This is a genomic window from Streptomyces sp. NPDC060184 (genome assembly GCF_042728795.1).
Classification (GTDB): domain Bacteria; phylum Actinomycetota; class Actinomycetes; order Streptomycetales; family Streptomycetaceae; genus Streptomyces.
The window spans coordinates 1-213568 of record NZ_JBHWYX010000007.1 but is presented as its reverse complement, the minus strand read 5'-3'; the positions used below and the strand labels follow the sequence as shown (position 1 = coordinate 213568).

At 72.8% G+C, this 213568-nt stretch carries 154 protein-coding genes, 2 pseudogenes and 1 riboswitch; of the genes and pseudogenes, 79 read left to right on the top strand and 77 right to left on the bottom strand.

The window, feature by feature from the left end:
• Positions 1-207: 207 nt before the first annotated feature.
• From ACFWEE_RS07545 to ACFWEE_RS07530, 4 genes are read right to left on the bottom strand one after another with little or no spacing between them, the layout of a single operon-like run.
• A complete protein-coding gene (locus ACFWEE_RS07545) occupies positions 208-1566 on the bottom strand; it encodes a GH1 family beta-glucosidase (RefSeq protein WP_386887274.1) in 1359 nt (452 codons plus the stop codon).
• 20 nt (positions 1567-1586) lie between these two features.
• Complete coding sequence (locus ACFWEE_RS07540) at positions 1587-2426, bottom strand: carbohydrate ABC transporter permease (RefSeq protein ID WP_386887273.1); 840 nt, start codon at positions 2424-2426, stop codon at positions 1587-1589.
• A 28-nt stretch (positions 2427-2454) separates the two neighbouring features.
• On the bottom strand, positions 2455-3465 hold the full coding sequence (locus ACFWEE_RS07535; protein WP_386887260.1) for a carbohydrate ABC transporter permease: 1011 nt from the start codon (positions 3463-3465) through the stop codon (positions 2455-2457).
• Positions 3466-3475: 10 nt separating this feature from the next.
• Positions 3476-4789: an ABC transporter substrate-binding protein gene (locus ACFWEE_RS07530; RefSeq protein ID WP_386887258.1), complete on the bottom strand. Its 1314-nt coding sequence runs from the start codon at positions 4787-4789 to the stop codon at positions 3476-3478.
• Between the two features lie 142 nt (positions 4790-4931).
• Between ACFWEE_RS07530 and ACFWEE_RS07525 the strand changes: the two genes are divergently transcribed.
• The 4 genes and pseudogenes from ACFWEE_RS07525 to ACFWEE_RS07510 form a co-directional block, all read left to right on the top strand.
• Positions 4932-6281, top strand: coding sequence for an ROK family transcriptional regulator (locus tag ACFWEE_RS07525; protein ID WP_386887256.1), 1350 nt, complete (start codon positions 4932-4934; stop codon positions 6279-6281).
• Between the two features lie 262 nt (positions 6282-6543).
• Positions 6544-6987 carry a GNAT family N-acetyltransferase gene (locus ACFWEE_RS07520; RefSeq protein ID WP_386887271.1) on the top strand — a complete coding sequence of 148 codons (444 nt, stop codon included), beginning with the start codon at positions 6544-6546 and terminating at the stop codon, positions 6985-6987.
• Positions 6988-7133: 146 nt separating this feature from the next.
• Positions 7134-7507: pseudogene (locus tag ACFWEE_RS07515) on the top strand (GNAT family N-acetyltransferase); the annotation flags it as partial.
• Between the two features lie 177 nt (positions 7508-7684).
• Positions 7685-7870, top strand: a pseudogene (locus ACFWEE_RS07510) (GNAT family N-acetyltransferase); the annotation flags it as partial.
• 16 nt (positions 7871-7886) lie between these two features.
• On the opposite strand, the gene ACFWEE_RS07505 reads toward ACFWEE_RS07510, so the two are convergent.
• Positions 7887-8489: a TetR/AcrR family transcriptional regulator gene (locus ACFWEE_RS07505; protein WP_386887254.1), complete on the bottom strand. Its 603-nt coding sequence runs from the start codon at positions 8487-8489 to the stop codon at positions 7887-7889.
• A gap of 72 nt (positions 8490-8561) precedes the next feature.
• On the opposite strand from ACFWEE_RS07505, the gene ACFWEE_RS07500 reads away from it, so the two are divergent.
• The 3 genes from ACFWEE_RS07500 (at position 8562) to ACFWEE_RS07490 (ending at position 12316) form a co-directional block, all read left to right on the top strand.
• A complete protein-coding gene (locus ACFWEE_RS07500) occupies positions 8562-9398 on the top strand; it encodes a class I SAM-dependent methyltransferase (RefSeq protein ID WP_386887252.1) in 837 nt (278 codons plus the stop codon).
• Positions 9399-9446: 48 nt separating this feature from the next.
• The gene (locus ACFWEE_RS07495; protein ID WP_386887250.1) at positions 9447-10820 is read left to right on the top strand and encodes an NAD(P)/FAD-dependent oxidoreductase; all 1374 of its coding nucleotides are present in this window, start codon (positions 9447-9449) and stop codon (positions 10818-10820) included.
• 209 nt (positions 10821-11029) lie between these two features.
• Positions 11030-12316: a peptidoglycan DD-metalloendopeptidase family protein gene (locus tag ACFWEE_RS07490; protein WP_386887248.1), complete on the top strand. Its 1287-nt coding sequence runs from the start codon at positions 11030-11032 to the stop codon at positions 12314-12316.
• On the opposite strand, the gene ACFWEE_RS07485 is transcribed toward ACFWEE_RS07490, so the two are convergent.
• Positions 12306-13421: a DMT family transporter gene (locus tag ACFWEE_RS07485; protein WP_386887247.1), complete on the bottom strand. Its 1116-nt coding sequence runs from the start codon at positions 13419-13421 to the stop codon at positions 12306-12308. The two genes, ACFWEE_RS07490 and ACFWEE_RS07485, sit on opposite strands and share 11 nt — an antisense overlap.
• A 214-nt stretch (positions 13422-13635) precedes the next feature.
• On the opposite strand from ACFWEE_RS07485, the gene glgA reads away from it, so the two are divergent.
• Positions 13636-14805, top strand: a complete 1170-nt coding sequence (gene glgA / locus ACFWEE_RS07480; protein WP_386887245.1) for a glycogen synthase — start codon at positions 13636-13638, stop codon at positions 14803-14805.
• Between the two features lie 43 nt (positions 14806-14848).
• Positions 14849-16066: a glucose-1-phosphate adenylyltransferase gene (gene glgC, locus ACFWEE_RS07475; RefSeq protein WP_386887244.1), complete on the top strand. Its 1218-nt coding sequence runs from the start codon at positions 14849-14851 to the stop codon at positions 16064-16066.
• A 150-nt stretch (positions 16067-16216) separates the two neighbouring features.
• Here glgC and ACFWEE_RS07470 read toward each other — a convergent pair whose 3' ends face one another.
• The 5 genes from ACFWEE_RS07470 to ACFWEE_RS07450 all read right to left on the bottom strand — a co-directional run bounded on the left by ACFWEE_RS07470 (position 16217) and on the right by ACFWEE_RS07450 (position 21182).
• Entirely contained in the window at positions 16217-16672 is a 456-nt protein-coding gene (locus ACFWEE_RS07470) for an ATP-binding protein (RefSeq protein ID WP_386887269.1), read from the bottom strand.
• Positions 16673-16780: 108 nt separating this feature from the next.
• Positions 16781-17224: a response regulator gene (locus tag ACFWEE_RS07465; RefSeq protein WP_386887242.1), complete on the bottom strand. Its 444-nt coding sequence runs from the start codon at positions 17222-17224 to the stop codon at positions 16781-16783.
• Positions 17221-18846 carry a CHASE3 domain-containing protein gene (locus ACFWEE_RS07460; RefSeq protein ID WP_386887241.1) on the bottom strand — a complete coding sequence of 542 codons (1626 nt, stop codon included), beginning with the start codon at positions 18844-18846 and terminating at the stop codon, positions 17221-17223. Before ACFWEE_RS07460 ends, ACFWEE_RS07465 begins: the two co-directional genes overlap by 4 nt.
• Positions 18839-20113, bottom strand: coding sequence for a PP2C family protein-serine/threonine phosphatase (locus ACFWEE_RS07455; RefSeq protein ID WP_386887240.1), 1275 nt, complete (start codon positions 20111-20113; stop codon positions 18839-18841). The genes ACFWEE_RS07460 and ACFWEE_RS07455 overlap by 8 nt, the downstream gene beginning before the upstream one ends.
• Before the next feature lie 148 nt (positions 20114-20261).
• The gene (locus tag ACFWEE_RS07450; protein WP_386887267.1) at positions 20262-21182 is read right to left on the bottom strand and encodes an RNA polymerase sigma factor SigF; all 921 of its coding nucleotides are present in this window, start codon (positions 21180-21182) and stop codon (positions 20262-20264) included.
• Positions 21183-21523: 341 nt separating this feature from the next.
• On the opposite strand from ACFWEE_RS07450, the gene ACFWEE_RS07445 reads away from it, so the two are divergent.
• Together ACFWEE_RS07445 and ACFWEE_RS07440 are read left to right on the top strand one after the other, a co-directional pair.
• A complete protein-coding gene (locus tag ACFWEE_RS07445; RefSeq protein ID WP_386887238.1) occupies positions 21524-23005 on the top strand; it encodes an SDR family NAD(P)-dependent oxidoreductase in 1482 nt (493 codons plus the stop codon).
• 378 nt (positions 23006-23383) lie between these two features.
• On the top strand, positions 23384-23557 hold the full coding sequence (locus ACFWEE_RS07440) for a hypothetical protein (RefSeq protein ID WP_386887237.1): 174 nt from the start codon (positions 23384-23386) through the stop codon (positions 23555-23557).
• 107 nt (positions 23558-23664) lie between these two features.
• On the opposite strand, the gene ACFWEE_RS07435 is transcribed toward ACFWEE_RS07440, so the two are convergent.
• The gene (locus ACFWEE_RS07435) at positions 23665-25104 is read right to left on the bottom strand and encodes a lipase maturation factor family protein (protein ID WP_386887235.1); all 1440 of its coding nucleotides are present in this window, start codon (positions 25102-25104) and stop codon (positions 23665-23667) included.
• Positions 25105-25184: 80 nt separating this feature from the next.
• On the bottom strand, positions 25185-25691 hold the full coding sequence (locus tag ACFWEE_RS07430; protein ID WP_386887233.1) for a DUF1990 family protein: 507 nt from the start codon (positions 25689-25691) through the stop codon (positions 25185-25187).
• A gap of 191 nt (positions 25692-25882) precedes the next feature.
• Here ACFWEE_RS07430 and ACFWEE_RS07425 point away from each other — a divergent pair, with 191 nt between their 5' ends.
• From ACFWEE_RS07425 to ACFWEE_RS07380, 10 genes are all read left to right on the top strand, one after another.
• Complete coding sequence (locus tag ACFWEE_RS07425) at positions 25883-27064, top strand: DUF6777 domain-containing protein (RefSeq protein ID WP_386887232.1); 1182 nt, start codon at positions 25883-25885, stop codon at positions 27062-27064.
• A gap of 89 nt (positions 27065-27153) precedes the next feature.
• Positions 27154-29328: a SpoIIE family protein phosphatase gene (locus ACFWEE_RS07420; protein WP_386887231.1), complete on the top strand. Its 2175-nt coding sequence runs from the start codon at positions 27154-27156 to the stop codon at positions 29326-29328.
• A gap of 171 nt (positions 29329-29499) precedes the next feature.
• Positions 29500-30876 carry a wax ester/triacylglycerol synthase family O-acyltransferase gene (locus tag ACFWEE_RS07415; RefSeq protein WP_386887229.1) on the top strand — a complete coding sequence of 459 codons (1377 nt, stop codon included), beginning with the start codon at positions 29500-29502 and terminating at the stop codon, positions 30874-30876.
• 119 nt (positions 30877-30995) lie between these two features.
• Positions 30996-32009 carry an aldo/keto reductase gene (locus tag ACFWEE_RS07410; protein WP_386887228.1) on the top strand — a complete coding sequence of 338 codons (1014 nt, stop codon included), beginning with the start codon at positions 30996-30998 and terminating at the stop codon, positions 32007-32009.
• A gap of 1 nt (position 32010) precedes the next feature.
• Entirely contained in the window at positions 32011-32868 is an 858-nt protein-coding gene (locus ACFWEE_RS07405; protein ID WP_386887226.1) for an amidohydrolase family protein, read from the top strand.
• A gap of 112 nt (positions 32869-32980) precedes the next feature.
• Positions 32981-33841, top strand: a complete 861-nt coding sequence (locus tag ACFWEE_RS07400; RefSeq protein WP_386887224.1) for an Fpg/Nei family DNA glycosylase — start codon at positions 32981-32983, stop codon at positions 33839-33841.
• Positions 33842-33907: 66 nt separating this feature from the next.
• Entirely contained in the window at positions 33908-34660 is a 753-nt protein-coding gene (locus ACFWEE_RS07395) for a LytR/AlgR family response regulator transcription factor (RefSeq protein ID WP_386887223.1), read from the top strand.
• Between the two features lie 47 nt (positions 34661-34707).
• Positions 34708-35070: a hypothetical protein gene (locus ACFWEE_RS07390; protein ID WP_386887221.1), complete on the top strand. Its 363-nt coding sequence runs from the start codon at positions 34708-34710 to the stop codon at positions 35068-35070.
• A gap of 91 nt (positions 35071-35161) precedes the next feature.
• Positions 35162-36652, top strand: a complete 1491-nt coding sequence (locus ACFWEE_RS07385) for a cation acetate symporter (RefSeq protein WP_386887219.1) — start codon at positions 35162-35164, stop codon at positions 36650-36652.
• Positions 36649-37839 carry a sensor histidine kinase gene (locus ACFWEE_RS07380; RefSeq protein ID WP_386887218.1) on the top strand — a complete coding sequence of 397 codons (1191 nt, stop codon included), beginning with the start codon at positions 36649-36651 and terminating at the stop codon, positions 37837-37839. Before ACFWEE_RS07385 ends, ACFWEE_RS07380 begins: the two co-directional genes overlap by 4 nt.
• A gap of 73 nt (positions 37840-37912) precedes the next feature.
• Here the strand turns inward: ACFWEE_RS07380 and ACFWEE_RS07375 are convergent, their stop codons facing one another.
• Together ACFWEE_RS07375 and ACFWEE_RS07370 are read right to left on the bottom strand one after the other, a co-directional pair.
• The gene (locus ACFWEE_RS07375) at positions 37913-38494 is read right to left on the bottom strand and encodes a sigma-70 family RNA polymerase sigma factor (protein WP_386887216.1); all 582 of its coding nucleotides are present in this window, start codon (positions 38492-38494) and stop codon (positions 37913-37915) included.
• A 181-nt stretch (positions 38495-38675) separates the two neighbouring features.
• On the bottom strand, positions 38676-39137 hold the full coding sequence (locus tag ACFWEE_RS07370; protein WP_386887214.1) for a universal stress protein: 462 nt from the start codon (positions 39135-39137) through the stop codon (positions 38676-38678).
• Between the two features lie 157 nt (positions 39138-39294).
• Here ACFWEE_RS07370 and ACFWEE_RS07365 point away from each other — a divergent pair, with 157 nt between their 5' ends.
• Positions 39295-40164 carry a polysaccharide deacetylase family protein gene (locus ACFWEE_RS07365; protein ID WP_386887212.1) on the top strand — a complete coding sequence of 290 codons (870 nt, stop codon included), beginning with the start codon at positions 39295-39297 and terminating at the stop codon, positions 40162-40164.
• A gap of 143 nt (positions 40165-40307) precedes the next feature.
• On the opposite strand, the gene ACFWEE_RS07360 is transcribed toward ACFWEE_RS07365, so the two are convergent.
• Positions 40308-40967 (bottom strand): class F sortase, encoded by a 660-nt coding sequence (locus ACFWEE_RS07360; protein ID WP_386887266.1) that lies wholly within the window; start codon positions 40965-40967, stop codon positions 40308-40310.
• A 321-nt stretch (positions 40968-41288) separates the two neighbouring features.
• Here ACFWEE_RS07360 and ACFWEE_RS07355 point away from each other — a divergent pair, with 321 nt between their 5' ends.
• Entirely contained in the window at positions 41289-41906 is a 618-nt protein-coding gene (locus ACFWEE_RS07355; protein ID WP_386887210.1) for a hypothetical protein, read from the top strand.
• A gap of 111 nt (positions 41907-42017) precedes the next feature.
• On the opposite strand, the gene ACFWEE_RS07350 is transcribed toward ACFWEE_RS07355, so the two are convergent.
• The 3 genes from ACFWEE_RS07350 to ACFWEE_RS07340 form a co-directional block, all read right to left on the bottom strand.
• Positions 42018-42707: a hypothetical protein gene (locus ACFWEE_RS07350; RefSeq protein ID WP_386887209.1), complete on the bottom strand. Its 690-nt coding sequence runs from the start codon at positions 42705-42707 to the stop codon at positions 42018-42020.
• Positions 42708-42898: 191 nt separating this feature from the next.
• On the bottom strand, positions 42899-43663 hold the full coding sequence (locus ACFWEE_RS07345; RefSeq protein ID WP_386887207.1) for a hypothetical protein: 765 nt from the start codon (positions 43661-43663) through the stop codon (positions 42899-42901).
• Between the two features lie 16 nt (positions 43664-43679).
• Positions 43680-44261 (bottom strand): hypothetical protein, encoded by a 582-nt coding sequence (locus tag ACFWEE_RS07340; protein ID WP_386887205.1) that lies wholly within the window; start codon positions 44259-44261, stop codon positions 43680-43682.
• A gap of 711 nt (positions 44262-44972) precedes the next feature.
• Here ACFWEE_RS07340 and ACFWEE_RS07335 point away from each other — a divergent pair.
• Both ACFWEE_RS07335 and ACFWEE_RS07330 read left to right on the top strand, forming a co-directional pair.
• Positions 44973-45791 carry an SAM-dependent methyltransferase gene (locus tag ACFWEE_RS07335; protein ID WP_386887203.1) on the top strand — a complete coding sequence of 273 codons (819 nt, stop codon included), beginning with the start codon at positions 44973-44975 and terminating at the stop codon, positions 45789-45791.
• The gene (locus ACFWEE_RS07330; protein WP_386887202.1) at positions 45788-47962 is read left to right on the top strand and encodes a putative bifunctional diguanylate cyclase/phosphodiesterase; all 2175 of its coding nucleotides are present in this window, start codon (positions 45788-45790) and stop codon (positions 47960-47962) included. The genes ACFWEE_RS07335 and ACFWEE_RS07330 overlap by 4 nt, the downstream gene beginning before the upstream one ends.
• Positions 47963-48092: 130 nt before the next feature.
• On the opposite strand, the gene ACFWEE_RS07325 is transcribed toward ACFWEE_RS07330, so the two are convergent.
• Entirely contained in the window at positions 48093-49028 is a 936-nt protein-coding gene (locus ACFWEE_RS07325; protein WP_386887200.1) for a LysR family transcriptional regulator, read from the bottom strand.
• 96 nt (positions 49029-49124) lie between these two features.
• Here ACFWEE_RS07325 and ACFWEE_RS07320 point away from each other — a divergent pair, with 96 nt between their 5' ends.
• From ACFWEE_RS07320 to ACFWEE_RS07310, 3 genes are read left to right on the top strand one after another with little or no spacing between them, the layout of a single operon-like run.
• Positions 49125-49832: a succinate dehydrogenase gene (locus ACFWEE_RS07320; RefSeq protein WP_386887198.1), complete on the top strand. Its 708-nt coding sequence runs from the start codon at positions 49125-49127 to the stop codon at positions 49830-49832.
• A gap of 1 nt (position 49833) precedes the next feature.
• Positions 49834-51783, top strand: coding sequence for a fumarate reductase/succinate dehydrogenase flavoprotein subunit (locus ACFWEE_RS07315; protein ID WP_386887196.1), 1950 nt, complete (start codon positions 49834-49836; stop codon positions 51781-51783).
• The gene (locus ACFWEE_RS07310; RefSeq protein WP_327179473.1) at positions 51780-52526 is read left to right on the top strand and encodes a succinate dehydrogenase/fumarate reductase iron-sulfur subunit; all 747 of its coding nucleotides are present in this window, start codon (positions 51780-51782) and stop codon (positions 52524-52526) included. Before ACFWEE_RS07315 ends, ACFWEE_RS07310 begins: the two co-directional genes overlap by 4 nt.
• A gap of 190 nt (positions 52527-52716) precedes the next feature.
• Here ACFWEE_RS07310 and uvrA read toward each other — a convergent pair whose 3' ends face one another.
• Positions 52717-55140: an excinuclease ABC subunit UvrA gene (gene uvrA, locus ACFWEE_RS07305; RefSeq protein WP_386887194.1), complete on the bottom strand. Its 2424-nt coding sequence runs from the start codon at positions 55138-55140 to the stop codon at positions 52717-52719.
• 172 nt (positions 55141-55312) lie between these two features.
• Here uvrA and ACFWEE_RS07300 point away from each other — a divergent pair, with 172 nt between their 5' ends.
• Positions 55313-55843, top strand: a complete 531-nt coding sequence (locus ACFWEE_RS07300) for a hypothetical protein (RefSeq protein ID WP_386887192.1) — start codon at positions 55313-55315, stop codon at positions 55841-55843.
• The gene (locus ACFWEE_RS07295; protein ID WP_386887190.1) at positions 55840-56106 is read left to right on the top strand and encodes a DUF4235 domain-containing protein; all 267 of its coding nucleotides are present in this window, start codon (positions 55840-55842) and stop codon (positions 56104-56106) included. Before ACFWEE_RS07300 ends, ACFWEE_RS07295 begins: the two co-directional genes overlap by 4 nt.
• A 134-nt stretch (positions 56107-56240) precedes the next feature.
• Here the strand turns inward: ACFWEE_RS07295 and ACFWEE_RS07290 are convergent, their stop codons facing one another.
• Genes ACFWEE_RS07290 through ACFWEE_RS07280 form a run of 3 tightly spaced genes read right to left on the bottom strand, consistent with a single transcriptional unit; the run spans position 56241 to position 59755 of the window.
• A complete protein-coding gene (locus ACFWEE_RS07290; protein ID WP_386887188.1) occupies positions 56241-57014 on the bottom strand; it encodes a phosphatase PAP2 family protein in 774 nt (257 codons plus the stop codon).
• Positions 57015-57068: 54 nt separating this feature from the next.
• The gene (locus ACFWEE_RS07285) at positions 57069-58022 is read right to left on the bottom strand and encodes a YihY/virulence factor BrkB family protein (protein ID WP_386887186.1); all 954 of its coding nucleotides are present in this window, start codon (positions 58020-58022) and stop codon (positions 57069-57071) included.
• Positions 58022-59755: a diacylglycerol kinase family protein gene (locus tag ACFWEE_RS07280; protein WP_386887184.1), complete on the bottom strand. Its 1734-nt coding sequence runs from the start codon at positions 59753-59755 to the stop codon at positions 58022-58024. The genes ACFWEE_RS07285 and ACFWEE_RS07280 overlap by 1 nt, the downstream gene beginning before the upstream one ends.
• Before the next feature lie 219 nt (positions 59756-59974).
• On the opposite strand from ACFWEE_RS07280, the gene ACFWEE_RS07275 reads away from it, so the two are divergent.
• Positions 59975-60463, top strand: coding sequence for a hypothetical protein (locus ACFWEE_RS07275; protein WP_386887182.1), 489 nt, complete (start codon positions 59975-59977; stop codon positions 60461-60463).
• Positions 60464-60618: 155 nt separating this feature from the next.
• Here the strand turns inward: ACFWEE_RS07275 and ACFWEE_RS07270 are convergent, their stop codons facing one another.
• The 14 genes from ACFWEE_RS07270 to ACFWEE_RS07205 all read right to left on the bottom strand — a co-directional run bounded on the left by ACFWEE_RS07270 (position 60619) and on the right by ACFWEE_RS07205 (position 74874).
• Positions 60619-62346 (bottom strand): CocE/NonD family hydrolase, encoded by a 1728-nt coding sequence (locus ACFWEE_RS07270; protein ID WP_386887180.1) that lies wholly within the window; start codon positions 62344-62346, stop codon positions 60619-60621.
• A gap of 5 nt (positions 62347-62351) precedes the next feature.
• Positions 62352-63302 (bottom strand): MBL fold metallo-hydrolase, encoded by a 951-nt coding sequence (locus ACFWEE_RS07265; protein ID WP_386887179.1) that lies wholly within the window; start codon positions 63300-63302, stop codon positions 62352-62354.
• Positions 63303-63340: 38 nt separating this feature from the next.
• On the bottom strand, positions 63341-64252 hold the full coding sequence (locus ACFWEE_RS07260; RefSeq protein ID WP_386887177.1) for an alpha/beta hydrolase: 912 nt from the start codon (positions 64250-64252) through the stop codon (positions 63341-63343).
• A 5-nt stretch (positions 64253-64257) separates the two neighbouring features.
• Complete coding sequence (locus ACFWEE_RS07255) at positions 64258-65373, bottom strand: FAD-dependent oxidoreductase (protein ID WP_386887176.1); 1116 nt, start codon at positions 65371-65373, stop codon at positions 64258-64260.
• A gap of 12 nt (positions 65374-65385) precedes the next feature.
• A complete protein-coding gene (locus ACFWEE_RS07250; protein WP_386887175.1) occupies positions 65386-66342 on the bottom strand; it encodes a phosphotriesterase in 957 nt (318 codons plus the stop codon).
• 51 nt (positions 66343-66393) lie between these two features.
• Positions 66394-67368, bottom strand: coding sequence for a phosphotriesterase (locus tag ACFWEE_RS07245; RefSeq protein ID WP_386887173.1), 975 nt, complete (start codon positions 67366-67368; stop codon positions 66394-66396).
• Positions 67369-67677: 309 nt separating this feature from the next.
• Positions 67678-68286: a TetR/AcrR family transcriptional regulator gene (locus ACFWEE_RS07240; RefSeq protein WP_386887172.1), complete on the bottom strand. Its 609-nt coding sequence runs from the start codon at positions 68284-68286 to the stop codon at positions 67678-67680.
• A gap of 99 nt (positions 68287-68385) precedes the next feature.
• Complete coding sequence (locus ACFWEE_RS07235) at positions 68386-69054, bottom strand: 3-oxoacid CoA-transferase subunit B (protein WP_386887170.1); 669 nt, start codon at positions 69052-69054, stop codon at positions 68386-68388.
• A complete protein-coding gene (locus ACFWEE_RS07230) occupies positions 69054-69749 on the bottom strand; it encodes a 3-oxoacid CoA-transferase subunit A (protein ID WP_386887168.1) in 696 nt (231 codons plus the stop codon). The genes ACFWEE_RS07235 and ACFWEE_RS07230 overlap by 1 nt, the downstream gene beginning before the upstream one ends.
• Complete coding sequence (locus ACFWEE_RS07225; RefSeq protein ID WP_386887166.1) at positions 69746-70939, bottom strand: thiolase family protein; 1194 nt, start codon at positions 70937-70939, stop codon at positions 69746-69748. The genes ACFWEE_RS07230 and ACFWEE_RS07225 overlap by 4 nt, the downstream gene beginning before the upstream one ends.
• Positions 70936-72240, bottom strand: coding sequence for an FAD-dependent monooxygenase (locus ACFWEE_RS07220; protein WP_386887165.1), 1305 nt, complete (start codon positions 72238-72240; stop codon positions 70936-70938). The genes ACFWEE_RS07225 and ACFWEE_RS07220 overlap by 4 nt, the downstream gene beginning before the upstream one ends.
• Before the next feature lie 10 nt (positions 72241-72250).
• The gene (locus ACFWEE_RS07215) at positions 72251-72883 is read right to left on the bottom strand and encodes a maleylpyruvate isomerase family mycothiol-dependent enzyme (protein WP_386887163.1); all 633 of its coding nucleotides are present in this window, start codon (positions 72881-72883) and stop codon (positions 72251-72253) included.
• On the bottom strand, positions 72880-73707 hold the full coding sequence (locus ACFWEE_RS07210; RefSeq protein ID WP_386887161.1) for a fumarylacetoacetate hydrolase family protein: 828 nt from the start codon (positions 73705-73707) through the stop codon (positions 72880-72882). The genes ACFWEE_RS07215 and ACFWEE_RS07210 overlap by 4 nt, the downstream gene beginning before the upstream one ends.
• Positions 73708-73710: 3 nt before the next feature.
• A complete protein-coding gene (locus ACFWEE_RS07205; RefSeq protein WP_386887264.1) occupies positions 73711-74874 on the bottom strand; it encodes a cupin domain-containing protein in 1164 nt (387 codons plus the stop codon).
• 334 nt (positions 74875-75208) lie between these two features.
• Between ACFWEE_RS07205 and ACFWEE_RS07200 the strand changes: the two genes are divergently transcribed.
• Positions 75209-75985 (top strand): IclR family transcriptional regulator, encoded by a 777-nt coding sequence (locus ACFWEE_RS07200; protein WP_386887159.1) that lies wholly within the window; start codon positions 75209-75211, stop codon positions 75983-75985.
• Between the two features lie 288 nt (positions 75986-76273).
• On the opposite strand, the gene ACFWEE_RS07195 is transcribed toward ACFWEE_RS07200, so the two are convergent.
• The gene (locus tag ACFWEE_RS07195; protein ID WP_386887158.1) at positions 76274-76489 is read right to left on the bottom strand and encodes a dodecin; all 216 of its coding nucleotides are present in this window, start codon (positions 76487-76489) and stop codon (positions 76274-76276) included.
• Positions 76490-76692: 203 nt separating this feature from the next.
• Here ACFWEE_RS07195 and ACFWEE_RS07190 point away from each other — a divergent pair, with 203 nt between their 5' ends.
• The 3 genes from ACFWEE_RS07190 to ACFWEE_RS07180 all read left to right on the top strand — a co-directional run bounded on the left by ACFWEE_RS07190 (position 76693) and on the right by ACFWEE_RS07180 (position 79938).
• Positions 76693-77952, top strand: coding sequence for an extracellular solute-binding protein (locus ACFWEE_RS07190; RefSeq protein ID WP_386887156.1), 1260 nt, complete (start codon positions 76693-76695; stop codon positions 77950-77952).
• Positions 77953-78175: 223 nt separating this feature from the next.
• Entirely contained in the window at positions 78176-79012 is an 837-nt protein-coding gene (locus ACFWEE_RS07185; protein WP_386887155.1) for a GNAT family N-acetyltransferase, read from the top strand.
• A complete protein-coding gene (locus ACFWEE_RS07180) occupies positions 79009-79938 on the top strand; it encodes a lysophospholipid acyltransferase family protein (RefSeq protein ID WP_386887153.1) in 930 nt (309 codons plus the stop codon). The genes ACFWEE_RS07185 and ACFWEE_RS07180 overlap by 4 nt, the downstream gene beginning before the upstream one ends.
• On the opposite strand, the gene egtD is transcribed toward ACFWEE_RS07180, so the two are convergent.
• Genes egtD through egtA form a run of 4 tightly spaced genes read right to left on the bottom strand, consistent with a single transcriptional unit; the run spans position 79881 to position 84290 of the window.
• The gene (gene egtD, locus ACFWEE_RS07175) at positions 79881-80843 is read right to left on the bottom strand and encodes an L-histidine N(alpha)-methyltransferase (RefSeq protein ID WP_386887151.1); all 963 of its coding nucleotides are present in this window, start codon (positions 80841-80843) and stop codon (positions 79881-79883) included. The two genes, ACFWEE_RS07180 and egtD, sit on opposite strands and share 58 nt — an antisense overlap.
• Complete coding sequence (gene egtC, locus ACFWEE_RS07170) at positions 80840-81595, bottom strand: ergothioneine biosynthesis protein EgtC (RefSeq protein WP_386887150.1); 756 nt, start codon at positions 81593-81595, stop codon at positions 80840-80842. Before egtC ends, egtD begins: the two co-directional genes overlap by 4 nt.
• Positions 81595-82941 (bottom strand): ergothioneine biosynthesis protein EgtB, encoded by a 1347-nt coding sequence (gene egtB, locus ACFWEE_RS07165; protein ID WP_386887148.1) that lies wholly within the window; start codon positions 82939-82941, stop codon positions 81595-81597. Before egtB ends, egtC begins: the two co-directional genes overlap by 1 nt.
• Positions 82938-84290: an ergothioneine biosynthesis glutamate--cysteine ligase EgtA gene (egtA, locus tag ACFWEE_RS07160; protein WP_386887146.1), complete on the bottom strand. Its 1353-nt coding sequence runs from the start codon at positions 84288-84290 to the stop codon at positions 82938-82940. The genes egtB and egtA overlap by 4 nt, the downstream gene beginning before the upstream one ends.
• Positions 84291-84446: 156 nt before the next feature.
• On the opposite strand from egtA, the gene ACFWEE_RS07155 reads away from it, so the two are divergent.
• On the top strand, positions 84447-85271 hold the full coding sequence (locus tag ACFWEE_RS07155; protein WP_386887144.1) for a TIGR02452 family protein: 825 nt from the start codon (positions 84447-84449) through the stop codon (positions 85269-85271).
• A gap of 53 nt (positions 85272-85324) precedes the next feature.
• Here ACFWEE_RS07155 and ACFWEE_RS07150 read toward each other — a convergent pair whose 3' ends face one another.
• Positions 85325-85792: a type II toxin-antitoxin system PemK/MazF family toxin gene (locus ACFWEE_RS07150; protein WP_386887143.1), complete on the bottom strand. Its 468-nt coding sequence runs from the start codon at positions 85790-85792 to the stop codon at positions 85325-85327.
• 278 nt (positions 85793-86070) lie between these two features.
• On the opposite strand from ACFWEE_RS07150, the gene ACFWEE_RS07145 reads away from it, so the two are divergent.
• Both ACFWEE_RS07145 and ACFWEE_RS07140 read left to right on the top strand, forming a co-directional pair.
• Positions 86071-87093: a LacI family DNA-binding transcriptional regulator gene (locus ACFWEE_RS07145; protein WP_386887142.1), complete on the top strand. Its 1023-nt coding sequence runs from the start codon at positions 86071-86073 to the stop codon at positions 87091-87093.
• Positions 87094-87144: 51 nt separating this feature from the next.
• On the top strand, positions 87145-87513 hold the full coding sequence (locus ACFWEE_RS07140) for a hypothetical protein (RefSeq protein ID WP_386887140.1): 369 nt from the start codon (positions 87145-87147) through the stop codon (positions 87511-87513).
• 318 nt (positions 87514-87831) lie between these two features.
• On the opposite strand, the gene trxA is transcribed toward ACFWEE_RS07140, so the two are convergent.
• Positions 87832-88218: a thioredoxin gene (gene trxA, locus ACFWEE_RS07135; RefSeq protein ID WP_386887138.1), complete on the bottom strand. Its 387-nt coding sequence runs from the start codon at positions 88216-88218 to the stop codon at positions 87832-87834.
• A gap of 140 nt (positions 88219-88358) precedes the next feature.
• Between trxA and ACFWEE_RS07130 the strand changes: the two genes are divergently transcribed.
• A complete protein-coding gene (locus tag ACFWEE_RS07130; protein ID WP_386887137.1) occupies positions 88359-89798 on the top strand; it encodes a dihydrolipoyl dehydrogenase family protein in 1440 nt (479 codons plus the stop codon).
• Positions 89799-89927: 129 nt separating this feature from the next.
• On the opposite strand, the gene ACFWEE_RS07125 is transcribed toward ACFWEE_RS07130, so the two are convergent.
• Both ACFWEE_RS07125 and ACFWEE_RS07120 read right to left on the bottom strand, forming a co-directional pair.
• Complete coding sequence (locus ACFWEE_RS07125; protein ID WP_386887136.1) at positions 89928-91157, bottom strand: carbohydrate-binding protein; 1230 nt, start codon at positions 91155-91157, stop codon at positions 89928-89930.
• A gap of 346 nt (positions 91158-91503) precedes the next feature.
• Complete coding sequence (locus tag ACFWEE_RS07120; protein WP_386887134.1) at positions 91504-92664, bottom strand: hypothetical protein; 1161 nt, start codon at positions 92662-92664, stop codon at positions 91504-91506.
• A 145-nt stretch (positions 92665-92809) separates the two neighbouring features.
• Here ACFWEE_RS07120 and ACFWEE_RS07115 point away from each other — a divergent pair, with 145 nt between their 5' ends.
• From ACFWEE_RS07115 to ACFWEE_RS07100, 4 genes are all read left to right on the top strand, one after another.
• Positions 92810-93001: a hypothetical protein gene (locus tag ACFWEE_RS07115; RefSeq protein WP_386887132.1), complete on the top strand. Its 192-nt coding sequence runs from the start codon at positions 92810-92812 to the stop codon at positions 92999-93001.
• Between the two features lie 183 nt (positions 93002-93184).
• On the top strand, positions 93185-93694 hold the full coding sequence (locus ACFWEE_RS07110; RefSeq protein ID WP_386887130.1) for a hypothetical protein: 510 nt from the start codon (positions 93185-93187) through the stop codon (positions 93692-93694).
• A 319-nt stretch (positions 93695-94013) separates the two neighbouring features.
• The gene (locus ACFWEE_RS07105; RefSeq protein WP_386887129.1) at positions 94014-95330 is read left to right on the top strand and encodes a type III PLP-dependent enzyme; all 1317 of its coding nucleotides are present in this window, start codon (positions 94014-94016) and stop codon (positions 95328-95330) included.
• On the top strand, positions 95327-95896 hold the full coding sequence (locus tag ACFWEE_RS07100) for a GNAT family N-acetyltransferase (protein WP_386887127.1): 570 nt from the start codon (positions 95327-95329) through the stop codon (positions 95894-95896). Before ACFWEE_RS07105 ends, ACFWEE_RS07100 begins: the two co-directional genes overlap by 4 nt.
• Positions 95897-95956: 60 nt before the next feature.
• On the opposite strand, the gene ACFWEE_RS07095 is transcribed toward ACFWEE_RS07100, so the two are convergent.
• The 6 genes from ACFWEE_RS07095 to ACFWEE_RS07070 all read right to left on the bottom strand — a co-directional run bounded on the left by ACFWEE_RS07095 (position 95957) and on the right by ACFWEE_RS07070 (position 104044).
• Complete coding sequence (locus ACFWEE_RS07095; RefSeq protein ID WP_386887126.1) at positions 95957-97297, bottom strand: glutamine synthetase; 1341 nt, start codon at positions 97295-97297, stop codon at positions 95957-95959.
• A gap of 157 nt (positions 97298-97454) precedes the next feature.
• Entirely contained in the window at positions 97455-98489 is a 1035-nt protein-coding gene (locus tag ACFWEE_RS07090) for a 3-oxoacyl-ACP synthase III family protein (protein WP_386887125.1), read from the bottom strand.
• 336 nt (positions 98490-98825) lie between these two features.
• Entirely contained in the window at positions 98826-99617 is a 792-nt protein-coding gene (locus ACFWEE_RS07085) for an ABC transporter ATP-binding protein (RefSeq protein WP_386887123.1), read from the bottom strand.
• The gene (locus tag ACFWEE_RS07080; RefSeq protein WP_386887121.1) at positions 99614-101476 is read right to left on the bottom strand and encodes a dipeptide/oligopeptide/nickel ABC transporter permease/ATP-binding protein; all 1863 of its coding nucleotides are present in this window, start codon (positions 101474-101476) and stop codon (positions 99614-99616) included. The genes ACFWEE_RS07085 and ACFWEE_RS07080 overlap by 4 nt, the downstream gene beginning before the upstream one ends.
• Before the next feature lie 2 nt (positions 101477-101478).
• A complete protein-coding gene (locus ACFWEE_RS07075) occupies positions 101479-102447 on the bottom strand; it encodes an ABC transporter permease (RefSeq protein ID WP_386887119.1) in 969 nt (322 codons plus the stop codon).
• Positions 102448-102460: 13 nt separating this feature from the next.
• The gene (locus ACFWEE_RS07070) at positions 102461-104044 is read right to left on the bottom strand and encodes an ABC transporter substrate-binding protein (RefSeq protein WP_386887117.1); all 1584 of its coding nucleotides are present in this window, start codon (positions 104042-104044) and stop codon (positions 102461-102463) included.
• Between the two features lie 608 nt (positions 104045-104652).
• Between ACFWEE_RS07070 and ACFWEE_RS07065 the strand changes: the two genes are divergently transcribed.
• The 7 genes from ACFWEE_RS07065 to ACFWEE_RS07035 all read left to right on the top strand — a co-directional run bounded on the left by ACFWEE_RS07065 (position 104653) and on the right by ACFWEE_RS07035 (position 134267).
• Positions 104653-104994 carry a DUF5132 domain-containing protein gene (locus tag ACFWEE_RS07065; protein WP_386887116.1) on the top strand — a complete coding sequence of 114 codons (342 nt, stop codon included), beginning with the start codon at positions 104653-104655 and terminating at the stop codon, positions 104992-104994.
• Between the two features lie 255 nt (positions 104995-105249).
• Positions 105250-107550, top strand: coding sequence for an ATP-binding cassette domain-containing protein (locus tag ACFWEE_RS07060; protein ID WP_386887114.1), 2301 nt, complete (start codon positions 105250-105252; stop codon positions 107548-107550).
• A 105-nt stretch (positions 107551-107655) separates the two neighbouring features.
• Positions 107656-131685 (top strand): non-ribosomal peptide synthase/polyketide synthase, encoded by a 24030-nt coding sequence (locus ACFWEE_RS07055; RefSeq protein ID WP_386887112.1) that lies wholly within the window; start codon positions 107656-107658, stop codon positions 131683-131685.
• A 57-nt stretch (positions 131686-131742) separates the two neighbouring features.
• Positions 131743-131958, top strand: coding sequence for an MbtH family protein (locus tag ACFWEE_RS07050; protein ID WP_386887110.1), 216 nt, complete (start codon positions 131743-131745; stop codon positions 131956-131958).
• 10 nt (positions 131959-131968) lie between these two features.
• Complete coding sequence (locus ACFWEE_RS07045) at positions 131969-133282, top strand: cytochrome P450 (protein ID WP_386887109.1); 1314 nt, start codon at positions 131969-131971, stop codon at positions 133280-133282.
• Positions 133283-133308: 26 nt separating this feature from the next.
• Positions 133309-134067 carry an SRPBCC domain-containing protein gene (locus ACFWEE_RS07040; protein ID WP_386887108.1) on the top strand — a complete coding sequence of 253 codons (759 nt, stop codon included), beginning with the start codon at positions 133309-133311 and terminating at the stop codon, positions 134065-134067.
• A complete protein-coding gene (locus ACFWEE_RS07035) occupies positions 134067-134267 on the top strand; it encodes a hypothetical protein (protein ID WP_386887107.1) in 201 nt (66 codons plus the stop codon). Before ACFWEE_RS07040 ends, ACFWEE_RS07035 begins: the two co-directional genes overlap by 1 nt.
• Before the next feature lie 166 nt (positions 134268-134433).
• Here the strand turns inward: ACFWEE_RS07035 and ACFWEE_RS07030 are convergent, their stop codons facing one another.
• On the bottom strand, positions 134434-135465 hold the full coding sequence (locus ACFWEE_RS07030) for a LacI family DNA-binding transcriptional regulator (RefSeq protein ID WP_386887105.1): 1032 nt from the start codon (positions 135463-135465) through the stop codon (positions 134434-134436).
• Between the two features lie 533 nt (positions 135466-135998).
• Between ACFWEE_RS07030 and ACFWEE_RS07025 the strand changes: the two genes are divergently transcribed.
• The gene (locus ACFWEE_RS07025) at positions 135999-136967 is read left to right on the top strand and encodes a glycoside hydrolase family 6 protein (RefSeq protein WP_386887103.1); all 969 of its coding nucleotides are present in this window, start codon (positions 135999-136001) and stop codon (positions 136965-136967) included.
• A 148-nt stretch (positions 136968-137115) separates the two neighbouring features.
• A complete protein-coding gene (locus ACFWEE_RS07020) occupies positions 137116-138408 on the top strand; it encodes a glycoside hydrolase family 6 protein (RefSeq protein WP_386887102.1) in 1293 nt (430 codons plus the stop codon).
• A 127-nt stretch (positions 138409-138535) separates the two neighbouring features.
• On the opposite strand, the gene ACFWEE_RS07015 is transcribed toward ACFWEE_RS07020, so the two are convergent.
• The 10 genes from ACFWEE_RS07015 to ACFWEE_RS06970 all read right to left on the bottom strand — a co-directional run bounded on the left by ACFWEE_RS07015 (position 138536) and on the right by ACFWEE_RS06970 (position 152792).
• A complete protein-coding gene (locus ACFWEE_RS07015) occupies positions 138536-140047 on the bottom strand; it encodes an MFS transporter (RefSeq protein ID WP_386887100.1) in 1512 nt (503 codons plus the stop codon).
• Positions 140048-140328: 281 nt separating this feature from the next.
• Positions 140329-140787 carry an ATP-binding protein gene (locus tag ACFWEE_RS07010; protein ID WP_386887098.1) on the bottom strand — a complete coding sequence of 153 codons (459 nt, stop codon included), beginning with the start codon at positions 140785-140787 and terminating at the stop codon, positions 140329-140331.
• Positions 140788-141063: 276 nt separating this feature from the next.
• On the bottom strand, positions 141064-141885 hold the full coding sequence (locus ACFWEE_RS07005) for an anti-sigma factor domain-containing protein (RefSeq protein WP_386887097.1): 822 nt from the start codon (positions 141883-141885) through the stop codon (positions 141064-141066).
• Positions 141882-142406 (bottom strand): ECF RNA polymerase sigma factor SigK, encoded by a 525-nt coding sequence (sigK, locus tag ACFWEE_RS07000; RefSeq protein WP_386887262.1) that lies wholly within the window; start codon positions 142404-142406, stop codon positions 141882-141884. The genes ACFWEE_RS07005 and sigK overlap by 4 nt, the downstream gene beginning before the upstream one ends.
• A gap of 154 nt (positions 142407-142560) precedes the next feature.
• Positions 142561-143637, bottom strand: coding sequence for a 2,3-diaminopropionate biosynthesis protein SbnA (gene sbnA / locus ACFWEE_RS06995; protein ID WP_386887095.1), 1077 nt, complete (start codon positions 143635-143637; stop codon positions 142561-142563).
• A 72-nt stretch (positions 143638-143709) separates the two neighbouring features.
• Positions 143710-144780 (bottom strand): 2,3-diaminopropionate biosynthesis protein SbnB, encoded by a 1071-nt coding sequence (sbnB, locus tag ACFWEE_RS06990; RefSeq protein WP_386887093.1) that lies wholly within the window; start codon positions 144778-144780, stop codon positions 143710-143712.
• A complete protein-coding gene (locus tag ACFWEE_RS06985) occupies positions 144777-145784 on the bottom strand; it encodes a TauD/TfdA family dioxygenase (RefSeq protein WP_386887092.1) in 1008 nt (335 codons plus the stop codon). The genes sbnB and ACFWEE_RS06985 overlap by 4 nt, the downstream gene beginning before the upstream one ends.
• A gap of 27 nt (positions 145785-145811) precedes the next feature.
• Complete coding sequence (locus ACFWEE_RS06980) at positions 145812-148292, bottom strand: amino acid adenylation domain-containing protein (protein WP_386887091.1); 2481 nt, start codon at positions 148290-148292, stop codon at positions 145812-145814.
• Positions 148289-150835 (bottom strand): Pls/PosA family non-ribosomal peptide synthetase, encoded by a 2547-nt coding sequence (locus ACFWEE_RS06975; RefSeq protein ID WP_386887089.1) that lies wholly within the window; start codon positions 150833-150835, stop codon positions 148289-148291. Before ACFWEE_RS06975 ends, ACFWEE_RS06980 begins: the two co-directional genes overlap by 4 nt.
• 256 nt (positions 150836-151091) lie before the next feature.
• Positions 151092-152792, bottom strand: a complete 1701-nt coding sequence (locus ACFWEE_RS06970) for a hypothetical protein (protein ID WP_386887087.1) — start codon at positions 152790-152792, stop codon at positions 151092-151094.
• Between the two features lie 302 nt (positions 152793-153094).
• On the opposite strand from ACFWEE_RS06970, the gene lanKC reads away from it, so the two are divergent.
• The 13 genes from lanKC to ACFWEE_RS06905 all read left to right on the top strand — a co-directional run bounded on the left by lanKC (position 153095) and on the right by ACFWEE_RS06905 (position 173089).
• Positions 153095-155656, top strand: coding sequence for a class III lanthionine synthetase LanKC (gene lanKC / locus ACFWEE_RS06965; RefSeq protein WP_386887085.1), 2562 nt, complete (start codon positions 153095-153097; stop codon positions 155654-155656).
• Positions 155657-155719: 63 nt separating this feature from the next.
• Entirely contained in the window at positions 155720-155854 is a 135-nt protein-coding gene (locus ACFWEE_RS06960; protein ID WP_386887083.1) for a hypothetical protein, read from the top strand.
• A gap of 250 nt (positions 155855-156104) precedes the next feature.
• The gene (locus ACFWEE_RS06955; protein ID WP_386887081.1) at positions 156105-159197 is read left to right on the top strand and encodes an AAA family ATPase; all 3093 of its coding nucleotides are present in this window, start codon (positions 156105-156107) and stop codon (positions 159195-159197) included.
• A gap of 430 nt (positions 159198-159627) precedes the next feature.
• Positions 159628-159768, top strand: coding sequence for a hypothetical protein (locus ACFWEE_RS06950; protein ID WP_386887080.1), 141 nt, complete (start codon positions 159628-159630; stop codon positions 159766-159768).
• A 263-nt stretch (positions 159769-160031) separates the two neighbouring features.
• Positions 160032-162764 (top strand): hypothetical protein, encoded by a 2733-nt coding sequence (locus ACFWEE_RS06945; RefSeq protein WP_386887078.1) that lies wholly within the window; start codon positions 160032-160034, stop codon positions 162762-162764.
• A 36-nt stretch (positions 162765-162800) separates the two neighbouring features.
• Entirely contained in the window at positions 162801-164102 is a 1302-nt protein-coding gene (locus tag ACFWEE_RS06940) for an MFS transporter (RefSeq protein ID WP_386887076.1), read from the top strand.
• A gap of 165 nt (positions 164103-164267) precedes the next feature.
• Positions 164268-166232 carry a BTAD domain-containing putative transcriptional regulator gene (locus ACFWEE_RS06935; protein ID WP_386887075.1) on the top strand — a complete coding sequence of 655 codons (1965 nt, stop codon included), beginning with the start codon at positions 164268-164270 and terminating at the stop codon, positions 166230-166232.
• Positions 166214-167296, top strand: a complete 1083-nt coding sequence (locus ACFWEE_RS06930) for a radical SAM protein (protein WP_386887073.1) — start codon at positions 166214-166216, stop codon at positions 167294-167296. Before ACFWEE_RS06935 ends, ACFWEE_RS06930 begins: the two co-directional genes overlap by 19 nt.
• A complete protein-coding gene (locus tag ACFWEE_RS06925) occupies positions 167293-168021 on the top strand; it encodes an iron-containing redox enzyme family protein (RefSeq protein WP_386887071.1) in 729 nt (242 codons plus the stop codon). The genes ACFWEE_RS06930 and ACFWEE_RS06925 overlap by 4 nt, the downstream gene beginning before the upstream one ends.
• Positions 168021-168221: an aroma-sacti cluster domain-containing protein gene (locus ACFWEE_RS06920; RefSeq protein WP_386887069.1), complete on the top strand. Its 201-nt coding sequence runs from the start codon at positions 168021-168023 to the stop codon at positions 168219-168221. The genes ACFWEE_RS06925 and ACFWEE_RS06920 overlap by 1 nt, the downstream gene beginning before the upstream one ends.
• Positions 168222-168319: 98 nt before the next feature.
• A complete protein-coding gene (locus ACFWEE_RS06915; protein ID WP_386887067.1) occupies positions 168320-171634 on the top strand; it encodes an adenylate/guanylate cyclase domain-containing protein in 3315 nt (1104 codons plus the stop codon).
• Between the two features lie 19 nt (positions 171635-171653).
• Positions 171654-172511 (top strand): S8 family serine peptidase, encoded by an 858-nt coding sequence (locus ACFWEE_RS06910; protein ID WP_386887066.1) that lies wholly within the window; start codon positions 171654-171656, stop codon positions 172509-172511.
• The gene (locus tag ACFWEE_RS06905; RefSeq protein WP_386887065.1) at positions 172511-173089 is read left to right on the top strand and encodes a GAF domain-containing protein; all 579 of its coding nucleotides are present in this window, start codon (positions 172511-172513) and stop codon (positions 173087-173089) included. Before ACFWEE_RS06910 ends, ACFWEE_RS06905 begins: the two co-directional genes overlap by 1 nt.
• Before the next feature lie 101 nt (positions 173090-173190).
• Here ACFWEE_RS06905 and ACFWEE_RS06900 read toward each other — a convergent pair whose 3' ends face one another.
• Genes ACFWEE_RS06900 through ACFWEE_RS06890 form a run of 3 tightly spaced genes read right to left on the bottom strand, consistent with a single transcriptional unit; the run spans position 173191 to position 180237 of the window.
• The gene (locus tag ACFWEE_RS06900; protein WP_386887063.1) at positions 173191-174147 is read right to left on the bottom strand and encodes an ABC transporter ATP-binding protein; all 957 of its coding nucleotides are present in this window, start codon (positions 174145-174147) and stop codon (positions 173191-173193) included.
• A complete protein-coding gene (locus ACFWEE_RS06895; protein ID WP_386887062.1) occupies positions 174144-176915 on the bottom strand; it encodes an FtsX-like permease family protein in 2772 nt (923 codons plus the stop codon). The genes ACFWEE_RS06900 and ACFWEE_RS06895 overlap by 4 nt, the downstream gene beginning before the upstream one ends.
• Position 176916: 1 nt before the next feature.
• Positions 176917-180237, bottom strand: coding sequence for an FtsX-like permease family protein (locus ACFWEE_RS06890; RefSeq protein ID WP_386887061.1), 3321 nt, complete (start codon positions 180235-180237; stop codon positions 176917-176919).
• Between the two features lie 284 nt (positions 180238-180521).
• On the opposite strand from ACFWEE_RS06890, the gene ACFWEE_RS06885 reads away from it, so the two are divergent.
• On the top strand, positions 180522-181292 hold the full coding sequence (locus tag ACFWEE_RS06885) for an ABC transporter ATP-binding protein (protein WP_386887060.1): 771 nt from the start codon (positions 180522-180524) through the stop codon (positions 181290-181292).
• A 135-nt stretch (positions 181293-181427) separates the two neighbouring features.
• Here ACFWEE_RS06885 and ACFWEE_RS06880 read toward each other — a convergent pair whose 3' ends face one another.
• The gene (locus ACFWEE_RS06880) at positions 181428-182699 is read right to left on the bottom strand and encodes a DUF6357 family protein (protein ID WP_386887058.1); all 1272 of its coding nucleotides are present in this window, start codon (positions 182697-182699) and stop codon (positions 181428-181430) included.
• Positions 182700-182981: 282 nt separating this feature from the next.
• Positions 182982-184052 carry a LacI family DNA-binding transcriptional regulator gene (locus tag ACFWEE_RS06875; RefSeq protein WP_386887057.1) on the bottom strand — a complete coding sequence of 357 codons (1071 nt, stop codon included), beginning with the start codon at positions 184050-184052 and terminating at the stop codon, positions 182982-182984.
• A 270-nt stretch (positions 184053-184322) separates the two neighbouring features.
• Here ACFWEE_RS06875 and ACFWEE_RS06870 point away from each other — a divergent pair, with 270 nt between their 5' ends.
• The 4 genes from ACFWEE_RS06870 to ACFWEE_RS06855 all read left to right on the top strand — a co-directional run bounded on the left by ACFWEE_RS06870 (position 184323) and on the right by ACFWEE_RS06855 (position 189453).
• Positions 184323-185702, top strand: coding sequence for an extracellular solute-binding protein (locus ACFWEE_RS06870; protein ID WP_386887056.1), 1380 nt, complete (start codon positions 184323-184325; stop codon positions 185700-185702).
• A 22-nt stretch (positions 185703-185724) separates the two neighbouring features.
• A complete protein-coding gene (locus ACFWEE_RS06865) occupies positions 185725-186657 on the top strand; it encodes a carbohydrate ABC transporter permease (protein WP_386887054.1) in 933 nt (310 codons plus the stop codon).
• A gap of 2 nt (positions 186658-186659) precedes the next feature.
• On the top strand, positions 186660-187556 hold the full coding sequence (locus ACFWEE_RS06860; RefSeq protein WP_386887053.1) for a carbohydrate ABC transporter permease: 897 nt from the start codon (positions 186660-186662) through the stop codon (positions 187554-187556).
• A gap of 73 nt (positions 187557-187629) precedes the next feature.
• A complete protein-coding gene (locus tag ACFWEE_RS06855) occupies positions 187630-189453 on the top strand; it encodes a glycoside hydrolase family 2 protein (protein WP_386887052.1) in 1824 nt (607 codons plus the stop codon).
• Positions 189454-189517: 64 nt separating this feature from the next.
• On the opposite strand, the gene ACFWEE_RS06850 is transcribed toward ACFWEE_RS06855, so the two are convergent.
• Both ACFWEE_RS06850 and ACFWEE_RS06845 read right to left on the bottom strand, forming a co-directional pair.
• Positions 189518-191293, bottom strand: coding sequence for an RICIN domain-containing protein (locus ACFWEE_RS06850; protein WP_386887050.1), 1776 nt, complete (start codon positions 191291-191293; stop codon positions 189518-189520).
• A gap of 356 nt (positions 191294-191649) precedes the next feature.
• Positions 191650-192831, bottom strand: coding sequence for a glycoside hydrolase family 76 protein (locus tag ACFWEE_RS06845; protein ID WP_386887048.1), 1182 nt, complete (start codon positions 192829-192831; stop codon positions 191650-191652).
• 251 nt (positions 192832-193082) lie between these two features.
• A riboswitch (TPP riboswitch) is annotated at positions 193083-193176 on the top strand.
• Between ACFWEE_RS06845 and ACFWEE_RS06840 the strand changes: the two genes are divergently transcribed.
• The 5 genes from ACFWEE_RS06840 (at position 193166) to ACFWEE_RS06820 (ending at position 199502) form a co-directional block, all read left to right on the top strand.
• On the top strand, positions 193166-194581 hold the full coding sequence (locus ACFWEE_RS06840; RefSeq protein WP_386887046.1) for a purine-cytosine permease family protein: 1416 nt from the start codon (positions 193166-193168) through the stop codon (positions 194579-194581). Its footprint overlaps the riboswitch before it by 11 nt.
• A gap of 283 nt (positions 194582-194864) precedes the next feature.
• On the top strand, positions 194865-196538 hold the full coding sequence (locus ACFWEE_RS06835) for a glycoside hydrolase family 27 protein (RefSeq protein WP_386887044.1): 1674 nt from the start codon (positions 194865-194867) through the stop codon (positions 196536-196538).
• 257 nt (positions 196539-196795) lie between these two features.
• On the top strand, positions 196796-197212 hold the full coding sequence (locus ACFWEE_RS06830) for a DUF3224 domain-containing protein (protein WP_386887042.1): 417 nt from the start codon (positions 196796-196798) through the stop codon (positions 197210-197212).
• A 421-nt stretch (positions 197213-197633) separates the two neighbouring features.
• Positions 197634-198113 (top strand): RrF2 family transcriptional regulator, encoded by a 480-nt coding sequence (locus ACFWEE_RS06825; protein ID WP_386887040.1) that lies wholly within the window; start codon positions 197634-197636, stop codon positions 198111-198113.
• A gap of 168 nt (positions 198114-198281) precedes the next feature.
• Positions 198282-199502 (top strand): MFS transporter, encoded by a 1221-nt coding sequence (locus ACFWEE_RS06820; protein WP_386887038.1) that lies wholly within the window; start codon positions 198282-198284, stop codon positions 199500-199502.
• A 109-nt stretch (positions 199503-199611) separates the two neighbouring features.
• Here ACFWEE_RS06820 and ACFWEE_RS06815 read toward each other — a convergent pair whose 3' ends face one another.
• From ACFWEE_RS06815 to ACFWEE_RS06795, 5 genes are all read right to left on the bottom strand, one after another.
• Positions 199612-201621 (bottom strand): GxGYxYP domain-containing protein, encoded by a 2010-nt coding sequence (locus tag ACFWEE_RS06815; protein WP_386887037.1) that lies wholly within the window; start codon positions 201619-201621, stop codon positions 199612-199614.
• 264 nt (positions 201622-201885) lie between these two features.
• Entirely contained in the window at positions 201886-203523 is a 1638-nt protein-coding gene (locus ACFWEE_RS06810) for a phytoene desaturase family protein (RefSeq protein ID WP_386887035.1), read from the bottom strand.
• Between the two features lie 119 nt (positions 203524-203642).
• Complete coding sequence (locus ACFWEE_RS06805) at positions 203643-204089, bottom strand: SRPBCC family protein (protein ID WP_386887033.1); 447 nt, start codon at positions 204087-204089, stop codon at positions 203643-203645.
• A 372-nt stretch (positions 204090-204461) separates the two neighbouring features.
• On the bottom strand, positions 204462-204929 hold the full coding sequence (locus tag ACFWEE_RS06800) for a DUF5709 domain-containing protein (RefSeq protein ID WP_386887032.1): 468 nt from the start codon (positions 204927-204929) through the stop codon (positions 204462-204464).
• 124 nt (positions 204930-205053) lie between these two features.
• Positions 205054-205380, bottom strand: coding sequence for a plasmid stabilization protein (locus tag ACFWEE_RS06795; protein ID WP_386887031.1), 327 nt, complete (start codon positions 205378-205380; stop codon positions 205054-205056).
• Positions 205381-205939: 559 nt separating this feature from the next.
• Between ACFWEE_RS06795 and ACFWEE_RS06790 the strand changes: the two genes are divergently transcribed.
• Positions 205940-206212 (top strand): hypothetical protein, encoded by a 273-nt coding sequence (locus ACFWEE_RS06790; RefSeq protein ID WP_386887030.1) that lies wholly within the window; start codon positions 205940-205942, stop codon positions 206210-206212.
• 94 nt (positions 206213-206306) lie between these two features.
• Here the strand turns inward: ACFWEE_RS06790 and ACFWEE_RS06785 are convergent, their stop codons facing one another.
• Positions 206307-208439: a sigma-70 family RNA polymerase sigma factor gene (locus ACFWEE_RS06785; protein WP_386887028.1), complete on the bottom strand. Its 2133-nt coding sequence runs from the start codon at positions 208437-208439 to the stop codon at positions 206307-206309.
• Positions 208440-208901: 462 nt separating this feature from the next.
• On the opposite strand from ACFWEE_RS06785, the gene ACFWEE_RS06780 reads away from it, so the two are divergent.
• The 3 genes from ACFWEE_RS06780 to ACFWEE_RS06770 all read left to right on the top strand — a co-directional run bounded on the left by ACFWEE_RS06780 (position 208902) and on the right by ACFWEE_RS06770 (position 213525).
• The gene (locus ACFWEE_RS06780) at positions 208902-210314 is read left to right on the top strand and encodes a pectinesterase family protein (RefSeq protein WP_386887027.1); all 1413 of its coding nucleotides are present in this window, start codon (positions 208902-208904) and stop codon (positions 210312-210314) included.
• Between the two features lie 45 nt (positions 210315-210359).
• Complete coding sequence (locus ACFWEE_RS06775) at positions 210360-211811, top strand: RICIN domain-containing protein (protein ID WP_386887025.1); 1452 nt, start codon at positions 210360-210362, stop codon at positions 211809-211811.
• Positions 211812-211992: 181 nt separating this feature from the next.
• Entirely contained in the window at positions 211993-213525 is a 1533-nt protein-coding gene (locus ACFWEE_RS06770; protein WP_386887023.1) for a glycoside hydrolase family 43 protein, read from the top strand.
• Positions 213526-213568 lie beyond the last annotated feature (43 nt).

Here is a 213568-nt window from a genome sequence, read left to right as displayed (position 1 = left end):
CGGCCGACTGGGGGCCCGCCGGGGTGGCGGCGGGCGGGGGCGGGCTGCTCGGGGCCCCGGCCGCCCGCCCCCTCCCGCGGCCCCACCGGAAACCCGAAAACGCGGGAACCCGGAAACGCGGGAACCCGGAAACCCGGAAACGACGAGGCCCCGGCCGTGCGACGGAGAACCGTCGCACGGCCGGGGCCCGCTCCCGGAGGAGTGGCGTCAGGCGGAGTCCGCCACTCGCCCGGAGGACAGTTCGCGGATCAGCTCCGCGTAACGGCGTCCGCTGGACTTCACTGTACGGCGCTGGGTGTCGTAATCGACGTGCACCAGCCCGAACCGCTTGTCGTACCCGTAGGCCCACTCGAAGTTGTCGAGCAGCGACCACGCGAAGTACCCGGCGAGCGGCGCCCCCTTGGCGACCGCCCGGCCGCAGGCGGCCAGGTGCTGCTCCAGGTACCGGGTGCGCTCCGGGTCGTGGACCGAACCGTCCGCCGCCACCGTGTCCTGGTAGGCCGAACCGTTCTCGGTGACGTAGATCTTGGTCGCGCCGTACTCCTCGGTCAGGCGGAGCAGCAGCTGCTCCAGGCCCTCCGCGTGGACCTCCCAGTCCATGTACGTGACGGGGGCGCCGGGCACCGGGACCTGCCGGGCGTGCGGGATCGGGCCCGACTCGTCGGCGGTGACGACCTGGCGGAAGTAGTAGTTCAGGCCCAGCCAGTCGAGCGGGGCGGCGATGGTCTCCAGGTCTCCGGGCCGGACCGGGAGTTCGACCCCGTACAGGTCGAGCATGTCCTGCGGGTAGCCGCGGCCGTGGATCGGGTCGAGCCACCAGCGGTTGGTGTGTCCGTCGGCGCGGACGGCCGCCGCGACGTCGGCGGGGCTGTCGCTCGCCGGCTCGATCGGGGAGAGGTTGTTGACGATGCCGACCCGGGCGTCCGGGGAGGCGGCCCGGATCGCCTGCACGGCGAGGCCGTGGCCGAGGTGGAGGTGGTAGGAGGCGCGGACGGCGGCCGTGATGTCGGTCAGACCCGGCGCCATCTTGCCCTCCAGGTGGCCGATCCACGCCGAGCAGAGCGGCTCGTTGAGGGTCGCCCAGTCCTTGACGCGGTCGCCGAGGCGCTCGACGACGGCGGAGGTGTACGCCGCGAAGTGCTCGGCGGTCTCGCGGACCGTCCAGCCGCCGCGGTCCTGCAGGGCCTGCGGGAGGTCCCAGTGGTAGAGCGTGGCGAAGGGGGTGATCCCGTTGCCCAGGAGTCCGTCCACCAGCCGGTCGTAGAAGTCCAGGCCCTTCTTGTTGACCGGGCCGTCACCGCCGGGGACGATGCGCGGCCAGGCCAGCGAGAAGCGGTACGCGCCCGCGCCGACCTCCTTGATCAGGCCGATGTCCTCGGGCGCCCGGTGGTAGTGGTCGCAGGCCACGTCGCCGGTGTCGCCCCCCGCCACCTTCCCGGGGGTGTGGGAGAAGGTGTCCCAGATGGAGGGGGAACGGCCGTCCTCCGCGACGGCTCCCTCGATCTGGTACGAGGCGGTGGCCACTCCCCAGGTGAAATCGGCCGGGAGGGAGTTGAGGTCGTTCACGGACTGCCTTTCTGAGATGGTCACTTGACAGCGCCTGCCGTGAGGCCGGCGACGAGATACCGCTGCAGCAGGAGGAACCCGGCGACGACCGGGACGCTGACGACGAGCGAGGCCGCCATCACCTGGTTCCAGTAGACGTCGTTCTGGGTGGCGTACCCCTGGAGGCCGACGGCGAGGGTTCTGGTCGCGTCGTTCGTCATCACCGAGGCGAAGAGCACCTCGCCCCACGCGGTCATGAACGCGTACACGGCGACGGCGACGATGCCCGGCACGGCCGCCGGGACGACGACCCGGAACAGCGCGCCGATCGGGCCGCAGCCGTCCACCTTGGCGGCCTCGTCCAGATCCTTCGGGATGGAGTCGAAGTACCCGATCAGCATCCAGATGGAGAAGGGGAGCGAGAACGTCAGGTACGTGAGGATGAGCCCGCCGCGCGAGCCGTACAGGGCGATCCCGGTGCTGTTGCCGATGTTCACGTAGATCAGGAACAGCGGCAGCAGGAAGAGGATGCCGGGGAACATCTGGGTGGAGAGCACCGTGATGGTGAAGACCCGCTTGCCGCGGAAGGCGTAGCGGCTCACCGCGTACGCCGAGAACACGGCGATGATCACCGAGGCGACCGTGGCCGCACCCGCCACGATCAGCGAGTTCCCGAAGTACTTCGCGAGCGGGACGGTCTTCCAGATGTCGAAGTACGGCCGGATCGTGAGGCCCGACGGTATCCACTGGAACTTGCCGGACACGTCCTGGAGCGGCTTGAGCGAGCTGCTGACCATGACGTAGACGGGCAGCAGCACGAAGCCGGTCAGCAGGGCCAGCACGATCCGCCGGGTCCAGACGAAGGACGCCGGCGCCGCCATGGGGGAACGGCGCTTGTGAGTCGTGGCGCTAGACACCGGAACCCTTCTTTTTGCGTGAGGTCACCAGCAGGTAGACGGCCGTCACCAGCAGCAGGAAGAGCAGGAGGAGCACGGACATCGCCGAGCCGGTGCCGAAGTTCCAGGTGACGAACGACGACTGGTAGATGTGCAGCGAGATGAGGTCGGCGTTCTTCGGAGCCGCGCGGCCGAAGAGCACGAACGGCGTGTTGAAGTCGTTGAAGGTCCAGAGGAACAGGACCAGTACGAGCACCTGGTTGACCGGCCGGAGCGAGGGCAGGGTGATCTTGCGGATCTGCTGCCAGATGCCGGCCCCGTCGATGGAGGCGGCCTCGTACAGCTCGCGCGGGATGTTCTGCAGCCCCGCCATCAGGATGAGGAGGGCGAACGGCCAGCCCTTCCAGACCGAGACGACCAGCAGCGCGTAGAAGCTGTTGTCGCCGATCAGCCAGAAGGACGGCTGGTCGGTGAGGCCGAGCTGGTCGTGCAGGACGTGGTTCACCAGGCCGTTGTCCCGCTGGAACATGAACGCCCAGGTGATGACGGCCGCGTAGACCGGCAGCGCGTACGGGACGAGGAAGATCGCCCGCAGCAGGCCGCGGCCCTTGAAGCTCTCCTGGAGCATGATCGCGGCGGCCACGCCGAACAGCCAGGACAGGCCGACGGCGAAGAAGGTGAAGACGCAGGTGACGAAGAACGAGTGCAGCAGGGCCTCACCGATCGGTGCGTCGAAGTCGACGGCGATGCGGTAGTTGTCCAGGCCGGTCCAGGGCGCGTTGCCCCAGTTGCTGATGAAGAACTGGGTGAGCTGGCGGAAGCTCATCACGATCCCGACGACCATCGGGATCAGGTGGACGAGCAGTTCGAGCAGGATCGCCGGGAGGAGCAGGAGATAGGGCAGACCGCCGTTGCGGATCCGGTCGGGGATGCGCGGCAGTCTCCTGCGCGCACCCCCGGTGCCCCGGCCCCCACCGCTGTCCGACTTACCGACCCGGGGGTCGGCGGTCACGGTGGAAGTCATGGTCGGTGCCTCACTGCCCCATGGTCTGCTGGGCCTTTTCGAGCGCCGCCTTGACGGTCTCGGTGGTCACCGGCTTGCCGGCCGCCGCGTCGGCCCACAGGTCCTTGACCGCGGTGCCGACAGCCGTCTCGAACTGGGACTCGTTCGGGACCTGGGGGAGCGGTGCCGCGCTGGTCGACAGGGTGTCGCGGAGCACGGCGAGGTCGTTGGCGCCGAAGGCCTCGTCGGCCTGGGCCGCCTTGACCGGCGGGATCGCGCCGTAGGTCTTGTTGAGGAGCTTCTGCTCCTCGTCGCTGGTCATGAACTTCACGAACTGCTTGGCGCCGTCGAGGTTCTTGGTGTTCTTGAACACCGCGATGTTGATACCGGCGACCATCGAGTTGGTCTGCTTGTCCTGGCCCGGGGCCCCGGACGGGACGGGCACCGGGGCGACGCCCCAGTCGTCCGGCGTCATGCCCTGGGAGGCGAACGTGGAGGCGGCGGCCTGCCACAGCACCATCCCGGTGCGGCCCTTGGCGAAGTCGGTGAGCGACTGGTTCTGCGCGTACTCCGCGTTGCCCGGAGCGATGATCTTGTCCTTGGCCATGAAGTCGATGTACTGCTTCACGGCGGCGACCGCACCGTCCGAGGTGAAGGTGGGCTTGCCGGCGGAGTCGAAGAAGTCGGCGCCGTGCTGCTTGCCGAGGACGAACACCTGGTGGATGTTGTTGGAGAGGTTGCCGCCCTCGGCGCCCAGACCCCACTTGCCGTCCTTGGACAGCTTCTTGCCGTCCGCGACCAGCTCGTCCCAGGTCTTCGGCGGCGTCGCGATACCGGCGTCCGCGAACATCTTCTTGTTGTAGTAGAGCGCGTACGACAGCGAGTACAGCGGCACGGCCGCGGGGTCCTGACCCTCCGCACCGGCCGAGGCGACCGCCGATTCGACGAACCGGTCCCGGCCGCCGATCGCGTCGAAGTTCTTCGTGTCCCACGGCAGCAGGGCGCCCGAGGCCTGGAGCGAGGCGGACCAGGTGTTGCCGATGTTCAGCACGTCCGGGCCCTGACCGGAGGTGGTGGCGGCGAGGATCCGGTTGAGGAGGTCGGACCAGGGCACGACCTCCAGCTTCACCTTGATGCCGGTCTGCTCCTCGAACTTCTTCAGCTCGGGGGTGAGGATCTTCTTGTCCGCCTCGACGTTCGGGCCCTGGTTGGAGGCCCAGTAGGTGAGCGTCTTCGGCGACTCGTTGCTTCCGCCGCCCGAGGAGGACCCGCCTCCGCAGCCGGTGACTCCGGCGGCGATGGAGATCGCGAGGGTGACGGCTGCGGCGGCTCTGATGTTGCGCATACGGGATGGCCCCTTTCCGGGGATGGCTGCGTTCGGGAACCGAACGGCCTCCATGACTTAATTTATGCCGTGATCTAAGAGCTGAAGGAAGGTCGCGTCAAGGGGTTGGACCGGGGTATGTTGCGGGAAGGAAGGGAGCAACATGGCCGAGCGCAACAGACGGACCGTGCGTGACCTGCGACGGGGCAACCGGGCAAGGGTATTGCAACGGTTGTATTTCGACGGCCCGTTGAGCCGCCAGGAGCTTGCCCCCGCGACCGGGCTGAGTTCAGGTTCCATCAGCAACGTCGTCGCCGAACTCGTCGCGGAGGGGGTCCTCGAAGAGGCGGGGATCGTCGACTCGGACGGTGGACGGCCGCGCACCCTCCTCCGGGTGGCCCCGGCGGGCGGCCTGCTGATCGGGATCGACATCGGGGAAACCCGGGTGCGTGTGGAGCTGTTCGACCTCGCCCTCACCGAACTCGCCCGCACCGAGAGACCCTTGGCGCAGCACGGGTACGACGTCGAGCGCATCGTCGGTCATGTGCGGGCAGCCGTCGCGGACGTCCTCGCCGACGCGGGCGCCGACGCGCACCGGCTGCTCGGCATCGGCATCGGTGTCCCCGGCATCATCGAACGCCCCCACCCCTCGGGGAGCGAGGGCCCCGACGGTGCGGGGGCGGTCGTGCACGGGCAGACCATCGGCTGGCGGGCCGTCCCCTTCGAACGGCTGCTGCGCGAGGCCGTCGACATCCCGGCCGAGGTGCCGTTCTTCATCGACAACGGTGCCAAGACGCTCGGGCAGGCAGAGATGTGGTTCGGCGGCGGACGCGGTGCGGACGCCGCCGCCGTCGCCCTCATCGGCTCCGGCGTCGGCGCCTGCGTGAACCGGGGCGGCGTCCTCGACGAGGACCGCAGCAGCGTCCCGCTGGAATGGGGCCACACCACCGTCCAGTTGAGGGGCCGCAGATGCCGCTGCGGCTCCATCGGCTGCCTGGAGGCGTACGCCGGTGGGGAGGCGATGCGCGAACGCTGGTACGAGGCCGGCGGACCGCTCCCGGAGGACACCGACGACGAAGCGGCGCTCGCCGCCCTCCTCGCCGCCGCCTACCCGCCGCCCGGCGGCGCCGACCCCGACCCCGTCGCGGTGGCCCTGCTCGACGAGACCGCCGAATGCCTCGGCGCCGCACTCGCGGACCTCGTCAACCTCTTCCTGCCCCAGCGCATCCTGCTCGGCGGATGGGCGGGACTGCTGATCGGCCCCCACCTGCTGCCCGCGATCCGCCGGTACGCCGAGGAGTACGCGCTCCGCCACGCCGCCGCCCGCGTCACCATCGAGATGGGCCGCCTCGGCCCGGACGCGGTCACCGTGGGCGCGGCCACTCTGCCCCTCTCCGACTTCCTCGCCCGCGGCGGCAGTCGCCCGCTGCCCTCCCCCGACGCCCCGGCCGTCCCCGCCCGCACCCCGGCAGACGCGGTGCGGGCCAGGGCGGTGGTGGCCGAAGGCGTATGACGCGGAAGGTGGTCGGAGGTGTCCGGCCCGGGTCGGGTGAACGGCGCGGCGCACACCGCCCCGGCCGTGCCGGGGGGCGTGAAGTGTCCGTACGGGGGTGCCCCGTTCGTCGGTCGGGGGGCTGGTCAGGGTCTGCGTCATGTCTGCTTCCCCCGAGTCCGCGCACGGGTCCGCGCACGGGTCCGCGTCCGCGTTCCCCCAGCTCGTGCCCGAGTCCGCCGAGTCCGCGCACGGGTCCGCCGGGTCCGCGCCCGCTCATGTCCTGCGCCCCGCGACCCGCGCCGACCTGCCTGCCGTGCTGGCCCTGCTCGCCGACGAGGAACGCGTGGTGGACCCGGCGTCGGTCGTGGTGACGGAGGCGTACGAGCGCGCCTTCGCGGCGATCGACTCGGACCCGCGCAACGAGATGCTGGTCCTGGTGGAGGACGACGGCACGGTGGTGGGGTGCCTCCAGGCCACGTACATCCCGGGGCTCGGCAAGGGCGGCGCCGAGCGTGCCCTGGTCGAAGCGGTACGGATCCGCGCGGACCGGCGCGGCGGCGGGCTCGGCCGGACCCTGATGGAGCACACGGCCGCCCGCGCACGCGCACGTGGCTGCGCGCTGGTGCAACTGACCAGCCACAAGCAGCGCGACGACGCGCACCGCTTCTACGCCGCACTGGGCTTCGCCCGCAGCCACGAGGGGTTCAAGCTCGCGCTCCGGTGATCCGTCCCCGGCCCACGGCCGCCCCGCTCCTCCTGGCGGGTGCGGGGTGGTCACCGGCGTGCGGAGTCCGATGGGGAGGCGGAGCGTGACCGGGGTCCCACGCATATCCGGTAGCGGCTCCAGCCACCGCTGGTGAGGATCGCGAGGTGAACACTTTCCTGGAGACCGACCGGCTCGTGCTGCGCGCGTTCACGGAGGCCGACACCGGCCGCCTGCTCGCCCTGGACAACGACCCCGACGTCATGCGCTTCATCAACGGCGGACGGCCCACGAGCCGCGAGGCGATCCGGGCACGGACCCTGCCCAGGCTCCTCCACGTCCACCCCTGCTTCGGTACCCGCGGCTACTGGGCCGCGGAGGAGAAGGACACCGGCGCCTTCCTGGGCTGGTTCGAGTTCCGCCCCGTGGACGATCACGATCCCGCCGTGGTGGAGCTCGGCTACCGGCTGAACAAGGCCGCCTGGGGCCGGGGCTACGCCACCGAGGGAGCGCGGGCCCTGATCCGCAGGGGCTTCACGGCCTAGGGCGTGTGTCGAAAGTCCCGCCTGTCCGGCGACGCCCGGCACGCACGCTCGCCGCGTTGTCGGGATCGCCCCGATACATCCAGTATCGGGGCGACCCTCCGCCTTGCGATCGCACGCACCGGACGCCGCCGGACCCGCCCTCCGGGCGGACGGCGCCACTTTCGACACACGCCCTAGGGGTGGAGCGGGTGACCGCGAACACCATGGCGGTCAACGCGGGATCCCGGCGTGTGATGGAGAAGGCGGGCCTGTCGTTTCTCCGCGCCTTCACCGAGGACTGGCCCGAGGTGATCGACGGCTCGGAGCAGGGCGATGTCGAGTACGCGCTCACCCGGACCGCGTGGGAGTGGCACCCGTGAAGCCGCCGGACGGCCCTCAAGCCGGCCGTCGCCCCACGGCATCGGCGACGACCGCGGCCACGAGCCTGCTGACGGCCGCCGTGGTCGGCGGGCCGGGGTCGCGGTCCGCGAAGAGGAGATGTCCGCCGCCGACCAGGGAGAGGGTGAGCGCGTCGATGTCGGCGTCCGCCGCGATGCGGCCCCGGTCCCGTTCGGCGGCCAGGTAGCCAAAGACCGCGGTCGTCGCCTCGGCGAGGATCGCGATGCCGCCTCCGGGCCGGGCGTGCCGCAGCCGTGCGCGCAGCTCGTCCCGGAAGGTGACGAGCGGGATGATCGCCACCGGAACCGGCCCGAACAGGGTGGTCAGCGCGTCGGTGAGGTTGTCGGCCACCGTGCCCGTGCCGACGGACCCGCGCAGCACCTCCGCCTGCCGCTCCAACCGTGCTGCCCGGTCGAGCACCAGGTCGGTGAGGAAGGCGTCGAAGTCGGCGAAGTGCCGGTGCAGGACGCCTTTGGCGCAGCCCGCCTCGTCGGTGACGGCCCGGCTGGTCAGCCCGTTCGGCCCGTCCCGCAGCAGCACGCTCTCGGCGGCGTCGAACAGTTGCTGCCGCGCGTCGCGAAGGTGCACCCCGGTCGGCACTCAGAGATCCTTTCGTGCGGCTGCCCCTCGGAACCCGTTGTCGAGTGGGCGCACGCCCACTAAGGTGGGCGCATGCCCACACTACCGCGGGAGCGGCCGGAACCGCCCCGGACGGCGTCGCATGAGGCCCGGCGGACGGCCGAGTCCTTCGGCGCCGACGCGCAGGGCTACGACCGGGCCCGGCCCGGCTACCCCGAAGCACTCGTGACACGGATCGCCGGGCGGAGCCCCGGGGCCGACGTGCTCGACGTACTGGACGTCGGCTGCGGCACCGGCATCGCGGCCCGCCAGTTCCAGGCGCTCGGCTGCGCGGTGCTCGGCGTCGAGCCCGACACGCGGATGGCCGACTTCGCGCGCGCCCGCGGCCTGCGGGTCGAGGTGTCCACCTTCGAGGACTGGCAGCCGGGCGACCGGACCTTCGACGCGGTGGTCGCCGCCCAGTCGTGGCACTGGGTGGATCCCGTCGCGGGCGCCGTGAAGGCAGCCCGTGTGCTGCGTACGGGCGGACGGCTGGCGATCTTCGGGCACGTGTACGAGCCACCGGCCGAGGTGGCGGAACCGCTGGCCGAAGCCCTCCGGCGGGTGGCCCCCGACTCCCCGTTCGCCGGCCTGCCGGCCCGCCGTCCGCTCGGCCTCTACCAGGCGGTCTACGCGAAGCTCGGCGACAGGATCCGGGAGACCGGACAGTTCGGGGAGCCCGAGCAGTGGCGCTACGACTGGCAGCGGTCCTACACGCGCGACGAATGGCTGGATCTGCTCCCCACCACCGGCGGCCTCACCCGACTCGCTCCCGATCAGCTCGCCCCGGTGCTGGCGGCGGTCGGGGGCGCCGTCGACTCCCTGGGCGGACGCTTCACGATGGAGTACACCACTCTGGCCGTGACCGCCGTACGTGCCGCCTCCTCCTGAGCGGACCTGCGCGAACGGGTAGGAGTACGAGGACGCGAGGGGGCGCTGATGGCACGGGTCACGGTGATCGGGGCGGGGATCAGCGGGCTGGGGGCGGCGCTCATGCTCGCCCGGCGCGGCCACCCGGTCACGCTCTTCGAGCAGGAAGCCCGACAGGCCGGCGACGACCTGGACCAGGACTTCTTCCACTGGCGCAGACCCCGGGTCCCGCAGGCGGACCAGCCCCACGGGCTCCTCGCACCCGTGCGCACGGTGCTCCGCGCCGAGACCCCCGACGTGTACGCCGACCTGCTGGCGCGCGGAGCCCGGGAGTACCACGAGTTCGACTGGTTCGACGAGCATCCCGCGTACCGTCCGGGCGACGAGGAGCTGGTCACCCTGCGCACCCGCCGCATCGTGCTGGAGGCCGCCCTGCTCGCAGCCGTGCGGCGGGAACCCGCCGTCGAGGTGCGGCCGGGCTGCCGCGTGCACGGTCTCACCGTCGAGGCGGGCCGTCCCGCCCGGGTCACCGGCGTACGGGTGGGGGAGGGGACGCACCGGGCGGACCTCGTCGTCGACGCGTCCGGCCGGCGCTCGCCGGTGCCCGGCTGGCTGATCGCGTCCGGCTGCCGCCCGCCCGTGGCCGAAAGTCACCGGACCAAGATCGCCTACCTCTGCCGCTGGTACCGGCTGCGGCCCGACGGACCGCGCGACCCCGGACGGGTGAAGACCGGCTCGGCCGCACCGTTCGCGCTCGCCGGGGTCTTTCCCTCCGACAACGACACCTTCGCCGTCAACCTCGTTCTCCCGACGGGCGATCCCACCCGCGGCGCACTCACCGACCCAGCCGTCTTCGAGGCGGTGGCCCGGCTCTTCCCCGCCCTCGACGCCTGGCTCGCCCTGGCTCCCGTACCGGAGTCGGGCGTCCTCGCGATGGCGGGTCTGGACAACCGCTGGACCGCCCTCGCCGACGACCGCGGCCCCGTCGTCACCGGCCTGGTCGGCGTGGGGGACAGCCTCGTCCACACCAACCCCACCCTGGGCCAGGGAACGGCCCTCGGCCTGCGCGCCGCCCAGTACCTCGCCGCCCACGCCGACCGGATCGCCGCCGACCCCACCGGGTACCACGCCTGGACGAACCAGGCCCTCCGCCCGTGGTTCGACGGGCAGGTTGCCGCCGACCGCGCCAACGGGCAGCGCCTCGCGGCGGGTTCACCGCTCCCGGACCGCCAGGCCGCCGCCCGCGCCGCCTGCGCCTCCGAGGACCCCGTCGTCATGCGGGCCCGTGCCCAGGTGCGCCATCTCCTGCTCCAGCCCCACGAGGCCTACGGCACCGAAGAGGTGGACCGGCACGTGGGCGCCTGGCTTGCCGCCCGCCCCGGATTCACGCCCCGGCACGACGGGCCCACCCGGCAGGAGTGGAACGCGGTCCTCCCCGGCTGACCGTCGGACGGTGGCCCCGGCCACCGGTCACGGCCCGTATCGCGACCGCCCTCCTCGCGGCCCTGGTCAGGCACCCGGAGGGCGGGCCCCGGGCAAAGGAGCGCGGCCCCGGCGGGGATGCCGGTGCGGTCGCGCACTTGTCACGGGCCTTTGTGCGCACCTAAGTTGACGCCTGAACTGTGTCCACCTGCCAGCGGGGGAGCCGCATCATGGCCGCGAACGGACGGCATCGCAGATACCAGCCGAGCCGGATCAACCGGGCGTCGCTCACGGTGACGGCGGGAGGTGCGGGGATAGCCCTGCCGCTGATCACGGCGGGCACCGCCCACGCCGCGTCCGTGGACACGTGGGAGAAGGTCGCCGCCTGCGAGTCGACGAACAACTGGCACATCAACACCGGCAACGGCTATTACGGCGGGCTCCAGTTCAGCGGGTCCACCTGGGCCGCGTACGGTGGCACCGCCTTCGCCGCACGCGCCGATCTCGCGACCAAGGACCAGCAGATCGCGATCGCCGAGAAGGTCCTCGACGGGCAGGGTCCGGGCGCGTGGCCGGTCTGCTCCGAGCGGGCCGGGCTCACCCGCGGCGACACCGGGTCCGGAACGGTCACGCAGGCCCAGGGGTCCCGCCCCGCCGTGTTACCGGCCACCGCCCAGCAGACAGCGTCCAAGCAGGCCGCCGCCAAGCAGGCCGCCGCCAAGCAGGCCGCCGCCAAGCAGGCAGCGGCCAAGCGGGCAGCCGCGCAGACCCCGAAAAAGACCCCCGCCGCCGCCCCCACCACGGTGCCGGGCAAGCGCGAGGCGTACACCGTGGCGCGGGGCGACTCGCTCTCCGCCATCGCCGCCACCGAGCGGCTCCAGGGCGGCTGGCAGGGGCTCTACACCGCCAACCGCACGGTCATCGGCGAGGACCCCGATCTCATCCTCCCCGGCCAGCGACTCGACCTCGGGCCCGCCCGGGCGGCATCCGGCACCGCGCAACAGCAGAGCGCCAAGCCCGCCACGGCGAAGCCCGCCGCCACCAAGCCCGCCACGAAGCCCGCGCGGCCGAAACCAGCGGCCGAGACCGCCCCCGCCAAGCAGGCGTCGAAGGCCGTCGGCATGGTCGCCCCCGTACAGGCGTCCCTGGGCACCCCCTACCACCAGTCCGGCTCCTGGGCCAGCGGCTACCACACCGGCGTCGACTTCCCGGTCGCCACCGGCACCTCGGTGAAGGCCGTCGCCAAGGGCACCGTCGTCTCCGCAGGCTGGGCCGGCGCATACGGGTACGAGATCGTCATCCGCCACGGCGACGGCAAGTTCAGCCAGTACGCCCATCTCTCCGCCCTCAACGTGCGCGCCGGCCAGCAGGTGTCCGCCGGACAGCGCATCGCCCGCTCCGGCTCCACCGGCAACGCCACCGGCCCGCACCTCCACTTCGAGATCCGCACCGGACCCGCCTACGGCTCCGACGTGGACCCCCTCGCCTACCTGAGGGCCGGCGGGGTCAAGGTCTGAGCCCGCTGCCGGGGGCGGCCGACGCGGGGCCGCCCACCGCCGGGGAGCGCGTCCGCTCGGCCCCGCCGGATCCGGCGCCCGGCGGTTCGGACTCCTCGGCGGGCTCCGGCAACGCCACCCGGCCCCGCCCGCCCCGCCGGGGCCCGGGCGCCCGGCGCCGTACCACCGCGGAGTCCGCCCCGCCCCCGCCGTCGGCGTCTGCGGGCCGGCCGCCCCGCCGCTCGGCGGCCAGCCGCTGCGTCGTCAGCAGCACCAGCCCGGCCGCCGCCAGCGCACCGCTCGCCAGCGCCAGCAGGGTCCCCACCGGCCCGAAGCGGAAGTGCTCCCCGAAGAGCGTGAGCCCGACCACCGCCGCCACCACCGGGTTCACCACCGTCACCGTGGCCAGCGGCGCGGTCAGCCCCGCCCCCCGGTACGCGGCCTGCGACAGCAGCAGCCCGGCCGCGGCGAACACCGCGATCACCAGCAGCGACGGCAGCCCCTCGCCGAGCGCGCCGGAGGTCCACTCGACGGCCACCGTCTTGGTGAACACCGAGGCCATCCCGAACGCCACCCCCGCACCGGTCGCCAGCACCACGCTGCGCAACATCGGCCGCTGCACCCCCGGGGTGTGGGCCGAGAGTCCCGCCCGTCCGGCGGCGTCCGGCACACGCCCCAGCCCCTGACCCGCCAGGAAGAGCGCCGCGACCGCCCCGAAGGTCGCGGTCGCCAGCAGCAGTTGGTCGGCACCACCCAGCGCGTGCGACTCGGAGCTCCCGGTGAGCGCCAGCAGTCCGGCGAGTCCCACCGTCGCCATGACGGCCCCGCGCCACGCGGTGCGCCCCGCCGCCCGCCCGACGAAGAGCGCCGCCATCGGCAGCGCGAAGACGATCGTCAGCGCCCCGAGGGGCTGGACGAGGCTCAGCGGGCCGTACGCCAGCGCCACCACGTGCAGCAGCGCCCCCGCGCCGTTCAGCCCCACGGCCGCCCACCAGGCGGCGTTGCGCAACGGCGCGTACGAGCGCCGGTCCCCGCCGGAGGCCACTCGCTCCTGCACGATCGCCCCGGCCGCGTAGGCCACCGCGGAGACCAGGGACAGCAGCACCGAAAGCACAAGGGAACTCATGGGACCACGATGTCCTCCGCAAGCCGCCGAGTCGTCGTCCCAGAGGGGGCGATCCGGCGTACTGCCTCCGTAGTACGGGCAGGTGTGCGACGTCCTTCCTTCGACGGTAGCCCTCCTGTCCCGGGGCCGCCGGAGAAGATCCGCACCGCCACGCGGTGTACCCGTAACGTGACGGGGTCTTTCGCGCGGGCGCCGCGTGAGTGACCATCAAGGCATGAGGGTCGGACTGCTCACCCGCGAGTACCCCCCCGGCGTGTACGGCGGCGCCGGTGTGCACGTCGAGTTCCTGGCGCGCGAACTACGGCCACTGGTCGATCTCGCCGTGCACGCCTGGGGCGAGCCCGACGGCGGGGAGGACGGCGTGCACTGGCACCGCCCGGCGCTCCCGGCCGACGCCAACGACGCGCTGCGGGCACTCTCCGTGGACCTGTCGATGGCCGCCGCGCTCGGCGACCGCGACCTGGTCCACTCGCACACCTGGTACACCAACCTCGCCGGCCACCTCGCCAAGCTCCAGCGCGGCGTCCCGCACGTGGTCACCTGCCACTCGCTGGAACCCCTGCGCCCCTGGAAGGCCGAGCAGCTGGGCGGCGGATACGCCCTCTCCGGGTGGGCCGAGCGCACCGCCCTCGCCTCCGCCGACGCGATCGTGGCGGTGTCGCACGGCATGCGCGACGACATCCTCGCGTGCTACCCGGAGCTGGACGCGGCCAGGGTGCGGGTCATCCACAACGGCATCGACACCCGCCTCTATGCCCCCGACCCCGGCACGGACGTCCTCGCCCGGCTCGGCATCGACCCGGCCCGGCCGTACGTCCTGTTCGTCGGGCGGATCACCCGCCAGAAGGGCGTACCGCACCTGCTGCGCGCCGCGCGCCACCTGGAGCCGGGCACCCAGCTGGTGTTGTGCGCCGGAGCCGCCGACACCCCGGAACTCGCCGAGGAGTTCCGCCTCGCGTACGAGGAACTGGACGCCGGCCGCAAGGGCGTGCACTGGATCCCGCAGATGCTCGACCGGCCCGATGTCGTCCAACTCCTCACCCACGCGGCGGTGTTCGCCTGCCCGTCGGTGTACGAGCCGCTCGGCATCGTCAACCTGGAGGCGATGGCGTGCGGCACCCCCGTGGTCGCCTCCGCCGTCGGCGGGATCCCCGAGGTGGTCGACGACGGGCGCACGGGTCTGCTCGTCCCGTACGACGAGAAGGAGCCGGAGCGCTTCGAGCACCGTCTCGCCGAAGCACTGAACACGGTGGTCGGCGACGTGGCCGGGGCCGAGAGGATGGGCGCGGCCGGTCGGCGGCGCGCCGTCGAGGAGTTCGGGTGGGACCGGGTGGCCGGCCGCACCGCGGAGCTTTACCGGGAGATCTGCGCGGCAGGTGCGTGACCACCGGCAAAGGCGCCGGTGGAGGTCGGACAAAGGGGCGGCGATGCGCGGTGGACCTTCGGTGCTCGGAATCGTACTCGCGGGAGGGGAAGGGAAGCGGCTGATGCCGCTCACCGCCGACCGGGCCAAACCGGCGGTGACGTTCGGAGGCACGTACCGGCTGGTCGACTTCGTCCTGTCCAGCCTGGTCAACGCGGACGTGCTGCGTATCTGCGTACTGACCCAGTACAAGTCGCACTCACTGGACCGGCACATCTCCACGACCTGGCGGATGTCCAGCCTGCTGGGCAACTACGTCACCCCGGTGCCCGCGCAGCAACGGCTGGGCCCGCGCTGGTACTTGGGGAGCGCCGACGCCATCCTCCAGTCGCTCAACCTGGTCCACGACGAACAGCCGGACTACGTGGCCGTGTTCGGCGCCGACCACGTCTACCGCATGGATCCGCGCCAGATGCTGGCCCAGCACATCGACAACGGGGCGGGCGTCACGGTCGCCGGGATCAAGGTGCCGCGCGCGGAGGCCTCCGCGTTCGGGATCATCACACCCGGCACCGACGGCACCCAGGTCGAGAGATTCCTGGAGAAGCCCACCGACCCGCCCGGCCTGCCGGGCGACCCCGACCGGGTCTTCGCCTCCATGGGCAACTACCTCTTCACCACCAAGGTCCTGGTGGACGCGTTGCACCGGGACGCCGAGGACCCGCACTCGGTCCACGACATGGGCGGCTCGATCCTGCCGATGCTCACCGCGCGCGGACAGGCCCAGGTCTACGACTTCGACGAGAACCACGTGCCCGGCGAGACGTCCGTGCAACACGGCTACTGGCGTGACGTGGGCACGCTCGACGCCTACTACGACGCCCACATGGACCTGCTGTCGGACAGACCGGCGTTCAGCCTCGACAACCGCCGCTGGCCCATCTACACCCACGCCGGTCCGCTGCCGCCCGCGCGGATCGTGGCCGGCGGGATCGCGAGCGAATCGGTCATCAGCCCCGGCTGCGTGATCCGCGGCCAGGTCGCCCGGTCGGTCCTCTCACCCGGCGTCGTCGTCGCCGAGGGGGCCGTCGTCCAGGGCTCGGTGCTGCACGACAACGTACGGGTGGGACGCGGGGCGATCGTGCGGGGAGCGATCCTCGACAAGAACGTCGACGTGCCTCCCGGCGCGGCGATCGGCGTCAACCCGGAGCGGGACCGGGAGTTCTACACGGTCTCCGGCAACGGTGTCATCGCCCTCGGCAAGGGCCAGCCGGTGCGTTGAGGCTGAGGCCTGGGCCGTGGTGCGGCCCGGCGCGTCCGGGCCGAAAGCCGCCGGTCCGGGGCCGGGGCTCTGTGGAGAGCCGGGGCTCTGTGGAGTCGAGGCCCTGCGGGGCCGAGGTTCTGCGGAGCGGAGGTTCTGCGGGGCCGAGGTTCAGGAACCGAGCCGGAACTCGGCCCGGATGCGCTTGCCCACCGGGACCGCCTCCACCGTCACGTGGTCGCAGAGCGCCACCACGATCTCCATGCCGTGCCCGCCGAGCCGCGAGGGGTCGGGGGAGTACAGCACCGGAAGCGCGGTGCTGCTGTCGTAGACCGTCACGCTCACGCTCTCGGCGGTGCCCTCCAGCTCCAGGAGGTACGGGCCGTGGCTGTAGCGGTCCGCGTTGGTGACCAGCTCGCTGACCGTCAGCATCAGATCGCTGCGGGTGTGAGCGCCGAGCGGGGCGAACCACTCGGCCGCGAGCCGGGTCAGGAACCGGTCCGCCAGGGCGCGCGCCTGCGCGATGCACCCGGGCTCACCGTCGAACACCTCGGCCGTGAGCAGCACGTCGGTGCAGGGAATGCCAGGTCCGGGTAGGTCCGGCAACGAAGCGGCCTGTTCGTTCATGTGCTCCAGCCAGGGCCCGGCGGGTGAGGTGAGAGTCGTTGTCACGGGAGCCGTCTACCCGGGCCGGGGCATCCCACTCCTGGTGAATCCGGAAAACCGCCGGCGGGCTCACGTACGCCCGGGAAGACGCACCACCGTCACGAAGAAGTCGTCGATCTGGCGGACCGCCGCGATGAACTGGTCCAGGTCGACCGGCTTGGTGACATAGGCGTTGGCGTGCAGTTTGTAGCTGCGCAGGATGTCCTCCTCGGCGGAGGACGTGGTCAGCACCACCACCGGGATCGTGGCCAGTTCCGCGTCGCTCTTGATCTGCTCCAGCACCTGGCGGCCGTCGTACTTCGGCAGGTTCAGGTCGAGCAGGATCAGGTCGGGCCGGGGAGCCTGTGCGTGCGGGCCGCGCCGGTAGAGGAAGTCCAGCGCCTCCTGTCCGTCGCGCACCACGTGCAGGGTGTTGCGGATCTTGTTGTCCTCGAACGCCTCACGGGTCATGAGCTCGTCGCCGGGGTCGTCCTCCACCAGGAGGACTTCGATGGGCTGTACGGGACTGTTCACTGGGCATCTCCCGACGGGGCGGCGAGCAGGGCGGGCGCCAGGAGCTCCGCCGTGGTGTGCGTGGGGGCGTCCGGGCTTACGGGCAGGGTGAAGTGGATCAGCGTACCCTCACCCGGTTCCGGGTCCAGCCAGATCCGGCCCCCGTGGAACTCGATGATCTTGCGGCAGAGGGAGAGCCCGATGCCGGTGCCGTCGTAGGCGTCCCTGGCGTGCAGCCGCTGGAAGATGATGAACACCTTGTCCGCGAACTCCGGCGCGATGCCGATGCCGTTGTCCGCCACCGTGAAGTGCCACACCTCGTCCTCGCGGGCACACCCCACCTCGATCCGGCAGGGAACGTCCGCGCGGCGGAACTTCACCGCGTTGCCGATCAGGTTCTGCCACACCATCGCCAGCGTCGTGGAGTCGCCGAGTACCTCCGGCAGGGAATTCTCCCGGACGATCTCCGCGTCCGCGTCCTCGATCGCCAGCGTCAGATTGGCCAGCGCGCGGTCGAGCCCGCGCTCCATGTCCACCGGCTGCCAGCTCTCGTGCACCCGGCCCACCCGCGAGAAGGTGAGCAGGTCGTTGATGAGGACCTGCATCCGCTTGGCGCCGTCCACCGCGAAGTCGATGTACTGCTTGCCGCGCGCGTCCAGTTCGTCGCCGTAACGCTTCTCCAGCAGCTGGCAGAAGGACGCCACCTTCCGCAGCGGCTCCTGGAGGTCGTGCGAGGCGACGTACGCGAACTGCTCCAGCTCCGCGTTGGAACGCCGCAGCTCCTCCGTCTGCTCGGCGAGCAGCGTCTCCCGGCTCCGCGACTCCGCGAGCTCGTCCACCAGCCGGACCCGCATGGACTCGACGGCCGTCGCCACCGACCGCACGTCCGAGGGACCGCGCACGTCGATCTTCCCCGCGTACGTCCCCGACCTGACCTCGTCCGAGGCGGCCCGCAGCCGGTTCAGCGGCCTGCCGACCACCCGGTGGAAGAGCAGGCTCAGCGCCACCACCGAGGCGAGGAACCCCGCGATCAGCGCGAAAAGCACCCGGTCGCGGGTCGCGCGGGCGTCGTCCAGCTGGGCACGGGCGTGATCGCGGGCCTCGTCCAGGTGGTCCTGCTGGGCGCCGTAGAGAGCACGCAGCGCGTCGAACTCCTTCTTGCTCTGGAGCAGCGGCGCCGACGCCGAGCCGGTGGGACCGCTGGCCCGCACCGCTCCGATCAGCGGCTCGGCCTGCGAGGTCCGCCACCTCTCGGCCGCCGACGCGATCCGGTCCAGGTCCTCGGCGTACGGCTGCTCGGACCCGACCAGCTCCCGCACCCGGGCCAGCCGCTCCTTCTCGTCGCGCTGACCCTGTTTGTACGGTTCGAGGAACGAGTCGTCGCCGGTGAGCACGAAGCCCCTGACACCCGTCTCCTGGTTGAGCAGCGCGTTCTGGAGCTGGAACGAGGCCGAGCGCGCCGGCTGGACCCGGTCGACCAGCTCGTTCGTCCGCGTGGACATCTCGCTGAGGACCACCGAGCCGATCACCAGACACGTGACGACCACGACGACGAAGCCGCCCAGGATCAGGTGGACCCAGCTCTGCACCGACAGCCGTGAGGCGCCTCCAGCGCGTATGGGCTTCCCCTGCGGGTCAGCCATTGTTCTCCACCTTTCCCCAGCTCAGATGCAGTACGGCCACGTCGTCCGCGAGCCCTCCGAAGGGCGCGGCCCCGGCCGTGGCCCCCGCCACGAGGGCGTCGATGAACGGCCGCGCCGCCAGCTCCGAAAAGCCCCGCGCCATCGCGAGGAGCCCTTCCTCGCCGAGACGGCTGCCGGGGCCGGTACGCCCCTCGAAGAGGCCGTCCGTGAAGAGCACCAGACTGCTGTCCGGGCCCAGCGCCAGCTCGCTCTCCGACCAGTGCCGCGCCCCCGGCATGAGCCCGAGCGCCATACCGGTCTCCGGCTCCACCCAGGAGATCTCGTCGCCCTGGCGCAGCAGCAGCCCCGGGTGCCCGGCACGCACGATGCCCACCCGGCTTCCGTCCGGGGGGAAGGTGAGCGTGGTCACCGTCGCGAAGAGGTGCGGATCGGAACGCTCCGCCACCAGGATCTCCTCGAGGAGATTCGTCTGGTCGAGCGGGCTGGTGCCGCAGAGCACCGCGGTACGCCAGGCCACCCGCAGGCACACGCCGAGCGCGGCCTCGGCCGCGCCGTGGCCCGACACGTCCCCTATGACCGCGTGCACCGTGCCGTCCGCGGTCTGCACCACGTCGTAGAAGTCGCCGCTCAGCAGCGCGTGGACCCGCCCCGGTTCGTAGCGGGCCACCGCCTCGAAGCGGTCGTCCCGCAGCAGCGGCACGGGCAGCAGACCGCGCTCCAGGCGGGCGTTCTCCTGGGCCATCTGCTGATTGGCCCGCAGCGCCGCCGCCGCCCGCTCCACCTGCTTGCGCTGGAGCGCGTACCGGATCGCCCGGCCCAGCGTCTCCGGATCGAGCCGGCCCTTGGCGAGGTAGTCCTGTGCGCCGCTGGCCACGGCCGAGAGCCCGGTACCCGCCTCCGTCAGTCCGGTCAGCACCACGATGGCCGCGTCCCCGGACGCCTCCACGATCTGCGTCACGGCGTCCAGCCCGTGCACGTCGGGAAGGTGCAGATCGAGCAACACACAGACGGGGGTGCGGCAGGTCCGCAGGAACTGTCGTGCCTCCGCCAGCGTCTTGCACCAGGTGAGCGAGGGGTCGAGGTCGCTGTCGGAGAGCATCTCCTCGACCAGGAGGGCGTCCCCGGCGTCGTCCTCCACCAGGAGGATCACCGCGTCCACGCCCCATACGGAACCGTCCGCGGCGGCGACGGCCGTCGTCTGCTGAGCGGGAACCGCGGCGGGTCCCGCCTGACGGACCGGCACACCCCTCGTGGGCAGCTCGGTCACACTCCACCCCCTCGTAAGAAAGGCGCGGGTCGCCCCACGCCGTGCCAGGAAGCATAAATGACCCACGCCCGGTGCCGGAGCGCCGGACGTGGGTCGCGGGAGGACCGGCCGGAGCGTGTCCGGCGACGGCCTCCCGACAGGAAGGGCCCTACTCCTCGACGGACATCCCGGCGCGCAGCCGCGCCACGATCCGGCTCAGCAGCCGGGACACGTGCATCTGCGAGACGCCCAGCTCGGCGCCGATCTGCGCCTGGGTCATCTCCTGCCCGAACCGCATCTGCACGATGCGGCGCTCGCGGTCGTCGAGCTGCTCCAGCAGCGGTGCGAGGGTGTGCAGGTTCTCGACCGTCTCCATGGCGGGGTCCCGCTCGCCCAGCATCTCGGCGTACGCCCGCTGGTCCTGGCCGTCGTCGCTCTCCGAGGACGGGGTGTCGAGCGACCCGGCCGAGTAGCCGTTGGCGGCGACCAGGCCCTCGATGATCTCCTCCTCGGAGAGGTCGAGATGGGCCGAGAGCTCCTTCACCGTGGGGTCGCGGTCCAGCTTCGCGGAGAGCTGTTCCTTCGCCTTGGCCAGTTCGACGCGCAGCTCCTGGAGACGGCGCGGCACGTGCACGGACCAGGTGGTGTCGCGGAAGAACCGCTTGATCTCACCCACGATGTACGGGACCGCGAACGTGGCGAACTCCACCTCGCGGGAGAGGTCGAACCGGTCGATCGCCTTGATCAGGCCGATCGTGCCGACCTGGATGATGTCCTCGGTGTCGTCCCCGCCCCGGTTGCGGAACCGCGAGGCCGCGAACCGCACCAGTGAGAGATTCATCTCGATCAGCGTGTTGCGGGCGTACTGGTGCTCGCGGGTGCCTTCCTCGACCGTCTGGAGGCGGTCGAAGAAGATCTTCGAGAGCGCCCGCGCGTCCTGCGGGGCCACCTTCCCGGCTTCTTCGATCCAGGGCAGTTCGTCCTGCCCCGCCTCCGCGCCGACACCGGCAGGTGCCCGCGTCCCCGCCCGGTCGTGCCACGACGCTTCCGCGGCGCCGGCTCCGGTGGTTCGCAGTGACATCGCCGTCATGGTGTCGCCCTCCCTGTTGCCGTAGCTGTCGGTCCGGCGTCTGCCCGGGTATTCCGGAGTCATGCCTGCCGATTTCGGAAACTTTCGCGGAGATCCCGTCGGCGCGGTGAGTGGGCCGCGTCACCGGCCGCCCGGACCGCGTCCGCCTCCGCGCGCGCGGACCATCTGTACACCCGGACGGAGGAGGGGTGCGCCCATGGCAGACTTGACCGGGTGTCCGGGCCCGCGACGACCGGTGGCCCGCGGGGCAGGCGGTGTCCGGCGGAAGGTGGCCGGGGTCACGACGACCTGACCGACTTCGATCCGCCGACACCACCCAGGACGACAGAGGAAGCAGCAGCATGACGGTGACAGAGGAAAGCCAGGGACTCGCGCCCGAAATCGAGGACTTCGGTCCCGGTATCGCTCCGGAGCGGCTGGCCGTCTGCCTGAGCGTGCTGGACGAGCTCGACTCCATCGACGTCGACCACCCCGACGCCATCAAGGTGCGGCGGGCCACCGCCGGGATCTACCGGACCGTGAAGCAGCGCCGCCGCCAGGAGCGCCGCGCCGCCAAGACGGCCCACGACAAGGCCGTCACAGAGGCGACCGCCACCGGCTCCGCCGACCGGATCGACGACGAGACGCAGGGCGTCCTGCCCTCGTCCTCGGCCACCGCGGAGATCGCGGGCATCCTCCGGCGTCCGCGGTCCTGCTACATCTGCAAGACCCGCTACACCGAGGTGGACGCCTTCTACCACCAGCTCTGCCAGGACTGCGCCCGCGAGAACCGGGCCCGGCGCGACGCGCGTACGGACCTCACGGGCCGCCGCGCGCTGCTCACCGGCGGCCGGGCGAAGATCGGCATGTACATCGCGCTGCGGCTGCTGCGCGACGGCGCCCACACCACGATCACGACCCGCTTCCCGAACGACGCGATCCGCCGCTTCAAGGCGATGCCGGACAGCGACGAGTGGATCCACCGGCTGAAGATCGTCGGCATCGACCTCCGCGACCCCGCCCAGGTCGTCGCGCTGGCCGACTCGGTCGCCGCCGAGGGCCCGCTGGACATCCTGATCAACAACGCGGCGCAGACCGTCCGCCGCTCCCCGCAGGCGTACAGCGAACTGGTCGCCGCCGAGTCGGCGCCGCTGCCCGCCGGAGTGCTGCCGCCCGCCGAGGTCATCGGCACCTTCGGCAGCGGCAGCGTCGACCGGGTGGCCGCGCTGCCCGCCGCCCGCAAGGAGGGGCTGACCGCCGACGACGTCACCTCTCTCGCACTGGTCACCGGATCCGCCTCCCCGGCGCGCATCGCGGCCGGCACCGCCATCGACGCGGGCGGGCTCGTACCCGATCTGCACGACAGCAACAGCTGGATCCAGACGGTGGAGGAGGTCGAGCCGATCGAACTCCTGGAGGTGCAGCTCTGCAACTCCACCGCGCCGTTCATCCTGATCAGCCGTCTGCGTCCGGCGATGGCCGCCGCCGCGGGCCGGGCGTACGTGGTCAACGTCTCCGCCATGGAGGGCGTGTTCAGCCGCGGCTACAAGGGGGCGGGCCACCCGCACACCAACATGGCCAAGGCGGCCCTGAACATGCTGACGCGCACCAGCGCCCAGGAGATGTTCGAGAAGGACCGCATCCTGATGACGGCCGTCGACACCGGCTGGATCACCGACGAGCGCCCGCACCCGGACAAGATGCGCCTGGCCGAGGAGGGCTTCCACGCCCCCCTCGACCTGGTGGACGGCGCCGCCCGCGTCTACGACCCGATCGTGCGCGGCGAAGCCGGCGAGGACCTCTACGGCTGCTTCCTGAAGGACTACGCCCCCGCGGGCTGGTGACGGCTCGCCCCCGGAGCCGCTCCAAGGACGGCCGCATCCCGACCCGGGGTGCGGCCGTCCTGTCGTCCCGCCCGTCCCCGGAGCCCCCGCCGTACCCCCGCTGAGCGGCTTCGTTTGGCCGAAAGTGACCCAAGGCACACGTTCTGTCGAGCGGGATGGCGCTCATTTGGTTACGCTGGGGCGAACGGACGGCACCGAGGGATCCACGAAGCTTCCTCGATCGTCCCGGGACAGGTCTGCAACCAGGCCGTCGTCCCGCCCCGTACCGGCGCCACCGCGACCGAATGCCCATGCCCCCGCCCCTGCGTGCGGCGGTCCGCGGTGGAGAAAGCCGCGGTACCCCACTGCCGGGGGTTACGCGACGCGAAGGAGTGCGCGGTGACACCTGAACTGACGACAGACGAGAAGCGACCGGCCGAGCGGACCGGCGACCGGACCCGCAGGCCCGAGAAGCTCCGGAACATCGAGGTCTGGGCCAGGTCGGCCCCGATCCGGCTGGCCGGATACGAGGACGACCTCGCCGAACCGCACATCCTGCCCGGCATCGACTGACCCCCGGTCTCCCGCCGTGCGCGAGAGCCCCGGTCCCCGCCCCGTCGGATGGGACCGGGGCTCTCGCACGTCCGGTGGGGAGGTGCGGGCGGTGCGGGCGGTGCGGCTCACCCGGAATCCTCCGGCGGCCGGAGCGGCAGCGGCCGGACCACCGGGCGCATGAACTCCCGTACGTAGGTGCGGTGCCACCACCGCCCGGTCGCCCGCAGCTCGACGGCGTCGGTGAAGCGGTACCGGTACACCGACGCCCGCACCTGCGCGGGCGGCCCTTCGGGGAAGGGGTTGTGGCCCAGCAGCCGCAGGGTGTCCCGGTCGCCGCGGAGCAGCCGCGCGGTGAGCGGCCCGAACCAGGAACGGGCGTACGCGGGGGAGAGCGCGGCGAACCACATCATCCAGTCGAGCCGCAGATGGTACGGAGCGAACTGGCGGGGGAGCCGCCCCGGATCTCCCGGCTTGCCCCGGAACCCGTACTCCCGCCACCGGGTGCCCGGGTGGATCACCGTGTCGTCGGTTCCCTCGATAACGACTTCGAGCCGCACTCTGCTGATGCTGCCGAACGCGCCGTAGGTGTTGACCAGATGGAGCGGGTCGTAGGAGCGGTTCATCACCTGGTGGCGGGAGAGCAGATTGCGGGCCGGCCGGTAACCGAGCACCAGGAGAAGAGCGGTGACCGCGCAGACCAGGACCTCGTACCAGAGCGGGGCGCCGGGCGGATGCCGGGGCGGCCCCGCGAGCGGGGACCAGTCGATCGCCGAGAGCGCGAGAGCGACCGTGAGCCAGTTCAGCCAGGCGAAGTTGCCGGAGAGGATCAGCCACAGCTGGGTGACGACCATGACGGCCGCCGCCACGCCCGCCACCGGCTGAGGGGTGAACAGAAGGAAGGGGAACAGGAGTTGGGTGACGTGGTTGGCGGCCACCTCCACCCGGTGCACGGGGGGCGGCAGGTGGTGGAAGAACCAGCTGAGCGGGCCCGGCATCGGCTGCGTCTCGTGGTGGAAGTCCAGGCAGGTCAGCCGGCGCCAGCACTCGTCCCCGCGCATCTTGATGAGACCGGCCCCGAACTCCACCCGGAACAGCAGCCAGCGCATCAGCCAGAGCACCAGGACCGGCGGCGCCGTCCGCCCGTTGCCGAGGAAGATCGCCAGGAATCCGGTCTCCAGCAGCAGCGACTCCCAGCCGAATCCGTACCAGACCTGCCCGACCTGCACGATCGAGAGGTACAGGGCCCAGGGCAGCGCCCACAGGAGCAGGGCGCCCCACAGCGGAAGCAGTCCGTCCGCTCCGGCCAGCAGCGCGACGGAGACCGCGCAGCCGGACCAGGCGACGGCCGCGAAGAAGCGGTCCGAGTAGTGGAGCCGGAAGAGCCCGGGAGCGGCGGTCCAGGGGGTGCGCCGCAGCAGTTCGGGCACCGGCAGCATGCCCCGCTCGCCGATCAGCGCGCGGAACTGGAGGGCGGCGGTGAGGAACGCGGTGAGATAGAGGGCGGCGAGAGCCCGCTGGAAGATCAGCCTGCTCAGCCCGTAGTTGTCCGCGGTGAACCAGTCCACCGGCGTCAGTATCGGTCAGCCCGGCCCCGCGCCGCGTGACCGACGCGGCGTTGGTGGCGGTCCGCCGTGCCGGTCCGGGCTCAGGCGGCGGCGATGCGGCGCAGGGTCCGCCCCAGGTACCGGGCGTAGCTCCGCTGGAGCACCCGGACGAGCGGTCCGGCCAGGCGGGTGTACCAGAGGGCGGGGCGGGAGAACGCGGTGACGGCGAACCAGACGGTGCCGTCGTCGGCGAGCTCCACGACGAAGGACTCCTCGCCCCGCTCCGGATGGCCGTCGAGCGTTCCGTACGCGAAGCCGATGCGCTCGCCGGTGTACTCGGCCCACACCACTTCGCAAGGAGCCTTGAGGTGCAACGGCCCCAGGCACAGGGTCACTTCGACGGATGCGCCCGCCTCCGCGCGGTCGGCGGACGCCGCGACGAGGAACCCCGTCGCGCGGTGCATGCGCCACTCGGTCACCGCGGCGCCGGCCGCCTCGAACGAGGCCCGGCCCCGGCCCACCGGGGCACGGTGGTGCAGATGGTCGTACCCGCCCGGCAGCGGGCGCCGACGGGTGGCGCCGGTCTCCGGATAGGTGAAGGTGTGCACGTCGGCCTTCCTTCCGTTCGCGCACGCCCGCCGGGCCACGGTGCCGCGGGCGCGGCACGCTTCACTTTAGTCGCAGTCTTGAACGCGTTCAAGACTGCGCCGGGCGGCCGTATCCCGGCTTGCGACCGGTAGTGAGGTGCGTCAGACATGAGGGGACCCACCACCCCCGTACGTACTGGCAGGAGAGCACCGTGCGCTCGTCCCGACGACTTCCGTATGCCCTCTCCGCCGCGGTCTCCGTGGCGGCACTCTCCGCGGCCGGGTGTTCCGGCGCACCCGGCGCCGCCCGGCCCGCCGCGACGACCGTCGGCCACGAGGTACTGCTCCAGCAGGCCGCCGCCCGGGGGCCCGCTCCGTTCACCCGGTCCACGGCCGGAGCGGTCCCCGGGGCCGAGGACGCACCGCCGCTCCCGGCGGGCGGCGCCCCCGCCGCCGCCCCGGCCGCCCACACCGTCACGGGCGACGCGGCGGGGCTCTACGGGGGCGTCCGGAACACGCCCAGTTGCGACGTGGGCGCGCAGGCCGACCTGCTGACCGAGGACTCCGCCCGGGCCCGCGCCTTCGCGCGGGTGGCGGGCATCGAAGCGGTGCAGATCCCCGGATACCTGCGCGCGCTCACCCCGGTGGTGCTGCGGGCCGACGTCCGCGTCACCGACCACGGCTTCGCCTCGGGTGCCCCGACCAGCTTCCAGACCGTGCTCCAGGCGGGCACCGCCGTGATGGTCGACAGCCGGGGACTGCCCCGGGTGCGGTGTGCCTCCGGCAATCCGCTCGCACCCGCGGTGCCCCTCACGGGACGGATCGCCGACCGGGGCGAACGCTGGGCCGGGTACGCCCCGGAGCGGGTGCTGGACATCGCCCCGAGCGCGGGCGTGCTGGAGAGCCTGGTCATCGCGGATCTCGTCGAGGGGACGTGGATCGAGCGGCCGAGCGGAGAGGGCGCCGAGGACGGCAATCCCGCCGTCCCGCCCGCGGCCGACCCGGGCAACGGGTTCTTCCCCTTCTCGCCCGGCGCGCCCGACGGAGCGCGGCAGGCGCCCGACGGCGCGGCCAACTCCGGCGCCGCCACCGGCCAGGACGGCGCCCCCGCCCCCGGCTCCCCGGACGCGGACGACGCGTCCGCCGACGGCCTGCCGGACTTCACCGGCGACGCGTCCGGGGAACTGCCGGACTTCACCGGGGACCCGGCCACCGACGGCCTGCCGGACTTCACGGGGGACGCGTCCGCCGACGGCCTGCCGGACTTCACCGGCGACGCGTCGGGGGAACTGCCGGACTTCACCGGGGACCCGGACCTCGGGCCCCAGGACCCCGTCGGCGGTCCGGGTGACTCCGGTGCGGCGGCGGTGGGACCGGAGACGTCCACCGCGTGACCGGGCCGGGGCCGCGCGTCGCGGAGCGTCCGGTCCACCTCTGAGCGAACCGCTCGAAGAATCGGACAAAGGGTGGCAGAGTGGCCGACATGGATGATCGGGTAGCGGGTGCCCTGTCATTCCCGGAAGACTGGCCCGCCCACCCGGACCTCAGCCTCGCCCTGAACCGAATGGGCAGCTTCGACTGGGATCTGGACAGCGGCCTCATGCACATGGACCAGCCCGCACTGGACGTGTTCGACCTGCGGGCCGAGGAGTACGACGACCAGCCGGCCTCCCTCTCCCTGCGGGTGCCCGAGGACGAGGGGGCCCGGCTCGACGCCATGGTGACGCAGGCGCTGAAAGCGGGGCGGGAGAGCTACGGCGCCTACTTCCGCTGCCGGCTCCGCGACGGCTCGCTGCGCTGGACCCACACGCAGGGGTTCATCCGCCGCGACGACGAGGGCAGGCCACGCCGCATCCTGGGCATCGTCCGGGACGCCTCCCAGGAGCTGGCCGACTCCGCCGCACGTCAGGAACTCGACGAGGAGCGGCGCCGGCGGACCAGCCTGGTGCAGGCCACGTCGGCGGCGCTCGCCAGCGCGCGTACGGTGCAGGACGTCATCGACGTGCTCAAGAACTCCCGGGGCCTGGCCCACCTGGGAGCGACCAGCCTCGTCATGGGGCTGCTGGAGGCCGGGCGCATCCACCTGGTGGCCGACGGGCCCGAGGGGTCGTTCGTGCCGGGCACCCGCTACACGCGGGTGGACGAGCGGTACCCGATGAGCGAGGTGCTGCGGACGCTGGACCCCCGGTTCATCGAGACCTCCGACGACTTCGCCACCTCCTACCCCGAGCTCTGGGACCAGGTCGGCCATCTCGGGATCACGTCCGCCGCCTATCTGCCGCTGATCGCCCAGGCGCGTCCGATCGGCGCGCTCGGGCTGCTGTACAACGACCGGGTGGGTTTCGCCGCGGACGAGCGCAACCTCCTGGTCTCCCTGGGCAGTTCGATCGCGCAGAGCCTCCAGCGCGCGATGCTCTACGAACAGGAGCACGACCTCGCCGAGGGCCTCCAGCAGGCGATGCTGCCGCGCCGCATTCCGGAAGTGCCGGGCGCGCAGGTCGCCGTCCGCTACCGCTCCGCCCGGATGGGGCGCGACATCGGCGGTGACTGGTACGACGTCATCCCGCTTCCCGGCGGCCGGGTCGGCGCCGTCATCGGGGACGTGCAGGGCCATGACACCCATGCCGCGGCCGTGATGGGGCAGCTCCGGATCGTGCTGCGGGCCTACGCGGCCGAGGGGCACAGCCCCGCCACGGTCATGGCCCGCGCCTCCGTCTTCCTGCACGAGCTGGACACCGACCGCTTCGCCACCTGCAACTACGCCGAGGTCGACCTGACCACCGGGGTGATGCAGATGGTCCGGGCCGGGCACATGGAACCTCTGGTCCGCAACCCCGACGGCAGCTGCCGCAAGCTGTTCGTCGAAGGCGGCCTTCCGCTGGGGCTCTCCGCCGAGTTCGGCCGCCTGGACTATCCGGTGTCCACCGTCGAGCTCGACCCCGGGCAGACGCTGGTGTTCTACACCGACGGGCTGGTGGAGCTGCCCGACACCGATTTCGACACCGGGATGCGGCTGCTGACCGACATGGTGCGGGGCGGCCCGCAGGACATCCGGCGCCTCGCCGCCCAGCTCTGCGATTCGGTCGACGAGCGCGGCGGCGAGGACGACGTGGCGGTCCTCCTGCTGCGGCGGGACGCAGCGCCCACACCGCAGCCCGGAGGGCGGCTGCGGCAGCACGTGGCCCAGAACGACCCCGAGGCGCTGAGTTCGGCCCGTCACATGATCAGGGCGGCGGTCCGCGCCTGGGGCGCCAGGGAGCGGGCGGACGAGATCGAACTCGCCGCCGACGAGCTGATCACCAACGCCCTGATGCACACGGACGGCGGGGCGATCGTCACCATCCGGATCCTCGCCGGAGGTGAGCGCCGCCTGCGGGTGGACGTGGAGGACCGCTCCAGCGCACTGCCGCGCCGCCGCGACGCGGGGGACGCCGGAGTCTCCGGGCGCGGGCTGATGCTCGTCGACCGGCTCGCCGACGTCTGGGGGGTGGAGTCACGGGGTGGCGGCAAGTGCGTCTGGGGCGAGTTCCTGATCCCCGAGCGGTTCGACCGGCCGGGGAGGCCCGGCCGCCGCGAGCCCCACGAGCTCCCCGACCGGCCCGCACCGCCCGACCGGCCCGGCGCCCCCGGACGGTTCGGCCCGTCCAGGCCTTCCTGAGCCCTCGCCCTCACCCGTTCAGGGACCGGACTTTGCCAGCCCGTGAACGGGTTCAAGCATCTACCGTGCGGTAGCGGAACGTAACATGTCTGTTCTTGACCGTAACCGACCGCCGTGGTTTCACTGGGGGTCGCACGGCGGTCCAGCTCCCCCGATGACATGAGGTCCCCCATGGGTACCGAACTGCTCGCCCCTCTCGATCTGGCCTTCTGGCACCTGGAGTCCGAGGCCCACCCGATGCACTTGGGCGCCCTCGCCGTCTTCTCCCCGGTGCCCAGCGGCCCCCGGCAGGACGTGCTGGAACTGCTCCGGGAGCGCGCGGCGGCCGTACCCCGGCTCCGGATGCGGGTACGGGACGTCCTGCTGCCCCTCGGCGGCGCGGCCTGGTCCACCGACAAGGACTTCGACGTCCGCCGCCATGTGCGCCGCACCGCCCTGCCCCCGGGGGACTTCATGGCGGCGGCGACCTCCCTCGCGGGCGACCTGATGGAACGCCCGATCGCCCGGGGGCTGCCGCCCTGGGAGATGTACCTGCTGGAGAGCGGTTTTGGCGACGGAGCGTTCGCCGTGCTCGTCAAGCTGCACCACGCGCTGGCCGACGGCATGCGCGCCGTCGCGATCGGCGCGGGGATCTTCGACGAGATCGCCGCCGTCGCCTCCCGCCGCGCCACGGCCGTACGGCGCGCACCCGTCCCGCCGCGCTCCTGGACGCCCGGCCCCCGGGAGGTCGCCGGGCTCGCGCTCGGCCGGCTCGAAGAGGTCGGGCGGGCGCTGGGCGTCGGGGCCTCCGTGGTGCGCGCGAGCCGGCTGGCGCCCGGGGGCTCCGGCGCCCTGGCGGCCGGCTCCAGTGGCACCCGGCGGCTCGTCACCGCGGACCTGGACGCCGCGGCCGTGCAGCGCGTCCGCAGGACCGAGGGCGGTACGGCCAACGACGTGCTGCTCGCCGTCGTCGCCGGGGCGCTGGGGCGGTGGATGGCCGGGCGCGGCGAGGAACCTTCCGGCGGCGACCCACGCGCCCTGGTGCCCGTCTCGCGACGGCGCCCCGGCGGGGCCGCCCAGAACGGCAACCGGCTCTCCGCCTACCTCCTCGGCCTCCCGGTCTCCGAGCCGGACCCCCGCCGCAGACTGCGGGCCGTACGCGTCGCGATGGAGCGCAACAAGGCGGCGGGCCCGTTGAAGGGCGCGGGAGCCGTCGCCGTACTGGCCGACCGGCTGCCGCCGCTCGCCCACCGCTTCGGCGCCCCCCTCGCCGGGAGCGCGGCCCGGATGCTCTTCGACCTCCTGGTCACCAGCGTCCCGCTGCCGCGCGCCGCGCTCTCGCTGGGTGGCTGCCCGCTGCGCTCCCTCTACCCGATGGCCCCGCTGGCGCGCGGACAGTCCCTCGCCGTGGCGCTCTCCACGTACGGCGGGCGGGTGCACGTCGGCCTGGTCGCAGACGGCCGGGCGCTGCCCGACCTCGACCGGCTCGGGGCGGCGATGACGGACGAGCTCGCGGCGCTCCAGGAGCTCGCCGGGGAGCCCCTGCGCTCGCTCGACCTGATGGAGTGATCGGACTGATTCTCGGTAAAGGGGGGAAATGAGCAGCGTCCGTCCGGTTGACTTGCCCCAGTGATCCGATGAATTATCGCCCTGTACGGAAAGCGATCATTCAGTGAGGGCGGCAGGCCATGCGGCGCAGCACACTCGGACGTACCGCCGTCGAGGTCACCGAACTGTCCTTCGGGGCAGCGGCCATCGGCAATCTCTTCAGCGCCGTCGACCCCGAGCAGGCGGCCCTCGCGGTGGACGCCGCGTGGGACGAGGGCGTCCGGCACTTCGACACCGCCCCGCACTACGGCCTCGGCCTCTCCGAGCGGCGGCTCGGCGCCGCCCTGCGGTCGAGGCCCCGTGCCTCGTACACCCTCTCCACCAAGGTCGGGCGGATCCTCGACCCGCTTCCCGCCGGGACCTCCGTGCCCGACGGCGGCCTCGACGACGGGTTCGCCGTCCCGGTGACCCACCGCAGGCGCTGGGACTTCAGCGCCGACGGGGTGCGCAGGTCCATCGAGGACAGCCTCGGGCGCCTCGGCCTCGACCGCGTCGACGTGGCCTATCTGCACGACCCCGACGACCACGCGGAAGCCGCCTTCGGTGAGGCCTACCCCGCCCTGGAACGGCTGCGCGACGAGGGTGTCGTCGGCGCGATCGGCGCCGGAATGAACCAGACCGCCCTGCTCACCCGCTTCCTGCGGGACACCGACGTCGACGTCGTGCTCTGCGCGGGCCGCCACACCCTGCTCGACGGCAGCGCGCTGGACGAACTCCTCCCCGAGGCCGAGGCCCGGGGCCGCAGCGTCGTCGTCGGCGGCGTCTTCAACTCGGGCCTCCTCGCCGACCCGCGCCCCGGCGCCCCGTACGACTACGCGGCGGCCCCCGCCGAACTGCTCGAACGCGCCCTGCGCATGAAGGCCGTCACCGAGGCGCACGGCGTCCCGCTGCGCGCCGCCGCCCTGCACCACTCCCTCGCCCACCCGGCCGTCGCCAGCGTGCTGGTCGGCACCCGCTCGCCCGACGAGGTGCGCGACGCCGCCGCCCTGCTGCGTACCCCGCTGCCGTCCGCGCTCTGGGACGACCTGCGGGCCGAAGGGCTCCTCCCGGCCCCCGGCGCGCCCACCGGGTCCCGTACCCCCGGGCAGCGCTGACATGGCCGCGCCCGCCACGGTCGTCGACGCCCACCACCACGTCTGGGACCTCTCCGTACGCGACCAGGAGTGGATCACCGGCGAAGAACTCGCGCCCATCCGGCGCGACTTCACCCTCGCCGACCTGGAACCCGAAGCACGGGCGGCAGGCGTGGGCGCCACCGTCCTCGTCCAGACCGTCACCGTCGCCGAGGAGACGCCCGAGTTCCTCGCCCTCGCCCACGGCAGCGACCTCGTCGCCGGAGTCGTCGGCTGGACCGACCTCACCGCCCCGGACGTCGCCGACGCCCTCGCCGCGCTGCGGGAGCTGCCCGGTGGCGACCTGCTGACCGGCATCCGCCACCAGGTCCAGGGCGAGAGCGACCCACGCTGGCTGCTCCGACCCGACGTGCTGCGCGGCCTCGCGGCCGTCGCCGACGCGGGACTCGCCTACGACCTGATCGTCCGCCCCCACCAGCTGCCCGCCGCCACGGCCGCCGCCGCGCAGCTGCCCGCGCTCACCTTCGTACTCGACCACGCCGGGAAGCCCCCCGTCGCCCAGGGACACCTCCAGCCCTGGGCCGACGACCTGCGCGCACTGGCCGCGCTGCCGAACACGGTCTGCAAGCTCTCCGGCCTCGTCACCGAAGCCGACCCGCACCACTGGACCACGGACGACCTGCGCCCCTTCACCGACGTCCTGCTCGACGCGTTCGGACCGCACCGGCTGATGTTCGGCTCGGACTGGCCGGTGTGCCGGCTCGCCGCCCCGTACGCGGAGGTCCTGGAGGCCGCGCGCACGCTCACCGCCGCCCTCTCCGCGGACGAGCGCGCCGCAGTCTTCGCCGGGACGGCGACCCGCGTGTACCGGCTCGGCTGAAGCGGGTTGCGGAAGTTCCGCCCGTCCGGCGGCACCCGGCACACGCCCTGACCGCCCCGGGCGGCCCGGCCAGCGGTGGCCGACCGTACGGGGCCTGCGGCAGGCTGGACACATGCCCGAGCTGCCGGAAGTCGAAGCCCTGCGGGTCTTCCTCGGCGACCACCTGGTCGGCAGGGAGATCGCCCGCGTCCTCCCGCTCTCCGTCAACGTGCTCAAGACGTACGACCCGCCACCCGCCGCACTCGAGGGCAGCAGCGTCACCTCGGTGGACCGGCACGGCAAGTTTCTCGACATCGGCGCCGGACCGCTGCACCTCGTCACCCATCTGGCCCGGGCGGGCTGGCTCCGCTGGCGGGACTCCTTCCCCGCCAAACCGCCCGGCCCCGGCAAGGGGCCGCTCGCCCTGCGCGTGGTCCTCGCGGGCGACGACGGATTCGACCTGACCGAGATGGGCAGCAAGAAACGGCTCGCCGTGTACCTCGTCCACGACCCGACGGAGGTGCCCGGCATCGCCCGGCTCGGCCCCGACCCGCTCGCCCCGGACTTCGACCGGGACGCCCTCGCCGCCCTCCTTCACGGGGAGCGCCGCCAGATCAAGGGCGCGCTCCGCGACCAGTCGCTGATCGCGGGCATCGGCAACGCCTACAGCGACGAGATCCTGCACGCCGCGAAGATGTCCCCGTTCAAGCGCACCGCCGACCTCGGCGAGGACGACATCAGCCGCCTCCACGCCGCCCTGCGCACCACCCTGGAGGACGCGGTCGCCCGCTCCAGCGGGGTCGCCGCCGGCGCGCTCAAGTCCGAGAAGCGCAGTGGCATGCGGGTCCACGGACGCGCGGGGGAGCCGTGCCCGGTCTGCGGGGACACCGTCCTGGAAGTGTCCTTCAGCGACTCCGCGCTCCAGTACTGCCCCACCTGCCAGACCGGCGGGAAGCCGCTCGCCGACCGCAGGACCTCACGCTTCCTGAAGTGAACGGTCCGCACGCCTCCCGGAGCGGGCGGAACAAAGCCCGCCGGACACCGCCTACACTCCGGCCTCATGCTGCGCGTACTCGCCGTCGACGACGAAGAACCGGCCCTGGAAGAACTCCTCTACCTCCTGCGCGCCGACCCCCGCGTCCGCAGCGCCGAAGGGGCCACCGGTGCCACCGAGGCGCTGCGTCGCATCGGCGCCGCGGTCGACGCGGGCCCCGACGGCCCCGGCGCGATCGACGTCGTCTTCCTGGACATCCACATGGCCGGCCTCACCGGTCTCGACATCGCCCAACTGCTGGCCGGGTTCGCCGCGCCGCCGCTCATCGTCTTCGTCACCGCCCACGAGGGGTTCGCCGGCCACGCCTGGGACCTCAAGGCCGTCGACTACGTGCTCAAGCCCGTGCGCCGCGAACGCCTCGCCGAGGCCGTCCGCCGCGTCGCCGAACAGATGGGGGAGCGCACCGCCCCCGCGCACGACACGGGCGGCGACCCGGTGCAGGTCGAACTCGGCGGAGTGATCCGGTTCGTGCCCGTCGAGGACATCGCGTACGCCGAGGCCCAGGGCGACTACGCCCGCCTGCACACCGACACCGGCAGCCACCTCGTACGGATCCCGCTCACCACGCTGGAGGAGCGCTGGCGCTCCCGGGGCTTCGTCCGCATCCACCGCCGCCACCTCGTCGCCCTCGCCCGCATCGACGAGCTCCGCCTGGACGCGGGCAGCATGAGCGTCCGCATCGGCGGTGCGGAACTCGCCGTCAGCCGCCGCCACAGCCGCGCCCTGCGCGATCTGCTGATGCGCCAGGGGAGCCGCTGACCAGGCCCCTTTCCAGCCGGCCCCCGCGCGCCCTAGACTTCCGGCCCATGTCAGCAGAGCCCACGCCCCGGCGCGAGGTCGTCACCGGAGTGCCCCGGCGGGTGCGTCCGCTGCCGCGCCACCTCACCCAGTCCGAGATCGACGAGCAGACCGCCCTCGGCGGAGCGTACGTACGCTCGCTGATGCGCAGCCAGCTCCGCGCCGGGCTTTCCGCCTTCGCCGCCCTCGCGCTCGTCGCCGGCACCCTCCCGCTCGTCTTCACCATCCTGCGCAGCGGCGCGGTCGTCTGGGCCGCCCTCGGCTTCGCCGCCTACCCGCCGATCACCCTGCTCGCCTGGTGGTACGTACGGCGGGCCGAGCGCAACGAGCGGGACTTCGCCCGGCTCGTGGAAGGCCGTCCCGCCCTGTGAGGAACCCCGCCGGCCGCCCGCCCGGCCCCGTCCCCCGCCCCGGCGAAGGGTGCCCCGCCCTGGCACGCCCCGGTGAAGGGTGCCCCGAACGGTGAACGTGCCCGACCACGCGGCGTCGTGGGCCGCGGTCGCCCTCGTCGTCCTCGCCACGGTGCTCGTCGGCGGATTCGGCCTGCGGATATCCCGCACCACCTCCGACTTCTACGTCGCCTCCCGCACCGTCCGCCCCCGGCTGAACGCCGCGGCGATCAGCGGCGAGTACCTCTCCGCCGCCTCCTTCCTCGGCATCGCCGGACTGGTGCTCGTGCACGGCCCCGACATGCTCTGGTACCCGGTCGGCTACACGGCCGGGTACCTGGTGCTCCTCTTCTTCGTCGCGGCCCCGCTGCGCCGCTCGGGGGCCTACACCCTGCCCGACTTCGCCGAAGGGCGCCTCGAATCGCGTCAGGTGCGCCGCCTGGTCAGCGTCTTCGTCGTCGGCGCGGGCTGGCTCTACCTCGTGCCCCAGCTCCAGGGCGCCGGGCTCACCCTCCAGATCCTCACCGGCGCACCCGGCTGGCTCGGGGACGTACTCGTCGCCTCGGTCGTCGTGGTCGCGGTCGCCGCGGGCGGAATGCGGTCGATCACCTTCGTCCAGGTCTTCCAGTACTGGCTGAAGCTGACCGCGCTCCTGGTCCCCGCGCTCTTCCTGGTACTGGCCTGGCAGGGCGACGGCCGCCCCGCCGTCGCCTTCACCGGGCAGCACGCCGTCTTCCGCGCCGACCACCCGCTCTACGCCACGTACGGCCTGATCGTCGCCACCTTCCTCGGCACCATGGGGCTCCCGCACGTCGTCGTCCGCTTCTACACCAGCCCCAACGGCCGCGACGCGCGCCGCACCACCGTGGCCGTCCTCGCGCTCGTCGGCGTCTTCTACCTGCTGCCGCCCGTCTACGGAGCGCTGGGGCGCCTGTACGCCCCCGAACTGCGGCACGGCGGCAACGCCGACGCGGCCGTCCTGCTGCTGCCCGCGCGGGTCGTCGGAGGGCTCGGCGGCGACCTGCTGGGCGCGCTGATCGCCGGAGGCGCCTTCGCCGCGTTCCTCTCCACCGCCTCCGGCCTGACCGTCGCCGTGGCCGGAGTCATCACCCAGGACGTCCTGCCGCAGCGCGGCGTGCGCTACTTCCGGCCCGCGACCGTCCTCGCCATCGCCGTTCCCCTGGCCGGGTCGCTGCTGGTCAGCAGGGTGCCGGTGGCCGACGCGGTGGCCATGGCCTTCGCCGTCTCCGCCTCCTCCTTCTGCCCCCTGCTGGTGCTCGGCATCTGGTGGCGCCGGCTCACCCCGCCCGGAGCCGTCGCCGGACTGCTGCTCGGTGGCGGCTCGGCGCTCCTCGCCGTCGCGATCACGGTGAGCGGCGCCGTACGGCCGCCGGGCTGGCCCCACGCGCTGCTGGCCTGGCCCGCCGTGTGGTCGGTGCCGGTCGGCTTCCTCGCGATGATCCTCGTCTCGCTCGCCACCCCGGGGCGCGTACCCCCGGGCACCAACGCGACGATGACCCGCTTCCACCTGCCGGAAGCCCTGACCACGGGGAGGGACCGGTGACCGGGGCGCAGATCGCGGTCCTCGCCGTGCCCGCCGCCCTGCTGGCCGGAGCCGCCTTCCTGCTGGGCCGCCGCACCGCGCGCCCCGTGCGGCCCAGCGACGTCGGGACCCCCGTCGAGCACGCGACCTTCGAGACCCTGCACACCGCGTCGCTGGCCGCGCCCCCGCTGCGGGCCGGGCTGACCGATGACAGCGCCCGGCGCTCCGCCCGCCGGCTGCGCTCCCTGCTGGGCACCGACGCGCTCTGCCTCACCGACCGGGAGCGGGTCCTCGTCTGGGACGGCGCGGGACACCACCACGGCCCGGACGTCATGGAACAGGTCAAGAACCTGCTGGAGAACGGCCGCGACACCGCCTTCACCACCGACTGCGAGCACCTCGACTGCCCGCTGCGCTGGGCGGTGGCCGTACCGCTCACCGTCGACAACCGGGTCCTCGGGGCACTCGTCGCCCACGCGCCGCGCGAGTCGGCGGTGCTGGCGCGCGCGACGGGCGAGGTGGGCCGCTGGGTCTGCGTCCAGCTGGAACTCGCCGAACTCGACCGCTCCCGCACCCGGTTGATCGAGGCCGAGATCAAGGCGCTGCGCGCCCAGATCTCCCCGCACTTCATCTTCAACTCGCTCGCCGCCATCGCCTCGTTCGTCCGCACCGACCCCGAGCAGGCCCGTGAACTTCTTCTGGAGTTCGCCGACTTCACCCGATACTCCTTCCGGCGCCACGGCGACTTCACCACGCTGGCGGACGAACTCCACTCCATCGACCAGTACTTGGCACTGGTGCGCGCCCGGTTCGGTGAGCGGCTCGCGGTCACCCTGCAAGTGGCTCCCGAGGTGCTGCCGGTCGCCCTGCCCTTCCTCTGCCTCCAGCCACTCGTCGAGAACGCGGTCAAGCACGGGCTCGAAGGGGCCGTCACCCGCAGCAGGATCACCATTTCCGCCCTGGACGCGGGCTCCGAGGCCGAGGTCGTCATCGAGGACGACGGCACCGGCATGGACCCCGAACGGCTGCGGCAGATCCTGCGGGGCGAGGGCGGCGCCTCGACCGGCATCGGCCTGCTCAACGTCGACGAGCGGCTGCGCCAGGTGTACGGCGACGACTACGGGCTCGTCATCGAGACCGGCGTCGGCGCGGGCATGAAGATCACCCTGCGGTTCCCCAAGTACCGGGCCGGCGTGCACGGTTCCTGACCGGGCGCCGTCCCGGGGCGTCCGCCTGGGTCGTGCGGTGAAAGGGGCGTCGTCCGCCCGACGGGCGGGACTCTCACAACACGGCCTGCACGGAGGTGGTGCAGGCCTCCGGCTGCCTCGCCCGCCCGGCCGGGCGGGACCTTTCGGAGTAGCCGGGCAGACCGCGCTGGAGCAGCCGGAGGGCGTAGTACGAGCGCGACTTGACCGTACCCGGCGGGATGCCGAGCACCTCGGCCGTCTCCCCGACGCTGAGCCCGTGGAAGTAGATCTCCTCCAGCACCGCACGGTGTTCGGGGCTCAGGCCGCGTACCGCCGCGCGCACGTCGAGGGAGCGTACCGCCGAGTCGGCGGTGTCCAGCGGGGCGGACGCGGACTCCAGCACGGAGTCGCTCACCTCGGCGGGGCGCGCCTGCCGGGACCGCCGCGCGTCGATGGCGAGGCGGCGGGCCACGGTGAAGAGCCACGGCCGCATGGACTCGTACGGCGCGGCGAAGGCCTCGGGATGCTGCCACGCGCGCACCAGCGTCTCCTGCACCAGGTCCTCGGCCCGCTGGCTGTCGCCGTAGGTCAGTTGCTGGAGGAAGTGCAGCAGCGCGGGGCCGTGTTCCCGTAGCAGCTCCGCGATGGTCCGTTCGTCGGTGGTCGTCGTGGACATCGTGGAACGTCCCTTCCCGCAGGTCGCAGACGGCCTCGTCGCCGCCTGGCGTATACGAACGCATCCGACGGGCCGAGGGCCAGGCTGTGGGCCGGAGCGTGCGACGAGCGGTCGCACGGTGCGGTGAACGGTCGCACGGTGCGCTGAACGGCCGTGAGCCCGGTCCTGCATCCGCCCGGCATCAGGGAACCACCGTCACCGGCCAGCGCCCCGCCTTCACCAGCCGCACCGCCACCGAGCCGATGATCCGGTGCCCGGCCGACTCGGAGGCGCCGACCACCACGGCGTCCGCCTTCAGCTCGTCCGCGGCGGTCACGAGTCCGTTGTACGGATCACCGGGGAAGGTGTGGAACTCCCAGCGCACGTCCCAGGTGTCCTTCATCCGCTCCGAGGAGCTGCGGATCTCGTTGATCAGCCCCTCCGCCACGTCGCCGGTGGTTCCCGACACGGGCGCTCCCAGCGCCGCCCCGGTGACCATCAGGGGCTGGACGTAGACCAGCGCCAGCGTGGCGTGCTGCCTGCGCGCGAGCCCGGCGGCATAGGCAGCCGCCCGCATGGAGGAATCGGAGCCGTCGATGCCCGCGACGATCACCTTGGGACCATCCGTGCCTCGTTCGAACTGGTGTCGCTGTTGGTCGGTCACGGCTGGAAGGCTAGCCGCTCCGGCGCGCGGCACCGAACAGGGTCCCACGTGCGGTGTTGGACCGGTCGGCACAGGTGCGGCCCTTCCAACGGGTGGACCTCGCCCGACCCTCGTGTCGCAAAGGCTGACGAAAGGATCTTCGTGCGAGCAGTTAGTCATGAAATATGAAGAGAAGCAGCCGGGGCGCCGGATGCTGCTGAGAATCGCCGCCGGGATCGGCGCGGCGGCCACCGTGCGCCTCATCGCGGCGGACCCGGCCGCCGCCCCCACCGGACCGGCCGCCGCCCCGCGGACCCCGTCGGCCGCAGGCCCGCCGGCCGCGGGGCCGCCCGCCACGGCACCCCGCCGGCCCTCCGCCTACCGGCTCCAGCCCATGGTCGGCCGGGCCGCCGAGGCCGCACCCCGCCGCCGCCCCGCGCTGCCGCCCGTCCGCACCCGGCCCTTCGAGGAGTTGCCGGACCTCGGGCACGCGATGGTGCTCACCTTCGACGACGGCCCCGACCCCGTCTACACCCCGCAGATCCTGGCCACCCTGCGCAGGCACCAGGTGCACGCCATGTTCTTCCTCTGCGGCGAGATGGCCGACGACAACCAGGATCTGGTGCGGGCCATCGCCGAGGACGGGCACGTGATCGGCAACCACACCTGGACGCACCCCCTGATGACCGGCCTGACCCGGGCGGAGGCGAGGGACGAGATCGAGCGGACCAGCGAGGTGATCCGGCGGACGGCCGGGGACGCGCCGCTCTGGTTCAGGGCGCCGTACGGGGCGTGGAACCGCAACGTCTTCGAGATCGGCGCGGAGCTGAACATGGAACCGATGGCCTGGACCGTCGACACACTGGACTGGGATACGCCCGGCACCGACACGATCATCGACCGGGTGCTGGACGGCGCGGCCCCGGGCGTGGTCGTCCTCTCCCACGACGCCGGGGGCAACCGTGCGCAGACCGTCGAGGCGCTTCCCCAGTACCTGCCCCGCCTGATCGACCAGGGTTACCGCCTCACGGTGCCGTACCGCACCTGAACCACCGGGGCCTCTTTGCTGGAAGCGGGCGTACGGCGCGTGCACCGATCGCGTACGGGAGCGGAGCGCCGCGGCGCCGCGCGCCCGGCCGGTCCGGCGGGAGGCCCCCGGGGACCCACCGCGCGGGCGGGCGTTCGGACGCCTCAGCGAGTCTCCACCAGGCGGGCGAAGACGACCACGTTCCCGTCGTACCCGCCGGCCTTCGTGTAGCCGCCGCCGCAGGTGATGACGCGGAGTTCGGCGTAGCCGGTGTCGCCGTACACCCGGGGGCCGGGGAAGTCGGCCTTGGAGAAGACCTCGACGCCGTAGATCTCGAAGACCGCGACCCGGCCGTCGTAACGGGTCACCTCCACGTGCTCGCCCTTCGTGAGGGCGCCGAGCCCGTAGAAGACGGCGGGCCCGGACAGGTTGTCCACATGGCCGACGATCACCGACGTTCCCCGCTGACCGGGGGAGATGCCGTTCTGGTACCAGCCCGCCAGGTTGGTGTCCTGCGGGGAGGGCGCCGCGATCCAGCCGTCCTGGTCGAGGCCCACGTCCACGATCGGGGCGTCCACCTTGATCACCGGAATCGAGACGCGGGCGGCGGGGGCGTACGGCAGCATCCGCACCGGCTCCGCGGCCGGCGGGAGGGGTTCGGCGTCCTGGGAGCTGTCGATCCGGGCGGCGGCCACCGGCTGCGGCGGCCCGGCGGGGACGTCGACGCCGTTCCTCATCAACGCGATCCCGGTGAGCATGACCAGGGCGACGGCACCCCAGGGAGTGTGTCTGGTCCGCTGGACCTTCCAGTTGTCCCGGCCCATGGTTCTCCCTTTCGTCGCCACGCTCGGCACGCTAAGGGCACGGGGGCACGACGGCGATCGGAGCGGCGCGAACGGGTGGTGCCGGATTTCCCGCAGGTCAGCCGCCTGCCTGTCGGAGTAATGGCCGGATAAAAGTTCTGACGGCCCGTGACCTGCGACTGAGTCAGGTCGCGCCGCGCACCGCTCGGCGTGTCGCCGTACCGGGGGCGGCGGTGCCGACATGCGACCCGTACGGGGTTCTGGTGAGGGTTCGTCATGGGACGCGTTCGACCGATCCCGGAGGAGAGGCTTCCGGGGCGCGTCCCGCTGGAGGTTCACACCATGCGTGTCACACGCGCTCTCGCGGTCACCGCGACGGCATTCGCGGCGGTCGGACTCGCCCCCTCGCTGGCCGCCGCCGGCGGCGGCCCGTCCCCGTCCGTCCCGGTGAACGTCACCGTCAACCCGCGCGCGGTCCACCAGGGTGCCACGCTGCAGATCAGCGCCCAGGGCTGCAACCGCGGGGGCCGGGTGTGGTCGAACGCGTTCCCGACGGTGGAGCTCTCGGCGGGCCGCACCGGCTACGCCACCGCGCGCATCCGCTACGACACCACCCCCGGGCACTACAACCTGTCGGTGCGCTGCAACAGCAACAGCAACAGCAACAACAGCAACAGCAACAACAACGGCAACAGCAACGGCAACAACAACGGGTTCGGCAACGACGACGTCAACGACTTCGGCAACGGCAACGGCAACGGCAACAACAACGGCAACGGCCCCGTGGCGACGGCGCGGTTCACCGTGCTCGACGGCCGGGGGGCCCAGGGCGGCCTCGGCGGCTCCATGGGGCCCGGTTCCACGGAGACGCGGATCGGCGGCGGGCTGGTGGCCGCGGCGGCCGTCGGCGGCGCCGTCTTCATCGTCCGCCGCCGCCGGACGAGCAATGCGGCCGTCTAGGACCCCGTCCCCGCCACCGCCCCCCGGCCCGATACGCGCGTCGCCCCGAGTCCTGGTTCAGGGACCCGGGGCGACCGACGTTCGCGCGCCTGTCCCGCCGGCCGGTACCGGTCAGTGGCGGCCGGCGGTGCCGCGGCGCCGTACGAAGAAGACGGTGCCGGTCGCGGCGACCAGGACGAGCGCCGCACCCAGGGCGATCTCCTCGCCGTCGAGCGACCCGATGCTCCCGCCGAGACCGCCCTGCACGCCCGCGGGAGCGGCCGGGGACGTGGAGCTCGCCGCCGCGACGGCCGTGGCGGTGCCGATCACCGGGGTGACGGGGGCGGGGGCGGTGGAGGTACCTGTGCTCGCGGTGCTGCTCGTGGTGGTGCTGCTCGTGCTGCTCGTGCCCGTGCCCGTGCCCGTGCCCGTGGTGCTGCTCGTGGTGGAGCTGGTCGTGCCCGTGCTCGTGGTGGTGCCGTCGGTGATGGTGAGGCTGGCGTTCTTGGCGTCGCCGCTGGAGCCGCATTTGAAGGTCACCGCGTAGATGGCACCCCGCTGGGCGTCCCCGTCCACCGTGGCGACGGCCGTGGTGGTTCCGCTGGGGATGACGGCGGTGTCGAAGACTCCCGAGGTGACGGTCGTCCCGCCCGAGCATCCGCCGCTGCCCAGAGTGACCTGTCCGCCGGGCGCGATCACCGAGGGCGTGACGGTGGGGGTGAACGGCGGGGTGCTCCCCCCGTCCTGCGCGGCGGCGGGAGAGGCGAGGAGGAGGGCGGTGGCGCCGGACAGGGCAAGGGGTGCGACACGTATCGCGCGCATGTGAGCCTCCGGGGACCGAGGCGTATCCGCGGAACCGGTTTCCGCGAGGCGGGAAGCACGAGGAAATACGTCTCGGTGTCCGACACGCTAGGAGCGCGCCACATCACCCGCGATCGGAGTAAGGCGAATGGGGCAGTGACGTCCCCCGGGCGGCTCGCCCCCCGGGGGGACGCGTCCATGCGGGGCCCTCCTCAGCCCGCCGCGTGCGGGAAGAGGTCGAAGAAGGGAGCGGCGGTCGCCGAGATGCCCCGTCCGAAGGGCGCGTCGAAGTCCCAGATCAGGAAGAGGAGGAAGGCGATCAGCACGCTGAAGAGGCCCGCGAGGAGCAGCTCTCTGAAGGTTCTGCGGATCTGCAGCGTGAAGATCAGCCCCACGGTCACCAGGGCGCCGATGATGAGACCGAACCACACCACCCCCGGCATCGTGGCGCCCGCGTTCTGCCCGCGCGCGCTGCGCGCGTCGTCGGCCGCCGCGACCTGGTCCACGAGCGGCTGGTAGGCCTGGCCCTCGTGGTCGTCCCGCGGGACGTACTCGGTGACGTCCGCGCGGATCGTGTCGAGGAGCCGGGTCCCCTCGTCCGTGAGGGAGCCGTGCTTCTCCATGTACCGCCATTCGTCGTCCACCACGTAGGAGACGTAGGCGTCGACGTCGGCGCGGATGCGGTTGCGGACCTCCGCCGGATAGACGGACGACCGCGCGTGCACCTCGTGCAGCGCCTGGGCCTCCAGGCGTACGGACTCCTGGGCGGAGCTGCGGCCCTCCCAGACGCCCGCGATGGCCAGGCCGAGCACGATGGCGTACACCACGCCGATCATCATCGTCATGTACTCGATGACGTCCGGCGTCTCCGAGGGGTCGTCGTCCTCGCCGACGCGGCGGTTGTTGAGGACGGTGATGGTGAGTACGACGGCACAGACCGATGCCATCGCGATGGAGAGGGCGATCCATTCCGACAAGGTGTCCTCCGTCGGGTCAGCGGGACGAGCGGGGCCGGAGCACGGCGACGGCGAACACGGCGGGAGCCGTGATCATCAGGGTCAGCGTCACCAACGAGGTTCCGCTGTCGTGCACCTGGCGGCGGGGCTTGCGATAGGCCGGCAGCGCGACGACATGGGCCGTGGGGAGCGCGGACGGGGTGGGCGAGGGGGTCGGCGACGGACTCGGCTTCGGCGCGGGCGGTGGTGGCGCCGGTACGGGGGCCGGAGGCGTCGGCCGGGGAGTGGGCGCCGGGAGCGCGCGCGGTGCCGGCGCCCGCGGTTTCGGGGGTGGCGGCGGAAGCTCCGGCGCGGGGGACGGTTCGGGCTCCGGCGTCGGGGGCGGCGGAGGCGGGGGAGTGGGGGACGGGGGTGGCGGTGTGGGTTCGGGCGACGGCGAGGGCGGCGGCGTCGGGGGAGGCGTGCATACGCCGCTTCCCGCCACGGCGACCGCGGTGATGGCGCCGTCCGACCCGAAGACGGCGACCGCGCAGGCGTCCGCGACCGCCGGGGCGGGTGCGGACATCAGCCAGAGGAGCGCGGTGGCCGCGGTGAGCCGTCCGATACGTGATCCATGCACGCCCCGGATCATGGTCCTCATCGGCAGGATGCACACGAAGCACTCGGGTGATTCGCCTGATGGTGGGACAATCGCCGATTTTCACGTACGGAACGGGGGAAGCGTGCTGTGCCCTGCGGCGGGTCCCCGGGGTCGGAGCGGCGCTCTACCCGGACCGCGCGGACTGTTTTCGGTGAGCGGATCCTGACGGACGGTGAGGGGCGACTTCCGTTTCCGGCGGGCGTGTTCGCCGTGACGGGGCGGCGGAACCCGCCGCGACATCGGTTGCCCGCCCGTACCTCCCATTCGGCATGGCCTGAAATGCCGCTCGGTGGGCGGGTTCCCCGGCGTGCGGTTACCGGGGGGTCGGTTTCCGGTGACGAGCCGACAACTCGCCTTTCGTTAAAGGGTGGTGATACCGCGAGAGAGATCCGGGGATGCTCATGGAAGGGCGCCCGGCCCACTGTGATATGAAGGCTCCGGGATGCCTGATTCAACGCCGGTGACGAGTTGGCCAGTTCCGGATCGCCCCGCGGTGACCCCGTGGGAAGTCCGGTCGCTCCGCGTCCACCTGCGGATACGTACGGTGGTCACACCTGTCAGCAGGGTGTGACCAATAACGGACCGCTAATTTCCGTTTCCTCTCGCTCTCTTGGCGGTCGGTCAGTAGCCTCTGGTCAACACTGACCATGAACATGGCCGGATCGTCGTGGCGACTTGTTGGAGACATCGATGGAGCGTCCCGCCTGGGCACCGCAAGGCATAGACATATCGGTGCCGAGCGTGTCCCGCATGTACGACTTCTATCTGGGCGGCTCGCACAATTTCGAGGTGGACCGGGAAGCGGCCCGCAGGGCGATGGAGTTCATGCCCGGTCTCCCCAAGATCATGCAGGCCAATCGCGCGTTCATGCGCAGGGCGGTGCGTTACGCGGTGGCCTCGGGCGTCACCCAGTTCCTGGACATCGGCTCCGGTATTCCGACCTTCGGCAACGTCCACGAGGTCGCCCACACCGCCGATCCCGCCGCGCGCATCGCCTACGTCGACCACGACCCGGTCGCCGTGGCGCACAGCCGTGCGGTTCTCGACGGTGACAGCCGCACCACCGTGGTCGCCGCCGACCTGCGCCGTCCGCAGGAGATCCTGAAGAACCCGGAGATCGGCGAACTGCTCGACCTGGAAAGGCCGGTGGCCCTTCTGCTGGTGGCCGTACTCCACTTCGTCGAGGATGCCGACGACCCGTACGCGGCCGTCGCAGAACTGCGCGACGCACTCGCCCCGGGCAGCCTGCTCGTGGTCACCCACGCCGCGTACGAGGGCATCCCGCTCAGCCGCGAGGAGGCGGGCGGCACCGTGGGGGTGTACAGCAGCATCCGCAACCCGCTCATCATGCGCTCGCCCGCGGAGGTGGCCCGCTTCTTCGAGGGCTGGGAGCTGGTGGACCCGGGGCTGGTCCCGATGCCGGACTGGCGGCCCGACCCCGGCACGGCCGGTGAGCCGGAAGACCCGTTCGCCTTCTCGGGCTACGCCGGTGTGGGGCGCAAGGCGTGAGCATCCCCGCCCAGAAGTCCGGAGCGCCGGACGAGGAACCGGACGGTCCCGAGGACCGGCTCCGGCGCTTCGCCACGATCTGGAGCCGGGCCATCTTCCCGTCGACGGCCACCTCGCTGACCCGTCCCGAGTTCGAACAGCATCTGCTGCCCCTGGCGCGCGAGCTGAACGAGACCCTGCACGCCCGCCCGTTCGACGCGACACCCGCCCAGCAGGTCGGCACCGCGCTCGTCGCCGCCCACTGCACCGACCCCGACGCCCTCAGTGCCACCCTCGGCGTCATCGACTCGTACCTGGTGCTCTACTGCGGCGGCAACGGCCCCGCCGAGCTCTCGACCGAGGACAGCCGGGCCCGCAGCGCACGCATCCAGCACGCGCTGGCCGGGGGGTACAGCCACGCGCTGCGCGAGCGGACCCTGGGCGAGCAGGAGGCCATCGCCCGCTCCGCGCTGGCCGCGCGTTCCCACGCCGAGCAGGTGCTGCACGAGACGCAGGCCCGCTTCCAGGCGGTCTTCGCGGAAGCGGCCATCGGCATCGCCATCGCCGACCTCGACGGCAACGTGCTGGAGATCAACGACACCCTCACCCGGATGTTCGGCGGTCTCGACAGCCACGTCCGCAGCCGCAAGCTGACCGACTGGGCCCACCCGGAGGACACCCCGCACGTCTGGCGGTACTACCACGAACTCGTACGCGGCGAACGCGACCACTACCGCGTCGAGAAGCCCTACTACCGCAACGACGGCACGGTCCTGTGGACCAACCTCACGGTGTCACTGCTGCGCGACTCCGAAGGGCACCCCGAGTACCAGCTCGCGCTCATGGAGGACACCACCGAGCGCAGGCTGCTCAACCTGAGGCTGCGGTACGAGGCCACCCACGACGCGCTCACCGGACTGCCCAACCGGACCCTCTTCTTCGAGCGGCTGGAGAAGGCGGTGGCGGCCAGGGGCGGCAACCGCTTCGGGCTCTGCTACCTCGATCTCGACGGCTTCAAGGCCATCAACGACAGCCTCGGCCACGCGGCGGGCGACCGCCTGCTCGTCGAGGTCGCCGACCGGTTGCAGAGCTGCGCGACGGCGCAGGGCGAGATGGTGGCCCGCCTCGGCGGCGACGAGTTCGTGGCGCTGACCACCGGCCCGGACACCGCGCGGGAGGTGGGCGACCTCGCCTGCCGCATCCTGAACGTGCTGTCCACGCCCATCCGGATCGAGGGGCGGGAGCTGACGGTGCGCGGTTCCATCGGAGTCGTCGAGGGCCCCTCCGGCATCCGCAGCGCCGCCGAGGTGCTGCGCAGCGCGGACATCACGATGTACCGCGCCAAATCGGCCGGCGGCAACCGCTTCGAGCTCGCCGACGAGGAGGCCGACGCCCGCGCCATCACCCGCCACGGGCTCACCACCGCGCTCCCGGCGGCCCTGGAGCGGGGTGAGTTCTTCATCGAGTACCAGCCGCTGGTGCACCTCGGCGACGGCAGCGTGCACGGCGCGGAGGCCCTCGTCCGCTGGCTGCATCCGCAGCACGGCATCCTCGGTCCGGACCAGTTCATCCCGCTCGCCGAGCACACCGGCCTCATCGTGCCGCTCGGCCGCTGGGTGCTGGAGGAGTCCGTCCGCCAGGCCAACCACTGGCAGGAACGTCACAGCGACGGCGGGCCCCTGCGGATCAACGTCAATCTCTCGCCGACCCAGCTCCACCACCCACGGCTCGTCGCCGAGACCGTGGACGTGCTGGAACGGTCCGGTCTGGAGCCCGGCGCGCTCTGCCTGGAGCTCACCGAGTCCGCCCTGATCGGCGCCGACGACGGACTGCTCAAACCGCTGCGCCAGCTCGCGGAGATGGGCGTCGACATCGCCCTCGACGACTTCGGCACCGGCTACTCCAACCTCGCCAACCTGCGCCGCCTCCCGGTCAGCGTGCTCAAGCTCGACCGGTCCTTCACCCGGGGCATGCAGCGGCATCCGGCGGACCCCGTCGACCTGAAGATCGTGGAGGGGATCGTCACCCTGGCCCACAGCCTCGAACTGGCGGTCACGGTGGAGGGCGTGGAGACGGCGGCCCAGGCGGAGCAGCTGCGGGAGCTGGGCTGCGACACGGCCCAGGGGTGGTACTACGCCCGCCCCGGCGCCCCGGACCGCATCCACTCGCTGGTGCTGGCCGACGCCGTGTGAGCGGGGGCGGGGCGGGCGTCCCTCCGGGGCCCGTGCGCCCTGCCCGGCCCGGGGCGGGTGAGCCTCCGGTCCGTGCGCCCCGGGCCGGGCCCGGACGGGCGTCCCTCCGGGCCCGTTCACCCCTGCCCGTTCACCCCTGCCCGTTCACTCCCGGGCCGGCGGATCCGCCGAGGAGACTGCCCGGGTCCGCCTCCAGCAGCATCCGCTGGAGCTCCCTGGCCGCGCGGGGCGGTGCCACGTCCGTGCGGTGGGCCAGTGCGATGGTCCGCCGCAGCCCGGGCGGGGCCAGCGGGGTCATCCGCAGGCCCTGTCCGGCCCGGCCCGCGACCATGCGCGGCACCACGGCCATGCCGAGCCCCGCCCGTACGAAGCCGAGCACCGCGTCCATCTCGCCGCCCTCCACCGTGAACGTGGGTTCGAAGCCCTCCGCCCGGCAGGCGGCGACGGTGAGCTCGCGCAGGTCGTAGCCGTGGCGGAACATCACGAGCGGCCGGCCCTGGAGATCGGCGATCCGCACGGACTTCCCCCGGACCGGTGCGGGCGCGTCCGCGGCCGACACCACGACCAGGTCCTCGTGCAGCAGCTCCACCGTGGTCAACGCAGGTGAGGCGGCGGGCAGGGGGAGCACCAGCAAGGCGATGTCGAGCGCCCCGCGCGCCAGTTGGCGCACCAGGTCGTGCGATCCGCCTTCCTCCAGCAGGAGTTCGATCCCCGGATGCCGGTCGTGGTACGCCCGCAGCACGTCGGGCAGCAGGCCGGTGCAGATGCTCGGGGTCGCGCCGAGGCGGATGCGTCCGCGTCGCAGCCGTACCAGCTCCTGCACCTCGCGGCGCGCGCTCTCCGCGTCGGCGAGGATGCGACGGGCCAGCGGCAGCAGGGTCTCGCCCGCGTCGGTCAGTGCGATGTTGCCCCGGGCCCGGCTGAACAGCTCCGCGCCCAGTTCGTTCTCCAGGGCCCGGATCTGCTGGGACAGCGAGGGCTGGGAGACGTGCACCGCCTCGGCGGCGCGGGTGAAGTGCCGGGCCTCGGCGACGGCCACGAAATAGGTGAGCTGCTGGAGGTGCATAAAGGCAGGTTAAACCCACTGCATAGGCCATGCCTATGGAGATGAGCGTATCCATCTCTTGGACCGATGGGGACGTCCGGCCCTACCGTCGTGCCCATGGCATTGGCAACGCGGGCGGAACGACGGCCGTCCATGACGCGCACGCTCTGGGACTCGACCGTCGGCAAGAAAACGATCATGGCAGCGAGCGGCCTGATCATGCTGGGCTACCTGGTCGTCCACATGCTGGGCAACCTGAAGATCTTCTTCGGGCCCGGCGAGTTCAACCACTACGCGCACTGGCTGCGCACGCTCGGCGAGCCCTTCCTCCACCACGAGTGGGCGCTCTGGATCGTCCGCCTGGTGCTGGTCGCCGCCGTGGTGGCGCACGCCGTCTCCGCGTACCAGCTCAGCCGGCGCGACATCAGGGCGCGCCCCGTCGGCTACGTCCACAAGAGGGCGCGGTCGAGCTACGCCACCCGGACCATGCGGTGGGGCGGCATCATCCTCGCCCTCTTCATCGTCTGGCACATCCTCGACCTCACCACCGGCACCGTGCACAGCGGTGGGTTCCAGGCCGGGCACCCGTACCAGAACGTCGTCGACACGTTCTCCACCTGGTACGGCAACGTCATCTACATCGTCGCGGTGCTCTCCGTCGGCCTCCACGTCCAGCACGGATTCTGGAGCGCCGCGCAGACCCTCGGAGTCGGCAGCGCCACCCGCGACCGGGTCCTGAAGACCCTGGCCAACGTGATCGCGGTGGTGCTCACCGCGGGATTCGTGTCCGTACCCGTTGCCGTCATGACCGGAGTCGTGAGCTGACATGAGCGACTACACGCAGTACCGGACGGGCGAGCCGCTCGTCGACACCAAGGCCCCCGAGGGCCCGGTCGCCGACCGCTGGGACACCCGCCGCTTCGAGGCCAAGCTCGTCAACCCGGCCAACCGCCGCAAGCACACGGTAATCGTCGTCGGCACCGGTCTGGCCGGCGGTTCCGCCGGTGCCACCCTCGCCGAACAGGGCTACCACGTCGTCCAGTTCTGCTTCCAGGACTCCCCGCGCCGCGCCCACTCGGTCGCGGCCCAGGGCGGCATCAACGCCGCGAAGAACTACCGAAACGACGGCGACTCCGTCCACCGGCTCTTCTACGACACCGTCAAGGGCGGCGACTTCCGCGCCCGCGAGTCCAACGTGCACCGCCTCGCGCAGATCTCCGTCGAGATCATCGACCAGTGCGTCGCGCAGGGCGTCCCCTTCGCCCGCGAGTACGGCGGCCTGCTCGACAACCGTTCCTTCGGCGGGGTCCAGGTCTCCCGCACCTTCTACGCCCGGGGCCAGACCGGACAGCAACTCCTCCTCGGCGCCTACCAGGCACTGTCCCGGCAGATCGCCGCGGGCAACGTCGAACTCCACGCGCGCACCGAGATGCTCGACCTGATCGTGGTCGACGGACGGGCCCGCGGCATCGTCGCCCGCGACCTGGTCACCGGCCGGATCGACACCTACTTCGCCGACGCGGTCGTCCTGGCCAGCGGCGGTTACGGCAACGTCTTCTACCTCTCGACCAACGCGATGAACTCCAACGCCACCGCCGTCTGGCGGGCCCACCGGCGCGGCGCCCACTTCGCGAACCCCTGCTTCACCCAGATCCACCCCACCTGCATCCCGCGCACCGGCGACCACCAGTCCAAGCTCACCCTGATGAGCGAGTCGCTCCGCAACGACGGCCGGATCTGGGTCCCCAAGGCCAAGGGCGACGACCGCCCGGCCAACGAGATCCCCGAGGACGAGCGCGACTACTACCTGGAGCGGATCTACCCCGCCTTCGGCAACCTCGTCCCGCGCGACATCGCCTCCCGCGCCGCCAAGAACGTCTGCGACGAGGGCCGCGGCGTCGGCCCCGGCGGCCAGGGCGTCTACCTCGACTTCGCCGACGCCATCGCCCGGATGGGCCGCGCCAAGGTCGAGGAGAAGTACGGCAACCTCTTCGACATGTACGCCCGGATCACCGCCGAGGACCCGTACGAGACCCCGATGCGGATCTACCCCGCCGTGCACTACACGATGGGCGGCCTCTGGGTCGACTACGACCTCCAGACCACGATCCCCGGACTCTTCGCGATCGGCGAGGCCAACTTCTCCGACCACGGAGCCAACCGCCTCGGCGCCTCCGCGCTGATGCAGGGCCTCGCCGACGGCTACTTCGTCCTCCCGTCCACCATCAACGACTACCTCGCCCGCAACCCGCACACCACCCCCGTGGGTGCGGACCACCCGGCGGTCGTGGAGACCGTCGCCGAGACCGAGGACCGGCTCAACCTGCTGCTCTCCGTCGACGGCGACCGCACCCCCGACTCCTTCCACCGCGAGATCGGCGAACTCATGTGGGAGTTCTGCGGGATGGCCCGCACCGAGGAGGGGCTGCGCACGGCCCTCGCGCGCATCCCCCTGATCCGCGAGGAGTTCTGGCGCCGCGTCAAGGTGCCCGGCACCGGCGAGCAGTTCAACCAGTCGCTGGAGAAGGCCAACCGGATCGTCGACTACCTGGAGCTCGCCGAGCTGATGTGCCTCGACGCCCTCCACCGCGCCGAATCCTGCGGCGGCCACTTCCGCGAGGAGTCGCAGACCCCGGACGGCGAAGCCGCCCGCCGGGACGAGGAGTTCTCCTACGCCGCCGCGTGGGAGTTCACCGCCACCGGCGAGGCACCCGTCCTGCACAAGGAAGACCTCGTGTTCGAGTACGTACACCCCACCCAGCGGAGCTACGCATGAAGCTCACCCTGCGCGTCTGGCGCCAGCGAGACGCCGAGGCGCCCGGCGCCATGGCCACCTACGAAGTCGACGGCATCTCCCAGGACATGTCGTTCCTCGAAATGCTCGACACCCTCAACGAGGGGCTCATCCTCGAAGGCGACGAGCCCGTCGCCTTCGACCACGACTGCCGCGAGGGCATCTGCGGAGCCTGCAGCCTCGTCATCAACGGCGACGCGCACGGCCCCGAGCGCACCACCACCTGCCAGCTCCACATGCGGTCCTTCGACGACGGCGACACCATCGACATCGAGCCCTGGCGCGCCTCCGCCTTCCCGGTCATCAAGGACCTCGTGGTCGACCGCTCGGCCTTCGACCGCATCATCCAGTCCGGCGGCTACATCTCCGCCCCCACCGGTACGGCCCCCGACGCGCACGCCACCCCCGTGCCCAAGCCGGACGCCGACTTCGCCTTCGAGCACGCCGAGTGCATCGGCTGCGGCGCCTGCGTCGCCGCCTGCCCCAACGGCTCGGCGATGCTCTTCACCTCGGCGAAGATCAACCACCTCAACGTGCTCCCGCAGGGCGCGCCCGAGCGGGAGACCCGGGTGCTCGACATGGTCGCCACCATGGACGAGGAGGGCTTCGGCGGCTGCACCCTGACCGGCGAATGCGCCACCGCCTGCCCGAAGGGGATCCCGCTGCCGTCGATCGCCGCGATGAACAAGGAGTGGCTGCGCGCCACCCGCAAGGTCCGGCGCTGATCCGAAAGGCGCCACCCGACCGTCCCGCCCCCGCACCGTGGGCGCCGGCGGGACCTGCCGGAGGGGGCGGAGCGGTTTTCAAGGGGCTGCTCCACCCCCTCCGGCTCTCCACGTGCCCCCGTGCCCGCCCCCTCCGGCTCTCCACGCGCGCGCCCGTGCCCGCCCCCCGCACTCGTTCGCGGTGGCCCGGTCAGCCCGCGCGCAGCGCCCGGGCCAGGAACGGGGCCGTGCGGCTGCCCGCCGCCCGCGCGACCTCCGCCGGGGTGCCCGCCGCGACGATCCGCCCGCCCTCCTCGCCGCCGCCCGGCCCCATGTCGATCACATGGTCCGCACCGGCCACCACCGCCATGTCGTGCTCCACGACCACCACCGTGCCACCCGCGTCCACCAGTCCGTGCAACTGGCGCATCAGCACCTCCACATCGGCCGGGTGCAGCCCCGTGGTCGGCTCGTCCAGCACGTACAGCGTGTGGCCCCGCCGGGACCGCTGGAGCTCCGCCGCCAGTTTGATCCGCTGGGCCTCGCCGCCCGACAGCTCGGTGGCGGGCTGCCCGAGGCGCAGATAGCCGAGCCCCACCTCGTTCAGCGTGCGCAGGCTCCGCTCCGCGGCCGGCACCCCGGCGAAGAACCCGGCCGCCGACTCCACCGTCAGGTCCAGCACTTCGGCGATGGAGAGCCCGCGCAGGGTGACCTCCAGCGTCGGCGGGTTGTAGCGCGCCCCGTGGCACTCGGGGCAGGGCGCGTACGTACTGGGCAGGAAGAGCAGCTCCACCGAGACGAACCCCTCGCCCTGGCAGGTCTCGCACCGCCCGCCCGCCACGTTGAACGAGAACCGCCCCGCCCGGTAGCCGCGCTCCCGGGCCGTCTCCGTCTCCGCGAACAGCTTGCGCACGACGTCGAACAGCCCCGTGTACGTGGCCAGGTTGGAACGCGGAGTACGGCCGATGGGCTTCTGGTCCACCTGCACCAGCCGGTCCACCGCCTCCAGCCCCCGCGCGTCCGCGCAGTCCCGTACGGCGAGTTCCTCCGGCTGGTCGGCCGACCGCGAGGCCTGACGGTCGGCGAGCGCCCCGGCGAGCACCTGGCCGACCAGCGTCGACTTGCCCGAACCCGAGACACCCGTGACGGCGGTGAAGACCCCGAGCGGGAACGTCACGTCGACGTCCCGCACGTTGTGGCGCCGGACCCCTTCGAGCCGCAGCTCGCCGGACGGGGTGCGCGGCGGACGGGCGGCGGGCGCCGCCCCGTCGAAGAGGAACCGCCGGGTCGCCGACTCCGCCACCTCGGCGAGACCGGCCGGCGGACCGCTGTGCAGCACCCGCCCGCCGTGCTCCCCGGCGAGCGGCCCCACGTCCACCAGCCAGTCGGCCTGCCGCACCACGTCCAACTGGTGCTCCACCACGAAGACCGAGTTCCCGGCCTCCTTCAGCCGGCCGAGCACCGCGAGCAGGGACGCGGTGTCGGCCGGGTGCAGGCCCGCCGACGGCTCGTCCAGCACATACACCACACCGAACAGGCCGGACCGCAACTGCGTTGCCAGTCGCAGCCGTTGGAGTTCACCGGAGGAGAGCGTCGGCGCCGTCCGGTCGAGGCTGAGATAGCCGAGACCCAGCTCGGTGACCGTCTCGATGCGGGCCAGCAGATCCGTCGTCATCACCCGCGCCGTCGCGTCGCCGCCGGACGCGCGCAGCACTTGGGACAGAGCCGCCAGCGGCAGCGCGGCCAGCTCCGCGACGGTGTGCCCGGCGAAGGTCACCGCCATCGCCTCCGGCCGCAGCCGCCCGCCCCCGCAGACCGGACACGGAACGCTCGTCAGGAAGCGCTCCGCCCGCGCCCGCAGCGTCCGGCTCCGGGAGTCCGCGAACGTGTGCATCACATAGCGGCGCGCGCTCATGTACGTACCCTGATAAGGGCGTTGGATGCGGCCCGCGTCACGCACCGGATGGACCGTCACCACCGGCTGCTCGTCCGTGAAGAGGATCCACTCCCGCTCCCCGGCCGGAAGTTCGCGCCAGGGCCGGTCGACGTCGTACCCGAGGGCGTCGAGTACGTCCCGCAGGTTCTTGCCCTGCCACGCACCCGGCCAGGCCGCGATCGCCCCCTCCCGGATCGACAACGAGGCGTCCGGGACGAGGAGTTCCTCCGAGGTGCGGTGGATCCGGCCGAGCCCGTGGCACTCGGGGCAGGCGCCCGCCGCGGTATTGGGGGAGAAGGAGTCCGAATCCAGCCGCTCGGCGCCCTCCGGATACTCCCCGGCCCGGGAGAACAGCATCCGCAGCGAGTTGGAGAGCGTGGTCACCGTACCCACCGAGGAACGCTCGCCCGCCGAGGAGCGGCGCTGCTCCAGCGAGACGGCCGGCGGCAGCCCGGTGATCTCGCCGACCGACGGAGCGCCGACCTGGTGGATCAGCCTGCGGGCGTACGGCGCCACCGACTCGAAGTACCGCCGCTGCGCCTCCGCGTAGATCGTGCCGAACGCCAGCGACGACTTGCCGGACCCGGAGACTCCGGTGAAGACGGCCAGCGTGTCGCGAGGGATGTCCACGTCGACGTTCTTGAGGTTGTGCTCGCGGGCGCCGCGCACCCGGACGTACGCATCGTGGGGGGTGGACATCGGTGCGGACTCCGAACATGTGGGGATAAACAGTCGCATCCTAAAGGGCCGTCCGGCCGGGCGAGGCATTGCCCGCCCGGGTGGGGGCACGCGGGGAGCATGCCGATGATCCACGGCCGGCCGGGGCGGACGACCGTCCGGCCGGCACGGACGACAAGGAGCGTGCTGAGCGATGACGGATGACCAGAACCCCCGCGAGGACGGTTCCGTACCGACACCGGAGGACCTCCGGGCACAGGCGTCGGCCGCGCGGGACGAACTCGGCCGGACGGTCGAGCACCTGGCGGCGACGGCCGACGCGACCGTACGCGCCCGGGCCGACGAGCTGACCTCGCAGGCGCGGGAGAAGACGGCGGACGTGACCGCGCTGGGCCAGGAGAAGGCGGCCGGGGCGAAGGACCGGGCCGTGGAGAAGGCCGCGGAGCTGCGGGCCCACGCCTCGGAGAAGGCCGCCGAGGCGCGCGCGGAGGCGCGGGAGCGGACCCCGGACGCCGTGCTGGGCACCGCGGCGCAGGCCCAGCAGCAGATCGGGGTGGCGGTCCGGACCCTCGGGGAGAAGTTCCAGGAGCACGCGCCCGAGCCCGTGCGCCGGGGCGCCGACCGCGTGGCCCACGCCGCGCGCGGCAAGGAGGGGCTGCTGGTCGCCGGGGGAGTGGCCGCCGTCGCGGTGGTCGCCGTCGCGCGTCACCGGCGGCGTGGATGAACGTCCCCGCCCTCGTCTACAAACCCGTGGGCCTCGCAGCCGGGGTGGCGGGAGGACTCGTCGCCGGGGCCGTGTTCCGCCAGGTCTGGAAGACGGTCGCCCGTGAGGACGACGCCCCGAGCCCGACGGACCGCGACCGCGGCTGGCCGGAGATCCTGGCCGCGGCGGCTCTGCAAGGGGCGATCTTCTCCACCGTCCGTGCCGCGGTCGGACGCGGCGGCGCCGTCACCGTCCGGCGCCTGACGGGAACCTGGCCCGACTGACGGGAACCCGACCCAGCCGGCGGGAGTCCGGCCCGACTGACGGGCCGACCCGGCGCGATCCGCCGCCGCACCCACCGAGAAGCCCGCCACCGGTTCGCATGTCCGGTGGCGGGCTTCTCGGTGGGTGCGCGCCGTCAGGCGTCCTGACGCTCCGGCTCCGTGCCGGTCAGCTCGGGCTCCAGACCCTCACCGAGCTCGGTCCGCCGCCGCCCCACGTCACTGCGCCACGCCTCGAAGGCCCACGCCGTGAGCGCGACCACCGCCGCCCCGAGCAGCCAGCCGCCGACCACGTCGCTGAACCAGTGGACGCCGAGCGCGACCCGGGTGAACCCCACCCCGACCACCGACAGGGCCGCCACGCCCCAGCACACCGCGTGCCAGGCGCGCGGCACCACCGGCAGCAGGACCAGCAGCAGGACCGCGCAGGAGGTGGTCGCGGTCATCGCGTGCCCGGAGGGGAAGGAGAAGCCCGGCGCGTGCGCCACCGGGTCCTCCAGGGAAGGCCGGGCGCGCTCGACCACGGTCTTGACGAGCAGCCCGACAAGCCCTCCGCCGACCGCCGTCACGGCGGCCCAGGACGCCAGCCGCCAGGCCCGCTTCCACAGCAGCCAGACCGTCAGCAGTGCCACCGCCGACCGCAGGGTGGTGGGGTCCCACACCCAGTCGGAGAGGAACCGCAGCGCGCTGGTCCACGCGGGGTGGTCGAGGGCCGCCCGGTGCAGCCGCAGGGCCGCCGAGGCGTCGAGCCGGCGCAACGGCTGCCAGTGCCCCTCCACGAGGACCAGCAGCAGGGCGAAGGGCACCGCGGCCAGGGCGGCGACCGTGACCGCCCCGAGCAGTCGGGCGCCGAATCTCCGGTCGGCCCGGCGGCTGTCGCGGAGGCGGCGGGCGGTGGCACGTACGGGCATGCGGGCTCCCGGGTCCGGGGTGGTTCGGTTCGGTTCGGTCTGGATCAGAGGGCCTCAGGCCCCCGGGTCGGGCTGGATCGGTCCGGGCCGCCGGGCCCGCACCGCTTCGAGCTGCGCGGCGAAGGACAGCCCGAGGAAGAGGGCGATCGAGGTCAGATAGGCCCACAACAGCAGGGACATGAAGGCGCTGAGGGGACCGTAGACGGTGTCGAACGACCCGCTGAACGCGAGGTACTTGCTGAGCAGCCAGGTCAGCGCCGTCCACAGCACCAGGTAGACGGCCGCCCCGAACGCCAGCCAGGTGTAACCGGGTTGCTTGCGCCGGGGCGCCCGGCGGAATATCGCGCTGGCGGAGATCAGGGCGAGGATCACCCCCAGCGGCCACCGCAGCAGGTCCCAGGCGGTCCGGGCACCGTCACCGAGGTGGTAGACGGTGGTCGCGGCGGCCACGAGGTCCCCGCCCGCCACCATCAGCAGCGAACCGATGCCGAGCGGGATGCCCGCGCTGAGGGACATGACGAGCCCGCGCAGGTACTTCCGGTGGAAGACCCGGTCGCGCTCGACCCCGTAGATCCGGTTCGCGCCCCGCTCCACCTGGCACATCGCGGTGGTGGTGTTGACCATGGAGAAGGCGAGTCCGAACCAGAGGGCCAGGCGGGCGCCGATGCCCGTCTGGCGGCGGCTCTGGTCCAGCGCCTCGTCGACGACGTCGGCGCTGGGGCCCGCGCTGATCCGGTGGATCGTCAGCTCGGCGAGCCGGCCGATGTTCTCGGTGTGCATCTCCGCGGAGAGCCCGACGAACGCGATGACCAGCGGTATCACCGCCAGCACCGTCTGCAGGGCGAGGGCCCGGGAGTGGCTGAACCCGTCGGAGTAGCGGAAGCGGACGAAGGAGTCGCGCACGAGCTGCCAGCTGCCGTACCTGCGCAGGGTGGCCAGCGCCTCGTCGGCGGAGAGCTCGTCGCCCGTCATGTCGCGGGTCTGCGGGACCCGGGTCGCCGTCCCCATCACGCGCCGCCGGCGGGGACGAGGACCGTCAGCGCCCCGGGCACCACCTCGGCGGTCAGCCGGAGACCGGCGCCCACCGGGTCGCCGTCCATCTCGCGGGGCTGCGGCGAGTCGAAGCGGAGTTCGGCGCGGCGGAAGGTGAAGAACTCGACGGGACTCCCGTCGCCCTTCGAGCCCTTGGCCGAGGACGGGCGCAGCAGCACCCGCAGGGCGCGCAGCCAGCCGGCCGGGCCGTGCGGATCGTAGAGCGCGAGGTCCAGCAGGCCGTCGTCGGGCCGCGCGGCGGGTACGAGGGCGGTGCCGCCCTGCACCGTACCGATGTTGGCGAGGAGCACCATCCGCACGCTCCGGCGCAGCTCCGGGCCGTCGTCCAGGCGGACCGTCAGCCGGGTACGGGGGGACCGCAGTTCACGGAGTCCCGCCGCCACGTAGGCGGGCCAGCCCACCGCGGACTTGGCGCGCTCCGAGGTGTGCTCCAGCATCGCCGCGTCCAGGCCCGCCCCCGACATGGCCGTGAAGTGGGCCGCCGGTACGCCGTCGCCCTCCAGCCGGCCCAGGTCGAGCCGGTGCGGGGTACCGCTCAGCGCCGCGTGCAGGGCCTCCGCGGGGTCCAGCGGCAGGCCGAGGTGGCGGGCGAGGAGATTGCCGGTGCCGCAGGGGACGACCGCCAGCGCGACGCCCGTGCCCGCGAGGACGTCGGCCACCGTACGGACCGTGCCGTCGCCGCCGCAGACCACGACCAGACCGGCGCCCTCGCGCACCGCGTCCGCCGCCTGTCCGGCGCCCGGATCGTCCGCCGTCGTCTCCGCGAAGACCGGTGCGCCGCGCCCGTGCTGGGCCAGTACGAGCCGCAGGGTGTCCCGGACCGCGGGGCCGGTGACCGTGGGGTTGACGATGACGACGGTGGTCCCGGTGGTCCGCCGATCGGGCTGCTCCGTACGGGACTCGGCCGCGGCCACCGCGACGTCGGCCGCACCGGCGGGTACGGGGGCCGCCGCGTAGTCGTCCGCGAGGACGGCCCGGCCCACGATGAGCAGGGAGAGGCCGCCGTTCAGCAGGCCGCCCACCACGTCGGTGGGGTGGTGCATGCCCCGGTAGAGCCGGGCGACCCCGACGAGCAGCGGGATCAGCAGGAAGACGGCGCCCAGGACCTTCCGCCAGGGACCGCGCACCCGGGAGAGCACCAGGACGGCGAGTCCCCCGTACAGCGCGGTGGCCGCCCCGGTGTGCCCGGAGGTGTAACTGGAGGTCGGCGGCGAGGCGTCCAGGCGCTCCACGTCCGGTCGGGTCCGGTCGACGGACTCCGTGATGACGAGGAAGACCAGCGACTGCAGGGACACGGCGACCGCGAGGAAGACGGTCTCCCGCCACCTCGGCAACCGGGGGAGGAGGACCAGCCCCACGCAGACCAGCAGGGTGATGCCGACCACCGTCGAGGTGTTGCCCGCGCCGGAGCCGACGAGCGAGGCGGAGGTGAGCGCGTGCGTCCGTATGCGCTCGAAGCCCTCGTTCACCTCGTCCTCGACGGTCAGCGGCCACCAGTCCCGTGCCGGGCCGGTGATCAGCAGACCGAGGCCCGTCATCAGTCCCGCCTGGCAGACCGTCAGCGCACCGACGCGTACGGCGGCGCGACCGACGCCGCTGGTCAGGGCGGGGGAGCGGCCGGGACGGGAGACGCCCGGCCGCACCTCTTCGTCGACTCCGGCCCGTCTCGCCGGCAGGGCAGTCGGCATGGAACCCCCACGTGTGCGTGCTCGTGTTCTCGGATCCGGGCGGCGGGTGCGGCCCGGCCCTCGGCGTATGCCCCCGGAACCGGGCGGCAGACCTCGGCGGCGGAGCGCCGTCGGGGAAGGCTCCGGGCGGGCGCGGGTGGTCCCCCGCCATGCGACGCTCCGCACCGGACGCCCCCGGCCGTTCGACGCGCGGGCCCGGACACGGCCTACTGTGGACGGATGACCGACGACGCCAGGCCCCTCGCCGTATTCGATCTCGACGGCACGCTCTCGGACAGCGCCCACCGGCAGCACTTCCTCGAAGGCGCCCGCAAGGACTGGTCCGCGTTCTTCGCCGCCGCCGTCGACGACCCGCCGCTCGCCGAGGGGATCAGCCTCGCCGTGCGGAGCGCCGACGAGTGCGAGGTCGTCTACCTGACCGGACGCCCGGAACGCTGCCGCAAGGACACCCTCGACTGGATCTCGCTGCACGGGCTCCCCGCGGGACCGCTGCACATGCGGCGCAACGACGACCGCCGCCCCGCCCGCCGTACCAAGCTGGAGGTGCTGAAGCGGCTGGGCCGGGCGCGCGCGATCCGGATGCTCGTGGACGACGACGAACTGGTCTGCGACGACGCGGAGGCGGCCGGATTCACCGTGGTGCGGGCCCGCTGGGCCGAGTCGTCCCAGGCATTGAAGGACGCGCAGGAGCGTCAGGGGCGTACGTGAGCGCACGCCAGGTCGTCCCGACGGCCCGGGGCGCCGTCGGGACGAGGAACCGCGGCGGGGGTCCGGTGCGGCTGAACCGGCCCCCCGCCGCTCCGCGGGACGCGCGCCGCACCGCACGTCCCGTGTCAGGTGGTCTGGTGCTCTGCCGCCTCCCCCTACCGGGCCGCCGCCGCGGTGAACGGCAGGACCAGCCGGGAGGGGTGTGCCGCGTCGCGGTAGACCTTGTGGGTGACGGGCCGCCCCACCGGGAGGTGGAAGGCGTCAGGCGGCAGCAGCGCGTTGTGCTCGTCGGCGAGCGGTTCGTCGTTGGAGAGTTCCACCACGAGCCGGTGGCCGGGCAGGAACACCGCCGCGAACGGGTAGACCCGCAGCACGTACTCCTCGATCTTCCCCGGTTCGACGGGCACCGCGCGGGTGTGCGGGTGGTGCGGGTCGCCGTCGGTGGTGCGTTCCTCGTCGAGTTCGCGGTGCGACGCCTTGAGGTAGGCGGTGGTGACGAGTTGCCGGGCGCCTCCCGGCGCCTCGTCCCACATCCGCAGGATGAAGTTGGTGTCGGGCTGGTCGATCTCGACGAAGAGATGGGCCGCGCCCTGGCCCATCATCTCGGTGGGCTCGGTGAAGGGGGCGGTGCTCCAGCTCAGGATCTCCACCCGGTCGGTGACCGTCAGCGGCGCCTGGTAGAAACCGTCGGGGGCGGCGTGCTCGGCGCCCATCGGCTCGGGCTCGGGGGAGAGTTTCCGGCGCGGGCGGAAGTACAGCGACCGGTGCTCGACCCGCTTCGGTGGCCACCGCGTACCGGTGACGGTCTCCCGGGAGCCCTCGACGTGGACGCTGACGGCCGGCTCGTCCATGACCCCGTTGTCGATGCCCTTGAGCCAGTACTCGTACCAGCGGAACATCTTGTCGTGCTCCTCGACGAAGGGGCGCGACTGCATCGGCGGGTAGGGGCCGATGTCCAGCTTCTTCGGGCCCTTCAGCGCCTGATAGAGCTCGATGGTGCCGTCCATCGTCCAGCCCCGGCCCTGGTCGATCTGGAGCCAGACCGGTATGTCGACGCGCGGGGCGAGCGTGATCGGGTTGCGCTCCTCGTACCAGTCGCCGTCGACCTCGTTCATCACGATGTCGAACCAAGCCTCGTGATTCTTGGGGTAGTTGAGCACATGGACCAGGTTCGGCCAGGCGGCCACGTCCGGATCCCGGAGTCGCTCCGCGACCTTCTCGCGGATCTCCTCGGTGGAGAACGCCTCCAGCATGCGGGACTTGACGCCGTCGGTGAACGCCCAGCCGGAGTCGCCGCCGCGCCCCTCGCGGGCGGCGCGGGGCATGAACCACATGACGCCGCCGTGGTAGGTGGTCTCGTAGAAGTCGAAATGACCGCCGCTGACGAAGATCGCCTTGAGGCTCGGCGGGCGCTCGGCCGCGGCCAGGACCTGCATCGACCCGAAGTAGGAGATGCCGATCATGCCGACGTTGCCGTCGCACCACGGCTGGGCCGCGACCCATTCGACGAAGTCGTACGCGTCCTGCCCGAGCGGGACACCCCCGGCGTTGTAGTTGCCGATGTGCTCGCCCTCCGAGGCGCCCGAGCCACGCAGGTCACCGATGACGTGGACGTAGCCCTCCTCGACGACGCGTCCGATGTCGCCCGCCTCGATGCAACCGTCCCACATCGGGCTGGGGCGGCGCTGAGGGGGCGTGGTGAGGGCGAGAGCCTGGAGTTCCTTGCCGTACGGGCTGAGCGCCACCAGGGCGGGGCGCGGGGTGTCGTCCACCGCGCCGTAGGCGTCGGCCGCCAGCGTGACGCCGTCGCGCATCGGCACCCGGAGATTCTTGCGGACGGCGATCGACCGGCGGCCGGCCTGGATCGTGCGGTAGTCGGTCATGTGTGTCAACTCCTGCGCTGCTCGGTCTCGTTGCGCGTTCGGTAGCCGTGCATCGAGGTGAAGAAGGGCGACGGCTCGAGCGTGGGGTCGCCGGTGTAGCCGAGTTCTTCGGCCGCCGCGGCGAAGGGGGAGTACGGGGAGTCCGTCCCGGTGAGGCCGGCCGCCAGGCAGCCGCAGGCCGCCTCGGAGACGCGTCGCTCGACCGCCAGGCTCTGGTCGATGGCCTCCCGCGCCTGCGCCTCGTCGAGTTCGACGCCGTACGGGGTGCCGTCCGCGCGCCGGTAGGGGTGCCCGAGGTAGAGGCGGCGGGGCCGGACTTTGTCCCGCAGGCGTTCCAGGCCGGCACGGTAGGCGGCGGGGTCGGTGTAGCCGGGGAAGCCGTTGGCGGCCCCGTGCACCTGGACGGCGTCGCCGGTGAAGACCGAGCGCTGCCCGTCGACGACGTAGGCGACCGAGCCGGGGGTGTGGCCCGCGAGCGCGTGCACCGACACGGTGACCCCTCCGCCGAGGGAGAGCGTCTCGCCACCCCTGACCAGCAGGGACGGTTCCATCTCCCCGGAGATCACGGCCTGCGCGGCGGCCGTCGTCTTCGCCTCCCCGTCGGGGTCGTCCAGGTACCGTCCGCGTCCCGCGAGGTACTCGTCCACGTGCGCCCGCCGGGAGCGGAGCAGCGGCGCGTCGGCCTCGTGCATCACCACCCGGGCGCGGCGGCCGGTGAGTTCCCACAGGGCGTGCGCGCCGCCCACGTGGTCGATGTGGCCGTGCGTCAGGAGGATCCAGCGCACGTCCTCGATACGGCGGCCGAGCGCCTCCAGCGCGGGGGCCATGCCTTCGGCGGGAGAGGTGGCGATCCCGGTGTCGACGATCGCCGGTTCCGGTGCGTCGATGTAGAAGCTGTACAGACCGAAGCGTCCCCAGGGCGAGACCAGGGGATGGACGGTGACGTCGTGGGCCATGGCCCTCCTTTTCGAACGTGTGGGTGGCGGGCGGGGGTTCAGCGCACGCCGAGAAACTCGCGGGTCTCGGCGAAGACCCGGTGGTACTCGGGAAGCCAGGAGAAGTGCTGGACGAAGCCGTGGCCCGCGCCCGCGTACCGGGTCACCGTCGCCGGTACACCGGCCTCCCGCAGGCGGCGCCCGTAGAGTTCGCCCTCGTCGCGCAGGGGGTCGAACTCGGCGGTGACGACCAGGGTCGGCGGCAGCCCGCTCAGGTCGCTCCGCCTGACCGGGGAGACCAGCGGGTCCGCCGGATCGGCGCCGCTGTCGAGGTAGAAGGCGTTGAACGGCCTCAGGGCGGCCGTCTCCAAGCCGTAGCCGACCGCGTTCTCCCGCAGGGAGGCGTACCGGTCCTCGGGAAAGGCCAGGTCCAGCGACGGGTAGTAGAGGATCTGGTGGGTGATCCGGTCGAAGCCGTCGTCGTGCGCCCTGGCCGCGACCGCGGCGGCGAAGGTGCCTCCGGAGCTGTCACCGGCGACGGCGAGGACCGGACCGTCCCCGTACTGCTCGGCGGCCCAACGGGTCGCGGCGTAGCAGTCGTCGAGGCCCGCCGGGAAGGCGGCCTCGGGTGCCCGCCGGTAGCCGACGGAGACGACCTTCAGGCCGGTCTCCTCCGCCAGCGAGCGGGCCACGTGGTCGTGGGTCTCCAGGCTGCCGAGGAAGAACGCGCCGCCGTGGAAGTAGACCAGCAGTCCACGGCTCCCGGCCTCGGCCGGCGTGTACACGCGTACCGGTATCCCGCCGGCCGGCGTCTTCGCCGTGACGTCGTCCACCGCGTACAGCGGTGTGCGGTCCTCGACGGGCGGTACCTGCGACTCCTCCGCGAGGCGCATCGCGACCGGGTCGAGCGGACCCTCGGGCGGGGCGGGAAGGGAGGCGAGGATGCGGGCGATCTCGGGGTGCAGGGGCATGGCCGTCACTCCTCGGGGGCTGCTGCGGTGGGCTTCTGGCCGGGGAAGACGTCGCTGATCTCCGCCTCGGTCCAGCCCTGGCGCGAGATGCGCTGCAGTTCGTCGGTCACCGGTTTGCGGGTCGCCTGGTACAGGGCCAGCGCCTCCTTCGGGGAATCGGCGCGCAGCAGGGCGTCGGCGAGTGCCCCGCCGTCCTCGATGGCCGAGTTCGCTCCCTGTCCCTGGTGGTGGAGCATCGAGTGGGCGGCGTCGCCGACGAGGACGACCGAGTCCGAGTGCCAGGTGTCGATGGGGTCGATGTCGTAGACGGCCCGGACGTTCACGGCGTCCATGTCGAGGCCGCGCGCGATGCCGACCAGGCGCTCGTCGAAGCCGGCGACCGTCGCGAGGAGGTCGTCCTTGGTGACGCGCGGTGCCCAGGTGCCGTCGGGGTTCAGGGCGGTGACGTCGAACGACATCTGGCCCCGGTGGCGCAGCGGCAGCAGGTAGATCTTGGTGCCGCGGCCGATGTACATGCGGAGGTTGTCGTCGACGACCGTGCCGTGGGCGTCGTCGGTGGAGATCACCGTCCGGTAGGCGTGCTCGCCCGAGAAGACGGGGCCCTTCTCGCTGAACAGCTGGTGCCGGACGACCGACTTGATGCCGTCGGCGCCCACGACCAGGTCCGCCTCGACAGTCCTGCCGCCCGCGAAGGTGAGGACGGAGCGGTCGCCCTCGTCCCGGACCGACTCCAGTCGGTGGCCGAGGTGCACCATGCCGTCGGGGAGCACACCCAGGAGCGCGTCGATGAAGTCACCGCGGTGGATCAGATGGGTGTGGGTCTGCTCGCCGGCCGCCGGCCAGGTTTCCTTCATGATCGGGTCGCCGGTGGCGGTGAGGATCTCGAAGTAGTCGCTGGGCGAGCTCACTTCCGCGATCGTGTCGAAGATTCCCCATGCGCGGAAGCGGTTCATGGTGGCGGGGCGCAGGCCGATGCCCGCGCCGACCTCGCCGATCCGGCTCGCCTGTTCGTAGACGTCCACGCGGGCGCCGAGCAGGCTGAGCGCCTTGGCCGCGGCGGCGCCGCCGTACCCCGCCCCGACCACGGCGATCTTGAGGTTCTTGATGTCTGAGAGGTGCATCGTCGGTTCTCTCTATTTCTGGATGGTCAGGAAGTCGGCGGGGTTCTCGACGAAGACCGTCCTGATGGCGGCCTCGTCCAGACCGGCGTCGCGAAGGTCCGGGAGGAGGTCCTCGAAGAGGTAGTTCACGGTGTGGCCCTTGACGCCCGGCCAGCCGAGCGGGCTGCAGTTGGCGTCGGCGGAGGCGAGGACCTGCTTCAGCCGGCGGCCCCCGTCGACGAACCGCAGGAAGTGGTCCAGCCGCTCCTGGCGGGGGCGGGCCCAGAACGGCGGGTCGGGCAGCTCGGTCTCGTAGCCGAAGGTGTCGAAACCGATACGGCCGCCCTGCTCGGCGATCCAGACGTCACGCGTCTTGTCGGCGTTCACCCCGTCGTCGACGTGCCCGAACAGGACCCGGTCCAGGGGAAGGCCCTCCTCGTCGAAGATGGCGATCGCGTTCTCGGCGTCGATCGCGAGGTGGGTCAGGACGGGCACGCCGGTGGCGAGCGCCGCGCGGGCGGCGGCGCGGTAGATGCGCTTGTCCAGATCGGTCATGCGTCCGCCCCGGCTCACGCCGACCTTGATGACTCCGGCGCGTGCGCCGGTGCCGCCGATGCCGACGGTGATCTCGTGGACGAACTGCCGCATCAGGTGGTCGACATCGGCACGGGCGAAGTACGGCAGGGCGGTGTCGCCGCCGACGAAGCCCGTACAGGCGACGATGTGGACGCCGGTCTTGGCCGACAGCGAACGGTAGTAGTCGGTGTCCCGGCCGTTGCAGATGCCGGTCGCGTCGACGAAGGTGCCGCCGCCCAGCTCGTGGAAGCGGCGCAGTTTCGGGACGGTCTCCTGGTACCGCTCCTCGGGCGTCTTCCACCACCGCGTGTCCAGTTCGGATCCGGGCATGCCGTAGCCGATGTGTTCGTGGATCGCCACGAAGCCCAGCTCCTCGGCTGGGATGGGACCCAGGACGGTGTTCACTCGCGACACAACACTCACCTTCGGAAAAGTTCTTGACGGTCGTTCGGGCGGGCTGCGGGCTCAGCGCACGGCGAGCAGGTCCTGCGGGTTGGCCCGCAGGACGCGCCGCACGTCGTCCTCGCCGACGCCCTGTGCCGTCAGCAGCGGCACGAAGGCGGCCAGCACGTGGCTGTACGCCACGTCGTTCGCGGGGTGCCCCTTGGCCACCCCGGTGGCGCCCACGGAGAGCAGGACGCGTCCGGCGTGACCGGCGCGCACGAGTCCGGCGACCAGGGCGGCGCGCTCTTCGTCGGTGAGGTGCTCGTCGTCCTCGGTACCGACGTGGTCGAGGAGGACGTGGGCGCCCCGGTCGACGACGTCGGCGGGCGCGCCCGCGGCGACGGCATCCCTGCGGTCCAGGCCGCCGACAGCGACCCGGTCGGCCGGCAGCTTCTCGTCCAGTACGACGTCGAGTTCGGTCAGGGCGTCGCGGCCGTACCGGAACGAGAGGGCCGTGCCGGTGGCGAGGGCGGCGCGGGCGGCGCCGCGCAGCAGGCTCTCGTCGGTCGCGGTCATGCCCGCTCGGGTGACCGCGGTGGTGACCAGCCCGGCGCCGGCGCGGCGTTCCACGCGCGGGACCACCATGCCCTCGGTGATCTCGCGCTCGAAGAGGTCGGCGAACTTCTCGGCGGGCCAGGGGGACGGCGGGTTGGTCTGGGGGGTGAGGAAGTAACCCCCGAGCAACTCCTCGGGACCCTGTCCGGTCGAGGCGACGATGTGCACCCCGGTGGCACGGGACAGCGCCTCGTAGAGCCGGATGTCGCGACCGTGGAACATCCCGGTGCTGTCGACGACCGTGCCGCCGCCGTGGGCGCGGAAGTCGCGCAGCTTCTCGGCGAGCGTCTCGAATACCTCGGCGCGGTCAAGGGTGATGTCGAAGGCGTACTCGGCTCCCGGCAACACCGACAGCAGCGCCTCATGGACCGAGACGACGCCCAGTTCGTCGGCCGGCACCGGGCCCAGGACGGTGTTCACGGTGGTGCTGTTCACGCTCATGCCTGCCTCACGTGTCCTGCGGGGGTGCAGCACTGCACCCTGTGGCTGTCGTCACCGTAGCCATTCGCTTTACATTGAGTCAATGAAATGAACGCCATGAAAAAACAATGGTCTGAGTGTTGCGCAACAGCTGAAAATGAGAGCAGAGGTGCGACGCGCGAGGGTGGTCGTGGGGCAGCCGGAAGCGTGCGGCAGGCACGGGAGCCGCAAAGCCGGGGACAGTGATGTCTTGCCAGGTGCATGACAATCATGGGACGGCTGCTGCCCGCTGAGGACGGCGTCCCCTCGCGGTCCGCGTCCTGCCGCGGGTCAGGTCAGGAGACGTACCCAGCTGGCGCTCAGTTCGTCGAGCAGCTGCTCGCGGGTGAGCTTCCAGTCGGTGCTGCCCCAGTGCTGGGCGACGTAGTCGAGCTCGGCCATGGCCAGCGCCCCCCGGAAGCGGCGCTGGTGGGGGGCGAGGCGCCCGGCCCGCGTCAGGCCGTCCTCGATGTCGCTGATGGCTTCCTCCAGCCACCGCTCCACCAGGTCCCGCAGCTCCGGGTCGACTGCCGCCGCGTCCCTGCCCACCCGGATGATCGGCCGGATTCCGGGCCAGCTGTCCGCGGTGGTCCGCAGCCAGGCGTCGATGGCCTCCGGCGTGCCGTCGGCCACGGTGGCGACCAGGTCCTGGGCCGTCGAACCGTGCTCGGGGGAACGGACGCGCTGGAGCGCCTCGTTCAGCTGCTCGTCGATGAGCGCCTTCATCAGATCGCTGCGGGAGGGAAAGTAGGCGTAGAAGGTCACCCGGGTCGTGCCCGCGGCGGTCGCGATGTCGTCGACCGTGGTGGCGGCGTACCCCTTCGCGGTGAACAGTTCGAGCCCGGACTCCAGCAGGAGGCGGCGGGTCATCTGCTTCTGTGCCTGTCGGAGGTTCGCCATGCCGGAGATCCTAGGCGGTGGCGCCCAGGGCAGCGCATGCCCCTTCCCGACGGACGGGCGGGCGCCCGCGCGCCCGCCCGCCCCGGCCCACGTCCCGGTTCAGTCGACGAACGCGACGGAGAGCCGCTCCCGCAGCTCGGCCACCGAGATGCCGTAGGTCTCGCGTACGCGGACCCCGTCCGGTCCGGGCTCGAAGACACCGTGGTCGGTGTACACGAGGCCCACGCAGGACGCGGCGGTCAGCGGGTAGGTGCACGCGGGCACCAGTTTGGGAGTGCCGTCGCGTGCGAACAGCTTCATCATCACCAGCACCCGCCGTGCCCCGACGGCCAGGTCCATCGCGCCGCCCACCGCGGGGATGGCGTCCGGGTCGCCGGTGTGCCAGTTCGCCAGGTCGCCGTGGTGCGAGACCTGGAACGCCCCGAGCACGCAGACGTCGAGGTGTCCGCCGCGCATCATGGCGAAGGAGTCGGCGTGGTGGAAGTAGGCGGCTCCGGGCAGTTCGGTGACCGGCACCTTGCCGGCATTGGTGAGGTCGGGGTCCACCGCGTCGCCCGTCGCCGCAGGGCCCATGCCGAGCATGCCGTTCTCGGTGTGCAGCACGGTCCCGGCATCCGGCGCCAGGTGCTCGGCTATGCGGGTCGGCTGCCCGATGCCCAGGTTGACGTAGGAGCCGGCGGGGATGTCCTGGGCGATCCGGGCCGCGAGCTCGTCGGTGGTGAGCGGACCCCGGTCCGACCGTTCGGTGGTGGTCGTCAGTGTGGTCATCAGCGGGCTCCTTGCACGGTGAGCCGGCGGGCCTCGGCCCGTACGATCCGGTCGACGAAGATGCCGGGCGTCACCACGGCCTCCGGGTCGATGCCGCCGACCGGCACGATGTCGGCGACCTGGGCGACGACCGTGGTCGCGGCCGTCGCCATCACCGGGCCGAAGTTGCGGGCGGTCTTGCGGTAGACGAGGTTGCCCAGGGTGTCCGCCCGGTGGGCGGAGATCAGCGCGAGGTCCCCCTTGATCGGACGCTCCAGGACGTGCGGGCGTCCGTCGATCTCCCGGGTCTCGCGGCCCTCGGCCAGCCGGGTGCCGACGCCCACCGGGCTGTAGAAGGCGCCGATGCCCGCGCCCGCGGCCCGCAGCCGCTCGGCGAGGGTGCCCTGCGGGACCACCTCCAGCTCCACCCGGCCCGTCCGGTACAGCTCGTCGAAGACGTAGGAGTCGCTCTGCCGCGGGAAGGAGCAGATCACCTTGCGCACCCGGCCCGCCCCGAGCAGTGCCGCCAGGCCCACGTCGCCGTTCCCGGCGTTGTTGGACACGACGGTCAGGTCGCGGGCGCCCTGCCGGATCAGCGCGTCGATCAGGTCGAACGGCATGCCGGCCAGGCCGAAGCCGCCCACCAGGACCGTCGAGCCGTCCTCGACACCGGTCACTGCCTCGTCGGTCGTCCCGGCGGTGATCGTCCGGCTCATGCCGTACCCACCTCGTCCCCGATGTTCTCCAGGACCACGGCGAGGGCCTGGCCCACCCCGATGCACACGGCCGCGACGCCCCAGCGCTCGCGCCGTTCCCGCAGCACCTTGGCCAGGGTGCCGAGGAGCCGGCCTCCCGACGCGCCCAGCGGATGGCCGAGCGCGAGGGCGCCGCCCCGTGTGTTGACGATCCCGGGGTCGACGCCCCAGGCGTCGACGCAGGACAACGCCTGCACGGCGAACGCCTCGTTCAGCTCGACGGCTCCGACGTCGCCCCAGCCGATCCCGGCCCGGCGCAGCGCCCGCTCGGCGGCCACCACCGGGGCGTGGCCGAACATCCGGGGGTCGACGGCGTGCACGCCGCGCCCGGCGATCCGTGCCACGGGGTCCGGGCCGATCCGGTCGGCCGCCGCGGCGGTGCCCAGCAGCAGAGCGCAGGCACCGTCGCTCAGCGGGGAGGCGTTGCCGGCCGTGATCGTCCCGTCGGGACGGAACGACGGCTTCAGCGCCGCCAGTTTCTCCGGTGACGTGTCGGGGCGGATGCTCTCGTCGCGGGTGAGGCCCGCGACGGGCACGGTCAGATCGTCGTAGAAGCCCTCGTCCCAAGCGCGGGCAGCGAGCCGGTGGGAGCGCGCCGCGAAGGCGTCCTGGCGTTCCCGGGAGATCCCGTACTTCTCCTGGAGGAGTTCGTTGCACTCACCCAGCGACACCGTCCACTCCGCGGGCATCGCGGAGTTGACCAGCCGCCAGCCCAGGGTGGTGGAGACGGCGGTGACATCACGGGCGGGGAAGGCGCGGTCCGGTTTGGGCAGCACCCAGGGCGCGCGGGTCATGGACTCCACGCCTCCCGCGACGACGATGTCCGCGTCCCCCGACTCCAGGGTGCGCGAGGCGATGATCGCGGCGTCGAGGCCGGAGCCGCACAGCCGGTTCACGGTGGTGGCGGGCACACTCACCGGCAGGCCCGCGAGCAGGACGGCCATGCGGCCGACATTGCGGTTGTCCTCGCCGGATCCGTTCGCGTCGCCCCACACCACGTCACCGATCGCGGCGCGGTCGAGGTCCGGGACCTGGTCGAGCAGGCCCGTCAGCGCGGCGGCGGCGAGGTCGTCCGGGCGTACGCCTGCCAGGGCTCCGCCGAACCTGCCGAAGGGGGTGCGGGTCGCGGCGTACAGGTAGGCGTCGCTCATGACGCACCGCTCCCCGGCGCGGCGGGCGCGCCGTTCCTGGCTGCCGTCGTGGCTCCGGTGGCGTCGACGGGTGCCGAGGAGAGCGGTATCGGCTCGAACATGGGGGGCTCTTCGTCCGGGGTCAGCGCGGTGGGGCCGTACAGCCAGTCGGTGAAGGAGTAGTCGTGGGTGTCGCGGGCGCGCACGACCGTGTTGCGCCGCTCGCGGGCGGCCCCGTCGAGATGCCACAGCTCGCCCCAGGCGCGGGAGGTGGTCAGCACGCGACGGCAGTGCTCGGGGCGGACGGCCTCGTACGCGGCGAGCGCGGCGGTCCAGTCGACCGTGTCGTCCTCGGCCCGGTTGCGGGCGACGTGTTCGCCCAGCACCCAGCCGTCCTCGATGGCCATGATCGCGCCCTGCGCGATGTACTGGAGCGGTGGGTGCGCGGAGTCGCCGAGCAGCGCGATCCGGCCGTGGACCCACGTCATGACGGGGTCGCGGTCGAACATCCGCCACCACTTGTCGCGCCACATGAAGCCGAGGCCGTCTTGGACGAAGTCGCTGGTCCCGGCGAAGGCGGCGTCGAGTTCGTCGGGCGTGCCCCAGTCCTCCCCTCCGGCCAGCGCCTTGGGGGACTCGAAGACCGCGACCTGGTTGAGCAGTTCGCCGCCGCGCAGGCCGTAGTGGACGAAGTGGCAGCGGGGCCCGACGTGCACCACGACCTCGCTGAGGTCGACCGAGCGCGCCCGGGGCAGCTCGGCGGGGACGGTGCCCCGGTAGGCGACGTACGCGGAGGAGACGGGCTCGTCGTCGACGAGCAGTGCGCGGGCGACGGAGTGCAGACCGTCGGCGGCGATCACGACACCGGCCTCGTGCACGGCGCCGGACGCCAGGGTCACCCGGGCGCCCGCCCCGGTGTTCTCGTACGAGGTCACGTCCGCGCCGGTGACCAGCTCGACGCCGCCGCGCCGGCAGGCCCGCAGCAGGAGGCCGTGCAGGTCGCTCCGGTGGATGACCATGTACGGGTAGCCGTAGCGCTTCTCCAGGTCGCGCAGGTCGAGCCGGGTCAGCTCGGTGCCGTCGACGGCGTCGCGCATGACCATGGCGTCCGGGACGACGCCAAGGCTCTTGGCCTCGTCCAGGAGGCCGTAGTCGTCGAGGATGCGGGTGCAGTTGGGGGCGAGCTGGATACCGGCGCCGACCTCACCGAACTCGGCGGCCCTTTCCAGCAGGCGGACGGTGAGGCCCTGGCGGGTCAGGGAGAAGGCGGCGCCGAGTCCGCCGATGCCACCGCCGACGATGATTACATCCGGGTTGGACATGAGGTGCTCCTCAGAGCCACGGGCCGAGCCCGGGGGCGTCGGCGAGCGAGTGGGGACGGCCGGCCAGCCAGGCGGTGACCTCGGGCAGGGGGCCGTCGGGGAGCCCGGTCAGTCCGCGCTTGGCGCGGATCTCCTCGGCCAGGACGGAGAGGAAGCCCTCCGGGAGGCCGGCGAACGAGACGCCCGTGCCGAAGTCGACGGCGTGCACGCAGGTCTCCCGGGACCGCATCCAGGGCAGTTCCGTGGCGGGGACGGTACGGCCCTGGACGGTGACGACCTCGTGGTCCCACTGCTCCTCCGTGAGCGCGTCGAGCGCCTCGTCGAGCGTGCGTGCGGAGGCCGCGAGCCAGTCGCGGAGTTCGTCGGCGGAGAGGGCGGGCCCCTTGGCGATCCCGGCGGCGCGCTCCTCGGGGGAGGCGTACATGGGTGTCTCGACGCCGGTGGCGGCCCAGTGCACCAGGTTGCCCAGCGCGTCGGCGTTGGCGGCCACGTGCGCGGCGAGGTGCTTGCGGGTCCAGCCGGGCAGCGCGCTGTCGGCCGAGAAGCCGGTCTCGTCCAGACCGGCGACGGCTTCCAGCACCAGGCGCGTCCCCGTCCGGGCCCAGGCGCGGACCTCGGCGAGCGTTCCGGTCGCGGCCGTCATGCCCCGACCACCTTGTTGACGCAGGCGCCCAGGCCGTCGATCTCGGTGACCACGGTCTGGCCGGGGAGCAGGAACACCTTGGGGTCGCGGGCGTTGCCGACCCCGGCCGGAGTGCCGGTGGCGATGATGTCGCCGGGGTTCAGCGTGATGACGGTGGAGATGTACCGCACCAGGTGGACCGGGTCGAACAGCAGCGTGCCGGTGTCGTCCCGCTGCATGACCTGGCCGTCGACGAGCGTCCTGACCTCCAGCGCGGGGCGGACACCACCGACCTCGTCGGGGGTCACCACATAGGGACCGACCGGGGTGGTGGCTTCCCAGATCTTGCCCTGGGTCCACTCGACGGTGCGGAACTGCCAGTCCCGCAGCGAGACGTCGTTCATGACGGTGAAGCCGGCGATGGCCTCGGCGGCCCGCTGTTCGTCGGCGCGGCGGACCCGGGCGCCGATCACGACGGCCAGCTCGACCTCCCAGTCGAACGCCTCGGTCTCGGCGGGCTTGACGATGTCGTCGCCCGCGCCCAGCAAGGTCTCGGCGTACTTCGGGAACAGGGTCGGGTGGCTCGGCAGCTCCCGCCCCATCTCCTTGATGTGGTTGGTGTAGTTGTGGCCGACGCAGATCACCTTGGAGGGGTTCGGCACGACCGGCGCGAAGTCGGCGCCTTCGACCGGGTAGCAGGCGCCGGTCGCGGCGGCGGCCCTGTCCCGCCAGCCGGTCTCGGCGAACAGCTCGCCCAGGTCGGCGCGGCCGAGGTCGACGAGGACGTCACCGTCGAGGCGGACCGCCCGGGTGCCGTCGGCGGTACGGAGGGTGGCGAGCTTCATGGATCAGGTGTCCTTCTGGGTGCGGTCGGTGCGGTCGGTGCGGTGGAGCTTGAGCGCCTCGAAGACGGGCGCGTCGGAGAAACGGAACAGATCGAGGGCGCCGGAGTCGGAGTCGGTACGGCCGGCTTCGGACCGGGCGGAGAACGGCTGCCAGGAGGGGACGACGAACAGGTCGCCGCGCGTCACCGTCCAGGACGCGTCACCGACCGTCACCACGCCGGAGCCGTCGAAGACCTGGTAGACCGACGAGCCGGTCTCGCGCACCGGGGCGGTCCCGGCTCCCCGGGCGACGCGGTGGAACTCGGCGCGGATCGTCGGCAGCACGTCGGACCCGTCGTGCGGGTTGGAGTAGCGCACCGCCGCGTGACCGGGCTCGACGGTTCCGCCGAAGCCCGCCTTCTCCAGGAGCAGTTGGTCGGCCAGCGCGGCGTCGGTGAACTCCCACTTGTAGGACAGCAGCGGGCTGCCGGGCGTCGCCGGGGCCGCGGAGAGCGGACGCAGGCCAGGGTGCCCCCACAGTCGCTCGGAGCGGGATCGCGCGGGGGTGGCCCGCTCGGCGTCGCTGATCTCCTCGCGGCCGAACTCGAAGAACTGGGCCTCGGTGGCGTACTGGAAGGGGATGTCGAGGCCGTCGATCCAGGCCATCGGCTCGGCGGTCGCGTTGTGGTGGGCGTGCCAGTTCCAGCCCGCCTGCGGAAGGAAATCGCCGCGGTTCATCGGCACCGGGTCGCCGCCTACGACCGTCCACACGCCCGAGCCCTCGACGACGAACCGGAAGGCGTGCTGGGTGTGGCGGTGCTCGGGGGCGTCCTCGCCGGGCATCAGGTACTGGATGGCCGCCCACAGCGTCGGGGTCGCGAACGGCCTGCCGCCGAGGGAGGGGTTGGCCAGCGCGATCGCGCGCCGCTCACCGCCCCGCCCCACCGGCACGATGTCGCCGGCCCGCGCCGCCAGTGCGCGCAGCCGGTTCCAGCGCCACAGGTGCGGTACGGCCGAGGATCGCGGGTGGGCCGGCATCAGGTCGCCGATCTCGGTCCACAGCGGGACGAGCAGTTCCTGCTCGAAGCCTCGGTACAGCTCTTCGAGAGCCGGGGTGACGTCGGGCTGGCCTTCGGCGGCGACGGCCCGGAGCCGGACGGGTGAGCCGGGAGCGATGTCGGGAGGGATGCCTTGCGCGGCGTCCCGTGCGGGGATGAGGGCGGCGTCTCGGGCGGCGTCGTGGACGTCGCCCCGTGCGCCTTCGGGGGTGAAGGGGGACTGGGTCACGGGCTCAGCGTGCGCCGCGATTCGCAGAGAGAACATGTAGATTCTGGAGAGCAGAATCTCCGGGCTCGCACGTACCGCGTCCCGGACCGCGCCGGGACGGCCCTCCCAGCCCCGACCGGAGTGGTGCCGGTTCCTCCTCCGCGGGTCCGCGCCGGGACGGCCCTCTGCGGCCCGTCCGAAACAGCACCGGGACCGGCTTCGCGGCCCCGTCCGAAAAAGAGCACCGGGAGACGCGGTGGACAAGCCGCTCAAGACGCCCCCGCCGTACCCCATCGCAAGCGTCGATCACGCCCTCAGGGCGGCGACCATGCTCCAGATGGAGGGCGGCGCGACCGTGGCCCAGATGGCGGAGCGTCTGGGCGTCGCCCGGTCGACGGCCCACCGGCTGCTGGCGATGCTCGTCTACCGGGACTTCGCCGTGCAGGACGAGAACCGCGTCTACCGGGCCGGCCCCGTTCTCGAACTCGCGGCGCACTCGCAGTCCCAGGTATCCCGCCTACGGGCTGCGGCCCTTCCCCACCTGCGCCGACTGGTCGATCTCCTGGACGAGACCGCGAACCTCACCGTCCGCACCGGGGACACCGCCCGGTTCATCGCGAGCGTGGAGAGCAGGCAGGCGCTGCGGGTCGGTTCGCGGGAGGGCATGGTGTTCCCGGCCCATCGCACGACCGCCGGGCTGCTCCTGCTGGCCGGACTCGACGACGACGAGCTGGCGGAGGTCTACTCCGCCTCTCGCTATCAGGACGGCCTCGCCGACCGCCCGGACCTGGCTCGGCTCCGTTCCGAGCTCGACCTCATCGGCCGCAACGGCTTCGCCGTCAACCAGGAACGGTCCGAACGCGGGCTCGTCGCCGTCGGGGTACCGGTGCACGACCGGGACGGGGCGGCGGTGGCCGGCCTGTCGGTGTCCATGCCCAGCGTGCGCTACGACCCGCACGACCTGCGCTCCTTGGTCGCCACCCTCTCCGGCGCCGCCCGCGCGCTGGAGGCGGATCTGACCGCCGACGGGTGAGGACCGCGCGTCCACCGGCGTGACCCGCGAGCAGCCGCACGGACGGCAGCGGCTCATACGTTTCCACACCGTGTCCCGCCGCATGAGGCCGCCTGTGGATCACCGACTCGCACCGGCAGCCGTTCCCCGGTCGTGCCGAACGCGCCGGTGCGGTGCGGTGCGTGTCGCCTGCGGAGTGCTGTGCCGTGCCGTGCCTCGCTCGGGCCGGACCGTGCCTGGTTCGAATGGCGGGACGGACCGTGCAGTTCCGACTCGGGTCGGACCGTGCCGTGTTCGGACCGTGTCGTGTCAGGACGGCCCGTCGAGCCGGAAACCGACCTTGAGCGTCACCTGGTAGTGCCCGATCCGGCCGTCCTCGATGTGTCCGCGCGCTTCCTTGATCTCGAACCAGTCGAGATTGCGCAACGTTTCCGACGCTCGGGCGATGCCGTTGCGGATCGCCGCGTCGATGCCCTCTTCGGAGGTTCCTACGATCTCGGTGACCCGATAGGTGTGATTGGACATCGTATGTCTCCCTTCGTGTCTCCACGGTGCCTTACTCCCGGGCGGTGCGCGAGGGAGCGGACGGCCGTGGCCGGGTGACGGGCGGCCCTTGACCTGCTGAATGGTCCATACCAAAATCCAGCCACACACCCGTGCGAGCACCGCCCGCGTCCCCCCACACCGGGTCAAGATCCCATCGTGCTGATTCGCAGAAGGTGACGCTCGTGAAGAACCGGATTCTCGCCGGAGCCATCGCACTCGTCTCGTCCGTCGCTCTCGGAGGATGCGGTTACCTGTCCCCCTCCGGAGCGGGGGACACAACCGTGACGGTCTGGCTGATGAAGGGCAGCGCCTCCACCGAATTCCTGGACGAGTTCACCGCGGCGTACGAGAAGGAACACGATTCTGTCGAACTGGAGTTCAAGTTCCAGGAGTGGGGCGGAATCGGCCCCAAGGTGCTGTCCGCGCTCAAGGGCAAGGGCGAGGACACCCCGGACGTCATCGAGGTCGGCAACACGCAGGTCGCCCAGTACGCGGAGAGCGGCGGCCTGCGCGACCTCACCCTGGAGGCCATGCGCGACCTCGGCAGTGAGGACTGGCTGCCGGGCCTCGCCGACCCGGGCAGCATCAACGGGGTGCAGTACGGCATCCCCTGGTACGCGGCCAACCGGGTGGTCATCTACAACAAGGACCTCTTCGCGCAGGCGGGGATCGACACCCCGCCGAAGAACCGCGAGCAGTGGATAGCCGACACCGAGCGCCTCGACGCGGACGGGAACCAGGGCATCTACCTCGCGGGCCAGAACTGGTACGTCCTCGCCGGATTCATCTGGGACGAGGGCGGCGAACTCGCCGAAGGGGACGACGGCGACTGGACCGGCACCCTGGACAGCCCCGAGGCGCTCAGGGGGATGGAGTTCTACAAGAAGCTCCAGGCGCTCGGTGCCGGTCCGAAGGACGCCGACGAGGAGAACCCGCCGCAGACCGACGTGTTCGCCCGCGGCAACGTCGCCCAGATCATCTCCACCCCGGGCAGCGCCGCGCTCATCGAGCAGGCCAACCCCGAACTCAAGGGGAAGCTGGGCTACTTCCCGATCCCGGGCAAGACCACGAAGAAGCCCGGCGCGGTGTTCACCGGCGGCTCCGACCTGATCGTCCCGGAGAAGGCCGCGCACCGCAGCGCCGGGGTCGCCGTGGTGGAGGCACTGGCGAGCGAGAAGTGGCAGCGCGAACTCGCCCTGGCCATGAGCTACGTCCCCAACAAGCCGAAGCTCGCGGGCGCCATCGAGAGCCAGGAGGGCACCGCCGCCATGGCGGAGGGAGCCGCCCAGGGCCGGGCCACCCCCAACTCGGCCCAGTGGGCGGACGTCGAGGCCGAGAACCCCATCAAGCCGTACATGACCGCGGTACTGGAGGGGCGCGACCCGGCCGAGGAAGCGAAGTCGGCTTCGGAACGCATCAGTTCCCTGCTCGCCGGCAGCTGACGCGGCCCCTCCCCGCCGGGGCCGCGGAGGCCGGTGGGGTGAGGTGGAAGGGCGGTCCCGGGCCGCACCCCGGGATTCAGCCGTCGCACATCCGGGCGCTCCATGGCGGTCACGTCGAATCCAGCCGGTCGCGGAAGAAGTAGGGGGCCGGACTTCCGCCGCCCAGTGCCTGGGCCGGCGAGGTCCGGCAGCCGCCCTCGCCGATCCGTCCCCGGAGACCGCCATGACCGCGCTGCCCCTCGCCCCACCGGTACGCCCCGTCTCTGCAGTACCGGCCCCCGCCCAGCCCGCCGCCTCTTCGGTCCCGTCCCGGCCCGCCGCCTACCGCCTCTCCCTCGCCGCGGGCCCCGAGGACGTGCGTGCCGCCCAGCGGCTGCGGTACCAGGTGTTCGCCGGTGAGCTCGGCGCCCGGCTCGACGGCCCCGAACCCGGCCTCGACGGCGACGAGTTCGACGCCTTCTGCGACCACCTGCTGGTGCGGGAGACCGCCACCGGCGACGTCGTCGCCACCTACCGGGTGCTGCCCCCCGAGCGCGCCCGCGCCGCCGGAAGCCTCTACGCCGAGAGCGAGTTCGACCTCACCCGGCTCGCCCCCCTCCGCGACGACCTCGTCGAAGTGGGCCGCTCCTGCGTCCACCCCGCGCACCGCGACGGTGCCGTCATCGGCCTCGTCTGGGCCGGTCTCGCCCGCTACATGGAGCGCACCGGCCACAACTGGCTGGCCGGCTGCTGCTCGCTCCCCCTGGGCGACGGCGGAATCCAGGCCGCCCGCAGCTGGGAGACCGTACGCACCAAGCACCTGGCCCCCGAGGAGTACCGGGTCACCCCGCACCGCCTCTGGCCCGGCACCGCGAGCACCTCCGGACCGCGGCCGGCCGCCGGCGCCCGCGCCGACCTGCCGCCGCTGCTGCGCGGTTACCTCCGCCTCGGCGCCTGGGTGTGCGGATCACCCGCCCACGACCCGGACTTCGACTGCGCCGACCTCTATATACTCCTCTCCATGCGCCGCACCGACCCCCGCTACCTGCGGCACTTCCTCTCCATGGCGCCTCTGCGATGAACGCCTGGTTCCCCGTCTCCCCGTGCACACCGCAGGCCTGCACCGGCCACCACGGCGCGGTGCGCCCCGTCCTGCCCGCGGTGGCACGGCTGGTGGCGGGCAGCCTGCTCGCGCTCGGCGGCGCCGCGTGCACACCCGTCGCGGCGGCGCTCACGCAGCCGGTCCGCGACCGGCTGGTCCGCCGCTGGTCCCGGGCCGTCCTGCGCACCTTCGGCGTCCGTACGCGGATCACCGGGAGCCCGGACGGCGGGTGCGGGGGCGGGGAACCGGCCGTCGGCAGGGGCGGCGGGGAGCCGGGCTCCGGCGGTGAACCGGCCGTCGCCAGGACGGGCGGGGAACTGGTCGTCGCCAACCACATCTCGTGGCTCGACATACCGCTCGTCGCCGCCGCTCTCCCCGCGCGGATGCTCGGCAAGTCCGAGATACGGCGGTGGCCGCTGCTCGGCACCCTCGCCGCGCGCGGCGGCACCCTCTTCATCGACCGGGAGAGCCTGCGGGCGCTGCCCGCGTCGGTCGGCGCGGTCGCCGACGCACTGCGGGCCGGCGACCGGGTGGTGGCCTTCCCCGAGGGCTCCACCCGGTGCGGCGGCGGCCCGCCGGGCGCCTTCCGCCACGCGGTCTTCCAGGCGGCCCTGGACGCGGGCGCGACGGTACGGCCGGCCCGGATCTCCTACCGCGTCGAGCCCGCCCCCGCCGGGGCGGGGTGCGAACGCCTCCCGGCCCGCGCCGTCGCGTTCGTCGGCGACGACCCGCTCCACGCCTCGCTGTGGAGGGTGGTGCGGGCCGCCGGAGTGACCGCAGAGGTCACCCTCCTGCCGCCGCTCCCCACAGGCGGGGCGGGCGACCGCAGGACGCTCGCCCGCCTCGCTCAGACGGCCGTCGCCAGCGACACCGCGAACCTGCCCGCCGTGTCCGTCCACCACTGATCGAGCCGCAGCCCCGCCGCGTCCAGCTCCTCGCGCACCCGGTCCTGACGGAACTTCGCCGACACCTCCGTACGCAGCTCCTCGCCCTCCTCGAACGACACCACGAGATCCAGCTCATGGATCTTCACCGTCAGCGCCGAGCGGGCCCGCAGCCGCATCTCGATCCACTCGGCGTCCGCGTCCCAGCGCGCGACGTGGTCGAAGGCACCGGGGTCGAAGTCCGCGTCCAGTGCCCGGTTGACGACCTCCAGGACGTTCTTGTTGAACGCTGCGGTGACCCCGGACGCGTCGTCGTACGCCGCGACCAGCGTGTCCGGCTCCTTCACCAGGTCCGTGCCGAGCAGCAGCGCGTCGCCGGGGGAGAGGATCGAGCGGACCGAGCGCAGGAACGTGGCCCGCTCCTCCGGCAGCAGATTGCCGATCGTGCCGCCCAGGAACGCCACCAGCCGGGGGCCCGGGGTTCCCGGCAGGGCGAGGCCGCCGGTGAAGTCCGCGATCAGCGCGTGGACGTTCAGCTCGGGACGCTCGGCGAGCAGCGTCTCGGCGGCACCGGTCAGCGCGCTCTCGCTCACGTCCACGGGGACGTAACTGTGCAGCAGCGGAAGGGCGTCGAGCAGGTGGCGGGTCTTCTCCGAGGAGCCCGAACCCAGTTCGATCAGCGTCCGGGCTCCCGAGGCGGCGGCGATGTCCGTCGCGTGCGCCACCAGGATCTCCCGCTCCGCGCGGGTCGGGTAGTACTCGGGCAGCCGGGTGATCTCCTCGAACAGCTCGCTGCCCCGGGCGTCGTAGAACCACTTCGGCGGCAGCGTCCTGGGGCGCCGGGAGAGGCCGGCGAGCACATCGGCGCGCAGCGATGCCTCCGTGGCGTCCACCGGCAGGGTGCGGGTCAGCAGAAAGGGACTCAACGGGGTGGCTCCTTGAGCGGGGTGGGCAGGACTTCGTCGACGGTCGCCACCAGCAGGGTGCGGTCCGGCACCTCGTGCCAGGCCGGATCGTCGTCGTACGGCTCCGAGGCCACCACCGTGCGGAGGCCGGGCCGGTGCAGATACCAGAGGCTGTCGCCCCAGGCGGTCGCCACGACGGTCTTCCCGTCGCCGACCAGCAGGTTGAGCCGTGAACCTGGCGCGGACCGCGCCACGTCCAGGACGGTGTCGGCGACGGCCTGCGGGAGGTCGTCGCCCTCCTCGGCACGGTGGCGGACCAGCGCCCACAGCAGCGCCGAGTCGCTGCGCGCGTCCAGGGAGAGCAGGACGGACGCGGGCAGCGCGGACGCGAGCGGCGCGAGGGAGCCCGGCCACCCGAGGACGGCGCCGTTGTGGCTGAACAGCAACGGGCCCGCCTTGAACGGAGCTGCCGCCGCCTCCCCGTCCGCCCCCGGCTCGGTCGCGTCCCGCACGGCCGCGAGGAACGCCCCGCTGCGGACCACCCGGGCGAGCTCCCCGAACGTCTCGTCGCCCCAGACGGGGACGGCCCGCCGGTAGCGGCCCGGCACCGGGTCGCCGGGCGCGTACCAGGCGACGCCGAACCCGTCCGCGTTGACCGTGCCGTTGCGCTGCCGACGCGGCGCCCAGGACTGCCGTACGAGTGAGAAATCCGGTGCCACCAGCACCTCGCCCAGCGCCACCGGCGGCCCCAGGTAGGCAAGATGACGGCACATCAGAGATTCCTGGCGGTACGGAAGCCGGAGAAGATCTGGCGGCGCACCGGCAGGTCCCAGTTCCGGAACGTGCCCCGGCACGCGACCGGGTCCACCGCGAAGGAACCTCCGCGCAGCACCTTGTGCTCCGGACCGAAGAAGACCTCCGAGTACTCGCGATACGGGAAGGCCACGAACCCCGGATAGGGCAGGAAGTCGCTGGCCGTCCACTCCCACACGTCACCGATCAGCTGGCGCACCCCAGCGGCCGACTGCCCCTGCGGGTAGGCGCCGGCCGCGGCGGGCCGCAGATGGCGCTGGCCGAGGTTCGCCCGCTCCGGTGTGGGGTCGGCGTCGCCCCAGGGGTAGCGCAGCGAGCGCCCGGCCGCCGCGTCGTGGCGGGCCGCCTTCTCCCACTCGGCCTCGGTCGGCAGCCGCCGACCGGCCCAGCGGGCGTAGGCGTCCGCCTCGTACCAGCTGACGTGCAGCACCGGCTCGTCGGCCGGTACGGGCTCGGTCACCCCGAACCGCCGCCGCAGCCACTGCCCCGCCTCGCGGTGCCAGAACAGCGGCGCGGTGAGCTCGTGTTCACGGACCATCGCCCATCCCGCCGGATGCCACCACCGCTCCTGGGCGTACCCGCCGTCCTCGATGAACCGCTGGTACGCCCCGCAGGTGACCGGGGTGGTGTCCAGGAAGAACCCGGCCACCTCCCGCCGGTGCGCCGGGCGTTCGTTGTCCAGTGCCCACGGCTCGGTGGAGGTCCCCATGGTGAACGGCCCGCCGGGGACGAGTACTTCGCGCGGCAGGCGCACGGAGTCCTCGGCCGGGGGCGGCTCGGGGGCGGTCAGCGCGGCCGGACCGGACCGCAGCTGATGGGTGATCAGCATGGTTTCGTCGTGCTGCTGTTCGTGTTGGGCGATCATGCCGAAAGCGAACCCGGCGCGCTCCAGCGGGCGTCCCCCGCCGTGCAGCGGGGCGTTCTGAAGGATCTCCAGCACCCGGCCGCGTACGTCCGAGGCGTACGTCCGCGCCTCGGCGGGGGCCAGCAGCGGCAGGGAGGGGCGGGCGGACCTCGGATGCTCGAACGCGTCGTACAGCCCGTCGATCTCCGGCCGGATCGCGTCCCGGCCTCCCACGGCCCGCAGGAGCCACTGCTCCTCCTGGTTGCCGATGTGGGCCAGGTCCCAGACCAGCGGGGACATCAACGGCGAATGCTGGGCGATGAGTTCGCCGTCGTCGACGCTGTCCGTCAGGATCGCGGTGCGGGCCCTGGCGGCGGTCAGGGCGGTCAGGGCCCGGCTGCGGAGAGCCTCGGCGTCGGTCTCCGGCGTGGGAGGGAAGTTGCTGTCGGACACGAGGGTCATGCCGGGAGGCCCTTTCCGGAGGGAGTGGTCCGGGCGCCGCCCGCCGAGGACGCCTCGGCCCACGCGGCGGCGACCGCGGGGGAGAGGAGGTCGGGCAGGTCGTCGGCGGGACATCGCCCGCGGGCGACGTACCGCTCGGTGAAGTCCGCCACCGTGTCCAGCACGGCGGTGGTCGCGCCGATCCGGGGGAGTGCGCCGAGCGCCGCCTCGAAACAGGTGGTGGCCGCGGCCCGCAGCTCGGGATCGGTCAGACCGTCACGGGCCGCCGCCCGCCACAACGGGTTGCGCGGCGCGGCGTTCGCACCGGCCGTCTCGGCCAGCGGTTTCACGGTCCGGTACACCGTCTCCGCCGCTTCCGGATCGTCGAAGAGCGCGGTGGCGACGGCGAGCGGCACCACCCAGCCGTCGGCCCCGGACTGGGCGTCGATCATGCGCAGCTCCAGATGGCCGCGTGGCCGGGCCGGCGGGAAGCAGGTGGTCATGTGGTACTCCAGGTCCTCGACGGCGGGCGGCCGGGGGCCACCGCCCCGGATCCACTGGCGGAACGTGAGCCCCTCCGGCACCTCCCAGGGGCCCGTGCCGGTACGGATGCACATGACGCTGGTGTCCAATACGTGCGCGGCCCATGCCTCGCGCGGCGGAAGATGCCCCGGGGGAGCCAACGTGCGGTCCGGGTCGAGCGCGGCCCACAGCCCCTGCCGGGTCGACCGCCAGCCGGTCCGCGCCCGCTGCTGGAAGGGCGAGTTGGCGAACGCCGCGACCAGCACCGCGCCCAGCAGATGCGCGAGCTGCCACCGGCGGCCGTAACCCAGCGGCCCCGGCTCCTCCTCGCCCGCGTCCAGGCAGACCTGCACCGAGGCGGAGGTGCACATCATCGCCCGCCCGGCCGTGCCCGAGCGGTCCAGGGCCGCCTCCATCGCGTCGTAACGCGGCTCCCGCAGCCACCGCCGGGGCGACTGCCAGGGGTCGACGCCCAGCCCCGTCGGGACCAGACCGGACCGGCCCAGCGTGCCGCGTACGGCCGCCAGGTCGGCGGCGACCGCGTCGACGCACGCCATGAGCGATCCGGCGGGCCGGGAGCTGAGTTCGAGCTGCCCGCCTGGCTCGAAGGTCAGCGCCGAGTCGAGCGCCAGCGCCCGTACCTCCGCGAAGGCGCCGTCCAGGCGCTCCGGGGCGACCCGCAGTTCTGGATGTGCGGCGTCGTGGATGAGCCATTCGAGTTCCACGCCGACGGTGCGGGGCGGACCCGTCTTGAAACAGATGGCCTGCAGTAAATCCTCCGCCTCGCTCTCGCCGAGAGGCGATCCATGCGTGCGGGTGCCGGTTCCGGTGGTCGCGTTCGGGGGCATACGTGCCTCCTCTTCCGATGCCTCCCTTCCACCCAAACCCCTGCCGACCGATCGCACAAGGGCGCCCCGGCCCGGCGAAAAGACATTGCGCGGCGTTCACCCGGCGTCGAACATGTGCGCCATGCACTGTTCGGGGAACCGCTGGGGGGAGCGCTCATGAGCGCACGGATGCGCGCTCTGGCGCGCGAGACCGAGGCCATCGTCGAAGAGGGCCGCTACCGCACGTCCAAAGGGCGCGAGGTCTCCGTCGCGAGCGCGACGGCCGCCGCCCTCGCCGGGACCAGGCTGTACGGGCCGGGCCCGGTGGCGGTCCCCGTGCTGGACTCCGACCGCGCGACCGCCGTCGAGGTGACGGACGAGAGCAGCCTGCGGGCCGCGCGCCGGATGAGTGAGGAGCGGCCAGGCCGGATCGCCGTGCTCAGCTACGCCTCGGCCCGCAATCCGGGCGGCGGATACCTGAACGGCGCACGGGCGCAGGAGGAGGACCTCTGCCGCGGTTCCGCGCTCCACGTGACCCTGCTGCGCGCCCCCGAGTACTACGCGCACCACCGCGCACACCGCAGCGCGTTCTACACCGACCGGGTCATCCACTCGCCCGGTGTGCCGGTCTTCCGCGACGACCGGGGCGCGCTGCTCGACACCCCGTACCTCGCGGGCTTCCTCACCTCGCCCGCGCCCAACGCGGGCGTGATCCGGCGGCAGACCCCGGACGAGGCGCACCGCGTCCCGGCGGCCCTGGCGCGCCGCGCCGAACGGGTCCTGGAGACCGCCGCCGCCTGCGGATACCGCCGGCTCGTCCTGGGTGCCTGGGGGTGCGGAGTCTTCCAGAACGATCCGGCGCAGGTCGCGGAAGCCTTCGGCGGTCTGCTCACGGACGGCGGGCGCTTCGCCGGCCACTTCGAACAGGTCGTCTTCGGCATCCTCGACCGCGCGCCCGGCTCCGCCACCCGAGCGGCGTTCGCCGCCCGCTTCCCGGGGTAGCGCCGCGGCCGGCCCCGGGGACGTCGCACCGCCGGGGCCGGGCCGGACCCGGATCAACTCCAGCCGTAGCGCTCCCGCAGCCGCTCCACCACGCGCTGGAACCGTTCGAAGTCCAGCGCACAGGCCTCGCGCCGCATCCCGTCCTCGTGGACCCGCAGCACCCGGTCCAGATCGACCCACGAGGCCCGGCCGGAGCTGTCCCACGGCCCCGCTCCCAGGGCCACCCACTCCCGGTCCAGGTCGTGCTGCTTGCTGGAGAGCTGGACCGCGAGCAGGGTGCCGGTCCGCTCCCGCGCCACGACGAGCACCGGCCGGTCCTTGCCCCGGCCGTCGTTCTCCTCGAAGGGCACCCACGTCCAGACGATCTCACCCGGATCGGGGTCGCCGTCCCGGTCGGGGGCGTACGAAGTGCGGACCGGGCCCACCTCGCGCGGATCCGCCTCGGCTGTCGCGGAGGGGCCGGAGCGGCCGGGAGAGGCGGGGCGGAAGTCGGTCTCAGGCATGCCGTTCTGATATGTCATCAACACACCGTAGGACAATCACTCTCATGGCTCCGCACCGGCCGCGGACCACGGCCGACCGCGCGGGCGACGCGGCCCGGCGGCCGAGAGCCAGGCCGCGCGCGGGCGGGCCCGAGGGCCGGGAGAGAGGCGGTACGAGGACCGCGCGAAGGCCGGGTGCGAGACGGCGCCCGAGGCGTGCGACGGGGGCGCGCGTACGCCCCCGGGCGCGGCCGGAGCGTTACGGGGTGCCCCGGGACGCGACCCCCTCCGGTACGTCTGCAAGACTGCCCGTCGCCATGAGCCAGTTACCCAAGCAGCCCTCGGAATCTCCCGTCCCCACGAGCGCCGACGTGGCGCGGCTGGCGGGCGTCTCCCGGGCCACCGTGTCGTACGTACTCAACAACAACCCCACCATGCGGATCAGTGAACCCACCCGCCGCCGGGTGCGGGAAGCGGCCCGCGATCTCGGATACGTGCCCCACGCCGCGGCGAGGAGCCTGCGCGCCGGACACACCCGGATGGTGCTGCTGCCCACCGGGCACCTCCCCGAGGGCCCCCTCTACCGGCACTTCCTGCAGGAACTGCAGGCGGGACTGCGCGGACTCGACTACACCGTGGTCCAGTACGGCAGCGCCGGCCTGGGCGCGGACGAGGCCGCACGGGCCTGGGCGGAACTCCGCCCCGTGGCCGTCGTCGCACCGGCCGGGCTGGCCCTCACCGCCTACGGCATCGCCGTCCTCCACCGCTCCGGCGCCAAGGCCGTCATCACCCTGGGCCCGCACCCCGTCGAGGGAGCGCACGGCCTGGTGCTGGACCAGCGCGAGGTCGGCAGCCGCGCCGCGTCCCACCTGCTGGAGCGGGGCTACCGCCGGATCGGCGTGATCATGCCCGAGGAGATGGCCACGGTCCCCTTCGCCGCCCCGCGCCTCGAAGGCGTACGGCAGGTGGCGGGCCCCGCCGGAGCGCGGATCGAGGAACTCGTCCTGGCGTACGACGAGCGGGACGCCGCCCGCCTCGCCGCCCGCTGGCGCGACCTCGGCCTGGACTCCGTCTTCGCCTACAACGACGAGTACGCGATGCTCCTGATGCGGGCCTTCCAGGACACGGGAATCCAGGTGCCCGCCGAGGTGGCCGTGATCGGCGCCGACGACCTGATGCTCGGAAGACTGCTCCGGCCCCGGCTGAGCACCGTACGCATGGCGGTCGCCACCGGACAGCCGCTGGCGGAGCTCATCGACCGCCTCGTCCAGCACCCCGGCGGCGAACCGGAGCACCACGAACTCCTGCGGGCCGTGGCGGTGCCCCGCGACTCCACCTGACGGCGCGCGCCGGTCCACCGGCGACCGCCGGACAGCCCTTAGCGTCGGCCCATGAGCCATCCGCAGAGCTACGAGATCCTGCTGGTACCCGAGTACGCCGACGCGTCCGGCGCCGACAAGCCGGGACCGGTGAAGAGGGGGGAGAACGAACGGGACGAACCACCGCGGCCCGGCAGCGCCATCCGCTCCGGCATCGTCGAGGCCACCGGCGCCACCGGGGCCTCCGGCTACCCCCGCTACGCCGGAGACGGCATCGAGGCCGACATCGACCCGGCCACGCGGACGGTCGAAGCCCTGCTGATCGACGGCGCGGAGATCGACTACGGCCTCTCCGTACGCGTCGCGGACCGCGCCCCCGCGCCGGGCGACCACGCCCCCGCACCGGGAGACCGCCCGACCGCGGACGGGGCGGAAGGCTGAGACCGCCACCGGGCTGCGACGACCACGCACGAGGCCCCGGCCGGAGCGCGCCGATCCGTGTCGGCGCACTCCGCGGCCGGGGCCCCGAAGGACGGGCGGCGCCTCGGAGGACGGGCGGACCGGGGCCGCCCGTCCCAGGCTCTAGGGCGTGTGTCGAAAGTCCCGCCTGTCCGGCGACGCCCGGCACGCACGCTCGCCGCGTTGTCGGGATCACCCCGATACATCCAGTATCGGGGCGACCCTCCGCCTCGCGATCGCACGCACCGGACGCCGCCGGACCCGCCCTCCGGGCGGACGGCGCTACTTTCGCAACACGCTTTAGGCCTGGCCCTGCGCCTGCTGCTGCTTCTTCTGCTCCTCCACCGACTTGCGCACCTCGTCCATGTCGAGGTTCCGCGCCTGCCCGATGATGTCCTCCAGCGCGGCCTCCGGCAGCGCGCCCGGCTGCGCGAAGACGGCCACGTTGTCACGGACGATCATGAGCGTGGGGATCGACCGGATCTCGAAGGCCGCCGCCAGCTCCTGCTGCGCCTCGGTGTCGACCTTCGCGAAGACCAGATCGGGGTGCCGCTCCGAAGCGGAGTCGTAGACCGGGGCGAACTGGCGGCAGGGACCGCACCAGGAAGCCCAGAAGTCGATCAGGACGAACTCGTTGTCGCTGACGACCTGGTCGAAGTTTTCCTTGGTGAGCTCTACGGTGCTCATTCTCCGCTACCTCTTCCTGTGCCGGTTTCCTGTGCCGGTTTCTGCGCCGGTGAGGATCTGTCCGGCTCAACCGTGACCATCCGTGCACTATTCCGCCTGCCCCTGTGGCCGTACCGCACACGCCCGGACAGACTGTGCCCATGAACCAAGCTGCGAGCAGTGCCGAGTACGACGTCGTGGTCATCGGAGCGGGACCGGTGGGCGAGAACGTGGCCGACCGGGTCAGAGCGGCGGGCCTGAGCACCGCCGTCGTGGAGGCCGAACTCGTCGGCGGCGAATGCTCCTACTGGGCCTGCATGCCCAGCAAGGCACTGCTGCGCCCCGTCGTCGCACGGGCCGAGGCGCGCAGGGTGCCGGGGCTCGAAGCCGCCGTACAGGGGCCCCTGGACGCCGACGCCGTCCTCGCCAACCGCGACGGGTTCACCTCCCACTGGAAGGACGACGGGCAGGTGGAGTGGCTGGAGAGCGTCGGCGCCGACGTCTACCGCGGCCAGGGGCGGCTGACCGGCGAGAAGCGCGTCTCCGTCACCGCCCCGGACGGAACGGTCCGTACCCTGACCGCGCGGCACGCCGTGGCCGTCTGCACCGGAAGCCGCGCCGTCGTCCCCGACCTGCCCGGCGTCGCCGGCGCCAACCCCTGGACCAGCCGGGAGGCGACCAGCGCGAAGAGCGTGCCCGGCCGCCTCGTCGTCGTCGGCGGTGGAGTCGTCGGCGTGGAGATGGCCACCGTCTGGCAGGGCCTGGGCGCCCGGGTGACGCTGCTCGTCCGGGGCGGCGGGCTCCTGCCGAAGATGGAGCCCTTCGCCGGTGAACTGGTCGCCGAGGCACTCACCGAGGCCGGAGCGCACATCCGGTACGGCGTCTCGGCCACCGCCCTGGACCGGCCCGCCCCCGACGGACCGGTCACCGTCGAACTGGACGACGGCGACCGGATCGAGGCCGACGAAATCCTCTTCGCCACCGGACGCGCCCCCCGTACGGACGACCTCGGCCTGGAGACCGTGGGGCAGGAGCCCGGCGGCTGGCTGACCGTGGACGACAGCTGCCGGGTGGAGGGCAGCAGCTGGCTCTACGCGGTCGGAGACGTCAACCACCGCGCCCTCCTCACCCACCAGGGCAAGTACCAGGCGCGGATCGCGGGCGCCGCGATCGCCGCCCGCGCCCAGGGCGCCGCGACCCTGGAGACTGGCCGCTGGGGCGCCCACGCGGCCACCGCCGACCACGCCGCCGTCCCCCAGGTCGTCTTCACCGACCCGGAGGCCGCCTCGGTCGGCCTCACCCTCGCGGAAGCCGAACGCGCCGGCTTCCGTGTCCGGGCCGTCGACTACGACCTCGGTTCGGTGTCGGGAGCGAGCCTGTACGCCGCCGGCTACCGGGGCCACGCCCGCATGATCGTCGACCTGGACCGCGAGACCCTCCTCGGCGTCACCTTCGTCGGCCCGGGGGTCGGCGAGCTCATCCACTCGGCCACCGTCGCCGTGGCGGGAGAAGTGCCCCTCGCACGCCTCTGGCACGCCGTCCCCTCGTACCCGACCATCAGCGAGGTGTGGCTGCGGCTGCTGGAGACGTTCAGGGGGTGACGGGCGCCGGGAGGCGGCTGGAGATTCATCACGTGGTGCCGGAGTCGGGGTGCACCGCAGGACCGTCCCGAAGGGCGGCCCTGCGGTGCACCGGCGGTACTCGGGCAGTGCCTCCTGCGCCAGCTTCCGTCAGCAGGCGCCGAGGTCCTGCCAGGCACCCCACTCACCCGTGGTGCCGGGCGTCTCGTTCTGCGTCCACCACTTGGCCTTCCAGGTGTGGTTTCCGTACGAGACCGTGTTGCCCGCGGTGTAGACGGCGCTGCTGCTCCAGGCCGTCGCGGCGCAGTTGCCGCCCGACGGCGGAGTGGTGGTCGGAGGAGCGGTCGTGGGAGTAGTCGTCGGAGGGGTGACTCCGGCGAACTTCACCGAGTACTTGGCGAAGTCCCAGGCCGACTGGGCCACGCTGCTGCATGTGCCGGACGTCGTACCGTTGTTGTCGGCCGGGGTGCACTGACGGTCGCGGTTGAGGGACCAGAACGTGAAGCGATCCATGTGGTGGCTGGTGGCGTAGTCCAGAACCGTCTGGAAATCGGCCTGGGTGAAGTACTCACCCGTGTCGCTGCGGCCGTTCATCCCGGAGAACCCCTGGTGGGCGTACGCGGTTGCCGCGTCCCAGCCGAATGTGGACTGCAGGATGGAGTTGAAGTTCGTCAGGGCGCTCGTCTGCGCTGCCGCGCCGTTGAATCCGCCGTCGAAGGGCATGATCGAGAAGTTGTTCGGCGTGAAGCCCTGCGCCTTGGCCTCGTTGAGCATCTGCTTGCCGAACCAGCCGGTGCCGTCGGCGGTTCCCGCGGTGGTCACCGAGACGTAGAGCCCTGGGTTGTTCTGCTGGAGGATCTTGGCCGCGCCGATCTCATGGGCGATGGCGGTCGCGTTCTCGTACTCCGGCTCCTCCAGGTCGAAGTCGATCGCCTTCAACTGGTACTTGGTGATGACCTGCTGGTAGGCGGCTGCGGTGGACGCCGCGTCGGAACAGGCCTGGCCGAGCTTGGTCCCCCCGTAACCGCCGATGGAGACGGACACGTCGCCGCCCTTGGCGCGGATCGCGCTGACGACCGACCCCACCGCGGTGTCCGACGAGACCGGTGACGTCCCGTCCCACGTCGGGCTGCATCCACCCCCGTTGGGGGCGAGGACGAACGCCAGCTGGAACGCCTTGAGTCCGGTGGCGTCCATGATGGCGCCCGCGTCCGGCGGGTTGTTGTCGTGCGGCATCAGATACGGCGCGGCGGCGTACCACCGGTTACTGAGCGTGGTGGCGGACGCACCCGCAGCCTGCTGTGTGGTGAACGCCGCGAGTCCGGCGGTGGCCAGTGTCGCGGTGGCGACACCGCAGAGCAGAGCGCGAAGACGCTTCATGGGGGACTCCTGTCGGGAGAGGTGTGGCCAGAATCGATTGATGACGCATGCACGTCAATGATTTGGCCTAGACCATTGCCCTCTCTTGAAGATTGCGTACCCGCGATGGGCGTGGGCTGCGGCTGGGAGCGGCTCGGTGACGGCTGGTCACCTCGTTCCTCGGTACGGGTGGGCTCTACACTGCCGCGTGATGACAGGAGGGGTGAGGGGAGTGTGCGGCGAAGCATGGCAAAGAAATTGCAAAACCGTCGGATAAGGGCAGGTCGCGAAGGGTGCTCTCCGCGCGAGCGGAGGTGAACCGGGGGGGCCTTATCCACCCCGACGGTGACGAGCGGTGCTCGTTCTCCTACCGCGTCCGAGAAGCTCGCTGCGGCCGGAGGAACGGGGCGAGCGGGGCGGGCAGCACGGCGGGGGATTCGAGCAGGTCCCACTGGCAGCCCGGCACCTGGTCGTCGAGAGCGTGGAGCGACTGCCGCATCAGCAGCAGCGTCAGGGAGTTCAACGCCTGATCCGATGGGGACCAGAAGCGGTCTCCCACCTCGGCCAGCAGCACCACCCCCGGCACGAAGGCCCTGCCCATCAGCCACTCGAACGCGGCGTCGCCCAGTTCGCCCGCCTCCAGCTCCGCCTCGGTCCGTGCGCACAGGCCCAGCGCCCAGTCACGGGTCGCCCCGCTCGCCGCCCAGGCGTCCCGCAGATCCTCCAGGGCGGCCGTCTCCGCCAGACGCAGCAGGGTGCCGCGCACATCACCGTCAGGAACGGTGCTCATCCCGCCATCCGGGAGGAACACCTCTTGGCCGGCGTCGGGGACGTCCTCCACCGTGTACTCGGCCAGGGAGGCCCCCGGATTGCCCCACCCCGCCGACTGGACGGCCCGCAGTACGTCACCGATTCCCTGCGGCGTGACGGAGGCGCCGCCGCGCAGCACCGTGGTCACCACCGCGGCCGTGACCTCCCCGCCGGACGGGCTCGGAGGTTCCGGATTCTTGTCCAGGACGGCCAGCTCCGGGGGAGGCCACACCACCCCGCGCTCACGCATGTACCGGGCGATGCCTTCGTCGATCCGGCGAGCCCGAGCGGGAACGAGCCTGACCCGCTGCCCCGACGAGACCACCTCGTCGGCGATCCGCTCCGCCCATTCCTCCTCGTCCTCCCCCTCCTCCGGGCCCTCCCCGCCGGGCCCGGCGAACCGGACCGCCCTCCTGAAGGCTTCCCGTACGGTCCTCTCCGGTACCGGGTGCCCCTCGCCGAACAGCGCCAGCGCCAGATGAGAGGGCCGAGCACCCCTGCGCGCCAGTCGGGCGAGCGCCACGACCAGGCCGAACGCCTCGTCGTCCGGAACCGACGCGCTCCCGCGCCCCCGGCCCAACGCCCGCCTCGTGTGGTGCGGCAGCAGTCCCGCCCGCCGCCACGACGCGAGTTGCTTTGACGACACCACGCAGTCGTGTCGTCGTGCGTGCTCGATGAGCTGTCGATCGGCCGAGAGCCGGCCACCCGTGGAAGACATGCCGCGAACTTACGCACGCTCGCCGGAAGGGGAAGCGACTTCCGGACATGGAGCCCTCCCACCTTCGTCCGGGCCGGGCGCGTCGACCGTGGTGATCTGGGGGAACCGCCGGAGCACAAGGCCCGGCAACGAACCAGGAGAAACCATGCTCACCGCACTGACCCACCTGCTTCCGACCACCGGCCCCCTGCCCTGGGCGCTGATCGGCGCCCTGTACATCCGGATCACCGTCCACGTCGTCCTCGTCGGTGTCGCCCTGCTCCACCCTCGACCCTCCCGCCGGAGGGAAGCCCGCACCGTCCTCGGCTGCCGCTTCCTCGTCCCCAGGGCCCTGTGACCTTCCTGTGCGGAGGGCCCGGTGCGCGGTGACCCGTGCCGTTCCGATCCGGCGACGGGTGCCCTTCGCGGGTGCCGGCCGCCCGAACGACGTTCCGCGGAAAGGTCGTTCGGGCCGACGGGCGCGGGTCCTGTGTTCTAATCCCCCGCAAGGCGGTGCTGAGGACGGACGAGGGGGACGGGCGTGACTGCTCGGGTTGGACGGGGCGCGGGGATGCTCGTGATGGCGGCGGTCCTGCCGCTGGCCGGGTGCGACGACGGGGACCGCACCGGCGGCGGCGATGCCGGCGGAGGGCGCGCGGCAGCTGCGACCAAGGCCGCGCGCGCGTATCAGCAGGCGCAGCTCGATCAGAGCTGGGAGGCGGTGTGCGAGGCCCGCACCGAACGTCTCCTGCGGAGTTGGGGGGCCGACACCGTCGCGGAGTGCGTCCGGATGACCTCTACGCCCCGGGTCGGTGGCCACGCGGACCTGCCGGTGAGTACGGGGGAGGCGCTGGAGCTCCCGGCCTTCGGCCCGCACCCGGCGGGGATCGGACTGCGGGTGACGGTGGGGACCGCCGCGGGCGGCATGCACATCGACACCGCGCTCCGGCTCGTTCCGGGGGACCGGGGCGCGTGGCTCGTCGACGACGCGCGCAACCTTGGCGGTGACGTGGGCCCGGAGGCCGTACGGGCCGCGCTCGAACGCGAGTGAGCCACGTACGGTCAGCCCGACCCGCGTTCCGGTCCCGCGCTGCGCGGGACCGCCGTCCACGGCGACCGGCGCGGTGGCTCCCCGCCGCGGAGCGCGCACGGTCCGCCTCCCCGCGCACACCCGCACCGCGATGGCAACCACCCGAGCGGACCCTCGCACGCGTACGCCCGGGGCGGGACCGAGCCGGCACACGTGTGGGGAGGCCGGCGGGAAGAAAATCTGTTGACACGTCATAACCCCCTCTGGGCTGCCTCGTTCCCTCTCATGGGTGCCGGACGTCGACGGCACCGGTCATCCAGTCGGAACAGGGAGTGCACGCGTGAGGCCTCAGGCCACCGACATGTGTCAGATCGCCGAGCAGCGCCGGCCGGCCGGTCGCGGCAGAACCGGCCGGCGTGCTCCGGCGGCGCCGGTCGCCGGGGCGTCGCCCCCGCCCCTCCCCGGCCGGCCCGACGGTTCCGCCCTGCGCGCCGCGCTCGCCGCCGCGACCGAGGACGCCATCATCTACGACCTGGAAGGCATCGGCCGTCAGTACGCCGCCCTGTGCGCCGAACTTCCCGGCACCGCCGTCCGGTTCGCCATGAAAGCCTGCCCGGTGGACGAGGTGCTCGGTCATCTCGCCCGGCTCGGCTCGGGGTTCGACGCCGCCGGCCCGCAGGAGATCGTCCAGGCCCTGCGCACCGGGGTCGCCCCCGAACTGATCCACTACGGCAACACCGTCAAGTCGGACCGCAACATCGCCGACGCCTACCGGCTGGGTGTGCGCGACTTCGCGACCGACAGCCGGGAGGACGTCGCCGCGATCGCCGAACACGCCCCTCGATCAGCGGTGTTCTGCCGAGTCGCGACCTCGGGCGACGGTGCGCTGTGGGGCTTGAGCCACAAGTTCGGGTGTTCGCCCGAGGACGCCGTGCGGGTGCTCGTCGCCGCCCGGGACGCCCAACTGGTGCCTTCCGGACTGTCGGTGCACGTCGGCTCCCAGCAGATGACGGCCGAAGCCTGGGGCGAGGCGATCGGGACGCTGGCCGGAGCGGTGGAGACGCTCAACCGGCACGGCATCGTTCTGGACCGGATCAACCTCGGCGGCGGACTGCCCGCCCTCGGCGTCCTCGACCGGTGCGGACGGCCGCTGGAGCCGCCCCTGGACAAGATGTTCGCGGTGATCCGCGACGGCATGGAGCAGCTGAGCGCCGTCAACGCCGCCCCGCTGTCCTTCCTGCTGGAGCCCGGCCGCCACTTGGTCGCCGACCACGGCGCGATCCGCGCCCACGTCGCCCGGCTCACCTCCCGCCGCCGCGACGACGGTTCGCGTGAGAACTGGCTCTACCTCAGCTGCGGGAAGTTCAACGGCCTGTACGAAATGGATCAGTTGCGGTACCGGCTGGAGTTCCCGGCCACTCCCGGAGGGCCGTTCGTCGACGCGGTGGTGGCGGGTCCGACGTGCGACAGCGACGACGCGTACGCCCGGGAGGGCGGCTTGGTCCGGGTCCCGGACGCCGTCGCCTCGGGTGACCCGGTCTGGGTCCACTCCTGCGGCGCGTACGCCGTCGCCTACGCCACCCAGGGGTTCAACGGCTTCGCACCGCTGCCGTACACCTGCGTCGCGGGCTCGGCCCGGGACGGGGAGGGCGGGTGACCGGCACCAGGATCAGGCGTCTCCTGGACGACGACTGGGACGCGGTGGTCGCACTGGAGGAACGCGCCTACAGGGCGAGCGGCCTGGTCGAGGGAGGGGAAGCGCTGCGTTCCCGGCACCGTGTCTCGCCGTCGACCTGCTTCGTCCTGGAGTACGAGGGCGGCATCGGCGGCTACCTGCTCGCACTGCCGTACCCCCTGCACCGTTGTCCCGACCTGAGCCTGGCCGAAGTGCCCGCGGGGCGGCGGAGCGGTCGGGGGCCGGGTCGGGAGAGCAACCTGCACCTCCATGACGTGGTGGTCGCCGAGCGGGCGCGCGGCCGGGGCCTGGCCCGCCGGATGCATGGGCATCTGGAGGAGACCGGGCGTGCGGGCCGCTACCGGACGATCTCCCTGGTCGCCGTACAGGGCTCGCGGGCGCTGTGGGCCGGACTGGGCTACCGGGCCCGGCCCGGGACCGTACTGCCGGCGAGCTACGGCACCGAGGCGGTGTACATGACCAAGCCGGTGGAAGCCGTGGTCACCGGTCCCGCTCGCGCACGGTCCTGCGCGGCGGAGACGGGCTGACGCGGTCGCGGATGTCCGCCGTCGCCTCCCGCTCCGGGGACGGCGGACACCGGCGGCGGGTCAGTACCGCCAGCGAACGGCGTCGATGACCTCCGCGTCCGTGCGCCCCGCGAACAACTCCGCCTCGGCCCGCCGGACGGCCAGTACGGCCTGGTACAGCTCGGTGCCGAGCGCCTGCCGGAGCAGGGCGGACTTCTCGAACGCGTCGGTGGCCTCCGGCAGACTCGCCGGAAGACGCTCGGCGTTGCCGAGCGCGGCCGGGTCGCCCAGGGTCTCGGGAGGCAGCGGCATACCGGCGTCGAGTCCGGCGAGTCCGGCGGCCAGCACCCCGCCGACCGCCAGGTACGGATTGGCGGCGGCGTCGAAGCACTTGACCTCGGCGTTGGCCTGTCCCGCCTCGGTGCCGGTGATCAGACGCAGGGCGGCCTCGCGATTCTCCAGGCCCCAGCAGCGGTAGGCGCCGGCGAAGTGGGAGGGGACCAGGCGCAGATAGGAGGCGACGGCGGGGGCGCCGAGGGCGAGCAGGGCCGGCAGCTCGGCGAGCACCCCCGCGAAGAAGTGCTCGGCCTCGGGGTGCAGACCGTGACGGCCGTGACCGGCGTGTCCGAGGTTCTGTCCCTGTCGCCAGAGGCTGAGGTGGACGTGGCCGCCGTTGCCGATCGCGCCCTCGGTGAAGACGGGGGCGTACGAGACTCGCAGCCCGTGACGGGCGGAGACGGCCCGCACGGTGTGCCGCACCAGCATCGTGGTGTCGGCCGCCTCGACCGGGCCCTCGGCGGCGACCGAGACCTCGAACTGCCCGGCTGCGTACTCGGGATGGAGTTGCAGCACGGTCAGACCCTGCGCGGTGAGGGCGCGCAGCACCTCGCGCAGGTAGTCGGAGAGCTCGATGAAGCGGGTCATGCCGTAGCCGGGCGCGGACGTTGCGGGGTCTCCGGCGGCGTCGGCCACCACCCACTCGATCTCGATCCCGGCGCGCAGCGAGAGCCCGCGCCGCTCGACGGCCTCGGTGGCCCGGCGGGCGAAGCCTCGCTGGCAGCCCGGGTGCGGGGTGCCGTCCTGGGTGTGGAGGTCGGCCGGAGCCCAGGCCCAGCCGGGCTGGGCGGCGAGCGGGGTGAGCCGGTCGAGGTCGGGGACGAGCCGCAGGTCGCCCGTCGGGCCGGTACTCGAAGCCGTGGTGGTGAAGGAGTCGTCCACCAGGGAGACGTCGAAGCAGGGGACGGCGCCGACACCGTGCACCGCGGCGTGCCGGAGCCGGGCGAGCGGGACGGACTTCACGCGGGTGAGCCCGGCGTTGTCGACCCAGCCGAACACCACCCCGTCGATTCCGTCGGCGGCGAGCTGGACTTCGGCCGCACGGGCCCGAGCGGCCCGGTCGGCCTGTGAGTGCGTGGTGGTCATGCCGCCATGCTGGCGTTCACGGCAGCGGGATCGCCAGCGCCCGTAGGGGAGTTCACTCGTCCGTGGACGACCGGAGCCGCGACGTGACACCTTTCCGGAGCTGCCAGGAGTTCCGCCAACCCCCGGCAGTCACACGTGTGTTGAGGATGTGGATCGGTCAAGCGTGCCGGAGGCAGAGGGAACCCCACTGGAAGCCCGCGCCGATGCCGGACAGCACGTAGGTGTCTCCGGGGAGCAGGGAGCCTTCGGCGACGGCCGTGTGGAGCGCGGTGAACACACCGGCCGACCCGGTATTGCCCAGCCGGTCGATGGTGACGGGGGCGCGTTCGCGCGGTACCCCCAGAGCTGCCGTGGTCTCGTTGAGGATGTTCAGGTTGGCCTGGTGCAGGAAGAGGTGCCGCACCTGGTCGATCGGCACGCCCGCGCGCCGAACGGCACCGGCGATGCTCTCGGGCAGGCGGGTGGTCGCCGCGTTCCAGACGGCGCGGCCGTCCATGGACAGATAGTGGTCCCCGGCGGCGACGGTGGCGGTGCTGGCGGGCATCCGGGAGCCGCCGGCGGGGATCTGGACGTCGTAGGACAGCTGGGAGCCCAGGCTGTAGGAGAGGAGGCCCGAACCGGGGCTGTCGGTGCGGGTGAGGACGACGGCCGCCGCCGCGTCCCCGAAGAAGACACCGGTGGTGCGGTCGGTGGGATCGGTGACCCGGGAGGCGCAGTCGGCCGCGAGCAGCAGGACGGTGGTGATGGAGGGGTTCTGCAGGAGGTGGGCGGCGAGCAGCATGGCCTGGATGCCGGAGGCGCAGGCGGCGGTCGTGACGTCCAGGGAGAGGGCGCGGTGGGCGCCGAGGGCTTCCTTCACGATGAGCGCGGTCGACAGGAGCGGCTGGTCCCAGGTGTAGGTGGCCACGATGACCGCGTCCAGCCCGCCGGGCTCGACGCCGGCGGCCTCCAGGGCCGGGTGGGCGGCGGCGACACACATGTCGGAGGTGGCCAGGTGCGGCGCCAGACGGCGGCGTTCGCGGATGCCGGTACGGCTCGTGATCCACGCGTCGCTGGTGTCCAGGGTGCGGACGAGCTCCTGGTTGGTGACGACGGTGGGCGGCAGGTGGATTCCCGTCCCGGCGATGGCGAACGGGACGGACAGGCCCGCGCCGGTCTGGTGGAGCGTGGTCTGCTCCAGTGCGACGGTCATGTCACGGCGCTCCGCCCGGGGGCCAGCGGTACTTCTCGAAGAATTCCCATGTTCCGCATCTCTCCCTTGGTACGTCATTCACCCGGTACGGGTAGGTCATTCACCGGTGCCGACGGGGCGGCTCAGGCAAATCCGCAGCGCAAATCCGCAGCGCAAATCCGCAGAGCGAATCCGCGGAGAATCCGTGAGACATCCGCAGCAAATTCGCCGCATCGTCTCACGGGAATCAGGTCGTAAGATCACGCTTTAATTCGATAGCGTGACGAATTCGTTGATCGCTTGACGGTGCACCTCACGGAATTCATGTCGGGCCTGGGGCGTCCGGCGACCCGGGTTTCAGGACGACCGCTGCCCCGGCAGCGAGGCGCGCAGGGACGGCACGGAGGCGAGCAGCGACCGGGTGTAGGGATGGCTCGGCGCGCGCAGGATCGTCCCGGTGGGAGCGGTCTCGACGATCCGGCCGTGCCGCATGACCGCCACCACGTCCGAGACGTGACAGACCGCCGGCAGGTTGTGGCCGATGAAGAGCATGGAGAGCCCCAGCCCGCGTTGGAGTTCACGCATCATGTTGAGGACCGAGGCCTGCACCGAGACGTCGAGCGCCGAGGTGACCTCGTCGGCGATCAGCAGGCCGGGCCCGACGGACAGGGAGCGGGCCAGGGCGACCCGCTGCCGCTGGCCGCCGGACAACTGGCGCGGCAGACGATCGGCGAGCCCGGGGTCCAGTCCGACGAGACCGAGCAGTTCGGTGACGCGCTCGGCGCGGGCGGCCCGGTCGAGCCGCCGGAAGACCGTGGCGGCCTCGACGAGCGCCTGCCGCACCGTCATCCGAGGATCGAGCGCGGTGTCCGGGTCCTGGCGGACGATCTGGACCAGACGCCCGAGCCGCCGCCGGTCGCCCACAGTACGGGTGCGGACCTCGCGGCCGTCGACCAGGACACGTCCCCCGTGTACCGGAACCAGGCCGACGACCGCCCCGGCCAGGCTGGACTTCCCCGATCCGGACTCCCCCACGAGACCGAGGGTGGTGCCCGACGGGATCTCCAGCGAGACACCGTCCACGGCGGCCGGGGAGTCCCGGGGGCCGGGGTGGCGGACGGTGAGGTCGATCACCTGAAGCGTGGTCATGACGCGGGCACCGCCTCCGGGGCCTCCACCGGCACCGGATGCCAGCAGGCGACCCGGTGGCCGGCCCCGACGTCCTCCAGGGAGGGAGCACGCTCGGCGCAGCGGTCCTGGCGGCGCGGGCAGCGGGGCTCGAACGGGCACCCCGCCGCGGGCGCGCGCGGATCGGGCGGCGCGCCCTCGACGGTCGGCAGCGGTCTGCCCCGGTCCCCGGTGAGGTCGGGTACGGACGCGACCAGGGCCCGGGTGTAGGGATGCCGGGCCCCGTCGGCGAGGCGGTCCACGGGCAGGGCCTCGACAAGGGTGCCCGCGTACATCACCAGGATCCGTTCGCAGAACTCGCCCACGAGCGCGACGTCGTGGCTGATGAACAGGATCGCCGCGGACGTGTCCCGCCGGAGGTCGGTGAGCAGCCGGGTGATCTGGCGCTGCACCGTGACGTCGAGCGCCGTGGTCGGTTCGTCGGCGATGACCAGTCCCGGGCGCACCATCAGCCCCGACGCGATCATCACCCGCTGGCGCTGGCCGCCGGAGAGCTGGTGGGGACGCGAGCGCAGCAGCGCCGGGGGAAGGGCCACGCGGGCCAGGGCGTCGGCGGCGTCCGCGGCGGCCTGCGCGCGGCCCGCACCCCGGTGGGCCCGGACCGCCTCGGTGAGCTGGGTGCCGATCCGCAGGGACGGGTTGAGCGCCGAGGCCGGGTTCTGGAAGATCATCGACAGGCCCGTCGCGAGGTGCCGGTCCCGTTCCTTCGGCGACAGTGCGGAGAGGTCCTTCCCGAGCAGGCGCAGCGTGCGCCTCGACACCCGGGCGCCGTACGGGAGCAGGTCGGCGAGGGCGAGCGCGGTGAGCGACTTGCCCGACCCCGATTCGCCGACGAGGCCGACGATCTCGCCCGGCCGCAGGGACAGGCTCACCCCGCGCACCGGCCGGATCGTGCCGTGGGAGGTGGGGAGTTCGACGGACAGGTCCTCTACCTGAAGGACCAGCCCGTCCTCGGCGGGGCCACTCGGAGAGGGCACCGGGGCGGGGCCGCGCCGCACCGGCGTGCGCCGTGCGACGTTGCCGGCCAGGACCTCTCCGAGCAGCTGGAAGGTCAGCGCCGCGTAGAGGATGGCCAGGCCCGGGGCGAGCGCCGGCACCGGCTCGGCGTAGATCCGGTCGAGCCCCTGGCTGAGCAGCCGGCCCCAGTCGTACCCGGGCGGCTGGACGCCCAGTCCGAGGAAGCTCAGCCCCGAGAGCGCGACCAGGGCGGTGCCCCCCGCCGTGGTGACGCTCAGGAGCAGCGGCTCCGCGATGTTGGGCAGGACGTGCCGCCACAGCAGGCGGTGGCGGCGCAGGCCGAGGACCCTGGCCGCGGCCAGATGATCGGTGCCCGCGACGCCCGCGGCGAGGGTCTGGGCGAGCCGGGCGAACCCCGGGACGGCCGCCGCCGCCAGCGCCAGCACCGCCCCGGTGGCGCCCGCGCCGAACACGACCGCGAGGAACATCGCGACGAGGAGCGCCGGGAAGGCGAGCAGCAGGTTGATCAGCCCGCCGGTCAGCCGTCGGCCGCGTCGTCCGAGGACGGCGGTGCACGCTCCGAGGAGCACTCCCGCACTCGCGCCGAGGAGCACCGAGGCGAGCGCGAGCAGCAGCGAAGGGCGGGTGGCCGTCAGGACGCGGGCGAGCAGGTCCCGGCCGAGGCCGTCGGTTCCGAACGGATGCCCCGCGGAGGGCCCCTGGAGCACGGCCGACGGGTCCGGGCGCTCGGCAGCCGCACCCCAGACCAGCGGGCCTGCCAGAGCGAGCGCGAGGAGCGACGCCAGCATGACGGCGGTGGTCCAGGCCAGGGGAGAACGCGGACGTACGGACAGGGGTCCCATGGTCACATCTCCCGGATCGCCGAGCGGGGGTCGAGCAGGGTGAGCAGCACGTCCACCAGGAGGCCGGCGAGCAGCACGGAGGTGCCGAACACCAGAACCATGGCCTGGACCACCGGATAGTCCTGTGCGACCACGGACTGGGCCATGGCGGAGCCGATGCCGGGCCAGGCGAAGACCTTCTCGACGAGCACGGTTCCGGCGATCAGGGCGGGCAGCAGGCTTCCGGCGACGGTGAGCGCGGCGGACGCCATGTTCGGTGCCGCGTGCCGGAGGTAGCGGCGTGCGGCGGACAGCCGCTTGCTCCGGGCGGTGCGCAGATAGTCCTCGTCCAGCACCTTCAGCGCCTCCACCCGGACAATGCGCAGGAGTACGGCGGTGGGGGCGAGGGCGAGCGCGACGACGGGCAGGACCAGCGACTCGGCGCCCGCCGCCCCGGCCACCGGGAGCAGGTGGAGGCCGACGGCCAGCAGCGCGGTGAGTCCGGCGGCCAGGACGAAGTCCGGTACCCCCGTCAGACCGGCGGTGACCGCGGTGAACACCAGCTCGGTGCGCGGGCGCCGGCCGTCGCGGGTGCGGACGGCGGCCAGCAGGCCGCCGGGCAGGGCGACGGCGAGGGCGGTCAGGAAGGCGAGGACGGCGATCTCCAGGGTGGCGGGCAACCGGGTGCGGACCAGCTCGGCGACCGGTGCGCCCGTGACCAGCGAGGTACCGAGGTCGCCGTGGAGCAGGCCGTCGAGGTAGTGGCGGTACTGGGACAGGAAGGGTGTGTCGAGCCCGAGGTCGTGCCTGCGGGCTGCCACCAGGCCGGGGGAGGCATCGACGCCGAGAGCGGCCCGGACCGGATCGCCGGGAATGAGGCGGATCATCGCGAAGGACGCGGTGACCACGACGGCCAGGGAGAGGAGCAGCCGGACGCCGCGGCGGCCGAGGAACACGGTCCAGGGGTGCCGCAACAGCTGGGACGCAGACATGGTGGGCCTCAGGTCATCGGTGGAGGCGGATGCTGGTGGGAACGATCTGGCCGCCGAAGGTGGTGGCGAAGGTGGTACGGAAGCCGTACAGGCCGCTGCTGCCCTGGGCGATCGGCAGCGCGTCGGCCGAGCGGAAGAGCGCGGCGGCGGCCCGGTTCCAGGTGCCGCATCCCGACGTGTCGGTCTCCCTCAGGGCCCGGGAGACCAGCGCGTCGTACTCCGGGTTGGCCACCCCCGCGAAGTTGAGCCCCCGGGCAGGGGTGGGTCCGGAGAAGAAGGAGATGAAGCCGACCGGCAGCGCGAACCCCGGCGTGCTGCCGACGACCACGTCGAACTCGGCGCTCTGGTACATGGCGTTGACGAGGGCCGGCAGGCTCTCGGAGACCAGGTCGACCTCGGCGCCGAGCGCCGTCCACTCCCGGGCCATGAGCTCGGCGACGGAGACCAGGGTCGGGCCGAGGTCGGGACTGGTGAGCAGGCGGAGCCGGAGCGGGCGGCCGTCCTTGGTGAGCGGGCCGTCGGCGGACCGGGTCCAGCCGGCGGCCCGCAGAGCCTCGGGGGCGTCGCCCGCGGGCAGATGGGCGTCGGCGAGGTCGGCGTGGCAGACGGAGCCCACGGCGCCGAAGTCGGTGGCGGGCTCTCCGGTGCCGCCGACGGCGACGTTGGCGAGCCCCCGGCGGTCGAGGGCGGAGACCAGGGCGCGGCGCAGGGCCCGGTCGGAGAGCACCCGCCCGGGACGCTGGTTGAAGAAGGTCAGCCCGACCACGGTCGCCACGTCGGCGGTCGACAGGCCGCGTCCGGTGAGCCGGGCGCGGTCGGGGCCGCTCACACCGGCGATGTCGACGCCCCCGGTGAGCAGCAGGTTCGCGGCCGTGGACGCCTGGGGCACCACCGAGACGACGATGCGCGCGGGGAGGCCGGGCTCGTCGGTCGTCGCCCCGGCGGGGCCCCAGGCGTAGTCGTCGCGGACGGTGAACTCGTACGGTCCGCCAGAGGTGTAGCGGGTCAGGACGTAGGGACCGGTGCCCTGGGTGGTGCGGTCCAGCGAACCGGGCCGGTCCAGGCCCGCGGGGCAGACGATCGGCAGCAGGCCGATGGTGCGGGTGAGGAACGGGAAGGGAGCGGCGGTGGTCGCCGACACCGTGCCGCTCCTGTCGTCGGCGCTCGCCTCGAACGGGACGTTCGGCAGGACGGTCTGGGCCCCGGCGAGCTGGTTGGCCGGGTCGCCCGCGTAGCTGAGCGCGCGGGCCACCGCCGAAGCGGTGAGCCCGGTCCCGTCGGAGCAGGTGACGTCCGGGCGGAGGGTGAAGGTGGCCGTGGTGGCGGTGGCCCGCCAGGAGGTGGCCAGGCCGGAGACCAGGCCGCCGTCGGGGGCCAGGTTGACCAGGGAGTCGTAGGCGTAACGGGCCTGGGCCGCGCCGAACGCGGAGTACGGGTCGAAGCTCGGGGTCTCGCTGGTCCCGGCGATGCGGACGGTGCCGCGGATCACCAGCGGGGTGGTGGTCGAGGAGGCGGCGGTCCCGCCGCAGCCGGCCAGTGCGACGGCAGAGGCGGTGAGGGCAGCCGCCAGGGCGACCGGCGGGGAGCGTCGGAACATGGCGTCATGGTGCCACCGGGGTGACGGTCCTGGTCATCCAACTGGCTTGTGCGGAAGGGGCGTTCGAATGGCCGGGACCGCCTGGCAGCTGGGCGTAGGGCCGTCGGGGGCCGCGGGGCGGCTGATCGTGGTTCACCCGTACGGGGGGTGCCGGGGGTTGTCGTGCGGGGCTGCCCTGTCGTGCCTGCCTGACTCGCTTACCCGTCCGCCCGTCCGCCCGTCCGCCCGTCCGCTTGCCCGCTTGGGCGCCTGCCCGTCCGCCCGCCTGCCGGGCGGACGTCGTGGCGTTCATCGAGAGAGGTAAATCAGAAAGTCGCATTAAATGCATTAAGCGTGTCGGGTGTGCTGGGGTTTGGAGGTTGCGCGCAGAGGCCCTGAAGCACTCGCACGAGTGAACACGGGGGAGCTGCTTGGCCCAGGCGGGTGGGATTCCACTACGGTGATCACGGGATCGGATGGTGAGTTCCGGCGTCCGGGAATCGGGGATTCTGATTCGCCAGGTGAGTCCCGGATATTCGAGAGTGAATCCCGCCCGGGTGCGCATTGCTCCGGCTTTTCGTCACGCCCGGGTTCCCTGTCATACGTATGCGTGGAGAGGATGGAGCATCATGCCGCCAGTAGTCCCGCCCTTCCTGATCGGCCTCATTGTCGCGCCGCTGGCCAAGCGCCTGCTCAAGCCGCTGGTGAGCGGAGTCGTCAGGACGTCCGTCGGTATCGCGATGGAGGTGAAGAAGGCGGCCCAGGAGGCCGGGGAGAACATGCACGACCTCGCCGTCGAGGTGGCCGCCGACGTGGTGGCCGCCCAGATCGCCGCCAGTGAGACCGAGGGGCACTCCGTCGTCGGCCAGCGCGCCGGTGCCAAGGACGCGTCCGCCGGTCGCTCCGAGGGGGACGCGAGGACCCCGAAGATCCGCGCGACCGCGGGTTCCGCCTCCGGCAAGTCCCACTGACGGCCCGCAGGAACCTGGGCCGCCGCCGGGCGTGCGTGCCGATCGATCTCGGCGGAGCACGCTCGGGCGGCGGCCGTCGGCAGACCGTTCGGCCCGGAGATCCTCCCCTCGGCAGACCGTTCGGCCGCAGAGATCCGCCCCGCGGCGTTCTGCTCCGTCGCCGCATTCCGTGTTTCAGACCTTCCCGCTCCGTCGCCGCATTCCGTCGTGTCCACGACGGACTCCCGCGACCTCCGCAAACAGGTGAACGTACACATGCCATCGCTACTGGGTGCCGCAGCCGGATTCCGCCCCGTGGAACTGGGCGCGAGCCCGCGCTCGGTCGTCCCGGGCCGCCAGCGCTGGGACGTCGGGCTGGTGCTCGGACGCCCCCGGACGGCCGAGATCCTCGCCGCTGTGCTGTGTCGCATTCCGGGGATCACCGAGGCCCGGGCCAACCCGGTCACCGGTGGCGTGCTCGTCCGGCACGACGCGCGACTGCGTGCCCAGGAGGTCGGCCGGATCATCCGCGGAGCCGTCACCCGAGTCGCGGAGAACGCGACCGGAACGGGACGTCCGGCACCCGCGGCCGGCCCCGCCGTTCCTGCGGCCCCGCGGCCGGACCGCGGCGCGGTGGTGCGCCCGGTGCTCGCCGTCGGCGGCGGGATCGTGGCCGGGGCCACGCTCATCAAGGGGTCCGCGAAGGGCAGGCAGTTGGTGGCGGCGGGCGGGGTCGCCGCGGGGACCGCGGTGGTCCTCCGGAAAGCCTGGCGCGGCACGGTCGAGGCGGCCCGGCAGGCGGCCGGGACCGGTGCCGAACGCCACCCGCTGCTGGAGATCGTCGGTCCGCACCGCCGCGGCCTCTACCGGGCCGCCGCCCTCTCCGTCGCCTGCCAGGCCGCGGAGATGGCGCTCGGCACCTTCCTCGGATGGACCGGCCTCGTCCTCATCAAGGGCGAAGCGGCTCCGCTCGTCGGCCTCGGCCTGACCACGGCATCGGCCCAACTCCTCGGTCTGGCGGGTCTGGTGGCCGCAGCGTGTGCCGCGGTGGCCGGTCTCTCCTACGCCTCGAACCTCCAGTGGCGCCGGCTCGGCCAGGACATCGAGCACGACTGGCGGAGCCGTACCTACCGGCACGTCCAGCACCTCGAACTGGAGCATCTGGAGGGCGAGCGGACCAGCCGGGTGACCGGCGCGCTCACCAACGACGTCGGCCAGCTGGGCGCCTTCTTCGCCGGCCCGGCCAACGACGTGCTGCAACTCGGCACCAGCCTTGCCGTCCTGGTCCCCGCGTTCCTCCTGCTGGCACCGCAGATCGCCTGGATCGCCTTCCTGCCGATCCCGGTCGTCGCGTGGCTCTCGCTGCGCCACCAGGGCGAGGCCGCGGCCACCTACGCCGCCACCGGAGAGCAGCGGGCCAGGCTGGGCAGCCAGGTGATCAACTCGCTGGAGGCCGGTGCGACCGTCAAGAGCTTCTGCACCGAGGAGTACGAGGCGACCCGCGTCGACGAGCTGAGCGAGTCGGTCCAGGAGAGCAGCCGCCGGGCCGACCGGAGCACGATCCGCCACGTCGAGACCGTACGCGCCTGCACCACCGCGTCCATGGCCGGCACCCTGCTGATCGGCGGTCGGTCGGTGCTCAACGGCACCCTGCGCTTCGAGGTGTTCAGCCCGTTGATCGGCCTTCCCCAGATGCTGCTCGTGCGGATGAGCCGGCTCGGCGGCATCGCCGACCAGTACCAGCGCACGCTCGCGTCCTACGACCGGGTCCAGCGCCTGCGCGCCCTGCCCGTCGAAGCGGACACCGGCGGCGGGACGCTCGAACGCGCCGACGTGCGGGGCGAGATCGTCCTCGACGGCGTCACCTTCGCCTACCCCGGCCGCCCGGCGACACTGGAGGACCTCTCCCTGACCATCCCGGCCGGCCGGGTGACCGCCCTGGTGGGAGCCACCGGCTCGGGCAAGACGACGATCGCCAAACTGCTGATGCGCTACCAGGACGCGGACTCGGGCCGGGTCCTGCTCGACGGGCAGGACGTCCGGGACCTGCGGCGGCACGACCTGCGCCACGCCGTCGGCTTCGTCGCCCAGGATCCGTTCCTCTTCGACGGCAGCATCGCCGACAACATCCGCTACGGCACCTTCGACGCCTCGCACGAGGACGTGGTCCGGGCCGCCGCCATGGCCGAGGCGCACACCTTCGTCGCGACCCTGCCCGACGGCTACGACACCCTGATCGGTGAACGCGGCGCCACGCTCTCCGGCGGCCAGCGGCAGCGGATCGCCCTGGCACGCGCGATCCTCAAGGACTCACCCGTCGTCATCCTCGACGAGGCCACCTCCGCCGTGGACAACGAGACCGAGGCCGCCATCCAGCGCACGCTGCGCGGCTTCGCGGTGGACCGGACGATGATCGTCATCGCGCACCGCCTCTCCACGGTCCGGCACGCCGACCGGATCTACGTCATGGACAAGCGCGGCATCGTCGCCGAGCAGGGCACCCACGACGAACTCCTCGCCCAGCACGGGCTCTACGCATCCCTCTGGCAGCTCCAGGCCGGCGACATCGCCGCCTGACCCGCAGACGAGCCGCCCCGTCGCCGACCACGTGACACACCCCGTGACCGGCGCCGGTGGCACGCCCTGCGCGCATGCCCACTCACATCTTCTGGAGGTACCCCCATGTCCCGTCGTGACGGCGACGTCCTTTCCCTGACCGCGGCCCAGCGGGAGATCTGGCTCGCCGAGCAGAGCTCCCGGACTCCGATCCCCGGCTACCGCGTCGGCGAGTGCCTGGAGATCCACGGTCCGGTCGATCCGGAGCTGTTCGAGACCGCGCTGCGCCTGGTCGTGGACGAGGTCGACGCCCTGCACGTGACCTTCGCCGACGACGGTGACGGCCCGTGCCAGATCCTCCGCGAGACCTGGGAATGGGCGCCCGCGCACCTCGACTTCGGGTCGGAGCCCGATCCCCGGGCGGCGGCCCTGCGGTGGATGGAGAGGGACCTGGCCCGGCCCTTAAACCTCACCCGTGACCCGCTGTTCGGCCACGCGCTGATCCGGCTGTCACCGACGGAGTTCCTCTGGTACCTCAACTACCACCACCTGGTACTGGACGCGATCAGCAGCTCGATGGTCCGTCAGCGGGTCGGCGAGGTGTACTCGGCCCTGGCCGAGGACGGCGACGTACCGCCCTGCCCGTTCGGTTCCCTCCGCGACCTGGTCGACAGCGACGCGGAGTACCGTTCGTCCGACGACTTCGTCGCCGACCGCGCCTATTGGACCGGGCGCTTCGCCGATCTGCCCGCCCCGACCCGGCTCACCGACACCTCCGCGACCGACCCGCACCGGGCCCTGCGCCTGGCCGAGGAGCGGGAACTGCGGACCCCCGGGGCTCTGCGTGCCGCGGCCGGCCGGGCCGGTGTCCGGTGGTCCCGTGTGGTCGTCGCCGCGACGGCCCTCTACGCCCACCGGCTGAGCGGCGCCCAGGACGTGGTGCTCGCCCTCCCCGTCACCGCCCGCCGGGGCTCCGGGGGCAGCCTGCTGTCCGTGCCCGGCACCCTGTCCAACGTGGTGCCCCTGCGGCTGACCGTCCGCCCCGACATGCCCTGGGGCGAGCTCGTCGCCCAGGTGGCCCGGGAGGTCGAGTCGGCCGTCGCGCACGAGCGCTACCGCAGCGAGGACCTGCTGCGCGATCTCGGCGCACCCGGCGGCATCGGTACGGCGTTCCCGCTGATCGTCAACATCATGGCCTTCAACGCGAGGCCGAGCTTCGCGGGGCACCCCGCCTCGGTGCACCACTTCGTGTCGGGGTCGACCACCGACCTGGCCGTCTGGGTGTTCGACTACCGGGACGGCACCCCTCCGCTCCTCAGGCTGCACGGCGCGCCGGAGGCGTACGCCGACGCCGACCTCGCCGCCCACCAGGAACGGCTGCTCGCCCTCCTCGACGCCGTCGCGGAGTACGACCCGGACCGGGCGGTGGGCGGGATCGACCTGCTCACCGCCGAGGACCGGCGTGAGCTGGCGGTTCTCGGTACGGGTCCGGTGGCGGAACCGTTCGCCGGGAGCCTGCTGGAGTTGTTCCGGGCGCGGGTGGGTGAGTGTGCGGACGCGTGTGCGGTGGTGGCGGCGGACGGGGTGTTGTCGTTCGCGGAGTTGGAGGTGCGGGCGAATCGTCTGGCGCATGTGTTGATCGCTCGGGGTGCGGGGCCGGAGCGGTTGGTGGCGGTGGCGTTGCCGAGGTCGGCCGAGTTGGTGGTGGCGATTCTGGCGGTGCTGAAGACGGGTGCGGCGTATGTTCCGGTGGATCCGGAGTATCCGGTCGCGCGGATCGCGTATGTGCTGGAGGATGCGCGTCCGGTGCTGCTGGTGACGGATGTGCGTACGGGCGAGCGGTTGCCGGAGGCCCCGGTCGGACGGCTGCTGGTGGACGAGCCGGGGACGGTGGCCGTGGTGGCGGAGGGTCCGGTGGTGGACCCGGGGGTGTCGGTCGGTCCGGGCCATCCCGCGTACGTCATCTACACCTCGGGCTCCACGGGCACGCCCAAGGGCGTCGTCGCGACCCACGGCGGCCTGCTGAACCTGCTCGCCGACCACCGGCTGGTGCAGTTCGCACCGCTGCTGAAGGAGCGGGAGCGGCTGAGGGTGGCGCTGACCACCTCCGTCTCCTTCGACGCCTCCTGGAACCAGCTGATGGCCCCCTTCGCGGGCCACGAGCTGCACGTCCTGGACCACGCGACCTGGACCGACCCGGAGGCCTTCGCCGACTACGCGGCCTCCCACCGGCTCGACTACGTCGAGGCCACCCCCTCCTACCTCCAGGACCTCGTCTCCGGCGGGCTGCTGGACGGTCCACGTCACCGTCCCGCGCTGGTCGCGGCGGGCGGCGAGGCCGTACCCGAGCAGCTGTGGGAGCGGCTGCGGACCGCCGACGGGACAGCCTGCCTCAACTTCTACGGACCCTCCGAGTGCACCGTCAACTCGGTGGCCGCGCCCGTGGCGTCGAGCCCGCGCCCGGTCATCGGCCGTCCGGTCACCAACGCCCGGCTGCACGTGCTCGACGGCGCGCTGCGGCCCGTTCCCGCCGGGGTGGCGGGTGAGCTGTACATCGCGGGTGCGGGGCTGGCGCGCGGTTACCTGAACCGGCCGGGCCTGACCTCGGGACGGTTCGTGGCCGACCCGTTCGGCCCCGGCGGCTCACGGATGTACCGCACCGGCGACCTGGCGCGGTGGAACCCGGACGGGAACCTGGAATTCCTCGGCCGTACCGACGACCAGGTCAAGGTCCGCGGACACCGGATCGAACTCGGCGAGATCGAGGCGGTCCTCACCGACGACCCGCGGGTCGCGCGCGCCGCCGTCACGGTGCGCACCGAGGAGGATCCCCGGCTGGTCGCCTACGTCGTCCCCGCCGAGGGGCGGACCGCCACGGCGGACGGAGTGCGGGACCGGCTGCGCGAGCGGCTGCCCGCCTCCATGGTGCCGTCCGCCTTCGTGGTGCTGGACGCGCTGCCGCTGACCCCGAACGGCAAGCTCGACCGGCGCGCCCTCCCGGCCCCCGAGCCGCAGACCGCCGCACCGGGACGGGCTCCGCGCACCGCGGTCGAGCACCTGCTCCAGGGGCTGTTCACCGAAGTGCTGGGGGTCGCCGAAGCCGGACTGGACGAGAGCTTCTTCGATCTCGGCGGACACTCCCTGCTCGCCACCCGGCTGGTCGCCCGCGCCCGGTCGGTGCTGGGCGTGGAGCTGAGGCTGCACGACCTGTTCGACGCACCGACGGTGACCGGACTGGCTGCCGCGGTGGACGCCGCCGGCCGGGCGCGCCCGGCCCTGGGACGGCGCGAGCGGCCCGCGACGGTCCCGCTCTCCTCCGCGCAGCGCCGCCTCTGGTTCCTGCACCGGATGGAGGGCCCGAGCGCCACCTACAACATCCCGCTGACCCTCCGGCTCTCCGGAAGCCTCGATCTGCGCGCGCTGGAGGACGCCCTCGCGGACGTGACCGAGCGGCACGAGAGCCTGCGCACCGTCTTCCCGGTGGCCGACGGCGTGCCGTGGCAGCGGGTGCTCGACGCCGAGGCCGCACGACCGCGGCTGCGGATGACCGAGGTCGACGGACGCGAGCTCCCCGACAGGCTGGCCCGGGCGGCGCGGTGCGGCTTCGCACTCGCCGACGAGCCGCCGCTGCGCGCCGAACTGTTCCGCCTCGGCGCCGAGGAGCACGTCCTGCTGCTGGTGATGCACCACATCGCTGGTGACGGCTGGTCGACCGGGCCGCTCTCCCGGGACCTGACGACCGCCTACGCGGCCCGCAGCGGAGGAGCGAAGCCGCAGTGGTCGCCGCTCCCCGTCCAGTACGCCGACTACGCCCTCTGGCAGCGGGAGCTGCTGGGCGACGGCGCCGACCGGGAGAGTCTGCTCAGCGGCCAACTCGCCTACTGGCGGGAGCGCCTGGCGGGCCTTCCCGAACAGGTCGAGCTTCCCTTCGACCGGCCCCGGCCCGTGGCGACGACCTACCGGGGCGCCCAGCTGCCGGTGCGGATCGACGCCGAGCTTCACCGGGCGCTGCGCGGACTCGCCCGCGACGGCGGCGCCAGTCTCTTCATGGTGCTCCAGGCCGGTCTGGCCGCCCTGCTGGGCAAGCTCGGCGCCGGCAGCGACGTCCCCATCGGCACCCCGATCGCGGGGCGCACCGACGAGGCCCTGGACGACCTGGTCGGCTTCTTCGTCAACACCCTGGTGCTCCGCACCGACCTGTCCGGGGACCCCTCGTTCACCGAACTGCTGGGGCGGGTGCGCACCGGGGCGCTGGAAGCCTACGCGCACCAGGACCTGCCGTTCGAGCACCTGGTGGAGGCGCTGAACCCGAACCGGACGCTCGCCCACCACCCGCTGTTCCAGACCATGTTCACCCTCCAGAACGCGCCGTTCGGCACCTTCGACCTGCCGGGGATGCGGGTGGCGACCGACCTGGTCCCCACCGGGACGGCCAAGTGCGACCTGAACTTCGTCCTGGCCGGACAGCCGGACGGGGACGGGCTGTCGGGCGTGGTGGAGTACAGCACCGATCTGTTCGACGCGGCCACCGTCGCCGGGATCGTCGAGCGGTGGCAGCGGCTGCTGCGCGCCGTCGCCGCCGCCCCGGACCGGCGGATCGGCCAGGTGGACGTGGTCTCCGCCGACGAGCTCCGGGCCCTGCTGCCGGCCGGCCCCGACCGGCCCGTGGCGCTGCCGGAGAGCGGCCTGCCCGCGCTGTTCGAGCGGCAGGTCCGGGCGAACCCCGCCGCGATCGCCCTCAGCGACGGTGCGACGACCCTGACGTACGGCCGGTTGAACTCCCGCGCCAACCGGCTCGCGCACGCCCTGATCGCCCGCGGGGTGGGACCGGAGCAGTTGGTGGCGCTCGCTCTGCCCCGCTCGGCGGAGCTGGTCGTGGCGGTCCTCGCGGTGCTCAAGGCCGGTGCCGCCTACGTCCCCGTGGACCCGGAGTACCCTGCCGCCCGCATCGCCTACCTGCTCCAGGACACCCGGCCCGCGCTCCTCGTGACGACGAGCGCGACCGGGGAGCGGCTGGACGCCGAGGGCGTGGACCGGCTGCTGCTGGACACCGTCGATTTCGACGCGCAGCCGGACACGGACCCGGGGACCGCCGTCGACCCCGGCCACGCCGCCTACGTCATCCACACCTCCGGCTCCACCGGCAACCCCAAGGGCGTGGTGGTCCCGCACCGGAACGTGGTGCGCCTGTTCGACACCACGCGTGAGCTGTTCGGCTTCACCGCCGAGGACGTGTGGACCCTCTTCCACTCCTACGCCTTCGACTTCTCGGTGTGGGAGCTGTGGGGTCCGCTGCTGCACGGCGGACGCCTGGTGGTCGTGGACCACGAGACCAGCCGGTCGCCCGGCCGGTTCCTGGAACTGCTCGCCCGCGAGCGGGTGACGGTGCTCAACCAGACCCCGTCCGCCTTCTACCAGCTGACGCAGGCGGACGCGGAGGCGCCGGAGACCGGCCGCCGGCTCGCCCTGCGCACGGTGGTGTTCGGCGGCGAGGCGCTGGAGCACGGCCGGCTGTCGAGCTGGTACGAGAGGCACCCGGACGACGCGCCGCGACTGGTCAACATGTACGGCATCACCGAGACCACGGTGCACGTCACGTACGCGGCGCTCGACCAGTCCTCCGCCGCCGGACGGATCGGCACGGCCCTCCCGGACCTGCGGGCGTACGTCCTCGACGACGGCCTGCGGCCGGTGGCCCCGGGCGTGCCCGGTGAGCTGTACGTCGCGGGCCCGGGCCTGGCGCGCGGCTACCTGAACCGGCCCGGCCTGACCGCCGGCCGGTTCGTGGCGGACCCGTTCGGCCCGCCGGGATCGCGCATGTACCGCAGCGGCGACGTGGTGCGCCGCGCGGTGGACGGCGGCCTGCGCTACGTCGGCCGGGCGGACCAGCAGGTGAAGGTGCGCGGGTTCCGGATCGAACTCGGCGAGATCGAGGCGGCACTGGCCGCCTGCCCCGGTGTCGCGCAGGTCGCGGTCCTGGCCCGCCAGGACCGGACCGACGACACCCGGCTGGCCGCGTACGTGGTACCCGCCCGGGGCGCCGCGCCCGACGCCGCCGGGCTGCGCGGACAGCTGCGCGAGCGGCTGCCGGAGTACATGGTGCCGTCGGCGTTCGTCCTGCTGGACGCGCTGCCGCTGACCGCCAACGGCAAGCTGGACCACCGGGCCCTGCCCGCCCCGGACACCGGCCCGGCGGCCACCTCACGCGCCCCGCGCACCCCGCAGGAGCAGATCCTCTGCGAGCTGTTCGCGGAGGTGCTGGGGGTGGCGTCCGCCGGTGTGGAGGACGGATTCTTCGACCTGGGCGGACACTCCCTGCTGGCCACCCGGCTGGCCGCCCGCATTCGCGCCACCCTCGGCGTGGAGATGCCGCTGCGCACCCTGTTCGAGGCGCCGACCCCGGCGGGACTGGCCGCCGCCCTGGTCGCCGCCGGACCGGCGCAGACCGCCCTGGTGAAGCGCGAACGGCCCGGGACCGTCCCGCTGTCGTTCGCACAGCGACGGCTGTGGTTCCTCCACCAGCTGGAGGGAGCAGCCGCCAACTACCACATCTCCCTGGCCTGGCGGCTGACCGGTGACCTGGACCGGCGGGCACTGGAATCCGCGGTGGCGGACGTGATGGCCCGGCACGAGAGCCTGCGCACCGTCTTCCCGGCGGTGGACGGCGCGCCGCACCAGCGGGTGCTGGACGTGGCGGCGGCCCGCCCGCGGCTGCTCGTGGACCGGACCACCGAGGGCGGGCTGCCCGTCCTCATGGCGGAGACGAAGGACCGTCCGTTCGACCTGGCGACCGAGGTGCCCCTGCGCGTCTCGCTGTTCGAACTCGCTCCGGACCAGCACGTGTTCCAGGTGGTGCTCCACCACATCGCCGGCGACGGCTGGTCGCTGGGCCCGCTCACGCGGGGACTCACCGCCGCCTACGCGGCGCGCCGACGCGGCGAGGCGCCGCGGTGGGCGCCCCTGCCGGTGCAGTACGCCGACTACACCCTGTGGCAGCACGAACTGCTCGGCGACGCCGCCGACCGGGACAGCCTGTTCGCGGGACACGCGGACTACTGGGCCCGGCAGCTGGCAGATCTGCCGGAGTGCGTCCAGCTGCCCACCGACCGCCCCCGCCCGGCGATCGCCACCCACCGGGGCTCCTCCGTGAGCGCCGGGCTGGACGCCGAGCTGCACCGCGGTCTGCGCGAACTCGCCCGCGCGCACGGGACCAGTCTGTTCATGGTCCTCCAGGCGGCGCTGGCCGCACTGCTGAGCAAACTCGGCGCGGGCGACGACATTCCGGTCGGCAGCCCCGTCGCCGGACGGACCGACCAGGCGCAGGACGACCTGGTCGGCTACTTCGTCAACACCCTGGTGTTCCGCACCGACACCTCGGGCGACCCGACCTTCGCCGAGCTGCTGGGCCGGGTCCGGGACACGGCGCTGGCCGGGTACGCCCACCAGGACCTGCCGTTCGAGTACCTGGTCGAGGTCCTCAACCCGTCCCGGTCACTGGCCCACCACCCGCTGTTCCAGGTCATGCTGGTGCTGCAGAACGCGCCCCGGGCCGAGTTCGCCCCGGCCGGACTGCGCGTCGACGACCTGCCGTCGGCGTCGACCACGGCCAAGCTCGACCTGATCTTCACCCTCTCCGAGCGGTTCACGGAGGACGGCTCCCCGGACGGGATCGACGGGTCCGTCGAGTACACCACCGACCTGTACGACCCGGCCGCCGTCGAGACGATGACGGGGCGGCTGGAGCGACTGCTCCGCGCGGCGGTCGCCGATCCGCGACGCAGGCTCAGCGGCATCGATCTGCTCACGGCGGACGAGCACCGTCAGGTCGTGGCCCTGGGAACCGGTCCCGTTGCCGCGCCGCCCGGTGAGGGGCTGCTGGAGTTGTTCCGGGCTCGGGTGGGTGAGTGTGCGGACGCGTGTGCGGTGGTGGCGGCGGACGGGGTGTTGTCGTTCGCGGAGTTGGAGGTGCGGGCGAATCGTCTGGCGCATGTGTTGATCGCTCGGGGTGCGGGGCCGGAGCGGTTGGTGGCGGTGGCGTTGCCGAGGTCGGCCGAGTTGGTGGTGGCGATTCTGGCGGTGCTGAAGACGGGTGCGGCGTATGTTCCGGTGGATCCGGAGTATCCGGTCGCGCGGATCGCGTATGTGCTGGAGGATGCGCGTCCGGTGCTGCTGGTGACGGATGTGCGTACGGGCGAGCGGTTGCCGGAGGCCCCGGTCGGGCGGCTGCTGGTGGACGAGCCGGGGACGGTGGCCGTGGTGGCGGAGGGTCCGGTGGTGGACCCGGGGGTGTCGGTCGGTCGGGACCATCCCGCGTACGTCATCTACACCTCGGGCTCCACCGGCACGCCCAAGGGCGTCGTCGCGACCCACGGCGGCCTCCTCAACCTCCTCGCCAACCAGTGCCCCCTGGTCTTCCGCGCGAAGGAGCGGATGCGGATCGGGCTGACCACGTCCGTGTCCTTCGACGCCTCCCTCGACCAGCTGATCGCCCTCTTCGCGGGCCACGAGCTGCACGTCCTGGACGAGGCGACCAGGTCGGACCCGCGGGCCTACCTCGACTACGCCGCCCGGGCCGGACTGGACACTGTCGGCGGCACCCCGTCCTATCTGCAACTCCTCGTCGAGAACGGCTTGCTGGACCACCCCCGGTGGCGCCCCGCGCTGATCGGGCTCGGCGGTGAGACCGTCCCCGAGCAGCTGTGGGAGCGGCTGCGGACCGCCGACGGGGTGACCTCCCTGAACTACTACGGGCCGTCCGAGTGCACGGTGGACTCGGTCGTCGCCGCACTGGAATCCAGCCCGCACCAGGTGATCGGCCGGCCTCTCGCCGGTGTCCGGCTGTACGTGCTCGACGGCGCGTTGCGGCCCGTTCCCGCCGGGGTGGCGGGTGAGCTGTACATCGCGGGTGCGGGGCTGGCGCGCGGTTACCTGAACCGGCCGGGCCTGACCTCGGGGCGGTTCGTGGCCGACCCGTTCGGTGCGGGCGGTTCGCGGATGTACCGCACCGGCGACCTGGCGCGGTGGAACCCGGACGGGAACCTGGAATTCCTCGGCCGTACCGACGACCAGGTCAAGGTCCGCGGGTACCGGATCGAACTCGGCGAGATCGAGGCGGTCCTCACCGACCACCCGCGGGTCGCACGCGCCGCCGTGATCGTCCGCCAGGACCGGGCGCAGGACTCCCGGCTGGTCGCCTACCCGGTGCCTGTCACCGGTGCGGAGCTCCGGCCCGAGGAGCTGCGGGCTTACCTGCGCGAGCGGCTGCCCGACTACATGGTGCCGACCGCGTTCGTCTCCCTCGACACCCTGCCGCTGAACACCAGCGGCAAGGTGGACCGGCGTGCCCTGCCCGAGCCCGGGACCACCGCGACGCCGGCCGGACGGGCACCGCACACCCCGCAGGAGCAGGTGCTGGCCGGGCTGTTCGCCGAAGTGCTGGGCCTGCCCCGGGTCGGCGCCGACGACGACTTCTTCGACCTCGGCGGCCACTCCCTGCTCGCCACCCGGCTGGTGGCCAGGATCCGCGCGACGCTCGGCGTGGAACTGCCCCTGCGCACCCTCTTCCGTACCCCGACCGTGGCGGGACTGGCCGCCGGGCTGGGCGGCGCGGACCGGGCCCGGCTCGCCCTGGAGCGGAGCGAGCGGCCCGAGCGGGTACCGCTGTCGTCCGCTCAGCGCAGGCTCTGGTTCCTGCGCCAGCTGGAGGGCGCGGACTCGGTCTACAACATGCCGCTCGCCTGGCGGCTCTCGGGAACGCTCGACCTGGCGGCCCTCGAAGCGGCGCTGGGCGACCTCGCCGACCGCCACGAGACCCTGCGCACGGTCTTCCCGAGCGTGGACGGCGTGCCCCACCAGCAGGTGCTCGCCGCGGGGGAGGCGCGCCCCGAGGTTCCGGTCACCCGGACCGACGCGGCGGGCCTGCCCGGACTGCTGGCCGGGGCGGTGGCGCGCGGATTCGACATCGCGGCCGAACCGCCCCTGCGCGCCGAGGTGTTCGAGATCTCGGCCGACGAACACGTGCTGCTCCTGGTGATGCACCACATCGCCGGCGACGGCTGGTCGCTGGGCCCGCTCGCCGCCGACCTCGCCACCGCCTACGCGGCACGCCGCCACGGCGAGGCGCCCCGGTGGTCCCCGCTGCCGGTGAGTTACGCCGACTACACCCTCTGGCAGCAGCGGCTGCTCGGCGAACCGGCCGACCCGGAAAGCCTGTCGGCACGGCAGACGGCCTACTGGACCCGGACCCTCGCGGACCTGCCCGAGCAGATCCGGCTCCCCGCCGACCGGCACCGCCCCGCCACGCCCTCCCACGAAGGCGGCCACCTGGCGATCGAACTGGACGCCGAACTCCACGACGGGCTCATCCGGCTGGGCCGGCAGCACGGCGCCAGCGTGTACATGGTGCTGCAGGCCGCCCTGGCCTCGCTGCTGGAGAAGCTCGGCGCGGGCACGGACATCCCGGTCGGCAGCCTCATCGCCGGCCGGACCGACCAGGCGCTGGACGACCTCGTCGGGTTCTTCGTCAACACGCTGGTCCTCCGTACGGACACCAGCGGCGACCCGTCCTTCGCCGAACTGCTGGAGCGGGTCCGCGAGGGCGCGCTCGGCGCCTACGCCCACCAGGACCTGCCGTTCGACCATGTCGTCGAGGCCCTCAACCCGTCCCGTTCGCTCGCCCGCCAGCCGCTGTTCCAGGTGCTGCTCGCGCTGCAGAACGTGCCCCGCACCGAGTTCGCGCTCAGCGGTCTGGACACCGAGATCGTCCTGGTGCGGACGCCCACGACCATGTTCGACCTCGGCTTCCACCTGCTGGAGCGCGGCGGTACGGGCGCCCCCGAGGGCATTGTCGGCCGCGTCGAGTACAGCACCGACCTCTTCGACCGCGCCACGGTCGAGGCACTGGTCGCCCGGTGGCTGCGGCTGCTCGCGGCCGTGGTCGCCGAGCCGGAGCGTCCGCTGAGCCGGATCGACGTCCTCACCGCCGAGGAGCGCCGTGAGCTGCTGGTCGGCCGCAACGACACCGCCTGTGCGCTTCCCGACACCACCCTGCCCGCGCTCTTCGAGGAGCGGGTCCAAGAGACCCCGGACGCCCCGGCGGTGCTGTTCGAGGACACCGCGCTGACCTACCGCGAGCTGAACCGCCGGGCGAACCGCCTGGCCCACGCGCTGATCGCGCGCGGCGTCGGCCCGGAGGAAGTGGTCGCCCTGCGGCTGCCGCGTTCGGCCGAGCTGGTGGTCGCCGTCCTCGCGGTGCTCAAGACGGGTGCGGCGTACCTGCCGGTCGACCCGGACTACCCGGCCGCCCGCATCGACTACATGCTGCGGGACGCCCGTCCGGCCGTGGTGCTCGACGACCTCGCGGCCGTCACCCCCTCCGGCCCGCTGCCGGAGCACGATCCGGCCGTCCCGGCGGACGACCGGCACCCGGCCTACGTCATCTACACCTCCGGCTCCACCGGCCGGCCCAAGGCCGTGGTGATGCCCGCCGGCGGACTGCTCAACCTGCTGGCCTGGCACCACCGGGCCGTCGGCGGCGAACCCGGCACGCGCACCGCGCAGTTCACCGCGATCAGCTTCGACGTCTCGGCGCAGGAGATGCTCTCCGCACTGCTGTACGGCAAGACCCTGGTGGTGCCGACCGAGGAGCAGCGCCGCAGCGCCGAACTGTTCGCCCACTGGCTGGACCGGCACCGGGTCGAGGAGCTGTTCGCGCCGAACCTGGTGATCGAGGCGCTGGCCGAGGCCGCCGAGGAAGCCGCACTGGACCTGCCGCACCTGCGGCTGGTCGCCCAGGCCGGAGAGGCGATGCGGCTGGGAGGCGCCCTGCGCCGCCTCCAGGCCCGCAGGCCGGGCCGGGTCCTGCACAACCACTACGGGCCCGCCGAGACCCATGTGATCACCGCCTATCCGCTGCCGGCCGACGCCGCGGACTGCCCGCAGCCCGTGCCGATCGGCCGCCCGATCGCCAACTGCCGCGCGTACGTGCTGGACCGGGCCCTTCGGCCGGTGGCTCCCGGCGTGACGGGAGAGCTCTATCTCGCGGGCGCCGGACTGGCCCGCGGCTATCTGAACCGTCCCGGCCTGAGCGCCGGACGCTTCGTCGCCGACCCGTACGGCCCGGCGGGCACGCGGATGTACCGCACCGGCGACCTGGTGCGCCGGCGCGCCGACGGCGAGCTGGAATTCGCCGGCCGGGTCGACCACCAGATCAAGGTGCGCGGGTTCCGGATCGAGCCGGGCGAGATCGAAGCCCAGCTCACCGAGGCCCCGGGCGTCGCCCAGGTCGCGGTACTGGCCCGCGAGGACCGGCTCGTCGCCTGGGTCGTCCCCTCGGACGGGACCGGAACGACCGCGGGGGCCCTCGCGGCGCACCTGCGCGACCGGGTGCCCGAGTACATGGTGCCGTCGGCGTTCGTGCTGCTCGACGCGTTGCCGCTGACACCGAACGGCAAGCTCGACCGGGCGGCCCTGCCCGCCCCGGAGCCCGTCACTCCCGCGGGCGGCCGTGCTCCGCGCACGCCTCAGGAGCAGATCCTGTGCGAGCTGTTCGCCGAGGTGCTGGGCCTCGCCCGGGTCGGGGTCGACGAGGACTTCTTCGCGCTGGGCGGGCACTCCCTGCTCGCCACCCGGCTGGTCTCGCGGGTCCGGGCGACCCTCGGGGTCGAGGTCGAGCTGCGCGCCCTGTTCCGGAGCCCGACCCCCGCCGGGATGGCGGCCGGGCTGCACGGTGCCGCGACGGCGCGGCGGGCCCTGGTGCCCAGGCCCCGCCGTGAACCGATGCCGCTCTCCTTCGCGCAGCGGCGGCTCTGGTTCCTCCAGCAGTTCGGGGCGCCGAGCGCCACGTACCACATGCCGCTGGCCCTGCGGCTGACCGGCGACCTCGACCGGGCCGCGCTGGGCGCCGCGCTCGTGGACGTGATGGAACGGCACGAGACCCTGCGCACGGTCTTCCCGCACACGGGCGGAGTCCCGCACCAGCGGGTGCTCGACACCGCCGAGATCGCTCTCCCGCTGACCGTGCGCACCACGGGGGAGAAGGAAGTACGGGCCCTGCTCCGCGAGTCGGCGGTGCGCGACTTCGACCTGACCTCGCAGGTGCCGCTGCGGGCGGAGCTGTTCGCCGTCGCGCCGGACGAGCACGTGCTGCTGCTGGTCATGCACCACATCGTCGGGGACGGCTGGTCCATGGGCCCGCTCGCCCGCGACCTGGCCGCCGCCTACACCACCAGGCAGGCCGGCGAGGCGCCGTCCTGGCCGCCGCTGCCGGTGACGTACGGCGACTACACCCTGTGGCAGCACGAGATCCTGGGCGACGAGGACGACGCCGACAGCCTGTTCACCCGTCAGGTCGCCTACTGGAAGCAGGCGCTGGCCGGGCTGCCCGAGCAGCTCCGGCTCCCCGCCGACCGGCCCCGCCCGGCCGTCATGTCGTACGGGGGAGACCTGGCGGAGCTCCGGATCGACGCCGAACTGCACGGCCGGCTCCTGGAGTTGGCGCGGCGGTCGGGGGCCACCCTGTTCATGGTGCTGCAGGCGGCGTTGGCGGCGTTGTACACGCGGTTGGGTGCGGGTACGGACATCGCGATCGGGAGTCCGATCGCGGGGCGTACGGATGAGGCGTTGGACGATCTGGTCGGGTTCTTCGTCAATACGCTGGTGTTGCGGACGGACACGAGTGGTGATCCGAGCTTCGTCGAGCTGCTGGGGCGGGTGCGGGAGACGGCGCTGTCGGGGTACGCGCACCAGGACGTGCCGTTCGAGCATCTGGTGGAGGCGCTGAACCCGTCCCGCTCCCTCTCCCACCACCCGCTCTTCCAGACAGGGCTGGTCGTGCAGAACGCGCCGGGCGGCGACTTCGAGCTGCCCGGCCTCCAAGTCGCCGGGATGGCCGTGCTCACCGGGACGGCGCGGCTCGACCTGACCTTCGGGTTCGCGGAGGAGTACGGCTTCGACGGCGCCCCGGCCGGGCTCGGCGGTGCGGTCGAATACAGCACGGACCTCTTCGACCACCCGACGGTCGAGCTCCTGACCACCCGGCTGACCAGGTTGCTGGCCGCGGTCGCCGACGCGCCCGACCGGCCGATCGGCGGGATCGATGTGCTCTCCGCGGGGGAACGCGCCGAACTGCTGCCCGCCGTCCAGGACCCGGCCCCCGGGGCGAGCCTGCCCGAACTCTTCGCGGCGCAGGTGGCGCTGACGCCGGACGCGGTCGCGCTGGTGTGTGGTGCGCAGGAGTTGACGTACCGTCAGCTCGATGTGCGGGCGAACCGGTTCGCGCACGCGTTGCTCGCTCGGGGGGTGGGTCCCGAGCAGGTGGTGGCGGTGGCTCTGCCGAGGTCGGTGGAGTCGGTGGTGGCGGTGCTGGGTGTGCTGAAGGCGGGGGCTGCGTATCTGCCGGTGGACCCGGCCTATCCGCGGGCGCGGATCTCCTACATGCTGGCGGACGCCCGTCCGGCGGTGGTGGTCGACGATCCGGCGATGGTGGCCGGGGGCGACTGGCCGGACACCGATCCGGGTGTCGCGGTCGACGTGCGGCACCCGGCCTACGTGATCTACACCTCAGGCTCGACCGGCCGCCCCAAGGGCGTCGCGGTGAGCCACGCCGGTGTCCCGGGCCTGGTCGCCGCGCAGGCGGACCGGCTCGGTGTGAAGCCCGGCAGCCGGGTCCTCCAGTTCGCCTCGCCCAGCTTCGACGCGTCCTTCTGGGACCTGTGCTGCGCCCTGCTCAGCGGCGCCGCCCTCGTCCTGGCCCCGGCCGAGGCTCCACTGGAAGCCCTGACGGACCGCGGCCTCGCCGTCACCCACGTGACGCTGCCGCCGTCGGCGCTGGCCGCGCTGGACACCGCCGCGCTCACGGCCACCACCCTGGTGGTGGCGGGCGAGGCGTGCCCGCCGGAGCTGGTGGCGCGCTGGGCCCCCGGACGCCGGATGATCAACGCCTACGGCCCGACCGAGACGACCGTCTGCGCGACCATGAGCGACCCGCTCTCCCCGGCCGCGGACGGCGTCCCGCCGATCGGGCGACCGGTCGCGGGCTTCCGCGTGTACGTGCTGGACGAGCGGCTGCGCCTCGTGCCGCCGGGCGTGGAGGGGGAGTTGTACGTCGCCGGCCCGGGGCTGGCACGCGGCTACCTGAACCGGCCCGGCCTGACAGCGGGACGGTTCACCGCCTGCCCGTTCGGACCGCCCGGCGCGCGCATGTACCGCACCGGCGACCTGGTACGGCGCCGGGCCGACGGCGCACTCGAATACGTCGGCCGCGCCGACCAGCAGGTCAAGCTCCGCGGCTTCCGCGTCGAGCCCGGCGAGATCGAGGCCGCGCTGGCCGAACACCCCGCCGTCGCCCAGGCGGCCGTCGTGGCCCGGGACGACCGGCTCGTCGGCTATGTGGCGTCCCGCTCCCAGCCGGCCGTCCGCCCCGCGGAGCTGGCCGCGCATCTGCGCGAGCGGCTGCCGGACTATCTGGTGCCGTCCGTCTTCGTGGTGCTGGACGCACTGCCGTCGACGCCGAACGGGAAGCTGGACCGGGCGGCGCTGCCCGCCCCCGCATCGGCCCCCGAGGGCGGCGGGCGGATGCCGCGCACCCCGCAGGAGCAGATCCTCGCCGGGCTGTTCGCCGAGGTGCTGGACCTGCCGAAGGTCTCGGTCGACGACGACTTCTTCGCGCTGGGCGGGCACTCCCTGCTCGCCACCCGGCTGGTCGCCCGGGTGCGCTCGGTGCTCGGCGTGGAGCTCGGGCTGCGCGCGCTCTTCCAGGCGCCCACCGTGGCCGGTCTGGCCGAGGCACTGACCGGGGCCGGCCGGGCGCGCCCCGCCCTGGCCGCGTACGAGCGGCCCGGGACCGTGCCGCTCTCCTTCGCCCAGCGACGGCTCTGGTTCCTGCACCGCATGGACGCCGCCGCCGCGACCTACCACATCCCGTTGGCCCTGCGGCTGACCGGAACACTCGACCGCGCCGCGCTGGACAGGGCGCTCGACGACGTGGTGGCCCGGCACGAGAGCCTGCGGACGGTGTTCCCCGAAGTCGGCGGCGTACCGTGCCAGCACGTGCTCGACACCGCCGCGGTACGCCTCCCGGCCCGGCCCGTCGAGGTCACCCGGGCCGGACTGCCCGAGCGCCTCGCCGAGTCCGCCCGGCAGCCCTTCGACCTGGCGACCGAGCCGCCGCTGCGGGCGGAGCTGTTCGCCGTCGCGCCGGACGAGCACGTGCTGCTGCTGGTCATGCACCACATCGCCGCCGACGGCTGGTCCACCGGACCGCTCGCCCGCGACCTCGCCGAGGCGTACGCGGCCCGCTGCGAAGGGCGTACGGCGAACCGGGCGGCACTGCCGGTGAGTTACGCCGACTACACCCTGTGGCAGCGCGAGCTGCTCGGGGACCCCGCCGACCCGAAGAGCCGCTTCGCCGAGCAACTCGCCTACTGGAAGCGGCAGCTGTCCGGTCTGCCGGAGCTGCTCCAACTGCCCACCGACCGGCCGCGCCCCGCGGTCGCCGGCCGGCACGGAGACCACGTCGGCCTGGAGCTCGACGCCGAACTCCACACCTCTCTGGTGACATTGGCGCAGAAGACCGGAACGAGCCTGTTCATGGTGCTGCAGGCGGCGTTGGCGGCGTTGTACACGCGGTTGGGTGCGGGTACGGACATCGCGATCGGGAGTCCGATCGCGGGGCGTACGGATGAGGCGTTGGACGATCTGGTCGGGTTCTTCGTCAATACGCTGGTGTTGCGGACGGACACGAGTGGTGATCCGAGCTTCGTCGAGCTGCTGGGGCGGGTGCGGGAGACGGCGTTGTCGGGGTACGCGCACCAGGACGTGCCGTTCGAGCATCTGGTGGAGGCGCTGAACCCGTCCCGCTCCCTCTCCCACCACCCCCTGTTCCAGACCATCCTGGCCGTGCAGAACGCCCCCATGGGCCGGTTCGACCTGCCCGGCCTGGACGTCGCCACCTACGCGGTCGCGACCAGGACCGCCAAGTTCGACCTCGGTGTGAGCATGGTCGAGCGGTTCGGCCCGGACGGGAGCCCGGCCGGAATCGTCGGCGCGGTCGAGTACGCCACCGATCTCTTCGACCACGCGACGGTGGCCTCCCTGGTCCGGCGCTGGACGCTCCTGCTGGAGGCCGTCACCGCCGATCCGGAGCGGGCCGTCGGAGGCATCGACCTCCTCGACACCGGCGAGATCCACCGGCTGGTGGAGCAGGACAACGAGACCGCCCGGGAGGTGGACACCGTCCCGCTGCCTCAGGCCCTCGCGGCGCAGGTGGCGCTGACGCCGGACGCGGTCGCGCTGGTGTGTGGTGCGCAGGAGTTGACGTATCGTCAGCTCGATGTGCGGGCAAACCGGTTCGCGCATGCGTTGCTCGCTCGGGGGGTGGGTCCCGAGCAGGTGGTGGCGGTGGCTCTGCCGAGGTCGGTGGAGTCGGTGGTGGCGGTGCTGGGTGTGCTGAAGGCGGGGGCGGCGTATCTGCCGGTGGACCCGGCCTATCCGCGGGCGCGGATCTCCTACATGCTGGCGGACGCCCGTCCGGCGGTGGTGGTCGACGATCCGGCGACGGTGGCCGAGGGCGACTGGCCGGACACCGATCCAGGTGTCGCGGTGGACGTGCGGCACCCGGCCTACGTGATCTACACCTCCGGCTCGACCGGCCGCCCCAAGGGCGTCGTGGTCGGCCACGGCGGTGTGGCGAGCCTGGTCGCCGGACAGATCGAACGCTTCGCGATCGAACCCGGCAGCCGGGTCCTCCAGTTCGCCTCGCCCAGCTTCGACGCGTCGGTCTCGGAGATCTTCACCGCCCTGCTGTGCGGCGCGGCCCTCGTGCTGCCCCCCGCGGCCGAGCCACTCGCCGCACTGACCGATCCGGGCCTCGGCGTCACCCACGTGACGGTGCCCCCCTCGGTCCTCGCCGCCGTGCCGGACGGCGGGATCACCGCGTCGACGCTGGTGGTGGCGGGCGAGGCGTGCCCGCCGGAGCTGGTGGCGCGCTGGGCCCCCGGACGCCGGATGATCAACGCCTACGGCCCGACCGAGACGACCGTCTGCGCGACCATGAGCGACCCGCTCTCCCCGGCCGCGGACGGCGTCCCGCCGATCGGCCGGCCGATCCCCAACGCCCGCGTGTACGTCCTGGACGACCGGCTGAGGCCGGTGCCGGCGGGCGTCACGGGGGAGCTCTACGTCGCGGGCGCCGGTCTCGCCCGGGGCTACCTGAACCGGCCGGGCCTGACGGCCGGACGGTTCGTCGCCTGCCCCTTCGTACCGGGCGAGCGCATGTACCGCACCGGCGACCTGGTGCGCCGTCGCGGCGACGGCCAGCTGGAGTACGCCGGCCGTGCCGACGACCAGGTGAAGGTCCGCGGCTTCCGCGTCGAGCCCGGCGAGATCGAGGCCGCGCTGGCCGAACACCCCGCCGTCTCCCGGGCCGTGGTCCTCGCCCAGGACGACCGGCTCGTCGGCTACGTCGTCCCGCGCCAGGACGAGGCCCGCGACAGCGGACTGGAAGCGGACCACGTGGGCGAGTGGCAGGACATCTACGACGCCCTGCCCATCGCCCCCGACGAAGCGGCCTTCGGCCACAACTTCGTCGGCTGGAACAGCAGTTACGACACCAGCCCGATCCCGGTCGAGCAGATGCGGGAGTGGCGGGACGCCACCGTGGCCCGCATCCTGGCCCTGCGCCCGCGCCGGGTGCTGGAAGTCGGCGTCGGTACCGGCCTGCTGCTCTCGCAGGTCGCACCCCACTGCGAGACCTACTGGGCGACCGACTTCTCCGCCACCGCGATCGACGCCCTGACCGCCCAAGTGGCGGGGGAGGAACGGCTGACCGGCCGCGTGGTGCTGCAGACCCGCCCGGCGCACGACACCGACGGGCTGCCGGCCGGTGAGTTCGACACCATCGTCATCAACTCCGTCGTGCAGTACTTCCCTTCCGCCGACTACCTCGCCGACGTGATCGGCAAGCTGATGGGGCTGCTCGCCCCCGGCGGCGCGCTCTTCATCGGTGACGTCCGCAACCTGAGGCTGCTGCGGCCGATGGCCACCGCCGTCCAGCTGCACCGGACCGGCGACGGCACCGACCCGGCGGCCGTGCGCCGCGCGGTGGAGCAGGCCGTCAGGGTCGAGAAGGAACTCCTGGTCGACCCGGACTTCTTCGCCGAACTGCGCCACCACGGCACGGACATCGGCGCGGTCGCCGTGGAGGTCAAGCGGGGCCGGCACCACAACGAACTCTCCCGCTACCGCTACGACGTGACGCTGCACAAGTCCCCGGTCGCCCCGAAGGCCCCGGGCCGGTCCGACGAACTCGCGTGGGGGCGGCAGATCACCGACCAGGCAGAGCTGCGCGAACTGCTCGCCCGGCCGTCCGCCGAGACGCTGCGGATCACCGGGGTACCCAACCGCCGCGTGGTAAGGGAGGCCGCCCTGGCCGCGGCGGTGCAGGACGGGGACACACCGCTCGCGGAGCTGCTGGAGCGGCTGCGCGCCCCCGAGGACACCCCGGAGGAGAGCGGCCTCCCCGACCCGGAGGAGTTCCACGCCCTCGGGCGGGAGGCCGGCCGTAGGGTGGCCGTCACCTGGTCGTCGGCGCGGGCCGACGCCGTGGACGTCGTCTTCACCGACCCGCGGACGCTCGAAGGCTCCCCGGTCGAGGCCTACCGGCCTGCCGGTCCCACCGGCAGGGCGCTCTCCTCGCTGACCAACCGTCCGACCGGCGGCCGGGGCACCGGCGCCCTCCTCGGCGAACTCCGCGACTGGCTGCGCGGACGGCTGCCCGACTACCTGGTCCCGTCGGCGTTCGTGGCGCTGGACACCCTGCCGCTGACGGCCAACGGCAAGCTCGACCGTCGCGCACTGCCCGCACCCGACCTCGGCGCCGCCGTCACCGGGCGGGCCCCGCGCACCCCGCAGGAGCAGCTCCTCGCCGAACTGTTCGCCGAGGTGCTCGGGCTGGCACGGGTCGGGGTCGAGGACAGCTTCTTCGACCTGGGCGGACACTCGCTGCTGGCGACCCGCCTGGCCTCCAGGGTCCGTGCGACCCTCGGCGCGGAGCTGGAGGTCCGGACCCTGTTCGAGACCCCGACCGTGGCCGCACTGGCGGCCCGGCTGGACGGCGCCGGCGCGGCCCGGCCCGCGCTGACCGCCCGCCCCCGGCCCGAGCGGGTCGAGCTGTCCTTCGCCCAGCGCCGGCTGTGGTTCCTGCACCGGATGGACGGTCCGAGCGCCACCTACAACATGCCGCTCGCACTCAGCCTGACCGGCGACCTGGACCGCTCGGCCCTGCACACCGCGCTCGCGGACGTCATCGGCCGGCACGAGAGCCTGCGGACCGTCTTCCGCGAGACCGACGGAGTCCCGTACCAGGTAGTCCTGGACACCGAGCAGGCACACCCGGCGCTCCCGGTGGTCGAACTCGACGAGGCGTTGCTGGCGGAGCGGCTCGCGGAAGCGGCCGGGCGCGGGTTCGACCTGGCCGCGCAGCCGCCGGTCCGGGCCGAGCTGTACGCGCTCGCCCCCGACCGGCACGTCCTCCTGGTCGTGGTGCACCACATCGCCGCCGACGGCTGGTCGATGGGGCCGCTCTCCGGCGACCTCGCGAGGGCCTACGCGGCGCGCTGCCGTGGCGAGGAACCGCAGTGGTCCCCGCTGCCGGTGCAGTACGCCGACTACACCCGCTGGCAGCGCGACCTGCTCGGCGACGCGGACGACCCGGAGAGCCTGTTCGCCCGGCAACTCGCCTACTGGAAGGGCGAACTGGCGGGAATCCCGCAGCAGGTGCAGCTGCCCTCCGACCGGCCCCGGCCGCCGGTGGCCTCCCAGCGGGGCGACCGGGTCGTGGTCCGGGTCGACCCCGAGCTGCACCAAGCGCTGCGCGACCTGGCCACCGCACGCGGCGCCAGCATGTTCATGGTGCTGCAGGCGGGGCTCGCCGCCCTGCTCACCCGGCTCGGCGCCGGTACGGACATCCCCGTCGGCAGCCCGATCGCCGGCCGGACCGACCAGGCGCTCGACGATCTCGTCGGCTTCTTCGTCAACACCCTGGTCCTGCGCACCGACACCGGGGGCGACCCCGGATTCGCCGACCTGCTCGGCCGGGTGCGGCAGAAGGCGCTCACCGCCTACGACCACCAGGACGTGCCGTTCGAGTACCTCGTCGAGGTGGCCAACCCGGTGCGGTCGCTCGCCCACCACCCGCTGTTCCAGATCATGCTGGCCCTGCAGAACGCCCCCGTCGGCGCCTTCGCGCTGCCGGGGCTGGAGACCGGCCACGTGGCGGCCCCGACCGGGACCTCGCGGGTCGACCTGACGTTCAGCCTGGCCGAACAGTTCCGCCCGGACGGCGGCGCCGACGGTCTGGCCGGCGCCGTGGAGTACGCCACCGACCTCTTCGACGCGTCCACCGTGAAGGCGCTGTTCGCGCGCTGGGTCCGCCTGCTGCGCGCGGCGGTGGCCGACCCGGACCTCCCGATCAGCCGGATCGACCTCATGTCCGGCGAGGAACGCCACCGGCTGCTGTACGAGGTGAACGACACGGCCGCGGAGCTGCCGTCGGACTCGCTGCCGGCGCTCTTCGCCCGGCAGGCGCGGGCCACCCCGGACGCGGTCGCGGTCGTGGCGGGCGGCACCGAGCTGACCTACGCGGAACTCGACCTGCGGACGGACCGCCTGGCGAGGGCGCTGATCCGCCAGGGCGTGCGGGCCGAGACGCCGGTCGCGGTCCTGATGGACCGCTCGGCGGAGCTGGTCGTGGCGATGCTGGCGATCATCAAGGCCGGCGGCGCCTACGTACCGCTCGACTCGCGCTTCCCCTCCTCCCGGATCGACCTGATCCTGCGGGAGAGCGGAGCCGCCCTCGTCCTCACCGACGAGGTGCTCACCGCCCTGGTGCACTCCGAGGCCGACGGCCCCGGCGGGCTCGGAGCGGACTGCCGCGAGGACCGGTTGGCGTACATCATGTACACCTCCGGTTCGACCGGACGTCCGAAGGGCGTGGCCGTCACCCACCGGGACGTGGCGGGTCTCGCGCTGACCCCCGAATGGCGGGGCGGCGGCCACGAGCGGGTGCTGATGCACTCCCCGACCGCCTTCGACCTCTCGACCTACGAACTGTGGGTCCCGCTGCTCAACGGCGGCCGGGTCGTGGTCGCCCCGCCGGAGCGGCTCGACCTCGACCTGCTGCAGCACACGATCGCCACCCACGGCGTGACCGGGCTGTGGCTGACCGCCGGACTGTTCCGGCTGGTCGCCGAGGAGCGCCCCGGCCTGCTCGCCGGGGTGCGCGAGGTGTGGACCGGCGGCGACGTGGTCTCCCCGGCCGCCGCAGCCCGCGTCCGGGCGGCCTGCCCCGCCATCCAGGTGGTCAACGGCTACGGGCCCACCGAGGCCACCACCCTGGCCACCTGCCACCCGGTGCGCGAGCTCGCCGAGAACGCCGCCACCGTCCCGATCGGCGCACCGATGGCGAACATGCGCGCCTATGTCCTCGACGACCGGCTGCGGCCGGTGCCGACGGGCATGGTCGGTGAGCTGTACCTCGCGGGAACGGGCGTGGCCCGCGGCTACTTCGGCCGGCCCGGCCTCACGGCGGAGCGCTTCACCGCCGACCCGTACGGTCCGGCCGGGAGCCGCATGTACCGCACCGGCGACCTCGCCTGGTGGCTGCCCGACGGCACGCTGGAGTTCGCCGGACGCGTCGACCACCAGGTCAAGCTGCGCGGTCTGCGGATCGAACCCGGAGAGATCGAAGCCGTCCTCGCGGGCTGCCCCGGTGTCGCCCAGGCGGCCGTGGTCGCCCGTGAGGACCGGCCGGGGGACAAGCGGCTGGTCGCCTATCTGGTGGCCGCGCCGGAGGGCGCGCCCGAGCAGGCCGAGCTGTCCGGCCGGGTGCGCCGCGAACTCCCCGACTACATGGTTCCGGCGGCCTTCGTCACCGTTCCGGCGCTGCCGCTGACCGCCAACGGCAAGCTCGACCGGGCCGCGCTGCCCGCCCCCGACTACGGGGCGTCGGACGGAGGCCGCGGTCCGAGGACGCCGCAGGAACAGCTGCTGTGCGGGCTCTTCGCCGAAGTCCTCGGCCGGGAGCAGGTCGGCATCGACGACGGCTTCTTCGACCTGGGCGGCCACTCGCTGCTGGCCGCCCGGCTGGCCTCCCGGGTCCGCGAGACCCTCGGCCTGGAGCTGGGCCTGCGCCTGCTGTTCGAGGCGCCGACCGTGGCGGGGCTCACCGAACGCCTGGCGATGAACGATCCGGACGACGCGCTGGACGTGCTGCTGCCCCTGCGTCCGACCGGGACGGAGACACCGCTGTTCTGCGTCCATCCCGGCGGCGGCATCAGTTGGTCGTACAGCGGACTGCTGAACCACCTCGGTCCGCAGCACCCGGTGTACGCGCTGCAGGCGCGCGGCCTCGGCCGGCCGGAGCCGCTGCCCACGTCCTACGAGGAGATGGCGTCCGACTACGCCGACCACGTCCAGAAGATCCAGCCGGAGGGACCGTACCTGCTGCTCGGCTGGTCGGCGGGCGGGCTGATCGCCCACGCGCTCGCCTGCGAACTGCAGGCGCGGGGCGAGCGGACCGCACTGCTGGCCGTCCTCGACGCGTACCCCGTGAAGGACGTGCGCTTCGAGGAGGAGCCGGTGCCCACCGTGCGGGACGTGCTCGTCGGCGTGCTCGACGTCGACCCGGACGAACTGGGCGACCGGGAGATCACCTACGCCGAGGTCGCCGAGGTGCTGAACAGGCGGGGCAGCGCCCTGGCCGGGCTGAACGAGCGGCAGGTCGAGGTGATCGTCCAGATCATGATCAACAACGCGAAGCTGGCGGTCGACTTCGTCCCCGGCAGGTACGACGGCGACCTGCTGCTCTTCAACTCCACCATCGGCCGGGGCGACGACGACGCCGGCCCGGAGGTCTGGCGCCCGTACATCGAGGGCCGGATCGCATCGCACGAGGTCACCACCCGGCACGACCAGATGACCCAGGCGGGTTCCCTGGCCCAGATCGGACCGGTCCTGGCCGCCAGGATCGCCGAGGCCACCCGGGACACCGCCCTCGCCGGGGACTCCGGAGATACGCCGGACACCGGAGCTGCCCCGGATTCCGGAGACACCGCGGACACCGGAACCGCCACGGGTGCCGGAGCCACCAAAACCCGCTGAACCACCGGACACACCGGTGATACCACCCCTTCCCACGGCCCGCAGGAGGACCGACACATGAGCAACCCCTTCGACGACCAGGACGGAACCTTCCTCGTCCTCGTCAACGACGAGAACCAGCACTCGCTGTGGCCGCAGTTCGCGGACGTGCCCGAGGGCTGGACCGTCACCCACGGCCCCGACACCCACGCCGCCTGCCTGGCCCACGTCGAGGAGGCCTGGACCGACATGCGGCCCAAAAGCCTCGCCGACGCCATGGACACCCAGCGGTAGCACGGGCGACATGACCTCCACCGACACCCTGGACGGGGCCCGCGACAACGCGGGCCCCGCCCGGCCCGACGGCCTCGCCGTATGTCCCGTCCAGCCCCGCGACTCCGGTGCGGCGCCCGCCCGGCCCGACGGCCTCGTCGCGGCCCTGCTCACTCCGGAGGCCCGGCGGGACCCGTATCCGGTGTACGCCCGCATGCGGCGCGACGACCCGGTCCACCGCAGCCCCCAGGGCATCTGGTACCTCACCCGCCATGCCGACGTCGAGGCGGCCCTCGGCGACCTGCGCCTGTCCAACGACCGGGACAGGATGACCCGCGCCTACAACTCGCTCGGCGGTGACCTCAAAGCCCTCAGCCGGCTCACCGACCGGCTCGGACGGGTGATGAGCAACACCGATCCGCCGGACCACGCCCGGCTGCGCAAGCTGGCCAACAAGGCGTTCACCGCCCGCCGCGTGGAAGCCCTGCGCGACGGCGTGCAACGGATCGTCGACCGGCTCATCGACGAGGCGGTCGCGGCCGGCCCGGCCATGGAGCTCATTGAGGCGGTCGCCGCGCCGCTGCCGATGTCCGTCGTCTGCGAACTCTTCGGCATCCCGGACGAGGACCGGCCGCGGGTCAAGGGCTGGTTCAGCCGCTTCGGCCGGCTCAGCGAGGACATCGACAAGTCCGAGGCGGCGATCGACGCCTACGAGGAGTACCTGTCCGGGCTCATCCGGCAGCGTCGGCGCGAACCCGGCAACGACCTGATCAGCGCCCTGGTCGCGACCCAGGCCCAGGACGACCGGCTCACCGACTCCGAACTGCTGTCCACCTGCTTCGTCCTGATCACCGCCGGGGACGAGACCACCACCCACCTGATCGGCAACGGCATGCTCGCCCTGCTGCGCAACCCGGACCAACTGGCCGCGCTGCGTGCGGACCCGGGCCTGATCCGCGGGGCGGTCGAGGAACTGGCCCGCTACGACACCGTGACCCAGGCGATCGTCAGGGTGGTGGCGGAAGACCTGGAGATCGGCGGACAAACGCTGCGAGAAGGCGAGTTGGTGTACCTGTTCCTCGGCGCGACCAACCGTGATCCCGAACGCTTCGAGGACCCCGACCGGCTCGACCTGTCCCGCCCCGGCAACCGCCACCTGAGCTTCGGCCACGGCCCGCACTTCTGCCTCGGCGGCCCGCTGGCCAAGCTCCAGGCGGAGGTGGCCATCGGCACGCTGGCACGTCGGCTGCCCGGCCTCCGCCTGGCCGACGGGGCGGCGCTGGAGTGGCGGGACAACCCGCTGCAACGGCGGCTGACCACCCTCCCGGTCATCCACCGACCGTGAACGACGACGAAGGAGATGTACCGACCATGGCCCGAGAGTTCGAGGTCCGCCGAGAGCAGGACCTGCCCGTCACGCCCGAGCAGGTCTGGGACGCGGTGGCCACCGGCGCCGGCAACCTCGGCTGGCTCTACCCGATGGAGATCGAGCCGCGCGTGGGCGGAAAGGCCACCCGGGGAGACGCCACGGTCGTGGCGTGGGAACCGCCGCACCACCTCGCCGTCCGGGCAACCCAGGACGGCGGGTTCTCCAACACCCTCAGCTACCGCGTGGAGCCGGCCGACGGCGGCACGAGCCACCTGCGGATGGGAATCCACTGGGTGCACACGGGCGTCGTCGACGACGCCTGGAACTGGGACGCCAAGACGGACGTGGCCGAGAAGTACGTCGACTTCCACCAGCACGCGCTCGCCGAGTACCTCCGGCACTTCGCCGGCCGCCCGGCCGTCTACGTCAGGGCCCAGCAGCCCGGACCCACCTCCGATCCGTCCGACTTCGCCGCCCTGCGCCGACGCCTCGGCCTCGCCGAGGACGCGGCCGTCGGCGACCGGTTCGCCCTCCTCGCCCCCGGCCCGGAGCACGACCCCGTCGAGGTGGTCGTCGACTGGCTCAGCGACGACTTCGTCGGGCTGCGGGGCCCGGACGCCCTGTACCGGTTCTTCAACGGCAGCACCTGGAACGTGCCGATCTGGCTCGGCCACCACCTGTTCGACGCACACACCGACGAGCAGCAGGCAGCCAAGGCGTGGAACGTCTGGCTCAACGACACCCCAGCCCAGGAGTACTGATGGAAACCGCCACGCAGAGACTGCTCTTCGCCGCCGAACTCGTCGAGGAGAACGGCACCTACGCTCTCGTCGTCCAGGACGTGCGGACGGGGACCGTCCAGACCACCCCGGTCCCCAAAGCGATGGTCGACAAGCTCCCGACCTTCCTCTCGGCGCTCACCGCCAAGTTCAGCCCGGTCCAGCAGCGCCGTCGTCGGTAGCCGGGGCGCCCGCGCACGCGTGAGGGCGTGCCCGCCGCGGTCGACGCCGCGGACGGGCACGTCGTCGCGCGGGTGGACGACGCGGACGCGCCGGGGCGCCGCCGTCGAGCCACGGAGCCCGTGCCACGGAGCCCGGACCACCGCGCCCGCGCCCGAGGGGCGGCGGTCAGCGCGGCGGGACGGTTTCCGGTGCGGACTCCCGGACCGTCAGCCGGGTCGGAAGGATCAGCGGGTTCGGGTCGTGCCCGTCGATCGCGTTGACCAGCATCCGGGCCATCTCGTGTCCCAGCGCCCTGACCGGCTGGCGCACGGTCGTCAACGGCGGGTTGGTGTGCCGGGCTCCGGCCAGGTCGTCGAAGCCGATCACCGAGACGTCCTCGGGCACCCGCCGGCCCCGCCGGCGGAGCACCTGGAGTGCGCCGATCGCCATGCCGTCCGACGCGGCGAAGACCGCGTCCAGCCGCGGATGCGCGTCCAGCAGGCGTTCCATCGCCTCCGCGCCGCCCTCGACCAGGAACGCACCGGAGGAGACGCCCAGCAACGGAACACCGGCCAGCGTCAGCCCTTCGGTGAAGCCCTGTTCACGGGTGACCGAGACCAGGCTGTCCACCTGACCGGTGATCATGACGGGCCTGGTCCGCCCGGTCCGCACGAGGTGATCGGCGGCCAGCCGGGCGCCGCCCCTGTTGTCGGCGTCCACGTACCAGCGCGGCTCCCCGGTCAGGGGCAGACCGCCGAAGACGACCGGCATCCCGGCGTCCTCGGCCAGCCGTCCCAGCGGGTCGTCGCCCCGGAGCGCCATCAGCATGATGCCGTCGGCGCGGCGGGAGCGGACCATCTGCCGCAAACGGCTGCGCCCGCGCGGTGAGTTGGCGAGCACCAGGATGAGTTCCAGGTCGGTCTCGTCCAGGGCCGTGCTCACCCCGACGACGACCTCGGCGAAGAACGGATCCGCGAACAGGCCGGCCTCGTCGCTGGAAGCCGCCAGCACCACGGCACCGGCCCTGTTGCCCGCCAGCGCCCGCGCGGTCGGGTTCGGTACGTATCCCAGTTCGCGGACGGCCCGTTCGACGGCCTCCCGCTTGGCCCGGCTCACGTTCGGGACGTTGTTGACCGCCCGGGAAGCCACGGTGCGCGACACGCCGGCTCGTGCGGCCACCTCGTCGAGGGTCGGCATGCGCCTGGGCGTCGGCTGCATCGGAAGACGTGCTCCTCGGGGGTCTTTGCCGGGTTGCTACGGAGATGATCCCACGCGCCGGGCACGGGCTCCGGCCGCCTGCGGGCCTCGCCGGGTGTGCGGCCTCCGCTCGTCGCGGTGCCCCGCGCGGTGCACGGCTCCGGCCGTCCGCAGGGCCCGGTGCGCAGGGAAGGCTCAGCCCGGGGCCGTCGTGGGAGACGCTGCGGGGATCGGGCGTCAGAAAAGTGGTAGCGCTTCCAGTTCATGAACGAGTTTCTGAGCTCTGGGGCGAGGCTGCGGCGAGGGTGATTCATGTCGGGTCTCTTGACACCCTGAATTGCAGCCAAGACGATACCGGCCGTACCCCAAAGAACTCCGCACGGAACTGGGAGCGCTTCCAGTGGGAGCGCTCCCAACCCTCTGTACCCCAGCACGTGGTGGACGACGTCCCTGGCCGCAGGGTTTCCGGGTCGCCGTCCACCGCCCACCTTCTCCGCCGCGCGTTCAGGACGAGACCGTGCGGCGTCGTCCCCGTCAGGAACCGAGGTACTCCCATGCGTCACCTCCTCCGTACGATGGCCGCCGCACTGCTGGCCCTGCCGTTGGCCCTCGTCGTCTCTCCGACCGCCCAGGCTGCCGATCCGACCACGCTCACCAACGGCTTCTACGTCGACCCGAACTCCAGCCCGGCGCTGTGGGCCGCGGCCAACACCGGGGACGGGCGGGCTCCCGCGATCCGCGACAGTGTCGCCGCGAAGCCCATGGCCCGCTGGTTCGGCAACTGGAGCGGCACCATAGGAACCGCCACCGGGGCCTACGTCGGCGCGGCCGACGCCGCGGACAAACTGCCGGTCCTCGTGGCGTACAACATCCCCAACCGTGACATCTGCGGCGGGCAGTCCGGCGGCGGGGCAGGGTCCGTCGCCGCCTACAACGAGTGGATCGCCGCCTTCGCCAGTGGGATCGGCTCCAGGCCCGCCGTCGTCATCCTGGAGCCGGACTCGCTCGGGGACACGAGTTGCATGACCGCCGCCCAGATCAGCGAGCGCAACTCCCTGCTCAACAACGCGATCACCCAGTTCAACCAGAAGGCACCCAACGCCTGGGTCTACCTCGACGCGGGCAACCCGGGCTGGCGCAGCGCCACTTCGATGGCCGCGAGCCTGAACGCGGCGGGTCTCAGCCGTACCCGGGGCTTCTCGCTGAACGTCTCCAACCACTACACCACCGCGGAGAACATCACCTACGCCAACGCGGTCAACGCCGCGCTGAGCTCGTCCGGCGGATACACCAAGCCGTTCGTCGTGGACACCAGCCGCAACGGCAACGGCTCCAGCAACGGCGCATGGTGCAACTCCGCTGGCCGCAGGATCGGAACCCCCACCCAGAAGGGCGGCGGCGCGGAAATGCTCCTGTGGATCAAGACCCCCGGCGAGTCCGACGGCAACTGCGGTGTCGGAGCCGGGTCGGCGGCCGGCCAGTTCCTCCCCGAGGTCGCCTACAAGATGATCTACGGCTACTGATCTCCCCTTCTCCGGTGGCCCGTTGCCCCCGGCTCCAGCCGATCCCCGTTCCCACCCGCCACCGGAACCCGTCGGCCGCGAAGGCGGCGCGCGGCCCCGGTGGCGGGCGGACGTTCCGCAGCCGTTCGCTCTCAGACCAGGAGTCTCCATGCGTTCCCGTACCTTCCGGCGCCGTACGGCCGTCGTCACCGCGGCGCTCACCGCCTGCGGGGCATTCGCCGCCACGGCTGCCCAGGCCGCCCCCGCCCCCGCGCGGGACACCGTCACCTCCGCCACGAAGTTCTACGTCGACCCGAACAGCAAGGCGGCCCGGCAGGCCGTCGACGACCTGAGGGGCGGAAAGATCGAAGACGGCCTGAACATGGCGAAGCTGGCGAGCTACCCGCAGGCCGCGTGGTTCACCGGCGGCACGCCCACCGAGACCCGTACCGCCGTACGTACGCTCGTCCGTGCCGCCGCCCTCACCCGCCGGGTCCCGGTCCTGGTGGCGTACAACATCCCCGGCCGGGACTGCAGCCTCTACTCCAGCGGCGGGGCCGACTCCTCCGCCGCCTACCGCCAGTGGATCGACGCGTTCGCCCGGGGCATCGGCAGCGACAAGGCCGTGGTCATCCTGGAGCCCGACGGCCTGGCCTCCCTGCCCAAGGACTGCGCCGGGAACATCGACCCGACCGGAGAACTCAGCACCCGCCGCGTGGCCGACCTCGACTACGCGGTCCGCACCCTGAAGAACGGCGCGAACACCTCGGTCTACCTGGACGCGGGCAACAGCCAGTGGCGGGCCGTCGGCGACATCGCGCAACGGCTCCTGGACGCGGGCGCCGAGCGGAGCGACGGCTTCGTCCTGAACATATCCAACTACCAGCCCACCGATCAGACCTCGCAGTACGGGACCTGGGTATCCAAGTGCCTGTGGTTCGCCACCGAGGGGCCCGACTGGTCCCGCGGCCACGCCGACTGGTGCGCGAGTCAGTACTACTCCCCGGCCGCCCCCAACGACCAGGCTCCGGGCAACGCCGTCTCCTCCACCGACCCCTCGACGTGGCACTGGACCGACGCCTGGTACGACCAGAACGTGGGCAGCCCCGCCGACGAGGACCTGGCGCACTTCATGGTCGACACCAGCCGCAACGGAAAGGGCCCGTGGACCCCGCAGCCGGGTGCGTACAGCGGCGACCCGGAGACCTGGTGCAACCCGCCCGGGCGGGGCATCGGGCCCCGCCCGACCGCCGACACCGGCGTCCCGCTCGTCGACGCCTACCTGTACGTGAAGACCGTCGGGGAGTCGGACGGCAGCTGCACCCGCAACACCGGCGGCACCATCGATCCCGAGTACGGTGTCGTCGACCCGGCCGCCGGAGTCTGGTGGCCCGAGCAGGCGCACGAACTCGCCCGCAACGCGGAACCCCGCCTGACGTTCAGCCCCTGGTCCGGCTTCTGACACGTCCGGACCCGTCGAGGCCGAAAGGAGCGCGCCGCTCCCGGCGCCCCCACCGCGGCGGGGGCGCCGAACGCGCCCCGCCCCGCGTCGAAGCGTTCGACGCGGGGCGGGACTTCTGCGACACGCTCTACGCGGGCGCGGCAGGGGCGGTGCCCGCGACCGTGGGGGAGGGGGGACCGGAGCGGAGCACGAGTCCGCAGACGACGGCCCCCGCGGCGAAGATCGCCCCGGCCCAGGTGAAGGCCACGATGTAGCTGTGGATCGCCGCGTTGGCCTCGTTGACCGGGGTCGGCGCCCGCCCGACCAGGTAGGCGGTCATCGCGGAGGCCGCCAGCGAGTTGAGCAGGGACGTACCGATCGAGCCGCCGATCTGCTGCATCGTCTGCACGGTGGCGGAGGCGACCCCGGCGTCGACCGGCCGCACCCCCGACGTGGCGGTGTTCATCGAGGGGGCCATGACGGAGCCGATGCCGAAGCCCACGAGCAGCAGCGGGCCGAGGATGTCGGCGGCGTAGGTGCTGTGCAGGGTGATGCCGGTCAGCCAGAACATTCCGCCGCTGGCGACGAGCATCCCGAAGACGGCCAGGACGCGTGGGCCGAACTTCGGGAGCAGCTTGATGTTGGAGGCCGTGGAGGCGCACATCAGCGCGGCCACCATGGGGAGGAACACCAGCCCGGTCCTGACCGGTGAGTAGCGAAGGATCTGCTGCAGGTAGTAGGTGAGGAACAGGAAGACGCCGAACATCCCCACGCCCACGATGAACACGCCGATGAAGGAGCCGGCCCGGTTCCGGTCGCGCAGGACCCGCAGCGGCAGCAGCGGGCTGGCGGCGCGGGTCTGCCACCAGAAGAATCCGGCGATCAGCACCGCGCCCGCCGCGAGGAAGCCCCAGGTGCCGGGCGCGCTCCAGGGGTGCGACTCTGCCTTGGAGAACCCGTAGACCACGCAGAACAGGCCCGCGGAGATGACGGCGGCGCCGAGAAGGTCCAGCCGGGGCCGTTGGGTGGCCGGCTCCCTGTGGGGGATCAGCATGAGCGCGCCGGTGATGGCGACGACGCTGATGGCGACGTTCACCAGCAGGGTCCAGCGCCAGCTGAGGTATTCGGTCAGCACGCCGCCGAGCAGCAGGCCGATCGCCGCGCCGGACCCGGCGATGCCGCCGAAGACGGCGAAGGCGGTGCCGCGTTCCTTGGGCTTGGTGTACGTCGTGGTCAGCAGCGACAGCGCGGCCGGAGCCAGGATCGCCCCGGCCGCCCCCTGGAGCGCGCGGGCGAGGACCAGGACGGCGAAGGAGGGTGACACGCCGCCGAGGAGCGACGCCGCGGCGAACGCGGCCAGGCCCGTCAGGAAGGTCTTGCGCTGCCCGATCAGGTCGCTGATCCGCCCGGAGAGCAGGAGGAGGCTGCCGAAGGCGAGGGAGTAGGCCGTGATGACCCACTGCCGGGAGCCGTTGGAGAACCCGAGGTCCTGCTGCGCCTGGGGCAGCGCGATGTTCACGATGCTCACGTCGAGCACGATCATCAGCTGGGCCAGACCGACCACACCGAGGATCAGCCAGTGTCCGGAAGGGCGTGTTTCGCTCGCCGGCGCCCCGCGCCTCTTCCCGGCGGCTGGCCGCGAGTCCTTCGCGTCGGTCATCGGGCCGTCCTCAAGGTGGCTGGTGGGGAGCCCCGCAGCGGGGAGCGGCACCCGACCGTTGGTTCTGCCCCCGGAGGTCGTACGTACCGCCACAGCACAGCCTCACACGGTGGCGTGACCGCCGCAGGGTGACGCCGGGGTCAGTCGCCCGGACGGGTTTCCGGCCCCCGAGGGCCGCCCTCGCTCGGACGAGTGTGTCCTCGTCCTCAACGGCACCGCTACCGCCTTCCGTTCCGGCTCCGACGCGGCGGACTTCCGGCCGGGTTCGTGGTCGAACCGGATCAGGTGGGCGTCGTCAGGGCGGCGTGCACGCACTTGCCGTCCGGGAGCGGTTCGGTGAAGACCCGGGCACCCAGGTCCTCGGCGATGTGCAGGCCCATGCCTCCTGTGCCGTCGGTCAGATCAGGGGTGCGTGCGGCGGGTGCGACGCACGAACAGTCCGTCACCGCGATGTCCAGAGCGCCGGCGGTGATGGTCAGGGTCAGGGCACTGGGGCCGGGGGCGTGCCGGACCGCGTTGGTGACCAGTTCGGACACGATGAGCAGGACATCGGCGCGGCGGTCCGGCGCGAGCGCCGATCCGGTCCGGTGGAGGAAGGCGGCAGTCGCCCGTCGGGCGCGCGGGGCGGCTTCCGGCCCGGCGGGCAGGGGGACGGTCCGTGTGCCGGACGGGCCCGGCGTGACGGTGGGTGGTGAGGCGGTGGGTGGCGTGACGGCGGGAGGTGTGATTGTGGTGGTCATGACATAGTCCCGATGGAGAGGCGGCGGCCTCGCGGACGCCGGTGGGTGGGTGGTGCCGGGGCCGACGCCGGGAGCGGGCCCCCGTCCTGGCGGACTCGGCGCTCGGGTCGTGAGCGCCTTTCCACAGAGGGTTCGTAGGCAACAGCGGGATTGTTTGGGGTGAACCGAAGCGAATGCGCGGGAGAAAGAGGCACCCAGGGGTTGTCCCGCAGCGCCCGCCCGCAGTTGTCCCCGTGAGCGGGCGGCCCGCTGCGGCATCCGGGTCGGCGGGCCTTGTCAGGCGGGGAGCGGGACCGCGCCGAGGGGGTCGGTGGTGGGCTGTTCGGAGCCCCCGGCGGGTTCGACGGACAGAGCCACGGCCGTGGCATCGTCCACCGGCCCCTCCAGGTAGGTCAGCCGGCGCCCGGGGTCGCGGCTGAGCAGCCCGGCCGGTACGGGTTTCCCGCCCTCGATGAACCAGGCCTCGTACACCTTGCCCGCAGGAAGCCGTGGCAAGTCGTGGACGGCGAGCGTGGCCGCGTTCTCGCTGCGGGAAACGGCGACCGTGGCCGTTCCGCCGCCGCGCAGACCCTGGGTTTCGAGCCGGACGTCGGGCGCGGTCAGCACGCGCGCCACCTCGTCCTGCCGCTCCTGCGCCTGCCGGGCACCGGTTCTGGCGTCCTGCGCCTCCCGGTACTGCCACGTGGCGACGCCGAGGGCCAGGACGGCCGCCACGCATGCCGCCAGCGCGAGGCGGGGCAGCTGTCGCGAGGGGGCGTGGGCCCGGCCGTCGGCCGTCGGAGCGTCCGGGGCCGGCTGCCACGCGACGGGAGCGGGCCGCGGAGTCGCGGACACCCTGCTGGGGCCGACCCGTGTCTCCTGCGGCGTGGTCGCCACCTTGCGGAGGATCTCCTCACGCAGGGCGGCCGGCGGAGTCACGGCTGCGGACACGCCCAGCAGCGCGGCCGTGGCCTGGAGCTCGGCGACCTCTTCGCGGCAGGACTCGCACTCCTCCAGATGCCGCTCGAAAGCCAGGCGCTCGTCCTCGGGGAGGGCGTGCAGGGCATAGGCACCGCTCGCGTCGTGCGGATCCCCACCGTCCGGGTCCTCGGCGTTCACGGCGCCCCTCCCAGACAGGCGCGCAGCCGAATCAGACCGTCCCGCAAGCGGGTCTTGACCGTGCCGAGAGGCACGGACAACGACTGCGCCACCTCCTTGTAGGTGAGTCCGCCGTAGTACGCGAGGGCCACCGTCTCGCGCTGGATGTCGGTGAGCGCGTGTACGCAGCGCCGCACCCGCTGCCACTCCAGACGGGTTTCCACCTGTTCGGCCACGTCGTCGAAGGGCGGACCGGTGTTCAGCAGTGCCGCCCTGCGCTCGCGGTCCGCACCCGCCTGCGACGACCGCACGCGGTCCACCGCGCGGTGGTGCGCCAGGGTCATGATCCAGGTCATCGCGCTCCCGCGGTCGGGCTCGAACCGGCCGGACGTACGCCACACCTCCAGCAGCACGTCCTGGACCACCTCCTCCGACTGCGCCGGGTCCCGCAGAACCCGGTGCACCAGACCCATCACCGGCCCGGCGGCCCGGTCGTAGACCCCGGTGAAGGCGTCCCGGTCCCCTTCGGCCGTCCAGAGCATCAGCTGGTCCAGATCAGGCTCGTCCGTCTGCTGCCCGGGTTCTCCTCCGCGATCGGCGGATTGCACCTGGATACCTCGCTGACCTGTCGACACCGGTACGGGGACTGTCCGGGCGATACAAGCACCCCGGGACTCCAGCGGCCATTCAGGTGCGTCAACGCGGTGAATTCGTCGTCTGCCGGGGCGTTCCGTACGGCGACGACGTCCGCGCGCGGCCGATCGGCTCGTGGTCGTCGGGGTGTGCGCGCCGTCGCGCGGTCGGCGGGGGCGGGCGCGTGGTGTCGAGCGGACCCTCGCCGTAGAGGTCCTGGACCCAGTTGTCCTGGTACACGGTGTCGAGATACCGCTCGCCGAGGTCGGGCGCGATGGCCACCGCGGTGAGGTCCGGCGCCCTGTGCCGGGCCAGCCAGTCGATCGCGCCGCTCACCACGGTGCCGGTGGAGCCGCCGAAGAGGAAGCCGCTCCGGGCCAGGCGTCGGCAGGCGCGGACGGTGTCCGCCTCCTCGACCCGCACCACCTCGTCCACGTACGACTCGTCCAGGAGCGGCGGACGCATGCTCATGCCCAGCCCCGGGATCATCCGGCGGCCGGGGTCGCCCCCGAACGCCACCGAGCCGACGGTGTCCACCGCGACGATCCGTACGGGGCGGTGCCGGTCCCGGAAGTACCGTGCGCAGCCCATCAGCGTCCCCGTGGTCCCCGCTCCCACGAACAGGACGTCCAGACGCGGGAAGGAGCGGGCGATCTCGGGAGCCGTGGTGCGGTAGTGCGCCCGCCAGTTGGCCGGGTTGGTGTACTGGCTCAGCCACACGTACCGGTCGTCGGAGGCGCACAGGCGCCGGACATGGTCCAGCCGCGCGGCGAGGAAGCCGCCGCCGGTCTCCTGGCCGGCCACCAGCTGGACCTCGCCGCCCAGGGCCTCCATCATCAGCCGGGTGGTGAGGTTGCAGCGCGAGTCCGTCACACAGACGAACCGGTAGCCCTTGCTGGCCGCGATCATGCTCAGTGCCACGCCGAGGTTGCCCGAGGAGGACTCGACGAGCACGGAGTCGGCCGTCAGCGTGCCGTCGCGTTCCGCCGCGGCCACCATCTCGGCGGCGGCCTTCAGCTTGATCGAGCCGGCGAAGTTGAAGCCCTCGCACTTGAGGAACAACGCCTCCCCGAAGATCCGCTCGACGTCCACGTAGAGCGCCTCCTCGTCGAAGGCCTGGGGGACGGTGATGACCGACACGGTGAACTCCTCTTCCGGTGTTTCCTGCGGACTGTGCTGGGACGGGCCGGATCCGGTGCGGGGCAGCCTCTTTCACCCGTAGCGGCGTCGTTCGTGGAAGAAGTCGTCGACGACCCGCAGCCGGCCGGAGCGGGCGACGCGGTCGTAGACGAAGCCGCCGACCGCGAGATCGAGGACTCCGAGGCCGAAGGGCGAGAAGACCGCCGGGCGGTCCCCGGGGACGGTCACCCGACCCGCCATCACGTCGTCCAGCGTGCCGTGAACGAAGTCCCGGTTGCCGGTGAGCTGTTCGGTCAGGTGGGGAGAGGTGCCCGCCCTGAGGCAGTGCCCGACGTCGTCGACGATGTTGGTCGAGGCGAGAATGACGCTCGGGGCGAGATCGCGCAGCGACACGTGCAGGACCACGGGGTTGTGGCCGAACCACGAAGGGTCGTCGACATGAGGTTCGCCGGCGACGGTCGCGAAGACCACGAGATCGCTGGTACGGATCAGATCCTCCGGGGAGCGATGCACCGTGACGGGCGCGGCGCCGCCGGACTGTTCCACGTACAGCCGGAATCCGGCCGCGCTGTCCGCGGAGACGTCGTACACCCCGACGTCGTCGAACGACCAGCCCGAGCCTTCGAGGAACGTGTGGACGTACCGGGCGATCAGACCGGAGCCGAAGAACCCGACGCGGGTGGGGCGTGTCCGGTCGCGGCTGAGCCGGTCGGCCGCCGAGACCGCGGACGCGGCTGTCCTCGTGGCGCTGATGATCGAGCTCTCCAGACAGGCGAACGGATAACCCGTGACGGGGTCGTTGAGGATCAGCACGGCCGAGGCGCGGGGAACGCCGGACCTCACGTTGGCCGGGAAGCTGGAGATCCACTTCAGTCCGTCCACCGGGGACTCGCCCCCCAGGGAAGCGGGCAGCGCGATCATCCGGGACGTCGCGCGGTCCGGGAAGCGGAGGAACGAGGAGGGCGGGTTGACCGTCCGTCCCGCACCGTGCAGCCGGTACGCGGCCTCGACGACCTCCACGATCTCCTTCTCCCGGCCGTCGAGGGCACTTCGGACCTGGCTGCCGGGGATCACCGCGAACGAGGGCACGGTGACGTCCTCGGCCGTCGGGGAAGCGGGGAAGCCGGTGCGGTCGCTGTTCATCGCGGTCCCACCCCGATCGTCCGCGCGAAGGGGTCCGGCCGGGTGGGCGAGGCCATCGCGACGACGACCTCGCGCGGTCCTTCGTAGGCCTGCCTGTCGTGCGCGGTACGGATGTTGTCCACGAGGAGCAGGTCACCGGCCTTCCACGGCCGGCGCACGGTGTGCTCCTCGTAGACCGAGTTGACGAGCCGGACGACGTCCTCTCCGACGGGCTCGCCGTCGCCGTACCGCGTGTTGAACGGCAGGCCGTCGGATCCGTACTCGTCGACGAGGTACTCGCGTACCTCGGGTGCGAGCGTCCACTCGTTCAGGAAGGCGATCTGGTTGGACCAGCAGGACCGGCCGTCGACCGGGTGGCGCACCACGGCGCTGCGCCTCTGCGTGGTGCGCAGCCCTCCGTCGGGCTGCCAGGCGCAGGCGATGGCGTGGTCGTGGCAGTAGCGCTCCACCGCCCCGCGGTCGTCGGTGCCGAACGCCTCGGTCACGGTGGCTCCGACCTCGCCGGTGTAGTTGCGGGTCAGGAGCCAGCCCTCCCGTTCGAACCGCTCGGTCAGACCGCGGGGCAGGGCGTCGTACACGTCCGACGCGTCGGCCAGGCCGGTCGACCCGCCGGCGGTGGGCTCCGAGAGGCAGGCGAAGAGCAGCAGGCCGGGGGAGCCGACGGTGTAGCTCAGTTCGTGGTGCATGCACATCGGCTGGTTCGGCGGCCAGGGAGAGGACGAGTGGACGCCGGGCGAGTACGTACGCCTGGGGGCGAAGGTCTCCCGCTCCGTCACCGGTTCCGCGGCCAGCCGGCCGAGGACCGCGGCGACGCCGTCCGTGTCGTGCAGGCCCAGACCACGGACCAGGACGGCACCGTGTTCGGCGAGTGCGGCGTGGAGCCCGTCCCGGGCTCCGGCCGCCCAGCCCGCCGGGTCGTCGGTGGCCTGGACCGTCAGCGTCGCGGGCCGGGCCGTTCCCCGCTCCGTATCGGCGGGGGCGGTGGCCGTGTCCATGGAAGTCATCGTGATCTCCTCGGGGTAGTGATCGGTTCACGAGGTGGAACGTGCGTCGATGCAGGAGGCGAGATCGGCGAGTACGGGGTGGCGGACCAGATCCCGCAGCGACACCTCCCGGTCCAGGGAGACCGCCACCCTGACCGCCGACAGTGAAGTGCCCCCGCGGTCGAAGAAGTTGTCCTGCCTGCCGATGAGTGTCCGGGGGACGCCGAGCACCTCCGCCCAGACCGCCGCCAGTCGTCGCTCGGTGGGTGTGCGGGGCAGGTCGTCGTTCTCGTCCACGACGGTCCCGTCCGATTCCGCTGCCCGTTCGGCCAGTTCCCGGCGGTCGATCTTCCCGTTGGCGGTCAGTGGCAGCGTCTCCTGCCAGTGGAAGTGCGACGGAAGCATGTAGACGGGCAGAGTGGCGCCGAGCCGGTTGCGCAGCGCATCGGCCCGCAGGGGACGCGCACCGCTGTAAAAGGCGGTCAGATGCCGCTCCGTACCGGGCCGTTCGGCGACCACGACGGCGCCGTCGCGCACGCCGGGTGTCCGCAGCAGAGCGTTTTCGATCTCACCTGTCTCGATCCGGAACCCCCGGATCTTGACCTGTGAGTCCCTGCGACCGAGGAACTCCAGTTGTCCGTCGGGGAGCCAACGGCCGTAGTCCCCGCCCAGATGGAGTCGCTCGCCCGCGTGGAACGGATCCGGCAGGAAGACGGCGTCCGTCCGGTCCGGGTCGTTGACGTACCCCCGGCCGACACAGACCCCGGCGAAGGCTATGGCACCCGGTGCCCCCAGTGGTACGGGGGAGAGGTGATCGTCCAGGAGGTAGACGCGTACGTTGTTGACCGGACGGCCGAGCGGCACACGTGCCGTGTCCGGCACCCGGTCCATGACCGCGTGGTTGGTGTCGTCCGACGTCTCGGTCAGACCGTAGGCGTTGACCAGCGCTGTTCCGGGCACGGTGGTGAACCAGCGCCGAACGAGTTCCTTCTTCAGGGTTTCGCCGGTGACCGACACGCACCGCAGGTCGGGCAGGTCGCGCGCGTGCCGTTCCAGGAAGGCCAGGACGGCGTCGAGGTAGGACGGGACCAGCTGCAGGACACTGACCCGGCCGTCCGCCAGGGTGTCGACGAACCGGCGGACGTCCAGGATCGCCTCCTGCCCCACCAGCAGGGTGCGCCCGCCCGTCAGCAGGGGCGACAGGAGCTGCCACACGGAGATGTCGAAGCACTGGGGTGCCGTCTGGGCGACCACGTCGCCCTCCCCGATCCCGAAGTCCTCGATCTTCGCGAGGAGATGGTTGAGCATGCCCGCGTGCTCCACCATCGCCCCCTTGGGTTCCCCGGTGGAGCCCGAGGTGAAGACGGTGTACGCGAGATCGTCCGGTCCGACCGGTACGCGGGGATCGGAGTCCTCGTGGCTCTCCTCGCAGAGGGTGTCGACGAACGACGTGCGTACCCCTGCCAGGGACGTGACGGCGTCATCGAGAGTGGTGCTGCCGCCGGGGTCGGTGAGCACCAGGCCGCAGCCCGCGCGAGCGAGCATGGTGGCGATGCGGTCGGCGGGGAAGCCCGGCTCGACGGGCAGGTAGACGCCGCCGGCCTTGAGGATCGCGAGGACCGAGGTCAGCCAGTTCAGGTTCCGTCCGGTCACCACGGCGACGACGTCCTGCCGGCCCAGCCCCGAGTCCAGCAGGGCGTGCGCGAGCCGGTTGGCGCGGTGGTCGAGCTCACCGTAGGTGCAGGGCCTGTCACCCTGAACGGCCGCGACCCTGTCCGGGTGCGTGCGCGCCCGCTGCGCGAAGAGTTCGTGGAAGCGCAGGCCGGGCAGTTCGCGGTGCGGCCCCGCGAGCCCGTCGACCTGATGACGGAGCTCCGCGGGCGACAACAGGCTCTGCCTGCCGTGCGCCGCGTCGGGATCCGCCGCGATCAGCCTGAGCGCGGTGAGGTGGTAGCCGGCGATCCTCCGCGCGCACGCCTCGTCGAGAACCTCCGTGCTGTACAGCAGCCGGAGCACGTACGCGTCGTCGCGACGGACCGCCGCCACCCGCAGCACGGCCCTGCGCAACGGTCCACCGCCGCCCGTCGGATCGAACACCACTTCCGGCGAGTTGGCCGGGAGGCCCAGCTCCGAGCGGAGAGCGTCGAGCGGAAAGTCCTGGTGGGCAAGGAGCTCCGACTCCGTACGGTCCGCGTGCAGCACCAGCGTCCGCCACGTGACACAGCCGGTCGACAGGCGGCACGGCAGCGGATCGGCGGCCCCGGTCGCCACGAAGCCGGTCGTGACGTCGGGTTCCCCGGTCAACGCGGCCAGCACCTTGGCATGGGCGGCCAGGACCAAAGAGGTGGGACTGACCCCCATCGAAGCCGTCAGCCGGTCCAGTCCGGTCATGAGCGCCGCCGGTAGGGCAGTCTCGACCATCGCCGTGCCGGGTACCGGATCGCGGGTCCACCGGGCCAGTGAGGTGGCTCCTGCGGCGGTGAGCGCGTCGCGCCAGTAGTCGGAAGAGGTGCGTGTGCGCGTGTTCATCGTGTCGCCTCCTCGCCCCGGTCGTCCGCGGGGGCGATCCGCGTGGCCGGATTCCCGCCCCACCGGGCGTTCCCGGGTACCGACTCCCCCTTCATCAGGAAGGAGTCCGGAGCGATGACCGCTCCGTCGCCGATCGTGACGCCGTAGTGCACGAAGGCTCCGACCCCGAGCGTGCAGCGGGAACCGATGGCGGAGCGGTCGGACTTGAAGGCGCCGTCCTCCTGCGAGTGGCACTGGACGACACTGCCGGTGTTGAGCGCGCAGCCGTCACCGATGGTGACCATCGTCCGCTCCGTCAGGAAGCAGCCGTCGTCGAAGACCATGCGCCCGATCCGCACCCCCAGCAGACGCCAGACCAGCCCCTTGAAGGGAGTCCCGTCGAACGTCTTGAGGAACAGCTCCGAGGGCACCTTCCAGAAGCGTTCACGTCGCCAGAAACGACGGTCGTAGATCGAGCAGAAGAGCGGGCCCGGCGGGTGGGACGACGTGACCGCGCGCTCCACGAGGACGAAGTACGCGGCAGTGACGACCAGCACCAGGACGTTGCCCAGCGCGACGGCCGCGGCGCCGACCGACGTGTAGAGCTCGGCCGAACCCGAGACGACCAGGGTGACCAGGAACGCGTAGACCCACCTGACCAGCAGGTACAGCCCCATGGTGCCCGCGTTGTGCCGGTTCTTGGCGGTCAGGCCGGTGCGCGGCTCGGAGCCGGTCCTCGTGAGGCCGAAGCCGCTGTCGCGCTCGACCGACCTGGGTATCTCGAAACTGGGCGAGCCCAGGAGGCCGACACCTTCCCGGATCCTCCCGTCCACCGGGACCATGACCTTGGTCGCCAGCAGGCAGTTGGCCCCCGTTCGGCCCCGGGAGGGGTAGGCGATCCTGTTGCCCAGGAAGTTCCGCGGTCCGATGGCGGTGCGGGAGACGCGGAAGGACGTGCTGGAGAACTCGGTGTTGTTGATCGACAGCCCGTCGGCGACCATCGTCCCCGCCCCGACCGCACTCAGGTACGGCGTCTCGTGCTTCACCTCGGTCCCGAAGTTCGATCCCGTCTGCTCCACCCGGGAGAGGTCGTAACCGAGCAGACGAAGGTAGGGGACCACGGCGGAACTGTCGCCGAACAGGCGTGTGAGGAAAGGCCGGTTGGTCAGCAGGGTGACCGCGCGGAGCATCCCGTAGTGGATGCCGTAGAGGGGGTAGACCCTGTCCGGCACGATGGCGCGGGCGAGCAGCCGGGGGACCGCGGCGAGTGCGAGGAAGCCGAGCGGCATGATCACGAACAGCAGCACGAAGGAGATGGCCAGCGCGTCGCGGTAGAACACCCACGTGGTGAGGACCGAGGGACCCGGTTCCAGTACCGCGGAGAGCTGCGGGGCTTCGGCGAGCAGAAGGCCGATGCCTCCGACGGCCAGCGGCAGGTACACCAGCAGCGCGGCAAGCAGTTGCGTGACGCTGTGGAGCGACCTGCGCACGGCGCCGCAGGACGCGGGTTCCACCACCGGGTACTCCCGGTCGGCGCGCCGTGCCGGTGAGCCGTGCCAGGATTCGCCGGCGGGCACCGTCTGCCCGCTGTGGAGCGCGGACGCGTGGGCCAGCCGGGCGCCGTCGCCGAGCGACGTATTGATGTCGAGCACCGAGGCCTCGGCGACGACCACTTCCCTTCCGAGCGTCACGGTGCCGGTCTCGATGAGATCTCCGCACGCGCGATAGCCGGTGAAGAAGCAGTCCTTGCGGATGACCGCGGAGTCACCGACGGACAGCAGGTCGGTACAGAGGGGCACATGGCGGGAGAAGACCGTGACGCCCGATCCGATCCGCGCACCCAGCGCCCTGAGATAGAGCGTGTAGAGCGGCGATCCGACGAAGAGGACGAGCGGATCCGAGCGGACGAGTGTCTTGACGGCCCAGAGGCGGAAGTACGCCAGGCTCCAGATGCGGATCCGCTGCGGCTTCCAGCGCCCCACGAGGGCCCACTTGGCGAGTATCGGCGCGACCGACAGCCCGAGGAACACGGCGCCACCGAAGACGACGGAACGGAGATACACGTCGAGCACGCCGCTTCCGTCGGAGATCCACGCGTAGCCGTGGACACCGACGAACGCGACGAGGAACGAGTAGACGAGGAAGGCCAGCAACTGCATCGCCCCGCACAGGGCGTACCCCGGCCTGCCCGGGGGAGTTCCGGATGCCGGGACGGACGGTGCGAGGACAGGGCGCGAAGGCTCTGCGGGTACCGGGGGAGCGGTGGCCGTCAGAGCGAGGGCCAGATCCTGGACGGTGCTGTGCTCGTAGACGTCGCGGATGGAGACCTGCGGCAGGTCGGCGCGCTTTCTGACCCGCGCGCAGAAATGGGCCATCACCAGAGAGTCGGCACCCAGGTCTTCGAAGAAATGACTGTCGGCCGGCACCTGATCGAGCCGCATGACGTCGGCCAGCACGTCGGCGAAGCCCGCTTCGGCGCAGGCGAGCGGTTCGGTGGGGCGCCCGTGCCGGGCAGTGGCATCCGCCGGAGGCGGCGACGAAGAGGTGACCTGCGTTCCGGTCATGAGGGGCTCCCTCGCTAGGGACGCGCGCCACGTCGTGTGCGACCCCGGTTGAGCCGGACGCGGACGCTCTCCACCCAGCATTCGAGGCCGACGGCGCGAAGGTTTGCCCTGCTCGCGGAGGAATTCGTATGTTCTGCGCCGCGCTGGCCCGGCCCTCGACGGGCCGCGCCAGATGCCGTGAACCCCTGCGACGAACAGGACCCCGTGGGCGGTCCACGGGGGCGGTCCACGGGGGCGTGAGTGAGCAGGCCCGTGCCTACACGGCCGGACCCGCGGCGAGGGAGGCGGGTCCTCCGGTGGCGAGACCGTCCTCCCGTACCCGGTGGGCCAGGTCGATCTTCGTGTAGGCGGGCCTTCCCGCCAGCCGGTACTTGGACTTGACCCGGCTGAGGTAGTCCTTCGCCGTGTTCGGGGTGACGCCCGCACGGCGTGCCGCGGACTTGAGGGTCATTCCGGAGACGTAGTCCAGCAGGATCTGCAGTTCCTTGGGGGCGAGGTGCGGGCCGGCGGGGCCCTCTCCCTCCGGGGGGCGCCCGCCGCCGGCGCCGGTGATCCTGCCCAGCCACCAGGGGAGCGCGGCGGGGGAGAAGTCGTTGGTGTAGACCGCCGGACGGCGCCCGCAGTGGAAGACGTCGTCCCGGGTGACGCCGTGGTTCCGGAAGCCGAGACTGTGCACGAGGCCCTGGTACTCGGGGTTCGCGGTGGACACGACCAGTTGTCCTCCTCGGCCGGCGGTCTGCCGGAGGATGTGGCGCAGCAGGTGCGCGCGGACGGCCGGATCGGGGCAGTGCGCGGCGCCCAGGAAGAGGCCGCCCTCGGCCAGGGTCGTACTGTGCTGCTGGAGCAGGAGTTCCATGCTCGCGGTCGTCCGCTCGTCGATCGGCATGAGGTTGGCGAGGCCGATCGCCCGCTCGTGCCGGTCGTGGACGATGTGGAAGGCGGAGATGTCCTCTCCGGCCCAGCGTTCGGTCAGCCGGTCGCAGCGACGCCGGTCGAAACCGCTGTCCAGGGCCCATTGGCGCATCAGCCGTCCGACGTCGGAGGCGTCCGAGGCGGCGGCGGCACGGACGCGCACCGCGCGCTGGTCGGCCGGGAAGAGCGTCCGGCGGATCAACGGGGTGGCCCCGAGGAAGATCCCCTGTTCGGTGAGGGCGGCACGTTCGGCGTGGTCGCGGGCGCCGGGGAGCAGGGCGAGGCGGTAGTCGCGGGCACGGACGCGGACGTTCTCGTGCGCCTCCGGTCGTCTCCACCGGTAGGCCAGTTCGAACACGGTCCGGTACGGCTCGGTGATCCGGAGCCCCAGCGTGTCCCGGCCGACGACGCTGAGCGAGGCGAGTGAGGCGAAGTGGTCGGGGCCGCCCGGCACGAGCCGCTCGTCCCCGGACCACACGGTGGCGAGCAGCCGCACGGCGTGCCGCCACTGCCGGCCGGGCAGCTCCCGGCCGAGCCGTTCCAGGACCTCCTCGGCCACCTGGTCGGCGACCGCTCCGGGGGCGGTCGGCGGTATGCCCCCTTCCAGGGCACGGCAGGCCGCGTCGGCGATCAGCGGGACGCCGGCCGCCAGCCGGACCACGAGGGTGCGGCCGTCCGGGTCCTCGACAGCGGCGGCCCGTTCGGCGATCCACTCCTCGTCGGCGGCTGCCGCGGTGACGGTCGCGGCGCCCGAGTACGTCCACAGGGCATCGGCCAGAATCGGCCTGCGGCTGACCACGACCACCGCCGGCCGCTCGTCGCCGAGGCGCTCGAACTCGCCGTACAGGGAATCCCGTCGCAGCCGGCCGTCGACGCTGTCGACCACCACCGTCCGCCCCGCCGGGCCGGCCAGCGCCCGCCGCAGCGCGACGAGCCCGTCGGGCCGGTCGAGGTCCACCCTCACCGAGTCCCCGAGACCCGCCGCGAGCGCGGACTTGCCGACCCCGAGCGGTCCGGTCAGATTGACCAGTGGATGCGCGGCCACGGCCGCACGCAGCTTCTCCTGAGTCGCTAAGGCGGATCTCCCCGAACCACTCACGGACACCGTCCCTCCAGGCTGCCCCGACCGCTCGCCGCAGGACGATACCGAGTGCGGCGCGCGGTGCCCAGACCTGGTGCGGCATCAAGATGGTGCGGCACGCGGGCGGTGTCGGAGGGGGCGTCCGGCGCGGCCGTCCCCGCAAGCCGCCCAAACGGGCGGCTACGGGCGTGTCCGGCGCCTGGCTAGCGTCCATTCCGGCGCCGGGGCCGTTTCCCCGGAGACCGGGACCCGCGAAGGAGCGGACGATGCACCCCTTCTGGCTGACGCTGGCGGACAAGGAGTTCTACCTTCCGCTGGACCGTGCCTCGAACGTGGGCGAGACGTACGCACCGAGCACGGTTCCCGACGGGTGGACGGGGTCGGACGACGGCGTCTGGACCTGCTGGCGCCCGGCCGACCGGGTGTCCGTGGAAGAGGGCTGGAAGGTCCATGTGTCCACCAGGCCCGAGCGGCTCCGGTTCACGCTCGACACGGTGGCCGAGGCCTGCTTCGACGAACGCCTGGTCTTCAAGCACCTCTCCGCACGGCTGTTCTTCGAGGTGTTCCACCACAAGCACGTCGACCGGGCGCAGGCCGGCAAGTTCTGCGCGATCTACCCGCCCGACGTCGAGACCGCCCGGCGGCTGATGGACCGGCTCTCGGCCGACCTGAAGGACGAGGTCGGACCCTACATCCTCAGCGACCGCCGCTACGGGGACGGGGGCGTCGTCCAGTACCGGTACGGAGCCCACCGCAGCCGCTCCCGGGTCCAGGCGGACGGCACGGACCTCCAACTGGTGCGCGACGGCCACGGAAACGACGTCCCTGACGTGCGGTCCGCCCGGTTCGTCCTGCCGCCCGGTGTGGAGGACCCGTTCAGCCCGCCGGTGCGGCCCCATGCCGGACCGATCCTGCTGAACGGGCGGTACGAGGTCACGGCGGCGATCCGCCACAGCAACGGCGGCGGCACCTACCGGGCCACCGACACCCGCACCGGCCGCACGGTCTTCGTCAAGGAAGCACGGGCGCACAACGGGTTCATGGGCGACGGCACCGACGCCCACGACCGGCTCCGCCACGAGTGGGCGACACTCGAACGCGTCCACGCCCAGGCGCCCGGGCTCTGCCCCGAACCGGTCGACTTCTTCACCGAGTGGGAACACGCCTTCCTGGTCACCGAGTTCATCGAGGGAACCGGCTTCGTGCAGTGGGTCGCGGCCAGAACGACGATGGGCCGGTTCGACGTCGCCGCCGACCGGCAGGCCGCGTACCTCGCCGAGGTGGAGCGCGTCCTGGCCGGCCTGCGCGCCGACCTCGACCGGCTGCACGGAATCGGTCTGCGCTTCGGCGACCTGAGCCACGGCAACGTGATGATCCTCGACGACCTGCGCGTGCGCCTGATCGACTTCGAGACCGCCAACCCGCTGACGGAGAAGCCGCATCCGATGGGCACGCCGGGCTACAAGCCGTCGCCGGCCCTGGTCGAGGCGGGGGTGGAGGACGACGAGTACGGGTTCTCCGGGCTGGCGCAGTTCGCCCTCTTCCCGCTGAACCAGCCGCTGGAACGCGACCCGGTGGGCCGTACCGAGCTCTACCGCCGGGACCTCGAACAGGTCGCGCCGGTCCCCGAGGAGCTGTGGCGCGTCGCGACCCGCTACCACGGCGCCACCACCGTCGACGACCCGGCTCCCACCCACGACCTGCCCACGGCAGCCGCACTCGACGCGGATCCGCAAGGAGCGCTGGAGCGTCTGCGAGCCGGAATCACCGCCGGCCTCCTGGCCATGGCCAGGCCCGACGGCCGGGACTGGGTGTTCCCGCCGTCGCCGCAGGGCTACACCGTGAACACCCACTGTCTGGAACACGGTACGGCCGGTGTGCTCCACGCCCTGCGGCAGTCCGGCACCGAGATCCCCGACGACCTGGTGGCCAGATTCCGTCGCGACGCGCTGGCGAGCGTCACCACCCTGGCGCCCGGCCTGCAGAACGGCACCGCGGGCATCGCCTGGGTCCTGGCGGAACTGGGCCTCGACGACGAAGCCGGGGACGTCCTCGACGCGTCCGCGCACCATCCGCTCAGCCTCGCCTCGGCCCGGCTGACGCACGGCGCCGCCGGCATCGGACTGGCCCACCTCGCGCTGCACGCCGGACTCGGCGGAGACCACCGGCTGGCCTTCGCCACCCGGACCGGGGACTCCTTCGTCGAGGACGGCCGACGGCTGGTGTCCGACGCCGGTGTTCCCGGACTCGCGTCCGGTCTCGCCGGAACTGCCCTGTTCCTGCACGCCCTCGGCGAATACACCGGCGAAACGCGCTACCTCCGGGGAGCGGTCGCCCTGATGCACGCCGAGCTCGACCGTGCTGTCGACGGTGGCGACAAGGGGCTGTTGTTCCGGGACACCACGCAGACCAGAAACCTGCCGTACCTGTGGGACGGGTCCGCCGGTGTGCTCCTGGCCCTCACCAGGCTGGTCTCCGCGACCGGAGACGAGCGCTGCGCGCGGACGCTGCCTTCCATCGTGTCCACGTGCCACATCACCTGCACCGTGGATCCGGGCCTCTACTCCGGCGTCGCCGGACTCGCGTACGCGCTGGCCGAACACGCCCAGCACGCCGGCGGGCCGGGCGAGCGGTGGCCCGCACTGCGCGTCGCCACCGGACTCGCCAAGTACGCGATCCGGCACCCCGACGGCCTCCGCGTTCTCGGCGCCGCCGAGGAGCGCTTCCACGCCGACCTGGGGTCCGGCAGCGCCGGAGTGCTGCTCGCCCTCGCCCGGGTGCTCGACGGCCCCGGTGTACGGCTGCTCCCCGGCCCGTACACCCCCTGAACCCCGGTCGGCCGGAACAACCGGCCGGTCCGGCGACACAGAAGAGGAAGAGGAGGAATCAGCATGGACGCGATTCTGGCCCTGCAGGGCCTGGAGGAGACCTCGGTGGACACCGAGGCGCCCGCGTACACCGGACGGGGCAGCGCGATCAGCGTCTTCGGCAGCTGCGTCACCCGCGAAGCCGAGGTAGCCCGCTGATCCGGCCATGAACGGCCAGTGCCCCGGCCGGCGAACCCGCCGGCCGGGGCACCGGGGCGGCGCGACGGCCGGGGGAACCGGCACCGCCCGCCACCCGCGGTATGCAGCCGAACCACGAAGCGCCGACGGAGCGAAGGGGGACGGGCCCCGCACCGCACCGCCCCGCCGGACCTGATTCCGGCAGCCTGCCGGTGCGGTGGCGCACCGTCCTTCGCCCACCGGTGGCCGCCCCAGAACCGGAGTCCCCGCCATGCGTGCCACTTCCCCCGTCACCACCGGCCGCCGTGCCGAACTGGCCGTCATCGACGAAGCCCTCGGGCGCCTGCGGACGCGGCGGGGCGGCTCGGTGTTCGTGCTGGGCGAGGCGGGCATCGGCAAGTCCCGGCTCGCCCGGGAAAGCGTGGACCGGGCGGCCCGGCTCGGCGTGTGCGTGCTGCGCGGACGCGGCAGCGCGACGGGTCTCACCGGACCCTTCCGCCCCCTCGTGGAAGCGCTCGCCTCGTACTCCCGGGCCGACGGGCTGCCCGCCGACCCGGAGCTGGAGCCCTATCGCCCCGCGCTCGCGCGCGTGGTCCCCGAATGGCGGCGGGCGGCGGCAGGCCCGGAGAACCTGGTCGAACTCGCCGAGGCCTTGCTCCGCCTGCTCGCCGTGCTCGGGAGGGGGCGCGGCTGCCTGCTGGTGCTGGAGGACCTCCACGAGGCGGACCACGAGACCCTGGCCGTCGTCGACTACCTGGTCGACAACCTGGCCACCCTGCCGGTGCTGATCGTCGGCACGCTGCGCCCCGAGCCGGTCGCGGTGCTCGAACTCGTCGACGCGGCGGTGCGCCGCCGGACGGCGGCAGCACTGACACTCCGTCCGCTGGACGCCCCGGGGATACGGGCGGTCGCCGCCGGCTGCCTGGAGGTCGCGGCGGACCGGGTGCCGGCCGTCGTGGTCGACCGGCTGACCACGTACGGCGGCGGAAACCCCTACCTCGCCGAGGAACTGCTCTCGGACATGGTGGGGTCGGGCGCGGTGCGGGTGGCCCCGACGGGTGTGACGGTGGTGGGCGACCCGGCGACCGGTGTGCCGGCGTCCGTCGTGCAGAGCCATGCCCAGCGGCTCGCCCGACTGGACCCGGCGGTGGGACGCCTCCTGCTGACGGCCGCGTGCCTGGGGCCGCGGTTCTCCGCCGCCACGCTGCACCTGGCCCTCGGGGCGGGCGAACAGGAGCTGTTCGCGTGCCTGGGAGCCGCCACCCGCGCCGGTTTCGTCACACCGGTCGGCGACGGGACCGACCGGTACGCCTTCCGGTACCGGCTGACGGCCGAGGCGCTGCTCGCCGTGCCCACCCCGCCCGAACGTGCCGCGCTGGCCCGTCGTACGGCCACCGCGCTGGAGAACGCCGGTCCGCTGCCGACGGAGGACAGGTGCCGACTGGTCGCGGACCTGTGGACCACGGCCGGGGAGCGCGGTCGCGCCGCCGCCGGGTACGCGGAAGCGGGCCGGCGGGCCCAGGCCCGCGGGGCGTGCGAATCCGCCGTCGCGCTGTTCGAGCGGGCGGCCGAGCTGGCTCCGGTGGAGGACCGGGCGTCCGTCGTCGAGTCCCTCGCACAGGCACTCGCCGGAGCAGGCCGCCTGGAGCGCGCTTTCGCGCTGGCCGAGACCCTGGACATGGTGGGTTCGGAGACACCGGACGTCGGCCGCCGTGTCGACCTGCACCTCCGGCTCGCCCGGGACGCCGCGCTGGCCGAGCGGGGCGCCGACGCGCGCGGGCAGCTGGCGGCGGCCCGGGCCCTCGCGCCGGAGCTGGGGCGTGTGCCGAAAGCGGCGCCGTCCGCCCGGAGGACGGGACAGGCGGGACAGGCAGGACGGACGGGACAGGCGGGACAGGCGGGACAGGCAGGACGGACGGGACAGGCAGGACGGGCAGGACAGGCGGGACTTACGGCACACGGTCCAGGCGGGGCCGCCGCCGGAATGTCCGGGGCGGACGCGGCCCTCGCCGTGGTCGAGGGACACCTCGCGCTGCTTCCCGGTCCGGTCGGCCGCGGTGGTCCGGACCGGCCCACCCGCCTCGCGGAGGCCGAGCGGTCGGCGCGCCGGGCCGTCGAGGCCGCGGAGCGGGCGTCGCTGCCCGTGGTGGAGTGCCAGGCCCTGCACCTGCTCGCGCTGCTGGGCCGCGAACGCGGTCCCGGCCGGGCCGACGCCTGCCTGGAACGCATGCTGGGCGTCGCCGAGAAGCACGGCCTGCCGCTGTGGCGGGCGGAAGCCCTCGTCGGCCTCGGCGTCAACGCCCTGACACGCACCGGGAGTCCGGCCCGACTGGAGGCGGCGCGGCAGACCGCGCGGGAGCTCGGGGCGATCGCGCCGGCGCAGGACTCCGAGGGGACGCTCGCCCTGCACGCGGTGCTGCGGGCCGAGTACGACCAGGCCCGCGAGACGGTCGACCGTTCCCTCGCGGCGACCGCCCGGCTGCGCGACTCCACCCGCCGCCGCCTCCTGCTGGCCTCGGCGACGCTCGCCGCCCATCGCGGGCGCCGGGGTGAGATGGAACGGGAGCTGGAGCGGTTCCACCGGGCCGACGGGGCGGACTCCCTCCTCACACCCGTCGTCCTCGGCCTGTGCCGGGCCTTCTGCGCGCTGATGGAGGAGGACCGCCCGGCGGCGGTGCGGGAGCTGGCCGCCGTCGCCGCCCGGGAGGCCACACATCCCGACGTCCTCCACCTGTCGGGCAGTCACGGGCTCGGCCCGCTCCTCGACGTCCTCGCCGGCCGCGCCGGCCGGACGGCCCTGCGGGAGCACGGCGCGGCCCCGGCGGCGGAGTTCGCCTGGAACCACCAGTTCCTGCTGATGGCCGAGGCGGTGCTGCTGGGCCGCGAGGGCCGGGACGGCGAGGCCGTGGCCGTCCTCGCGACGGTCCGCGCCGCGTACGGCACCCTCTTCCCGGCCGCCCACCACCTCGGACTGCGCCTCGTCGCGGAGGCGGCGCAGGAGGACGGCTGGGGCGATCCGGTGGAGTGGCTGCGGGCCGCCGAGGAGTACTTCCACGCGGCGGACGTCACCGCGGTCGCGGGAGCGTGCCGGGCCCTGCTGCGCAGGTCGGGCGCGGGAGTGCGGCAGCGGCGCGTCGGCCGGGACAGGGTCCCGGCGGCCGTTCGGCAACTCGGCGTGACCCCGCGGGAGTACGACGTACTGGCGCTGCTGGCCGAACGCCTGAGCAACCCGGAGATCGCGCGCCGCCTCTCCATCTCGCCGCGCACCGTGGAGAAACACATCGCCGGTCTGGCCCGCAAGACCGGGCGGTCCGAGCGGTCCGCGCTGCGCGCGCTGGCCTGCCTGCAGACCGCGCTGACCTGAGGCCGCGCGTCGGGCGGGGGATCTCGCGGGCCGTGCCGGGCTCGGGCGCCCGGGTGTGTGTCCGTACCGGGCCCGGGTGTGTGTCCGTAACGACTCCCGACATGTGTCCGTACCGGCTTCGGCGTGTCCGCGGCGCGTCCTCGCGTGTGCCCTCGTGCCTGCCTCGGTGTGTCCCCAGGTCCGACCCGTGTGCCGAATGACCGGGGGAGTCCGGTGGCCTGGCCGATGGCGTCGGAGCCATCGGCTCCCCGATCCCGGCCGGGGCTCCGACCAGGGGCGATACCGATCCCGCACCGCGCGTAGTCCGATCCCGGAGTGGCCGCGCCTAGCGTTCGGTCCATCGGCGAAGGGCTCACGGCTCGGGCCGGGGCCGTCTGCCAAGGCGGCAGCACCACCCCCTGTTCCGTACATCGACCAAGGAGAGACGACCATGGCTGACGAGATCGAGCCCACCGGTACCGACGAGACCGTTCTCCCGCTGCAGGAGCTCGGCGGCGGCGAGGAGGACGACGTTCTGGCGCACATCAGCACCGTGAGCCTCGCGGTCTGCAAGGTCCAAGAGGCCTCCTGACCCGTCCGGCCCCGGCCGGAACGCAGGTCCTCCGCCGTGTCCGGCCCCGGGCCGGAACACGGCGGAGGAGCAGAGCGGCGGGCGCGCGCACCGGGGGACCGGGGGAATCGCGCCCGCCGCTCCGCCGCGACTCCGCACTGCCGCGACTCCACGGTGCGGGCGTCTCCTCGGTGCCGCTACCAGCAACTCCACGGCACACGGGCCGTGTCCGACGTCCGTCCCGCGGAACGCCTTCTCCGCCGCGGGAAGAGAAAGGGAAGAGCATGCACCAGCCGCTCGCGTTCGCCGTCGCCGATCCGGAGTTCTACGCCCCGCTGGAATCGGCGGCCGACCGCGGCGAGGTCTACCGTCCCGCTGTGGTCCCGCCGGAGTGGCGCAGCGCCGAATCGACCGTGTGGACCATGTGGTTCCGGCGGAAGCTGGGCGTCGAGGACGGCTGGAAGGTCCATGTCTCGGCGAAGCCCGACCGCTTGCGGGCCGTGCTCGACACCGTCGCCGCGATCTGCTTCGAGCAGGACGTCCCGTTCAAGCACCTGTCGTGCCGGCTCTTCCACCAGTGGGCGCACCACAAGCACGCCCCCCGGCCGCAGAGCGGCAAGTTCATCGCCGCCTACCCGCCCGACGAGGCCGCGGCGCGTCGGCTGATGGAGGCCCTGCGCGAGGCCCTGGCCGACGAGGACGGGCCGTTCATCCTCACCGACCGCCGCTTCGGCGACTCCCGGACGGTCCACTACCGCTACGGCGCCTTCGTGCCGCGCTCACGCGTGCAGGCGGACGGCACCCGCGTGCTGCTGGCCCGGGGCGACGACGGCGTCCTGGTGGAGGACGTGCGGGGATCGTCGTTCCGGCCGCCGGACGGCGTCCAGGACCCGTTCCGTCCCCCGGCGCAGGCCAAGGCCCCGGACCGGGCAGCGGCCGAGGCCCGAGGAGACAAGGCCCGAGAGGACAAGGCCCCGGACAAGGCACCGGAAAGCACGGCTCCGGAGACGACGCAGCGCGCCCCGAAGCCGGTGACGCTGCGCGGGTACGTCTTCGACTCGGTGGTGCGGCACAGCAACGCCGGGGGCGCGTACCGGGGCCACGAGGCGGCCACCGGTCGGCCGGTGTTCATCAAGGAGGCCCGGGCGCACACCGCCGTCGAGGCGGACGGGCGTGACGCCCGGGCGCGCCTGCGCGGCGAGTGGGAGACCCTGCGGGCCCTGCACACCGCGGCCCCCGGGCTGGCCCCCGAGCCGCTCGCCCACTTCACGGCCTGGGAACACGACTTCCTGGTCACGGAGTTCATCGACGGCAGGGCGATGAACGCGTGGATGGCCGTCACCAACCCGCTGATCCGGGCCGGCTCGACCCGGACGGACGTCGCCGCCTACTTCGCGCGCTGCCAGACGCTGATCGACGGGGTCGACCAGGCCCTCGCCCGCCTGCACGCCTGCGGCTACCTCTTCGTCGACATCAGCCCCGGCAACGTGCTCGTCCTCGACGACGACACCGTCCGGCTCGTCGACTTCGAGGCCGCGCAGCGCCCCGACGCGGACTTCAGCGCCACCGGGACCCCCGGCTTCACGCCGCCGCACCGGCTGATCGGGAACGACCCGTCGGTGTTCGACGACTACGGCGTCTCCGCACTCGCCCAGCTGCTCGTCGCGCCGTTCCACCAGGTGGTGCTCCGCAACCCCGACGTGCTGGACCATCTGCGGTACGGCATCGACCAGGTGGGCGGGGTGCCGGAGCGGCTGTGGCGGCGCGTCACGAGGTACCACGCGCCGAGCGGGGAGCCGCGGCTGCCCGGCCCGGAGGAGGTGGCTGCCGCCCCGCTCGTGCACCTGGCCGGTCTGCGCGACTCGGTGGCCGACGCCCTGGTGGCGATGGCCGACGTCGGGCACCCGGAGCGGATGTTCCCCACCGTCGTGGAGGGCTACCGGACCAACATGCTGTGCCTGGCCTACGGTGCGGCGGGTGTCGCCCACGCGTTGCACCGGGCGGGCCGGCCGCTGCCGGACGGCATGCTGGAGCGGCTGCGCCGCGAGGGGCTGGACAAGGCCGCGGACCTCGCCCCGGGGCTGTACGTGGGGGCCGCCGGCATCGCCCGGGTGCTGGCCGACCAGGGTCTGGTGGACGAGGCCCGGGACATCCTCGCGGTCGCGGACCGGCACCCGCTGGTGGCCCGGAGCGCGACGGTGTTCGGAGGCGCCGCCGGACTCGCCCTGGGCCACCTGGCGCTGTACGGCCACACCCGCGACGAGCACCACGTGGAGCGGGCGCTCGCGCTGGCCCGGGATCTGCCGGACGACGAGGCGCTGGCGGGCAGGTTGGGGCCGTACGACGCCACCGGCCTGGCGTACGGGCGGACCGGGGTCGCCCTGATGCTGCACCAGCTGGCCGGGGTCTGCGGCGACCGGAAGCTCCTCGACCGCGGAGTACGGCTGCTCCACCACGAGCTGGACCGTGAGACCGCGCCGGAGGAAGCGGGCATGACCTTCCCCGTCTCGACGGCCGACAGCCGGGCCATGCCGTACCTGTACAGCGGATCCGCGGGGATGCTGCACGTGGCGTCCCGCTACCTGACGGTGGCCGACGACGAACGGCTGGCCGCGGCGGTGCCCCGGCTGCTGCCGGTGATGGGCGTGACGTACACCGTGATGCCCGGACTCTTCCAGGGGCTCTCGGGCCTGGGGTTCGCCCTCGCGGACCACGCAGCGGTCACCGGCTCGGCCGAGATCCTGGCGGCGGCGGTACGGACCGCGCGGAAGCTCTTCGGCTTCGCGGTGCCGCACGCCACCGGGGTACGGCTGCCGGGCGACCAACTGCTGCGCCACAGTGCCGACCTGTGGAGCGGCTCGGCCGGTGTGCTGCTCTTCCTGACCGAGCTGCTGTCCCCGCGGCCCGACGCCCTGTTCACCGTCGACTCGCTGTCCGGGGCGGCACGGCCCGTCCCCTCCCGCGAGGGGGACCGTCCCGGCCGCACGGTCGACCCGGTGCCGCACCGGCACGCGTGAAGAGCTCTCTCCTTCCCTTCCCTCCCAGGAGTGCCTGTGCGACGTGACGTCAACCTCTACTGGTGCGGGGAGACCGCCTCGTCGTTCGGCTCCGTGTTCACCGCCATCGCCCTGCCGGTCGTGGCCCTGACCGAACTCGGGGCGACGGCCGGACAGGTGGGCCTGATCAGTGCCGCGAGCACGGTGCCGGGCATCGTGCTCGGCCTCCTGGCGGGCGCCCTGGCGGACCGCATCGAGCGCCCGCGGCGGGCGATGATCCTGATGGACCTGCTGTCGGCCGCCTCGGTCGCCGCGGTGGCCCTGGCCCTGAGACACGGGGTGGCGTCGATCGTCTGGCTGATGGGCCTCGGTCTCGTCCAGGGGCTCCTCGGGGTCCTGCTCGGCTCCCTGTACTTCGTGCACCTGCGTCAGCTCGTCGGCGCGGAGGCGATCGGACCGGTGCGGGCCCGGTTGCAGGCCGGGCAGTTCGGAGCCGCGCTGGTCGGCCGGATCCTGGCCGGACCGGTGATCGCCCTGTTCGGCAGCGCGGTCGCGCTCGGGACGGACGCCGTCAGCTACCTCCTCAGCGCGCTGGCGCTGCTGAGCATGCGGTCCCCGGACCGCGCGGCGGCGGTGCCGGAGACGGCCGGCCAGAAGCGCGAGGGCGTCCGCGGAGCCGCCGCCGGCCTGCGGTTCTTCGCCGGCCATCCGTTCCACCGTGCCCTGCTGCTGTTCATCGTGGCCCCGGCGGCGGCGATGACCGGGGTGGCGACGCTGACCGGCCCGTTCCTGCTGCGTACGGTGCACCTGCCGGTCGGCGTGTACGGGCTGGCGTTCGTGCTGTCGGGCGTCATGGGGCTGACCGGGTCGGCTCTCGCCGGACGGCTGCTGCGCCCGGGGCGCGACGCACGCCTGACGGTGCTGGTGTGCTTCGCGGCGGCCCTGGCGTCTCTGATACCGCTGCCCGTCGCGGCGGGGCCGCTGCCGCTGGCCGTGTTCTGCGCCGCGCTCGGGCTCGGCCTGCCCGTGCTGTTCGGCGCGGTCGCCAACGTGGCGCTGGTGTCCGTACTGGCGACGGACGTCCCGGAGGCGATGATGGGCCGCGGGATGGCCGCGCTCCAGGTCATCATGTCGGCGACGGCGCTGGCCGGTGCGCTGGCCGGGGGATACCTGGGCGACCTGCTCGGAGTGCGTACGGCGCTGTGGGCGCTGATCGGCACCGGGCTGCTGGTCGTCGGCGCGGTCGGACCGGCGGCGGTACGCGCCGCCCGCGACCTGCGCGCGCGGGACGAACAGGAGCAGAAGCCGGCCCCGGACGCGCCGGACGTCGCGGAGGCCGGACCCGCCGCGGCCGTGTGACGCCGTGCGGCTCCGCCGGACCCACGTACGGGCGTCCGGCGGAGCCGCACGAATATGGGGGCGATACACCGATGCGCACCGCACGGTGCCGCCCCCACGATGTGCGGGCAAACGGTCGCACCGCGCCCCCCGACGCGCGCCCCCGGACGCCGAAGGAATGCCCGCATGACTCTTTCCGACGAGGAATCCCCCCACGCCGTGCGGTTCTCGCTGCTCGGCCCGCTCACCGTCACGAGCGGTGGACACGCCCTGGCCCTCGGTCCGCTGAAGCAGCGGGCGGTCCTGGCCATGCTGCTGTGCCACCCCAACACCCCCGTCTCGGTGGACTCGCTGGCCGACACCGTCTGGCCCGGCGAGGCACCCCGGACCGCCCGCAAGAACCTGCAGAAGTACGTCTGGGCACTGCGACGCCTCCTGTGCGAGGCCGGCCGGCCCGGAGGGCTCGACCTCGTCCCCGGCGGCTACCTGCTGCGCGTCTCGGAGGAGGAGGCCGACACCCTGAGGTTCCGGGCCCTGACCGCGGCGGGGCGCGAGTCCGCCCTCGGCGGCGACCCGGACACCGCCACCGAGCTGCTGCGCCGCGCGCTCGACCTGTGGCAGGGCCCGCCCCTGGCGGAGCTGGCGGACTCGGAGCCGCTGCGGGCGGAGGCCGACCGGCTGACCGACCGTTACCTCTCCACGTACGAGACCTGGGCCGAGACCGCCTCGGCCCTGGGCCGCGACGCCGAGGTCGCCGAGGCGGTCGCCGACGTCGCCGAGCTGCACCCGCTGCGGGAGCGGCTGCGCGCCGTGCAGATGGTCGCGCTCCACCGCGCCGGACGGCAGAGCGAGGCCCTCGCCGTCTACGAGACGCTGCGGCAGATGCTCGCCCGCGAACTGGGGCTGCCCCCCAGCGCGGCCATGGAGGAGGCGTACCGCGTGGTGCTGGCGGGCACGCTCGGCGCCCCCGCGCCCCACGGGGCCACCGCCCCGCGACAGGCCCCCGCACGGACGCTGCTGCCCCCCGACACGCCCGACCACACCGGTCGCCGGGAACAGCTCGCCGAGCTCGGTGACGCGGTGCGACGCGGGAACGGCCAGGTCACCGCGGTCGTCGGACCGGTGGGCAGCGGCAAGAGCACCCTGATGGTCCATCTGGCGCACTCCCTGCGCGCGCACTTCCCGGACGGCCGCCTCCTCGTCGACCTCAGCCGGGCCGACGGTACGAAGCAGCCGCTCACCGCCGTCCTCGGCGAGCTGGCCCGCGCCGCCCGGCTCGACCGGGTCACCGCGCTGCTGCCCGACCACCCGGAGCAGGCGGCGGCGCTGTGGCGGGACTGGTTCGCCGAGCACCGGGTGCTGCTGCTCCTGGAGAACGCCCCCGACGAGGCGGCCGTGAGGCCGCTGCTGCCGGGCACCGGCGCGGGCGCGGCCGTGATCGCCTCGCGCTCGTGGCTCGCCGGGCTGTCCGGTGTCCACCGCATCGCCATGCCGCCGCTGACCGTCGAGGAGTCGATGGAACTGCTCGGCCGCATCGTCGGCCCCGCCCGCGTCCGCGCCGACCGCGCCTCCGCCCGGCGGATCGTCGAGGCCGGCGGACTCTCCCCCCTGGCCGTACGGATCAGCGGGCAGCGGCTGGCCGTCCTGCGCCACCTGCCGCTGTCCGAGTACGCGGCCCGGCTGTCCGAGCCGGAAGCCGTGATGGACGAGCTCTCCGCGGGCGACCTCGCCGTCCGCAGCCGGATGGCGGACGGCTGGCGGACCCTGACGGACCTCGGCCGGTCCGCGCTGCTGCGCCTCGGACGGCTGCCGCTGGCCCGGCCCTTCACCCTCGGGGACGCCGCGACGGCCCTGGACTGTCCGGAGCCCGCCGCGCTGCGCGTCCTGGAACTGCTCATCGACACCGGGGCGCTGGTCTGCCCGTCGACCGAGGTCACCGCGCACGCCGCCCTGTACGAGCTGCCCCGGCTGGCGCACCTCTACCTGCGGGAGCTCGGCGCACGCGGCGAACCGCCCACCGCACCCCACCGGCCAGCGGATATGCCGGTTGTGAACCACCGGGCAACCGGACGGGAACCGCGGGGCGCCACAGTGCTCACGACACCGCACGACCAGGCGGAAGGGGAGACCACGTGGAACTGGGCGAGCTGATCGCGCTGCGACCCGTCCCGGCCGCCGGCCTCCTGCTGACGCTCACCCGGCGCTGCCCGCTCTCCTGCGCCCACTGCTCGACCTCCTCCACGATGGCGGGCGAGCAGACCGCGGCGGACCGGCTGCGCCGCTTCGTCGCCTCCTTCACCGTCGACGACGCCCCGCGGGTCGTCCTCCTCACCGGCGGCGAACCGCTGCTGCGCCCCGGTCTCGCCGCCGGACTCGCCACGCTGGCCCGCGCGGCGGGCACCCGCACCGCGCTGCTGAGCGGCATGTTCTTCGCCCGGGGAGGCGGCAGCGTACCGGCCCGGATCATGCGGGCGATCACGGCGGCCGACCACTTCTCGGCGAGCCTCGACGTCCACCACGAACGCGAGGTGGCGCGCGCCGACGTGTTCGCCGCCGTCCGGCGCGTCCTCGACGCGGGAGTGCCCGCGAGCTTCCACCTGACCGGGACGGGCCCGGACGACCCGTACCTCGCCGACGTCGTCGCCGCCGTCCGGAGGGAGTTCGCCGACCATGTGCCGATGCTGGTGAACGACGTCCGCCCGGTCGGACGTGCGGCGTCCTGGACCGGGGCCGCCACCCGGCCGGACACCGCGGGAGGCGCGGCCGTGCCCTGCCCGATGGCCGCGTGGCCGACCGTCGCCTTCGACGGGACGGTCGTGGCCTGCTGCAACCAGCAGACGGTGGACGCCCGGCCCGTACCCGCCCACCTGCTCCTCGGGCACGTCGCCGAGGACGACTGGAGTACGGTACGCCGCCGCTCCCTCGCCTCCCCGGTGCTGCGCCTGCTCCGCGTCGTGGGCCCCGGACACCTCACGGCCCGGTATGCGCCCGGGACGCCCGCCTGCGGCTGGTGTGCCACCTGCCGGAACATCGCGGACCGGCCCGAGGTGCTGGCCGGAGCCGCGCGGGACGGCGCGGGACCGGTCGGCGAACTCCTCGACCTCCACTCCACCCGGTCCCAACTGGCGGCGGGGCCGGCTGCCTTCGTCCGCCGGCACGGTTCCTCCGCCTACGCCGGTCTGGTCACCCTCACCGCCGACGGAGACCGGCCATGACCCTCTCCGCGACCGAGGGCGCACCCGCCGCCCCGGCACCGCCCATTGCCCCGGCACGGGCCACCGCCTCCGCCGTGCTGCGTACCAGGCTCGCGCTCGCCGCGCCCACCCTGCGGGCCGCCTGCGCGGCGCTGTGGCAGCCCGCCGGGCTCCGCCCCCGCTACCTCCGCTACCTCGCCACCATGCACGCGCTCGTGCGGGCGTCCGTCCCCCTCATGGAACTGGCCGCCCGCCGCTGCGCGGAAACCCCCGGCGACCCCCTCGCCGAACGACTGGGCCGCTACCTCGCCACCCACGTCGAGGAGGAACGCGACCACGACACCTGGCTGCTCGACGACCTCGCCGCCGCCGGAGGCGACCCGGACGCGCTCCTCGCCGCACAGCCTCCGACCGCCGTCGCCGAACTCGTCGGCGCCCAGTACTACTGGATCGAGCACCACCACCCGGTCGCCCTGCTCGGCTACATCCTCACCCTGGAGCAGAACGCGCCCTCGCCCGGGCTGGCCGCGAGGCTCGCACGGGACACCGGCCTGCCCCCGGCGGCCTTCCGCACGGTCCACGAGCACGCCGTACTCGACGGCGGCCACGCCGCCGACCTGGACGCCCTCCTCGACGAGCTGCCGCTGACGCCCGCGCAGCTCACCGCCGTGGCCGTCAGCGCCCTCCACGCCGCGGACGGGATCACCCGTCTGTTCGTCAGGCTCACCGCACCCGGAGGACCGTGATGACCGATCGGCAGCACACCCTGCGTCGGCTGGAGAAGGCGGGTTTCGCCCTCGACGCCCTCACCGAGGAACAGCAGGAGGTCCTGGAGGAACTCAGCCCGCAGGAACTCTCCCTGCTCATCGACATCAAGAGCCGCCTCGACGAAGTCGGTCCCGAGGTGCAGGCGCACGCGGAGATCGCCGGCGGCGCGCTGTTCTGACCCGGGACCAGGGGGGTGTGCCGCGGCTCCCGGCACACCCCCGGGAGCCCCGCGCGGGGCTTCTGTCCGTACGACGATCTCGCCGAAGGTGGGCCGGTATGTCCTGCACCTACTGCCGCCAGTCGCTGCCGTCCGGCGCCAGGTTCTGCCCCTCCTGCGGCACGCCGTGCGCCGAGGCCCCGCGGGACGCGCCGCAGGAGGGCCGCAAGGTGGTCACCGTCCTCTTCTGCGACATGGTCGGCTCCACCGCGCTGTCCGGCGCCCTCGACCCGGAGACCCTGCGCGGAGTGACCCTCCGCTACTTCGAGCTCATGCGCCGTCAGATCGAGACGTACGGCGGCACGCTGGAGAAGTTCATCGGCGACGCCGTCATGGCCGTGTTCGGCGTGCCGACCGTACGCGAGGACGACGCGCGGCGCGCCCTGGCGGCCTCCCTGGGCATGCTGAAGGCCCTCGACGAGCTCAACGCGGACCTCGACACCACACTCGGGGTGCGCCTGGGCGTCCGGATCGGCGTCAACACGGGCCGGGTCGTCGCGGGAGCCGACTCCTCCGCACGGCAGGCCCTCGTCTCCGGCGAGACCGTCAACATCGCCGCCCGGCTCGAACAGAACGCGGGCCCGGGCGAGGTCCTGATCGGCCCGGACACGCTGCTCGCCGCCGGTTCCACCGTGCGGGCCCAGGAGGTCGGCCCCCTCGCGCTCAAGGGCAAGACCGACCCGGTCATGGCCCACCGCCTGCTCGGACTCGGCGAGGACGACCCCGAATCGCTGCGCCGCTTCGATCTGCGCTTCGTCGGACGGCGGCGCGAACTGGCGGCACTCGACGAGGCTTTGGCCCGTACGGCGGGAGGTGGCGGCGCCCGGCTGGTCTCCGTCTCCGGAGAGGCCGGACAGGGCAAGACCCGCCTGGTCCACGAGTGGCTGGAACGTACCGGCCCCACCGCGCTCGTACACGGCTCCGGACGCTGCCGCCCCTACGGCGGCAGGGGCAGCCTCGGACCGCTCGCCGACGCGCTCGCCGACCTGCTGCCCGCACCCCACCGCCCGGCACCGCCCGGTACCGAACCGCCCGGTACTAAACCGCCCGGCACGGCTCCCCGCCGCACCGCACCGCACGACGGCCCGGACGCCCTCTGCCCCTGCGACCTGCACCGCTCCGCCGCCCCGGCGGAGCGCCCCGCCCTCTTTGAAGCCCTGGCCGTGCTCGAAGGCGGCCTGCTTCTCGACGGCACGCCCAATCCCTCCGTGGACGACACCTGCGACGCCCTCCTCCGGGTGCTCACGGCCCTCGCCGCCCGGCGGCCGGTGGTCCTCGTCGTCGACGACTGCCAGTGGGCCGGCCCCCTGCTGCTGGACGTCCTCGACCGGCTCGTCACCCGGCTCGGACAGTCCCCCGTACTCCTCGTCTGCCCGGCACGCCCCGACGCGGCCGAGACCTGGTCCACCCCACGGCGAGCCGCGGTCACCCTCGACGGCCTGTCCCCGGAGGAGTGCACGAGGCTCGCCGCCGAACTCGTCGTCGGCGCCGAGCGCCACCTCGACGGCCCGGCCCTGCACGATCGCACCGGCGGCAACCCGCTCCACCTGGAACACCTGCTCTCCGCACTCGACGGCGACATCGACGACGTGGCAGCCGGGGCCGCCGGGGCCGGCGGCGGGCGGGCCTCCGAGCTGCCGCCCACCGTGCAGGCGCTCCTCGGCGCCCGGGTCGACGCACTCGGCGCCGCCGATCGCGGCGCCCTAGACCTCGCCGCCGTGCTGGGCCGCGAGTTCACCGTGCAGGAGCTCGCCGATCTCGCCGACCGCGGCACCCCGCACCGGCCCGCCCCGGGGCCGTCCGCGCTGCGCACCGCCCTGCTCGGACTCAGCCGCCGCCGTCTGATCGAACCGGTGCCCCCTCCGGTCGCCGACGCCGTGTCGTTCCGCTTCACCAGCGGACTCGTCCAGGAGGTCGCCTACCAGTGCATGTCCAAGCGCACCCGCGCCGACCTGCACGCCCGCGCCGCGGCCCTCCCCTCGGCCCGCGCCGCCGGCCCCGCGGGCGTGGGGGAACACCTCGAACTCGCCCACCTCTACCGGAGTGAACTCGGCATCACCGACGCGGACACCGAGACACTCCGGCGCGGCGCGGCGGAGGCACTGTCCGAGGCGGGTGGCCGCGCCCTCGGCCGGTCCGACCTCCTCCGCGCGGAGCACCTGCTCTCCCGCGCCTTCGCCCTCAACCGGCCCGGCGAACCCGCCGCCGTGCCGACCGCCCGCAGGCTCGGCGAGGCCAACCTCGCCCTCGGCCGTACCGAACGGGGCCGCGCCCTGCTCGGTACCGCCCTCGCCGCCGTCGAACACCCCGAGGAGAGCGCCTACGCGCGTCTCGCGCTCGCCGTGGACGCGGCCCCCGGCGCCGACGCCGTACCGCAGGCGGCGCTGGCCGTCCTGCCGGTCTTCGAAGCAGCCGCGGACGACCTCGGCCAGGCGCGCGCCTGCCTGCGCCTGGCCCAGCACTACCAGGGCCGAGGCCGGCACGGCGAGGCCGACCGGCTGCTGCTCAGGGCCCTCGGCCAGGCCATCTCGGCCGACGCCGAACCCGAACGCGCCGCCGCCCTGGGCGCGATCGGCGTCTCCCTGTGGCGGGGGCCCGAGCCGGTACCGTCCGCCGTGGACCGCTGCCGCGCCCTGCTCGCCGACCACGGCCGCGGCCGGCGCACCGTCCAGGTGACGCTCAATTGCCCGCTCGCCGTCCTCCTCGCCCTGCGCGACGAGCACGAAGCCGCCCGCGAACACCTCGCGCGCGCCGACCGGCTCGCCCGCGAACTCGGCTTCGCCGAGGCCGGCGTCTTCCTCCCGCTCTTCGGCGCGGCCGTGCACTGTGCCGCCCGCGAGCACCACACCGCCCTCGCCCTGCTCGACGAGGCCGCCCGGGCCGCACGGGCCCTGGGCGCCACGTCGCTGCTGCGCACCGTCACCCTGGAGTCCGCCCGGCTCCATCTGGACACCGGCGACCCGAAAGAGGCCCGCCGCATCCTCGACGAGCGGGCCGGTCCGCCCGGCGGCGGCCCCGGGACCGACGGACACGACACCGAGACCGCCGACCGCGACGGGCTGCGGGCACGCCTCGCCGCCGGCCGGGGCGACGCCGACCGCGCCCTTTGGCTCGCCGCGCGCGCCACCCGGGCCGCGGACCGGACGGACTCCCCGCTGGTACGGGCCCACGCCGCACTCGACGAGGCCACCACCCTGCGGCTGCTCGACCGGGTTCCGGAAGCGGCTGCCGCCGCCGCCCGCGCCGGACGGTGGTTCGACGCGAAGGGACACCTGCCCGGCACCCGGTGGGCCGCCGCTCTCCTGCCCGCCGACAGCACCGCCGTACCCGACGGCCGGGCCACGAGCCCCGACGCGGGACCGGACCGTACATGAACAGAAGGGAAGTCACCCTATGACCGCCACGGCCTCCACAGCCACCGCCACGGGCGGCAGGCTCACCTGGAGTCTGCGCGGCCGGAGCCCCGAGGACATCGCCGTCACGACCGACGGTTCGCTCGCCGGCGCCCCCCAGCAACCGCGCCAGGGAACCGGCCGCGGTATCCGCGTCTGCGTGCTGGACTCCGGCGTCGAACGCGACCATCCGCTGATCGGCCCGCTCGGCGGCTCATGGGTCGCCGTCAAGGACGGCGACGGCATCGAGGTGCGCCCCACCGAGACCGGCGACACCTGCGGCCACGGCACGGCCTGCGCCGGAATCGTCCGCCGCACCGCACCCGACTGCGAGATCCACAGCCTCCGGGTGCTGGGCGAGCGCTTCTCCGGCACCGGCGACGTCCTCCTCGCCGGTCTGCGGTGGGCCGTGGAGCAGGGCTTCGACGTGGTGAACATGAGCCTGTCGACCACCCGCACCCGCTTCGCGGAGGAACTCCACGCGCTCGTGGACGCCGCGTACTTCGACCGTACGGTGATCGTCGCCTCCGCCCACAACTCGCCCGTGGAGAGCTTCCCCTGGCGGTTCGCCTCCGTGATCTCCGTCGGCAGCCACCAGGAGGACGACCCGGATCTGCACCTCTACAACCCCGACCCGCCCGTCGAGTTCTTCGCCCCCGGCCAGAACGTGGAGGTGCCCTGGCTCGGCGGCACCACGATCCGCAGCACCGGCAACAGCCTCGCCACGCCGTACATCGCAGGGCTCTGCGCCAGATTGCTCTCGGCCAACCCGCGGATGACGACCTTCCAGCTGAAGAACGCTCTCTACCTCACCGCGGCCAATGTCCACGTCGCCGCCCGAAGCCCCGAAGGTGCCTGATGTCCACTGCCGCCGAGCCCGCCACCCACTCCGCCCACCCCTTCGCCCTCGAACTGCTCCAGTCGGTCGTCGACGTCGCGAGAGCCATCTTCGGCGCGCAGGCCAGCTCGGTCTTCCTCCTCGACGAGGAGACCAACGAGCTCGTCTTCCAGGCCGTCTCCGGCCAGGGCGAGGAGTCCCTCGTCGGACGCCGTTTCCCCGCCGACCGCGGGATCGCCGGATGGGTCACCACCTCCGGCGAACCGATGATCGTCGACCGGCTCTCGCAGAACTCCGCGTTCGACCGCACCTTCGCCCAGTCCACCCGGTACGTCCCCGATGCGCTGATGGCGGTGCCCCTGCTGCACGACCACCGGACCCTGGGTGTGCTGGAGGTCCTCGACCCGGCGCCGCAGACCCGCTCCAGCCTCGGCGAACTCGAACTGCTGTCGATGTTCGGCCGCCAGGCCGCGACGGCGCTGCGTCTGGTCACCCACCACCAGCCGCCCGGCCGCGCGCTCGCCCCCGGCGACCACGTCAAGGCGAACCGCCTCCTCACCGAGCTCCAGGAACTGCTCAACGCGCCCGGCACGCACTGAACACCCGGTACCGCCGCCGACCGCGGCGGTACCGGGACGAGGGGCACGGCGGCGAGCCGACCCGGGCCGAAAGCGCTCCGGAACGCCCGCCCACGCCCGGGTCACTCGCCGGACGTGTCCGGCCACACCCCGATGTGGTCCCGTTCGAGTTCCAGTGCCACCCGGTGTTCCATGCCCAACGCCTCGGTGTAGTCCGCCGGGAGCTGCAGCCGGCCCGCCCGGTCGAGCATCGCGTACTCGCGGGCCACCAGGGACTCCTGGCCCGTCGCCGCGTCGACCTCGGTGTGCCGCAGCACCTCGGAGGAGGTGCGGCCGTCCCGGATCGCGACGGTGCGGCGCACCTCGTCCGCCACCGCCTGGTCGTGGGTGACGATCACGATCGTCGTGCCCAGCTCCTCGTTGGCACGGCGGAACGCGGCGAACACCTGCTCGCCCGTCGCGGAGTCCAGTTCACCGGTCGGCTCGTCGGCCAGCAGCACCGAGGGGTTGTTGGCCAGCGCGACCGCGATCGCCACCCGCTGCTGCTGTCCGCCGGACATCTGGGCGGGGCGGCGGTCCCGGCAGTCCGTGACCTCCAGCATCTCCAGCAACGATTCGGCGCGCGCGGCCCGTTCGCGATTCCTCCCGCGCCCGCGCAGCTGCATCGGAAGGGTGATGTTCTGTGCGGCGGTGAGGTACGGCAGCAGGTTGCGGGAGGTCTGCTGCCAGACGAAGCCGACCACGTCACGGCGGTAGCGCAGCCGCTCCTTCGGCCCCATGGCCAGCAGATCGCAGCCCGCCGCCTTCGCCGAACCGGCCGTGGGGACGTCGAGCCCCGCCAGGATGTTCATCAGGGTCGACTTCCCGCTCCCCGACGCGCCGACCAACGCCATCAACTCGCCCTCGGCGACGAGGAGATCGAGACCCTGAAGGGCCTGCACCTCCACACCGTCGGCGGAGAAGACGCGTACCAGCCGGTCGCAGACGATCAGGGCGTCGTGCCCGTAGGCGGGCCGGTCGCGGCGTTGCGCCGCCCGCCTTTCGAGCTCCGCCAGCGTGGTCTCCGTCGATGGTGTCACCGGGTGTCTCCTGCCCTGAGTTCCTTGATCGATCCACGACGGCCCGACCACCACGCCTGCGCACCGGCCACGGCGGCGGTGAGGAAGACCACTCCCAGCGCCGGGAGCGCCAGCGACCGGACGTCGGCCCGCAGCGAGGCGGTGTGCGGGTTCCCCGGCGAGACGTCGGTCAGCGCCAGTGCGGACAGGTCGACTCCGGGCGCCAGCAGGGCGATGGTCGCCCAGCCGACGAGGAGCCCGCCCACCGCGGCCAGCAGTGCCTGCGGCAGCGCCTCCAGGGCGAGCAGCCGCCGCCCCTGACGGGTGGTGAGCCCCATGGTGCGCAGGCGCGCCAGGAGCGTGGTGCGCTCCGGCGCCGTCCGCAGCAGCGAGAGGACCACGGCGAGAAGCGCGTACCCCGCCCCGGCGGCGACGGCCGCCCGGTAGACCCGTTCGGCGCCCGCCTGCACCGGGGTGTCCACGAGCTTCCCGCGCTCCGCCGACCGCAGCCGCACCACGTACTCGGGGCCCGCCGCGCGCGCCGCCGCGCGCAGGGCCTTCTCGTCGAGGGCGGTTCCGGTCACCAGCACGGTGGTGGTGTCCGGTGCGGCGAGCGCCCGCGCGTCGGCGATCAGGAACTCTCCGTCGCTCACCGCGGAGGTGCGCGGCAGCACCCCGGCGACCCGTACCGTGAGGCCGCCGCCCTGTGTCCGGACCGCGTGGGGCCCGTCGCCGAACAGGTGCGCGACAGCGGGCGAGACGATCACGGGCACGGCCCCGGCCCGGTCCGGGCCGCTCTCCAGCGCGCCCGCCGGGAAGGCGGCCAGCCCCGTGGCGCGGGCCAGCCGCGCGTACGACGCGGGGTCGACCCCCACCACGGTCGCGCGTTCCGTGTCCTCCCCGGTGTCCCGCGACGCGGCCAGCCGGGTGCCGTACTCGATGTGCACGGGCGCGACGTCCTCGACGCCGTGCGCGGCCCGGAGCCGGGCCAGGACGTCCCCGGGGACCGCGGAGAGCGCGCCCTCGCCGCTGACCCGGGCGTCCGCGCCGACCGCGCGCAGCGCCGCGTCGGCGCGCGCGTCCGCGACGCCCGCGAGTACGGAACCCCCGAACGCCGCCGTGCTCAGCGCGACCAGCAGGGCCAGCAGGGGCAGCGTGCCGTTCGACGGGGCCCGGCCCGCCCGTGCCAGTGAGAGGAAACCGACCGCACCGCGCAGCCTCGCCGCGGGGCGGGACGCCAGGCGCAGCGGCAGGGGGTACAGCCGTACGAGGACGAGCGCGGCGATCAGCCCCACCAGGACCGGCGCGGCGCTGACCAGCAGGTCGGCCCCCGAGCCCGTCGTCGTACCGCGGCGGCGCAGCGCGGTGACGGCGCCCGCCGCCAGCACGAGCAGCGTCAGTTCGGCGACCGTGCGCCGAGGGCCGGGCCGGGCGTCCACCAGGTCGTCGCGGGCCCCGGGCAGCAGGGGGCGGCGGTGGTGCAGGGCAGTGAGCAGGGGCAGCACCAGGCAGACCGGTACGGCGACGGCCGCGGCGCCCACCGCTGCGGGAGCGAGCCCGGCGTCCGGGACGAGCAGGACGGCCAGGAGGAGTCCGACGGCCGCCGCGGGCAGCACGGCCACGGCCGTCTCGGCCAGGAGCCGCGCCCCGATGCCCGTGAGGGAGCCGCCGCGCGAGCGCAGCAACGCGAGTTCGTGGTGGCGGCGGGCACCGATCAGCCCGCCGGTCATCAGGAGCACGACGGCGGCGACGGCGGCGATGCCCACGGCCGCGACGGTGACCACCGGGTCGATCGCGTCGCGCGTCGCGAGGTGGGCGTCGAGGACCGCGTCGAGTTCGGTGGTGAGCGTGGTGGTCGGCCCGGTGATGTCCCGGAGCCTCAGCAGGCCAGGGCCGTGCTCCACCGCGGCGACGGCGGAGGACGTACGGGAGGCGTCGGCAGCGGTGAGGCCGGAGGCGTCCGGGGCGAATCGCCAGAAGAGTTCGGGCTCGCCCGTGGTCGCGAGGAGTGCGGGCGCCGCGTCCGGCGGCAGCAGCAGCGCGGCCGTCCAGTAGTAGACCGGGGTGGGGGAGCCCGGGTCCTTCGCCAGGGACGGGGAGCGGAACAGCGGCTCGACCGACCAGTAGCCGCTCTCCGGCCGCAGCGGTGCGACGATGCCGGTGATCCGGACGGTGAGCACCGCCCTGCCGTGGGTCGCCAGCGCGAGCGTGGAGCCGGGCCTCATCCTCAGCTCGGCGGCCGTCTCCTCGGTGACGGCCGCTTCCACCTCGCGGGACGCCTCGGTCACCTCGCCGTGCACCACCGGCCAACGCCCCGCACGCAGCGTGCCGTGTCCGGCGAGTCCCGACGGGGCCGCGTAGGTGAACCGCGGCGGCAGCCCGTCGGGACGCGGGAGCCAGGGCTCCTGGGCGACCAGCGGCTCCGTCGTGTGCACGCCGTACGAGGAGCGCGGCACGTCGGCCCGGAGCGGGGCCGGGAGCGTCCCCGCCAGCGCCTCGCTCTTCTCGGACAGCGCCTCCTGACGCATCGCCCGCTCCCTGACCGGGGGCGCCTGCGAGAGCGAGGGCGGCGGCGCGGTCACTTCGAGCACGCTCCGCCCCGGCGCGGCGGACGTGATGGCGTGCCGCAGCGCGTCCGTCCCGTACGCGTCGACCGCGCGCGGGAACACGGCGGCGAGGAACGCCGTCAGGAGTACGAGAGCCGCGAGGGCGACGAAGACGCCGGGGGCGGTACGCAGCCGGGTGCGCACCCAGGGCGCGCAGGCGGCCGGTGTGCGGGCAGCGGTCATGTCAGTTGTCTCCCTGGTGGCGGAGCGACACCGCAGGATCGAAGCGGCGCAGCGCGATCGCCGCGACGAAGAGCAGGGGCAGCACGGCGACCGACGCCAGCAGCGCCGCCACCTGCCCGGCCGGCAGCTGCACCAGCACGTCGGGCACGGGCCGGGCGGCCTGCCCGGTCAGTACGACGAGCGGCACGACCGCCCTGGTCAGCACGGTCCCCAGGCCCAGCCCGATCAGCAGGGCGAGGGCGATCAGGACACCCTGTTCGACGGCCAGCGCCCGGGCCAGCCGTCGGCGGGAAGCGCCCAGGGCGCGCAGCACGGCGAACTCGGCGGAACGCTCGCTCTGGGAGCCCACCAGGCCGACCGCGAAGCCGACCGCGGCCAGGGCGGCGGCCACCACCGCCGCCGCGCGGAGCGCGGACTGCGGCCCGGCCCCCAGCGGATCGTCCGCCAGCTCCCGCGCCACCTCGTCCCTCACCCGCACCTGGGACGGGTCCGTGCCGGGCAGCGCGCGCAGCTCGGCCGCCACCGCCGGGCCGTCGCCCGGCGCCGTGCTCAGCCACCACTCGGTGGGCGCCGGTGTGGCCCCCGACCCCTGGCCCAGTGCTCCGGACACCGCCCTGAGGTCCAGCAGCAGCGCCCCGCCCGGCTTCGCGGTCGTGTCCGCGGCGGCTCCGTCCGCGGAGCCCGAGGCCCCGCCGGGGCCGGTGGTCGGGAGTTCCCGCACCGACCTCACCAGCGTCACCCGGACCGTCCCGCCCCCCAGCGCGAGATCGACCCGCTGGCCCAACCGTGCCCCGGAGAAGGCCAGATACGCGTCGGTGGCCACTGCCTTCAGGGCCGGTGGGGCCGGACGGTCCGCACGGAGCAGCAGGGTGTCGACCTGCCCGGCACCCCAGGAGCCGCGGTCCGCGGTGCCCGATCCGGTGCTGTAACGGAACGCGGGCGCCGCGCCCGTCCCCGTCACCGTCCCGACCGCCCCGCCCGGTCCGTCCGCCCCCGCCCCGCTCACGGTCGACACGGCTCGCCAGCGCACCCCGTCCGAAGACGTGACCGGTCGCTCGCCGTCCGCGGTGAGCGACCGCAGCCGTGCGACGGAGACGAGCCGCTGCTCGGCGTGCCCCTCGGGCACGGCGCCGTCCAGCTCGAACCCCGTCACGGCCAGCCCGCCCGACGGGGACACGGGGAACGACAACGCGTGGGCCCGCCCGTCGACCGGAACGGTGCCCGCGGCCACCCGGTAGCGGATTCCGTAGCGGTCCTCCAGGACCACGCCCACCCGTGGAGCCGCGCCGGTGGGCGAGGTGCCGCCGGAGGCCGAGGTGTCGCTGATCCGCAGGTCGAAGAGGACCCGTGTGCTGCCGGCGGGCAGCACCACACCGGTCCGTCCGGTCGGCGGTGGCGCGATCGCGTCGAACAGCGCCTGCGGCGGCACCCCCGCCAGGTCTTCGCGCATCAGCATCCGCTCGTCCGCGTGCGCGGTGTCGACCGCCAGCACTTCGGCCGTCCGGCCGCCGGACAGGGGTGACGTCGTACGGACCACGGGCGCCGCGTTCCGTACACCAGGCAGCCCGGTGTACGGGGCCGCCTCGGCCGGGTCGCCGGACAGCCCGCCCACCACGCGCACCGACGCACCGGACCCGAAGTCGGCCCGGTCGTCCTGCGACCGGTCCCAGGAAGCGCTCTGACCGATCGCCAGCATGCCCATCGCCACCGCCAGCACCAGCAGCAGCACGGGTCCCGCACCCCGCAGCGGCCGGCGGCTGAACTGCCAGCCCGCCAGTGCGGCGGAGAGCCCCCGGCCGCCCGCCGCGCCGCGCTCCGCGAGCCGGGCCGCCGACGGCAGCAGCCGCAGTGTCACGACGGTGCCCGCCAGCAGCGCCAGAGCGGGAGCGGCGACCAGCAGCGGGTCGATGCCCAGCGTGCCGTCACGGCCGCCGCTGAGCGCACCGCCGCCGGACGCGCCGGTCCGGCGGTCCAACTGCCAGTACGCCACCCCCGCGACGACCAGCAGCCCGACGTCGGCGCCCGCCCGCACCGGGGCGGGCAGCGCGGAGGCACGGCCCGCCCGGCGCCCGCCCGCCGCGAGCGCCGGTGCGAGCACCGCGAGCGCGCACAGCAGTGCCACCGCGGAGGCGACCAGCCAGACCGTGCCGTCGGCCCCGCCGTCGAGCCTCAGCCCGATCCGGCCGAGCTCGCCCAGCCTCGCGAGCGACCTGGTCAGCGGCCCGGCGAGCAGGGGGGCCACGACCGCCGCGGGGGCGGCGAGCAGCAGTGCCTCGATCGCGGCCGAAGAAGCGATTCTTCCCCGTGAGCCGCCCCTGGCCCGCAGGAGTTCGGTCTCACCGGCCCGCTCACTGCTCAGCAGTCCGGACACGAGCAGCAGCGCGTATCCGGCGAGCAGCACGAGCTGAACCGCCACGATCGTGATCGTCGAGCGCGCCACCAGCAGGCCCCGCTCGACCTGGTCGATGACGGCCGGCAGCGAGGTACGGACCGTCGCGCCCTTCGCGAACACCGCGGAGGCGGCCAGGGACTCGGGCACGTCCGTCGAGGCGCGCCGCAGCGCGCCGGTCCGGCCGGTGGTCACCGTGCGGAAATCGGCGGCGGCCAGCCAGGACACCCGTCCGGCACTGAGCCGGCCCGAGCCGACCACGGCCGGATCCGTCAGCAGCGGGCCGTACGTGGTGAAGACGACCTCACCGGCGCCCCGGCCGCCGAGCGGGTCCAGCCGCCAGTAGGGGTCGGCCCGGTCGGCGGCCTCGTACACGCCGGTGATCTCGACCGGCAGGGGCGCGTCGCTCAGCCGGTCCGTGAGCGTGATCCGGGCGCCCGCCTCCAGCCCCAGCGCATCGGCGGCGGCACGCGGCAACGCCGCCTGTACCGGCCCCCCGGCGCGCCCCTCACCGGCCGCGGGCATGCGCCCCGCGACGAGACGCACACGGTCCGGGTCCAGTGAGGCGAAGTGCGTCAGGTCGGGGTTGCCCCGCCGCTCGGCCGCCGGCTGCAGGCTCCTCGGCAGGGCGTACGGGCCCGAACCGGCCATCGTCCGCACCGTCACCGGAAGCCCGTCGAAGGTCTCGCCCGCGGCGCGGCGCACCAGCGCGTCCGCCTCCCCGCGCCGCTCCGGGGCCACGTCGGCCGAGACGACGAGGGAGGACTCCTCGGCGGAACGACGGGTGAGCGTGTACCGCAGGGCGGCATCGCCCAGGGAACCGGAGAACGCGGCGAGCGCGGTCAGCACGCAGGTGGTGAGCAGGACCGCCAGCAGGGCCGCGGAGAGCAGAAGCCGGTGCGCGCGCACCCGCGACAGGACGAACTCCGTCACTTCGATCCCCCGAAACCTCATCACCCGCGCGCTCCCCGGCGCACGTCGGATGCTCTCAGAGCACACCGGCTCCAGGAACCTCCGGCCGGCACATCGAGATGAGATCGTGAGCGCTGTGCGGACGGGCGGAACCGATTTCCGGACCCCGTGACCGTTCGGTCCCCACCGCGCCGCCGCCTCCCGGCAGGCCCGGACGGTGCCCGGCGCGCATTGCGTCTCCGGGCGCCCCACGCACATACTGGCGACCGCCGAGGAGCGGCAACGCACGCACGGGGGGAGCAGCGATGAGACGAAGGACCGGCGCGCGAAACGGTACGGCCCCGGCGGCGGACCCGGCCGACGGCCCCATGGTGCGGGTCGAGGACCTGAGCCGCTCGTACGGCACCGGTGCCGCGGCGGTCCACGCGCTGCGCGGAGTCACCTTCGAGATCCCCCGCGGCGAACTCGTCGCCCTCAAGGGCCGCTCGGGCTCCGGCAAGACCACCCTGCTCAACCTCGTCGGCGGCCTCGACACCCCGGACGGCGGCCGGGTCACCGTCGGCGGCACCGACCTCTCGGACCTCGGCGAGGACGGGCTTCTGGAACTCCGCCGGGACCGCATCGGCTTCATCTTCCAGTCGTTCGGGCTGCTCCCCATCCTGACCGCGGCGGAGAACGTCGGCGTACCCATGCGGCTGCGCGGGACCGACCCCGCCGAACGCGAGGAGCGGGCCGCGCTCCTGCTCTCCCTGGTGGGCCTCGGCGACCACGCCGCGCAGCGCCCCGGCGAGCTCTCCGGCGGCCAGCAGCAGCGCGTGGCCATTGCCCGCGCGCTCGCCAACCGCCCCGCCCTGCTGATCGCGGACGAGCCCACCGGTCAGCTGGACGCGGAGACCGGCCTCGCGGTGATGCGGCTGCTGCGCGCGCTGGTGCGCAGCGAGGGTGTCACCGTGCTGGTGGCCACCCACGACCCTCAGCTCCTCGGATTCGCCGACCGGGTCCTGGAACTCCGCGACGGACACATCGTCGAACACGCGCCGGCCGAGCCGCTCGCGGGGAGTGCTACGGCCCCGTGAGTCAGCACCGCCGACCGAGGTGTCCGATCAGTTCGGCCTCGCCGTGAAGCAGCCGGTCGTGCTCGCCCGCGGGGAGAAACGCCAGCGCGTCGACGAGGACACGGTCGTCCGGTCGACTCGGCGAAGGGACTGCCCTCAGCCCTTGCGCCGCCGGCGCGCGCGCTCGAACTCGGCGTTCGTCATCCAGGGGCCGTGCTGATCGAGCGCGGCGCAGCCGCCACGGGCGAAGGCGCTCACCAGACGCCGGTATCCGCGGATCCCGTCGACCAGGCTGTACTCGACCAGGTACTCCGGTTCCGCCCCGGCCGTGCCTCGGCGCACCGTGGTGATCCGGGCGACGGATTCGGCGTAGAAGTGGAGCTGGATCCCCTCGCCCCTCTCCTCGTCCTCGATGGTGAACACCTCGTTGTCGGAGGCTGAGCGGTCACCCACGAACTCCCAGAACTCCACGGAGGCCGACCGGGGGCTGTCCGCGCGCCACTTCCTCTCGACGTCCTTGTCGTCGGTGAACGACAGCACCGTCTTCCTCGCACCCCCGCCGCAGGCGGCGCGGTCGGCGGGGGTCTCCTCGTCGTCCTCCGGGGGCGCGTTCCTGGAGCGGTCCGCGGCCTCCGAGCACATCAGGAAGCTCACGGTACGCACCGCGTCGTCGACGAGCCCGGGGTGCGCGCGGCGTACGGCCGCGTCGACCGCCGCCGCCATCCGGTCCCAGTCGCCCCTGTCCGTGGCGCGCTTCCCGCGTCGTGGATCGCGGCCGATCCGCAGTCCGGCGCACGCCTGTTCGGCCGTGGCGATCACGCGCAGAACCTGGGGCAGCAGAGCCGGGTCGACGGCGTCGGGCTTCCGCCTCGGGACCGTCGCGCCGTGCAGGTACTGGCCCGTGTACGTCAGGAGCGCGGCGTCGAGCGGACCGAGTACCGTCCCGCGTTCGGCGCGACGGCGGTCGGCGTGGTGCTTCTGGGCCCGCTGCCCGTCGGCCGTCTCCGTCGCCGCGCGCATCGCCGCGCAGACCTGACCGCGCTCCAGCAGACGGATGTCGGCCCCGTGCGCGATGAGCCGGCTCCTGTCCCACGGGACGTGCCGGAAGAGCGCGTCGACGTCGGCGGGCGCGGAGAGGAGGACCGGATCCAGGAGTGCGACGGCGGCGTCCTCGTCCAGCGGGCCCCGGGTTCCGGCGGCCTCGCACAGCGGAAGGACCGCACTCCACAGCAGCAGGTGCCGGACCAGGTCCTCCCGGATCACCGCGAGATGGGCCTCCCCGACCGGAAACGTGAACGTGCGGGGCTCGTGGTTGGCGTCGGCACCGGCACCGAGCAGCAGCTTCAGCCCACCGTTCTCGCGGATCACCATCGGGATCCAGCCACTGCGCGCGAAAACGATCTCTCTCGTCGAATCGGTCTTCCCCATGGAGCGAGGGTAGTGAGTCCTGCCCGAAACGTGACCGGCCGCCCCCTCGTCCACCCAGGCAGTCGGGTGTGACCGGGCCCCGGGCGTGCCCCACGGCCCGCTCCGAGCAGCAGACGCGCTGTCCTTACGAGGGCAGGGCTCTGCGCCGGACACCGGCGACGGAGCAGCCCTCCACGGAGCAGCCCCCGCCGGGCAGGTCCCCTCCGTCGCGACCCTGACCGAAATCCTGGAACTCTTCCGACCGTGAAGGTGCACGGCGAGCGGTGTTCCGGCTGCCACCGCTCACCAGACCCCGTCGCGCACCGCCGCTCCCTCGGTGCTCTCGCGCAGGACGAGGCGGTGTGCCACGACGCGGTCCTGCGGGCGCGCCGATCCGGGGCCGCCCTCGTCCTTCGGCCCGGAACCCGGACGCGTCGCCTCGTCGATACGGCGCACCAGCAGGTCCACCGCGACCCGGGCCACCGCCTCCTTGTCCGGGGAGACCGTGCTCAGTGACGGCACGCTGTACCGGCCGCCCTCCACGTCGTCGAAGCCGATGACGGCCACGTCGTCGGGCACCCGGGCCCCGAAGGAGTGCAGTGCCCGCAACGCGCCCAGTGCCAGCTGGTCGTTGAGGCACAGGAGGGCGTCCGGACGGCCGCCGTCGGCCAGCACCCGGTGCACCGCGGCGGCCCCGTCGCTCATGTGGAACGCGTCCACCGGCAGCAGCGAGGCGGGATCGTGCGCGATGCCCGCCTCGGCGAGCGCCGCGAGGAAGCCCCGCGTACGCGCCTGCGCGGTGCCGACCGCGCCGTCGTCCCGCCCGCCGACGGTGAGGATGCGCCGACGGCCCTGGGCGAGCAGGTGCGCGGTGGCTTCGCGGGCCGCGTGTTCGTTGTCGATCGCCACATGGTCGGCGCCGTCGGTCAGCAACTCGCCCAGCAGGACGGTCGGCGGCGGTCCGGCGTGGGCGCTCAGGTCTTCGGGTGCCAGGGCGAGGGGGCTGAGGATGACACCGTCCACGAACTCCGAGCCGAATCCGGCCAGCGCCGCGCGTTCCCGCTCCCGGTCCCCGCCCGACTGGTGGATCAGCACCGTCAGGGAGCGCGCCTCGGCCTCCCGGACCACGTGCCGGGCCAGTTCGGCGAAGTACGGGACGTCGAGTTCCGGCACCACCAGGGCGATGATGCCCGTCCGTCCGCTGCGCAGATGCCGTCCGGCGAGGTTGATGCGGTAGCCGAGGTGGTCGATCGCCTCCTGCACCACCCGCCGGGTCCGCTCGGACACGTGGACGTAGTCGTTGAGCACGTTGGACACCGTCTTCTCCGACACCCCCGCGTGCCGTGCGACGTCCTTGATCCTCGGCCGTGCCACCAGCCACCTCCCAGCCCTTGGTACGCCCCGAGTCTATGGGTGCCCTCCGGCCGGGCCGGGGCGGGCTCCGGAATGCCGGGCGGGGGGCGGGTCCGGCGCAGAGGCGATGACGCAACCCTTTACAGCCAATGTACATCGATGTAAAAACTAGGGCACCGCACCGGTGGACCCGGTGCGGATCACCCCGATGTGCGCGGGCGGCCGACGGCTGCCGTGCCGATGGCGCCTGCCGTCGGCCGGGCACGTCGTCCGGCCGTCGAAAGGTCAGTGATGAGCTCTGCACCCCTTGCCAGCAGGCCAGATGGCGCCTGGGGCCCCAGCCCCGACGAGTCGCCGGGCATCGGCCGACGTCGGCTGTTCCGCTACGGGGCGGCCGGGGCGACGGCGCTCCTGGCTGCGGGCCCCCTGGCCGGCTGCGCGTCGCCGGCCGGCTCCCAGGGGCCCTCCTCGCTGAAGGTGTGGGACCTGTTCCAGGGCGGCGACGGCATGCTGATGGACGAGATGATCGCGGCGGTCTCCCAGGGCGCCGACGGGTTCCACGTGGACCGGACGATCCTCGACTGGGGCCCGTCGTACTACACGAAACTCGCCATGTCGGCGGCCGGCGGCCGGGCGTCCGACGTGGCGGTCATGCACCTGTCGCGCCTGGCCGGATACGCCCCCGGCGGCCTGCTCGACCCCTTCGACCTGGACCTGCTGGCCGAGTTCGGCGTGACGGAGAAGGACTTCGCCCCCGCCGTGTGGAAGCGCGCCCAGCACGCGGGCACGGTCTACGCGATCCCGCTGGACGTCCACCCGTTCATCGTCTTCTACGACAAGGACGTGGCCGGGAAGGCCGGTCTGCTCGACCCCTCCGGCCGACTGGCACCGATGGGTTCGCCCGAAGCGCTGCTGGAGGCCGGCCAGCAGCTGGCGAAGGTCACGGGGCACTCCGGCATCCTCTTCGGGCACGTCACCGACACCGCCCAGAGCTGGCGGCAGTTCCTCGCGCTGTACGCCCAGACCGGTGCCTCCTTCACACTGCCCGACGGCGGACCGCCGAAGATCGACGTCGAGGCGGCGGTGAAGGTCGTGACCTTCATGAAGCAGCTCTTCGACGGCCGGACGAACCCCAACAACCTCGACTACAACGGTGCGATGGCCGCCTTCATGGACGGCCGCGGCGGCATGATCATGGCCGGGGAGTGGGAACTGCCCACCTTCCGCAAGTCCGGCATCAAGAACCTCGGGGCCGCCCCCTTCCCGCAGATCTTCGACCGGCCGGCTGTCTACGCCGACTCGCACAGCTTCGTCCTGCCGCACCAGGACGACCCCGACCCCGCCCGGCGCCGCGAGGCCCACCGGTACGTCGCCGAGATCATCAAGCAGAGCCTGACCTGGGCGAGCGCCGGACACATCCCCGCCTACCTGCCGGTCCAGGCCCGCCCCGAGTACGCGAAGCTCGACCCCCAGTCCTCCTACGCCGCCGCGGCCGAGATCGCCGTACTCGACCCGCCGAACTGGTTCGCGGGAGCGGGCGGCAACTTCCAGAACCGCATGTGCCAGCCGCTCCAGTCGGCGCTGCTGGGCAACACCTCCGCCGAGAAGGCGGTACGGCAGATGGTCCGGGAAGCGGACACCCTGCTGCGCCAGCCCAACCCGGTCGCCTGACGACAGCCGAAGGAGCCGCATCGTGACCACCACCGCACCCGCCGGAGCCACGGCGCCACCGCACACCCCCGAAGCCCCGTCCGCGCCCCGGCGCCGCCGCTCCCTCACCGGTGGCGGGAGTCTGTTCGTCCTCCCGTTCCTGGTGTTCTTCGGGCTCTTCCTGGTCTGGCCCGTCGTCCAGGGCCTCTGGATGAGCCTCACCGACGCCTCCCTGACCCTGCACGACCCCGAGTTCGTCGGACTCGCCAACTACGCCGAGGCGTTCAAAGACCCGGACGTCTGGAGCAGCCTCGGCAACACCGTCTTCTTCACGCTCATATCCTGCGTCCCGCTCGTCCTGATGGCCCTGGTCATGGCCCTGCTCGTCCACAGCGGGCTGGTCGGCCAGTGGGTGTGGCGCCTCGCCTACTTCGCCCCGTACCTGCTGCCGGTCACGGTGGTCACGCTCATCTGGACGTGGCTCTACCAGCCCGACATCGGCTTCGGGAACCAGCTGCTGACCTCCCTCGGCCTGGATCCCGTCGGGTGGCTCTCCGACGAGTCGGTGGCCATGTGGTCCGTGGCGGCCCTCACCGTCTGGTGGACGGTGGGCTTCAACTTCCTGCTCTACCTCTCGGCCCTGCAGTCGCTGCCCGTCACCTTCGACGAGGCCGCCGCGCTCGACGGGGCCGGAGCCTGGCGGCGGCTGTGGTCCGTCACCCTGCCCCAGCTGCGGCACACCACGGTTCTGGTCGCCATGCTCCAGGTGCTCGCCTCGCTCAAGGTGTTCGACCAGATCTACATCCTGACCAAGGGCGGCCCCAACGGGTCGACCCGCCCGATCCTGGAGTACGTCTACGACGTCGGGTTCACCGGATACCGGCTGGGCTACGCCTCCGCGGTCAGTTACGTCTTCTTCGCGCTCGTCATCGTCGTCTCCGTCGTGCAGCTCCGCTTCTTCCGTCAGGAGGGCTGACCGTGTCCGCCGTCTCCACCCCCGTCCGCCGGCCCCGACCGCGCCGCGAGGAGTCCGCCTCCCCCCTGCTGCTCGGCCACGGACGGCTGCCCCGCGTCTTCGCCGGGACCGCGCTCACCGTTCTCGCCGTCGTCTGGCTGCTGCCCTTCCTCTGGGCGGTCGCCACCTCGCTGCAGAGCGAGCAGGACGTGATGAAGTCGGGCCTGTCGCCGTTCAAAGGGGCGTTCACGCTCGCCGCCTACCGGCAGATCCTCGACCGCGGCAATGTCCCGACCTGGGCGTTCAACAGCGTGCTGATCGCGGTCCTGGTCACCGCGCTCACCGTGGCCGTCTCCACACTGGCCGCGTACGGTTTCTCCCGCGGCACCTTCCGCGGCAAGCGCGCCCTGCTCGCCGTCACCGTCGCCGCGATCATGGTCCCGCCGCAGCTGCTCATCGTCCCGCTCTTCGAGCAGATGACGACGTTCCACCTGGTCGACACCTACGCGGCGGTGATCCTGCCGCAGGTCGTGGCCCCCATGATGGTCTTCATCCTCAAGCGCTTCTTCGACGGCATCCCCCGCGAACTGGAGGACGCCGCCCGCATCGACGGCGCGTCCGAACTCCGGGTGTTCTGGTCGATCGTCCTTCCGCTGTCCCGCCCGATCGTCTCCGCCGTGTCGATCTTCGTCTTCATCGGCGCGTGGAACAACTTCATGTGGCCCTTCGTCGTCACCAACGACCCCGACCTCATGACGCTCCCCGTCGGCCTCGCCACCGTCAAGGACGCCTACGGCATCCAGTACGCCGGGTCCATGGCCTCCGCCCTGCTGTCGGCGGCCCCGCTGATCGTGATGTTCCTCCTCTTCCAGCGACGCATCGTCAACTCCGTGGCCACCACCGGCCTCGGCGGCGGCTGACCCCCCGACCATCCGTATCCGCCGGACGCCCCGCGCGGTGTCCGGTCCCCACCACCATCCGACTGGAGTCTCTGTGCACACCCCCTCCGTCCCCCGTCCGGAGTACCCGCGACCGCAGTTCGTCCGCCGCGACTGGCTCAACCTCAACGGGACCTGGCAGTTCGAGACCGACCAGGGGGACAGCGGCCTCGAACGAGGACTCCTCGACCGCGACCTCACCGGTGAGATCCTCGTACCCTTCGCCCCCGAGTCCGAGCTCTCAGGCGTCGGCGACACCGACTTCCTCGAAGCCGTCTGGTACCGGCGCCGGTTCACCCCGCCCGCCGCGTGGGCGGGCCGCCGCGTGCTGCTGCACTTCGGAGCCGTCGACCACGACACCACCGTCTGGGTGGACGGCACCGAAGTGGTGCGCCACCGGGGCGGCTTCACCCCCTTCACCGCGGACCTCGGTGAACTCGCCCCGGCCGGGCGGGAGGTGGAGGTCACCGTTCGCGCCCGCGACCCGAAGTCCGGCCCCCAGGCCCGCGGCAAGCAGGCGATCCAATACGCCAACCACGACTGCAACTACACCCGCACCACCGGCATCTGGCAGACCGTCTGGGCCGAGCCCGTCCCCGACGCCCATCTGCGGCGCCCCCGCATCACCCCCGACCTGGCCGGTGCCGCCTTCGCCGTCGAACTGCCCCTGTCGGCCAACCGCCCCGGCCACCGCGTACGCGCCGTCGTCAGCGACGGAGCGGGCGAGGTCTGCCGCGCCGAGGTGCGCGCCGACCTCGACCTCGCGCCCCGGCTGCACCTCGCGCTCCCGGAGGGCCGGCGCCGCGAGTGGAGCCCCGAGGACCCCTTCCTCTACGACCTGCGGTTCGAACTCCTCGACGGGGAGGGCGAGACGGTCGACGCGGTCGGGAGCTACGCGGGTCTGCGCGCCGTCGCCGTCCGCGGCAAGGCCGTGCTCCTCAACGGCCGCCCCCGCTTCCAGCGCCTCGTCCTCGACCAGGGCTGGTACCCGGACGGGCTGATGACCGCCCCCTCCGACGAAGCCCTCGTCCGCGACATCGAGCTCGCGATGGAGGCCGGCTTCAACGGGGCCCGGCTGCACCAGAAGGTCTTCGAGGAACGCTTCCTCTACCACGCCGACCGGCTCGGATACCTCGTCTGGGGCGAGTTCGGCGACTGGGGCTGCGAGGTCGGCGGCTCCTCCGGCGACAACCAGCGCCCCGACGCCTCCTTCGTCGCGCAGTGGCTCGAAGCCGTCGAACGCGACTACTCCCACCCCTCGATCGTCGGCTGGTGCCCACTGAACGAGACCTACCAGAAGCTCCACGACCGCATCACCCAGCTCGACGACGTGACCCGGGCGATGTTTCTCGCCACCAAGGCCATGGACACCTCCCGCCCGGTGATCGACGCCTCCGGCTACTCCCACCGGGTCCTGGAGACCGACATCTACGACTCCCACACCTACGAACAGGACCCCGCCGCCTTCCGGCAGCTCGTCTCCGGACTCGCCAAGGGCGAGCCCTTCGTCAACGCGTACGAGAACGGCGCCGCCTACTCCCAGCCCTACCGGGGCCAGCCCTACTTCGTCAGCGAGTTCGGCGGCATCTGGTGGGACCCCGAGGCCGCCGCCGAGCAGTCCGGCAGCGACCGCACGGTCTCCTGGGGCTACGGCGACCGGGTGCGCACCGAGGACGAGTTCCACGACCGCTTCGCCGGCCTCACCGGCGTGCTGCTGGAGGACCCGGACATGTTCGGCTACTGCTACACCCAGTTGACCGACGTGTTCCAGGAACAGAACGGCGTCTACCGCTTCGACCGCGGCACCAAGCTCGACATCGCCCGCATCCGGGAGGCCCAGCTGCGGCCCGCCGCGATCGAAGGACCCGACGCGGACTGACGGCCACGGATCAGCGGGTGCCCGGCCCTCCACGGCCGGGCACCCGCTGGACACGGCCCCGGTCTCAGACCCGCTGGAGCTGCCAGAGCTGCGGCTGCTGGCCGTTGCACGTCCACTGCTGGACGTTCGCCCCCGCCGTACGCGAGCCCTGGGCGACGTCCAGGCACTGACCGGCGGACCTCACCACGAGGCGGTAGTAGCCGCGCCCGGCGTTCTCCAGCCGCCAGTCCTGCGCCGCCAGCGCGTTGCAGTACCACTGGCGGACATTCGCACCGGCGGTGGCGGAACCGTTCTCCACGTCCAGGCAGTAGCCGCTGTTGCGAGCGGTGAGCGTGAAGAATCCGGCGCCGTGCGCCCGCACGGTCCACTCCTGCGGACCCAGGCCGTTGCAGGTCCACTGCTGGACGTTCCCACCCGCGGCACGGGAATCACCGGCCACGTCCAGGCAGTGTCCGCTGTTGGCGTTCACCAGCCGGTACACCGCCCCGTCCACGACACCGGCCGCGTCCCCGCTGCCGGTGAGCGGACCGCTCGCCACGTACGGGCGGCAGACGGAGCCGTCCCAGTCCGTCGCGATCTGCAGCACCGTGCGCCCGTCGGCGGAAGGCAGCAGCGGCGAGCTGTAGTTCGGGCAGTACGTCGCGGTCGGGGAGGCGACCCGCACCGGGGCCTCGATCTCGTACCACGGACCCGTGCCGTTCTCCGTGTTAGCCAGGATGGTGCGCCCGCTGTCCGCCGCGGGCGTCCCGTCACGGTTGAGGAGCTGCTGGCCGACGAGCAGGAGCCGGCCGTTCGGGCCACCGCCCGGCGCGGGCGCCCAGGCCAGGGTGGGCGCGGCGCGGAAGTACTTGCCGTCCACCGTCTCCGGGCGGTACCCGAGGAAGGTGGGCGAACCCCAGTCCCAGCCGTCGGGAGAGGTGCGGTAGTGCACCACGCACTGGTACTGCCCGCCCGGATTGCAGATCTCGTAGCTCATCAGGTACGTGCCGTTCGGCAACGCGCGCACCACGGGCATGCCAGGCCGGTCCGGTTGCCAGGAACTGGCCACCGTGTCGCGGCGGTCCTGCCAGTGGATCCCGTCGTAGCTGCGCACGGCGACGAGCTTCTGGGAGTGGGCCGGATCCGTCTCGTCGGAGTAGTGGCAGACGAGCGCGCCGTCGGCGGCCACGGAGAACTCGGGCTCCCACAGCCCACTCGTCCCGGTCGCGGTGGCGCAGGAGGACAGGTGGGACCAGGTGCGGCCCACGTCGTTGCTGCGCCAGACACGCAGGTCCATCCGCCGGTTGGCCTCGTCCTGCCCGGCCGAGGAGGCCCACAGCAGCGTACCGGCGGGCAGCGCTCCGACCTGCCGGGGAAGTTCGAACAGGGTGGAGCAGCACAGGCCCTGTCCGTTCGCGGACTCCGGGTCGGCGATCCTGCCCACCTGCCGGAAGGTGGCTCCGGCGTCGGTGCTCTCGTGGATGGCGCCGATGCCGTTGTTGCCGTCGAAGGACACGACGCTCGCGAGCACCCGGCCGTTGGCGGCGCCGCTGTGTTCGAGACGGATGGCCCGGGGGTAGAGGCCGGTACCGCTGCCCAGGGGCGTTCCGGTGGCCGCGAGGGAGGCGGCCTGGGTCCCGGCGGAACCCGGGAGCGAGGAGGAGGCGGCGGCGGGTACCGGCGTCGCCGCGGCCGACGTGCCGACCGGTGCGAGCGACAGGCTCAGCACCGCGGCTGCGGCCGTCAGCGCGGCACGTACCGGCCGTACGGCACGGCGACCGCGGGTCGTGGGGGCCGGGCGAGGCGGCTCGTCGACTGACGAAGGGGGAGCGGAGCGGGACGGTCGACGTAAGAAGAGCACGGGTTTCCTTCCTGAAGGCACGGGGCGCGACAGGGCGGACCACGGGTGCGGGCCGCGGCTGTCGTCTCTTCGGAGTCAGGTCGTGTCCGACCGTGCGCGTCACAGTAGGGCGGTATGTACATCGATGTAAACAGGAAGTACCGAACAGGGCGTTCCGAGCGGGGAGCGCCGCCGGTCACGGGAGCGCCGGTCCACGGTGCGCCGGTCCACGGTGCGCCGGTCGAGGGAGCGCCGGTCCGTCCGTCGCGGTCCTGCCGGAATCAGCGACGGTACGGGCGAGGCCGAAGCCGACCGCACGGATGCGGAAACCGCACGGTGCCGAAACCGTGCGGATGTCCGGCCGGGCTGACCGGGGCTCAGTACAACGTCCGCCAGGCGCCACGCGGCCAGGCGAGCACCGCGAAGATCTGTACGGCGGCGGCCTGCTCGATGGCCTGGGTGGTCCCGCTGTCGTCGAAGTGCATCAAGCCGGTCGCGCTGTCCCGCTGTTCGGACCAGATGTGGTCCGCGTAGTCGGCCATGGCCCGCCGGTAGACGGACCCGCCCGTCACCGACTCCAGCAGCAACAGGTTCTTGAAGAAGATCGAGTTGAAGAAGACGGGCTGGCCCAGCAGCCTGCCCTCGGTCACGAAGTGCCTGTACGCGGCCTCGGCCGTGCGCCGGGCCTGGCCCAGGTACGCGCGGTCGCGAGTCGCCCCGTACAGCAGGACACCGACGCCGACGGGGACGCCCTGGTTGTAGGACCAGATGGTCCGGTCCACCGCGCCGGTGAGGTCCAGGTTGTCCCAGTAGAGGCCTTCGGGGGTCCGCAGGTGGGTGTTGGTCCAGTCGTAGAAGCGCCTGGACGACGCGAGGTAGCGGGACGTGCCGGTGATCTGGTGCAGGCGCAGGCCGAGTTGGGCGCCGGGCATGTTCGAGACCGTGTTGCGGCAGTGGTTCCAGTCGGCCTGGGTCCAGAACACCCCGCCGGGGGCGGGGTGTTCGGCGTCGGAGTCCCAGCCCGACTCGACGAGCGCGAAGATCTCCTCCGCGCGGCGGAGCGCGGCGCGGTCCCCGGTCTGCAGATGCGATTGGGCCTTGGCCAGTCCCACCCACTCGTTGTCGTCGTAGAACATGTCGCCGCCGCCACCGTGGGGCGCGACCGGGTAGGAGTCGTAGCCGGCGAGGCCCGTGGTGCCGCCCGCCGCGTTCCAGTACAGCTCCTGCGCCCTGGCGCGGGTGGCCAGAGCCGGTGCGTGGCCCGGGTCCACGAAGGCCAGGTCGAGAGCGGCGACATGGACCTGGGACAGCGGCCATTCGTAGGAGTACGGGCGGTCGTCGACGGCGACCGGGTACTGCTCGCGCACGAGCCCGGTGCCGTCCGCCGTGTCGAAGTACTTCTCCAGAGCGCCGTAGGTGACGCGCGCACGGGAGAGCGAGGGGGACCGGCCACCGGCCGGGGCCGGTGCCGCGGACGCGGCGGCAGCGGTCGCCGGTACGGCGGCCAGGGCGGCCAGAGAGGCGCCGAGGACCTGACGGCGTGAGGGGGACCAGCGCATACGGAACTCTCCTGTTCGGGGTGCGACGCAGGGTGCGGGGTGTCCGACAGTGCGCGACAACGTTGTTACCGGGGTGCGGGGACGTCAACGGCCAGGACGGAAAAGGGCGGACGGAGATCGTTCCCGCCCCGCGAGCCCCCGCGAGCCCCCGCCTCCCCCTCGGCTCCCTCGCCGGGATCGCACCCCGGGGCGGCGCTCCGGTCACCCCCGCTGACCTGCCCCTGGCCGCCGTACGGCTATCCTGACCGCCGAAACCGGACACGGGGTGCCCCGCGCGGGGCTGAGATCACACCCGTCGAACCTGAACCAGCTCGTACTGGCGGAGGGATGTCTCATGGCGATGCCGTGTGCGCAGAACGACCACGCGGTCGCGGAGCGGAAGGCTCCGGCCTCGCGAACCACCTTCGGGGGGCGCATGCCGACCGCCCCCGGCGATCTGCGGATCGAGACGCACGGGATAGCCCCCGTGCCCGAGGACCGGCGTTACGGCGGCCCCGGACGGCTGTTCACCGTCTGGTTCGCCCCCAACCTGACCATGACCGGCGTCTTCACCGGCACCGTCGGCGTCGCGCTGGGCCTGGACTTCACGACGGCGCTCATCGCCGTCGTCCTCGGCACGTTCGTCGGGGCGGCGCCCACCGCGTACCTCGGCACCTGGGGAAGTCGGACAGGGGTCGGCCAACTGCCACTCGCACGGCTGGCGTTCGGTCGCGCGGTCGTGCTGCCGGGGGCTTTGCAGTGGCTCTCGTCGATCGCCTGGGACGCGCTCGTCGGGCTGTTCGGCGGGGACGCGCTGGCCCAGTTGTGCGGCTGGCCGTTCTGGCTGGGCGTCCTGGTGATGATGGCCGCCCAGGGCGGGCTGGGGGTGCTGGGGTACGAGGCGATCCACCGGCTCCAGACCGTGATGACGTTCCTCCTGGCCGCCGCCTTCGCCGTGCTGGCCGTCAAACTGCTGGACGGTGTCCACCCCGCGGCCTCCGGTGCCGCGCACGGCGGCGACCGGGCGGGGGCCTTCGTCCTGACGTTCACGATCGCGCTGAGCCTGTCGCTGTCGTGGGCGCCGTACGCGAGCGACTTCAGCCGCTACCTTCCGGCCGGTACCTCCCGGCCCCGCATGTTCTGGTGCACCCTGCTGGGCATCGGCTTCTCCTTCGTGGCGGTCCAGACGCTCGGCCTGTGGGGCGCGTCCGTCTTCACCGATCAGACCGCGCGGGGCATCGACACCCTTCTGGGCGGGGGCGCCCTCGGGGCGTTCGGTCTGCTCGCCGTGGCGCTCGCCGCACTGTGCAGCAACGCCATGAACGACTACAGCGGTTCGCTGGCTCTGCAGACGATCGGGGTGCGGCTGCCGCGCCCCGTCGCCGCCGCGCTCGCCGCCGCGCTCGGTTTCCCGCTCGTCCTGTGGATGCACGCGGCCGACACCACCGCACGCTTCCAGAACGTGCTGCTCCTGGTCGGCTACTGGATCCCCGGCTTCGTCGCGATCGTGGCCGTCGACTGGGCGGCGAGGAAGAGGGACCGCGGCGGCGCCCCGTTCGACCTCGCCGCCGAGAGCGCCCGCGACCGGCCCTGGTGGCCGGCGCTCACCGCCTTCGTGATCGCCTTTGCCGCGGCGGTGCCGTTCATGAGCACCGGCCTGTACGTCGGCCCCGTGGCGGAGGCCTTGCACGGAGCGGACCTCGCCTACGGGGTGGCGTTCCTCGCGGCGCTGGCGGTCTACGCCCCGCTGCGGCTGCGGCACCGTCCCTGACGGCCGCCCGCCGGGTGGCGCGCTCGGCGGCGCGGCGTGCTCCGCTGCCGACCGCGCCGTCACCGCGGGGAGTACCGCCGCTGCCGGCCCGGAGAACCGGTCCGGCTCATCGCGTGCGGGGCGCCATCGCGCACCGACTCCCCGGAAGTGGCCGGCCGCTGCGCCGGGAGGGCAGCGAGAGCTTCATCCGTTCTATTGACATGTACATGTAACAGCGATGTGATGTGGTTGTTTCCGTCTTTCCTTGTTGGGTTGTGTGTCAACCATCCCCCAGGAGCCGCACATGTTCGGTGAACGGCACAGTTTCGGACACCGTTTGACGGCCTCGGCCGCATCCCTCACGCTCGCCGTCGGTGGTCTGGCCGGGGCCGCCGCCCTGACCTCGGGAGTCGCGGCCGGTGTGCAACTCGCCGCCGTGGCCGCCGCACCGGATGCCGCGGCGGTGGAGAACGGCCTGGCCCGGACACCGCAGATGGGCTTCAACAACTGGAACACCACCGGCTGCGGAGCGCAGTTCGACGAGGCGATGGTCAAGGGCGTCGCCGACGCGTTCGTCTCCACCGGCCTCAAGGCCGCGGGATACACCTACGTCAACCTCGACGACTGCTGGGCGCTGCCCTCGCGGGACGCGTCGGGCAACCTGGTCGCCGACCCGGCGCGCTTCCCGAACGGCATCAAGGCCGTCGCGGACTACGTGCACTCCAAGGGGCTGAAGTTCGGCCTCTACTCCAGCGCGGGCACCAAGACCTGTGCGAACAACGGATTCCCCGGCGGCCTCGGTCACGAGCGGCAGGACGCCGACCTGTGGGCCTCCTGGGGCGTGGACTACCTCAAGTACGACAACTGCAACAACACCGGTGTCGACGCCCAGGCCCGGTACAAGGCGATGGGCGACGCGCTGAAGGCCACCGGCCGCCCGATCCTCTACAGCATCTGCGAGTGGGGCTCCAACCAGCCCTGGAACTGGGCGCCGTCCCTCGGCAACTCCTGGCGCACCACCGGCGACATCAACGACTCGTGGTCCTCCATGATCGGCATCGCCCACGAGAACCAGCCGCTGGCGCAGTACGCCGCGCCCGGCGCATGGAACGACCCGGACATGCTGGAAGTCGGCAACGGCGGGATGAGCGACACCGAATACCGCACCCACTTCAGCCTCTGGGCGCAGATGGCGGCGCCCCTGCTCATCGGCACCGACGTCCGCACCGCGACTCCGGCGTCGCTCTCCATCCTCAAGAACACCGACGTCATCGCCGTCGACCAGGACCCCCTGGGCAAGCAGGGCACCGTCGTCTCCTCCTCCGGCGGACTCGTCGTGATGTCCAAGCAGTTGGCGGGCGGCGACCGCGCGGTCACCCTCACCAACGAGAACGGTTCCGCCGCGACCGTCAGCACCACCGCGTCCGCCGCCGGGCTGCCCGCCGCGTCCTCCTACCGGCTCGCCAACCTGTGGTCCAAGGCGGTCTCCTCGACGAGTGGCACGATCAGTGCGTCGGTGCCCGCCCACGGAACGGTGATGTACCGGGTGTCCTCCGGCTCCGGCAGCAGCACCGGTACGACCCACCCGCTGATCGGTGCCTCCTCCCAGCGCTGCCTCGACGTGGAAGGCGGCGGTACGGAGCCCGGCACCAAGGTCGAGATCTGGGACTGCCACGGTGGGGCCAACCAGGCCGTGACGCTCACCGCAGCCGGTGAACTGCGCCTCTACGGCGGGTCGGCGTGCGTCGACGCCGATGACAACAGGACCGCACCGGGCACCGCCGTGCAGCTCTGGACGTGCAACGGCGGAGCCAACCAGCAATGGAAGCTCAACCCCGACGGGACGGTCACGGGTTCCCAGTCGGGCCTGTGCCTCGATGTCACGGGCGGCGACAAACCCGCGGGGAACCTCAACGGAACGGCGCTGGAGCTGTGGACCTGCAACGGCGGGGCCAACCTGCAGTGGAGTCTGGGCTGAGCCGAATCGCGGCCCGGAACCGGTGACGGACCCGGCGTGTGCGTCCCGCGCGCACGCCGGATCCGCGCGTCCCTCCGGGCTGGTTGCCGGACCTGAGCGTGCGTGCCGGCGTCGCGGGACGGGCGGAACTTTCGACACGCGCTCCAGGGGCGCGTGTCGAGTCGTGATCACCCAGCCGTCCGCGCCGCGGGCCAGTCGCTTCAGCTTCGGCCGCCCGGAGGGAGAGCGATGTCGGACCGCACCGATACGGTCGTCCCATGAGAGCTACAGGAACGTTCACCGTCAAAGCGTTCGTACCGACCGAGCTGAAGCCGGACCCGGCTGTGTCCACCGGGCTTCCGGTGGGTGTCGCAACGTTGGAGAAGCACTTCGAGGGTGCTGTCGCCGGTCGCTCGGCAACCCTGTTCACCGCGGCGTACGACCAGACGACCGGCGTGGGCACCTACGTGGCCATGGAGTCGTTCGAAGGCTCGCTGTGCGGCCGGGCCGGCGCCTTCAACTTCGTGCACTCGGCGACGACGTCCGGCAGCGATCGCACAGCGGAGTTCTTCACCATCGTGCCGACGAGCGGTACGGGAGAACTGGCCGGGATCTCCGGTGCCGGAGGACTGGCCGTCGAGGCTGACGGCACGCATCGGATCTGGTTCGACTACGCGTTGCAAGTGGGTCGATGACGGGCCAGGCGCACGGAGCAAGGGCTGTCGGCCTGCGCAGGTACGAGGCCTTCGACGGCCGGACCCGGCAGCCCTGGAGGCGCTCCTCGCGCCGGACTTCGTAGGCCGGCCGCTGAGAGCGGCCGGTGCCGGGGCAGCCGCGGATGCCTGGTCCAAGGTGTTCGCAGCCCAGGGACGAGCGGGAGTTCGTCGTGCCGTATCCGCCCATCGGCAGGTACGGCACGTACCCGAAGGGGGGTGCGGCAGCAAACCACCTCGTCGGCCTCCACCTGCCGCGCGCCCCGTTGATCTGGATCAAAGACCTCACCCGGACCGTCCTTCGGTCTCGACTCGATGCGCACCTCGGCCCTCGATGCGGCGCACACGACGGGTTTCCCGGAACAACTCGCCCTCGGGAAACTGGACATGTAGTGTCCGGGTCATGCGGATGAGTGCGGGAGTCGAGTGGGGGCTGCACTGCTGCCTGACGCTGGCGTGGCTCGGGGACGCCGAGGCGGTGTCGACGGCGAAGCTCGCGGTCTGGTTCGACCTGCCCCCGGCCTATCTCAACAAGCAGTTGCAGGCCTTGAACCGGGCGGGCATCCTCACCTCCACCCCGGGACCCCGGGGCGGGTTCCGGCTGGCCCGGGGCCCCGAGCGGATCACGCTCATGGACGTCGTCGCCGCCGTCGACGGACCGGACGACCTCTTCCAGTGCACCGAGATCCGGCAGCGCGGAGCGGGAGCGGAGACCCCGGCCCGGGAGTTCCAGCAGCCGTGCGGCATCGCCGGGGCGATGCTCCGGGCCGAGCTGGCCTGGCGCCGCGAGCTCGCCGCGCAGACGCTGGCGGACATGATGGCCGCCGCCCCGCCCTCCGCCGCCGAACGCGCCCGGCGCCACTACGCACGCATCGTCGGCTGACCGCGCCCACCATCGGCCGACCCGACGCCCGTGATCGGCCGACCGCGCCCACCAGCGGTCGGCCACATGCGTCGGCGGTCGGCTGTGGACGTCGTCGTCGCCGGTGTGCGCGTCGGCGGCCGGCCGTGCGGCACCCGTGGAACGAACCCACTCATGAGGAGAATCTGGATGTCCAGTGTCTCGATTGCATCCGGCCGGCGACCGGCCGACGGCAGGATGCCGGGGGAGCGGAGTTGGCTGTCGTCCACCCTGGTGCTCGCCCTGGGCACCCTCGCCGTCGGCACGGACGCCTTCGTCGTCGCCGGGTTCCTGCCGTCGATGGCCGAAGAACTGCACGTGTCGTCGACCGCCGCCGGACAGTCCGTCACCGTGTTCGCGGCGGCCTACGCCCTCCTCTCGCCCGTCCTCGCCACGGCGACCGCCCGACTGCCCCGCCGGGCCCTGCTGGTCGCCGCGCTGATCACCCTCGGCCTGGCCAACGTGGGGTCGGCGCTGGCGCCGAACCTGGCCGTACTGCTCGTCAGCCGGATCGTCGCCGCCGCCGGGGCTGCGGCCTACACGCCGACCGCCGGGGCGGTGAGCGCCGTGCTCGTACGGCCCGAGTTCCGGGCCCGGGCCATGGCCGTGGTCATCGGCGGCCTGACCGCCGCGACCGCGCTGGGAGTGCCGCTGGGCAACCTGGCCGAACACTGGCTGGGCTGGCGGACCGCCCAGTCCGTCGTGTCCGGGCTGTGCCTGCTCTTCGCCCTCGGCGTGCGCCTGATCATGCCGGCCCTGCCCGGCAACGCCCGCGTGCCGCTGCGTACCCGGCTCACCGTGCTGCGCCGGCCCGCCGTCCTCGCCGTACTGCCGCTCACCGTGCTCGGCATGGGCGCCGCCTACACCGCGTACGCCTACAGCGTTCCGGTCCTGCGGGCGGTGCGGGTGCCGGACAGCGCGGACCTGTGGATGCTCTTCCTGTACGGACTGGGCGCCGTCCTCGGCAATCTGGCGTCCGGGTACGCCACCGACCGCTGGGGTTCCGTCCGGGTCCTGACCAGTGGATACATCGGTATGGTGCTCGCCCTCGGCCTGCTCGCCTGGATCGCCGCCGCGCACGTGTCGCTGGTGCTCCCGGTCGGCGTGCTCGTCCTGCTCTGGGGGGCGAGCAGCTGGTGCCAGACACCCGCCCAGCAGCACCGGCTGATCGAAGTCGCCCCGCAGGAAGCCCCGTTGGTGGTATCCCTCAACTCCTCCGGGATCTACCTCGGCATCGGCCTCGGCACCGTGCTCGGCGGCATCACGCTCCCGCACGGGGCGACCCTCGTGTGCGGCCTGGGGGCGGTGCTCGCGATCGCCGCCCTGCTGTTCCTTCGGATCACCGCACGCGCGGCGGCCCGCATCGGCTGAACCACCGCGGTGCCCACGGGGCCTTGCCGTCACCGCACGGTGACGGCAAGGCCCCGTACCGCCGGGCGCGGTTCCCCGTGTCAGCGCCGGGAACCGCGCTCCGCCCGCCTCACCGGCCGGCCCGGTTCATCAGGTCGAAGAAGGTGTCGCCGCGCACCACTTCGAACGGGGAGCCGAGCAGCCCGACGAGTTCGGCGGCATCGCTCGGCGTCCAGCTCCAGGCGTTGATCGCGCCCGCGACGAACAGGGGAGCGCTACCGTCCCAGCCCTCGACGTGCTTCAGCAGCCCGTCCCGGTACTCCGCGGCCTTCCCCTGCGGGAAGAAGTTGCCGATCACCGGCAGACCGGCCGGCCGCGTCCGCAGGTCCCCGGTCTCCCAGGACTGGATGACCCCACGCAGCGGGGTGTTCCGCCGGTAGGAGCCGGCGATCCGTTCGTCGAACGGCATCCACCCGTCGCCGGTCGTGCTGCGCTGGTTGTACGCGTACACCAGGTCCATGCCGGTCCGCCGCAGGAAGCGACCGGTGAGTTCGGTGTAGGCGTCCAGGGCGTCGGCGGGCCAGGAGCCCGGGTAGGTGTAACCGGCGCCGGAGGGACCGGAGATGAGCAGGTCGTTGGCGGTCGCGGTGTTCTGGTAGTACGCGAGCAGGCCGGGGCCGATGTCCGCGAGCAGCGGGCTGACCGTCCAGTTGAGCGGCACGCTGCCCCGCGCGGGGTCGTCCCAGATCGTACGCATGTGGCGCTGGCAGTACTGGACGTTGTCGCCCTCGCCGAAGGTGAGGGTGAGGTAGACGCGGTTGGCGAGTGGGGCCTTCGGCCTCGGACGGACCCGGTCCGAGATCTTCGCGGACACCCCGGCGTGCACGGTGCCGTTCATGAAGAAGTCCGCGGGCACGACTTCGACGCCGTGCTGGGAGGCGCGGTCGACGCCGCCCCACTCGCCCGCCACGTCGTTGGAGAACCAGCCCGCGTACGGGGTGGTGGGCTCGACCCGGCTGAAGACCTCGTCGAGGAGTGCGCCGGTCTCGCCGGACGGAGGCAGCCAGAGGACCATGGCCCGGCTCGCGACGGCGTAGTCACGGAAGTACGGGAACGGTTCGACCCGGGTGGGCGAGGTGGCGGTCGCGGACACCAGGTACTGGTTCCACAGATCGGCCTCGACCATGAGCTGCCGGGTGCCGGGCGGCGGAGTGAAGTGGTAGATGAAGTAACCGCCGCCGTCGGAGAACCGGTTGGCGTCCCCGCCGATGGAGGAGTGGGAACCGTCGAAGAGGAACGGTGCCTCGGCGGCCGTACCGGGTACGAAGGAGGCGATCACCTGGCCGTCCGCCTTCACCACGACCGAACCCACCGAGGCGCCCCATCCGTCGTCGCCGAACGAGTCCTGGAAGCGCAGATAGACACCGTCCCCGCCGGAGAGTTCCGCGCTCATGTCGAGTGCGCGGACCTGGCGGTTCGACGAATCACGGATACGTCCGCTCTCCCGGGCGATCTCGCGCCAGCTCACCCGCGGGGTCTGCACCGTCCGCGTCGGCGGCAGCCCGGCCAGCAGGGTGTGGGTACAGCGCGGGAACAGATGCTCCAACTGCCAGCGGTACGTGGCGAGTACGTCGTCCGCGTCGAAACGGCCGCGCAGGTCGGCCACGGTCTTCAGCCCGTGCGCGCGGGCCTGCTCGGCGGTGGCGGCGACGGCGTTCTCCAGACCGGCCAGGGTGGTCGCCACGTTCACCGAGTCCGGCACGGCGGGGTCGTGCAGGACCGCGCCGCGTATCTCGCCCCGGTAGCGGGCGACCAGGTCCAGCGCCCGGTCGTGGCGGGTGACGCGGGCACCGGTGCTCGGGAGCCAGTCGGAGTCGACTCCGCTGCCGTCGAAGTCGAAGTAGAGGCGCGGATCGCGGCGGTTGACGACTCCCTGAAGGGTCGTCAGGAGCAGCTGGTCGTTCCCGTCGAGGGCGCCGACATCGGCGACGTCGAGCCGGGAGGGCCGGCCGAACGACGGCAACAGCCGTGCTGCGGCACGCTTTTCGGCCGCTCCGGCCCGAGGGGAGAAGAAGATCCCGGGAGTACCGGCCGCGAGAGCTGCTCCGCCCGCCTGCAGAAGAGTTCTTCGGGACACCATCGGCGATCACTGCTCCTTGGGGAGGGGGCGGCTACGGTGCGACAACGTTGTCAGTTGAAGTGACATCGTTGTCAAATCATCGGTGAAGGTAGTGCCGGGCCGGAGAGTTGTCCATGGTGCGCGCACGTGACGACCCATGGCACACCCCCATTTGATCCACTTCACGGCAAAGCTGACCAGGGGGACCAGGTGGTGTCCGGCCATGATCCGCCGGTCACCACCTGGGTGGACGCGGCCGACCGCCGCCGGCCGGACGCCGTGACGCTACGGTGCCCGGCGGCCGGCTTCGCCCGTCCGGCCGCGGTGAGCCAGCAGACGCTGTGCGGCGGACAGTGCTGCGCTGCCGCCGCGCCCCGAACGGAGTGCGGCGCGGGCCGCGTTGGCCCCGGGCGCGCCGTGCACCCCGCCGCCCGGATGGGCGGACGCGGAGGCCAGGTACAGCCGTTGTACCGGAGTCTCGGGGCGGCCCGTGCCCGGCACCGGCCGGAACACCAACTGCTGGTGCATCGAGGCCGTTCCGCCGTTGATGGCGCCGTTGCGGAGATTGCCGTCCGCCGCTTCGAGCGCGACCGGCGACAGTATCCGCCGGGCACGGACGCGGTCGCGGAACCCGGGGGCGTACCGCTCCACCTGCCGTTCCACCCGGTCCGCCATCCGCTCCCGCTCCCCGGCGTCCCAGGCGCCCGTGAGCCCGTCCGCTCCGGCGTCCGCCTTCACCCGGTGCGGCACGTGCGTATAGGCCCACGCGGACTCGGTGCCCAGCGGTGAACGCGTCGCGTCCGCGGTGGTCATCTGCCCGCAGAGGAGGAACGGGCGGTCGGGAATCAGGCCCCGGGCGATCTGCGCCGCCCACCGGGTCAACTCGTCCACGCCCTCCGCCAGATGCACCGTGCCGGCCGGGGCGGCGGCCGGCACGCTCCACGGAACGGGCCCGTCCAGCGCCCAGTCCACCTTGAACGTGGCGAAGTCCCACTCGAACCGCCGCATGTCGTCGAAGATCCGCGCCGGAAGGTGTTCCGCCGGGACCAGCGACGTGTACAGGCTGGGCGCCGATACGTCCGCGAGCACCGCCCGCCGGGCGGGAACGCCCTCCCCGGAGGCCGTACGGACGCCCACGGCGCGGCCCTGCCGCACGACCACCTCGGTGACCCGCTGCCCGCACCGCACGGCGCCGCCGCGCGACCGCAGCCGTCGCACCAGCGCCTCGGTCAGGGCCCCGGCGCCCCCGACCGGCACGGGGAAGCCGTAGCGCTGCCCCAGCATCGCCATCAGCCAGCCGAAACCACCGCTGCCGGCCGCCTCGGGTGCCAGATCCGCATGCAGCGCGCAGCCGGCCAGCAGCACCCTGCCCCCCTCGCCCAGGAACTCCTCGTCGCCCAGCCTGCGCACCGGAAGTACGAGACTGCGGGCGAGCCGCAGCCCGCCCGCCGCCCGGAGCCGTGCCGCCAGGACGCCTCCGGCGAGGACGGGGGGAAACGGGGAGAAGAGGGCCTTGACGATGCCGTCCCCGAGCCGGTCCCAGACGTGGCAGAGGCCGAGCCAGCTCTCGCCGTCTCCGGGCGCGAAGCCGTCCAGCAAGTCCGCCGTCACCGTCCGGTCGCGGTCCAGCACCGCACAGCTGCCGTCGAGCAGCGGATGGGCGAGCACGTGCGGCGCGTGGCCCCAGCGCAGGCCCTCCCTGCCCAGATCCAGGGCGGACAGCACGGGGGACGCCGCCGCGAGAGGGTAGAACGAGCTGAACATGTCACTGACGTACTCGGGATGGACCTGCCGGTCGCTGCGGACGGCGCCACCGGGTTCGGGCTGCTCCTCCAGGACCTCGACGCTCCAGCCCGCGTCGGCCAGTACGTTGGCCGCGACCAGGCCGTTGGGACCGCTTCCGATGACCACCGCGTCGACCATAGTGCCGCCCTTCGGTGCGATGCTTCCGTGCCGTGCCCGCCGTGCTGCGTAGGTGCGCCGGGTCGTGCCGTCGTGCCGCGCCGGGCCTTCGGGGCGGGGCCGTCCCGAAGGTGGGGCCGTCAGGACGGTGGGTGCGACTTCTCCTCGACCAGCCGGGCGAGCCGGGTGAGCATGCTGCGGTGGCGGATCTGGAGCACCGCGTCCAGCAGCGCATTGTGCAGGGTGGCTCCCAGACCCTTCAGCGGGTGCTCGTCGACGATGAGGAGGGTCTTGTCGCCCCACGGGCGGAGGTCGAAGGCGATGCGCGCCGATCCCAGGGGACCGCCGCTCGCCTCCAGCTCCAGCGCGCCGGGCCTGTCGATGCGACGGACCACCGTGCGCCCGGTGTGCTCCTTCGGGCCCACGCGCAGGACGTACGTGATCGAGGACCCCACCTCCGGCCACACGCCGGCCTCCGGCCGGGACCGGTCGGTCCCCACCACCCACTCCCCGTAGAGGGCCGGGTCCTCCAGCACGTCCCACACCGCGGCCGGCGGCCGGTCGATGAGGTGATGACGGACAGCCATGATGCTCCTCGGGTCGGTGAGCCCGGGCCTGCCGCAGCCGGTGTACGAACCCCGCACGAACACGCGCCCGGTCGCGGTGGCGGACCCCGGTCTTCCGGCGGCCTCCGCGCCTCGTGGGCTCCGGTCCTTCGTCGGCCTGGCCCTGATGTCCTTCATCGGCCTGGCCCTGATGACCTTCGGCGGCCTGCCCCGGGCCGCGGACCGGACCGGGGCCGTACTCCCACCCTCGATTCAACCGCGCACGCGGCGATCCCGCAGAGCGGCGGCCACGCCTGCGGGCGAGACCCGGAGGCCCGGCCGCGTCCGGCCATGCCCGGCCGGGGCACGCGGGCCGCGGTCCGTGCCGCGGCCACGCGCACCGCCCCGGCCCGGTCAGCGGCCTGTGTCGCCGTCCTCCTCGTCGACCACGTGCACGGCGGCCTCTTCGGCCGAGGCGGCCCCGCCGTCGACGCCGACGTCCTCGGCGAAGACGTCCGTGTGCCGGCCGGTCGGATCGTCGGCCGGGCTGAGGCGGCCGGCCCGCGCCCCGCCCTCGATCCCGGCCTCCGGCTCGCCCTCACCCTCCGCGAGGTCGCCGATGCCGTCACCGTCCGGCGGTTCGACGTCGGCGACCTCCTGGGCGAGCCGCTGGTCGAGGGACTCGCCGCGACGTTCCTCCGCCCCCGTCGTGCCGTACTTGTCCACCGCCAGGGGGCGTTCGGGAGGGGAGTAGCCCTCTTCCATCTGGTCGTCCAGGGTCCGTTCGCCGAGCGCGTCCTCCATGTCGAGCTCGTCGTTGGGCGGATCCTGACCGTCCTCCTGCGGCTGGTAGACGTCGTCGCCGCGCGCCTGTTCCGGCATGGCCTGCTCCTTCGCGTATCCGGGGGGATGGACATCGACGCACCCGCCCGCCACCGGTGCACGGGAGACGGCGGGACGCGGTCCCGCGCCGCTCGTGCTGCCTGCCACGGTGGGGGCGGCCGGCTCAGCGGCCGAGCGCCTTCCGCAACTGCTCCTTGTTCATGGCGGAGCGCCCGTCGATGTTCTTCTTCCTGGCCTCCGCGTAGAGCTGGTCCCGTGTCGGACCCTGCGCGCCCCGGTGGGAGCGTTCGCCGCCGCGCTCGTAGGCGGACTTCTCGTCCTCGGTCGACGTCCTGCTCGCCGTCTTCGACTCGCCGGACCGGGCTCGCTGCTTGTTCACCGTCCTGGCGGCGATCTCCTCGGCGCGCGACGCGGAGGTGCCCCGCTCCTGCTGGCTCTCCTTGATGTGTTCGTACTGGCGTTCGCGCTTCGCGTTCGATCCTGCGGGCATGGTTCAGTCCTTTCCGTCCCGTCGTCCTGGGGCGTCAGGCCCCCGTCGGCGGCCCGGCCGTTACGGGGGCGCCCTCGCGACGGGACGCTCACCCGCGTGTCCGGGATCTGCTTCCACTAAACAACGGTGCCCCGGAAAGGGCCTCTCGCCGGGTCGGTGGCCGGGCCCCCTGTCGGTTGCCGGGCCCCCTGTCGGTGGCCGAAGCTCCCTGCCGGTGGCCGGTCCTCCGGTCGGCGAGCGGTCGCCCGCCCCGTCCGGAAGCCGGAGAGAGCGGCGCGCGGGGGAGTGAGACGGGCCCGGAGAGGCGTAATGCGCGCCCGGGGCCCATAACGCGCGCCGCTCTGCCACCGGTCACCTCGTCCCGTGATCGACGGTACGCATGGAGTCACCGGGCCGGGGGATGCTGCTGAGGACGCCGGTGCGTGGAATACGGCTCGCGCGCCTCACCCCACGCACCGGCGGGATCCCGAGCACCGCAGCGGTCTTCCCGCCCCCGGCGCGTAGGGGGTGCATCGCACCGGGACTGCGTCTTTTCTGCCTCGCCGGGCACGCTGATCTCATGACCAGCATCTACGAAGGCCCTGCCACGCTCGTCCTCGGTGACGAGGAGACCCGCGTCATGGCCGTCCTGAGCGCCGGGGGCGGCGGCACGGCCCCTCCCTGGTCCGGTACGGTCCACGCCCACGGCCTGCAATTCTCCTTCTGGCCGGCGGTGCAGAGTGGCGGGGTCGTGATCCTCATGCCGGACGGCCGGCGGGGGACGGCTCAGATCGACATGGACGCGGAGAGCGGCAACGCCAGGCTCAGCGGAGAGGGCCCGGCGCCCTTCTGACCCGCTTCCGCCCGCACCCGCGCGGGCCGGTCCCACGGCGGGCCGGTCCCACCGTCCCACTGCGGGCCGGTCCCGCGGCGGGCCGCGGCCGGGTTCAGGAGACCGTCATCGTCGCCCCCGGCGCCGCACCGCTCCCACCACGCGGGGCCAGGAACTCCGTGCGGGGAAGCGCGCCATCGGCGGACCGGGGCGCCCGTGCCGTGTCCGGGCCGGTCGAGGCGAACGGCGCGGCTCCGTCGCCTCCGCCGTCCCAGGTGTTGCCGGTGGACCGCACGCCGTCGCCCAGCGCGGCGTCCCGCCCGTTCGCGACCGCCGCGTTGGCCCGTGCCACGGCGGCGGCGGTGGTGAGGTGGAAGCCGTCCACGCCGTTGCGGTAGGCCGTGTTGTGCGTCAGCGAGATCCGGCCGGGGTTGCCCTCGTCGTTGAAGCCCAGCCCGGTGTTCTCCCAGGCCGCGTTGTTCCGTACGACATGGGGGACGGAGGCCCGGGTGTTGCCGCCGCCGAGGGTGAACCCGTTCCCGTGGCCCTGCCAGTCGGCGTCGCCCCACCGGTTCACACCGTTGCCGAAGGACCAGTTGCTCTCCACCGTCACCGGGCTGGTGAACCCGCCCAGGTCCAAGCCGTCGTTCGCGTTGTCGTACATGCGGCAGCCCCTCACGACATTGCCCGCACCCGAACCGAACTTGACGGCGAGCCCGACACCGCTGCGCCCGTGGTCGTCGGTGCCGTGGTTGGCGTAGAAGTCGCTGTCGAGCACGGAGTCGGCCTCGGTGCCGCTGTCCCGGAGGGTGAGACCGGACTCGGCGTTGTCGTGGAAGGAGAGGCTCTGGAAGACGGTGTGGGCGCAGCCCCGGCAGACGTACGCGTGGCTGGCGGAACCGTGGATCTCCAGCCCTCGAACCGTCCAGTAGTCGGCCGTCTGGGTGATCGCCCAGGAGGCCCGGGGGACGCCGGACGCGTCCACGACCGGATGTTCGCCGGGGTAGTTGGTGAGGGTGATGCGGTGCCCCGCGCTCGCGTCCGTGGTGATCTCCACGCCTTCGGTGGGACGGTAGACGCCGCCCCGCAGCAGAACCGTCCCGCCCGGACGCACCCGGGCGACCGCCTTGCCGAGCGTGGCGAACGGATGCGCGAGGCTCCCGTCGCCGTCGTCCGACCCGTCCGGTGCCACGTAGAGCTCCAGCGGGGCGACGTCGTTGCCGGGCGTCGGGGAGGGCGCGGCGCCGCCCCCCACGGGCGCCGAGGCCCGGGGCGTCGGAGCGGCCGACGGCGGGGGAGCCGGGGACTGCCACAGCAGGAGGCCCAGGGTCCCGACGGTGACAGCCGCCGCTGCCGCCACGGCTGCTGCCTTCGCCTTGGCGCCCGCCGCGGAGAGCGGCTCGCGCATCCGGGCCGACAGCGACGGGGCGGCGGACAGCGCCGAGGCGGCGGTTTCCCGGAGCCAGACCAGCAGTACGGCCGGTACGGCGACGAGCCCGATGCCGGGCAGCAGGTTCTCCGGCGGGACCAGGCCGCTCCCGTGCGCCTGGCACCGCGGGCAGTCCCGTACGTGGCGGGTGAGGCGCTTGCGCCACAGGGCGCTGCTCGTCCCGTCCCACCCGCCGGCCTCGGACAGCAGACCCGGGCAGCGCGGGGTGGCCGCCAGGGCGTGCACCAGGGTGCGGGCCGCTTCCAGCCTGTCCTTCATCCGCTGGACCCGTACGGCCGTGTGCCGGCGGTCGAGGCCGAGGGAGGCGGCGACTTCGGACCGGGTGAGGCGTCCCGACGCCTCCTCCCAGTAGAGGGCGAGCACCTGCCGGTCGGTGGGGTCGAGCCAACGGGCCGCACGGGCGAGGTGGCGGCGCTGACCGGTCAGCGCGAGTTCGGCGACCGTGCGCTCGGCGAAGTCGGGCAGGGGGTCGGGCACGCTCTCGACGTCGCGGCGGGTGGAGTTCGCGCCCGCCGCCCGCCGCTGGTACTGCTGGATCTCGCGGTACGCGATGGCCACCGCCCACGAGCGGAAGCGGTCGGGCTCGCGCAGCTTCGGCAGACCGCGGACGATCCGCAGCATGGTCTCCTGTACGAGATCGTCGGCGTCGGCGTGCCCGTTCAGGGCCCGGCCGACGATCCCGTAGACCAGCGGCAGATGCAGGGCGACCAGTCGCTCCGTCGCCCGCCGGTCGCCGTCCCGTGCGGCGTACGCGAGGGCTGCGACATCTTCCTCGGTGTCGGTCCGGTGCTCTGCCATGGTCTTCGCCCCACCGGTCATTCATCCGATCGATCACGCCAAGAGCCCGCATCGTGGCACAGCGCCGGTGGGCTGTAAAGATCCATTTCGAGACGTCGTCCGGACACGCCGGAGCCTGGTCGCTTCCTGAACAGGCATGTGGGAAAGGCGCGTTGAGGAATCGTGGATGGTCCGTTCGGGTCGCGGACGCCGGTCGGCCTCTCGTGTCCCGAAGGCGGCCCGTCCGGGCCTGGTGCGAGAAGCTCCGCTCTTTCCCGGAAAGTTTCCGCGAGATTTCTGTTATCCCCCCGCGCCCCACGCATCTACCAGGTCGCTGCGGCTCCTTTGGCCGCGGCCGGCATCCGGGCGACGGGCCCGCTGCCGTACGAGCCGCACGCACGAAGGAGCATGCGCATGAGGCGAGATCCCACAGCACGACCCGGTCCGGCCGACGGACACCGGCGCCGCCGAAGCTCGCCCAGGTTGGGTGCGTTGGTCGCGGCGTTCGTGCTCGCGGTGTGCGGGCTGGTGGTGGGTGGTGCGGTGTCGCCGGCTGTGGCGGCGACGTTGCCGGCGACGGGCGGGGTGTATCAGCTGGCGGTGACGAAGAGCGGTAAGTGCATCGATGTGCCGGGTGCTTCGGCGGCGAACGGGGCGTTGTTGCAGCAGTGGGGGTGCACGGCGGATTCGCCCTGGCAGAACTTCACGCTGACGTCGGCGGGTTCGGGGGCGTACCGGCTGGTGAACGTGAGTTCCGGCAAGTGTGTCGATGTGCCGGGCTATTCGACGGTGTCGGGGACGCGGTTGCAGCAGTACAGCTGTGCGGGTCAGACGAACCAGGCGTGGACGCTGGTGGCGAGTGGTTCGGGGACGTTCCAGATCGTCAACGTCAACAGTGGTCTGTGCGTCAGTGACGAGGGTGCGTCGACGACCAACGGCACCGCGATCATCCAGGAGACCTGCACCGCCAACACCAACAAGCAGTGGGCCTTCAAGCCCGTCTCCACCACGCACACCACCGTCGCGGCCGACGGAACCGGCACGTACACCACCGTGCAGGCGGCGGTCGACGCGGTCGCAGCGGGAAACACCGGCCGGGTCGTCATCACCATCAAGCCGGGCACCTACCGGCAGGCCGTGACCATCCCCGCGAACAAGCCCTACATCACGCTCCAGGGAACCGGAGACTCCCCCGACGACGTGGTGATCGTCGGCAACCGCAACGCGGGTGACTACGGCACCTCGGGCAGCGCCACGGTGGTCGCCCTCGGCCACGACTTCACCGCGACCAACCTGACGATGTCGAACGACTTCGACGAGAACAGCTCCGACACCGGAGACCAGGCGCTCGCGCTCTACCTCGACGCCGACCGGGCCCTGCTGGACGGCGTACGTCTCCTCGGTGACCAGGACACCTTCCTGGTCAACAACAACGCCCGTGCCTACGTGTGGAATTCGTACGTGGAAGGCACGGTGGACTTCATCTACGGCGGTGGCGTCGCGGTCTTCGACACCAGCCGGATCCACGAGAAGCGGAGCACCGGCGGACCCGTCACCGCGGCCAGCACCCCCGCCGAGCGTGCCTACGGGTTCCTCTTCTACCGGTCCACCGTCACGAGCACGGTGAACAACACCACGCAACTCGGCCGACCGTGGCGCCAGGACGCCCAGGTCCTCTACCGCGAGTGCACGCTCTCGGCGGCCGTCGCCACCGCGCAGCCGTGGACGAACATGTCCACGAGCACCTGGCAGAACGCCCGGTTCCGCGAGTACCGCAACACCGGCGCCGGAGCCACCGTGAACGCCAACCGGCCGCAGCTCACCGACGCCCAGGCGGCCGACTACACCCCGCAGAAGTACCTCGCGGGCGCCGACGGCTGGAACCCCGTCCGCTGATCCGGTCCGCAACTTCCTTTGTCGAAACGAAAGAAGAGGGAACCCATGTTCAACAGGAACGGCACCAGGTTGGGTGCGTTGGTCGCGGCGTTCGTGGTCGCGGTGTGCGGGCTGGTGGTGGGTGGTGCGGTGTCGCCGGCTGTGGCGGCGACGTTGCCGGCGACGGGCGGGGTGTATCAGCTGGCGGTGACGAAGAGCGGTAAGTGCATCGATGTGCCGGGTGCTTCGGCGGCGAACGGGGCGTTGTTGCAGCAGTGGGGGTGCACGGCGGATTCGCCCTGGCAGAACTTCACGCTGACGTCGGCGGGTTCGGGGGCGTACCGGCTGGTGAACGTGAGTTCCGGCAAGTGTGTCGATGTGCCGGGCTATTCGACGGTGTCGGGGACGCGGTTGCAGCAGTACAGCTGTGCGGGTCAGACGAACCAGGCGTGGACGCTGGTGGCGAGCGGTTCGGGGACGTTCCAGATCGTCAACGTCAACAGTGGTCTGTGCGTCAGTGACGAGGGTGCGTCGACCACGAACGGCACCGCGATCATCCAGGAGACCTGCACCGCCAACACCAACAAGCAGTGGGCCTTCAAGCCCGTCACGACCGGACGGACCTGGTCGGACAAGGCGGACGGCTTCGCCTCCACGGGCGGCGGCACCACGGGCGGCGCGGCCGGCTCCACCGTCACCGTGACCACCTACGCCGACCTGGTCAAGTACGCCACCTCCACCAGCCCGTACGTCATCAAGGTCGCTGCCGCCATCACCGTGGACCCCTACGGCCACGAGATCCCGGTGACCTCCGACAAGACCATCGTCGGCGTCGGCACCAAGGGCGAGATCGTGCACGGCGGGTTCTTCCTGGGCACCGGTGTCCACAACGTCGTCATCCGCAACCTCACCATCCGCGACGCGCAGATGACCGACGACGACCCGGACGACAAGCTCTACGACTACGACGGCATCCAGATGGACACGGCCGACCACATCTGGATCGACCACAACCGCATCGAGCGGATGAACGACGGCCTCATCGACAGCCGCAAGGACACCAGCTACCTCACCATCTCCTGGAACGTCATGGGCACCGAGAACAAGGCCCTCGGCATCGGCTGGACCGACAACGTCACCGCCCGGATGACCATCCACCACAACTGGATCCACGACACCAACCAGCGCAACCCCAGCATCGACAACGTGGCCCTCGCCCACCTCTACAACAACTACCTCCAGAACGTCACGTCCTACGGAAACCTGTCCCGGGGCGCCTCGAAGACCGTCATCGAGAACAGCTACTTCGAGAACGTCGCCAACCCCTTCAACATCGACACCACGGCGGCGTCGCTGACCCAGTCGGGCAGCGTCATGGTCAACTGCACCGGCAAGCAGGTGACGAACGGGACGACCTTCACCCCGAGCAGCTACTACGCGTACACCCTGGACGCGGCGAAGGACGTGCCCGCCCTGCTCAAGGAGTACGCAGGTCCGCAGAGCACCATCGGCGGCTGACCCCGTCCGCGTCCTCCCGGGCCGCCCCCGCCGGAACCCGTTCACCGGGTCCGGCGGGGGCGGCTGGCCGGGCCGGGTGCGGGCCCGGCGACGGTCTGGGGCACCATGCGGGAGAGCAACCGCACGTCCCCACCCCCACGACCTGGCAGGACGCGCACGACGGCCCGACCCGAGGATGGACATGGCGTACTTCGACAACCCCGTGATACCCGGCTTCAGCCCGGACCCGAGCATCTGCCGCGCGGGCGAGGACTACTACCTGGCGACGTCCAGCTTCGAGTACGTACCAGGTGTGCCGCTCTGGCACAGCCGCGACCTCACCCACTGGCGGCTGATCGGCCACGCCCTCGACCGCCCCGCGCAGTTGGAGCTCTCCGACACCGCCGCCTCCTCGTCCGGGGTGTACGCGCCCACCCTGCGCCACCACGACGGGCGCTTCTGGATGATCACGACCGTGGTCGGCGGTGCCGGCACCGTACTGGTGACCGCCGACGACCCGGCCGGCCCCTGGTCGGACCCCGTACCCGTCAAGATTCCCGGCATCGACCCCGACCTGGCCTGGGACGAGGAGGGCACCTGCTGGTGCCTGTTCTCGCACGACGGGATCAAGGGGGTGCGCATCGACCCGGAGACGGGCGAACTGCTCGGCGAAACCGTGGAGATGTGGTCGGGGACCGGACTGCAGTACCCCGAAGGCCCGCACCTCTACCGCGTCGGCGACTGGTGGTACCTGCTGCTCTCCGAGGGCGGCACGGAACGCGGGCACGCCCTCTCCGTGGCCCGCGCCCGCACGCTTCCGGGGCCGTTCGAACCGCATCCGGACAACCCCGTGCTCTCCCACCGCAGTACGGACCACCCGGTGCAGAACACCGGCCACGGCGACATCGTGCAGGCCCACGACGGCAGTTGGTGGATGGTGCTGCTCGGCACCCGCCCCCGGGGCGACACCCCCGGCTTCCACGGCATGGGGCGGGAGACCTTCCTGGCCCCGGTGCGCTGGGAGGACGGCTGGCCCCTGCCGGGGCCCGTCGAAATCCGCTCCCAGGGGCCCGAGTTGACCCCGCACCCGTGGCCGGAAGAGCCGGATCGCGACGATTTCGACGCCCCCGTGCTCTCCCCTAGCTGGGTGACCCTGCGCCGCCAGGACCCGGAAGCCGTCGACCTCGGCACGAAGCCCGGGTGCCTGGTGCTGAACTCCCGCGCCGAGGCGCTGGACCGGCCCGGAGCCGTGTTCGTGGGACGGCGCCAGCGCGATCCGGAATGCGGTGCGCGCACCCGTATCGACGTCGCCGAGGGCGGACGGGGCGGCCTCGCCGTTCGGCTCGACGAGGCGCACCACTACCAGGTGGAGCGGGAGGGCGACACGGTGCGCGCGATCGCCCGGATCGGTCCGCTGCGTCAGGCGGTCGCCGAACGAGTCGTACCCGCAGGCCCGTTGACTTTGCGCATCGACGTGACCACCACCGACGTCCTGCCGCCCACCGTCACCGTCCGCGGCGCCGGCCCGCAGGCCGGCGCCGGTCTCCGCGTCGGAGCCCCCGACACCCTGAGGCTCGGATACGAGACGGCGGACGGGGAGTTCGAGATCCTCGCCGAGCTGGACGGCCGCTACCTCAGCACCGAGGTGGCCGGCGGATTCACCGGCCGGGTCATCGGGATGTACGCGACCCGGGGGAGCGCGGCCTTCGACTGGTTCGAGCTGAGCCCGGCCTGACGCCGTACGCGTAGCCGGCCCCGGCCCGCGCACACCCGCGGGC

Bases quoted from the DNA above. Each gene is read 5' to 3' on its own strand.
- ACFWEE_RS07540 (WP_386887273.1), bottom strand. From the start codon at position 2,426: ATGGCGGCGCCGGCGTCCTTCGTCTGGACCCGGCGGATCGTGCTGGCC.
- ACFWEE_RS07535 (WP_386887260.1), bottom strand. From the start codon at position 3,465: ATGACTTCCACCGTGACCGCCGACCCCCGGGTCGGTAAGTCGGACAGC.
- ACFWEE_RS07530 (WP_386887258.1), bottom strand. From the start codon at position 4,789: ATGCGCAACATCAGAGCCGCCGCAGCCGTCACCCTCGCGATCTCCATC.
- ACFWEE_RS07525 (WP_386887256.1), top strand. From the start codon at position 4,932: ATGGCCGAGCGCAACAGACGGACCGTGCGTGACCTGCGACGGGGCAAC.
- ACFWEE_RS07500 (WP_386887252.1), top strand. From the start codon at position 8,562: ATGCCCACACTACCGCGGGAGCGGCCGGAACCGCCCCGGACGGCGTCG.
- ACFWEE_RS07495 (WP_386887250.1), top strand. From the start codon at position 9,447: ATGGCACGGGTCACGGTGATCGGGGCGGGGATCAGCGGGCTGGGGGCG.
- ACFWEE_RS07490 (WP_386887248.1), top strand. From the start codon at position 11,030: ATGGCCGCGAACGGACGGCATCGCAGATACCAGCCGAGCCGGATCAAC.
- ACFWEE_RS07485 (WP_386887247.1), bottom strand. From the start codon at position 13,421: ATGAGTTCCCTTGTGCTTTCGGTGCTGCTGTCCCTGGTCTCCGCGGTG.
- glgA (WP_386887245.1), top strand. From the start codon at position 13,636: ATGAGGGTCGGACTGCTCACCCGCGAGTACCCCCCCGGCGTGTACGGC.
- glgC (WP_386887244.1), top strand. From the start codon at position 14,849: ATGCGCGGTGGACCTTCGGTGCTCGGAATCGTACTCGCGGGAGGGGAA.
- ACFWEE_RS07470 (WP_386887269.1), bottom strand. From the start codon at position 16,672: ATGAACGAACAGGCCGCTTCGTTGCCGGACCTACCCGGACCTGGCATT.
- ACFWEE_RS07460 (WP_386887241.1), bottom strand. From the start codon at position 18,846: ATGGCTGACCCGCAGGGGAAGCCCATACGCGCTGGAGGCGCCTCACGG.
- ACFWEE_RS07450 (WP_386887267.1), bottom strand. From the start codon at position 21,182: ATGACGGCGATGTCACTGCGAACCACCGGAGCCGGCGCCGCGGAAGCG.
- ACFWEE_RS07445 (WP_386887238.1), top strand. From the start codon at position 21,524: ATGACGGTGACAGAGGAAAGCCAGGGACTCGCGCCCGAAATCGAGGAC.
- ACFWEE_RS07420 (WP_386887231.1), top strand. From the start codon at position 27,154: ATGGATGATCGGGTAGCGGGTGCCCTGTCATTCCCGGAAGACTGGCCC.
- ACFWEE_RS07415 (WP_386887229.1), top strand. From the start codon at position 29,500: ATGGGTACCGAACTGCTCGCCCCTCTCGATCTGGCCTTCTGGCACCTG.
- ACFWEE_RS07410 (WP_386887228.1), top strand. From the start codon at position 30,996: ATGCGGCGCAGCACACTCGGACGTACCGCCGTCGAGGTCACCGAACTG.
- ACFWEE_RS07405 (WP_386887226.1), top strand. From the start codon at position 32,011: ATGGCCGCGCCCGCCACGGTCGTCGACGCCCACCACCACGTCTGGGAC.
- ACFWEE_RS07400 (WP_386887224.1), top strand. From the start codon at position 32,981: ATGCCCGAGCTGCCGGAAGTCGAAGCCCTGCGGGTCTTCCTCGGCGAC.
- ACFWEE_RS07395 (WP_386887223.1), top strand. From the start codon at position 33,908: ATGCTGCGCGTACTCGCCGTCGACGACGAAGAACCGGCCCTGGAAGAA.
- ACFWEE_RS07390 (WP_386887221.1), top strand. From the start codon at position 34,708: ATGTCAGCAGAGCCCACGCCCCGGCGCGAGGTCGTCACCGGAGTGCCC.
- ACFWEE_RS07375 (WP_386887216.1), bottom strand. From the start codon at position 38,494: ATGTCCACGACGACCACCGACGAACGGACCATCGCGGAGCTGCTACGG.
- ACFWEE_RS07365 (WP_386887212.1), top strand. From the start codon at position 39,295: ATGAAATATGAAGAGAAGCAGCCGGGGCGCCGGATGCTGCTGAGAATC.
- ACFWEE_RS07360 (WP_386887266.1), bottom strand. From the start codon at position 40,967: ATGGGCCGGGACAACTGGAAGGTCCAGCGGACCAGACACACTCCCTGG.
- ACFWEE_RS07355 (WP_386887210.1), top strand. From the start codon at position 41,289: ATGCGTGTCACACGCGCTCTCGCGGTCACCGCGACGGCATTCGCGGCG.
- ACFWEE_RS07350 (WP_386887209.1), bottom strand. From the start codon at position 42,707: ATGCGCGCGATACGTGTCGCACCCCTTGCCCTGTCCGGCGCCACCGCC.
- ACFWEE_RS07335 (WP_386887203.1), top strand. From the start codon at position 44,973: ATGGAGCGTCCCGCCTGGGCACCGCAAGGCATAGACATATCGGTGCCG.
- ACFWEE_RS07325 (WP_386887200.1), bottom strand. From the start codon at position 49,028: ATGCACCTCCAGCAGCTCACCTATTTCGTGGCCGTCGCCGAGGCCCGG.
- ACFWEE_RS07320 (WP_386887198.1), top strand. From the start codon at position 49,125: ATGGCATTGGCAACGCGGGCGGAACGACGGCCGTCCATGACGCGCACG.
- ACFWEE_RS07315 (WP_386887196.1), top strand. From the start codon at position 49,834: ATGAGCGACTACACGCAGTACCGGACGGGCGAGCCGCTCGTCGACACC.
- ACFWEE_RS07310 (WP_327179473.1), top strand. From the start codon at position 51,780: ATGAAGCTCACCCTGCGCGTCTGGCGCCAGCGAGACGCCGAGGCGCCC.
- uvrA (WP_386887194.1), bottom strand. From the start codon at position 55,140: ATGTCCACCCCCCACGATGCGTACGTCCGGGTGCGCGGCGCCCGCGAG.
- ACFWEE_RS07300 (WP_386887192.1), top strand. From the start codon at position 55,313: ATGACGGATGACCAGAACCCCCGCGAGGACGGTTCCGTACCGACACCG.
- ACFWEE_RS07295 (WP_386887190.1), top strand. From the start codon at position 55,840: ATGAACGTCCCCGCCCTCGTCTACAAACCCGTGGGCCTCGCAGCCGGG.
- ACFWEE_RS07290 (WP_386887188.1), bottom strand. From the start codon at position 57,014: ATGCCCGTACGTGCCACCGCCCGCCGCCTCCGCGACAGCCGCCGGGCC.
- ACFWEE_RS07285 (WP_386887186.1), bottom strand. From the start codon at position 58,022: ATGGGGACGGCGACCCGGGTCCCGCAGACCCGCGACATGACGGGCGAC.
- ACFWEE_RS07280 (WP_386887184.1), bottom strand. From the start codon at position 59,755: ATGCCGACTGCCCTGCCGGCGAGACGGGCCGGAGTCGACGAAGAGGTG.
- ACFWEE_RS07275 (WP_386887182.1), top strand. From the start codon at position 59,975: ATGACCGACGACGCCAGGCCCCTCGCCGTATTCGATCTCGACGGCACG.
- ACFWEE_RS07270 (WP_386887180.1), bottom strand. From the start codon at position 62,346: ATGACCGACTACCGCACGATCCAGGCCGGCCGCCGGTCGATCGCCGTC.
- ACFWEE_RS07265 (WP_386887179.1), bottom strand. From the start codon at position 63,302: ATGGCCCACGACGTCACCGTCCATCCCCTGGTCTCGCCCTGGGGACGC.
- ACFWEE_RS07260 (WP_386887177.1), bottom strand. From the start codon at position 64,252: ATGCCCCTGCACCCCGAGATCGCCCGCATCCTCGCCTCCCTTCCCGCC.
- ACFWEE_RS07255 (WP_386887176.1), bottom strand. From the start codon at position 65,373: ATGCACCTCTCAGACATCAAGAACCTCAAGATCGCCGTGGTCGGGGCG.
- ACFWEE_RS07245 (WP_386887173.1), bottom strand. From the start codon at position 67,368: ATGAGCGTGAACAGCACCACCGTGAACACCGTCCTGGGCCCGGTGCCG.
- ACFWEE_RS07240 (WP_386887172.1), bottom strand. From the start codon at position 68,286: ATGGCGAACCTCCGACAGGCACAGAAGCAGATGACCCGCCGCCTCCTG.
- ACFWEE_RS07235 (WP_386887170.1), bottom strand. From the start codon at position 69,054: ATGACCACACTGACGACCACCACCGAACGGTCGGACCGGGGTCCGCTC.
- ACFWEE_RS07230 (WP_386887168.1), bottom strand. From the start codon at position 69,749: ATGAGCCGGACGATCACCGCCGGGACGACCGACGAGGCAGTGACCGGT.
- ACFWEE_RS07225 (WP_386887166.1), bottom strand. From the start codon at position 70,939: ATGAGCGACGCCTACCTGTACGCCGCGACCCGCACCCCCTTCGGCAGG.
- ACFWEE_RS07220 (WP_386887165.1), bottom strand. From the start codon at position 72,240: ATGTCCAACCCGGATGTAATCATCGTCGGCGGTGGCATCGGCGGACTC.
- ACFWEE_RS07215 (WP_386887163.1), bottom strand. From the start codon at position 72,883: ATGACGGCCGCGACCGGAACGCTCGCCGAGGTCCGCGCCTGGGCCCGG.
- ACFWEE_RS07210 (WP_386887161.1), bottom strand. From the start codon at position 73,707: ATGAAGCTCGCCACCCTCCGTACCGCCGACGGCACCCGGGCGGTCCGC.
- ACFWEE_RS07195 (WP_386887158.1), bottom strand. From the start codon at position 76,489: ATGTCCAATCACACCTATCGGGTCACCGAGATCGTAGGAACCTCCGAA.
- ACFWEE_RS07185 (WP_386887155.1), top strand. From the start codon at position 78,176: ATGACCGCGCTGCCCCTCGCCCCACCGGTACGCCCCGTCTCTGCAGTA.
- ACFWEE_RS07180 (WP_386887153.1), top strand. From the start codon at position 79,009: ATGAACGCCTGGTTCCCCGTCTCCCCGTGCACACCGCAGGCCTGCACC.
- egtC (WP_386887150.1), bottom strand. From the start codon at position 81,595: ATGTGCCGTCATCTTGCCTACCTGGGGCCGCCGGTGGCGCTGGGCGAG.
- egtB (WP_386887148.1), bottom strand. From the start codon at position 82,941: ATGACCCTCGTGTCCGACAGCAACTTCCCTCCCACGCCGGAGACCGAC.
- egtA (WP_386887146.1), bottom strand. From the start codon at position 84,290: ATGCCCCCGAACGCGACCACCGGAACCGGCACCCGCACGCATGGATCG.
- ACFWEE_RS07155 (WP_386887144.1), top strand. From the start codon at position 84,447: ATGAGCGCACGGATGCGCGCTCTGGCGCGCGAGACCGAGGCCATCGTC.
- ACFWEE_RS07150 (WP_386887143.1), bottom strand. From the start codon at position 85,792: ATGACATATCAGAACGGCATGCCTGAGACCGACTTCCGCCCCGCCTCT.
- ACFWEE_RS07145 (WP_386887142.1), top strand. From the start codon at position 86,071: ATGAGCCAGTTACCCAAGCAGCCCTCGGAATCTCCCGTCCCCACGAGC.
- ACFWEE_RS07140 (WP_386887140.1), top strand. From the start codon at position 87,145: ATGAGCCATCCGCAGAGCTACGAGATCCTGCTGGTACCCGAGTACGCC.
- trxA (WP_386887138.1), bottom strand. From the start codon at position 88,218: ATGAGCACCGTAGAGCTCACCAAGGAAAACTTCGACCAGGTCGTCAGC.
- ACFWEE_RS07130 (WP_386887137.1), top strand. From the start codon at position 88,359: ATGAACCAAGCTGCGAGCAGTGCCGAGTACGACGTCGTGGTCATCGGA.
- ACFWEE_RS07125 (WP_386887136.1), bottom strand. From the start codon at position 91,157: ATGAAGCGTCTTCGCGCTCTGCTCTGCGGTGTCGCCACCGCGACACTG.
- ACFWEE_RS07120 (WP_386887134.1), bottom strand. From the start codon at position 92,664: ATGTCTTCCACGGGTGGCCGGCTCTCGGCCGATCGACAGCTCATCGAG.
- ACFWEE_RS07115 (WP_386887132.1), top strand. From the start codon at position 92,810: ATGCTCACCGCACTGACCCACCTGCTTCCGACCACCGGCCCCCTGCCC.
- ACFWEE_RS07095 (WP_386887126.1), bottom strand. From the start codon at position 97,297: ATGACCACCACGCACTCACAGGCCGACCGGGCCGCTCGGGCCCGTGCG.
- ACFWEE_RS07090 (WP_386887125.1), bottom strand. From the start codon at position 98,489: ATGACCGTCGCACTGGAGCAGACCACGCTCCACCAGACCGGCGCGGGC.
- ACFWEE_RS07085 (WP_386887123.1), bottom strand. From the start codon at position 99,617: ATGACCACGCTTCAGGTGATCGACCTCACCGTCCGCCACCCCGGCCCC.
- ACFWEE_RS07080 (WP_386887121.1), bottom strand. From the start codon at position 101,476: ATGGGACCCCTGTCCGTACGTCCGCGTTCTCCCCTGGCCTGGACCACC.
- ACFWEE_RS07075 (WP_386887119.1), bottom strand. From the start codon at position 102,447: ATGTCTGCGTCCCAGCTGTTGCGGCACCCCTGGACCGTGTTCCTCGGC.
- ACFWEE_RS07070 (WP_386887117.1), bottom strand. From the start codon at position 104,044: ATGTTCCGACGCTCCCCGCCGGTCGCCCTGGCGGCTGCCCTCACCGCC.
- ACFWEE_RS07065 (WP_386887116.1), top strand. From the start codon at position 104,653: ATGCCGCCAGTAGTCCCGCCCTTCCTGATCGGCCTCATTGTCGCGCCG.
- ACFWEE_RS07060 (WP_386887114.1), top strand. From the start codon at position 105,250: ATGCCATCGCTACTGGGTGCCGCAGCCGGATTCCGCCCCGTGGAACTG.
- ACFWEE_RS07055 (WP_386887112.1), top strand. From the start codon at position 107,656: ATGTCCCGTCGTGACGGCGACGTCCTTTCCCTGACCGCGGCCCAGCGG.
- ACFWEE_RS07050 (WP_386887110.1), top strand. From the start codon at position 131,743: ATGAGCAACCCCTTCGACGACCAGGACGGAACCTTCCTCGTCCTCGTC.
- ACFWEE_RS07045 (WP_386887109.1), top strand. From the start codon at position 131,969: ATGACCTCCACCGACACCCTGGACGGGGCCCGCGACAACGCGGGCCCC.
- ACFWEE_RS07040 (WP_386887108.1), top strand. From the start codon at position 133,309: ATGGCCCGAGAGTTCGAGGTCCGCCGAGAGCAGGACCTGCCCGTCACG.
- ACFWEE_RS07035 (WP_386887107.1), top strand. From the start codon at position 134,067: ATGGAAACCGCCACGCAGAGACTGCTCTTCGCCGCCGAACTCGTCGAG.
- ACFWEE_RS07030 (WP_386887105.1), bottom strand. From the start codon at position 135,465: ATGCAGCCGACGCCCAGGCGCATGCCGACCCTCGACGAGGTGGCCGCA.
- ACFWEE_RS07025 (WP_386887103.1), top strand. From the start codon at position 135,999: ATGCGTCACCTCCTCCGTACGATGGCCGCCGCACTGCTGGCCCTGCCG.
- ACFWEE_RS07020 (WP_386887102.1), top strand. From the start codon at position 137,116: ATGCGTTCCCGTACCTTCCGGCGCCGTACGGCCGTCGTCACCGCGGCG.
- ACFWEE_RS07015 (WP_386887100.1), bottom strand. From the start codon at position 140,047: ATGACCGACGCGAAGGACTCGCGGCCAGCCGCCGGGAAGAGGCGCGGG.
- ACFWEE_RS07010 (WP_386887098.1), bottom strand. From the start codon at position 140,787: ATGACCACCACAATCACACCTCCCGCCGTCACGCCACCCACCGCCTCA.
- sigK (WP_386887262.1), bottom strand. From the start codon at position 142,406: ATGCTCTGGACGGCCGAAGGGGACCGGGACGCCTTCACCGGGGTCTAC.
- sbnB (WP_386887093.1), bottom strand. From the start codon at position 144,780: ATGAACAGCGACCGCACCGGCTTCCCCGCTTCCCCGACGGCCGAGGAC.
- ACFWEE_RS06985 (WP_386887092.1), bottom strand. From the start codon at position 145,784: ATGACTTCCATGGACACGGCCACCGCCCCCGCCGATACGGAGCGGGGA.
- ACFWEE_RS06980 (WP_386887091.1), bottom strand. From the start codon at position 148,292: ATGAACACGCGCACACGCACCTCTTCCGACTACTGGCGCGACGCGCTC.
- ACFWEE_RS06975 (WP_386887089.1), bottom strand. From the start codon at position 150,835: ATGACCGGAACGCAGGTCACCTCTTCGTCGCCGCCTCCGGCGGATGCC.
- lanKC (WP_386887085.1), top strand. From the start codon at position 153,095: ATGCACCCCTTCTGGCTGACGCTGGCGGACAAGGAGTTCTACCTTCCG.
- ACFWEE_RS06960 (WP_386887083.1), top strand. From the start codon at position 155,720: ATGGACGCGATTCTGGCCCTGCAGGGCCTGGAGGAGACCTCGGTGGAC.
- ACFWEE_RS06955 (WP_386887081.1), top strand. From the start codon at position 156,105: ATGCGTGCCACTTCCCCCGTCACCACCGGCCGCCGTGCCGAACTGGCC.
- ACFWEE_RS06950 (WP_386887080.1), top strand. From the start codon at position 159,628: ATGGCTGACGAGATCGAGCCCACCGGTACCGACGAGACCGTTCTCCCG.
- ACFWEE_RS06945 (WP_386887078.1), top strand. From the start codon at position 160,032: ATGCACCAGCCGCTCGCGTTCGCCGTCGCCGATCCGGAGTTCTACGCC.
- ACFWEE_RS06935 (WP_386887075.1), top strand. From the start codon at position 164,268: ATGACTCTTTCCGACGAGGAATCCCCCCACGCCGTGCGGTTCTCGCTG.
- ACFWEE_RS06925 (WP_386887071.1), top strand. From the start codon at position 167,293: ATGACCCTCTCCGCGACCGAGGGCGCACCCGCCGCCCCGGCACCGCCC.
- ACFWEE_RS06920 (WP_386887069.1), top strand. From the start codon at position 168,021: ATGACCGATCGGCAGCACACCCTGCGTCGGCTGGAGAAGGCGGGTTTC.
- ACFWEE_RS06915 (WP_386887067.1), top strand. From the start codon at position 168,320: ATGTCCTGCACCTACTGCCGCCAGTCGCTGCCGTCCGGCGCCAGGTTC.
- ACFWEE_RS06910 (WP_386887066.1), top strand. From the start codon at position 171,654: ATGACCGCCACGGCCTCCACAGCCACCGCCACGGGCGGCAGGCTCACC.
- ACFWEE_RS06905 (WP_386887065.1), top strand. From the start codon at position 172,511: ATGTCCACTGCCGCCGAGCCCGCCACCCACTCCGCCCACCCCTTCGCC.
- ACFWEE_RS06895 (WP_386887062.1), bottom strand. From the start codon at position 176,915: ATGACCGCTGCCCGCACACCGGCCGCCTGCGCGCCCTGGGTGCGCACC.
- ACFWEE_RS06885 (WP_386887060.1), top strand. From the start codon at position 180,522: ATGAGACGAAGGACCGGCGCGCGAAACGGTACGGCCCCGGCGGCGGAC.
- ACFWEE_RS06880 (WP_386887058.1), bottom strand. From the start codon at position 182,699: ATGGGGAAGACCGATTCGACGAGAGAGATCGTTTTCGCGCGCAGTGGC.
- ACFWEE_RS06870 (WP_386887056.1), top strand. From the start codon at position 184,323: ATGAGCTCTGCACCCCTTGCCAGCAGGCCAGATGGCGCCTGGGGCCCC.
- ACFWEE_RS06845 (WP_386887048.1), bottom strand. From the start codon at position 192,831: ATGCGCTGGTCCCCCTCACGCCGTCAGGTCCTCGGCGCCTCTCTGGCC.
- ACFWEE_RS06840 (WP_386887046.1), top strand. From the start codon at position 193,166: ATGGCGATGCCGTGTGCGCAGAACGACCACGCGGTCGCGGAGCGGAAG.
- ACFWEE_RS06835 (WP_386887044.1), top strand. From the start codon at position 194,865: ATGTTCGGTGAACGGCACAGTTTCGGACACCGTTTGACGGCCTCGGCC.
- ACFWEE_RS06830 (WP_386887042.1), top strand. From the start codon at position 196,796: ATGAGAGCTACAGGAACGTTCACCGTCAAAGCGTTCGTACCGACCGAG.
- ACFWEE_RS06825 (WP_386887040.1), top strand. From the start codon at position 197,634: ATGCGGATGAGTGCGGGAGTCGAGTGGGGGCTGCACTGCTGCCTGACG.
- ACFWEE_RS06820 (WP_386887038.1), top strand. From the start codon at position 198,282: ATGTCCAGTGTCTCGATTGCATCCGGCCGGCGACCGGCCGACGGCAGG.
- ACFWEE_RS06815 (WP_386887037.1), bottom strand. From the start codon at position 201,621: ATGGTGTCCCGAAGAACTCTTCTGCAGGCGGGCGGAGCAGCTCTCGCG.
- ACFWEE_RS06810 (WP_386887035.1), bottom strand. From the start codon at position 203,523: ATGGTCGACGCGGTGGTCATCGGAAGCGGTCCCAACGGCCTGGTCGCG.
- ACFWEE_RS06805 (WP_386887033.1), bottom strand. From the start codon at position 204,089: ATGGCTGTCCGTCATCACCTCATCGACCGGCCGCCGGCCGCGGTGTGG.
- ACFWEE_RS06800 (WP_386887032.1), bottom strand. From the start codon at position 204,929: ATGCCGGAACAGGCGCGCGGCGACGACGTCTACCAGCCGCAGGAGGAC.
- ACFWEE_RS06795 (WP_386887031.1), bottom strand. From the start codon at position 205,380: ATGCCCGCAGGATCGAACGCGAAGCGCGAACGCCAGTACGAACACATC.
- ACFWEE_RS06790 (WP_386887030.1), top strand. From the start codon at position 205,940: ATGACCAGCATCTACGAAGGCCCTGCCACGCTCGTCCTCGGTGACGAG.
- ACFWEE_RS06785 (WP_386887028.1), bottom strand. From the start codon at position 208,439: ATGGCAGAGCACCGGACCGACACCGAGGAAGATGTCGCAGCCCTCGCG.
- ACFWEE_RS06775 (WP_386887025.1), top strand. From the start codon at position 210,360: ATGTTCAACAGGAACGGCACCAGGTTGGGTGCGTTGGTCGCGGCGTTC.
- ACFWEE_RS06770 (WP_386887023.1), top strand. From the start codon at position 211,993: ATGGCGTACTTCGACAACCCCGTGATACCCGGCTTCAGCCCGGACCCG.